The sequence below is a fragment of the Azonexus sp. R2A61 genome, from assembly GCF_021401135.1.
In the GTDB taxonomy this organism is placed as follows: domain Bacteria; phylum Pseudomonadota; class Gammaproteobacteria; order Burkholderiales; family Rhodocyclaceae; genus Azonexus.
The window spans coordinates 445,193-667,862 of the sequence record NZ_JACBFO010000003.1; the positions used below are offsets into that span (position 1 = coordinate 445,193).

At 64.6% G+C, this 222,670-nt stretch carries 226 protein-coding genes, 5 tRNA genes and 2 riboswitches (2 of these 233 cut by a window edge); of the genes, 101 read left to right on the forward strand and 130 right to left on the reverse strand.

Annotated features, from left to right (window positions below):
• From L0962_RS11935 to L0962_RS11965, 7 genes are all read left to right on the forward strand, one after another.
• Window positions 1-770 carry the 3' portion of a sugar phosphate nucleotidyltransferase gene (locus tag L0962_RS11935; protein WP_234086652.1) on the forward strand. The gene continues 322 nt to the left of window position 1, outside the view, so 770 of the gene's 1,092 nt are visible here — the last part of the coding sequence; the start codon falls outside the window, past its left edge; it ends in the stop codon at window positions 768-770.
• A gap of 5 nt (window positions 771-775) precedes the next feature.
• The gene (locus tag L0962_RS11940) at window positions 776-2,203 is read left to right on the forward strand and encodes an O-antigen ligase (RefSeq protein ID WP_234086653.1); all 1,428 of its coding nucleotides are present in this window, start codon (window positions 776-778) and stop codon (window positions 2,201-2,203) included.
• 149 nt (window positions 2,204-2,352) lie between these two features.
• Entirely contained in the window at window positions 2,353-3,810 is a 1,458-nt protein-coding gene (locus L0962_RS11945; protein ID WP_234086654.1) for an outer membrane beta-barrel protein, read from the forward strand.
• Window positions 3,811-3,899: 89 nt separating this feature from the next.
• On the forward strand, window positions 3,900-4,442 hold the full coding sequence (locus tag L0962_RS11950; protein WP_234086655.1) for a polysaccharide biosynthesis/export family protein: 543 nt from the start codon (window positions 3,900-3,902) through the stop codon (window positions 4,440-4,442).
• Window positions 4,443-4,496: 54 nt separating this feature from the next.
• Window positions 4,497-6,746, forward strand: a complete 2,250-nt coding sequence (locus L0962_RS11955; protein WP_234086656.1) for a polysaccharide biosynthesis tyrosine autokinase — start codon at window positions 4,497-4,499, stop codon at window positions 6,744-6,746.
• Between the two features lie 16 nt (window positions 6,747-6,762).
• Window positions 6,763-7,482: a tyrosine-protein phosphatase gene (locus L0962_RS11960; protein WP_234086657.1), complete on the forward strand. Its 720-nt coding sequence runs from the start codon at window positions 6,763-6,765 to the stop codon at window positions 7,480-7,482.
• A complete protein-coding gene (locus L0962_RS11965) occupies window positions 7,479-8,153 on the forward strand; it encodes a hypothetical protein (protein WP_234086658.1) in 675 nt (224 codons plus the stop codon). Before L0962_RS11960 ends, L0962_RS11965 begins: the two co-directional genes overlap by 4 nt.
• Window positions 8,154-8,156: 3 nt before the next feature.
• Here the strand turns inward: L0962_RS11965 and L0962_RS11970 are convergent, their stop codons facing one another.
• The gene (locus L0962_RS11970; RefSeq protein WP_234086659.1) at window positions 8,157-8,846 is read right to left on the reverse strand and encodes a transglutaminase-like cysteine peptidase; all 690 of its coding nucleotides are present in this window, start codon (window positions 8,844-8,846) and stop codon (window positions 8,157-8,159) included.
• A 135-nt stretch (window positions 8,847-8,981) separates the two neighbouring features.
• Between L0962_RS11970 and L0962_RS11975 the strand changes: the two genes are divergently transcribed.
• From L0962_RS11975 to L0962_RS11995, 5 genes are all read left to right on the forward strand, one after another.
• Window positions 8,982-10,289 carry a lytic transglycosylase domain-containing protein gene (locus L0962_RS11975; protein WP_234086660.1) on the forward strand — a complete coding sequence of 436 codons (1,308 nt, stop codon included), beginning with the start codon at window positions 8,982-8,984 and terminating at the stop codon, window positions 10,287-10,289.
• A complete protein-coding gene (locus L0962_RS11980; protein WP_234086661.1) occupies window positions 10,286-12,367 on the forward strand; it encodes a bifunctional diguanylate cyclase/phosphodiesterase in 2,082 nt (693 codons plus the stop codon). The genes L0962_RS11975 and L0962_RS11980 overlap by 4 nt, the downstream gene beginning before the upstream one ends.
• Before the next feature lie 108 nt (window positions 12,368-12,475).
• Window positions 12,476-12,964, forward strand: coding sequence for a hypothetical protein (locus L0962_RS11985; RefSeq protein ID WP_234086662.1), 489 nt, complete (start codon window positions 12,476-12,478; stop codon window positions 12,962-12,964).
• Between the two features lie 67 nt (window positions 12,965-13,031).
• Window positions 13,032-14,987 (forward strand): EAL domain-containing protein, encoded by a 1,956-nt coding sequence (locus L0962_RS11990; RefSeq protein ID WP_234086663.1) that lies wholly within the window; start codon window positions 13,032-13,034, stop codon window positions 14,985-14,987.
• Window positions 14,988-15,100: 113 nt separating this feature from the next.
• Complete coding sequence (locus tag L0962_RS11995) at window positions 15,101-16,405, forward strand: malonyl-CoA decarboxylase (RefSeq protein WP_234086928.1); 1,305 nt, start codon at window positions 15,101-15,103, stop codon at window positions 16,403-16,405.
• Window positions 16,406-16,480: 75 nt separating this feature from the next.
• Here the strand turns inward: L0962_RS11995 and L0962_RS12000 are convergent, their stop codons facing one another.
• Window positions 16,481-16,699 (reverse strand): Nif11-like leader peptide family natural product precursor, encoded by a 219-nt coding sequence (locus L0962_RS12000; protein ID WP_234086664.1) that lies wholly within the window; start codon window positions 16,697-16,699, stop codon window positions 16,481-16,483.
• A 50-nt stretch (window positions 16,700-16,749) separates the two neighbouring features.
• Window positions 16,750-17,025: a DUF6156 family protein gene (locus L0962_RS12005; RefSeq protein WP_234086665.1), complete on the reverse strand. Its 276-nt coding sequence runs from the start codon at window positions 17,023-17,025 to the stop codon at window positions 16,750-16,752.
• A gap of 160 nt (window positions 17,026-17,185) precedes the next feature.
• Here L0962_RS12005 and L0962_RS12010 point away from each other — a divergent pair, with 160 nt between their 5' ends.
• Window positions 17,186-17,398 carry a hypothetical protein gene (locus tag L0962_RS12010; RefSeq protein WP_234086666.1) on the forward strand — a complete coding sequence of 71 codons (213 nt, stop codon included), beginning with the start codon at window positions 17,186-17,188 and terminating at the stop codon, window positions 17,396-17,398.
• Here the strand turns inward: L0962_RS12010 and L0962_RS12015 are convergent.
• Window positions 17,395-17,688, reverse strand: coding sequence for a DUF2917 domain-containing protein (locus L0962_RS12015; RefSeq protein ID WP_234086667.1), 294 nt, complete (start codon window positions 17,686-17,688; stop codon window positions 17,395-17,397). The genes L0962_RS12010 and L0962_RS12015 overlap by 4 nt on opposite strands.
• Before the next feature lie 146 nt (window positions 17,689-17,834).
• Here L0962_RS12015 and L0962_RS12020 point away from each other — a divergent pair, with 146 nt between their 5' ends.
• Window positions 17,835-19,256, forward strand: a complete 1,422-nt coding sequence (locus L0962_RS12020; RefSeq protein ID WP_234086668.1) for a PLP-dependent aminotransferase family protein — start codon at window positions 17,835-17,837, stop codon at window positions 19,254-19,256.
• An 87-nt stretch (window positions 19,257-19,343) separates the two neighbouring features.
• On the forward strand, window positions 19,344-21,221 hold the full coding sequence (locus L0962_RS12025; RefSeq protein ID WP_234086669.1) for a SurA N-terminal domain-containing protein: 1,878 nt from the start codon (window positions 19,344-19,346) through the stop codon (window positions 21,219-21,221).
• Window positions 21,222-21,284: 63 nt separating this feature from the next.
• Here L0962_RS12025 and L0962_RS12030 read toward each other — a convergent pair whose 3' ends face one another.
• The 3 genes from L0962_RS12030 to fabI form a co-directional block, all read right to left on the reverse strand.
• Entirely contained in the window at window positions 21,285-22,703 is a 1,419-nt protein-coding gene (locus tag L0962_RS12030; RefSeq protein WP_234086929.1) for a TrkH family potassium uptake protein, read from the reverse strand.
• 105 nt (window positions 22,704-22,808) lie between these two features.
• Window positions 22,809-24,518 (reverse strand): SulP family inorganic anion transporter, encoded by a 1,710-nt coding sequence (locus L0962_RS12035; RefSeq protein WP_234086670.1) that lies wholly within the window; start codon window positions 24,516-24,518, stop codon window positions 22,809-22,811.
• A gap of 85 nt (window positions 24,519-24,603) precedes the next feature.
• Window positions 24,604-25,401, reverse strand: coding sequence for an enoyl-ACP reductase FabI (gene fabI / locus L0962_RS12040; protein ID WP_234086671.1), 798 nt, complete (start codon window positions 25,399-25,401; stop codon window positions 24,604-24,606).
• Window positions 25,402-25,539: 138 nt separating this feature from the next.
• On the opposite strand from fabI, the gene L0962_RS12045 reads away from it, so the two are divergent.
• The 8 genes from L0962_RS12045 (at window position 25,540) to L0962_RS12080 (ending at window position 35,731) form a co-directional block, all read left to right on the forward strand.
• Window positions 25,540-25,944, forward strand: a complete 405-nt coding sequence (locus L0962_RS12045; protein WP_234086672.1) for a thioesterase family protein — start codon at window positions 25,540-25,542, stop codon at window positions 25,942-25,944.
• A 36-nt stretch (window positions 25,945-25,980) separates the two neighbouring features.
• Window positions 25,981-27,327, forward strand: a complete 1,347-nt coding sequence (gene dgt / locus L0962_RS12050) for a dGTP triphosphohydrolase (RefSeq protein ID WP_234086673.1) — start codon at window positions 25,981-25,983, stop codon at window positions 27,325-27,327.
• Window positions 27,328-27,370: 43 nt separating this feature from the next.
• The gene (locus tag L0962_RS18240; RefSeq protein WP_234086674.1) at window positions 27,371-28,687 is read left to right on the forward strand and encodes a PAS domain-containing methyl-accepting chemotaxis protein; all 1,317 of its coding nucleotides are present in this window, start codon (window positions 27,371-27,373) and stop codon (window positions 28,685-28,687) included.
• Between the two features lie 73 nt (window positions 28,688-28,760).
• Entirely contained in the window at window positions 28,761-29,363 is a 603-nt protein-coding gene (lexA, locus tag L0962_RS12060) for a transcriptional repressor LexA (RefSeq protein ID WP_234086675.1), read from the forward strand.
• Window positions 29,364-29,485: 122 nt separating this feature from the next.
• On the forward strand, window positions 29,486-30,199 hold the full coding sequence (gene imuA / locus L0962_RS12065; RefSeq protein WP_234086676.1) for a translesion DNA synthesis-associated protein ImuA: 714 nt from the start codon (window positions 29,486-29,488) through the stop codon (window positions 30,197-30,199).
• Window positions 30,132-31,571: a DNA polymerase Y family protein gene (locus L0962_RS12070; protein ID WP_234086677.1), complete on the forward strand. Its 1,440-nt coding sequence runs from the start codon at window positions 30,132-30,134 to the stop codon at window positions 31,569-31,571. Before imuA ends, L0962_RS12070 begins: the two co-directional genes overlap by 68 nt.
• Before the next feature lie 36 nt (window positions 31,572-31,607).
• A riboswitch (glycine riboswitch) is annotated at window positions 31,608-31,701 on the forward strand.
• Between the two features lie 156 nt (window positions 31,702-31,857).
• Window positions 31,858-32,526: a trimeric intracellular cation channel family protein gene (locus tag L0962_RS12075; RefSeq protein WP_234086678.1), complete on the forward strand. Its 669-nt coding sequence runs from the start codon at window positions 31,858-31,860 to the stop codon at window positions 32,524-32,526.
• A gap of 58 nt (window positions 32,527-32,584) precedes the next feature.
• On the forward strand, window positions 32,585-35,731 hold the full coding sequence (locus L0962_RS12080; RefSeq protein ID WP_234086679.1) for an error-prone DNA polymerase: 3,147 nt from the start codon (window positions 32,585-32,587) through the stop codon (window positions 35,729-35,731).
• On the opposite strand, the gene L0962_RS12085 is transcribed toward L0962_RS12080, so the two are convergent.
• Window positions 35,732-36,400, reverse strand: a complete 669-nt coding sequence (locus L0962_RS12085) for a DsbA family oxidoreductase (RefSeq protein WP_234086680.1) — start codon at window positions 36,398-36,400, stop codon at window positions 35,732-35,734.
• Window positions 36,401-36,544: 144 nt separating this feature from the next.
• Here L0962_RS12085 and L0962_RS12090 point away from each other — a divergent pair, with 144 nt between their 5' ends.
• A complete protein-coding gene (locus tag L0962_RS12090; RefSeq protein WP_234086681.1) occupies window positions 36,545-37,336 on the forward strand; it encodes an enoyl-CoA hydratase in 792 nt (263 codons plus the stop codon).
• A 12-nt stretch (window positions 37,337-37,348) separates the two neighbouring features.
• Here the strand turns inward: L0962_RS12090 and L0962_RS12095 are convergent, their stop codons facing one another.
• Window positions 37,349-37,612 carry a phosphopantetheine-binding protein gene (locus L0962_RS12095; RefSeq protein ID WP_234086682.1) on the reverse strand — a complete coding sequence of 88 codons (264 nt, stop codon included), beginning with the start codon at window positions 37,610-37,612 and terminating at the stop codon, window positions 37,349-37,351.
• Between the two features lie 128 nt (window positions 37,613-37,740).
• On the opposite strand from L0962_RS12095, the gene cysE reads away from it, so the two are divergent.
• The 12 genes from cysE (at window position 37,741) to L0962_RS12155 (ending at window position 47,626) form a co-directional block, all read left to right on the forward strand.
• Window positions 37,741-38,490, forward strand: coding sequence for a serine O-acetyltransferase (cysE, locus tag L0962_RS12100; RefSeq protein WP_234086683.1), 750 nt, complete (start codon window positions 37,741-37,743; stop codon window positions 38,488-38,490).
• 58 nt (window positions 38,491-38,548) lie between these two features.
• Window positions 38,549-39,052 (forward strand): Rrf2 family transcriptional regulator, encoded by a 504-nt coding sequence (locus L0962_RS12105; protein WP_234086684.1) that lies wholly within the window; start codon window positions 38,549-38,551, stop codon window positions 39,050-39,052.
• Between the two features lie 7 nt (window positions 39,053-39,059).
• Complete coding sequence (locus L0962_RS12110) at window positions 39,060-40,229, forward strand: cysteine desulfurase family protein (RefSeq protein WP_234086685.1); 1,170 nt, start codon at window positions 39,060-39,062, stop codon at window positions 40,227-40,229.
• Window positions 40,230-40,258: 29 nt separating this feature from the next.
• On the forward strand, window positions 40,259-41,470 hold the full coding sequence (locus tag L0962_RS12115; protein WP_234086686.1) for an IscS subfamily cysteine desulfurase: 1,212 nt from the start codon (window positions 40,259-40,261) through the stop codon (window positions 41,468-41,470).
• 21 nt (window positions 41,471-41,491) lie between these two features.
• Window positions 41,492-41,875, forward strand: coding sequence for a Fe-S cluster assembly scaffold IscU (gene iscU / locus L0962_RS12120; RefSeq protein ID WP_234086688.1), 384 nt, complete (start codon window positions 41,492-41,494; stop codon window positions 41,873-41,875).
• Window positions 41,876-41,877: 2 nt separating this feature from the next.
• Window positions 41,878-42,201, forward strand: coding sequence for an iron-sulfur cluster assembly protein IscA (gene iscA / locus L0962_RS12125; protein WP_234086693.1), 324 nt, complete (start codon window positions 41,878-41,880; stop codon window positions 42,199-42,201).
• Between the two features lie 120 nt (window positions 42,202-42,321).
• Entirely contained in the window at window positions 42,322-42,855 is a 534-nt protein-coding gene (gene hscB / locus L0962_RS12130) for a Fe-S protein assembly co-chaperone HscB (RefSeq protein WP_234086930.1), read from the forward strand.
• A gap of 11 nt (window positions 42,856-42,866) precedes the next feature.
• A complete protein-coding gene (gene hscA / locus L0962_RS12135; RefSeq protein ID WP_234086694.1) occupies window positions 42,867-44,747 on the forward strand; it encodes a Fe-S protein assembly chaperone HscA in 1,881 nt (626 codons plus the stop codon).
• The gene (fdx, locus tag L0962_RS12140) at window positions 44,744-45,088 is read left to right on the forward strand and encodes an ISC system 2Fe-2S type ferredoxin (protein WP_234086696.1); all 345 of its coding nucleotides are present in this window, start codon (window positions 44,744-44,746) and stop codon (window positions 45,086-45,088) included. Before hscA ends, fdx begins: the two co-directional genes overlap by 4 nt.
• Entirely contained in the window at window positions 45,085-45,279 is a 195-nt protein-coding gene (gene iscX / locus L0962_RS12145; protein ID WP_234086698.1) for a Fe-S cluster assembly protein IscX, read from the forward strand. The genes fdx and iscX overlap by 4 nt, the downstream gene beginning before the upstream one ends.
• A 107-nt stretch (window positions 45,280-45,386) precedes the next feature.
• Entirely contained in the window at window positions 45,387-46,628 is a 1,242-nt protein-coding gene (locus tag L0962_RS12150; RefSeq protein ID WP_234086699.1) for a DUF898 family protein, read from the forward strand.
• On the forward strand, window positions 46,625-47,626 hold the full coding sequence (locus L0962_RS12155; RefSeq protein WP_234086700.1) for a M48 family metallopeptidase: 1,002 nt from the start codon (window positions 46,625-46,627) through the stop codon (window positions 47,624-47,626). Before L0962_RS12150 ends, L0962_RS12155 begins: the two co-directional genes overlap by 4 nt.
• Window positions 47,627-47,639: 13 nt before the next feature.
• Here the strand turns inward: L0962_RS12155 and serB are convergent, their stop codons facing one another.
• The 7 genes from serB to L0962_RS12190 form a co-directional block, all read right to left on the reverse strand.
• Entirely contained in the window at window positions 47,640-48,479 is an 840-nt protein-coding gene (gene serB, locus L0962_RS12160) for a phosphoserine phosphatase SerB (RefSeq protein ID WP_234086701.1), read from the reverse strand.
• 10 nt (window positions 48,480-48,489) lie between these two features.
• Entirely contained in the window at window positions 48,490-49,047 is a 558-nt protein-coding gene (locus L0962_RS12165) for a DUF523 domain-containing protein (protein ID WP_234086702.1), read from the reverse strand.
• Window positions 49,048-49,057: 10 nt separating this feature from the next.
• A complete protein-coding gene (locus tag L0962_RS12170) occupies window positions 49,058-50,125 on the reverse strand; it encodes a 3-deoxy-7-phosphoheptulonate synthase (protein ID WP_234086703.1) in 1,068 nt (355 codons plus the stop codon).
• Window positions 50,122-53,595, reverse strand: coding sequence for a transcription-repair coupling factor (gene mfd / locus L0962_RS12175; protein WP_234086931.1), 3,474 nt, complete (start codon window positions 53,593-53,595; stop codon window positions 50,122-50,124). The genes L0962_RS12170 and mfd overlap by 4 nt, the downstream gene beginning before the upstream one ends.
• Before the next feature lie 128 nt (window positions 53,596-53,723).
• Window positions 53,724-54,491, reverse strand: coding sequence for a hypothetical protein (locus L0962_RS12180; protein ID WP_234086704.1), 768 nt, complete (start codon window positions 54,489-54,491; stop codon window positions 53,724-53,726).
• An 84-nt stretch (window positions 54,492-54,575) separates the two neighbouring features.
• Window positions 54,576-55,172 (reverse strand): hypothetical protein, encoded by a 597-nt coding sequence (locus L0962_RS12185; RefSeq protein WP_234086705.1) that lies wholly within the window; start codon window positions 55,170-55,172, stop codon window positions 54,576-54,578.
• 1 nt (window position 55,173) lies between these two features.
• A complete protein-coding gene (locus tag L0962_RS12190) occupies window positions 55,174-56,430 on the reverse strand; it encodes an MgtC/SapB family protein (RefSeq protein WP_234086706.1) in 1,257 nt (418 codons plus the stop codon).
• A gap of 73 nt (window positions 56,431-56,503) precedes the next feature.
• Between L0962_RS12190 and ispD the strand changes: the two genes are divergently transcribed.
• Together ispD and ispF are read left to right on the forward strand one after the other, a co-directional pair.
• On the forward strand, window positions 56,504-57,190 hold the full coding sequence (gene ispD, locus L0962_RS12195; RefSeq protein WP_234086708.1) for a 2-C-methyl-D-erythritol 4-phosphate cytidylyltransferase: 687 nt from the start codon (window positions 56,504-56,506) through the stop codon (window positions 57,188-57,190).
• Window positions 57,187-57,669, forward strand: a complete 483-nt coding sequence (gene ispF / locus L0962_RS12200) for a 2-C-methyl-D-erythritol 2,4-cyclodiphosphate synthase (RefSeq protein ID WP_234086709.1) — start codon at window positions 57,187-57,189, stop codon at window positions 57,667-57,669. Before ispD ends, ispF begins: the two co-directional genes overlap by 4 nt.
• 16 nt (window positions 57,670-57,685) lie before the next feature.
• Here ispF and L0962_RS12205 read toward each other — a convergent pair whose 3' ends face one another.
• Window positions 57,686-59,836: a CHASE2 domain-containing protein gene (locus tag L0962_RS12205; protein ID WP_234086711.1), complete on the reverse strand. Its 2,151-nt coding sequence runs from the start codon at window positions 59,834-59,836 to the stop codon at window positions 57,686-57,688.
• 110 nt (window positions 59,837-59,946) lie between these two features.
• Between L0962_RS12205 and L0962_RS12210 the strand changes: the two genes are divergently transcribed.
• Genes L0962_RS12210 through L0962_RS12220 form a run of 3 tightly spaced genes read left to right on the forward strand, consistent with a single transcriptional unit; the run spans window position 59,947 to window position 64,005 of the window.
• On the forward strand, window positions 59,947-60,381 hold the full coding sequence (locus L0962_RS12210) for a FecR domain-containing protein (protein WP_234086712.1): 435 nt from the start codon (window positions 59,947-59,949) through the stop codon (window positions 60,379-60,381).
• Window positions 60,382-60,385: 4 nt separating this feature from the next.
• The gene (locus L0962_RS18320; RefSeq protein ID WP_234086714.1) at window positions 60,386-60,979 is read left to right on the forward strand and encodes an OmpA family protein; all 594 of its coding nucleotides are present in this window, start codon (window positions 60,386-60,388) and stop codon (window positions 60,977-60,979) included.
• A 41-nt stretch (window positions 60,980-61,020) separates the two neighbouring features.
• On the forward strand, window positions 61,021-64,005 hold the full coding sequence (locus tag L0962_RS12220; protein WP_234086716.1) for an HD domain-containing phosphohydrolase: 2,985 nt from the start codon (window positions 61,021-61,023) through the stop codon (window positions 64,003-64,005).
• Window positions 64,006-64,008: 3 nt separating this feature from the next.
• Here L0962_RS12220 and L0962_RS12225 read toward each other — a convergent pair whose 3' ends face one another.
• Complete coding sequence (locus tag L0962_RS12225; RefSeq protein WP_234086717.1) at window positions 64,009-65,310, reverse strand: ATP-binding protein; 1,302 nt, start codon at window positions 65,308-65,310, stop codon at window positions 64,009-64,011.
• A gap of 9 nt (window positions 65,311-65,319) precedes the next feature.
• Complete coding sequence (gene ompR, locus L0962_RS12230; RefSeq protein WP_234086721.1) at window positions 65,320-66,051, reverse strand: two-component system response regulator OmpR; 732 nt, start codon at window positions 66,049-66,051, stop codon at window positions 65,320-65,322.
• Between the two features lie 161 nt (window positions 66,052-66,212).
• Between ompR and L0962_RS12235 the strand changes: the two genes are divergently transcribed.
• Genes L0962_RS12235 through L0962_RS12250 form a run of 4 tightly spaced genes read left to right on the forward strand, consistent with a single transcriptional unit; the run spans window position 66,213 to window position 68,526 of the window.
• Window positions 66,213-66,545, forward strand: a complete 333-nt coding sequence (locus tag L0962_RS12235; protein WP_234086722.1) for a hypothetical protein — start codon at window positions 66,213-66,215, stop codon at window positions 66,543-66,545.
• Between the two features lie 45 nt (window positions 66,546-66,590).
• Window positions 66,591-67,277, forward strand: a complete 687-nt coding sequence (tsaB, locus tag L0962_RS12240) for a tRNA (adenosine(37)-N6)-threonylcarbamoyltransferase complex dimerization subunit type 1 TsaB (protein ID WP_234086723.1) — start codon at window positions 66,591-66,593, stop codon at window positions 67,275-67,277.
• The gene (rimI, locus tag L0962_RS12245) at window positions 67,274-67,744 is read left to right on the forward strand and encodes a ribosomal protein S18-alanine N-acetyltransferase (RefSeq protein WP_367398026.1); all 471 of its coding nucleotides are present in this window, start codon (window positions 67,274-67,276) and stop codon (window positions 67,742-67,744) included. Before tsaB ends, rimI begins: the two co-directional genes overlap by 4 nt.
• The gene (locus tag L0962_RS12250) at window positions 67,741-68,526 is read left to right on the forward strand and encodes a uracil-DNA glycosylase family protein (protein WP_234086724.1); all 786 of its coding nucleotides are present in this window, start codon (window positions 67,741-67,743) and stop codon (window positions 68,524-68,526) included. The genes rimI and L0962_RS12250 overlap by 4 nt, the downstream gene beginning before the upstream one ends.
• A 27-nt stretch (window positions 68,527-68,553) precedes the next feature.
• Here the strand turns inward: L0962_RS12250 and lplT are convergent, their stop codons facing one another.
• On the reverse strand, window positions 68,554-69,822 hold the full coding sequence (gene lplT / locus L0962_RS12255; RefSeq protein WP_234086725.1) for a lysophospholipid transporter LplT: 1,269 nt from the start codon (window positions 69,820-69,822) through the stop codon (window positions 68,554-68,556).
• Between the two features lie 214 nt (window positions 69,823-70,036).
• On the opposite strand from lplT, the gene L0962_RS12260 reads away from it, so the two are divergent.
• From L0962_RS12260 to L0962_RS12280, 5 genes are read left to right on the forward strand one after another with little or no spacing between them, the layout of a single operon-like run.
• Entirely contained in the window at window positions 70,037-70,939 is a 903-nt protein-coding gene (locus L0962_RS12260; protein ID WP_234086726.1) for a LysR family transcriptional regulator, read from the forward strand.
• A 2-nt stretch (window positions 70,940-70,941) separates the two neighbouring features.
• Window positions 70,942-72,039, forward strand: coding sequence for an alanine racemase (gene alr / locus L0962_RS12265; protein ID WP_234086727.1), 1,098 nt, complete (start codon window positions 70,942-70,944; stop codon window positions 72,037-72,039).
• Complete coding sequence (radA, locus tag L0962_RS12270; RefSeq protein ID WP_234086728.1) at window positions 72,040-73,398, forward strand: DNA repair protein RadA; 1,359 nt, start codon at window positions 72,040-72,042, stop codon at window positions 73,396-73,398.
• 27 nt (window positions 73,399-73,425) lie between these two features.
• On the forward strand, window positions 73,426-75,489 hold the full coding sequence (locus tag L0962_RS12275; protein WP_234086729.1) for a bifunctional diguanylate cyclase/phosphodiesterase: 2,064 nt from the start codon (window positions 73,426-73,428) through the stop codon (window positions 75,487-75,489).
• Window positions 75,486-77,969: an ABC transporter permease gene (locus L0962_RS12280; protein WP_234086730.1), complete on the forward strand. Its 2,484-nt coding sequence runs from the start codon at window positions 75,486-75,488 to the stop codon at window positions 77,967-77,969. The genes L0962_RS12275 and L0962_RS12280 overlap by 4 nt, the downstream gene beginning before the upstream one ends.
• Before the next feature lie 3 nt (window positions 77,970-77,972).
• On the opposite strand, the gene L0962_RS12285 is transcribed toward L0962_RS12280, so the two are convergent.
• Window positions 77,973-78,371 (reverse strand): ATP-binding protein, encoded by a 399-nt coding sequence (locus tag L0962_RS12285; RefSeq protein WP_234086731.1) that lies wholly within the window; start codon window positions 78,369-78,371, stop codon window positions 77,973-77,975.
• Between the two features lie 20 nt (window positions 78,372-78,391).
• Here L0962_RS12285 and L0962_RS12290 point away from each other — a divergent pair, with 20 nt between their 5' ends.
• Window positions 78,392-78,847 carry a FecR domain-containing protein gene (locus L0962_RS12290; RefSeq protein ID WP_234086732.1) on the forward strand — a complete coding sequence of 152 codons (456 nt, stop codon included), beginning with the start codon at window positions 78,392-78,394 and terminating at the stop codon, window positions 78,845-78,847.
• Window positions 78,840-79,424: an OmpA family protein gene (locus tag L0962_RS12295; protein WP_234086733.1), complete on the forward strand. Its 585-nt coding sequence runs from the start codon at window positions 78,840-78,842 to the stop codon at window positions 79,422-79,424. Before L0962_RS12290 ends, L0962_RS12295 begins: the two co-directional genes overlap by 8 nt.
• Window positions 79,425-79,443: 19 nt before the next feature.
• Here the strand turns inward: L0962_RS12295 and L0962_RS12300 are convergent, their stop codons facing one another.
• Genes L0962_RS12300 through L0962_RS12310 form a run of 3 tightly spaced genes read right to left on the reverse strand, consistent with a single transcriptional unit; the run spans window position 79,444 to window position 82,879 of the window.
• Window positions 79,444-81,576 carry a CHASE2 domain-containing protein gene (locus L0962_RS12300; protein WP_234086734.1) on the reverse strand — a complete coding sequence of 711 codons (2,133 nt, stop codon included), beginning with the start codon at window positions 81,574-81,576 and terminating at the stop codon, window positions 79,444-79,446.
• Window positions 81,573-82,535: an MBL fold metallo-hydrolase gene (locus L0962_RS12305; RefSeq protein WP_234086735.1), complete on the reverse strand. Its 963-nt coding sequence runs from the start codon at window positions 82,533-82,535 to the stop codon at window positions 81,573-81,575. Before L0962_RS12305 ends, L0962_RS12300 begins: the two co-directional genes overlap by 4 nt.
• Window positions 82,532-82,879: an STAS domain-containing protein gene (locus tag L0962_RS12310; protein ID WP_234086736.1), complete on the reverse strand. Its 348-nt coding sequence runs from the start codon at window positions 82,877-82,879 to the stop codon at window positions 82,532-82,534. The genes L0962_RS12305 and L0962_RS12310 overlap by 4 nt, the downstream gene beginning before the upstream one ends.
• A 79-nt stretch (window positions 82,880-82,958) precedes the next feature.
• On the opposite strand from L0962_RS12310, the gene L0962_RS12315 reads away from it, so the two are divergent.
• Window positions 82,959-85,214, forward strand: a complete 2,256-nt coding sequence (locus tag L0962_RS12315; protein ID WP_367398027.1) for a YgiQ family radical SAM protein — start codon at window positions 82,959-82,961, stop codon at window positions 85,212-85,214.
• 18 nt (window positions 85,215-85,232) lie between these two features.
• On the forward strand, window positions 85,233-85,625 hold the full coding sequence (locus L0962_RS12320) for a group II truncated hemoglobin (protein WP_234086737.1): 393 nt from the start codon (window positions 85,233-85,235) through the stop codon (window positions 85,623-85,625).
• A 3-nt stretch (window positions 85,626-85,628) separates the two neighbouring features.
• Here the strand turns inward: L0962_RS12320 and L0962_RS12325 are convergent, their stop codons facing one another.
• Window positions 85,629-86,579 carry a PHB depolymerase family esterase gene (locus L0962_RS12325; RefSeq protein WP_234086738.1) on the reverse strand — a complete coding sequence of 317 codons (951 nt, stop codon included), beginning with the start codon at window positions 86,577-86,579 and terminating at the stop codon, window positions 85,629-85,631.
• 171 nt (window positions 86,580-86,750) lie between these two features.
• Between L0962_RS12325 and typA the strand changes: the two genes are divergently transcribed.
• Entirely contained in the window at window positions 86,751-88,592 is a 1,842-nt protein-coding gene (gene typA / locus L0962_RS12330; RefSeq protein ID WP_234086739.1) for a translational GTPase TypA, read from the forward strand.
• A 10-nt stretch (window positions 88,593-88,602) separates the two neighbouring features.
• A complete protein-coding gene (locus tag L0962_RS12335) occupies window positions 88,603-88,761 on the forward strand; it encodes a hypothetical protein (RefSeq protein ID WP_234086740.1) in 159 nt (52 codons plus the stop codon).
• A 43-nt stretch (window positions 88,762-88,804) separates the two neighbouring features.
• Here L0962_RS12335 and moaA read toward each other — a convergent pair whose 3' ends face one another.
• From moaA to L0962_RS12590, 52 genes are all read right to left on the reverse strand, one after another.
• Window positions 88,805-89,875: a GTP 3',8-cyclase MoaA gene (moaA, locus tag L0962_RS12340; RefSeq protein ID WP_234086741.1), complete on the reverse strand. Its 1,071-nt coding sequence runs from the start codon at window positions 89,873-89,875 to the stop codon at window positions 88,805-88,807.
• A 230-nt stretch (window positions 89,876-90,105) separates the two neighbouring features.
• The gene (locus tag L0962_RS12345) at window positions 90,106-90,333 is read right to left on the reverse strand and encodes a hypothetical protein (RefSeq protein WP_234086742.1); all 228 of its coding nucleotides are present in this window, start codon (window positions 90,331-90,333) and stop codon (window positions 90,106-90,108) included.
• 56 nt (window positions 90,334-90,389) lie between these two features.
• Window positions 90,390-91,205, reverse strand: a complete 816-nt coding sequence (locus L0962_RS12350; protein WP_234086743.1) for a DNA adenine methylase — start codon at window positions 91,203-91,205, stop codon at window positions 90,390-90,392.
• Window positions 91,105-91,401 carry a Com family DNA-binding transcriptional regulator gene (locus tag L0962_RS18325; RefSeq protein ID WP_367398028.1) on the reverse strand — a complete coding sequence of 99 codons (297 nt, stop codon included), beginning with the start codon at window positions 91,399-91,401 and terminating at the stop codon, window positions 91,105-91,107. The genes L0962_RS12350 and L0962_RS18325 overlap by 101 nt, the downstream gene beginning before the upstream one ends.
• A 90-nt stretch (window positions 91,402-91,491) precedes the next feature.
• Window positions 91,492-92,121 carry a DUF4376 domain-containing protein gene (locus L0962_RS12355; RefSeq protein WP_234086744.1) on the reverse strand — a complete coding sequence of 210 codons (630 nt, stop codon included), beginning with the start codon at window positions 92,119-92,121 and terminating at the stop codon, window positions 91,492-91,494.
• A complete protein-coding gene (locus L0962_RS12360; RefSeq protein ID WP_234086745.1) occupies window positions 92,121-93,677 on the reverse strand; it encodes an SPRY domain-containing protein in 1,557 nt (518 codons plus the stop codon). Before L0962_RS12360 ends, L0962_RS12355 begins: the two co-directional genes overlap by 1 nt.
• On the reverse strand, window positions 93,674-94,588 hold the full coding sequence (locus tag L0962_RS12365) for a hypothetical protein (protein ID WP_234086746.1): 915 nt from the start codon (window positions 94,586-94,588) through the stop codon (window positions 93,674-93,676). The genes L0962_RS12360 and L0962_RS12365 overlap by 4 nt, the downstream gene beginning before the upstream one ends.
• A gap of 2 nt (window positions 94,589-94,590) precedes the next feature.
• Window positions 94,591-95,169, reverse strand: coding sequence for a YmfQ family protein (locus L0962_RS12370; protein ID WP_234086747.1), 579 nt, complete (start codon window positions 95,167-95,169; stop codon window positions 94,591-94,593).
• The gene (locus L0962_RS12375; protein ID WP_234086748.1) at window positions 95,166-96,239 is read right to left on the reverse strand and encodes a baseplate J/gp47 family protein; all 1,074 of its coding nucleotides are present in this window, start codon (window positions 96,237-96,239) and stop codon (window positions 95,166-95,168) included. Before L0962_RS12375 ends, L0962_RS12370 begins: the two co-directional genes overlap by 4 nt.
• Entirely contained in the window at window positions 96,239-96,586 is a 348-nt protein-coding gene (locus tag L0962_RS12380) for a phage GP46 family protein (protein WP_234086749.1), read from the reverse strand. The genes L0962_RS12375 and L0962_RS12380 overlap by 1 nt, the downstream gene beginning before the upstream one ends.
• Window positions 96,587-96,635: 49 nt before the next feature.
• Window positions 96,636-97,277, reverse strand: a complete 642-nt coding sequence (locus L0962_RS12385; protein WP_234086750.1) for a phage baseplate assembly protein — start codon at window positions 97,275-97,277, stop codon at window positions 96,636-96,638.
• Window positions 97,274-98,416, reverse strand: coding sequence for a phage baseplate assembly protein (locus tag L0962_RS12390; protein ID WP_234086751.1), 1,143 nt, complete (start codon window positions 98,414-98,416; stop codon window positions 97,274-97,276). Before L0962_RS12390 ends, L0962_RS12385 begins: the two co-directional genes overlap by 4 nt.
• Window positions 98,400-99,617: a DNA circularization protein gene (locus L0962_RS12395; protein ID WP_234086752.1), complete on the reverse strand. Its 1,218-nt coding sequence runs from the start codon at window positions 99,615-99,617 to the stop codon at window positions 98,400-98,402. Before L0962_RS12395 ends, L0962_RS12390 begins: the two co-directional genes overlap by 17 nt.
• Window position 99,618: 1 nt before the next feature.
• Window positions 99,619-101,520, reverse strand: a complete 1,902-nt coding sequence (locus tag L0962_RS12400) for a phage tail tape measure protein (protein WP_234086753.1) — start codon at window positions 101,518-101,520, stop codon at window positions 99,619-99,621.
• 157 nt (window positions 101,521-101,677) lie between these two features.
• A complete protein-coding gene (locus L0962_RS12405) occupies window positions 101,678-102,079 on the reverse strand; it encodes a hypothetical protein (RefSeq protein WP_234086754.1) in 402 nt (133 codons plus the stop codon).
• A gap of 3 nt (window positions 102,080-102,082) precedes the next feature.
• Window positions 102,083-102,454 (reverse strand): hypothetical protein, encoded by a 372-nt coding sequence (locus L0962_RS12410; protein ID WP_234086755.1) that lies wholly within the window; start codon window positions 102,452-102,454, stop codon window positions 102,083-102,085.
• 9 nt (window positions 102,455-102,463) lie between these two features.
• Window positions 102,464-103,891, reverse strand: coding sequence for a phage tail sheath subtilisin-like domain-containing protein (locus L0962_RS12415; protein ID WP_234086756.1), 1,428 nt, complete (start codon window positions 103,889-103,891; stop codon window positions 102,464-102,466).
• A 3-nt stretch (window positions 103,892-103,894) separates the two neighbouring features.
• Window positions 103,895-104,113 carry a hypothetical protein gene (locus L0962_RS12420; RefSeq protein WP_234086757.1) on the reverse strand — a complete coding sequence of 73 codons (219 nt, stop codon included), beginning with the start codon at window positions 104,111-104,113 and terminating at the stop codon, window positions 103,895-103,897.
• 77 nt (window positions 104,114-104,190) lie between these two features.
• Complete coding sequence (locus tag L0962_RS12425; protein ID WP_234086758.1) at window positions 104,191-104,775, reverse strand: phage protein Gp37; 585 nt, start codon at window positions 104,773-104,775, stop codon at window positions 104,191-104,193.
• Window positions 104,776-104,781: 6 nt separating this feature from the next.
• A complete protein-coding gene (locus L0962_RS12430) occupies window positions 104,782-105,192 on the reverse strand; it encodes a phage protein Gp36 family protein (protein ID WP_234086759.1) in 411 nt (136 codons plus the stop codon).
• 3 nt (window positions 105,193-105,195) lie between these two features.
• Window positions 105,196-105,594, reverse strand: coding sequence for an HI1506-related protein (locus tag L0962_RS12435; protein ID WP_234086760.1), 399 nt, complete (start codon window positions 105,592-105,594; stop codon window positions 105,196-105,198).
• Between the two features lie 12 nt (window positions 105,595-105,606).
• Window positions 105,607-106,503, reverse strand: coding sequence for a Mu-like prophage major head subunit gpT family protein (locus tag L0962_RS12440; RefSeq protein WP_234086761.1), 897 nt, complete (start codon window positions 106,501-106,503; stop codon window positions 105,607-105,609).
• Between the two features lie 21 nt (window positions 106,504-106,524).
• Window positions 106,525-106,935 (reverse strand): hypothetical protein, encoded by a 411-nt coding sequence (locus tag L0962_RS12445; protein ID WP_234086762.1) that lies wholly within the window; start codon window positions 106,933-106,935, stop codon window positions 106,525-106,527.
• Window positions 106,936-106,937: 2 nt separating this feature from the next.
• Window positions 106,938-108,110, reverse strand: a complete 1,173-nt coding sequence (locus tag L0962_RS12450) for a phage protease (RefSeq protein WP_234086763.1) — start codon at window positions 108,108-108,110, stop codon at window positions 106,938-106,940.
• 132 nt (window positions 108,111-108,242) lie between these two features.
• Window positions 108,243-108,842 (reverse strand): phage virion morphogenesis protein, encoded by a 600-nt coding sequence (locus tag L0962_RS12455; RefSeq protein WP_234086764.1) that lies wholly within the window; start codon window positions 108,840-108,842, stop codon window positions 108,243-108,245.
• 97 nt (window positions 108,843-108,939) lie between these two features.
• On the reverse strand, window positions 108,940-110,259 hold the full coding sequence (locus tag L0962_RS12460; protein WP_234086765.1) for a phage minor head protein: 1,320 nt from the start codon (window positions 110,257-110,259) through the stop codon (window positions 108,940-108,942).
• Complete coding sequence (locus L0962_RS12465) at window positions 110,249-111,841, reverse strand: DUF935 domain-containing protein (RefSeq protein ID WP_234086766.1); 1,593 nt, start codon at window positions 111,839-111,841, stop codon at window positions 110,249-110,251. The genes L0962_RS12460 and L0962_RS12465 overlap by 11 nt, the downstream gene beginning before the upstream one ends.
• On the reverse strand, window positions 111,841-113,625 hold the full coding sequence (locus L0962_RS12470; RefSeq protein ID WP_234086767.1) for a hypothetical protein: 1,785 nt from the start codon (window positions 113,623-113,625) through the stop codon (window positions 111,841-111,843). Before L0962_RS12470 ends, L0962_RS12465 begins: the two co-directional genes overlap by 1 nt.
• A complete protein-coding gene (locus L0962_RS12475) occupies window positions 113,615-113,779 on the reverse strand; it encodes a hypothetical protein (protein ID WP_234086768.1) in 165 nt (54 codons plus the stop codon). Before L0962_RS12475 ends, L0962_RS12470 begins: the two co-directional genes overlap by 11 nt.
• The gene (locus L0962_RS12480; protein WP_234086769.1) at window positions 113,772-113,957 is read right to left on the reverse strand and encodes a hypothetical protein; all 186 of its coding nucleotides are present in this window, start codon (window positions 113,955-113,957) and stop codon (window positions 113,772-113,774) included. The genes L0962_RS12475 and L0962_RS12480 overlap by 8 nt, the downstream gene beginning before the upstream one ends.
• A 4-nt stretch (window positions 113,958-113,961) precedes the next feature.
• Window positions 113,962-114,282, reverse strand: a complete 321-nt coding sequence (locus L0962_RS12485; RefSeq protein WP_234086770.1) for a hypothetical protein — start codon at window positions 114,280-114,282, stop codon at window positions 113,962-113,964.
• A 20-nt stretch (window positions 114,283-114,302) separates the two neighbouring features.
• Window positions 114,303-114,800, reverse strand: coding sequence for a DUF1804 family protein (locus tag L0962_RS12490; RefSeq protein ID WP_255680799.1), 498 nt, complete (start codon window positions 114,798-114,800; stop codon window positions 114,303-114,305).
• Window positions 114,800-115,054 (reverse strand): hypothetical protein, encoded by a 255-nt coding sequence (locus tag L0962_RS12495; RefSeq protein WP_234086772.1) that lies wholly within the window; start codon window positions 115,052-115,054, stop codon window positions 114,800-114,802. Before L0962_RS12495 ends, L0962_RS12490 begins: the two co-directional genes overlap by 1 nt.
• The gene (locus L0962_RS12500; RefSeq protein WP_234086773.1) at window positions 115,051-115,380 is read right to left on the reverse strand and encodes a hypothetical protein; all 330 of its coding nucleotides are present in this window, start codon (window positions 115,378-115,380) and stop codon (window positions 115,051-115,053) included. The genes L0962_RS12495 and L0962_RS12500 overlap by 4 nt, the downstream gene beginning before the upstream one ends.
• A gap of 25 nt (window positions 115,381-115,405) precedes the next feature.
• A complete protein-coding gene (locus tag L0962_RS12505) occupies window positions 115,406-115,642 on the reverse strand; it encodes a TraR/DksA C4-type zinc finger protein (RefSeq protein WP_234086774.1) in 237 nt (78 codons plus the stop codon).
• Window positions 115,639-116,163 carry a hypothetical protein gene (locus L0962_RS12510; protein ID WP_234086775.1) on the reverse strand — a complete coding sequence of 175 codons (525 nt, stop codon included), beginning with the start codon at window positions 116,161-116,163 and terminating at the stop codon, window positions 115,639-115,641. Before L0962_RS12510 ends, L0962_RS12505 begins: the two co-directional genes overlap by 4 nt.
• Complete coding sequence (locus L0962_RS12515) at window positions 116,160-116,687, reverse strand: hypothetical protein (protein ID WP_234086776.1); 528 nt, start codon at window positions 116,685-116,687, stop codon at window positions 116,160-116,162. Before L0962_RS12515 ends, L0962_RS12510 begins: the two co-directional genes overlap by 4 nt.
• A complete protein-coding gene (locus L0962_RS12520) occupies window positions 116,688-117,296 on the reverse strand; it encodes an N-acetylmuramoyl-L-alanine amidase (RefSeq protein ID WP_234086777.1) in 609 nt (202 codons plus the stop codon).
• Window positions 117,297-117,399: 103 nt separating this feature from the next.
• Window positions 117,400-117,918: a hypothetical protein gene (locus L0962_RS12525; RefSeq protein WP_234086778.1), complete on the reverse strand. Its 519-nt coding sequence runs from the start codon at window positions 117,916-117,918 to the stop codon at window positions 117,400-117,402.
• 14 nt (window positions 117,919-117,932) lie between these two features.
• Window positions 117,933-118,334, reverse strand: coding sequence for a Mor transcription activator family protein (locus L0962_RS12530; protein ID WP_234086779.1), 402 nt, complete (start codon window positions 118,332-118,334; stop codon window positions 117,933-117,935).
• Window positions 118,331-118,930 carry a phage protein GemA/Gp16 family protein gene (locus L0962_RS12535; RefSeq protein WP_234086780.1) on the reverse strand — a complete coding sequence of 200 codons (600 nt, stop codon included), beginning with the start codon at window positions 118,928-118,930 and terminating at the stop codon, window positions 118,331-118,333. Before L0962_RS12535 ends, L0962_RS12530 begins: the two co-directional genes overlap by 4 nt.
• 2 nt (window positions 118,931-118,932) lie before the next feature.
• Complete coding sequence (locus tag L0962_RS12540; protein ID WP_234086781.1) at window positions 118,933-119,373, reverse strand: hypothetical protein; 441 nt, start codon at window positions 119,371-119,373, stop codon at window positions 118,933-118,935.
• 67 nt (window positions 119,374-119,440) lie between these two features.
• On the reverse strand, window positions 119,441-119,737 hold the full coding sequence (locus L0962_RS12545) for a hypothetical protein (protein ID WP_234086782.1): 297 nt from the start codon (window positions 119,735-119,737) through the stop codon (window positions 119,441-119,443).
• The gene (locus tag L0962_RS12550; protein WP_234086934.1) at window positions 119,737-120,642 is read right to left on the reverse strand and encodes a recombination-associated protein RdgC; all 906 of its coding nucleotides are present in this window, start codon (window positions 120,640-120,642) and stop codon (window positions 119,737-119,739) included. Before L0962_RS12550 ends, L0962_RS12545 begins: the two co-directional genes overlap by 1 nt.
• A complete protein-coding gene (locus L0962_RS12555; RefSeq protein WP_234086783.1) occupies window positions 120,642-121,169 on the reverse strand; it encodes a host-nuclease inhibitor Gam family protein in 528 nt (175 codons plus the stop codon). The genes L0962_RS12550 and L0962_RS12555 overlap by 1 nt, the downstream gene beginning before the upstream one ends.
• A gap of 11 nt (window positions 121,170-121,180) precedes the next feature.
• Entirely contained in the window at window positions 121,181-121,456 is a 276-nt protein-coding gene (locus tag L0962_RS12560) for a hypothetical protein (RefSeq protein ID WP_234086784.1), read from the reverse strand.
• A 79-nt stretch (window positions 121,457-121,535) separates the two neighbouring features.
• On the reverse strand, window positions 121,536-121,811 hold the full coding sequence (locus tag L0962_RS12565) for a hypothetical protein (protein WP_234086785.1): 276 nt from the start codon (window positions 121,809-121,811) through the stop codon (window positions 121,536-121,538).
• A 71-nt stretch (window positions 121,812-121,882) separates the two neighbouring features.
• A complete protein-coding gene (locus L0962_RS12570; RefSeq protein ID WP_234086786.1) occupies window positions 121,883-122,236 on the reverse strand; it encodes a hypothetical protein in 354 nt (117 codons plus the stop codon).
• Window positions 122,226-122,858: a hypothetical protein gene (locus tag L0962_RS12575; protein WP_234086787.1), complete on the reverse strand. Its 633-nt coding sequence runs from the start codon at window positions 122,856-122,858 to the stop codon at window positions 122,226-122,228. The genes L0962_RS12570 and L0962_RS12575 overlap by 11 nt, the downstream gene beginning before the upstream one ends.
• Entirely contained in the window at window positions 122,848-123,081 is a 234-nt protein-coding gene (locus L0962_RS12580) for a DUF551 domain-containing protein (protein WP_234086788.1), read from the reverse strand. The genes L0962_RS12575 and L0962_RS12580 overlap by 11 nt, the downstream gene beginning before the upstream one ends.
• On the reverse strand, window positions 123,081-123,812 hold the full coding sequence (locus tag L0962_RS12585) for an AAA family ATPase (RefSeq protein ID WP_234086789.1): 732 nt from the start codon (window positions 123,810-123,812) through the stop codon (window positions 123,081-123,083). The genes L0962_RS12580 and L0962_RS12585 overlap by 1 nt, the downstream gene beginning before the upstream one ends.
• A gap of 54 nt (window positions 123,813-123,866) precedes the next feature.
• On the reverse strand, window positions 123,867-126,083 hold the full coding sequence (locus L0962_RS12590; RefSeq protein WP_234086790.1) for a Mu transposase C-terminal domain-containing protein: 2,217 nt from the start codon (window positions 126,081-126,083) through the stop codon (window positions 123,867-123,869).
• A gap of 99 nt (window positions 126,084-126,182) precedes the next feature.
• On the opposite strand from L0962_RS12590, the gene L0962_RS12595 reads away from it, so the two are divergent.
• On the forward strand, window positions 126,183-126,554 hold the full coding sequence (locus L0962_RS12595) for a hypothetical protein (protein WP_234086791.1): 372 nt from the start codon (window positions 126,183-126,185) through the stop codon (window positions 126,552-126,554).
• 78 nt (window positions 126,555-126,632) lie between these two features.
• Here the strand turns inward: L0962_RS12595 and L0962_RS12600 are convergent, their stop codons facing one another.
• Window positions 126,633-127,070, reverse strand: coding sequence for a hypothetical protein (locus L0962_RS12600; protein WP_234086792.1), 438 nt, complete (start codon window positions 127,068-127,070; stop codon window positions 126,633-126,635).
• Between the two features lie 5 nt (window positions 127,071-127,075).
• Complete coding sequence (locus L0962_RS12605) at window positions 127,076-127,405, reverse strand: helix-turn-helix transcriptional regulator (protein ID WP_234086793.1); 330 nt, start codon at window positions 127,403-127,405, stop codon at window positions 127,076-127,078.
• A gap of 220 nt (window positions 127,406-127,625) precedes the next feature.
• Between L0962_RS12605 and L0962_RS12610 the strand changes: the two genes are divergently transcribed.
• A complete protein-coding gene (locus L0962_RS12610; protein ID WP_234086794.1) occupies window positions 127,626-128,048 on the forward strand; it encodes a helix-turn-helix domain-containing protein in 423 nt (140 codons plus the stop codon).
• Between the two features lie 57 nt (window positions 128,049-128,105).
• Window positions 128,106-128,507 carry a hypothetical protein gene (locus tag L0962_RS12615; RefSeq protein WP_234086795.1) on the forward strand — a complete coding sequence of 134 codons (402 nt, stop codon included), beginning with the start codon at window positions 128,106-128,108 and terminating at the stop codon, window positions 128,505-128,507.
• 40 nt (window positions 128,508-128,547) lie between these two features.
• Here the strand turns inward: L0962_RS12615 and L0962_RS12620 are convergent.
• A tRNA-Asn gene (locus L0962_RS12620) sits at window positions 128,548-128,623 on the reverse strand.
• Between the two features lie 75 nt (window positions 128,624-128,698).
• On the opposite strand from L0962_RS12620, the gene L0962_RS12625 reads away from it, so the two are divergent.
• Window positions 128,699-130,357: an AsmA-like C-terminal region-containing protein gene (locus tag L0962_RS12625; RefSeq protein ID WP_234086796.1), complete on the forward strand. Its 1,659-nt coding sequence runs from the start codon at window positions 128,699-128,701 to the stop codon at window positions 130,355-130,357.
• A 69-nt stretch (window positions 130,358-130,426) separates the two neighbouring features.
• Here the strand turns inward: L0962_RS12625 and L0962_RS12630 are convergent, their stop codons facing one another.
• Complete coding sequence (locus L0962_RS12630) at window positions 130,427-131,632, reverse strand: amino acid aminotransferase (protein ID WP_234086797.1); 1,206 nt, start codon at window positions 131,630-131,632, stop codon at window positions 130,427-130,429.
• A gap of 85 nt (window positions 131,633-131,717) precedes the next feature.
• Between L0962_RS12630 and uvrB the strand changes: the two genes are divergently transcribed.
• Together uvrB and L0962_RS12640 are read left to right on the forward strand one after the other, a co-directional pair.
• A complete protein-coding gene (gene uvrB / locus L0962_RS12635; RefSeq protein ID WP_234086798.1) occupies window positions 131,718-133,787 on the forward strand; it encodes an excinuclease ABC subunit UvrB in 2,070 nt (689 codons plus the stop codon).
• A complete protein-coding gene (locus tag L0962_RS12640; protein ID WP_367398032.1) occupies window positions 133,787-134,260 on the forward strand; it encodes a low molecular weight protein-tyrosine-phosphatase in 474 nt (157 codons plus the stop codon). Before uvrB ends, L0962_RS12640 begins: the two co-directional genes overlap by 1 nt.
• An 81-nt stretch (window positions 134,261-134,341) precedes the next feature.
• Here the strand turns inward: L0962_RS12640 and L0962_RS12645 are convergent, their stop codons facing one another.
• Window positions 134,342-137,008: an Rne/Rng family ribonuclease gene (locus L0962_RS12645; RefSeq protein ID WP_234086800.1), complete on the reverse strand. Its 2,667-nt coding sequence runs from the start codon at window positions 137,006-137,008 to the stop codon at window positions 134,342-134,344.
• A 403-nt stretch (window positions 137,009-137,411) separates the two neighbouring features.
• Between L0962_RS12645 and L0962_RS12650 the strand changes: the two genes are divergently transcribed.
• Genes L0962_RS12650 through L0962_RS12665 form a run of 4 tightly spaced genes read left to right on the forward strand, consistent with a single transcriptional unit; the run spans window position 137,412 to window position 140,353 of the window.
• Window positions 137,412-138,425, forward strand: coding sequence for an RluA family pseudouridine synthase (locus L0962_RS12650; RefSeq protein ID WP_234086801.1), 1,014 nt, complete (start codon window positions 137,412-137,414; stop codon window positions 138,423-138,425).
• Window positions 138,422-139,072: an HAD family hydrolase gene (locus L0962_RS12655; RefSeq protein WP_234086802.1), complete on the forward strand. Its 651-nt coding sequence runs from the start codon at window positions 138,422-138,424 to the stop codon at window positions 139,070-139,072. The genes L0962_RS12650 and L0962_RS12655 overlap by 4 nt, the downstream gene beginning before the upstream one ends.
• Window positions 139,051-139,410 (forward strand): Rieske 2Fe-2S domain-containing protein, encoded by a 360-nt coding sequence (locus L0962_RS12660; protein ID WP_234086803.1) that lies wholly within the window; start codon window positions 139,051-139,053, stop codon window positions 139,408-139,410. Before L0962_RS12655 ends, L0962_RS12660 begins: the two co-directional genes overlap by 22 nt.
• The gene (locus L0962_RS12665) at window positions 139,403-140,353 is read left to right on the forward strand and encodes a S49 family peptidase (RefSeq protein WP_234086804.1); all 951 of its coding nucleotides are present in this window, start codon (window positions 139,403-139,405) and stop codon (window positions 140,351-140,353) included. The genes L0962_RS12660 and L0962_RS12665 overlap by 8 nt, the downstream gene beginning before the upstream one ends.
• Here the strand turns inward: L0962_RS12665 and L0962_RS12670 are convergent, their stop codons facing one another.
• Entirely contained in the window at window positions 140,354-141,061 is a 708-nt protein-coding gene (locus L0962_RS12670; protein WP_234086805.1) for an SAM-dependent methyltransferase, read from the reverse strand.
• The gene (locus L0962_RS12675) at window positions 141,061-141,639 is read right to left on the reverse strand and encodes a Maf family nucleotide pyrophosphatase (protein ID WP_234086806.1); all 579 of its coding nucleotides are present in this window, start codon (window positions 141,637-141,639) and stop codon (window positions 141,061-141,063) included. The genes L0962_RS12670 and L0962_RS12675 overlap by 1 nt, the downstream gene beginning before the upstream one ends.
• Window positions 141,640-141,752: 113 nt before the next feature.
• On the opposite strand from L0962_RS12675, the gene L0962_RS12680 reads away from it, so the two are divergent.
• The 9 genes from L0962_RS12680 (at window position 141,753) to L0962_RS12720 (ending at window position 148,265) form a co-directional block, all read left to right on the forward strand.
• Complete coding sequence (locus L0962_RS12680; protein ID WP_234086807.1) at window positions 141,753-142,241, forward strand: DUF177 domain-containing protein; 489 nt, start codon at window positions 141,753-141,755, stop codon at window positions 142,239-142,241.
• 19 nt (window positions 142,242-142,260) lie between these two features.
• On the forward strand, window positions 142,261-142,440 hold the full coding sequence (gene rpmF, locus L0962_RS12685; protein ID WP_234086808.1) for a 50S ribosomal protein L32: 180 nt from the start codon (window positions 142,261-142,263) through the stop codon (window positions 142,438-142,440).
• 54 nt (window positions 142,441-142,494) lie between these two features.
• Entirely contained in the window at window positions 142,495-143,526 is a 1,032-nt protein-coding gene (gene plsX, locus L0962_RS12690; protein WP_234086809.1) for a phosphate acyltransferase PlsX, read from the forward strand.
• Window position 143,527: 1 nt separating this feature from the next.
• Window positions 143,528-144,487 carry a beta-ketoacyl-ACP synthase III gene (locus tag L0962_RS12695; protein ID WP_234086810.1) on the forward strand — a complete coding sequence of 320 codons (960 nt, stop codon included), beginning with the start codon at window positions 143,528-143,530 and terminating at the stop codon, window positions 144,485-144,487.
• 14 nt (window positions 144,488-144,501) lie between these two features.
• Window positions 144,502-145,428: an ACP S-malonyltransferase gene (fabD, locus tag L0962_RS12700; RefSeq protein ID WP_121457043.1), complete on the forward strand. Its 927-nt coding sequence runs from the start codon at window positions 144,502-144,504 to the stop codon at window positions 145,426-145,428.
• Window positions 145,429-145,431: 3 nt separating this feature from the next.
• The gene (gene fabG, locus L0962_RS12705) at window positions 145,432-146,172 is read left to right on the forward strand and encodes a 3-oxoacyl-ACP reductase FabG (RefSeq protein WP_234086812.1); all 741 of its coding nucleotides are present in this window, start codon (window positions 145,432-145,434) and stop codon (window positions 146,170-146,172) included.
• Window positions 146,173-146,245: 73 nt separating this feature from the next.
• A complete protein-coding gene (gene acpP, locus L0962_RS12710) occupies window positions 146,246-146,482 on the forward strand; it encodes an acyl carrier protein (protein WP_234086813.1) in 237 nt (78 codons plus the stop codon).
• Between the two features lie 75 nt (window positions 146,483-146,557).
• A complete protein-coding gene (gene fabF / locus L0962_RS12715) occupies window positions 146,558-147,793 on the forward strand; it encodes a beta-ketoacyl-ACP synthase II (RefSeq protein WP_234086814.1) in 1,236 nt (411 codons plus the stop codon).
• A gap of 22 nt (window positions 147,794-147,815) precedes the next feature.
• Entirely contained in the window at window positions 147,816-148,265 is a 450-nt protein-coding gene (locus tag L0962_RS12720) for a hypothetical protein (protein WP_234086815.1), read from the forward strand.
• Here the strand turns inward: L0962_RS12720 and nadB are convergent.
• The gene (nadB, locus tag L0962_RS12725; RefSeq protein ID WP_234086816.1) at window positions 148,240-149,817 is read right to left on the reverse strand and encodes an L-aspartate oxidase; all 1,578 of its coding nucleotides are present in this window, start codon (window positions 149,815-149,817) and stop codon (window positions 148,240-148,242) included. The genes L0962_RS12720 and nadB overlap by 26 nt on opposite strands.
• A gap of 176 nt (window positions 149,818-149,993) precedes the next feature.
• Between nadB and rpoE the strand changes: the two genes are divergently transcribed.
• The 11 genes from rpoE (at window position 149,994) to L0962_RS12780 (ending at window position 158,418) form a co-directional block, all read left to right on the forward strand.
• Window positions 149,994-150,593, forward strand: coding sequence for an RNA polymerase sigma factor RpoE (gene rpoE / locus L0962_RS12730; RefSeq protein WP_234086817.1), 600 nt, complete (start codon window positions 149,994-149,996; stop codon window positions 150,591-150,593).
• Window positions 150,593-151,048 carry a SoxR reducing system RseC family protein gene (locus L0962_RS12735; RefSeq protein ID WP_234086818.1) on the forward strand — a complete coding sequence of 152 codons (456 nt, stop codon included), beginning with the start codon at window positions 150,593-150,595 and terminating at the stop codon, window positions 151,046-151,048. Before rpoE ends, L0962_RS12735 begins: the two co-directional genes overlap by 1 nt.
• Window positions 151,045-152,463, forward strand: coding sequence for a DegQ family serine endoprotease (locus L0962_RS12740; RefSeq protein WP_234086819.1), 1,419 nt, complete (start codon window positions 151,045-151,047; stop codon window positions 152,461-152,463). The genes L0962_RS12735 and L0962_RS12740 overlap by 4 nt, the downstream gene beginning before the upstream one ends.
• Complete coding sequence (locus L0962_RS12745; protein WP_234086820.1) at window positions 152,453-152,698, forward strand: glutaredoxin family protein; 246 nt, start codon at window positions 152,453-152,455, stop codon at window positions 152,696-152,698. Before L0962_RS12740 ends, L0962_RS12745 begins: the two co-directional genes overlap by 11 nt.
• Before the next feature lie 58 nt (window positions 152,699-152,756).
• Entirely contained in the window at window positions 152,757-154,547 is a 1,791-nt protein-coding gene (gene lepA / locus L0962_RS12750) for a translation elongation factor 4 (protein ID WP_234086821.1), read from the forward strand.
• A gap of 10 nt (window positions 154,548-154,557) precedes the next feature.
• Complete coding sequence (gene lepB, locus L0962_RS12755; RefSeq protein ID WP_234086822.1) at window positions 154,558-155,349, forward strand: signal peptidase I; 792 nt, start codon at window positions 154,558-154,560, stop codon at window positions 155,347-155,349.
• A gap of 10 nt (window positions 155,350-155,359) precedes the next feature.
• Window positions 155,360-155,716, forward strand: a complete 357-nt coding sequence (locus tag L0962_RS12760) for a DUF4845 domain-containing protein (RefSeq protein ID WP_234086823.1) — start codon at window positions 155,360-155,362, stop codon at window positions 155,714-155,716.
• A 3-nt stretch (window positions 155,717-155,719) separates the two neighbouring features.
• Window positions 155,720-156,382 carry a ribonuclease III gene (rnc, locus tag L0962_RS12765; protein WP_234086824.1) on the forward strand — a complete coding sequence of 221 codons (663 nt, stop codon included), beginning with the start codon at window positions 155,720-155,722 and terminating at the stop codon, window positions 156,380-156,382.
• Entirely contained in the window at window positions 156,379-157,263 is an 885-nt protein-coding gene (gene era / locus L0962_RS12770) for a GTPase Era (RefSeq protein ID WP_234086825.1), read from the forward strand. The genes rnc and era overlap by 4 nt, the downstream gene beginning before the upstream one ends.
• A 24-nt stretch (window positions 157,264-157,287) precedes the next feature.
• A complete protein-coding gene (gene recO, locus L0962_RS12775) occupies window positions 157,288-158,016 on the forward strand; it encodes a DNA repair protein RecO (protein WP_234086826.1) in 729 nt (242 codons plus the stop codon).
• Window positions 158,017-158,160: 144 nt separating this feature from the next.
• Complete coding sequence (locus L0962_RS12780; protein ID WP_234086827.1) at window positions 158,161-158,418, forward strand: hypothetical protein; 258 nt, start codon at window positions 158,161-158,163, stop codon at window positions 158,416-158,418.
• 304 nt (window positions 158,419-158,722) lie between these two features.
• On the opposite strand, the gene L0962_RS12785 is transcribed toward L0962_RS12780, so the two are convergent.
• Complete coding sequence (locus L0962_RS12785; protein WP_234086828.1) at window positions 158,723-159,796, reverse strand: GIY-YIG nuclease family protein; 1,074 nt, start codon at window positions 159,794-159,796, stop codon at window positions 158,723-158,725.
• 105 nt (window positions 159,797-159,901) lie between these two features.
• Here L0962_RS12785 and L0962_RS12790 point away from each other — a divergent pair, with 105 nt between their 5' ends.
• The 6 genes from L0962_RS12790 to nagZ all read left to right on the forward strand — a co-directional run bounded on the left by L0962_RS12790 (window position 159,902) and on the right by nagZ (window position 167,811).
• Complete coding sequence (locus L0962_RS12790; protein WP_234086829.1) at window positions 159,902-161,044, forward strand: PIN domain-containing protein; 1,143 nt, start codon at window positions 159,902-159,904, stop codon at window positions 161,042-161,044.
• Between the two features lie 686 nt (window positions 161,045-161,730).
• The gene (locus tag L0962_RS12795; protein ID WP_234086830.1) at window positions 161,731-164,823 is read left to right on the forward strand and encodes a class I SAM-dependent DNA methyltransferase; all 3,093 of its coding nucleotides are present in this window, start codon (window positions 161,731-161,733) and stop codon (window positions 164,821-164,823) included.
• On the forward strand, window positions 164,807-165,496 hold the full coding sequence (locus L0962_RS12800) for a hypothetical protein (protein WP_234086831.1): 690 nt from the start codon (window positions 164,807-164,809) through the stop codon (window positions 165,494-165,496). The genes L0962_RS12795 and L0962_RS12800 overlap by 17 nt, the downstream gene beginning before the upstream one ends.
• 172 nt (window positions 165,497-165,668) lie before the next feature.
• Window positions 165,669-166,430, forward strand: coding sequence for a pyridoxine 5'-phosphate synthase (locus L0962_RS12805; protein WP_234086832.1), 762 nt, complete (start codon window positions 165,669-165,671; stop codon window positions 166,428-166,430).
• Window positions 166,427-166,804 carry a holo-ACP synthase gene (gene acpS, locus L0962_RS12810; protein ID WP_234086833.1) on the forward strand — a complete coding sequence of 126 codons (378 nt, stop codon included), beginning with the start codon at window positions 166,427-166,429 and terminating at the stop codon, window positions 166,802-166,804. The genes L0962_RS12805 and acpS overlap by 4 nt, the downstream gene beginning before the upstream one ends.
• A complete protein-coding gene (gene nagZ, locus L0962_RS12815; RefSeq protein ID WP_234086834.1) occupies window positions 166,801-167,811 on the forward strand; it encodes a beta-N-acetylhexosaminidase in 1,011 nt (336 codons plus the stop codon). Before acpS ends, nagZ begins: the two co-directional genes overlap by 4 nt.
• A 47-nt stretch (window positions 167,812-167,858) precedes the next feature.
• Here the strand turns inward: nagZ and argC are convergent, their stop codons facing one another.
• The 4 genes from argC to earP all read right to left on the reverse strand — a co-directional run bounded on the left by argC (window position 167,859) and on the right by earP (window position 170,877).
• Window positions 167,859-168,806, reverse strand: coding sequence for an N-acetyl-gamma-glutamyl-phosphate reductase (argC, locus tag L0962_RS12820; protein ID WP_234086835.1), 948 nt, complete (start codon window positions 168,804-168,806; stop codon window positions 167,859-167,861).
• Between the two features lie 76 nt (window positions 168,807-168,882).
• Complete coding sequence (locus L0962_RS12825) at window positions 168,883-169,110, reverse strand: DUF2798 domain-containing protein (RefSeq protein ID WP_234086836.1); 228 nt, start codon at window positions 169,108-169,110, stop codon at window positions 168,883-168,885.
• Between the two features lie 72 nt (window positions 169,111-169,182).
• On the reverse strand, window positions 169,183-169,743 hold the full coding sequence (efp, locus tag L0962_RS12830) for an elongation factor P (RefSeq protein WP_234086837.1): 561 nt from the start codon (window positions 169,741-169,743) through the stop codon (window positions 169,183-169,185).
• A 39-nt stretch (window positions 169,744-169,782) separates the two neighbouring features.
• On the reverse strand, window positions 169,783-170,877 hold the full coding sequence (gene earP, locus L0962_RS12835; RefSeq protein WP_234086838.1) for an elongation factor P maturation arginine rhamnosyltransferase EarP: 1,095 nt from the start codon (window positions 170,875-170,877) through the stop codon (window positions 169,783-169,785).
• Window positions 170,878-170,934: 57 nt separating this feature from the next.
• On the opposite strand from earP, the gene uvrC reads away from it, so the two are divergent.
• Window positions 170,935-172,752 (forward strand): excinuclease ABC subunit UvrC, encoded by a 1,818-nt coding sequence (gene uvrC / locus L0962_RS12840; RefSeq protein ID WP_234086839.1) that lies wholly within the window; start codon window positions 170,935-170,937, stop codon window positions 172,750-172,752.
• A gap of 6 nt (window positions 172,753-172,758) precedes the next feature.
• Window positions 172,759-173,334, forward strand: a complete 576-nt coding sequence (pgsA, locus tag L0962_RS12845) for a CDP-diacylglycerol--glycerol-3-phosphate 3-phosphatidyltransferase (RefSeq protein ID WP_234086840.1) — start codon at window positions 172,759-172,761, stop codon at window positions 173,332-173,334.
• Between the two features lie 87 nt (window positions 173,335-173,421).
• Here the strand turns inward: pgsA and ribB are convergent, their stop codons facing one another.
• Complete coding sequence (ribB, locus tag L0962_RS12850; protein ID WP_234086841.1) at window positions 173,422-174,045, reverse strand: 3,4-dihydroxy-2-butanone-4-phosphate synthase; 624 nt, start codon at window positions 174,043-174,045, stop codon at window positions 173,422-173,424.
• An 83-nt stretch (window positions 174,046-174,128) separates the two neighbouring features.
• A riboswitch (FMN riboswitch) is annotated at window positions 174,129-174,289 on the reverse strand.
• A gap of 148 nt (window positions 174,290-174,437) precedes the next feature.
• Between ribB and L0962_RS12855 the strand changes: the two genes are divergently transcribed.
• The 5 genes from L0962_RS12855 (at window position 174,438) to L0962_RS12875 (ending at window position 175,354) form a co-directional block, all read left to right on the forward strand.
• A tRNA-Gly gene (locus tag L0962_RS12855) sits at window positions 174,438-174,513 on the forward strand.
• A gap of 53 nt (window positions 174,514-174,566) precedes the next feature.
• Window positions 174,567-174,640: transfer RNA gene (locus tag L0962_RS12860), tRNA-Cys, on the forward strand.
• A gap of 9 nt (window positions 174,641-174,649) precedes the next feature.
• Window positions 174,650-174,725, forward strand: a tRNA-Gly gene (locus L0962_RS12865).
• 67 nt (window positions 174,726-174,792) lie between these two features.
• Window positions 174,793-174,878 (forward strand) — tRNA-Leu (locus L0962_RS12870).
• Between the two features lie 14 nt (window positions 174,879-174,892).
• Window positions 174,893-175,354: a DUF1178 family protein gene (locus L0962_RS12875; RefSeq protein ID WP_234086842.1), complete on the forward strand. Its 462-nt coding sequence runs from the start codon at window positions 174,893-174,895 to the stop codon at window positions 175,352-175,354.
• On the opposite strand, the gene L0962_RS12880 is transcribed toward L0962_RS12875, so the two are convergent.
• From L0962_RS12880 to L0962_RS12980, 21 genes are all read right to left on the reverse strand, one after another.
• Window positions 175,351-176,304 (reverse strand): VTT domain-containing protein, encoded by a 954-nt coding sequence (locus tag L0962_RS12880; protein WP_234086843.1) that lies wholly within the window; start codon window positions 176,302-176,304, stop codon window positions 175,351-175,353. The two genes, L0962_RS12875 and L0962_RS12880, sit on opposite strands and share 4 nt — an antisense overlap.
• A 4-nt stretch (window positions 176,305-176,308) precedes the next feature.
• A complete protein-coding gene (locus tag L0962_RS12885) occupies window positions 176,309-176,848 on the reverse strand; it encodes an NADPH-dependent FMN reductase (RefSeq protein ID WP_234086844.1) in 540 nt (179 codons plus the stop codon).
• Between the two features lie 118 nt (window positions 176,849-176,966).
• Window positions 176,967-177,770, reverse strand: coding sequence for a hypothetical protein (locus L0962_RS12890; protein ID WP_234086845.1), 804 nt, complete (start codon window positions 177,768-177,770; stop codon window positions 176,967-176,969).
• Between the two features lie 60 nt (window positions 177,771-177,830).
• Complete coding sequence (locus tag L0962_RS12895) at window positions 177,831-178,304, reverse strand: transcriptional repressor (RefSeq protein ID WP_234086846.1); 474 nt, start codon at window positions 178,302-178,304, stop codon at window positions 177,831-177,833.
• 22 nt (window positions 178,305-178,326) lie between these two features.
• Window positions 178,327-179,715 carry an efflux transporter outer membrane subunit gene (locus L0962_RS12900; RefSeq protein WP_234086847.1) on the reverse strand — a complete coding sequence of 463 codons (1,389 nt, stop codon included), beginning with the start codon at window positions 179,713-179,715 and terminating at the stop codon, window positions 178,327-178,329.
• Between the two features lie 5 nt (window positions 179,716-179,720).
• On the reverse strand, window positions 179,721-181,658 hold the full coding sequence (locus tag L0962_RS12905; protein WP_234086848.1) for a MacB family efflux pump subunit: 1,938 nt from the start codon (window positions 181,656-181,658) through the stop codon (window positions 179,721-179,723).
• Window positions 181,655-182,848 (reverse strand): efflux RND transporter periplasmic adaptor subunit, encoded by a 1,194-nt coding sequence (locus L0962_RS12910; protein WP_234086849.1) that lies wholly within the window; start codon window positions 182,846-182,848, stop codon window positions 181,655-181,657. The genes L0962_RS12905 and L0962_RS12910 overlap by 4 nt, the downstream gene beginning before the upstream one ends.
• On the reverse strand, window positions 182,848-183,468 hold the full coding sequence (locus L0962_RS12915) for a DUF4198 domain-containing protein (RefSeq protein WP_234086850.1): 621 nt from the start codon (window positions 183,466-183,468) through the stop codon (window positions 182,848-182,850). The genes L0962_RS12910 and L0962_RS12915 overlap by 1 nt, the downstream gene beginning before the upstream one ends.
• A gap of 16 nt (window positions 183,469-183,484) precedes the next feature.
• On the reverse strand, window positions 183,485-183,823 hold the full coding sequence (locus tag L0962_RS12920; protein ID WP_234086851.1) for a DUF3325 domain-containing protein: 339 nt from the start codon (window positions 183,821-183,823) through the stop codon (window positions 183,485-183,487).
• A gap of 1 nt (window position 183,824) precedes the next feature.
• A complete protein-coding gene (locus L0962_RS12925) occupies window positions 183,825-185,465 on the reverse strand; it encodes a PepSY domain-containing protein (RefSeq protein WP_234086852.1) in 1,641 nt (546 codons plus the stop codon).
• The gene (locus tag L0962_RS12930) at window positions 185,462-185,761 is read right to left on the reverse strand and encodes a DUF3649 domain-containing protein (protein WP_234086853.1); all 300 of its coding nucleotides are present in this window, start codon (window positions 185,759-185,761) and stop codon (window positions 185,462-185,464) included. The genes L0962_RS12925 and L0962_RS12930 overlap by 4 nt, the downstream gene beginning before the upstream one ends.
• A gap of 178 nt (window positions 185,762-185,939) precedes the next feature.
• On the reverse strand, window positions 185,940-188,384 hold the full coding sequence (locus L0962_RS12935) for a TonB-dependent siderophore receptor (protein ID WP_234086854.1): 2,445 nt from the start codon (window positions 188,382-188,384) through the stop codon (window positions 185,940-185,942).
• Window positions 188,385-188,446: 62 nt separating this feature from the next.
• Entirely contained in the window at window positions 188,447-189,475 is a 1,029-nt protein-coding gene (locus L0962_RS12940; protein ID WP_234086855.1) for a FecR family protein, read from the reverse strand.
• The gene (locus L0962_RS12945) at window positions 189,468-189,941 is read right to left on the reverse strand and encodes a sigma factor-like helix-turn-helix DNA-binding protein (protein WP_234086856.1); all 474 of its coding nucleotides are present in this window, start codon (window positions 189,939-189,941) and stop codon (window positions 189,468-189,470) included. Before L0962_RS12945 ends, L0962_RS12940 begins: the two co-directional genes overlap by 8 nt.
• 386 nt (window positions 189,942-190,327) lie before the next feature.
• The gene (locus L0962_RS12950) at window positions 190,328-191,659 is read right to left on the reverse strand and encodes an alpha/beta fold hydrolase (RefSeq protein WP_234086857.1); all 1,332 of its coding nucleotides are present in this window, start codon (window positions 191,657-191,659) and stop codon (window positions 190,328-190,330) included.
• Window positions 191,660-191,849: 190 nt separating this feature from the next.
• On the reverse strand, window positions 191,850-194,264 hold the full coding sequence (locus L0962_RS12955; RefSeq protein WP_234086858.1) for a TonB-dependent receptor: 2,415 nt from the start codon (window positions 194,262-194,264) through the stop codon (window positions 191,850-191,852).
• A gap of 109 nt (window positions 194,265-194,373) precedes the next feature.
• Window positions 194,374-195,312 carry a FecR domain-containing protein gene (locus L0962_RS12960; protein WP_234086859.1) on the reverse strand — a complete coding sequence of 313 codons (939 nt, stop codon included), beginning with the start codon at window positions 195,310-195,312 and terminating at the stop codon, window positions 194,374-194,376.
• Window position 195,313: 1 nt separating this feature from the next.
• On the reverse strand, window positions 195,314-195,832 hold the full coding sequence (locus L0962_RS12965; RefSeq protein WP_234086860.1) for a sigma-70 family RNA polymerase sigma factor: 519 nt from the start codon (window positions 195,830-195,832) through the stop codon (window positions 195,314-195,316).
• 230 nt (window positions 195,833-196,062) lie between these two features.
• Entirely contained in the window at window positions 196,063-198,513 is a 2,451-nt protein-coding gene (locus tag L0962_RS12970) for a TonB-dependent receptor (protein ID WP_234086861.1), read from the reverse strand.
• 147 nt (window positions 198,514-198,660) lie between these two features.
• On the reverse strand, window positions 198,661-199,641 hold the full coding sequence (locus tag L0962_RS12975) for a FecR domain-containing protein (protein ID WP_234086862.1): 981 nt from the start codon (window positions 199,639-199,641) through the stop codon (window positions 198,661-198,663).
• On the reverse strand, window positions 199,638-200,141 hold the full coding sequence (locus L0962_RS12980) for a sigma-70 family RNA polymerase sigma factor (RefSeq protein ID WP_234086863.1): 504 nt from the start codon (window positions 200,139-200,141) through the stop codon (window positions 199,638-199,640). Before L0962_RS12980 ends, L0962_RS12975 begins: the two co-directional genes overlap by 4 nt.
• A gap of 249 nt (window positions 200,142-200,390) precedes the next feature.
• Here L0962_RS12980 and L0962_RS12985 point away from each other — a divergent pair, with 249 nt between their 5' ends.
• The gene (locus L0962_RS12985; RefSeq protein WP_234086864.1) at window positions 200,391-202,061 is read left to right on the forward strand and encodes a diguanylate cyclase; all 1,671 of its coding nucleotides are present in this window, start codon (window positions 200,391-200,393) and stop codon (window positions 202,059-202,061) included.
• A 31-nt stretch (window positions 202,062-202,092) separates the two neighbouring features.
• Here L0962_RS12985 and L0962_RS12990 read toward each other — a convergent pair whose 3' ends face one another.
• The 3 genes from L0962_RS12990 to fumC are packed head-to-tail and all read right to left on the reverse strand — an operon-like array spanning window position 202,093 to window position 204,247.
• Entirely contained in the window at window positions 202,093-202,461 is a 369-nt protein-coding gene (locus L0962_RS12990; RefSeq protein ID WP_234086865.1) for a hypothetical protein, read from the reverse strand.
• Window positions 202,458-202,865, reverse strand: a complete 408-nt coding sequence (locus tag L0962_RS12995) for a DUF2325 domain-containing protein (protein ID WP_234086866.1) — start codon at window positions 202,863-202,865, stop codon at window positions 202,458-202,460. The genes L0962_RS12990 and L0962_RS12995 overlap by 4 nt, the downstream gene beginning before the upstream one ends.
• The gene (gene fumC / locus L0962_RS13000) at window positions 202,862-204,247 is read right to left on the reverse strand and encodes a class II fumarate hydratase (protein ID WP_234086867.1); all 1,386 of its coding nucleotides are present in this window, start codon (window positions 204,245-204,247) and stop codon (window positions 202,862-202,864) included. Before fumC ends, L0962_RS12995 begins: the two co-directional genes overlap by 4 nt.
• Window positions 204,248-204,525: 278 nt before the next feature.
• Between fumC and L0962_RS13005 the strand changes: the two genes are divergently transcribed.
• Window positions 204,526-204,777, forward strand: a complete 252-nt coding sequence (locus L0962_RS13005; protein WP_234086868.1) for a GlsB/YeaQ/YmgE family stress response membrane protein — start codon at window positions 204,526-204,528, stop codon at window positions 204,775-204,777.
• Between the two features lie 139 nt (window positions 204,778-204,916).
• Here the strand turns inward: L0962_RS13005 and L0962_RS13010 are convergent, their stop codons facing one another.
• The 15 genes from L0962_RS13010 to L0962_RS13085 form a co-directional block, all read right to left on the reverse strand.
• A complete protein-coding gene (locus L0962_RS13010; protein WP_234086869.1) occupies window positions 204,917-207,343 on the reverse strand; it encodes a TonB-dependent siderophore receptor in 2,427 nt (808 codons plus the stop codon).
• A gap of 84 nt (window positions 207,344-207,427) precedes the next feature.
• Window positions 207,428-208,420, reverse strand: coding sequence for a FecR domain-containing protein (locus L0962_RS13015; protein ID WP_234086870.1), 993 nt, complete (start codon window positions 208,418-208,420; stop codon window positions 207,428-207,430).
• On the reverse strand, window positions 208,417-208,911 hold the full coding sequence (locus L0962_RS13020; RefSeq protein ID WP_234086871.1) for a sigma-70 family RNA polymerase sigma factor: 495 nt from the start codon (window positions 208,909-208,911) through the stop codon (window positions 208,417-208,419). The genes L0962_RS13015 and L0962_RS13020 overlap by 4 nt, the downstream gene beginning before the upstream one ends.
• A gap of 155 nt (window positions 208,912-209,066) precedes the next feature.
• Window positions 209,067-211,472 carry a TonB-dependent siderophore receptor gene (locus L0962_RS13025; protein WP_234086872.1) on the reverse strand — a complete coding sequence of 802 codons (2,406 nt, stop codon included), beginning with the start codon at window positions 211,470-211,472 and terminating at the stop codon, window positions 209,067-209,069.
• Between the two features lie 86 nt (window positions 211,473-211,558).
• Complete coding sequence (locus tag L0962_RS13030; RefSeq protein ID WP_234086873.1) at window positions 211,559-212,557, reverse strand: FecR domain-containing protein; 999 nt, start codon at window positions 212,555-212,557, stop codon at window positions 211,559-211,561.
• A 4-nt stretch (window positions 212,558-212,561) separates the two neighbouring features.
• The gene (locus tag L0962_RS13035; protein ID WP_234086874.1) at window positions 212,562-213,083 is read right to left on the reverse strand and encodes a sigma-70 family RNA polymerase sigma factor; all 522 of its coding nucleotides are present in this window, start codon (window positions 213,081-213,083) and stop codon (window positions 212,562-212,564) included.
• Window positions 213,084-213,216: 133 nt separating this feature from the next.
• Window positions 213,217-214,425, reverse strand: coding sequence for a PepSY domain-containing protein (locus L0962_RS13040; RefSeq protein WP_234086875.1), 1,209 nt, complete (start codon window positions 214,423-214,425; stop codon window positions 213,217-213,219).
• 5 nt (window positions 214,426-214,430) lie between these two features.
• The gene (locus L0962_RS13045; RefSeq protein WP_234086876.1) at window positions 214,431-216,677 is read right to left on the reverse strand and encodes a TonB-dependent receptor; all 2,247 of its coding nucleotides are present in this window, start codon (window positions 216,675-216,677) and stop codon (window positions 214,431-214,433) included.
• 92 nt (window positions 216,678-216,769) lie between these two features.
• Window positions 216,770-217,804: a FecR domain-containing protein gene (locus tag L0962_RS13050; protein WP_234086877.1), complete on the reverse strand. Its 1,035-nt coding sequence runs from the start codon at window positions 217,802-217,804 to the stop codon at window positions 216,770-216,772.
• 14 nt (window positions 217,805-217,818) lie between these two features.
• Window positions 217,819-218,316 carry a sigma-70 family RNA polymerase sigma factor gene (locus L0962_RS13055; RefSeq protein ID WP_234086878.1) on the reverse strand — a complete coding sequence of 166 codons (498 nt, stop codon included), beginning with the start codon at window positions 218,314-218,316 and terminating at the stop codon, window positions 217,819-217,821.
• A gap of 240 nt (window positions 218,317-218,556) precedes the next feature.
• A complete protein-coding gene (locus L0962_RS18245) occupies window positions 218,557-219,414 on the reverse strand; it encodes a methyl-accepting chemotaxis protein (protein WP_301332266.1) in 858 nt (285 codons plus the stop codon).
• Window positions 219,399-219,863, reverse strand: a complete 465-nt coding sequence (locus L0962_RS13070; protein ID WP_234086879.1) for a PAS domain-containing protein — start codon at window positions 219,861-219,863, stop codon at window positions 219,399-219,401. Before L0962_RS13070 ends, L0962_RS18245 begins: the two co-directional genes overlap by 16 nt.
• Window positions 219,864-220,064: 201 nt before the next feature.
• Entirely contained in the window at window positions 220,065-220,220 is a 156-nt protein-coding gene (locus L0962_RS13075) for a hypothetical protein (protein ID WP_234086880.1), read from the reverse strand.
• Entirely contained in the window at window positions 220,217-221,338 is a 1,122-nt protein-coding gene (locus tag L0962_RS13080; RefSeq protein ID WP_234086881.1) for a PepSY domain-containing protein, read from the reverse strand. Before L0962_RS13080 ends, L0962_RS13075 begins: the two co-directional genes overlap by 4 nt.
• A 72-nt stretch (window positions 221,339-221,410) precedes the next feature.
• Window positions 221,411-222,670: the 3' portion of a TonB-dependent receptor gene (locus tag L0962_RS13085; protein WP_234086882.1), read on the reverse strand. 1,164 nt of this gene lie beyond the right edge of the window; 1,260 of the gene's 2,424 nt are visible here — the last part of the coding sequence; its start codon lies off the right edge, out of view; its stop codon occupies window positions 221,411-221,413.

Below are 222,670 nucleotides of genomic sequence, written 5' to 3' on the forward strand. Positions count from 1 at the left end.
CCACCATTGTCGTCTGCGGCGATGCGGTGGTCGATCTGGATATCGGCGCAGCCCTGCACGAGCACAAGAGCAAGGGTGCCATTGCCAGCGTGGTAGCGCTGGAGGTGCCGCTCGATCAGGTGCAGAACTATGGTGTGGTGGTGGCCGATAACGAAGGCCGGATCACCTCGTTCCAGGAAAAACCCAAGCCGGCCGAGGCAAAGTCGCGCCTGGCCAGTACCGGCATTTATATCTTCGAACCGGAAGTGCTGGACCTGGTGCCCAAGGGCAAGCCGTTCGACATTGGCAGCGAACTGTTCCCCCTGCTGGTGGAAAAAGGCTTGCCTTTCTATGTGCAGAAGCGCTTTTTCAACTGGATCGACATCGGTCGGCTGAACGATTACTGGGAGGTGTCCCAGCGCGTGCTGCGCGGCGAGGTGGCGCAGATGGACATGCCGGGCAAGGAAGTGCAGCCGGGCGTTTGGGTCGGCCTCAACACTTCCATTGCCTGGGAAAGCTCCAAGCTGGTCGGGCCGATCTACGTCGGTTCCAATGTGCGTATCGAACCCGGTGTATCGATCATCGGCCCGGCCTGGATCGGACACGGCAGTCATATTCGTTCCGGGGCGCGTGTCGAGCGCTGCATTGTGTTCGATTACACCCGGATTTCCGGGCCGCAGACGATGAGCGAGATGATCGTTTCGCCGCAGTATTGCGTCGGCCGCGATGGCGTGGCGCATTATCTGGGTGAAGACATGTCGCCCTTCCGCTGGGGCGATGCACGCGGATGAGGCCGTTGCATAACGACCGCTGGGCATTCTGGGGGCTGCTGGCGCTGTTATGCTGGCTGCCGCTTCCGCTCGGCAGCAATCGCACCTTTGCCGTTGCTCTCCTGGTGTTCTGGTCGCAAATCCTGTTGTGGGGCACGGTCTTCGCGTGGCGCCACGACCTGGCCGGCCTGTCTGCCCGGCTGACCTTGTTCCGCTGGCCGGTCGGCCTGCTCGGGGCGTTCATCCTGGTGCCCTGGTTGCAATGGCTGCCCTTGCCGGCTGACTGGCTGGCCGTGCTGTCGCCGGAGGCGCTGGCGGTGTCGCAGGGGGTGGTCGATACGTTGCGCGTCAGTCTGGACCCGGGGCAAACGCAGTTGTACGCGGCCCTGTCCTTTGCCTACTGGTCGGTTTTTGTCGCCGCACTGGTGCTTGTCCGCGATTCGCGGCGGCTCGATACGCTGGCGCTGGTGCTGGTCGGCAGCGGTGTGTTTCAGGCCTTGCTGGGGGCAGCCCTGTTCTCCACTGGCGCCACTTACCGGCTGTTCTTCTCGGAACTGACGCACGACCGGGTGAAGGGGGCTTTCGTTTATCACAACCATATGGCCGGCTACATGGAGATCTGTCTGTCGGTGGGCATCGGTCTGATGCTGGCGCGGCTCGGTGGCGGTGGTAAACAACGCCCGTCGACCGGCTGGAAGGAAAAGCTGCAGGCGGCCATCGACTTTTCATTGAGTCCCAAGATGCGCCTGCGCCTGATGCTGGTGATCATGGTTATTGCGCTGGTGCTGACCCGGTCGCGCATGGGCAACACCGGTTTCTTCGCTGCCTTGCTGATCGTCGGCCTGCTGACCATTGTGCTGTCGCGCAGGACGGCGCCGAGAACGGTAGCCCTGATCGCCAGCTTGGTGATCATCGATGTGGTGGTGGTGGGGAGCTGGATCGGTGTCGAGAAAGTGATCGACCGTATTCAGGAAACCAGTTTGACAGACGAGGGAGGCGGAAGGGAGGAGTCCTTCGAGTTTCGTCAGGTTGCTGCAGAACATGCGATCGGTATCGTTGAGGATTTCCCTGTACTTGGTAGTGGCGCGGGGAGTTTTTATGGGACTTATCTGCGATATCGTACATTTCGCCAAGGATACTTCGATCACGCGCATAACGATTACGCCGAGATTGCCGCCGATTTTGGTGGGCCGGCTACGCTACTGCTGGGGGTTTTCGTGCTGTCGGCCGTGGTGTCGGCCGTTCTGGTACTGGCTCGGCGGCGTTCCGATCTGCCCCGTGGATTGGCCTTTGGCGGGCTGATGGCCATCGTTGCCTTCCTGATTCACAGTACCGTCGATTTCAACCTGCAGATTCCGGCCAACGCGCTGACCCTGCTGGTGGTGTTTGCCATGCTGTGGTCGGTGGCAAGTCTGCCGCGTGGAAATGTCAAAAATAACAGCCCTGTCGATTAAATGCTCGAACTGAGATTCTTGGGCTAAGTAATGGATTATTTTGGTGTTGTTGCGCTGCAGCAAATACTGGACGACCCTATGTCGTGCACGTATCATTCGCGCTGTGAGCATGCTGGCGGATTAGCCGGCCTTGATGATTTGGAGTCCTTATGAATTCGATCCGTACGCGTTCTGCGGTAATGCTGGTGCTGTCCTTGGGTCTGGGCACCAATGCCTGGGCGGAAGCCGGGCTTGCCGAAGCCATCAAGCAGCCGCTGCTGCTGGCCCAGGCCGATACCGGCAATGCCGTGCCGGCTGCCCGCCCCGTGCCGGCAGCGGCAGCCCCCGCAGCCGAGCCGGAATCGGTGCCATCCTTGAGCACGCCGGGTGCGGTGACGCCGCTGGGGGGCAGCGATGCCGCCGGCAATACGCTGCAGCGTTCGGTCACGTCGGGTTATGAACTGGCCGGTGCCGGTATTGGTAGTGCCAGCTACTCACAGAACCAGTTCATGATGACTTCGCCGGTCAAGGGGCGGGGGGCTCGTTTCGACAACGGCATCTTCCTGCACCCGGCGGCCACGGTCGGCATCGGGTACAACAGCAATGTGCTCGGTACGCCAAATAACGAGACCTCGTCGAGCATTTTCATCTTGCGTCCTGAAGTAGTGGCCGAGGCCAAGTCGCGAGGCGACCGGTATACCGCCAGCTACTCGGGCAACTACGGGCGCTATGCCAGTTCTTCGCCGGATGATTTCTACAACCACGATTTCTGGCTGGCCGGCGATAATTACTTCACCACCCGTGCCCGCTTGGGCTGGGGGGTCGGTTATGTGATGCGTAGTGACCCGCGCGGTTCGACCGACCGCGTGGCCGGCGACGAACCGGACCGCTGGCGTGCACCAGTGGCCCGCGTGCTGGGAATCTACGGCGCACCGAAGGCGCTGGGCCGGATCGAACTGGAAGGCTCATGGATGCAGAAGCGTTACCAGAACAATCGCCAGCTGACCGAAGGCTTTGACCTGAATACTTCCATGCTGGCCGGACGTTTCTTCTACCGGGTGATGCCGGCCACCTCGTTGGTGTTTGAAGCGCGGAATACCTGGAACGACTACGTGCTGGATACCTCGACCAACGACAACCGTTACAGCAAGCTGCTGGTCGGTGCGACGTGGGAAGCGACGGCCAAGACCACCGGTTTCATCAAAGTGGGCCGCGCCTACAAGGATTTCGATACGGCGGGGCGTCGTGATCCGAGCGCAGCGACCTGGGAAGTCGGGGTCACCTGGGCACCGCGTACTTACTCGGTGGTTCGTCTGGAAACCGAACAGAACATCCTGGATTCGACCGGTGTCGGCAATTTCACCACCGTTCGTGGCCATTCGCTGAACTGGGAGCACAAGTGGGCCAGTTACTTCACCTCCAGCCTGTCGGCCAGCCAGGTGTCGGCCGATTACGACGGGGTTGATCGGAAAGACAAGACCAATTCCTACGGCGTTGGCGTGTTCCGCGAAGTGGGCCGCAATTTCCGGGTTGGTGCGAGCTGGAACCATATCAAACGGAATTCAAGCGACGATGCACGGGATTTCAAGCGTAACGTCCAGATGCTGACGCTGGAGGTGGTGCTGTAATGCGTTTTGCCTCGCTTCGTCGTTTTTCGGCCGTCTTGCTGCTTGGCCTGGTTTCCTTTTTGTCGACAGTGCAGGCACAGGATGCCAGCGTGCCGGCCCTGGATGGCGAGAAGGCCGTTGCGGTTGCCGGCGGTAGCGAGATGCCGATCCCGGCCCTGCCGGCCGGGCTGTCGACCTACCGTTTGTCGGCCGGCGATGTAATTTCGATTCGCGTGCTGGGCGAAGAAGACCTGAGCAAGGAAAAGATTCGCCTGACCGACGCCGGTACGGTGTCGCATCCGGCGCTGGGCGAAATCCGTGCGCTGGGGCTGACCACCGGCGAAATGGAAAAGATCGTCGCCGATGGCCTGCGCGGCCGTTACTTGGTGAATCCCAAGGTTTCGGTGTCGATCGAGGAATACCGGCCGTTCTACATCAACGGCATGGTCGAGAAGCCGGGCGGCTACCCGTATCAGCCGGGGCTGACGGTGCGCAAGGCGGCGTCGCTGGCCGGCGGTTTCCGCGAGCGTGCCTCGGTGAGCAAGATTTACATCATCCGGGAAAAGGATGCTTCGCAGCGTTCGCAGAACGCCGACCTGAACACGCTGGTCATGCCGGGCGACATTGTTACGGTCGACGAGAGCTTTTTCTGATTTTTCCGAATTTTCCCGTTCCCCGCTTGCGGGGATATTGAGTTGAATAGCCACATGACCCAAGTCGTCGATACGCCGGCTCAGCCGCACAAGCCCGTCTTCCTGCACGATCCTGAAGATCAGGAAGAAAAACTCGAACTGCTCGAATACTGGCGCAGTGTCGTCAAGCGCAAGAAGCAGATCATTGGCTTCGGGCTGGCGGTCGCGCTGCTGGCCGTTGTGGTGGTTTTGGCCATGACGCCGATTTACCGCTCGACGGCGACGATCATGATCGAGGCCAACAAGGCCAAGGTGTTGTCGATCGAGGATGTCTATTCCGGGATTTCGCAGAACCGCGAGTTCTTCCAGACCCAGGTCGAGATCATCAAGGCTCGGGAAGTCGGTATCAAGACCATTCTGAAGACCAAGCTCTGGGAGCATCCGGAGTTCGATCCCCGGGCCAAGGGGGATTCCTTTCTGGCCAGCCTCGGGGTCAGCAACGAGCCCAAGGAATGGACCGATGCCTTGCTTGCCGATGCGGTTTATCCGGCCTTTGCCGCCCGTTTGTCTATTGAGCCTATTCGCTTGAGCCAATTGGCAAAGATCAGCTTCGATTCGGCAGATCCCGAACTGGCGGCACGTGTGGCAAATGCGGCGGCAGAAACCTATATCCAGAACGAACTGGAGACCCGTTTCAAGATGACGCATCAAGCGGGTGTCTGGCTGCAGGATCAGATGACCGACCTGCGCAAGAAGCTGAACGAGTCGGAAAAGGCCTTGCAGGAATATCGTGAGAAGGAAGGCATTGTCGATCTGAAGAGCGTGACCCAGAGCGGGGCCGGGCGACAGATCGAGGAAGTGATGGGGCGTCTGGTCGATGCGCGCATGCAGCGGGCACAGGCTGAGAATGCCTACATGCAGATCAAGTCGGCCAAGAGTGGTGGTGGCGATCTGAGTTCGCTGCCGGCGGTGCTGCGCAACCCGATTGTTGCCGATGCCAAGCGGGCAGAAGGGATGGCCGAACGCAAGCTGTCTGAATTGACGCAGCGCTATGGCAAGGAGCACCCGAAGTATTTGCAGGCCGAAGGCGAACTGGAGTCGGCCCGCGACAACCTGAGACGTCAGGTCGATTCGGTAGTGGCCAGCGTGATTCGCGAGTACGAAGTGGCGCGCGGTACCGAGGCGACGCTGGAAGGCGTGTTGAACAATGCCAAGGGGCAGGTGCAGAACCTGAACCGCAAGGAAGGGGCGTTGAGCATGTACGAGCGCGAGGTCGAGGCCAATCGCCAGATGTACGACATGTTCATCAAGCGGGCCAAGGAAACCAATGTTGCGGGTGATCTACAAACTCCGATTGCGCGTGTCGTTGATCCCGCCGTGGTTGCTGATGGCCCGGTAAAACCCAAAAAATCGCTGATTGTTGTGGTCGCATTGTTTTTTGGGCTTTTCATCGGTGTTCTGGCCGCACTGCTGCGTGACCGCATGGACAACACCCTGAAAACCTCCGAAGACGTCGAGGTTCGTCTGAAGCAGCCGATCCTGACGACCTTGCCGTTGCTCAGTCAGGAAGAAGTGGAACGGACCAAGACCGCGCGCATTTTCATCGAGCAGCCCAATTCCGTGTATGCCGAAGCAATCCGCACCGCCCGTACCGGCGTGTTGCTGACCGGCATCGATTTGCCGCAGCGGACGCTGGTGGTGACTTCCAGTGTGCCGGGTGAAGGCAAGACGACGTTCTCGATCAATCTGGCGACGGCGCATGCCCACACCAAGAAGACCCTGTTGATCGATGCCGACATGCGTCGTCCGGCGGTTTCCAAGGGCCTGGAAATTCCGCCCGGGGCCAAGGGGTTGTCCAACTTCGTGTCGGGCAATGCGACGCTGAAGGAGTGTCTGATCAATGTCGACGGTTCGACGCTGATGCTGATGCCGAGCGGCGCGGTGCCGTTGAATCCGCTGGAGTTGCTGCTGTCCGAGCGGTTCAAGGAAGCATTGACGCAACTGGCCAAGATTTTCGAGGTGATCATCATCGATTCGCCGCCGGTCGAGCTGGTTTCCGATGCGCTGGTGATCGCTGCTCAGGCCGATGGCGTGATTTTCGTGACCAAGGCCGAGTCGACTCCGTACCAGGTGGCGCGCAAGGGGCTGCAGCGCCTGCGTCGTGCCGATGGGCATGTGCTGGGCGTGGTGCTCAATCAGTTCGATGTGGCCAAGGCGGAAAAGTACTACGGCGATTATTCCGGGTACGGCAAGTACGGTTACGGCGAATCCGGCTATCAGGGCGGTTACGGCCAGAGCTACGGCGAGGAAGCGCCCAAGTCTTGAACGGGCGCGCCGACCGATGATCGATCTGCATGCGCATTTTCTGCCGGGGGTCGATGACGGCCCGGCAACGCTGGCCGAATCGCTGAGGCTGGCCGAGAAGGCGGTGGCGGATGGGGTGGAATGGACGGTGATGACGCCGCACGTGCATCCGCGCCGCTATCCGAACCGTTTGTCCGGTCTACGCCCGCATTTCGAGAATTTCCGTTCGGCGCTGGTCGAGGCCGGCATTCCGTTGAAGCTTTCGCTCGGCGGTGAGGTGCGTTTCGGCGAGGAGTCGCTCGAATTGCTGGCGCAGGATGAGTTGCCTTTTCTGGGTGAGTGCGACGGTTTTCGCGTGCTGTTGCTGGAGTTTCCGCATCAGAACGTGCCGGTGGGCAGCCTGCAGTTTGCCGAGCGTTTGCTGGCGGCGCGGATCCGTCCGTTGATCGCGCATCCCGAGCGCAACAAGTCGGTGATGGCGCGGCCCGAAATTCTGGTGCCTTTCCTGGATATTGGCTGCTGGTTGCAGTTGACCGCAGGATCGTTGGTCGGCCGTTTCGGCCGGACGGCGCAGAAGACGGCTGAATTCATCCTGGGCAACCGCTGGGCGCATGTGTTGGCCACCGATGCGCATAACCTCGAACATCGGCCGCCGCTGTTGTCGGAAGGGCGTGACGCGGCGGCAAGGCTGGTCGGCAAGTTGCTGGCGCATGAAATGGTCGTTGAACGGCCGGCGAGGATACTGGGGGTTCAATGAGCGAAGCGGTGAAGCCGGGCGGTGCCTGGGGCCTGAAATTGCTGGCGCTGCCGGTGGCGGTGCTGGCCGTGCTGTCGCTGCATACGGCGTTCATTTACGGCATGGCGGATGTCAAGACGCTCAAGGCGCGCGCGCTGATTGCCGATTGGCAGCGTAACGAGAAGGCCCGGCCGCAGATCGTTCAGGTGGGGCAGGCGCGTAACGACCTGATTGCCGGTTTGAAGTGGTTGCCGGGCGATTCGCAGTTGCTCGAAGGCCTGGGCTATTTGTATGGCCTGCGTGCGGTCAACGTGGAAAACATTCCGGAATTGCACCAGGCGATGCTCGACGAGGTGCTGCTGTATTACCGCGAATCCCTGAAGCGCCGCCCGATGGCGCCGTATGCCTGGGCCAACGTGGCCTTGGCCCTGCATTTGAAGGATGCCGGGGCCGACGAGATGTGGCGGTCATTTGACCGGGCGATGGCCTACGGCAAGCGGGAGGGCGGCGTTCAGCTGAAGCTGGCGCGGATTGCGCTCGACCGCTGGAACACGCTGACCCCGGAACGGCGCGGCGAGGTGGCGGACATGTTGGGCATGGCGCGCGGCAGGACAGTGCGCGATCTGAAGAAGATGTTCGAGAACACCGGACACGACGATTTGCAGATCGGCCCCGAACAGCCGGCCGGCTGAGGCTTACATGCGCTGTTCGCGGGCGAGTTTCTCGAGCAGTTCGCGCCACAGACGCACGTTCGATGCGCCGCCCTTGCGGGCGACGCCGGCTGCGGTCCACAGGTCGTCGTCGTTGAAACTGTAAACCGGTTCGAGGTCGGGGCGCTGGGAGGCGGGGCGCAGTTCGGGGATCAGGTTGTCCATGATCAGCGGTTCGCCGTCCGGCGTGGGGTAGTAGGCCAGCACCATGTGCGATTCGTTGAGTTCCTTGGCGCGTACGTAGGTGATGCGCAGGCGGTCGATGGGCAGGCCGAGGTCTTTCAGCGAAAGGTATTTGGCGATCGAGTAGTCTTCGCAGTCGCCGCCGTAGGAGCCGAGCATTTCGACCGGCGTTGCCCAGTAGTCTTCCTGCCGCCAGTGACGCAGGTCGCTGATGTAGGGCACCTGGTTGAAGAAGGTGTTGATCTTGCGCAGTGTCAGCGATTCGGCTTTCGGTTCCTGCTGTTTCGCGCCGATGGCTTCGGCACCGCGCATGTCGTTGAGCAGTTTCTGCCAGATCAACAGGCGTTTCGGGGCGTCGGAAGTGTACTGGCGGGCGACGTAGTCGAGCAGGTTTTGCGAGAAATTCACCAGTCCGGCCGCGAGCGTGGGCGTTGCGCAGACGATCATCAGCGCAGCGATCAGATGGCGGTGGCGGTGGTGTGGCGCAAACATGTACGCGTTTGGTATTGGGTGTGCGCCATTGTACAGGCAGGACGGGCTTTTCGAAGGGTATGACCTTGGTTGTATTTATACGGAAGTCATTCAGGAGTAAATTCCGTAAGCTTTTGTCCACAAAATGGATTTCACTTGAATCGCAGTCGTTTTACCCCTCTCTGGCTGGTTTTCGTGCTGTCGCTCGGCGGTTGTGCGTCGGTATTCGATGCGCCGTACGAAGAAATTGACGAAACCCCGCTGGCGCAGTCGGAACCGCAGCTGGAAATCGTCGATGCCGATGATCCGCTGGCGCCGGCGGTGCAGGTCCGGCCGCGCAAGGTGTATCCGGATATCTGGGCACGCGTGCGCGACGGCTTCCGCGTCGATGCCTTCGCCGGCGACAAGTCGGTGGAGCGGATCGCCCGGCGTTTCGCCGCCGACGGCATCGTCGAGCGCATTGCCCAGCGTGCGGCGGGTTATCTGTACTACGTCGTCGATTCGGTGGATCAGCGCGAATTGCCGATGGAGGTGGTGCTGGTGCCGTTCGTCGAATCCGGTTATTCGTTGAGCGCGGCGTCCTTCGCCGAGGCACACGGGGCCTGGCAGTTCATCGAGAGCACGGCGAAGAACTACGAGATCCGGATCGACCGTTTCCGCGATGATCGACGCAATCTGGTGGCGTCCACCCGGGCGGCGATGAATTACCTGACGACGCTGCATGCGATGTTCGACGACTGGCCGCTGGCGATGGCGGCTTACAACTGCGGCGAGAAGCGCGTTGCGGCAGAGGTCGAGAAGGCCAGGCGGCGCGGGGTTCAGATGCCCGGTTTCCACGATATTTCAGCCCAGTTGCCGCCGGAAACGCGCGAGTACGTGCCGCGTATCTTTGCCGTTAAGCGTTTGATCGCCGATCCGCTGGCGCACCGGGTGAAGCTGCCGCCGATTGCCGACGAACCGTTGTTCAGCGTCGTCGAGATTCACCGGGACATCGATGTGGCGCTGGTCGCACGTTTTGCCGGGATGAAGACCGAGGATTTGGTTCGCCAGAATCCGTCGCTGGTGGCGCCGGTGATCATCGGCCGGCAGAACGTTCAGTTGCTGTTGCCGCATCAGGCGGCGATGAAGTTGTCGGAGGCGATGGCGGCCCATGAGGGGCCCTGGGTGACCTGGCGCATGGTGCGTATCGTCCGGCCGGCGTCGCCGGCCGATGTGGCGCGCCGCAACCGGATTCCGGTGGCTCGGGTGCTGCAGGCCAATCCGCTGCCCGACGGTCATTTTTATGAAGTGGGTTCGACCTTGCTGCTGCCTGGCAAGGGCCAGGAAGAGTTGGATGTCGAGCTTGCGCAACGCGCGGTATTGCTGACCCGCGCGGCATCCGAATGCATGACGATGCAGCGTTGCGTGGGCGAGGGTGAAAAAGTGGTGCCGCCGGCAACGGTTAACGGTATGCCGAGGCGATGATGGAAACCCTGGACGCTCCGCAGTTCCTGTTGCAGACCCGCTTGCTGATCGTGGAAAACGATCCGCGGATGAGCGCGCATCTGCAGAAGATCCTTGAGCACCGCGTCGGCGAGATTCTGCTGGCGCGCGATGGTGGCGAAGGGCTGAGGCTGTGGGAGATGCATGCACCGGACATCGTGCTGACCAACATCGATCTGCAGGTGTTCGACGGCTTTGCGCTGGCGGAAAGGATTCGCGCGGTCGATGGCGATGCGGCGGTGGTGGTGATGTCGTCGTCTTCCAGCCTGGCCATGCTGCACCGGATCATCGATGCCGGTATCGACGGTTACGTGATCCAGCCGATCGACGAGATGCTGCTCTTCGGCGTGCTGTTCCGTTGCATGCGCGACCGGCAGCGGGTGCTCGATCTGAAGATGGCGAGCATGGTGTTCGAGGTGGCCAACGAAGGGATCATGGTGACCGACGAAAATGCACGCATTCTTGCGGTCAACCCGGCATTTTCGGAAATTACCGGCTACCGCGCGCATGAGGTGATCGGTCAGCGTACGCGGATGCTGCAGTCCGGCGTGCATGGGCCGGATTTTTACCGCGCGATGTGGCAAACGCTGCTGACGCACGGTCGCTGGGCTGGCGAGATCACCAATCGTCGCAAGGACGGTTCGCATTATTCGCAGTGGCTGTCGATTGCCGCGGTGAATCAGGACAGTGGCGGCGCGCAGCGCTATGTCGGTCTGGTTTCGGATATTTCCGAGCGCAAGCAGGAAGAGGAACGGATTCGCCGCCTGGCGCATTTCGATGCACTGACCGGTCTGCCCAACCGCGCCCTGTTCGAGGACCGGCTGCAGCGCGCCATCGTGCGAGCCCGGCGCTATCGGCAGACGCTGGCGGTGCTGTATGTCGACCTCGATCATTTCAAGGCGGTCAACGATACCTGGGGGCACGCGGCCGGCGACGAGATGCTGTGCGTGGTGTCCAACCGGATGCTGGAGGTGCTGCGCCAGAGCGATACGATCAGCCGGCGCGGTGGCGACGAGTTCGTGATCCTGGTTGATCTGCAGGATCATCCGGAGGGTATCGGCAACGTTTGCGCCAAGCTGGTCAACGAGGTTTCGCGGCCGGTTCCCTATGGCCTTTTCGAGTTGTGCGTGGGGGCGAGCATCGGTGTGGCGCTGTATCCCAACGATGCGGAACAGCCCGACGAACTGCTGGCAGCCGCCGACGTGGCGCTTTACGAGGCGAAGGCGAGCGGCCGTTCGCGTTTCAATTTTTTCCGCCCGGAAATGCAGCATTCGGCCTGCTCGCGACTGGAACTGGAACGCGAATTGCGCGAGGGCCTGGATGACTGGCGCTACACCCTGCATTACCTGCCGGAATACTCGCTGGCGACCGGCAAGATCGAGCAGATCGAAGCCTTGCTGCGTTTCCAGCATCCGGAATTCGGCTTGATGGAGGCTGGGCGCTTCCTGGAAATTGCCGAGGATATCGGGATCATGCCCGAGCTCGGACGCAAGGCGTTGGAACAGGCCACGCGCGAACTGGCCGAAATCGAAGGAAATATCGGCTTGGTGGTCGACCTGTCGGCCCGTCAGCTGTCGGCACCGGATGCCGTGGCACGCCTGCTCGATACCTTGCGTTCGGCCGGTATGCCGCAGGAGCGAATCACCTTCGAATGTACCGAGGCGATGCTGACCGGCAATGAGCAGGCGGTGCAGACCTTGTACCGCCTGGCCGAGTCCGGCTGCAAATTCACGCTGGACGATTTCGGGGCCGGTTTCTGCTCGTTCAGCCTGCTCAGCCAGTTGCCGATGAGTTCGATCAAGATCGACCGCTCGTTTACCCAGCAGATCGTCGATAACCTGCAGATGCGGGAACTGGTCGGCGCGTTGATCGCTTTTGCCCATCGCCTGAAGCTGCGGGCGGTGGCCGAAGGGGTCGAATCGGCCGAGCAACTCGCCTTGTTGCGGGAGATGGGATGCGATGCCGCACAAGGCTATTACTTCGGTCATCCGGTGACGCTGGGCGAATGGTTTGCCAGGCAGTCGGGCGGCCTGGTCGAGCGCTGCGCCGGGGCGAACTAAAATAGTATTTTTCAATGACTTGAGCGGGTTTTTCCATTCATCAATTTGTTGACTGGCGGGGCGCTCGGGTGATATCTTTCAGGCATATCTAACTTATTGGAGGTCGTTGTGAAGAAACTGACCAAATCGCTGATTGCGTTGAGCGTCGCAGCGACCAGCCTGTCTGCTGTTGCCGCCTTTTCCACGGGCATGTCCCTGGGCCAGATCGATACCGAAGTCCAGCAGCGCGTCAGCCGCGGCGAAGCGGTGTCCACGATCGGTTCGGCCGCCCGTTCCCAGGGTATTTCGGCCATGATCATGACCTCCGCGCTGATCAGCCAGGGCAAGACCCTGAATCAGATCGTCGCCGGCCTGATCCAGGCAGGTTATCCCCCCAATGACGTGGTCAATGCTGCCGTTGCGGCAGGTGGCCGTCGTAGCGACATGATCCAGCTGGCGCTCGATGCCGGTGCCGATCCGACGCAGATCACCGACGCAACCGCAGCCGGTCCGGATGGCGGCGGCGGTGGCCTGGGCGGTGGCGGCGGCGGTGGTTTCGGCGCAACCCCGACCTCGACCTTCGGTGGCGGCGGCGGCGGTAGCGTCAGCCGCTCCTGATCCCCGAAGCTTTTCGGAGAATGGCAGCCTCGGCTGCCATTTTTTTTGTTGATTCAAGAGGTTTTCCATGACTTTGCGGCGGCAGTTGTTCCTGGGTATTTCCGTGATTTTCCTGATGGTGTTCGTCGGCCTGACGGTGCTTGGCGTTAGCGGAACGCGAAAGTATCTCGAGGAACAATTGGGATCGCACGCCCAGGATGCCGCGTCGTCGCTGGTGCATCCTTTGTCGCAGTCGTTGGGGGCGGGGGACAAGACGCTGGCCGAGACCCAGTTGTCCAGCCTGTTCGACCGGGGTTATTTCCAGCGTATCGCGGTGCTTGGCATGGATGGCAAGGTGGTGGTCGAACGTTCCCTGCCGGCCAAGATCGATGGTGTGCCCTTGTGGTTTTCCGGCTGGCTGACGCTGGAGGCACCGCCGGGAGAGGCTTTTCTCAATGCCGGCTGGCGCCGTTTGGGCAAGGTGGTGGCAATTTCCCAGCCGACGCATGCTTACCAGTACCTGTGGCGCTCGGCGCTGGAGATTTCCGGCTGGATGGGCCTGGCTTACATCCTGGCGCTGTGGGCCACGCGCCTGGTCCTGCACCGCATCCTGCAGCCCCTGTCGGAAATCGAGCGGACGGCGGTCAACATTCAGAGCCGCTATTTCGAGCAGATCGGGATCAAGCCGCGGGCGCTCGAACTGGCCCGGGTGGTCGGTGCGATGAACAACATGTCGCGGAAGATTTCGGAGTTTCTCGACATCGAGACGGCCAAGGCCGAGCGTTATCGGCGCGAGGCCTATCAGGATGAACTGACCGGTCTGGACAATCGCAAGAGCTTCGATCTTCGGCTGGAGCAGGCCTTGGCCGGCGAGATCGGTTTTTCGGATGCGGTGTTGATCGGGGTCGACGTCAATAATCTGAAGGATTTCAACACCGAGGCCAGCTACAAGCGCGGCAATGAACTGCTGGCGGCGGTGGCCGAAGGTGCCCGGGAAGTGCTTGGTGACAAGGCGACGATTCTCAGCCGGATCGGCGGTTCGTCGTTCGGTTTCGTGATGTTCGACCGCAATCCGGCCTCGGTGGCGGAGATCGGTGCCGGCCTGCGCGACCGTCTGCAGCGGATCGGCGATGCTTTCGGGGAAGGCGTGGAGTTTTCGTTCAGTATCGGTGCGGTGCATTTCGCCCAGGGCGAAACGCGGTCGCGCGTGCTTTCCCGTCTCGATCTGGCGATTGAAAGCGCCCGCCAGTCGGGGCATAACATGCTGCAATATGTGGTTGATGTCGGCCCCGGCGCCAGTGCCATCGGCTCGATGGCGTGGCGCGAGCTGATTCGCAATGCGCTGGCGGAAAACCGTTGGACCTTGCTCGGGCAGCCGGTTGTCTCGCTGACTTCCGGTTCGGTGCTGCAGCAGGAAATCATGACGCGGCTGGTCGATAACGAGGGCAACCTGATTCCGGCTTCCGTCTTCCTGCCGATGGCGATGCGGCACAAGTTGATGCCGGACATCGATCAGGCGCTGTTGTCGCTGGTCTTCCGGCGGTTGGCCGAGCGCCAGACCGACGGCGTGATGAATCTCGCCGTCAACCTGTCCAACCAGAGCCTGGAGAACCGTGACTTCATGAGTTGGCTGTCGGGCAGCCTGGCGCAGCTCGACAAGCGCAAGCTCAATCTGTCCTTCGAACTGACCGAATATGGCTGTTCGCTGGATATCGAAGCGAGCCGTCAGTTTGCTGCGATGTTGCGCACGCACCAGGTGCGTTTCGGTATCGATCATTTCGGTCTGGCGCCGAATTCGCTGGCGCTGTTGCGCGAATTGCCGCCGGATTACATCAAGCTGCACGCCGGCCTGATCGCCGAGGCGCCGCAGAGCGACGCGTCGCGGGCCTTGCTGCGCCATATCGTGTCGCTGGCCCGTTCGCTGGAAGTCGAGGTGATCGCCCAGGGGGTCGAAAATGCGGCGCAGGTCGAGATGTTGTTGAGCGATTCGGTGAACGGCGGCCAGGGCTACCATTTCGGCGCACCGTCCACCGACGGGCTTTGATCCGGCCGGTTGCGATTTGCCTGAATTGACCATCCGGCGCGGCTTGCCGGATACTGGCGACGGTTCTTGAGGGAGATGACGGCATGCCACCATTCGTAGACAAGCTGCGTTCGATGATCGGTGCCGAGCGGGGCGATGCCGCGCTGTCGGCGCGCGAACTGGAGCGCCTGCGGGCGCAGTTGAAGGAGTGCGCGGCAGGGCTAGGCGGCGAGGTGTCGGCGCGGGCGCGGGCGGTTCGTCTGGCGCAGACCTATCTGGGGCTCGACGATGTCGGCCGGCAGCAGTTCCTGAAATTGATCGCGCTGGAGTTCGGACCGCGGCCGGAAGCGGTGGCCGAAGCGCATGCGGCGTATCAGGCGGCGGTCGGCTCGCCCGCTCAGTGGAAGGCGGAAGCCGCTTTGCGCGGCGCGATGCGCTCGTCGCGCATCCGCATCCTGACGCAGTTCAACGCGATGCCGCAGGGCGTCAAGTTTCTCGTCGATCTGCGCGCCGATCTGCTGCGTTATCTGGAAAACGACCGCGAACTGGCGGTGCTCGACCGTGAGCTGGAGTCGCGCCTGAGCGCCTGGTTCGATGTCGGCTTCCTGGAGTTGCAGCGGCTGACCTGGCATTCGCCGGCGGCGCTGCTGGAAAAGCTGATCGAATACGAGGCGGTGCACGAGATCCGTTCGTGGACCGATCTGAAGAACCGGCTCGATTCGGACCGTCGGCTGTACGCCTTCTTTCACCCGCGCATGCCGGACGAGCCGCTGATCTTCGTCGAGGTTGCGCTGACCGATGAACTGGCCGGCAACGTGCAGGCCTTGCTCGACGAGCATGCGCCGGTGTTCGATCACCGCAAGGCGGACACGGCGATCTTCTATTCGATTTCGAACACGCAGGTCGGGCTGCGCGGCGTGTCGTTCGGCAATTTTTTGCTGAAACGCGTGATCGACGACCTGAAGCGCGATTTTCCGAAGCTGGAAAACTTCGCCACGCTGTCGCCGATGCCCGGCCTGGCGGCCTGGGTGCGCAAGCAGCCCGAGGTGCTTGCCGAGGCCGGCGTCGATTTGTCGCTGGAAACCTTGTCGACCGCAAGCTGGGCCGACGACAAGGCGCAGGCGCGCGCGCTGCGCGAGCCGTTGCTGCGACTGGCGGCGCGTTATCTGGCGCAGGCCAAGCGCGGTGGCGACGGTGGTCCGCCGTTCGATCCGGTGTCGCGCTTCCACCTCGGCAACGGGGCGCGCGTCGAGCGGCTGAATTACCTGGGCGATTGTTCGGCCAAGGGGTTCCGGCAGTCGTTCGGGATGATGGTCAATTACCGCTACGCGCTGGACGAGATCGAGGACAACCTGGAAGCTTTCGCCAGCGAAGGACGGATCGCGATGTCGTCCACGGTACGCCGGCTGGCCCGGCCGCGGGCGGTGGAAAAAACCTGAGTTGCTGCGGTCGACCGCAGCAGGAACGAAAAAAGCCGGAGATCGCTCCGGCTTTTTTCTGGCAACGACGACCGCTCAGGCGCGCAGCAGGGCCTTGACCAGGCGCTCGGAGAGCTGGTCTTCGGTGAATTGCGGCTCGTTCGGCGGGTACAGCGAGTTTTCCTCGATGACGAAACCGTGTTCCTGGGCGAGGGCACGCAGTTCCTTGATTTTGACGCAGGCCTTGAGCTGTTCGCCGAGGGCGGCGTCGCTGCGGGCCTTGTCGGAGAAGGCCTTGATCGGGACGATGGACATGTTGGCTCCTGAAGGGAGTGGGTTGAACAAAACGGTAAACCGGCCGGCCGTCAGGCCGGGTAGTCGATGATCGACGGATCGTCGCTGCCGTCGGCGATGGTGGCGCGGGCCAGCCGGCCGTCGGCGTGATAGTCGTATTCGTGACAAACCTCGGTCTCGCCATAGACGATCTTCTCGCAGCGGACGAGGCGTTCGGCACTGTCGAAAGTGCCGGCGTAGTAGGTGTTTCGGTTGCGCATGTCGTCGGCGGCGAGCTCGCCGACCAGGCGCAGCGGCAGGCCGGCGCCGGAATAGCTGGTGAAGTAGCGGAGGGTCGTGGCGGTCATGGTGTTGTCGGTTTGATGACAAAAACCGGCGTCTGCCGGTGGTTTTTCAAACCGAACGCAATAAAAATGCCAGTTTTTGGTGCGTCGACCGCAGGTGCCTATTGAAATATTCGCGCGGACGGCGACAATGGCGGCATTGACGCTCCTGGAGGCCCGCCCCATGTCGAAAAAGCCTTCTCCGTGGTTGCCGCCGGCCGGTGCGCTGGCCAGTTATCGCGGGCGCAGCCTGCGTTCGATGCGCAATGTGCGAGTGGTCGCCGAAGCCTCGGCCGGGCGCATGGTGGTCGAGGCGATCGGCAAGCAGGGCGTGCCGGTACGGCTGACCGTCAAGCGCGAGAACCTGTCGCCGATGCAGCCGGACCTGTTCGACTAGGCCGTTGCGGCCGGACAGCCGCGCTGCGTTTCCTTTTCCCTGTGCGGTGTTTCGTGTGCCGGCGACATCAACCGCAGGCGCGCGTCGACTACCGCTTCGATGACCACCCGGCCGTTGCCGCGCAAGGTATGGCTTTGGCCGGCATGCAGCACGAAATCGCCACGTTCGCCGGTGACCGTCAGCCACAGGATGCCGGCGGTGCAACGGATGACGCTGTGCCGCCGCCGCGAGAAGCGCAGCGGCTTGCCGGCTTCCAGGCACAGTTCGCGGTTGCCGAGTTCGATTTTCATGGATGCTCTCCGTATTGCCATGACAGGCAGTTTAGGTGGCGCATGATTGCTGGTACAGTTGCAAAACGATTGAATTGTGACCAATACAGTTATATGGATATTGAACTGTGCTGGTCGTTCTTCGAAGCAACTGTGCTGGTCATCTCATGGAAAGCGAACTGCGTTACGAACGACTGGCCGGCGAACTGGCCTCGCTGATCGAACAAGGCGTGCTGGTGCACGGCGATCGTCTGCCTTCGGTGCGACGTCTGGCCGACGAGCGGCGCTTGTCAGTGTCGACGGTGGTGCAGGCGATGCGCCGTCTGGAATTGCGCGGGTTGGTCGAGGCGCGGCCGCAATCCGGTTATTTCGTGTGTCGGCCGCCGTTGCCGCATCGCGAGCCGGCGGCGCGCAGCACGCCGGAGGCAGCCAGTTCGGTGGATATTTCGCAGCGTCTGGTGCGCCTGATGCAGGCCGGTCTGCAGCCCGGGGTGGTGCCACTGGCGGCGGCGCTGCCGGCCAATTCGCTGTTGCCGATCGCCGCGCTGCAACGCCTATATGCCGGTGTGGCGCGCCGTTATCCGCGTCTGCTTGAAGGCGGCAGTCATGTCGATATCGATTCGCCGCAACTGGTCCGCCAGTTGGTCCGCCGTTCGCTGGCCTGGGGCGGGCCGCTGGCTGCCGACGAGATCGTGATCACCAATTCCTGCACCGAAGCGCTCGATCTGTGCCTGCGCACGGTGACCCGGCCGGGCGATACGGTGGCGGTCGAGTCGCCGGCCTATTACCTGATGCTGCAACTGCTCGAAACCCTGGGGCTGAAGGCGCTGGAGATTCCGACCGATCCGCGTACCGGGATGTCGGTCGAGGCGCTGGAACTGGCGACCCGTCAGGGCGGTGTGGCCGCGGTGCTGCTGGTCTCCAACGGCAGCAATCCGCTGGGCTGCCTGATGCCGGACGACAGAAAACGTGCGCTGGCGGCGTTGACCGCAAGCCGCGGCATTCCGCTGATCGAGGACGATGTCTATGGCGATCTGCATGCCGGCGAACAACGTCCTTGGCCGATCAAGGCCTTCGACCGCGATGGCAACGTGATGTTGTGCGCGTCGTTTTCCAAATCGCTGTCGCCGTCGCTGCGTATCGGTTTCGTTGCGGCCGGGCAGCGCGCGCGCGCCGTGGCCCTGCGCAAGATGGTCGGCAGCGGCGGCACCAGTCCGGTCACCCAGGCAGTGCTGGCCGAGTATCTGGCATCGACCGCTTACGAACGTCATCTGCGCAAGTTGCGCCGGGCCTATCGGGATCAGGTGGCGGCCATGCAGGCGGCGGTTGCCCGCTATTTTCCGGCCGAGACGCGGATCGCCCAGCCGCAGGCCGGCTACGTGCTATGGGTGGAATTGCCCGAGGGCATCGATTGCACGGCCTGCCTGACGCAGGCCCTGGCAGCCCAGGTGGCCTACGTGCCGGGCGAGCTGTTTTCGGCCAGCGGCATGTATCGCAACTGCCTGCGGCTGAACTGCGGCAATCCGCACACACCGGCCATCGAGGACGCCGTACGCCGTCTGGGTGCGATTTTCAGCGCAGTCGGGTAGGGCGGGGGCGGCTTCTACGGTATGATTGCCCCTTTTCGGGGCAGGCCGGACCTGCCCTCGTGAACGTACTGCCGAGGTTTTCTGCCCATGTTCGACGCCGTCCGCAACAACAAGAAGATCGTCCAGATTTTCCTGTTCCTGATCATGCTGCCTTTCGCCTTTTTCGGACTGGAGTCCTACGTCAATAGTGGCGGCGCCGGCAGCGATGTCGCCAAGGTGGGCGATATCAAGGTGACTCAGCAGGAATTCCAGCAGGTCATGCGCGAGCAGCAGGAGCGCATGCGCGGCCAACTGGGCGACCAGTTCGACCCCAAGCTGCTCGACAGCCCGCAGATGCGCCAGGCCGTGCTCGACGACCTGATCAACCGCCGCCTGCTTGCGCTGGAAGCCGCCAAGCGCCGTCTCGCCGTCGGCAACGACGCGGTGCGCCAGACCATCGCCGGCATCCAGGCTTTCCAGATCGACGGCCAGTTTTCGACCGAACGCTATGAAGCGGTGCTGCGCGGCCAGGGCATGACGCCGGCCGGTTTCGAAGCGCAGGTCCGCCAGGATCTGACGCTGCAGCAGCTGGTCGGTACCGTTGCCCAGTCGAGCATCGTGCCGCGCGTGGTCGGCGATCATCTGCTGGCCCTGCAGACCGAACAGCGCGAGGTGCAGGAACTGCGCCTGCCGGTCGATGCCTATCTGGCCAAGGTGACGCTGGCCGACGATGCGGCGAAGAAGTTCTATGACGAGAACGCCAGCCGCTTCGAGCTGCCGGAACAGGCCCGGGCCGAATTCGTCGTGCTGTCGCAGGATGTCTTGCCGGTGCAGGTCTCGGACGAAGAGATCAAGTCGTGGTACGACGGTCACAAGGAGCGCTATCAGCAGCCGGAAGAGCGGCGGGCCAGCCACATCCTGATCGGCATCGAAAAGCTGGGCAAGGAGAAGGCGAAGGCCCGGGCCGAGGAAGTGCTCAAGGAAGTCCAGGCCAAGCCGGCGGCCTTTGCCGAACTGGCGCGCAAGTATTCGGATGATCCGGGTTCGGCGACTCAGGGCGGCGATCTCGGTTTCTTCAGCCGGGGCATGATGGTCAAGCCGTTCGAGGATAGCGTGTTTGCGCTGAAGGACGGCGGCATGTCGGGCGTCGTCGAGTCCGATTTCGGCTTCCACATCATCAAGCTGACCGGTATTCGTGCCGCCAGGGAAAAGCCGCTGGCCGACGTGCGCGGCGAGATCGAGGCCGAACTGAAGGCCGGTGCCTCGGCACGCAAGTTCGCCGAAGCGGCCGAAGGTTTTTCGAACCTGGTCTATGAGCAGGCCGACAGCCTGCAGCCGGCCGCCGAGCAGTACAAGCTGAAGGTTCAGCAATCCGGCTGGCTGGGTCGCCAGGCCGATCCGCGCAATGGTCAGCTGGCCAATCCGAAGGTGCTGGAAAAGCTGTTCGCCGAGGATTCGATCAAGAACAAGCGCAATACCGAAGCGGTCGAGATCGCGCCGAACACGCTGCTGGCAGCCCGCATCGTCGAGTACAAGCCGGCGACGCGCCAGCCGTTCGAGGAAGTCCGCCTGGGCATCGAGGCCTTGCTCAAGCGCCAGGAGGCGCAGAAGCTCGCCCGTGCCGACGGCGAAGCTCGTCTGGCCGCGCTCAAGGGCGGTGACGACAAGCAGGCCTGGGGGGCCGTCAAGCGGGTTTCCCGTCTGGATGCCAAGGCGCTGCCGATGCCGGCGGTGCAGCCGGTGTTCCGTGCCGAAACGGCCAAGCTGCCGGCTTATGTCGGTGTCGAGGTGGCCGGTGCCGGTTATGCGCTGTACCGTATCGGCAAGGTCGAAGCCGGCGACAAGCTGGACGATGTCCGCCGTCAGGGCATGCTCGGTCAGCTGGCTTCGCTGGCCGCCCAGGAAGAAGTCCAGTCCTACCTGAAAGCCTTGCGCGCCCGTTACAAGGTGGAGGTCAACGAAAAGGCGATGGCGGCGGAAAAGTAAGCTTTTCCAGGCGTCGACCGCAAGCGGGCCTTCGGGCCCGCTTTGTCGTTGACGGGGCTGGATTCAGCGGCGCCAGAAGGCCGGTGTCAGCACGACGAGCAAGGTAAAGATTTCCAGCCGGCCGAGCAGCATGGCGAAGGTGCAGATCCAGGTCTGGAAATCGCTGAGGATTTCATAGGTGGTCGATGGGCCGACCTCGCCGAGCCCGGGCCCGGTGTTGTTGATGCTGGCGACGATGGCGGTGAACGCGGTGACGATGTCGAGGCCGGTGAAGGTCATCAGCAGCGTCAGCGAGACGATGCTGACCATGTACATGAAGCCGAAGGCGAGCACGGCGAACAGGATCGATTGCGGGGCGACCTGGCCGGCAATGCGGACGTTGTAGACGGCGCGCGGGTGCATGGCCAGCACGATCTCGCGGTAGACCTGCTTGTAGAGCAGCAAGGCGCGGGCCATCTTGATGCCGCCGCCGGTCGATCCGGCGCTGGTCGCGAAACTGCTCAGGAAGAGCATCCACAGCGGGGCGAAAATCGGCCAGGTGGCGAAGTCGACGTTCGCGTAGCCGGTGGTCGTGGCGATCGAAACGACGTTGAAGGCGGCATGGCGCATCGCCGTATCGAGGTCGGCGTAGACGCCGTCCTTCCAGATGTAATGCGCGATGACCAGTACCGAGACCAGACAGACGCCGAGGAACCATGGTGCTTCCGGATCGTGCAGATAGGGCCGCAGCGAGCGCTGGCGGACGGCCAGGAACAGGCTGCCGAAATTCATGCCGGCGATCAGCATGAAGACGATGGCAACGAATTCGATCTGCGGCGAATCGAAATAACCGAAGCTGGCATCGTGCGTCGAGAAGCCGCCCAGGCCCATCGTCGAGAAAGCGTGGCAGACGGCGTCGAACCAGCTCATGCCGGCCAGCCGGAAAGCGGCGATGCAGCACAGCGAGACGCCGAGATAGACGACCCACAGGCCTTTTGCCGTTTCGGCGATGCGCGGCGTCATCTTGTCGTCCTTCATCGGCCCCGGCGTTTCGGCCTTGAACATCTGCCGGCCGCCGATGCCGAGCATCGGCAGGATGGCGATGGCCAGCACGATCAGCCCCATGCCGCCGACCCAGACCAGTTGGTGGCGCCACAGGTTGATCGACATCGGCAGCGTGTCGAGACCGGAGAGCACGGTCGATCCGGTGGTGGTCAGCCCGGACATCGCCTCGAAATAGGCATCGGTCAGGCTGATGCCGAGCTGCAGCATCAGCGGCAGGGCGGCGAACAGCGGCAGCACGGTCCACACCAGCACGACGATCAGGAAGCCGTCGCGGGCGTTCAGTTCTCGGCGATCGCGGTGGTAGCGGAACCACAGCAGCATGCCGCAGAGCACGGTGAGCATCAGCGATTCGTCGTACACCGACTGGGCGCCGTCGTCGACCAGGTAGGAGAGGATCAGCGGGCTGAGCATGGTCAGCCCGAAGAGCATGACGATCATGCCCAGCGCGTGCAGGACCGGGCCGTGCCGGTTACCGGTCGCGCTGCGCGTCAGGCCGGGCAGGTAGCGTGTGAGGGCGATGCCGGCGGAAGACATGGCGTGGTTTCAGCCGGCCTTCGGACGGGCCGCGGAAAATGCTTCGAAAGCGTCGTTGACCGCAAGAAAGACGCGGCCGGACAGTTCCTGCCAGAGCGGCGACTGGACCAGCCGGTCCTGCACCGGCCCCTTGACCTCGGCCAGATGCAGCCGGATGTCGCGGGCGCGCAGGTCGCGGTTGAGGTCGGTCAGCACCTCCATGGCCGTCGTGTCGACGCGGTTGACCGCGCTCATGATCAGCACCACCTCGCGGGTGTCCGGCGCCTTTTCCAGCTCCTGCGTCAGGCGCGTTTCGACGGCACTCAGATTGCCGAAAAACAGGCTTTCGTCGATGCGCAGCAGCAATACGCCGGGAATCGTCTCGGCGTGGTGGCGTTCGACGTTGCGGAAGTGTTCGCTGTCCGGAATCCGGCCGAGCACCGCAATGTGCGGTGTACTGCTGCGGTAGACCAGCGTCGCCAGCGAAAAAAGCAGACCGAGCGAAATGCCGGCTTCCAGTCCGAGCAGGAAGACGCCGAGGCCGGTGCAGGCGGCAGCCAGGCCGTCGGCGCGGTCGTACTGCCAGGCCTGGCGCAGACTGCGCAGATCGATCATGGTGAGCGCGGCGACGATGATGCTGGCAGCCAGGACCGCCAGCGGCAGGCGTTCGAACAGCGGCGCGGCGCCGGCTACGACGAGCAACATGGCCAGGGCCGAGACGATGCTGGCCAGCGGTGTCTGCGCGCCGGCCGCGACGTTGACCGCCGAGCGCGATACGCCGCCGCCGACCGGCATGCCGCCGAAGCCGGCGGCGACGACGTTGGCGGCGCCGAGGCCGAGCAGTTCCGCGTTGGCATCGATGCGTTCGCGCCGTTTGACGGCCAGTGCCTGGGCCATCGAAATGTTCTGGACCATGCCGATCAGGGTCATCAGCAGGATCGGTGCAGCCAGCGTGCGCAGGTCGCCGAAAGCCGGCAGGATCAGGCTGAAGGCCGGCAAACCTTCGACGATGTGGCCGACGGTGGCCACGCCGTATTGCCGGTCGAGATTGCCGCCGACCACCGCCAGGGTGCCGGCGACGACGACCAGCAGCGGCATCAGGCGCACCGCGAACGATGCCTTGCGCTCGCCCATGCCGGCCCCGCGCAGCAGGCGGCCGAGCCACAGCCGGCTGAAGCCGAGCACGCCGATGGCCGCGGCCCCGATGACGGTATTGGCGTCGATCCGCGTCTGCTCGAGCATTGCCGAAACGACATGGAAAGCGTCGCTGCCGGCCGGCTGCAGACCGAACAGGTATTTCAGCTGGCTGAAGACGATCAGCACGGCCGAACCGGAGACGAAACCGGCGATCACCGGACGGCTCAGCAATTGCGACAGGAAACCGAGGCGCAGCAGCCCGCAGGCCAGCAGCAATAGGCCGGAAGCCAGCGACAGCACGGCGGCGAGGCCGATGTATTCCGGCGAACCGGGGGCGGCAATCGGCGTCAGCACCGACCAGGTCATGATCGAAGTGATGGCCACCGGGCCGACCGCCTGCACCATGCTGCTGCCGAACAGCGCGTAGGCGACGACCGGGAAGATGCTGACGTACAGCCCGGCCTGCGGCGGCAGCCCGGCGAGCAGGGCGTAACCCAGGCTCTGCGGCAGGACCAGGATGGTGACCAGCACGCCGGCCAGCAAGTCATCGGCCAGATGACGGCGGGGGTAGGCGGCGATCCAGGCGGGAACGAAGCGTTTCATCGTGGCGCTGGCGAAGAAAACGCCGACCGGCAGTGTGCGGGTCGGCGTTTTTCGGCGGTATTGCGGGTTGACCGCAAGGGGCGGGTCAGGCCGGCAGCGGATCGGCGTTGCCGAGGGCGGTGGTGTTGATGCCGCCGTCGACGTAGAGGATTTCGCCGGTGATGCCGCTGGCCAGGTCGGACAGCATGAAGGCGGCGGCGTTGCCGACTTCCTCGATGGTCACGTTGCGGCGCAGCGGCGCGTTGTGCGCGTTGTAGGCGAGCAGCTTGCCGAAGTTGCCGATGCCGGAGGCGGCCAGCGTCTTGATCGGGCCGGCCGAGATCGAGTTGGCGCGGATGCCTTCGGGGCCGAGGCAGTAGGCCAGGTAGCGCGTGGCGGCTTCGAGGCTGGCCTTGGCCAGGCCCATGGTGTTGTAGTTCGGCATGGTCTTCTCGGCGCCCAGGTAGGACAGCGCGAGCAACGCGGCCTTGCGGCCCTGCATCATCGGCCGGGCGGCCTTGGCCAGCGCCGGGTAGCTGTAGGACGAGATGTCGTGGGCGATGCGGAAGGCGTCGCGGGTGATGCCGTTCAGGAAGTCGCCCTCGATGGCTTCGGTCGGCGCGTAGGCGATGGAGTGGACCAGGCCGTCCAGACCGTCCCAGTGCTGGCCGAGGTCAGCGAACAGCTTGTCGATTTCTTCGTCCTTGGAGACGTCCAGCGGAAAGATCAGGGTGCTGTCGAACTCGGCGGCAAATTTCTTGATGCGGTCCTCGAAACGCTCGTTCTGGTACGTGAAGGCCAGTTGCGCGCCTTCGCGGTGGCAGGCCTTGGCAATGCCATAGGCGATGGAGTGCTTGGACAGCAGCCCGGTGAGCAGAATCTTCTTGTCGGCGAGAAAGCCCATGTAGTGTTCTCCCTAAGGGGTTAAGCCGGCGGATTATACGTCATCGCGTGGACCTTGTTGTTGCCGGAAAGAGCGATGAGCGCTTGTGTATACGGTACAGTATGGTGATCGTTTACCGACCCGCAGCCGCAATCCCTCATGGAAGCACAGAAGAAACTCGTTCATGTCACCCGCATGCCGATCCGTTGGGGCGACATGGATGCCTACGGGCACGTCAACAATACCGTCTATTTCCGCTACATGGAGCAGGCCCGCGTCGAATGGATCGAGGCGCTGGGCATCGTTGTCCGGCCGGGCGGCGACGGGCCGGTGATCATCAATGCCAGCTGCACCTTCCTGATCCCGATGACCTATCCGGGCGAAGTCGAGGTGCGGACGCATGTCGGTGCGATCGGTCGCTCCAGCGTGCAGACCCATGTCGATCTGTGCATCGATGGCAAGGTCTATGCGGAAGGCGCGGCCAAGGTGGTGTGGATGGATACGCGCACCGGCAAGTCGGTGCCCTTGCCGGATCGTGTGCGGGCGGTGCTGGAAGCGGGGTAAACTGCGTCTTCCTCGTATTTTCCGTCACCGACCGGCATGGGCCACAAGAAGACCTGGGAAAAACTCCTCTCCGCCGAGCGCCTCGGCGCCGGCAAGGCGCCCGGCACGCCCGAGCGCACTGCCTTCCAGCAGGATTACGACCGCATCGTATTTACCTCGGCCTTTCGCCGTTTGAAGGACAAGACGCAGGTTTTCCCGCTATCGAAGAGCGATTACGTGCGTACGCGCCTGACGCACAGCCTGGAAGCCAGTTGCGTCGGCCGCTCGCTAGGTGCCGTGGTCGGTCGCGAGATCATTGCCCGGCATGGCTTGAAGGATGTCGAGTCGGGCGATTTCGGGGCGATCGTCGCGGCCGCCTGCCTGGCGCACGACATCGGCAATCCGCCGTTCGGGCATGCCGGCGAGGATGCGATCCGCGAGTGGTTCCGTCATTCCGGCCTGCTCGAACGGCACGACTTCACGCCGGCGCAGAAGGCCGATTTCGAGAAATACGAAGGCAACGCGCAAGGGTTCCGCATCGTCAGCCGGCTGCAGAGCCCGGCCAATCCGGGCGGTCTGCAGTTGAGCAGCGCGGTGTTGGCGACCTTTACCAAATATCCGCGGCCTTCTGCGGTCGACGGCGAACTGGACGGAAAAAGCGGCAAGAAGTTCGGTTTCTTCCAGCACGATGCCGAGAATTTTGCCCGCGTCGCGCGGTCGACCGGGCTGATCGAGCGAATTCCGGGCACCGCCTGGCGGCGTCATCCGCTGGCCTTCCTCGTCGAAGTGGCCGACGACACCTGCTACCTGATCGTCGATCTGGAAGATGCCGCCCGCCTCGGCTTCGTGCCGTACCGCGATGCCGAATGCCTGCTCGCCGATCTGGCCGGCAACACCATCAACGGTGGCCGGCTGGAACGCCTGCACGATCCGAAGGAACGCCTGGAATACCTGCGGGCGAAAGCCATCGGCCGCCTGCTGGAAGGCGCGGCGGCGGTGTTCCTGGAAAACGAGGCGGCGATCCTCGATGGCAGTTTCGATGAAGAACTGCTGGCCCGTTCGCCGGTCCATGTGCCGCTGCAGGCGGTGCTGAAGCTGGCCAAGGAAACCATCTACACGGCGCGGCCGGCGCTGGAGATCGAAACCGCCGGTTTCGAGGTGCTCGGTGCGTTGCTGCAACTGTTTGCCAATGCCGTCGAAGCCCGGGCCGGCTTTGCCCGGTTCACGACGCGCGAGCGCATGCTGCTGAAGCTGCTGCCGCCGCAGTTCCTCGGCCATGGCGGAGAGCCGGACGCCGATCCCTATGTGCGGCTGCTCCAGGTGGCGGACTTCGTGGCCGGGATGACCGACTCTTATGCGGTGGACATGTATCGCAAGTTGAAAGGATTCGACCTGCCGACCTGATTGATGTTATCAATCGCGTTTTACCCCCGACAGGATGAGCCGGATGTTCGGAGAAAAACATCGGCAACGCATTGCCGAACTGGAGGCGCAACTCGCCGAGCAACAGGCGCTGCGCTGTGCCCTGGACCGTTCGCAGGCGATCGTCGAATTGACGCCGGACGGCGTGGTGATCGATGCCAACGCGAATTTCTGCCAGATCATGGGCTACGACGCGACCGAACTGCGCGGCCAGCCGCACCGGCTGCTCTGCGATCCGGCCTTCGTAACCAGCCCGGATTACCGGGCTTTCTGGGACAGCCTGCGACGCGGGGAATTCTTTCGCGGTACGATCCGGCGCCGGCATCGCGACGGCCGCGACATCTGGCTGGAAGCCACCTACAACCCGGTGCTCGACGCGGCCGGGCGGGTGCTCAAGGTGGTCAAGTTCGCCACCGATGTCACCGCGCAGGCCGTCGATGCGGCCGCCCAGCGGGCGATGATCGAATCGATCGAGCGCTCGATGGCGGTCATCGAATTCCGGCCGGACGGCACGATCCTGCGGGCCAACGAAAATTTCTGCCGGACCATGGGATACGCTGAAAACGAGATCGTCGGCCGGCATCATCGTCTGTTTTGCCAGGACGAGTTCGTCCGTGGACCGGAATATGCCGAATTCTGGGCCCGGCTGGCGCGCGGCGAATTCGGTTCCGGCCAGTATCAGCGGCTCGATCGGCAGGGGCGGGGCATCTGGCTGGAAGCCACCTACAACCCGGTCTTCGGGCCTGACGGCAAGGTCGTCCGGGTGGTCAAGTTCGCGGTGGACATCACGAAGCGCGTGCTGCACCAACTGGCAGAGCGGGAGAGCGCCGGTACGGCCTACAAGGTCGCACTGGAAACCCGCGAGATTGCGCAATCCGGCGAACGGATCATTCTCGACACCGTGGACAAGATGCATCACATCGCCGGCATCGTCGGCGAATCGGCGGCGCTGGTCGAGACGCTGGGGGTGCAGACGGCCGGCATCTCGTCGATCGTCAACACGATCCGCGAGATTGCCGAACAGACCAACCTGCTGGCGCTCAATGCCGCCATCGAGGCGGCGCGGGCCGGCGAGACCGGACGCGGCTTCGCGGTGGTGGCCGACGAAGTGCGCAAGCTGGCCGAGCGGACCGGCAAGTCGACCGGTGAAATCGCCGCCATGATCCAGACCATCCAGAAAGAAACCGGCTCGGTGACGGTCAGCATGAATAGCGGTCTGACCGAGGTCAATGCCGGCGTGGCGCTGGCCGGCGAAGCCGGCGAGGTGATCAAGCAGATGCGCGACGGGGCGATCCGGGTAGTCGATGTCGTTCAGGCTTTTTCGTCGACCGTCGCCACCTGAATTGCAGGAACGGCTTGCCAAAATCGGATGACTGTACAAAAATACAGTCATCCGATTTTTCCGGAGCCTCTCCATGAAACTCACGCCCCGTCAGCAGGAAATCCTCGATTTCATCAAGAACACCGTCGAGGTGCTCGGCGCACCGCCGACCCGGGCGGAAATCGCCACCGCCTTCGGCTTTGCATCGCCGAACGCCGCTGAGGACCACCTCAAGGCGCTGGCCAAGAAGGGGGCGATCAATCTCGAACCCGGTTCGGCACGCGGCATCCGCCTGGTCGAACAACTTGGCCTGCCGCTGATCGGCAGCGTCGCCGCCGGTTCGCCGATCCTCGCCGTCGAGAACGTGCAGGGGCGCTATGCACTGGATGCCGGGCTGTTCAGCCCGCGTGCCGATTTCCTGTTGAAGGTGCGCGGCTTGTCGATGATCGACGCGGGCATCTTCGATGGCGACCTGCTGGCGGTGCACAAGACCAACCAGGCACGCGACGGCCAGATCGTCGTCGCCCGGCTCGACGAGGAGGTCACCGTCAAGCGGCTGGCGCGAACCGGCAGCATGGTCAAGCTGATTGCCGAGAACCCCGATTTTGAGCCGATCATGGTCAATCCGGCCGAGGTCGACTTCGCCATCGAGGGCATCGCCGTCGGATTGATTCGCGGGGCCGTTTCCTCGCTGTAAGCCCCGGCCGATCCGTCCGGTGCCAGCATCGGACTGGGTTGGTCGCCGGCCTCGATCCATCCTGCTTTTCTCCGGACCGGCATTTCCATGCCGGCAATGGTCTTTTTCGCCCGGAATTTTCCATGCTCCCCTCCGTTGCCGCCGTCGATCTTGCCGATGTCCTTGCCCGCGGCGACATCTGGCGCGGCGATGCCTTGTCTGGCCTGCCGGCCGGCACCGTCGCCAGCGGTTACGCCGAGCTCGATGCCGAACTGCCGGGCGGTGGCTGGCCGTGCGGAAATCTCACCGAAATCCTGGTCGACCGTGGTGGTATCGGCGAAATCAGCCTGCTGCTGCCGGCGCTGGCCCGCTTGTCGGACGAAGGCGGTCGTCTGGCCCTGATCGCGCCGCCCTGGCTGCCGCATGCGCCGGCCTGGGCGGCAGCCGGCGTGGCGCCGGAGCGCCTGCTGGTGATCCGGCCGGGCAAGCAGCTGGCCTGGTGCGTCGAACAATTGCTCCGGTGCGGCGGCTTTGCCGGGCTGCTCGCCTGGCCGGACGCCGGCATCGATGCCCGGGCGCTGCGCCGCCTGCAGGTGGCGGCCGAAGGGCAGTCGGTTTTTGCCGTTTTGTGGCGGTCGACCGTGGACGCTGCAACCCCGTCGCCGGCGCCTCTGCGTCTGACGCTGGCCGCTGGTGCCGACCGGCTGGCGTTGCGCATCCTCAAGCGGCGCGGTCGGCCGGCGTCGCGTCTGTTGCAGATCGACATCCCCCGACCGGGAAGGAAAACACGTGTTGTGGCTGGCCCTGCATTTTCCGCAGCTGACGCTGGAAGCCCTGCCGTCGCGGCAGTCGCCTAGCGTCGTCACGGCGCGCGGCCGGGTTCTGGCTGCCGATCCGGTGGCTGCCGCGGCCGGCATTTTGCCCGGCCACAAGCTGTCGACCGCACTCGGCCTGCTGCCCGGGCTGCGCGCCTGCGAGCGCGATCCGGCGCGCGAAGCCCGGGCGCTCGCCGATCTCGCCTGCTGGTCCGGTCGCTTCACGCCGACCGTCAGCCTGGCGCCGCCGGCCGCGCTGCTGCTCGAAATCGGCGGCTGTCGCCGGCTGTTCGGCGGTATCGAAGCGATTGTCGCGGCCGTGCTTGATGGCTGCCGGATACAAGGTTGGAGTGCGGACTGGGCGGTCGCACCGACGCCGCTCGGCGCCCGCTGGCTGGCGCGTGCCGGCGCGGCGACCAGTTACGAGAGCCTGGCCGCGCTGCAGGCGGCGCTGGCCGATTTGCCGTGTGCGGTGCCTGACTGGCCAGCCGAGGTCGTCGCCCGGCTCGACGCCTTCGGCCTGCGCCGGCTCGGCGAACTGAGCGCACAGCCGGCCGGTGGCTTGCGCCGGCGCATCGGCAACGGCCCGGTCGACGACCTGCTGCGCGCCCGCGGCGAACTGCCCGATCCGCAGCGCGCCTTCGTCTTTCCCGAGCGTTTCGCCGCCGGGCTGGAACTGCCGTCGCGCGTCGAATTCGCCGAAGGTCTGGCCTTCGCCGCGCAGCGCCTGTTTGCCGCGCTGGCCGGGTGGCTGCAGGTGCGCCAGATGTTGCTGCGCGTCGGCATGCTGCAGCTGACTCACGACGACGGCTCGACCAGCGCGCTGCCGCTGCGTTTCGGCGAACCCTGCGCCGACGAAGGCCGGTTCATGCGCCTGTTGCGCGAGCATCTGAGTCGCCTGCAGTTAGTGGCGCCGGTCGAGGCGCTGCATCTGACGGCCGACGAAGTCGTCGCCCGGCCCGACGCCAGCGCCGGCCTGTTCGACCAGGCGCTGCAGGGCGAGGGCGCTGCCGCCTGCATCGAACGCCTGCGCGCCCGGCTCGGCGACGACGCTGTGCACAGCCTGGCGCTGCATGCCGACCACCGCCCGGAATGCGCCAGCCGCAGCGACGACCCGGCCGGCATTTTTGCCGCCAAAGCCGCGTCGACCGCAACATTCGGCAAGCCGCGCCCGCTCTGGCTGCTGCCGGCACCGCAGCCGCTGGCCGAACATGTCGACGGCCCGCACTGGCACGGCCCGCTGCAACTCGTCACCCGCAGCGAACGGCTGGAAAGCGGCTGGTGGGACAGCGGCGAGCCGTCCGCCGTCGGCGACCTGCGCCGCGACTACTTCGTCGCCCGTACTGGCGAAGGGCAGTGGGCGTGGATCTTTCGCGACGCGCAGGGCTGGTTCCTGCACGGCCTGTTCGCCTGAGCCGATTGACAGGTTGCACCGGCGCTACCGATAATCCGCCGCTCTGCAGGAGAGAGAGACTGGTCCGCCAGGCTCCGCCGAAGGCGCAAACTCCCATAATCGCTCAGGCATGCCGAACTGCAGAAATGATTCGCCGGCTGGAGAGCAGTTGCGAGCGTCCCGGCGCTTGGCAACTCACCGAAGGGGCAGGCTCCGAAGAGCCGAAACTCTCAGGTAAAAGGACAGGGGGAGAGGCGTCACGGAAACACCCGTTGGGGGTTTCCGCTTTTTTGACGGAAGCCTCCTGATGTTCGACAGTCTCGCCCTCGTTTTTCAACCGCTCGCCAGCAAGCAGTTCGACCTCTTGCTGGTCGTCTACCTGGTCGCCATCGCCGCCGAGGCGATGTCCGGCGCGCTGGCCGCCGGCCGCCGCGATATGGATTTCTTCGGCGTCGCCGTAATCGCTTTTGTTACCGCGCTAGGCGGCGGCACGATCCGCGACGTCGTGCTCGGCCATTACCCGATCGGCTGGACCCAGCATCCCGAGTACGTTTATCTGGTCATCCTCGCCGGCCTGGCGACGACGCTGATCGCGCGCTTCATGCACCACATGAAGCGCGTCTTCCTGATGCTCGATGCGCTCGGCCTGGTCGCCTTCTCATTGATCGGCTGCAACGTCGCGCTGCAACTCGATTACCCGGTGGTGGTCGTGATCATGGCCGGCATGCTCACCGGGATTTCCGGTGGTGTGCTGCGCGACGTGCTGTGCAACCTGGTGCCGGTGGTCTTCTGCCGCGAGCTGTACGCCAGCGTCTCGCTGTTCGTCTGCGTGCTCTTCCTGATCTTGCGCGGGCTCGGCTGGGACAGCGACCTGATCACGCTGCTCTGCTTCGGCGCCGGTTTCGCCTTCCGCATGCTGGCGCTGCGCTTCGCCTGGAAGCTGCCGACCTTTTCCTATCAGCAGCGCTGGGACTGAAACGCGGGCTGGGCTAAAATGACTGTATGAAAATACAGTTGTTTGCCAGGAGCCCGTATTGACCGTCCCGTCCGCGCTCCCCGACTACGCCGAGCTGCACTGCCTGTCCAACTTCAGCTTCCTGCGCGGTGCCTCGCACCCGGAGGAACTGGCGGCGCAGGCGGTGGCGCAGGGCTACGCGGCACTGGCGCTGACCGACGAGTGCTCGCTGGCCGGCGTGGTGCGCGTGCATCAGGCGTTCCGGGCGCTGGAAAAATCGCCGGATTTGACGGTCGACCGTGAAAACGGGGCAAAAACGCCGCGCCTGCTGATCGGCAGCGAGATGACCACGGTCGACGGCCTGAAACTGGTCTTTCTGGCGCAGAGCCGGGAGGGTTACGGCAACCTCTCGGCGCTGATCACGCTCGCCCGGCGGCGGGCGGAGAAGGGCGCCTACACGCTGCAGCGGCACGACCTGAACGCCATCTCGCCGAATGGTGCCTTGCCCGACTGCCTGGTGCTGTGGGTGCCCGAAGCGACGCCGTCGGTCGCCGACGGGCGCTGGCTGGCCGAACGCTTTCCCGGACGTTGCTGGATCGCCGTCGAACTGCACGCCGGTCCGGACGATGCGGCGAAGCTCGCGGAACTGCAGGCGCTCGGCGCCGCCTGCGGCCTGCCGCTGGTGGCGGCGGGTGACGTGCACATGCACGTGCGGGCGCGGCGGCCGGTGCAGGATGTGCTGACCGCGCTGCGCCTGAAGACCTCGGTGTTCGACGCCGGCCACGCGCTGTTCCCGAACGGCGAGCGCCACCTGCGTTCGCGCCTGCGGCTGGCGCGGCTGTATCCGCCCGAACTGCTGGCCGAGACGCTGCGCATCGCGGAAAGATGCACCTTCTCGCTCGACGAGCTGCGCTACGAATACCCGGAGGAAATCGTCCCCGCCGGCCACACGCCGACTTCCTGGCTGCGCCACGAAACCGAGGCCGGGCTGCGCCGACGCTACCCGGCGGGCGTGCCGGCGGCGGTGCGCGAGCGCATCGAACACGAATTGCGGCTGATCGCCGAGCTGAGCTACGAAGCCTATTTCCTCACCGTCTACGACATCGTCTGCTTCGCCCGCAGCGCCGGCATCCTCTGCCAGGGGCGCGGCTCGGCGGCGAATTCGACGGTGTGTTTCGCGCTCGGCGTCACCGAGGTCGATCCGGCGCGCTCGGCGATGCTGTTCGAGCGTTTCGTTTCCAAGGAGCGCGGCGAACCGCCCGACATCGACGTCGATTTCGAGCACGAGCGGCGTGACGAGGTCATCGCCTACATTTACGAAAAATACGGCCGCGAGCGCACGGCGCTGGCCGCCGCCGTGATCACCTACCGGACCAAGGGCGCGCTGCGCGATGCCGGCCGCGCGCTCGGTTTCGACATCGCCCGCATCGACGCGCTGACCGCCTCGCTCGCCTGGTGGGACAAACGCGAGCAGATGCCGGAACGCTTCGCCGAGCAGGGGCTGGACCCGGCGTCGCCGCGCGTCGCCAAGTGGCTGTGGCTGGCCGAGCAGCTGCGCGGTTTTCCCCGCCACCTGACCCAGCACGTCGGCGGCTTCGTCATGTCGCGCGGACCGCTGGCCCGGCTGGTGCCGGTCGAGAACACGGCGATGGCCGAGCGCACGGTGATCCAGTGGGACAAGGACGACCTCGACGCGGTCGGCCTGATGAAGGTCGACGTGCTGGCGCTCGGCATGCTGTCGGCGCTGCGCCGGATGCTGGCAATTATTGGCGAATCTGACGGTCGACCGCGGAATTTGAGCGAAATCCCCGAAGGCGACGCGGCAACCTACGACATGCTCGGCCGCGCCGACAGCATGGGCGTCTTCCAGGTCGAATCGCGGGCGCAGATGAGCATGCTGCCGCGCCTCAAACCGCGCAACTACTACGACCTGGTGATCGAGGTCTCGCTGGTCAGGCCCGGGCCGATCCAGGGCGACATGGTTCATCCCTACCTGAAGCGGCGCCAGGGCAAAGAGCGCATCGAGCGCATCACGCCGGCGATCGACGCGGTGCTGGCGCGCACCTGCGGCGTGCCGATCTTCCAGGAACAGGTGATGCAACTGGCTATCGTCGCCGCCGGCTTCACGCCCGGCGAGGCCGACGAGTTGCGGCGGGCGATGGCGGCCTGGCGGCGCAAGGGCAATCTCGCCCGCTACCAGGACAAGCTGCGCGCCGGCATGGCGAAGAACGGCGTGCCGGCCGACTTCGTCGAGCGCATCGTCGCCCAGATCCAGGGCTTCGGCGAATACGGCTTTCCCGAATCGCACGCCGCCAGCTTCGCGCTGCTGGTTTATGCCTCGGCCTGGGTCAAGCGCCACCATCCGGCGGCTTTCCTGTGCGGGCTGTTGAACAGCCAGCCGATGGGCTTCTATTCGCCGTCGATGCTGATCCAGGACGCCCGCCGCCACGGGGTCAGCGTGCTGCCGGCCGATGTCACGGCCAGCGACTGGGACAGCCGCATCGACGAGGGCGGCGCGGTGCGTCTCGGCCTGCGCGAGATCAAGGGGCTGCGCCGTGAAATTGCCTTGAATATTGCGGTCGACCGCAAGAATCGGCCATTTTCCGACGTCGCCGACCTCGCCGCGCGCTGCGCCCTGGGTAGGCGCGAACTCGACCTGCTCGCCGCCGCCGACGCCCTGCACGGGCTCGCCGGCCATCGCCGTCAGGCCGCCTGGCAGGTTGCCGACAGCGGCCGGCGGGCGGTCCAGGGCGATCTCTTCGCCGGCTTGCCGGCGCCGGAAGCGGCGGTCGAACTGGCGGCGCCGACGCTGGCCGACAACCTGGTCGCCGATTACCAGCAGCTCGGCCACAGCCTGCGTCCGCACCCGCTGACGCTGCTGCGCGAACATCTCGCAGCGCGGCGCTTCCTCAGCGCCGGCGAACTGGCGCAACGCGGCGACCGCGCGCTGGTCCGCGTCGCCGGCATCGTCACCGGTCGCCAGCGGCCGGGCACGGCGACCGGCATCGTCTTCGTCACGCTGGAGGATGAAACCGGCTGGACCAACGTCGTCGTCAAGCCGGCGCTGGTCGAGAAACAGCGGCGCGAACTGCTGAGCGCGCCGCTGCTCGGGGTCTATGGGCAGCTACAGGCGAGCGACGGCGTCGTCCATCTGGTCGCCCAGCGCCTGGTCGACCTGTCGGACTGGCTGGGGCGGCTGGAGACGTCCAGCCGCGATTTCCACTGATCAGGCCGTTGCCCGCAATACCTGTTCGATCGCCTCGACCAGAATGGCCGGATCTTCGGCGCCCGGTACCACGACCTTGCGGTCGACGACGAAAGTCGGCACGGCGCGCACGCCCCAGGCGCGCGATTCGCGTTCTTCGGCGCGGACTTGTTCGACAGCTTCGTCGCCGTCCAGCCAGGCGGCGACGGTGGCGCGGTCGTAACCGCATTCGGCGGCGATGTCGGCCAGCACCTCGCGCGCACCGACGTGTTCGCCGCGCTGGAACTGGCCGACGAAGATGCGCTCGATCAGCGGTTGCGCATCGTCGCCGCGGGATTGCGCCCAGTGGATCAGGCGATGGGCGTGCAGCGTGTTGGCGCGCAACGCGATCCGGTCGAAACGGTAGTCCAGCCCGTAGGCCGCGCCATGTTCGCGGACGCGGCGGAAGACGTCTTCGACCGCTTCGCGGCTGCCGAACTTGGCGATCAGGAAGGGCAGATAGGGTTCGCCTTCCGGCGGCGTGTCCGGATTCAGGAAAAACGGTCGCCAGCGTTTGACGATGACGATTTCCGGATAACGCTGGCGGATCGCGGCCAGGGCGCGGTCGAGCCGGCGCAGGCCGATGAAGCACCACGGGCAGACGACGTCGGAGACGATTTCCAGGGTCAGCGGGGGCGGGGTAACGGTCATGGAAGCATCCGGGAAAGGAACGGGGAGGGTAGCGCAGTCCGGCCGCCGGCTGGCGGGAAGCGCAGGATTTTTGGCGGGGCTTGCCATTCCGCCGACACTGCGCTCTCCTTAGAATCCTCACGACAACGACAAGGAGGAGACCCCGTGACGAACGAAAACGAACCGCTGGTCCTGCGCGCCGATCGGGCCGACGGCCTGACGACTCTGACCCTGAACCGGCCCGGCCAGTTCAATTCGCTGTCAAAAGCGATGTTGACCGCGCTGCAGGCCGAACTCGACCGCATTGCCGCCGACGAGAGCCGCCGCGTGGTGGTGATCGCCGGTGCCGGCAAGGCCTTCTGCGCCGGGCACGACCTGAAGGAAATGCGCGGTAATCATGAAAAGGCCTTCATGCAGGCGCTGTTTCGCCAGTGCGGGGAATTGATGCTGACCATTCAGCGCATGCCGCAGCCGGTGATTGCCCGCGTGCAGGGCATTGCCACGGCGGCCGGTTGCCAGCTGGTTTCAATGTGCGATCTGGCGGTGGCGGCCGATGTGGCGAAGTTCGCCGTTTCCGGCATCAATGTCGGCCTGTTCTGTTCGACGCCGGCGGTCGGTCTGGCGCGCAACCTGGGCCGCAAGGCGGCGCTGGAGATGTTGCTGACCGGCGAATTCATCGATGCGCTGGAGGCGCAGCGGCGCGGCCTGGTCAATCGGGTGGTGCCGGCCGACGCGCTGGAGGCCGAAGTCGACCGGCTGGCGGCAACGATCCTGGCCAAGAGTGCGGTCGCCATCCGCGCTGGCAAGGGGATGTTCTACAAACAGCTGGAAATGGACATCGGCCAGGCTTACGACTATGCCGCCGAGGTCATGGCCTGCAACATGATGAGCGAGGATGCGGCCGAAGGCATCGACGCCTTCATGCAGAAACGCGCGCCGGCCTACGTCGGCCGCTGAGCCGGTGCCGGTTCAGCCGGCGCGGTGGGCGGCGATCAGCGCCGCCAGGGTGGCCACCGAGCGCAGGTGGCCGCGCGTCTGCTCGTCGTTGGCTTCGAGCACGACGCCGTATTGCTTCTTGAGCGCCAGCACCAGTTCGAGGGCGTCGATCGAATCGAGGCCGAGACCGTCGTCGCCGAACAGCGGCGCATCGTCGCCGATGTCGGCGGGCGCGATGTCCTCCAGATTCATCGTGGCGATGATGAAGTGCTTCAGTTCGGCGTGCAGGTCGTTCATGAAAATGTCGTGGTTGCGCAGCAGGGCGGCATTATACGTACACTCGGCCGGCACTTTTCAGGCAAATAGCTGACAAATTCAGTCGAGTATTCTAGAATCCACTCCTTTTTCCTGGGGAGATTGCCTCCATGTTCCGGTACTTGCGCGAGGATATCCGCGCGGTCTTTGATCGCGATCCGGCCGCCCGCTCGTTCTGGGAGGTGCTCACCTGTTATCCCGGCATCCACGCGCTGATCCTGCATCGCCTCGCACACTGGCTGTGGGGCCATCGACTGCGCTGGCTGGCGCGGTTCACCGGTCATCTGTCGCGTTTCCTGACCGGCATCGAAATCCATCCCGGCGCGACCATCGGTCGCCGTTTCTTCATCGATCACGGCATGGGCGTGGTGATCGGCGAAACTGCCGAGATTGGCGACGATGTCACGCTGTACCACGGCGTCACGCTGGGCGGTACCTCGTGGGCCAAGGGCAAGCGCCATCCGACGCTGGAGAACGGTGTGGTGGTCGGTGCCGGCGCCAAGGTGCTCGGGCCCATCGTCATCGCCGCCGGCGCCAAGGTCGGTTCGAATGCGGTCGTCACCAAGCCGGTGCCGGCCGGGGCGACGGCGGTCGGCAATCCGGCGCGGGTGATCGACCAGCAGAGCCGCGAACGCGAGGCGCAGGCCGAGAAGCTCGGTTTTTCCGCTTATGCCGTTGCCCGCGACCAGGACGATCCGCTGGTCAAGGCGATTCACGGCCTGCTCGACCATGCCGCGGATACCGACCGGCGTCTGGCCTGCTTGCTTGAACTGCTCGAGAAGAAGGGCATTCCCTGCGATGACGATGTGCGGTCGACCGACGAGTTCGACGCAAAATACCTGAGCAAAATAGTTGACTAATTTTGTCTGGTTTCTGTATAGTTGACCGCGATACTAGGTTATTGATCGGGAGATCGACATGCGTTTGACCACCAAGGGACGTTTCGCCGTGACCGCCATGATGGATCTCGCCCTGCGCGGCGAGGGCGGGCCGGTTGCGCTGGCCAGCATTGCGGATCGTCAGAACATTTCGCTGTCCTACCTCGAGCAGCTGTTCGGCAAGCTGCGCCGTTACAAGCTGGTCGATTCCGTCCGCGGTCCGGGCGGCGGCTACTGCATTTCGCGGCCGCTCGACAAGGTGAGCGTCGCCGAGATCATTCGCGCTGTCGACGAGCAGCTCGATGCGACGCAATGCGGCGGCAACGAGAACTGTCATGGCGTCGAGCCGTGCATGACGCACGAGCTGTGGTCGACGCTGAACGCCAAGATGTTCGAATACCTGGCCTCGGTGAGCTTGTCCGACCTGATCGAGCGCGAGCAGCAGAAGGCGGCGGCGCGGGGCGAGAGCATCATCGTCGATCAGCGTCCGGCCGGCCCGTCGCCGCGCCGCGTGATTCGCGACAAGGTGGCTGCGGTCGCCTGAGTCCATCATGTTCCGGCCCGTCTACCTCGACCACAACGCCACGACGCCGCTCGATCCGGCCGTGCGGGCGGCCATGTTGCCGTGGCTGGACGGGGTATGCGGCAATGCCTCCAGTCGCCACGAATATGGCCGGCGCGCCCGGCAAGCCGTGGATGAGGCGCGGCAGCGGGTGGCGGCGGCGCTCGGGGCGCATCCGACCGAGGTGGTGTTCGCCAGCGGCGGCAGCGAGGCCAACAATCTGTTCCTGAAGGGCGCCGCAGCGGGGTTCAAACCGGGTGTTGTCGCGGTATCGGCGATCGAGCACCCCTGTGTGCTCAAGCCGGCGGCACAACTGGCCCGCCAGGGCTGGACGCTGCGCGAGCTGGCAGTCGATGCCGGCGGACGGATTGCTGCGGTCGACTACGCCGAAGCGATGAAAATGCGGCCGGCACTGGTGTCGGTGATGCTGGCCAATAACGAAACCGGCGTCGTCCAGGATATTCCCGCGCTGGCTGCCGCGGCGCGGGCTGCCGGCGCCTGGGTGCATAGCGATGCGGTGCAGGCCTTCGGCAAGCTGGCGGTCGATTTCCGGGCGCTGAATGCGGCCGGGCTGCATGCGCTGACCGTGTCGGCGCACAAGATCAACGGTCCGAAAGGCGCGGCGGCGCTGGTGGTCGACAAGCGTGTCGAACTGCAGCCGCTGATCGCCGGCGGCGGTCATGAGCGCGGTTTGCGTTCGGGGACCGAAAACGTGCCGGCGATCGTCGGTTTCGGCGTGGCGGCGGAACTTGCGGCGCAGCGCGTTGCCGAACGGCCGGCACGTCTGATGCAGTTGAAAAATGGGCTGGAACGCGGGTTGACCGCGCTCGGCGCGACGATTTTTGCGGTCGACATGCCGCGCCTGCCGAATACCAGTTATTTCGCCTTTGCCGATATCGATGGCGAAACGCTGGTCGGCAAGCTGGATCGCGAAGGGTTTGCGGTCGCCAGCGGCGCAGCCTGTTCGAGCGCCGATCCGGCACCGTCGCATGTGCTGCGCGCGATGGGCGTGGCGCCGGAAATTGCCCGCGGCGCGGTACGGGTCAGCCTGGGGGCGGACAACACCGCCGACGATGTCGAACGATTCATCCAAGCCTTGCAGGTCACGGTCGGACGCCTGCAGGGACTGACGGCAATGCGCGCAAGCTGCGCTGTCTGAAACAAGCCCGACAAGAGCGAGAACTGACGATGAAACTGCCTATCTATCTGGATTATTCGGCGACCACGCCGGTCGACCCGCGCGTGGCGGAAAAAATGATTCCCTACCTGTGCGAGAACTTCGGCAATCCGGCGTCGCGTTCGCACAGCTTCGGCTGGAAGGCCGAAGCGGCCGTCGAGGAAGCGCGCGAGCAGGTCGCCGCGCTGGTCGGCGCCGACGCCAAGGAAATCGTCTGGACCTCCGGCGCCACCGAATCGAACAACCTCGCCATCAAGGGCGCGGCCAATTTCTACGCTGCCAGCAAGGGCAAGCACATCATCACGCTGAAGACCGAGCACAAGGCCGTGCTCGACACGGTGCGCGAGATGGAACGCCAGGGCTTCGAGGCAACCTACCTCGATGTTCAGGAAAACGGCCTGCTCGACCTGGATGTCTTCAAGGCGGCGATCCGCCCGGATACCGTGCTGGCCTCGGTGATGTTCGTCAATAACGAAGTCGGCGTCGTCCAGCCGATCGCCGAACTCGGCGAAATCTGCCGCGAGAAGGGCGTCATCTTCCACGTCGATGCGGCGCAGGCGACCGGCAAGGTCGACATCGACCTGAGCAAGCTCAAGGTCGACCTGATGAGCTTCTCGGCGCACAAGACCTACGGCCCGAAGGGTATCGGCGCCTTGTACGTCCGGCGCAAGCCGCGCATCCGCCTGGAAGCGCAGATGCACGGCGGCGGTCACGAGCGCGGTTTCCGTTCCGGCACGCTGGCCACCCACCAGATCGTCGGCATGGGCGAGGCTTTCCGCCTGGCTCGCGTCGAAATGGCCGAGGAAAACGCCCGCATCGGCAAGCTGCGCGACAAGCTGCTCAAGGGGCTGACCGACATCGAGGCGACCTTCGTCAACGGCGACCTCGAACAGCGCGTCGCCCACAACCTGAACATCAGCTTCGCCTACGTCGAAGGCGAGTCGATGATCATGGCGATCAAGGATCTCGCCGTGTCGTCCGGCTCCGCCTGCACCTCGGCCAGCCTGGAGCCGTCCTATGTGCTGCGCGCCTTGGGGCGCGACGACGAACTGGCGCACAGTTCGATCCGTTTCAGCATCGGCCGGTTCACGACCGAAGAGGAAATCGACTACACAATCAAGCTGTTACACGAGAAAATTCAGAAACTGCGTGACCTTTCCCCGCTGTGGGACATGTACAAGGAAGGCATTGATCTGAGCACGGTCCAGTGGGCGGCCCACTAAGCGAAACAACGGAGAAATAACATGAGCTATAGCGTAAAAGTCATTGATCATTATGAAAATCCTCGCAACGTCGGTTCCCTCGACAAGGATGATTCCGATGTCGGTACCGGCATGGTTGGCGCACCGGCCTGCGGCGACGTGATGAAGCTGCAGATCAAGGTCAACAAGGCTGGCGTCATCGAGGACGCCAAGTTCAAGACCTACGGCTGCGGTTCGGCGATCGCCTCGTCGTCGCTGGTCACCGAATGGGTGAAGGGCAAGACGGTCGACCAGGCGCTCGAAATCAAGAACACCGAAATTGCCGAGGAACTGGTGCTGCCGCCGGTTAAAATCCACTGCTCGATCCTGGCCGAGGACGCCATCAAGGCGGCCGTGGCCGACTACAAGAAGAAGCACGGAGAATAAGCATGGCCATCACCCTGAGCGACAAGGCGGCAAAGCATGTCGCCAATTTCCTGCAGAAACGCGGCAAGGGCATCGGGCTGCGCCTCGGCGTCCGCACCAGCGGTTGCTCCGGCATGGCCTACAAGCTCGAATTCGTCGATGAGTCGGCGGCCGAGGACCTCGTTTTCGAAAGCAACGGGGTCAAGGTGTTCGTCGATCCGCACAGCCTGCCGTATCTCGACGGGATGGAACTGGATTTTGCCCGCGAAGGTTTGAACGAGGGGTTCAAGTTCAACAATCCCAACGTCAAGGACCAGTGCGGTTGCGGAGAGTCCTTTAATGTCTGAGGCTCGGCGGGGCGGCGTCGCCGCCCGCTTGCCGTACTGAAGTACTGTCTGCGCGGGCGGCGCCTTGCCCCGCCTTCGCTTTCCGGTTTGTCGCATCCTGATGCGCTGCTTTTTCGAGGTTTGCAGGTGGACCTGACCGCCGATTTCTTCTCCCTGTTCGACCTGCCGCGCACTTTCCGGCTCAACCTGTCGGAACTCGATTCGCGTTACCGCGACGTGCAGGCGCAGGTGCATCCGGACCGTTTCGCCAATGCGCCGGAGGCCGAGCGCCGGTTGTCGATGCAGTGGGCGACGCGGGCCAACGAGGCCTACATGACCTTGAAGAAGCCGCTCGAACGGGCCAAATACCTGCTCGAACTGGCCGGGCACGATCTGCAGGCGGAGAGCAATACCGCGATGCCGGCCGATTTCCTGATGGAACAGATGGAGTGGCGCGAGGCGGTGATGGAAGCGCGCAGCGGCGGCGACCATCATGAACTGGAGCATTTGTATCAGCGGCTACGCGGCGACATCGACGCTCGCTATGACGAACTCGGTGCCTTGCTCGACGAGAGAAATGCGCCGGAAACGGCGGTCGACCGCGTCCGTCGGCTGATGTTCCTGGAAAAACTGCTGTACGAAATCGACGACGCACTGGCGTCGCTGGAAGACTGAAAGAAACGACGATGGCCTTGTTCCAGATCGCCGAGCCTGGCGAATCCGCAGCCCCGCACGAGCACAAGCTCGCTGTCGGCATCGATCTCGGCACCACCAATTCGCTGGTTGCCACCGTCAGGAGCGGCATTGCCGTCTGTCTGAACGACGAGCAGGGGCGTTCGCTGCTGCCTTCGGTGGTGCATTACCACGCCGACGGCAGTACCGTCGTCGGCTACGACGCGCGCAAGGATCAGGCGGTCGACCCGAAGAACACCATTGTTTCGGTCAAACGTTTCATGGGCCGGGGCAAGCATGACATCGCCCACGTCGAGGCCATGCCCTACGATTTCGTCGAAGCGCCGGGCATGGTCCGCTTGAAGACGCAGGCCGGGATCAAGAGCCCGGTCGAGATTTCGGCGGAAATCCTGAAAACCCTGAAGGCAAGGGCGGAAGTCGCGCTCGGCGGCGAACTGGTCGGCGCCGTGATCACCGTGCCGGCCTATTTCGACGACGCCCAGCGCCAGGCCACCAAGGATGCCGCCAAACTGGCCGGCCTCAACGTGTTGCGCCTGCTCAACGAACCGACCGCGGCAGCCATCGCCTACGGCCTGGACAACGGCGCGGAGGGGGTTTATGCGGTCTACGACCTCGGCGGCGGTACTTTCGACATCTCCATTCTGAAACTGACCAAGGGGGTCTTCGAGGTGCTGTCCACCGGCGGCGACTCGGCCCTGGGGGGCGACGATTTCGATCACCGCATCTACTGCTGGGTGATCGAGCAGGCCAGGTTGTCGCCGCTGCCGGCCGAGGATGCCCGGCGGCTGATGATGCGTTGCCGCGAGGCCAAGGAATACCTGACCAAGAATGCCGAGGCGCCGATCCTGCTGCGCCTGGCGTCCGGCGAAATCATCGACATCCGGCTCGACGCGGCGACTTTTGCCGAGATCACGCAGACCCTGGTTTCGAAGACGCTGCAACCGGTCAAGAAGGCGCTGCGCGATGCCGGCCTGCGTGCCGACGAAATCAAGGGCGTAGTCATGGTCGGCGGTGCCACGCGCATGCCGCAGATCCAGAAGGCGGTCGGCGACTTCTTTCGCCAGGAACCGCTGACCAATCTTGATCCGGACAAGGTCGTCGCGCTCGGCGCGGCGACGCAGGCCAACCTGCTGGCCGGCAACAAGACCGGCAAGGACGACTGGCTGCTGCTCGACGTCATTCCGCTGTCGCTCGGCCTGGAAACCATGGGCGGACTGACCGAGAAGGTGATCCCGCGCAATTCGACGATCCCGACCGCGCGCGCCCAGGAATTCACCACCTTCAAGGACGGCCAGACGGCGATGGCCATTCACGTCGTCCAGGGCGAGCGCGAGATGATCGCCGACTGCCGTTCGCTGGCCCGCTTCGAACTGCGCGGCATCCCGCCGATGGTCGCCGGTGCGGCGCGCATCCGCGTCACCTTCCAGGTGGACGCCGATGGCCTGTTGTCGGTCACCGCCCGCGAGCAGACCACCGGCGTCGAGTCGAGCATCACCGTCAAACCGTCCTACGGCCTGTCCGATGACGAGATCGCCGGCATGCTGAAGGATTCGCTGGCGCACGCCAAGGACGACGCGATGGCGCGTGCGCTGCGCGAAGCCCAGGTCGAGGCCGAGCGGATGATCGAGGCGACCGAGGCAGCCCTGGCCGAGGATCCGCATCTGCTCAACGCAGCGGAAACCGCCAAGATCCGCAACGCGATTGCCAAGCTGCAGGAAGCCGCGGCCGGCGACAACCGCCGCATCATCAACATCGCGATGGACGACCTCGGTTTCGAAACCCAGGAATTCGCCCACCGCCGCATGGATCAAAGCATCAAGAAAGTGCTGTCCGGCCGCAAGGTCGAGGAAATCGGCACGGGAGAGAAAGAATGACGCAAATCATCGTGCTGCCGCACGTCGAACTGTGTCCGGACGGCGCCGTCATCGAAGCCGAAGCGGGCAAGTCGATCTGCGAGAACCTGCTGGTCAACGACATCGGGCTCGATCATGCCTGCGAGATGTCCTGCGCCTGCACCACCTGCCACGTCATCGTCCGCGAGGGCTTCGCCTCGCTGGAAGAGGCGACCGAAACGGAAGAAGACCTGCTGGACAAGGCCTGGGGCCTGGAACCGAACTCGCGCCTGGGGTGCCAGGCGATCGTGGGGTCGACGCCGCTGGTCGTCGAAATTCCGAAGTACAGCATCAACATGGCGAAGGAGGGTCACCGCAAATGAAGTGGACCGACATCAACGACATCGCCATCGAACTGTCCGAGACGCATCCCGACCGGGATCCGCTGAAGATCAACTTCGTCGACCTGCGCAACTGGGTGATGGCGCTGCCCGGTTTCGATGACGATGCCAATCGCTGCGGCGAGAAGATTCTCGAAGCCATCCAGCAGGCCTGGATCGACGAAGTCGCCTGATTTGCCGGTAGTCGCGGTTTTCATGAACCGATTGTCATGATTTTCCGCTGGCCGGGTTAAACTGCCGTTTTCCGGAAAAAAGCAGGGAGCGGCGCATGGCGACGGGCATGACGCATTACGAAACCCTTGGGGTTTCGGTCAGGGCGGGAACGGACGAAATCCGTGCGGCATACCGCGATCGTCTGTTGCGCTTTCGCGATCTGGCGGGTTCTCCGCAAGCCCCGGATCCGCTATTGCTGGACCGGTTGCGCGAGGCTTATGCGGTGCTTGTCGATCCGGTGCAGCGCACCGCCTACGATGCGACGCTGGACCAGCCCGCCGCGCCGCCGCCGGTGCCGCCGGCGGTCCGCTCGTCCGGGGCCGGCGACGGGGCCGTTGCGCATGGTTTCCGCTTCGTTGGCGAAGGCGGCGCCTATTTCCGCATCTGGATCGTCAATCTGTGCCTGAGCATCGTCACGCTGGGCATTTACTCGGCCTGGGCCAAGGTCCGGCGCGAGCAGTATTTTCATCGTAACCTGCTGTTCAACGATTCGGCCTTCGATTATCACGGCAAGCCGCAGGCGATCCTGAAAGGCCGGGCGATCGCTTTCGCGCTGTTCCTGGTGCTGTCGCTGGCGCAGGAGGCCGGGCCCTTGCCTTATCTGCTCGCTTTGCTGGTCATTGCCATCGTCGCGCCGGCACTGCTGATCCGTGCCTTGCGTTTCCGGGCAGCGAACACCAGCTACCGGAGCCTGCGCTTTTCGTTCGAAGCAGCTTACGCGACGGCCTTCAAGGTGCTTGCGCTCAATCTGCTGATCACCGTGCTGACCTTAGGTCTGTGGTTTCCGAAACTGGTCCGCGACTGGCGGAAATTCACCGTCGAACACAGCCGCTTCGGTACCACGGCTTTTACCTGCACGCTGGGCGTCGGCCAGGTCTACCGGATTTTCCTGATCCCGCTGGCCCTGTTCTTCGTGCTGGCCATCGTCATCGGCATTGCCGGGCTGAAAGGCGGCGGACTGTTCGTCATCCTGCTCGGCATCGGTTTCTACCTGCTCGCGCCGGCGTATGTCATGGGCCGCCTGACCAATGCCGTCTGGTCGTCCTCCGCGCTGGGCGAACACCGTTTTAGCAGCGATATTCCGGTGAGGCGTTACGTCGGGGTTGCCCTGACCAACTGGCTGGGCATCATCTGCACGCTGGGCCTGTTCATTCCGTGGGCCCAGGTCCGGATGGCCCGCTTGCGGGCGGCGCACCTGACCCTGCATGCGGTCGGCAGTCTCGACGATTTCGTCGCCCGCGAGCACGAACAGGTATCAGCACTGGGCGATGCCGCGGCCGATGTGTTCGACATGGATCTCGCACTGTGAGCGACTTTTCGGTCGCCTTTTTCGACGGCCGGCGGCCGCAGGCCCATGCCGCGCGTCTGTCGTGCGACAACGGCGAATTCGTCGTGCGTGGCGAATTCGGCGAGCGGCGGGCGCCGCGGGAGGCAGTCGAGATCAGCGAAGCGCTGGCCGGGGCGCCGCGTTTCCTGCATCTGCCCGACGGTAGCAGCTGCGAAGTCGCCCCGGCCGGGCTGGCGGCCTTCGCCGACTGGCTGGCGGCGCAGGGCCACCGTCCCGGCCTGGTCAGCCGCATGCAGATGCGTTGGTCCTATGCGCTGGTTGCGCTGCTCGGCTGCGTGTTGTCGGTGGCTGCCGGTTATTTCTGGGTGCTGCCGGCGGCTGCCGATGCGCTGGCCCCGCGGGTTCCGCCGGCGGCCTTGCAGATGCTGTCGACCCAGGTGCTCGATTCGCTGGACGGGCGCCTGCTCAAGCCGACGCAGCTTGCCGCGGAGCGGCGTGCGGCGATTGCCGGCGAGGTTGCCCGGTTCGCCGCGCTCGGCCCGGAAGTGCCCGCCTATCGCCTGCATTTCAGGGCTTCGGGGGTTGGGCCGAATGCTTTCGCATTGCCGTCCGGCGATATCGTGATCTTCGATTCGCTGGCCGAACTGGGCAATGCCGGCGAGGTAGCGGCGGTGGTCGCCCATGAACTCGGTCATGTGCATCACCGGCACGGCATGCGCCAGCTGATCCAGTCGTCGGTGGTTTCCTTCGTCGCCGGTGTTTATTTCGGCGATGTCTCCAGCCTGGTGTCGGGCGCTGCGGCGCTGGTGCTGGAGTCGCGCTATTCGCGGGATTTCGAGCACGAGGCGGATGTCTACGCAGTCGGGCTGATGCGCGACAGCGGCCGCGATCCGGTGGCGCTGGCCGACATGCTGGCGCGTCTTGAAAAGGCGCACGGCGGCGATGGCGGGAATTCGGTGCTGGCCTCGCACCCGGAAACCCGGGCCCGCATCGCCTACATCGAGGCCCATCGCCGCTGAAACGCCAGGCGTTTCAGCCGAGCAGCCTGAGCAGGGCGTCGAGACCGCCGAAATTGATCGCCACGTCGGCCTTGGCGCGCGTTGCCGGTTTGGCGTGGAAGGCCACCGACAGGCCGGCTTCGGCCATCATCAGCAGGTCGTTGGCACCGTCGCCGACGGCGATCACCTGATCCTTGCGCAGCCCCAGTTCGTCGCGCAGGCGGCCGAGATGATGCGCCTTGGCGGCGGCATCGATGATGTCGCCGACGACCCGCCCGGTCAGCTTGCCGCCGGCAATCTCCAGTTCGTTCGAGGTGGCGAAGTCGAAACCCAGCTCGATACGCAGGCGCTCGGTGAAATAGGTGAAACCGCCGGACAGGATGGCGGTGCGCAGGCCGGCGTTCTGGCAGGCTTCGAGCAATTCGCGGGCGCCGTCGGAGAGCAGCAGGCGTTCGCCGAACACCCGCGCCAGCACGCGGGCATCGAGCCCGGCCATCAGCGCCAGGCGGCGGCGCAGGCTTTCGCGGTAGTCGATCTCGCCGCGCATGGCGGCTTCGGTGACGGCCGAAACTTCCGCCTTCTTGCCGGCGAAATCGGCCAGTTCGTCGATGCACTCGATGGTGATCAGCGTCGAATCCATGTCGAAGCAGATCAGGCCGAAGTCGGCCAGCTTCCTGTTACGGTCGACGAAGGCCCAGTCGAGTTTTTCCGCCTCGATCAGCGGGATCAGCGCGTCAAAGGCCGGCGTGCGCTGGGCATCGTGGATCTTCACTACCTGCGGCGGGCAGGGTTCGACGGTCGACGCGCCGGTGGCGGCAAGAATCTTTTCGAGCAGGAAGGTGGGCAGCGCGCCGCCCTGGATGATCAGGTTCATGGTGTCGTCTTCAGGAATGGGCGGCCGGAAAACCGGCCTTGCTGCGGTCGACCGCAGGAATCGGCGAAATTTCGCGCAGGAAGGCCGCGGCGGCCGCGATGTCGTGTTCGTTGAATACACGGATGCCGGCATCGCGCAGCAGCGCTGCGGTCACGCCCTGGCCGGCGACGGTCTGCCCGTCGAAACGGCCGGCGTGAATCGCCGAAGAACCGCAGGAAGGGCTGCCTTCCTTCAGGATGGCCAGCCGGATGCCGTGATGTTCGGCCGCCCGCAGCGCCGCGTGGGCGCCGGCGACAAAGGCCGGGCTGAGGTCGCGGCCTTGCCGGTCGATGACTTTGGCCGCGCCGGCCAGGACCGAGCGGCCATCGCCGCCGGTGCCGATTTCGGCGGGCGGGCGCGGTACCGGCAGGCCGCCCGCGGTTTCCGGGCAGAACGGCAGCAACAGCCCGGCTTGCCGCCAGTGATCGAGCAGCGCGCTGGGGCAGGGCACGGCGCGGGCGTCGTAACGCACCGGCTGACCGAGCAGGCAGGCGCTGATCAGGATCGCGGGGCTGGCCGTGGCCGGCATCGCCGGTCGGTCAGAGGCGTTCCGGCAGCACGTCGCGCAGCATCACGGCGGCGTCGCGCAGGGTCTTTTCGGTGGTCTCCCAGCCGATGCAGCCGTCGGTGACCGAGCAGCCGTACTTGAGCTGCGACAGGTCGGCCGGAATCGGCTGGTTGCCGGCTTCGAGGTTCGATTCGATCATCACGCCGAGGATCGACTTGTTGCCGGCGCGGATCTGGTTGACCACGTCGGCCATCACCAGCGGCTGCAGTTCCGGCTTCTTGGAGCTGTTGGCGTGCGAGCAGTCGACGACGATGTTGGTCGGCAGCTTGGCCTTGACCATCGCCGCTTCGGCAACGGCGATCGACACGGTGTCGTAGTTCGGGCCGCTTTCGCCGCCGCGCAGCACGACGTGGCCGTGCGGGTTGCCGGTGGTGCGGACGATGGCGACGCGGCCTTCGTTGTTCAGTCCGAGGAAGGAGTGCGGGCGCGAGGCCGACAGGATGGCGTTGGTCGCCACGGTCAGGTCGCCGCTGGTGGCGTTCTTGAAGCCGACCGGCGTGGACAGCCCCGACGACATTTCGCGGTGCGTCTGCGATTCGGTGGTGCGGGCGCCGATGGCGGTCCACGCGATCAGGTCGCCGTAGTATTGCGGGCCGTAGGGGTCGAGCGCCTCGGTGCCGGCGGGCAGGCCGAGTTCGTTGACCTGCAGCAGGAAGTCGCGGGCCTTTTCCATGCCGACGTTGACCTGGAAGGAGTCGTCCATGAACGGATCGTTGATGTAGCCCTTCCAGCCGACGGTGGTGCGCGGTTTTTCGAAATAGACGCGCATGACGATCTGCAGCACGTCGCCGACTTCGTCGGCCAGCGCCTTGAGGCGGCGGGCGTAGTCGAGCCCGGCCACCGGATCGTGGATCGAGCACGGGCCGACCACGACGAACAGGCGGTGATCCTTACGGTCGAGGATGTTGCGCAGGATTTCGCGGCCGTTGGCGACGGTGGCTTCGGCCTTTGCGGTCAACGGCACTTTGCCGTGGATTTCGGCCGGCGTCGGCATGGTGTCGAAGGCGGCGATGTTGATGTTTTCGAGTTTTTGCGTCATTTGGTCAGCTCGCGAATCATGTCCTTGACTGCCGCAACCTTGTCACTCAGGGCCGGGCAGTGGCGTAAAAGGGAAATTTTATCCTGTCCGGCCAGCTTATAGCTGCGGTTCTTCTGGATCAAATTGATGATCCTGATCGGCTCGATAGGTGGATTCCTTGAAAACTCGGGCGCGAACTGGATCGTGATCTGGTCGTTGGTCGCATCCAGCTTCTGGATCAGCAGCGGTTTGACCAGCAGGCGCAGCCGGTGCGTGGCGAGCAGCGCCTGCGCCTGCAAGGGCATTTCGCCGAAGCGGTCGACCAGTTCTTCCTGCAGGGCGTCGATCTCGTCGTCGGCCTCGCAATTGGCCAGCCGCTTGTACAGCGTCAGGCGCTCGTGCACGTCCGGACAGTAGGCGTCGGGCAGCAGGGCCGGCGTGCGCAGGTTGATCTCGCCGCTGACGCCGGGCGGCTGGGTCAGGTCGATGGCTTCCAGATGTTTGCCCTGTTTGAGCGCGGCGACGGCGCGGTTGAGCATGTCGGTGAACACGTTGAAGCCGACTTCCTGCATGTCGCCGGCCTGGTTTTCGCCGAGCACCTCGCCGGCGCCACGGATTTCCAGGTCGTGCATGGCCAGGAAGAAACCGGAACCGAGTTCCTCCATCATCTGGATCGCTTCCAGGCGCTGCTTGGCCTGCTTGGTCATCGCCTTTTCGTCCTGTACCAGCAGGTAGGCGTAGGCCTGGTGGTGCGACCGGCCGACCCGGCCGCGCAACTGGTGCAGCTGGGCGAGGCCGAACTTTTCGGCGCGGTTGATCAGGATGGTGTTGGCGTGCGGATTGTCGATGCCGGTTTCGATGATGGTCGTGCACAACAACAGGTTGGCGCGCTGGCTGGTGAAGTCGCGCATCACCTTTTCCAGCTCGCGCTCGCCCATCTGGCCGTGGCCGATGACGATACGCGCTTCCGGCACCAGTTTTTCCAGCTTCTCGCGCATGTTCTCGATGGTGTCGACTTCGTTGTGCAGGAAGTACACCTGGCCGCCACGCTTCAATTCGCGCAGCACCGCTTCGCGGATGATGCCGTCGGACAGTCGCGAAACGAAGGTCTTGATCGCCAGTCGCTTCTGCGGCGCGGTGGCGATCACCGAGAAGTCGCGCAGGCCTTCCATGCTCATCGCCAGCGTGCGCGGGATCGGCGTCGCGGTCAGCGTCAGCACGTCGACCTCGGCGCGCATCGCCTTCAGCGTTTCCTTCTGGCGCACGCCGAAACGGTGTTCCTCGTCGATGATGACCAGGCCCAGCCGATCGAATTTCACATCCTTGCCGATCAGCTTGTGCGTGCCGATGATGATGTCGATCTTGCCTTCGCTCAGTTCCTTGAGCGCCTGCGCCGATTCCTTGGCGGTCTTGAAACGCGAGATTTCGGCGACCTTGACCGGCCAGTCGGCGAAGCGGTCGACGAAGGTCTGGTAGTGCTGTTCGCAAAGCAGCGTCGTCGGGCACAGCACGGCGACCTGCTTGCCGCCGGCCACCGCGCAGAAGGCGGCGCGCAGGGCGACCTCGGTCTTGCCGAAGCCGACGTCGCCGCAGACCAGCCGGTCCATCGGCTTGCCCGATTTCATGTCCTCGATGACGGCGGCGATGGCGGCGGCCTGGTCGGCGGTTTCCTCGAAGCCGAAACCGTCGGCAAAGGCTTCGTAATCGTTTTCGCCGAATTCGAAGGCGTGGCCCTTTCTGGCGGCACGCGCGGCGTACAGCGCGAGCAGTTCGGCGGCGGTGTCGCGCGCCTGCTCGGCGGCCTTGCGCTTGGCCTTTTCCCATTGGCCGGAACCGAGCGTGTGCAGCGGCGCGGCGTCCGGATCGGCGCCGGAGTAGCGCGAGATCACGTGCAATTGCGCCACCGGCACGAACAGCTTGGCGTCGCTGGCGTAGTGCAGTTCGAGGAATTCCTGCTCGCCGAGGCCGAGGTCCATGCGCACCAGACCGCGATAGCGGCCGATGCCGTGGCTTTCATGAACGACCGGGTCGCCGATCTTGAGCTCGGTCAGGTCCTTCAGCCAGTTGTCGAGGCTGGCCTTGCGCTGGCTTTCCTTGCGCGTGCGGCGCGGGCTGCCGGCGAACAGTTCGGTTTCGGTGACGAAGGCGACGCCGTCCTGCACGAAGCCGGCTTGCAGGGGCGCGATGCCGAGCGCCAGCCGGCTGGTGCCGCTCAGGAAAGCGGCCAGATCGGCACAACTATCGGGTTTCAGGCCGTGTTCGGCGAACATCGCGCTCAGGGTTTCGCGCCGGCCGGCCGTCTCGGCGACCAGCAGCACGCGCCCGGCAAAGCCGGCGAGCCAGGTTTTCAGCGCGGCGAGCGGATCGTCGCTGCGGCGGTCGACGGCGAGATTGGGCAGAAAATCGCTGTGGCTTGCGGTCGACCGTGCCGGATCGGCATTTTTCGCGGGAATGGCCAGTCGACCGTAAGCCTTGGCCGCGCTGAAGAAATCCTCGTCCGACAGGAACAGGCGTTCGGGCGGCAGCAAGGGGCGCGCCTTGTCGCCCTGGAGCAGCGTGTGGCGCGACTGCGTGTCGCTGCGGAAGGCGGCGATGGCGCCCGGTGCGTCGCCGTGCGTGACCAGCACGGCATCCCTGGGCAGGTAGTCGAACAGCGTTGCCGTCTCGTCGAAGAACAACGGCAGGTAATACTCGATGCCGGCGCTGGCAATGCCGCTGGAAATGTCCTTGTAGATCCCCGACTTGGCCGGGTCGCCCTCGAAGGTTTCGCGGAAGGCCTGGCGGAAATGCGTGCGGCCGCGGTCGTCCATCGGAAACTCGCGGGCTGGCAGCAGACGTACTTCCGGCACCGGGTAGATGGTGCGCTGGGTATCGACGTCGAAGGTCTTGATGCTGTCGATCTCGTCGTCGAACAGGTCGAGCCGGTAAGGCACCGGCGAGCCCATCGGGAAGAGGTCGATCAGCCCGCCACGGATCGAGTATTCGCCAGGCGAGACGACCTGCGTGACGTGCGCGTAGCCGGCCAGCGTGACCTGGGCGCGGAATTTCTCGGCGTCGATCCGTTCGCCCTTCTTGAAGGCGAAGGTGTAGGCGGCGAGGAACTCCGGCGGTGCCAGCCGGTAGACCGCCGTGGCAGCCGGCACCAGCAGGATGTCGACCTCGCCCTGGGTGACCGCCCACAGCGTCGCCAGGCGTTCGGAGACCAGGTCCTGGTGCGGCGAGAAGTGGTCGTAGGGCAGGGTTTCCCAGTCCGGCAGCAGGCGCACGCGCAACGGCACCTGGCGCTGGCTGGCGAACCAGGGAATTTCGTCGAGCAGGCGCTGGGCATCGGCGGCACCGGCGGTGACCACGGCAAGCAGGCGGCCGGGATGGGCGGCGGCCAGTTCGGCCAGCGTCAGCGCATCGGCGGAGCCGGCATGCGCCGGCAGATCAAGACGATGGCCGGGGGCCGGCAGGGCGGCGATCGGCAACGGGAAGGACGGACGCTTCAGCGTCTGCGTGGAGGCTGGGGTGGAATTCGGGGGCACGGCAACGGCGGGTGCGCCGAATCTGAATCGGCGGCACGGCGGGCAAAGGATCGATTATAGCCCGCCGGTCGTCGTCGCCGGCCGTCGCCGGCTTATTTGAGCAGGCCGATTTCGCGCGCGGTTTGCGGGCCGATCACGGTTTCCCCCAGGCCGACCGGGATGTCGGCCCGTTGTGCATTGACCGGAATGCGGCCGGCCATGATTTCGGCGTTGCGTTGCGGCAGCGCCGGTGTCTGCGCCGGATCGGCGTAGCCGTCGGGGAAGATCGGCTGCAGGGTCCGCATGTCGTACTTGTCGGTAGCGCCGTAGGTGTGCAGCAGTTCATGGGCGATCACGACGGCGTTCTGGCGATGCTGGCGGCGGCTGGCAAAAGCGTGGATCAGGCCCAGTTGCCCCTTGCTCAGGCCGGTCGAGTGCGGCAGTACCGACAGGTTGGCCGGATCGTGGTAGAGCACGAACAGGCGGACCTGCGGTTTCGGACCGGGAATGTCGTCGTTGCGGCTGGCCCACCAGCGCAGTTTCAGGCTCCACAGCATGTTGTCGAGCGCGCTGCCGCCCTGTGGCGGCAACGGTGGCGTCGAGCGCGGCGGCGGGGCAAGCCGTACCTTGACCGGCTGCAGCACCTTGCCGCCATAGCGCTGCATTTCCTGGTCGATCCAGCTGCCGATTTCGGCAAAGCTGTCGTCGTCCAGCGCAGCAAGATAGGCGGCGGTGGCCGGCGAATTATCGGCGGCGATCGGGTAGAGGCCGACGAAGACGGTGTGTTCCCAGGCGGTGAGCCGGGTTTCGGCACGCCATGCGGCAAAGGCGACGCCGGCCAGGGCCAGCAGCAGGATCAGAATGCGGAATTTGCGAAACATCGGGGTATCCGGTCGGAATGTGGTCGGTCGCCATCGGTCATGGCGTCGGCATTATAGGGCCGGATTTCCGGACTGTCCGCCGTTTCAGCCTGTGCCGGGCGTTTTCAGCCATTGCAGCATGACGGCCAGCGGGGATTCGCCTGCCGCCAGGCGATGCATCGCATGCGGGCCGCCGAGGTGGCGGCTGGCGCGTTCCCAGGCCGGCGGGCCGCTATCGTCGTCGTGCTCGAACAGCATCAACAGCGGTGCCGTCAACAGTTGCAGGGATTGCAGCCCGGCCCGGTCGGCCAGGCCGCCGTGGCAGATCAGCGCATCGACCTGGGCGTCGCGCCGGGCTGCCGCACGGATCGCCGCCGGTGTGCTGTCGCCATGGGTGAGCACGGTCAGCGGCAGCCGTTCCAGATCGCCGTCGATGCGGATCAGTTCGAGTACGTCGAGCAGCCGCTCGCTCAAGCGCGGCACATTCTGCGTCGCATCGGCAAATTGCAGTTCGTGGCTGCTCAGCAGGTTCATGTCGAGGACGGCGATACCGTGTCCGACCAAGGCATCGGCCAGCACCTCGTCGTCGGGCCGGCGATGGGCGCGTGCGATCAGCAGCAGTTTGCCGGCGCCATCCGGCAGGGCCAGTCGGCCGTATAGCGGGCCGTGCGCGGCAGGCAGGGAGAGGTCGCGGTGCAGCATGTCAGAGCAGTGCCAGGCCGAGGCCCATGCCGCCGCCGATCGCCAGCAGGCCGGGCAGCGCCTGGCGGGCCAGTGGCCGGCCGCCGATGCTCAGCACCAGGCCGATCTTGAACACCAGGTTGGCGAACAAGGCGAGGGTGACGGCGATCACCGCGTCGCCGGCCGCCACGCGGTCGAGGTTGAACATGCGCAGCGTGGACAGCACGCTGGCATCGGCGTCGGTCAGTCCGGAGGCCAGCGCGACGATGTACAGGCCGCTGTTGCCGGCGACGTCCTGCAGCCAGGCGGCGGCCAGCAGTACCAGCGCGTAGAGTAGGCCGAAGGAGATTGCCGTTTTCAGTTCGGTTGGGTTCTTGACTTCCGGCATCGGCAGGTCGCCGGCCTCGTTGAGGATCTTCCAGCCCCAGGCGGCCATCGCCACGCCGGGTACGACGCCGCAGGCGAAGACGATGGCGATCGGTCCGACCAGACCGGGGGCGACGATGCCGGCGATGATGCCGAGGCGGATCATGACCATGACGTTGGCGATCAGGATGACGATCGCCGACATGCGCACCAGATGGCCGTGTTCGGCAGCGTGGCGGGAGAACATCATGGTGGTTGCGGTCGACGACGCCAGACCGCCGAAAATGCCGAGCACGGCGGCACCGTGGCGAGCGCCGATGATGCGCAGCGCGAGGTAGCCGGCCAGCGCCAGTCCCGAGATCAGCACCACCATCCACCATACCTGGCGCGGATTGATCGCGCCGTAGGGGCCGAAATTGCCGCTCGGCAGGATCGGCAGCACGACCAGCGACAGCACCGCTAACTGCAGCATCGAGTTGATGTCCCGGGGCGTCATCCGTTCGCTGAACTGTTTCAGTTCGGCCTTGAAATAGAGCAGCACGGTGGTCGCGATGGCCAGCATCACCGCCACCGTCGCGTGGCCGAACCAGACCGCGGCGCCCAGCGCGTAGGTGACGACGATGGCCGCTTCGGAGGTGAATCCGCGGTATTTCTCTTCTTGTTGGGTCGAGAAGTTGGAGGCGATCATCGCCACCGAGATGACCACCAGACCGACTGCCAGCAGCCAGGGGACGCCGCTGCTTTCGCCGAGCATCGCGAACAGGCAACCGAGCATGGCGACCAGCGCGAAGGTGCGCAGGCCGGCCGCTGAATCCGGGCGGCGTTCGCGCTCCATGCCGATCAGCAGGCCGATGCCCAGCGCGGTGGCGAAGGCTTCGACGGGGACCGCCAGTTCCGGTACGACGAAATTCATGCGCGCACTCTCCTCGCTCTCTTTTGGCCTGTCTTGTGCCGTGCTGCGGCCGCTTCTTCGCTAAAATTAAGCCATGCCCAGACATTACGCAATTGTCCCCGCCGCCGGCAGCGGCTCACGCTTCGGCGCCGAGATGCCGAAACAGTACCTCGACCTGCTCGGCCGACCGCTGATTTTCCACACCCTGGCAGCGTTGACCGCACACCCGGCGATCGAGCGCGTGTGGGTGGTGCTGGCGCCGGACGATCCGTGGTGGCCGCGTTACGACTGGTCGGCGCTCGGTGCCAAGCTGGAGACCGTGCGCTGCGGCGGTGCCACCCGCGCCGAGAGCGTCGGCAACGGCCTGCGCGCGGCGGCGACGGTGGCCGCCGACGACGACTGGATCCTGGTCCATGACGCGGCGCGTCCCTGCCTCAGCCGGGCGATGCTCGACGCGCTGTGCACCGAACTGGCCGACGACCCGGTCGGCGGCATCCTCGCGGTGCCGGTCGCCGATACCCTGAAGCGCGCCGATGCCGGTCAGCGCGTCGCCGCCACCGAGCCGCGCGACGGCCTGTGGCAGGCGCAGACGCCGCAGATGTTCCGTTACGGTCGACTGCTCGCCGCGCTCGAAAACCACAATGCCGTTACCGACGAAGCCGGCGCCATCGAGGCGCTCGGGCTCGCGCCGAAGCTGGTGCGCGGCGATTCGACCAACCTGAAAGTCACTTTTCCGGCCGACCTGGCGCTGGCCGCAATGATCCTGAGAGGGCGCAAATGAACATCCGAGTCGGGCAGGGCTACGACGTACACAAGCTGGTCGCCGGCCGCAAACTGATCCTCGGCGGCGTCGAGATTCCGCACCCGACCGGGCTGCTCGGCCATTCCGACGCCGACGCGCTACTGCATGCGATCACCGACGCGCTGCTCGGCGCCGTCGCGCTGGGTGACATCGGCCGGCATTTTCCCGATACCGACCCGCGCTACCAAGGCGCCGACAGCCGCGTGTTGTTGCGCGCCGCGGTCGCGCTACTCGCCGACAAGGGCTGGCGGCCGGTCAATGTCGACGCCACGCTGATCGCCCAGCAACCGAAACTGGCACCGCACGCGCCGGCGATGGTCGCCAACGTCGCCGCCGACCTCGGCATTGGCGCCGACTGCGTCAACATCAAGGGCAAGACCAACGAGAAGCTCGGCTACCTCGGCCGCGAGGAGGCGATCGAGGCGCAGGCGGTGGTGCTCGTCGTGCGCGCCGGCTGAAGCTGACTACTCCCGGCTACTTGCCGGCAAGCACGATGCGACTACCGCTTTCGCCGCGTTGCAGACGTTCGTGGTGCAGGCGGACCAGCGGGTCGGCCGGCCATTGTCCGGCCAGTTCGGCAAAACGTGCCGCGGCGGCCGGCGGATCGTCGTCGAGCAGGGCGTAGGCTGTCCGATAATCGGTCAGCGGTGCGCGCATCGGATCGGCCGTCGGACGTTCCGGCTCGAAGACGGCCAGCGCCTGCTGTCTGCCCTTGAGGACCAGTCTGCCGACCGGCCGGGCGGGCGCATCGGGAACCCCGGCCAGGATCGCTTCCGACACGCACAGCCGGGTGCCCAGATACTTGTTGGCCGATTCCAGGCGGGCGGCGGTGTTGACCGGATCGCCGAGCGCCCGGTAGTCGAACATCGTGTGGCCGCCAAAATTCCCGACGATGACCTCGCCCGCATGGACGCCGATGCGCGTTTCGCCAAAGGCGATGCCACGCTGACGCAGGTCGTGCGCATAGGCGCTGGCGAAGGCATCCATCTCCAGCGCGCAGGCCAGCGCCCGGGCGCGGTGATCGGGCTGGGGAATCGGCGCCGAGAACATGATCGCCAATGCATCGCCGACGATGCGGTCGAGCGTGCCTTCGTGGCGGAAGGCAATGGCGATCATGCCGTCCAGATAATCATTGAGCCGGGTAACTGCGTCGGCCGGATCGATGCTTTCCATCAGGCCGGTGAAGCCGGCCAGGTCGGTGAACACGAAGCTGCATTCCTGGCGCCGTCCGCCGAGCGCCATGTCGTCCTGGTGTTCGAGCAGATGCGCGACACGGTTGGGCGAGACGTAGCGGGCGAAGGCCGAGCGCAGCCAGCGCTGCTCGTGCTCGGTCAGCAGATGGTGCGCCAGGCTGCACAGCAGGAAGCTGGCGGTCATGCCGACGATCGGCCAGGCCGGGTCGAGCAGCAGGCCCTCGCCGACGAAGGCCTGCCAGGACAACAGCGCGACGGCGAGCGTCAGCGCCAGGCCGAGCAATGCGGACGCCGAGGCGCGTACGCGCAGGGCGACGATGCCGATCAGCAGGCTGCCGATGGCCAGGATGAGGAATTCGAGGCCCGGTGCCCAGGACGGGCGTTGCAGGAAATGCCCGGAAAGCATCTGCTGCAGGGCCTGGGCGTGTATTTCGACGCCCGGCATCAGGCCGAAGGGGCCGAAACGCAGGTCCATCAGCCCTTGCGCCGAACTGCCGACGAGCACGATGTGGCCGGCCAGCCGTTCGGCCGGCGCACTGCCGTCGAGCACCTGCCAGGCCGGCAGGTTGAGTGTCGGATCCCGAGGCGCGTAGTGCACCCAGAATTCGCCCTGCGGCGTGGTCGGTAGACTCAGTTCGCCGATGCGGACTTCGCCCAGTCCGGCGTTATCCCGCGTGCCGCCCAGTTGTTGCAGGTGTCCGGCGCTGCGCAGGATCAGCGTCGGTGCCCCCTGGGCGACGCGCAGGGCCTCGCTGGTCAACGAAGGAGCCGGGCCGTCGGGCAGTTCCACCAGCAGCGGGACGCGGCGCACGATGCCATCGCGGTCGGGGACGAAACTCAATGCGCCATTGCCCGAGGCTGCATTTTCAAAGGCCGGCAGGCTGCCGACGGCGCCGTCGAAGGCTGGCAGCCAATGCCGCTGCGGTTCGCCGAGGTTGACCAGGGCGGCCTTGCGGGCCGGCATCCGGCCCGCCCCCTGCTGGCGAGTTGCCGAAAAGCCGACGACGGTCGGCGCGCGAGCCAGGCTGGCAGCGAAGACCGCGTCGTGATCGGGCAGGTGTGCCAGTTGCCGGCGCAGTGCCGGTCCTGCTTGCCACAGTTCGGTGATGGCCGCGGGCGAAGTCCGGTCGGCTTCGGCAAACATCACGTCGAAGGCGATGGCTGCGGCATCGGCCTGCTGCAGGCGATCGACCAGCTCGGCCAGGCGGGTACGCGGCCAGGGCCATTGACCGAGGCGCTGCAGGCTGTCCTCGTCGATATCGACGATGCGTACCGGGGTGTCGACCGATGGTCGTGGCGACCAGCGCTGATACTGGTCGAATACCGCATTGCGCAATAGTTCGAGCTGCGCACCGGCCAGCCACTGGCCGGCGATCAGCATTGCGGTGACGAGAAGGGGCAGGATCAGGGTCCAGTAACGGGTGCGCTGCATGAGGTCGGTAAAAAAATGCGGATCGGGCCGTGATCCGGCGTTCGCGGCCTATGATACGCTGGTACAAAATCCTGAAACACTTTGACGTCACCCCCAAACGGAGGGCGAAGATGAACAAAAACAAATGGATCGTCGGCTTGTGCCTGTTGCCGATGCTGGCCCTGGCCGATCAACCCGTCGGCTTTGTGAAGACGGTCAGCGGCGAAGCGTCGGTGACCTCCGAAGGCAAGGCGGTGACGGCCGAGGTCGGGACGCCGGTGTTTGCCGGTTCGGTGTTGCGCACCGGTCGTCAGGCGGCGATGGGCGTCACTTTCAAGGATGAGACCGTGATGTCCTTCGGGCCGAATACCGAACTGACGGTCAGCGAATATCTCTACGCGCCCGGCCAGGGCAAGCTCAGGCTCGGCAGCAAGCTGACCAAGGGCAGCCTCAACTACGTTTCCGGCGTGATCGCCAAGCTCAAGCCGGATGCCGTCACGCTGGAAACGCCGACCGGTACGATCGGCGTGCGCGGCACGCAGTTCCTGGTCAAGGTCGAGGAGTGACATCGTGCATGCGAGCGTGAAATTCCTGTTGATCGGGCTGTCGACCGCAACATTGCTCGGCGCGTGTGCGAGCAAGTCCTATGTCGTGCTGCTCGACAGTCCGGACGGCAGCACCGGCAAGGTCGTGGTGCATGGGAGCAAGGGCGAACAGGTGATCGAGCGTGCCGGTTACGGGGCGACGCTCGACGGGGCGGCGCCCGCCCGCGAAATTGCCGGCGAACAGATTCGTCAGGATTTCGGCCCGGCGATGGCCGCCCGGCCGATGATTCCCGAGCGCTACCAGCTGTATTTCGATAGCGGCGGGACCCGGCTAACCGCAGCGTCGCAGGCGCTGCTGCCCAAGGTCGTCGAGGCAGCCGCGCGGCGGCCGGCGGTCGATGTGTCGATCATCGGTCACACCGATACCGTCGGCCGGCCCGACGAGAACGAGGCGCTGGCGTTGAAGCGGGCGCAGGCGGTGGCGGAACTGATGCGCAGCAAGGGACTCCAGTTCCATGCCTTGAGCGTCGAGTCGCACGGTGAGCGCAATCTGCTGATCAAGACCGCCGACGAGGTTGCCGAGCCGAAAAATCGTCGCGTCGAGATTTCGCTGCGCTGATTTGCGCCCGATCGTCAGCCCTCGTTTCCGCGGAGCGCATCATGCCGGTCAAATATCAGTTCCGCTTCCAGTACTGGGTGCTCGGCATTCTGGTCGCGGCCGTGCTCGGGGCGACCGTCGCCTTCCTGTCGGCGGTTCTCGGCAAGTTCCGGGCAATGGCCGAGGAGAACGCCCAGGAGCGTTTTTCGCTGATTGCCGACCAGGCCATTCTGGCGACCGACAACCTGCTCGTCTCGGTCGGCCGCATCGTCACCCGGCAGGCCAGCGATAGCCGTCTGCGTAACGCCGACGGGCAGATCAACGCCGAAGGCGCGATTCCGTCGCTGATTGCTTCGCTGGCGGTCAATCCGGACATCTACGGCCAGTATTTCGGTCTGGCCGACGAGCGTTTCGTCCAGGTGCTTGCCATTCGCGAGTTGCCGCAGGCTGCCGCATCCGTGGCGGGGCCGCCGGCCAGCTGGTTCGCCGTGCGGCGGATTTTCGGGGCGGCGGCGCGCCGGGAGCATTGGGAATATCTCGGGCACAATCGCGAATTGCTGGGCAGTCGGGATGCGCCGGCCGAGTTCCGGCCGACCGGCCGGCCGTGGTACCGGGCGGCAATTGCCAGCAACGGGCCGACGGTGACGCCGCCCTACCTGTTCGCGTCCACCGGCCAGCTGGGCGTCACCGTGGCGCAGTCGCTGGTCGGGGGCGGTGGCGTTTTCGGTGTCGACATCGGCCTGTCCGGGCTCAATGAATTCCTCGGGCGGCTGGCCTTGTCGCCGAATGCGGCGATTGCGCTGCTCGATGCCGGCGGGCGGGTCATCGCGTTCAGCGGGCGCGGGCGTTTTTCGACCATCCTGGCGCCGGCCTTGCATCCAATGTCGGAAATCGACGATCCGGCCTTGCGTGGCGCGGCACGGCACGCGGCGACCGATCAACCGACGACGGTCAGCCTGCCGACGGCGGAGGGCGATCGCGCTTTCGTGCTGGTGCGCCGCCAGGCCGAACCATTGCCGGGCGCTGCGTTTACCGTGGTGACCCTGGCGCCGCTCAGCGATTTTTCCGGACCGATCGACCGGGCGCGTCAGGATGTCCTGCTGGTCTGCGCCCTGATCCTGCTTTTTCTGGTCCCGCTGTCCTTGCTCGGTTCGCGGCGTGTCGTACATGCCCTGACCGTGCTGGCGCGCAACTCGGAGCGCCTGAAACGCCTGGATTTTTCGAGCGAACCCGAACAGCCGGCATCGCTGCTATATGAAATCAACGCGTTGGGCGACGCCCAGATTGTCATGCAGCGCTCGATCCGCGACCGTACCGAAGCCCTGCACATCGCCCGGGAAAAGCTCGAACGCCTGGTCGAGAACGGGCTGATGCTGGCCCGCGAGCAGAATCGCGAGACGCTGCTGCGGCACATTCTCGATGGTGCGCAGGAAATTTCGCATTGCGCGGCGGCGACGCTGTTCCTGAAAACCGATCACGACACGCTGCGTTTCGCGCTGCGCACGGCCAGTGACGAACTGCACGACTTCGAGGTGCCGCTGCACGACCCGAAGGATGGCAAACCGGCCAGCGGTTACGTGTCGAGCCATGTTGCGCTGAACAACGAAACGGTGGTGATCGACGACGTCTATGCCGAAACCCGCTTCGACCTGTCCGGCACCAAGCGTTTCAGCGAGGAGAGCGGCCTGCGGACCGTCTCGATGCTGACCGTCCCGCTGTCGCCGCGCGACGGCGAGGTGATCGGCGTGCTGCAACTGATGAATGCGCTCGATCCGGCAACCGGTGAGGTCATTCCTTTTCCGCGCGACCTGATCCGCTTTGTCGAGGCGCTCGCCGCACAGTCGGCGATCACGCTCGAGAACATGAATCTGCTCGAAGCCCAGCGGCAATTGATGGATGCGCTGATCAAGCTGATCGCCGGCGCCATCGATGCCAAGAGCGCTTATACCGGCGGCCATTGCGAGCGGGTGCCCGAACTGGCGATGATGCTCGCCCGCGAGGCTTGTGCGGTCGACCACGGTCCGCTGGCAGATTTCGCCTTCGGCAGCGACGAGGCGTGGCGCGAATTCCGCATCGGTGCCTGGCTGCACGACTGCGGCAAGGTGACGACGCCGGAGTACGTGGTCGACAAGGCGACCAAACTGGAGACCCTCTACAACCGCATTCACGAAATCCGTACGCGTTTCGAGGTGCTGTTGCGCGACGCCGAGATCGAGCGCCTGCAGGCCATTCACGAGCGGGGCGAGCCGCGTGCCGCGGCCGATGCCCGATTCGCCGGGCTGCGGGCGCAACTGCTCGACGATTTCGCCTTCGTTGCCGAAGCCAACCTCGGCGGCGAATTCATGGCACCGGAGAAGGTCGACCGCATCCGCGAGATCGCTGGCCGGACCTGGCTGCGTCATTTCGACGACCGACTCGGCCTGTCGCAGGACGAACGCAAGCGGCGCGGCGATGCTGCGGTCGACCTGCCGGTCCGGGAAAATCTGCTGGCCGACCAGCCCTGGCATGTCTTGCCGCGCGAGTGCGACAACCCGGCCTATGCCGCAGAACATGGCTGGCAGGTCAAGGTGCCGGACAACCTGTACAACTTCGGCGAGGTTTACAACCTGGCGATCGGCCGCGGAACCTTGACCGAGGAAGAGCGTTTCAAGATCAACGAACACATCATCCAGACCATCCTGATGCTCGAACGCCTGCCGTTGCCGCCGTCGCTGGCGCGCGTGCCGGAATACGCCGGCACCCATCACGAGACCTTGATCGGCAGCGGTTATCCGCGCCGGCTGGATGCCTCGCAGTTGTCGGTGCCGTCGCGGATCATGGCCATCGCCGACATCTTCGAGGCACTGACGGCCGCCGACCGGCCCTACAAGTCGGCCAAGACGCTGTCCGAATCGATCCGCATCCTGTCTTTCTTCAAGAAGGACAAGCACATCGATCCGGTGCTGTTCGACCTGTTCCTGACTTCCGGCGTCTATCTCGAATACGCCAGGCGTTACCTGAAACCGGCGCAGATCGACGAGGTCGATATCGCCGCCTATCTGGGCTGAGTCTCAACCGGCCCGCAGCGTCAGCCGGGCGATCAGCCCGCCGCCGGTGTTGGGCAGCAGGCTCAGGCTGCCGTCGTGCAGTCGGGCGGTGCGCTCGACGATGGCCAGGCCGAGGCCGGTGCCGGTGGCGTTGGTGCGTGCGTCTTCCAGGCGGGTGAACGGCCGTTTCAGGCGTTCTTCCTGATCGGCCGGAATACCCGGTCCGCGGTCGGCAATATCGATGATGAGCTGTCGCTCATCCCGGCGTGCGCTCAGCCGGGTGGCACCGCCGGCGTATTTCCAGGCATTGTCGATCAGGTTGGTGACGGCGCGGGTCAGGGCCTTCGGCCGGACGACTGCGGTCGACACGCCGGCGATGTCGATTTCCAGCGGCCGACCGATCGCTGCCTGACGTTCGCCGATCGACGACAGCAGGGCGGCCAGGTCGGTTGCCACCGGCGCCTCGCCGGAATCGGCACGGGCATAATCCATGAACTGGGAAATCACCGCTTCCATCTGCTCGATATCGGCGACGATGCCCTGGCGGGCATTGTCGTCGGCGACACTCAGTTCGGCTTCCAGGCGCAGGCGGGTCAGCGGCGTGCGCAGATCGTGCGAGATGCCGGCCAGGACTTCCGAGCGATCGCGTTCGTGACGTTCGAGATCCTTGGCCATGGTGTTGAAGGCGTGCGCCAGCTCGCGGATTTCCAGCGCGCCGTCCTCGGGCAGCGGCTCCGGCATCCGGCCCTGGCCGACGGCCCGCGCCGAGCGCGCCATCGCTTTCAGCGGCCGGCTGATCCGCGAGGCGATCAACCAGGCGAAGAGCAGGGCGAGGACGACGGCCAGGCCAGCCCAGCTCAGCCAGCGCGTGGCAAAACTGCGGGTGACCCGTTCGCGCGGCATGACCATCCAGTATTCGTCGTCGTCCCGGTCGTCCAGCCGGAAGCTGACCCACAGCCCCTGCTCGCCGTTGACCTCGCTGGCCACCCGGGTCTGCGGACCGAGCCGGCGGACGATGTTTTCGCGCATCAGCACGTGAAAGCGCGAATCCTCGGGAATGCCGACGACCTTGTCGTCTTCCTCGACCGGCAGCAGCCGGATGCCTTCGCGTGACGAGAATTCGGCGAACAGACCGGGCCGCTTGGCCGGCGTCGCGGCGAACAGCGAGGCGCGGATCAGGTTGACCGTCGAGGTGGCCAGCGATGCCGCTTCGCGGGCCCGCGGTTCGGCATCGATGTGGCTGAACAGCGCCAGCCAGCCGACGGTGCTGGCCAGCACCAGCGTCGCCAGCAGCAGAAAGGTGCGGACCAGCAGCGAACGGGGCATCGCCGGCGCTCAGGCCTCGCGCGCCGTGCCGTCCGGCACGAACACGTAGCCGAAGCCCCAGACCGTCTGCAGATAACGCGGTTGCGAAGGGTCGGGCTCGACCAGCTTGCGCAGCCGCGACACCTGCACATCGATGGCCCGGTCGAACGGGCCCTGTTCGCGGCCGCGCGCCAGCGTCATCAGCTTGTCGCGCGACAGGGGTTGGCGCGGATGCTGGAGCAACACCTTGAGTACGGCGAACTCGCCGGTGGTCAGCGACAGCGTTTCGTCGCCGCGCTTCAGCGTACGGGCGGCAAAATCCACCTCGACCTGGCCGAAGCGGGCCGTTTCCTGCGTTTCCTCCGGCGCGCCCGGCGGGGCGCTGACCTGGCGGCGCAGTACGGCATGGATGCGGGCCAGCAGTTCGCGCGGGTTGAACGGCTTGGGCAGATAGTCGTCGGCCCCCATCTCCAGCCCGACGATCCGATCGACTTCGTCGCCCTTGGCGGTCAGCATGATGATCGGCGTACGGTCGTTCTGGCCGCGCAACCGGCGGCAGATCGACAGGCCGTCCTCGCTCGGCAGCATCAGGTCGAGGACGATCAGGTGGTAATGCTCCCGGCTGCGTGCCTTGTCCATCTGCACGGCGTCGCCGACGGCCTTGACCGAGAAGCCCTGTTCGCCGAGATAGCGGGTCAGCAGGTCGCGCAGGCGGGCGTCGTCATCGACGACAAGGATGTGTTGCTGGCTGTTTTCTGTCATGGCGCTAGCTTAAGGGCGGTGGCGAAAGGAATGCGGCGAAATGGTAACAAAGCTTGGCCGCCAGTCGTTGCCGAAACATCTCCTTACACACTGTCCGGGCACGGTGCGGTCCTTGCCGGGACAATGCAGGCTGTGTACAACCGGTTAGAATTCCGCCCGCCATGCATCGTCGCCATTTTCTTGCTTTCCTCGCCATGCTGCTGCCTGCGGCAGGCGTGTTGGCGGAAGGTTGGCACGATCTGCCGCCGGACGAGCGGCGCGAGATGCGGCGCCAGATGCGCGAACAGTGGGTTCGCGAACGTTACGGCAACGAACGCCCGTTGCCGCCGCCGCCCGGCCATGCCGACCGCCCCGACTGGCGCAGCCTGCCGCCGGACGAGCGGCAGCGGCTGAAGGACGAAATGCGTCGCCTGCATCGCGAGCGCATTGAAGCGGGCGACGAGCGCGGGCGCGGCGAGCGTCCGCCACCGCCGCTGCGGCGGCGCGACGACTGATCCCGCAACCGGCGGGCATCGGGGCTTCCGGTAGAATGTCGCCCCATGCTGATCCTCGCTCTGGAAACTTCGACCGAAGCCGGCTCCTGCGCCCTGTGGCAGGACGGTAAGGTCATCGAATGCCGCTGCCCGGCCGGGCAATCCCATTCCGCCACGCTGTTGCCGCTGGTCCGCGAACTGCTGGCCGAGGCGGCTTGCCGGATCGGCGATCTCGATGCCGTGGCCTTCGGTTGCGGCCCCGGCGCGTTCACCGGTTTGCGCGTCGCCTGTGCCGCAGCGCAGGGACTGGCCGAAGCCGCCGGCAAGCCGGTCGTGCCGGTGGTCGGCCTGGCGGCGATGGCCGCGGCGGCGGGTGGCGAGCGGGTGATGACCTTGCTCGACGCGCGCATGGGCGAGGTTTATGCCGCCGTCTGGCAGCGCGCCGGCGATCGCTGGGTCGCCGACGACGGAATTCGCGTCGGCCCACCGGCCGATCTCTCGCTCGACGGCGATGTGCCGCTGGTTTGCGGCAACGCCTTGTCGGCCTATCCCGAACTGGCTGCGCGGGTGGCCGGGCTCGGCCTGATGCAGCGCCCGGAGATCCTGCCGGAAGCGGCCTGGATCGCCCGCCTGGCCGTCCCCATGTTGCAGCGGGGCGAGGCCATCGATCCGGCGCAGGCGGCGCCGTTGTACGTGCGCGACAAGGTCGCCCGCACGGTGGCCGAACGGCTGGCCGACGGGGGCAAGGCTTGAGCGGCGTCGCTTCGCTGAATCTGCCGGTCGAGTTTTTTCCGATGGCGGCCGGCGACCTGGATGCGGTTGCCGCACTGGAAGCGCAACTGCAGGCCTTTCCCTGGACACGCGGCAATTTTGCCGATTCGCTGCAGGCCGGCCACAGCGTCTGGGTGGTCCGTATTGGCGGCGAACTGGTGGGGTTCTCGGTCGTCATGGCGGTACTCGACGAAGCGCATCTGCTCAATATCGGCATTGCACCGCGTCATCAGGGGCTGGGCTTCGGAGCCCGGCTGTTGCGCAACGCGATGGAATGCGCCCGGCTGGGCGGGGCGAACAAGATGTTTCTCGAAGTGCGGCCGAGCAATGCCCGGGCCGTCGAGCTCTACCAGCATTTCGGATTCCGCCGGATCGGCCTGCGCAAGGGCTACTATCCGGCGCTCGGCGGTCGTGAGGATGCGCTGATTTTCGACAAGGATTTGCGATGACGCTGAACCGCGAACAGATACTCGCCGAAATGGGCTTCACGCCCCTCTGGGTGCTGCGCGACCGCGAACCGGGCGTGACGTCGACGGCAGCGGCGAACGCCGACCCGGTCGACGAGATGCCGCCGCTGCCGGCGCCTGCGGTCGACCGGCCGATTTCCCCGGAAATCGTGCCGTCGGCCGCGTCGACCGCAGCATTGCCGGTCGATGGGCTGGCTTGGCCGGAACTGACCCGGCGCATCCTCGATTGTCAGGATTGCCCTCTGTGCCGGCAACGCAAGCAGGCGGTGCCCGGCGTCGGCGATCTCGATCCGGACTGGCTGTTCATCGGCGAAGGGCCGGGGGCGGAAGAGGATGCGCGGGGCGAGCCTTTCGTCGGCCAGGCCGGCAAGTTGCTCGACGCGATGCTCGATTCGCTGGACATCGCCCGTGGCAACAAGGTGTACATCGCCAATGCGGTGAAGTGCCGGCCGCCCGGCAACCGTACGCCGGAAGCGGCGGAAATGGCCGCCTGTCGGCCTTATCTGGAACGTCAGGTGGCGTTGTTGAAGCCGAAGATCATCGTGCTGCTCGGCAAGGCCGCCGTGCATGCGGTGCTCGGCGAGGACAAGCCGCTGGCGGCCATGCGCGGCAAGCGCTTCGAGTACGCGGGAATTCCGGTGACCGTGACCTATCACCCGGCCTATCTGCTGCGCAACCTGCCGGACAAGGCCAAGGCCTGGGAAGACCTGCTGTTCGCCCGGCGCGTGCTGCGCGAGGCGGCGACGCCGGCCTTGCCGTTCTGACGGTGCGGCGGGCGGCAGGCCCGCAACTCAGCCGTGATGCGGCGTGTCGTCCAGGTGGCAGACGTCGTCGCGGTCGCGCTGGTTCTGTAGATGGCGTTTGCGGATCAGGTACATGATGCCGCTGACGAACAGCCCGAACAGCGTCAGCACCCAGTAGATCGACATGTCCAGCTTGATCATCAGGTAGTACAGGCCGGTCATGATCAGGATGGACAGGTTCTCGTTGAAGTTCTGCACCGCGATCGAGTGACCGGCGCCCATCAGGATGTGGCCGCGGTGCTGGAGCAGCGCGTTCATCGGCACGACGAAGAAGCCGGACAGTGCACCGATCAGGATCAGCAGCGGGATCGCCAGCCACAGGTTGTGCACGAAATTCATCACCAGCACGATGATGCCCATGGCGATGCCGAGCGGAATGACCTGTACCGACTTGCGCAGGGTCACGAAGCGGGCGGCAATCATGGCGCCGGTGGCCACGCCGACGGCGACCACGCCCTGAAGCATCGAGGATTTCGACAGGTCGAGGCCGAGTGCGACTTCCGACCACTTGATGACGATGAATTGCAGTGTTGCGCCGGCCCCCCAGAACAGCGTGGTGACGGCCAGCGAGATCTGGCCCAGGCGGTCGCGCCAGAGCAGCGCCAGGCAGTGGTTGAATTCGTGGATCAGGTACAGCGGGTTTTTCTTCAACGGCTTGTGGTCGACGCCGGTGTCCGGCACATACAGGTTGAAGATCGCCGCGACGACGTAGAGCAGGCCGATGATCAGCACGGCGACTTCCGGGCCGGTATCGATGCCGGTATCGATCAGCGGAAAGTCGAAGGCCAGCAGGTTGTAGGTGACGGCCGGCTGGATCAGCAGGCCGCCGATGACCACGCCGATGATGATGGCGCCGACGGTGAGCCCTTCGATCCAGCCGTTGGCGACGACCAGCAGGCGATGCGGCAGGTATTCGGTGAGGATGCCGTACTTGGCCGGCGAATAGGCGGCGGCACCGAGGCCGACGACGGCGTAGGCGAGCAGCGGATGGACGCCGAAGAACATCATCGCGCAGCCGAAGATCTTGATCGTGTTGCTGATCAGCATCACCCGGCCCTTCGGCATCGAATCGGCAAAGGCGCCGACGAAGGCGGCCAGCGCCACGTAAGAGACCGTGAAGCAGGTTTTCAGCAACGGCTCGTACTCGGTCGGCGCCTGCATGTCGCGAAGGGCGGCAATGGCGGCAATGAGCAGCGCGTTGTCGGCCAGCGCGGAGAAAAACTGCGCGGCCATGATGATGTAGAAGCCGAACGGCACGAAAGCTTGTCTCTGGATTTATAACTTTGGGCGTGGTTTATACCACGGATCGCCGTCAGCCAAGTGAAAGCCCGGAGGGTCGCAGCTTTTCGTTACCGGCCGATGACGACGGTCGACCGGGAAAAATCCGCAAAAATGCCGGTCGACCGCAGCAGAGACGGGCGGGAGTATGGTTGAATAGCGGTCGCAGCTTTTACCTAGCGGAGATTTCCTCATGGCTGACCGGCGCCTGCAGGTCTTTCATGCCGTAGCCAAGCACCTCAGCTTCACGCGTGCCGCCGATGCGCTATTCATGACGCAGCCGGCCGTCACCTTCCAGATCAAGCAGCTGGAAGAGCAGTACAGCACGCGCCTGTTCGAGCGCCGGCACGGTTCGATCGCGCTGACGCCGGCCGGCGAGCTGGTGCTGTCCTACGCCGAGCGCATCCTGGCGCTGTCCGACGAGATGGAAACCCGGCTGTCCGAAATGACCGGCGAAATGCGCGGCCCGCTGCTGGTCGGCGCCAGCACGACGATCGCCGAATTCATGTTGCCGCGCATCCTCGGCGAATTCAATGCGCTGTACCCGCGGGTGCGCGCCCGGCTGATCGTCGCCAATTCGGAAAGCATCGAGGGACGGGTTGCCGAGCTCACGCTCGACGTCGGGCTGATCGAGGCGCCGGCCAAGCTGCCCGGGCTCGAATGCCAGGTCTGCTGCGAGGACGAATTGCAGGTGATCTGCGTGCCCGATTACCCGCTGGCCGAAGTCGAGCAGGCGACGCCGGCGGTGCTGGCCGAATACGAATACATCTCGCGCGAGCCCGGTTCCGGCACGCGCGAGATTTCCGACGCCTATTTCCGGCAGCATGGCGTTCCGCCCGAGGAACTCAAGACGCAGATGGAACTGGGCAGCCCGGAGGCACTGAAAGGCGTGGTGTCCACCGGGCTTGGTTTCGCCATCGTGTCGCGGGCCGTCGCCGAAAAGGAAATCCAGCTCGGCGAACTGGTTGCCCTGCCGCTCGACCCGCCGCTCAAACGCAAGCTGTATCTGGTGCATCCGAAAGATCGCTTCCAGTCGCGGCTGTCTTCCACCTTCATCGAATTTGCCCGCAGCAGACTCAGGGAAATGTCGTACTGATCATGGCTTCAACCGTTTCACGCCCGATCCGGGCTGGTATTTCCCTGGCGGCATTGCGTCACAACTACCGTCTTGCCAAACAGCTGGCGCCGGCAGCGAAAGCCTGGGCGGTGATCAAGGCCGACGCCTACGGCCACGGCCAGTGGCGGGTGGTCACCGCATTGCGCGACGAGGCCGACGGTTTCGCGCTGCTCGAATGCGACAACGCCGTCGCCCTGCGCGAAGCCGGCATCGCGCAGCCCATCCTGCTGCTCGAAGGCATCTTCTCGGCGCGCGATGCGCGGGCGGTTGCCGCGCATGGCATCGCCAGCGTCGTGCATTGCCTCGAACAGCTCGACCTGTTGCTCGGTGCGGCCGGCGACGCGCCGCTCAGCCTTTTCCTGAAACTGAATACCGGCATGAACCGGCTGGGTTTCGACGCCGCCGGCCTGCGCGACGCGCTGCACCGCCTGCGCGCGCGTCCTGCGGTCGACCTGGCGTTGATGACACATTTCGCCGAAGCCGACGGGCCGCGCGGCGTCGACTGGCAGCTCGAGCGCTTCCAGGCGATGGCCGGCGACTGGACCGGGCCGGTGTGCCTGGCCAATTCGGCCGCCATCCTGCGCCATCCGACCACCCACGCCGACTGGGTACGGCCGGGCATCATGCTCTACGGCGCCAGTCCGTTTGCCGATGCCAGCGCCGACGCACTCGGCCTGCAACCGGCGATGCGCCTCGACAGCGCGGTCATCGGCGTGCAGCACATCGCCGCCGGCGAGCGCGTCGGCTATGGCGGCACCTTTACCGCCGAGCGCGCCATGCGCATCGGCATCGTCGCCTGCGGCTACGCCGACGGCTATCCGCGCCACGCGCCGACCGGCACGCCGATCGCCGTCATGGGCCGGTGCACGCGTACGCTCGGCCGGGTTTCGATGGACATGCTGGCCTGCGACCTCAGCGACATCCCCGACGCCGGCCTTGGCGCGCCGGTCACGCTGTGGGGCAAAGGCGCCGGCGGCACGCTGCCGGCCGACGAAGTGGCGACCGCCGCCGGCACCATCGCCTACGAACTGTTCTGTGCCGTGGCGCCGCGCGTGCCGGTTGCGGTCGACGAGTCCTGAATGGCAAAAAGCAAAACCGTTTATTCCTGCACCGAATGCGGTGCGACGAGTCCGAAGTGGCAGGGGCAGTGTCCCGGTTGCGGGGTGTGGAACACGCTGGTCGAGAGCGTCGCCGAGACGCCGGGGACGCAGCGTTTCGCGTCGCTGGCACCAGGCGCGCGGCTGCAGAAGCTGAGCGACATCGAGGCGCGCGAGGCGGACCGCATTCCGACCGGCATCGGCGAATTCGACCGGGCGCTCGGCGGCGGGCTGGTGGCCGGCGGCGTGGTGCTGATCGGCGGCGATCCGGGCATCGGCAAGAGCACGCTGCTGCTGCAGGCGCTGGCCGGGCTGGCCGAGGCGCACAAGGTGCTGTACGTGAGCGGCGAGGAGTCCGGCGAACAGGTGGCCTTGCGCGCCCGTCGCCTGAATCTGGAGACGCAGCACCTGTCGCTGATGGCCGAGATCAACCTGGAGCGCATCCTCGGTGCCTTGCAGGCGGAAAAGCCGCAGGTGGCGGTGATCGATTCGATTCAGACGCTGTGGTCCGAACAGTTGTCGAGCGCGCCGGGGTCGGTCGCCCAGGTGCGCGAATGCGCGGCGCAGCTGACGCGGCTGGCCAAGGCGCAGGGCATCACGGTGATCCTGGTCGGCCACGTGACCAAGGAAGGCGCGCTGGCCGGGCCGCGCGTGCTCGAGCACATCGTCGATACGGTGCTGTATTTCGAGGGCGACACGCATTCCAGCTTCCGGCTGGTGCGCGCGTTCAAGAACCGCTTCGGCGCGGTCAACGAGCTGGGCGTGTTCGCGATGACCGAGACCGGCTTGAAGGGCGTCTCGAATCCGTCGGCACTGTTCCTGTCGCAGCACGGGCAGGAGGTGGCCGGTTCCTGCGTGCTGGTGACGCAGGAAGGGACGCGGCCGCTGCTGGTCGAGATTCAGGCGCTGGTCGATACCGCGCACGGCAATCCGCGCCGGCTGACGGTCGGCCTCGATGCGCAGCGGCTGGCGATGCTGCTGGCCGTGCTGCACCGGCATGCCGGGGTGGTGTGCTTTGATCAGGATGTGTTTGTGAACGCGGTCGGCGGTGTCAAGATCGGCGAGCCGGCGGGCGATCTGGCCGTGTTGCTGGCGATCACTTCGTCGTTGAAGAACAAGCCCTTGCCGGAAAAGCTGATCGTGTTCGGCGAGGTCGGCCTGGCCGGCGAGATCCGGCCGGCGCCTCGCGGCCAGGAACGGCTGAAGGAAGCCGCCAAGCTGGGGTTCACCCGCGCCTTGATTCCCGAAGCGAACAAGCCGAAACAGGCGATTCCCGGCATGGAGGTGATCGGCGTGCGGCGTGTCGAGGAGGCGGTGGCACGCATCCGGGAGATGTCTTAAGCTTCGGCCATTCTCCCGGCGCGCCGCATGTTCAATCTTTCCCGCTATTTCTCGACGCTCAGTTTTCTGTTGATCGCGCTGGCCGCGGTCCTGCTCGGTGCCTTTCACCGCGAACTGGCGTTGCGCGAGATGCGCGAGCAGGCCGAAAGCCACAACGTGGCGCTGGTCCGCGTGCTGGAGAATGCGCTTGCGGCGCCGCTGGCCGGACTGGTTGCCGGTACGCTCGGGCTGGAGAAGCTGCCGGCCGGCGACGATGCTTCACGCGATGCGCTGCGTTCGCAGATTACCGCGCTGACGCAGGGCGGCCCGGTCCTCGGTGTGGCGATCCACAACCGCCTGGGCACGACGGTGCTGGCCACCGATCCGGCGGAACTCGGCGGTCGACACCTCGACGAGGCGGATTTCCGCGAAGCGATGCAGGGCCGGGTCGGCAGCCGTCTGCTGCGCATCGAGCCGGCGCCCGGGGCGCCTGCGGTCGACCTGCTGAACAGCCGGATTCCGCTGCGCCAACGTGACGGCTCGGTGGTCGGCGTCTATGAAATCGAACGTGACGTCAGCGCCTTCGTGGCCCGGCTGAACCGCGATCTGTGGCTGCTCGGCGGCGTGCTGGCGGCGGTGTTCGGCGGGCTTTACCTGGCCCAGTACCTGCTGGTCCGCCATGCCCAGCGCGTCCTGCGCGAGCAGGCGCGGGGGCTGGCCGATGCCCGCGATACGCTGGAGCTGCGCGTCGAGGCGCGGACCGAGGAACTGGTGCGGATCAACCGCCGGCTGTCGCAGGAAATCGACGAGCGGCGCCAGGTCGAGCAGCAGCTGAATTATCTGGCGCATCACGATGCGCTGACCGGGCTGGCCAACCGCCGCGCCTTCATCGAGCACGTCGAGCGCTGCATCGGCGAAGCCAAGCCGCTGGCCATCCTGTTCATCGATCTCGATCAGTTCAAGCAGGTCAACGACACGCTCGGCCACGGCGTCGGCGACGATGTGCTGATCGCCGTCGCCGCCCGCCTGGAAGAGCGGGCGCACTGGGCCGACCGGCTGGCCCGTCTGGGCGGCGACGAGTTCATCTGCCTGATCGAAGGGGCCGATCAGGGGGACGAGATCGCGCTGGCCGCTGGCGAGATCGTTGCCGCTTTCGCCGAGCCCTTCGAACTGGGTGGCAACGCCTTCTACCTCAGTGCGTCGGTCGGCGTCTGCCGCCATCCACGCGACGGTGTGACGGTTGGCGAACTGCTGCGCAATGCCGATACCGCGATGTATCGCGCCAAGGCCGACGGCCGCGGGCAGTTCCGCTTCTACGAAACGACGATGACCGACGATGCGCGCCAGCGCAGCCATCTGGAAAATCGGTTGCGTCAGGCGGTCGACCGCAACGAACTTGAAATTTACCTGCAGCCGCAGGTCGATACCGCGAGCGGCCGGCTGGTCGGCGCCGAAGCGCTGTTGCGCTGGCGCAATCCGGCGCTCGGGCTGGTCATGCCGGGGCGCTTCATTCCGCTGGCCGAGGAAACCGGGCTGATCTTCGCGCTCGGCAACTGGGTGCTGCGCGAGGCTTGCCGGCAAGTCGTCGAATGGCGCGAAATCGGTTTTGCGTTGCCGCAAATCTCGGTCAACCTGTCGGCCCGCCAGCTCGAACGTCCGGGGTTTGTCGACGAGGTGCTGGGCATCCTGGCCGAAACCGGCATCGATCCGCGTGTGCTGAAGCTGGAACTGACCGAGTCGGCATTGATGGCGATCGACAACGTGACGCACCTGCTGCAGCCGCTGCGCGATCTGGGCGTGACGCTGGCACTCGACGATTTCGGCACCGGCTACTCGTCGCTGGCCTATCTGAAGGCATTGCCGGTGCAGCAACTGAAGATCGACGCCTCTTTTGTTCAGGGCATCGGCCGCGGCACCGGCGACGAAGCGATCATCCGGACGATCATGGAACTGGCGCGCAGCCTGTCCTTCGAGGTTGTCGCTGAAGGCGTCGAGACCGCCGGTCAGGCCCGTTTTCTCGAAGCGCTCGGCTGCCAGCGGCTGCAAGGGCATCTGCACGGTGCGGCGGTGGCGCCGGAGGCTTTCCTCGCCCGATGGAGGGAACACCGATGAATCGACTGGCCTGGCGCATGCTGCGCCGAGAAATGCGGGCCGGCGAATTGCGCCTGTTGTTCGTCGCGCTGTGTGTCGCGGTGGCGGCGGTCAGCGCGGTGGGTTTTCTCGGCGCCCGGATCGGCGCATCGCTGGAGCGCGAGGCGCAGCAGATGCTGGGCGGCGATCTGGTACTCGCCGGCGATCTGCCGACGTCCGCCGAATTCCTGGCAGAGGCGCAGCGGCGCGGGCTGCGCACGGCGCAGACAATGGTCTTTCCGAGCATGGTGCTGGTCGACGGTCGCGCACAACTGGCCGAGATCAAGGCGGTCGGCGGCGATTATCCGCTGTATGGCGAACTGCGGGTTGCCGATGCCGCCGGCGAACGCCGGCTGGCTGCCCTCTCGCCGGCGATCGTCTGGGGCGACGCCCGCCTGCTGACGGCGCTCGGCGTGCAGGGCGGCGAAGCGCTGACGCTGGGCAACAGCCAACTGCCGCTGGCCGGTCGATTGGTGCGCGAGCCGGATGCCAGCCTCAACCTGTTTGCCGTCGCGCCGCGCCTGCTGATGCACGCCGACGATCTGCCGGCGAGCGGGCTGATCCAGTTCGGTTCGCGTGTGCGTTACCGGTTGTTGCTGGCCGGCGCGCCGGAAGCCGTTGCCGCCTGGCGGCAATGGGCGGAACCCCGGCTGCAGCGCGGTCAACGCCTGGAAAACGTTGAAAATGCCCGTCCGGAAATCCGCACCGCGCTTGACCGCGCGCAACGCTTTTTAGGCCTGGCGACGCTGTTGACCGTGATCCTGTCGGCGATTGCCGTCGCGCTGGCGACCCGCCGCTATCTGCAACGTCACCTCGATGCCTGTGCGATGTTGCGTTGTCTGGGCGCGACGCAGGGCCAGTTGTTGCGTCTGCATCTGGCCGGTTTCCTGTGGCTGGCCCTGCTGGCCACGGCGCTCGGTGCGGCGCTCGGTTTCGTCGCCCATTTCGGCCTGTTGTCGGCGCTCGGCGGATTGCTTGCCGAGCGGTTGCCGATGCCGGGCTGGCGACCGGTCGGCGAAGCCGGGCTGGTGGCCGGCGTCTTGCTGCTCGGTTTTGCCGTGCCGCCGCTGCTGCAACTGGCCCGCGTCCCGACCTTGCGCGTGTTGCGCCGCGAACTGGGGGCGCCGGCGCCGCTGGCCGTGGTTGGCCATGCGCTCGGCCTCGCGCTGCTCGCCTGGCTGATTTTCCGGGCGGCCGGCGACGCACGGCTCGGCGCGTTCGCGCTCGGCGGTTTTGCCGCTGCATTGCTGCTCTTCCTCGGGCTGGCCCGCGGTGCCGTAGCGCTGGTGGCGCGACTGCGCATCGTCCGCCACGGCAGCGATGCGCTCGGCTGGCGTCTCGGCCTGGCCAGCCTGGCCCGCCATGCCGGCGGCAATGCGCTGAAGATCGCTGCATTGGGAATCGGCCTGATGGCACTGCTGTTGCTGGCGGTAACCCGCCAGGAACTGGTTGCCGCGTGGCGCGCCTCCTTGCCGGCCGATGCACCGAACCGTTTCGTCATCAACATCCAGCCGGAGCAGCGGCAGGCGGTGGCCGACTGGCTGGCCGGGCAGGGGATTGCCGCCGAACTGGCGCCGATGGTCCGGGCCCGCTTGCTGAACATCAACGACAAGCCGGTCGGGGCCGGGGATTACCCGGACGACGAGCGGGCGCAACGGCTGATCGAGCGTGAATTCAACCTGTCGTGGCGGGCCGCGCTGCCGCCCGGCAACGAGATTCTGGAAGGACGCTGGTTTGCATCCGGGGCCGCCGGCGAGGCTTCGGTCGAGGCCGGTCTGGCGAAGACCCTGGGCATTCGCCTCGGCGACCGGCTGCGCTTTTCGGTCGCCGGGATCGATAGCGTGGTGACGGTGAGCAGCCTGCGCCGGCTGGACTGGGATTCGATGCGCGTCAATTTCTTCGTGCTGACGCCACCCGGCACGCTGGATGGTGCGCCAGCCAGTTACATCACCAGCTTTCACCTGCCAGCCGGGCAAGGTGCGGTGACCAGCGCGCTGGTCGGCCGGTTTCCCAATCTGACGGTGATCGACATCGATGCGGTGATCGGCCAGATTCAGGGCGTTGTCGATCAGGTGGTTGCCGCCGTGCAGTTCGTTTTCCTGTTCACGCTGCTGGCCGGTGCGGTGGTTTTGTACGCGGCGCTGTGGTCGACCGTGGATGAGCGGCGTTTCGAGGTGGCGGTGATGCGCGCGCTGGGCGCCCGGCGCCAGGTGCTGCGTCAAGCCCTGCTCGGCGAACTGGCGGCGGTCGGAGCGCTGGCCGGCACGATTGCCGCGCTGGGTGCGGCGGCGGTTGGCCAGTTGCTGGCACGTCAGGTTTTCGCTATCGAACCGGCGTTTTCGGCGTGGCCCGTCCTGCTTGCCGCGCTGGTCTGTGCGTTGGTGACAACGCTGCTCGGCTGGGCCGGCATGCGCCGCTTGCTGAGTGTGCCGGCGCTGGCTGCGATCAGGCAGGGGGCCTGAGCCTCAGAACCACAGTTCGGTGATGTTGCGGCCGGCTTCATGCCGGTACCGGATGTGCCGGCTCAGTCCCTGCAGCAGGGCCAGGCCGAGGCCGCCCGGGCTGTCATCTGCCTCGGGCACGGCTTCCGGCCGGCTCGGGTCGAAAGGTTTTCCCCGATCCTCGTAACGCAGGCGCAGGCCCTCGCTGGTCAGCGCCAGCGCCAGATGCACATCCGGCCCGGTTTTTCCCGAAAATCCGTGGTCGACCGTATTGATGAACAATTCCTCGGCAACCAGTTGCAGCCGCTGTCCCTGTGCTGTCGCGACACCGAGCGCAAGGCAGGCAGCATCGAGCCGCTCGAACAGCTCGGGCAGCGCGTCATGACGCAAGGGAATGGAAAAGTCCGTAGAATGGCCGCTCATGATTTTCCGGGAGACGAGGGATGATTAAAGCACATCGCATCGGTGTCTGTGTGCTTGCGCTGGCCGCTGCCGCGCAGGTTCAGGCCGGCGGACCGGCGGGAACCGTCAAGACGGTGTCCGGCCAGGTCATCGTCGAGCGCGACAAGCAGAAGTTTCCGGCGACCGTCGGGGCGCCGATCGAGGTTTCCGATACCTTGCGCACGGGGCCCGATGGCGCAGTCGGCGTCACCCTGCACGACAGCACGCTACTGTCGGCCGGGCCGCGGTCGACGATGGTGATCGACAAATTCATCTACGACAGCAAGACCAACGAAGGCCGGATTTCGGTCGGCGTACGCAAGGGAACGCTGGCCGTGGCAACCGGCAAGATCGCCAAGCGTTCGCCGGAATCGGTCGATTTTCACACGCCGACGTCGACCCTGGGCGTGCGCGGGACCGAATTCGTGATCGACGTGGGAGCCGGCAGCGATGAATAAGTCCCTCGGGCTGCTGTGCGCCATGAGCTTGCTGGCCGGTTGTGCCAGCGAGCGTGTTGTGCTGCTGCCGACCCAGGATGGCCGGGCGAGTGCCGTGGTGATCCGCGATGCCGATGGCGGCGAGGTCCGGCTCGACCGGCCTTATGCCGCGACTGTGCGTCAGTTCGGCAACGTGACGGAGTACCGTTCCAGCGTCGAGGATCTGCAAGCCCGTTTTGGCGCGGCGCTGGCCGCGCAGCCGGCACGGCCGGCCAGTTATCTGCTGTACTTCCAGCCCGGCGGCGAGCAGTTGACCGATGCGTCGCAGGCGGAACTGGGCAAGGTTCGTCAGGACATCGCCGCCCGTACGGCCTCCGAGGCGATGGTGATCGGCCATACCGACAGCGTTGGCGGCGCCGACGGCAACGACCGGTTGTCGCTGAAGCGGGCCGAGGCGGTCCGCCAGTTGCTGGTCGATACCGGCATCGCCGTCGACCGGATCGAGGTGGTGGGGCGCGGCGAGCGCGAGTTGCTGGTGCCGACGGGCGACGAGGTGGATGAACCGCGCAACCGGCGCGTCGAGATCGTCGTCCGCTGAACGCTCCGGCCGGCGGCGCTCAGTTGGCCGGCCGGCCTTGCCAGCGGGCGACCAGCAACGTCAGATCGTCGGCTGCCGGCAGGCCGGCTTCGAAGCGGCGGACGGCATCGCGCAGCGCGCAACAAAGCAGGTCGACATCGCCGGGCGGCAGCTGGCGCAGCAGATCGCCGAGCCGTTCGCTGCCGAACAGCGCATTGCCGTCGCTGGCTTCGCTGACGCCGTCGGTGAACAGGCATAGCGTGTCGCCGGGTTGCAGCGCAATCCGTCCGGTCTCGTAAGGATAGTCGCCGAGCGCGCAGAGCGGCGGGCCGGCTACGGTCGACGTGTCGATCCGCTGGATTTCCCCGGCACGCAGCAGCAACGGCGCGTCGTGGCCGGCGCAGATGTATTCCATTTCCCCGCTGTCGAGATCGAGCACGGCGATGAAGGCGGTGACGAACAGGCTGCTCGGGTTTTCCCGGCTCAGTTCGATTTCGATGTCGCCGGCTGCCTTGCCAAGCTCGCCGTGGCGGCGCATCAACACGCCGCTCAGGGCCTTGGCGATGGCCATGAACAGGCTGGCCGGCAATCCCTTGCCGGACACGTCGGCAACCGCCAGGCACAGTCGTCGGGCGTCGATGCGGAAGCAGTCGTAATAGTCGCCGCCGACGGCCAGTGCCGGTTCCAGGATGGCGGCTGCATCGATTCTTGGGTCGCCCTGCAGCACCTTGGCCGGGTCCGGCAGCATGCCCATCTGGATGCTGCGTGCGGCGCCGAGTTCGCCGGCGATGCGGGCGGCTTCCTCGCGGCTGCGTTGCAGGTCCCGCTCCGCCGCCCGGCGGCGAAGGTCGGCGGCAATCAGCGTGTTGGCCAGCAGGGCGATGAACGGCGGGGCCAGCAGCAAGGCGATGCTGGCGCCGTCGAACAGCCAGTTGCCGGCCAGGAAGGCGAGATAGCCGGCGCCGACAATGGCACCGGCCAGCAGCACGAAAGTCAGCCCGGCCAGCCGCGGGCGCAATATCGGAACGCTGCCGATCAGCAGCAGGCCGGCGATCAGCAACGTGGCCAGTTCCAGCGTCGGCAGCCAGGCCGGGCGACGCAGTGCATGCTGGTCGAGCAGACTTTCGATGACCTGGACGTGCACGTCGACGCCCGGCAGATTGTCGCCCAGCGGGGTGATCACGCGATCCTGCAGGCCGGTGCCGAGCAGCGCGACGATGACGAAACGGTCAGCGAATATGTCCGGCGACAGGTCGCCGTTCAGCAGGTCGCGCGCCGACAGGTAGTAGTTTGCGGTCGACCGGCCGTAATGCAGGAAAACCTCGCCATTGGCCTGGGTCGGCAGGCGGTAGTCGCCGATCCGGATGGCTCGCATGCCGTAGGCGTCGCCTTCGGCCTCGACCTCGCCACCGCCCAGCGCTTGCCGGACCATTTCCAGTGGCAGCGAGAGCAGCGGACGCTGGCCGAGCAGCGCGACGGTCGGCACGCGGCGGACGACGCCGCGGTCGGCGTGATCGGACAGCCGGCCAGGCGTGGCGTTGATCAGGCCTTCGCCGGCCGCGGCCTGTTGCAGCAGGTCGAGGCTGGACAGGGCACTGGGATACTGCGGCAGCCGGGGCTCCAGTGCCGGATCGTGGCGGAACAGCGGCAACGGGTGAATCGGCAGGCGGGCACCGGGCAGTTCCCGGGACAGGCCGACCGTCGCCAGTACCGTTGGCGTTGCTGCCAACGCCCGGGCCAGTTGCTTGTCCGGATCGGGCAAGCCGGCCAGCAATGCGGCCTGGTCGGCCGGCAGGCGGCGGGCGATGCGGGCGGGCGCCGTCTGGTCCCGTTCGGCAAATACCGCGTCGATGCCGACGGCGAGCGGACGGCCTTCGCCGATGCGGGCGAGCAGTCGGGCGATGATGTCCCGCGGCCAGGGCCATTGGCCGTAGTCGACCAGGCTCTGGCTATCGATGCCGACCACGATGACCGGTTCGTCATGGCGTTCGCGCGGCGCCAGCCGCTGATAGCGGTCGAACTGGCCGGCCTGAAGTTCGGCCAGCGGCGTGCGTTCGATGTGGAACAGCGTGAGGCCGGCCAGTGCCAGCAGCAACAGGGGAACCAGCCGGCCGCGGCCGAGGCCGAGCAGGGCGGCCAGCCGGCCGGGTGCAGGGCCGACCGCCGGACTCACAGGTCGACGATCAGACCGTCGTAGGCAGACAGGACGTCGAGGGCGGGCTGGTCGCCGCGGGTGATTTCCTCGAGCCGGCGGGTTTCGGCGAGCAGCCGGCTGAGCTGCTTGTCGTCATGGATCGGTTCGTGGTGGAACAGAGCCAGGCGCTTGACGCCGGCCGCCTGGCAGATCTCGACGGCGACCATGTTGCTGGAGTGCCCCCAGTCGGCCTTGACCGACACCGCCTCGGCCAGCGAGTACATGGCGTCGAAGATGACCAGATCGGCCTTGGCGAAGAAGCGGACGGTCCGCTGCATTTCCTCGGGCTGGTCCAGCTTGTGTTCTGAATCGGTCGAGTAGATGACCGATTTGTCCACGCTGTCGAAACGGTAGCCGTAGGAGTCGCCGGCATGCAGTTGCAGGGTCGGCGTGACGTTGACGCCGGCGATGAAGTGCGGCTTGTCCGGCGTCATCTGATCGAATTCGATGCTGGCACCGGCTTGCGAGTAATCTACCGGGAAGCAGGGGGCGCGCATCTGCAGGCGGATCGCTTCTTCCAGCTGTGCATGGCAGCCGTGGATGATGATCCGGTTGCCGGGGATGTACATGGGCGCGAAGAACGGAAAGCCCATCAGGTGATCCCAGTGCAGGTGGGAAATGAAGATGTGGTAGGTCTGCGGGTTGGGCACGCCGAAGCGGGCGATCTTGGCCTGGCCGAGCGGTCGGGCACCGCTGCCCATGTCGCAGATCAGGTGTTCCGGCCCGTTGCCGACGATCTCGACGCAGGAGGAATTTCCGCCGTAGGTGCTGTTGACCGCAAAAGGCAACTGGTCGACGAAGGCGTCGAGCGCGGCGCGGTTCTTGAAGCTGCGGCCGTTGGCTGCGGTCAGTGCGGCGACGATCTTGTCGCGGATTTCGCGGCCGGTCGGTGCGACGGGCAGCGAGCCGCGGGTGCCCCAGAAAACGATCTGCTTCATTGGCCGAGTACCTTGCAGGCTGCATCGACGCTGGCGTAGCAGGGGACGATCAGGTTGAAGCGGCTGATGGCGAAGACTTCCTGGACCAGCGGCGTCAGGCTGGCGATGCCGAAACTGCCCTTCTGGGCCTTGGCCTGGCGGGACGCCATCATCAGCACGCGCAGACCGGCCGAACTGATGTATTCGACGCACGAGAAATCGAGCAGCAATGCCGGAGTGCCCTGTTGGCAGGCATCGAGCAGCGGGGCCAGTGCCGTCGAGAACTCTTCGCTCGTGGCGTGGTCAATCCGGCCGCTGACGGAAACGACGATCGTGCCGTCGCGTTGTTGAGCGGGAAGCTTCATCCTTGTTCCTGTTCGAGATGCTTTCCAGAATCGGCGAAGTATATGCCATGCGGCCATGAGCCATCGGGTAAAATATTGTATGCATCAAAATCAAGTTTCCGAGCGTCCGTTGTTCGGCTATCGCAAGTTCTGGGCGCAGCGTTTCGGCCCGGCCCCCTTCCTGCCGATGTCGCGTACCGAGATGGACCAGCTGGGCTGGGATTCCTGCGACATCATCCTGATCACCGGCGATGCCTACATCGATCACCCGAGCTTCGGCATGGCGCTGATCGGGCGCCTGCTCGAGGCCCAGGGCTTCCGCGTCGGCATCATCAGCCAGCCGGACTGGAATTCGGCGGCCGATTTCCGCAAACTGGGCAAGCCCAACCTATTTTTCGGCGTCACCGCCGGCAACATGGATTCGATGGTCAACCGCTACACCTCGGACCGCAAGCCGCGCTCGGACGACGCCTACACGCCGAACGGCGAGGCCAACAAGCGCCCGGACCGTGCCGTCACCGTGTATGCCCAGCGCTGCCGCGAGGCCTTTCCCGGTTCGGCCGTGGTGATCGGCTCGATCGAGGCCAGCCTGCGCCGCATCGCCCATTACGACTACTGGTCGGACAAGGTGCGCCGTTCGGTGCTGCCCGATTCGAAGGCCGACCTGCTGGTCTTCGGCAACGCCGAACGGGCCATCGTCGAACTGGCGCATCGCCTGGCCAAGGGCGAGAAAATCTCGGAAATTCGTGACCTGCGCGGCACCGCCTTCATGGTCGGGCGCGACTGGCTGCCGTCGGCCGACTGGGACGAGATGGATTCGACCGAGGTCGATACGCCCGGACAGCTGGTCAAGCATGCCGATCCCTACGCGATGGACGAGGGCGCCGACAAAAATGCCTGTGCGACGCCGTCGACCGCAGACGGCGCCCAACCGGTGCGCATCGTCTCGCGCGCCGAGCGCCTGGCCGCCCGCCGCGAGCGCCGCGCCCATACCGTCGTTCGCCTGCCGGCCTACGAGCAGGTCAAGGATGATCCGGTGCTTTACGCCCATGCCTCGCGCACCTTCCACCTCGAATCGAACCCGGGCAACGCCCGCGCGCTGCGCCAGGCGCACGGCGAGCGCGATGTCTGGCTGAATCCGCCGCCGATCCCGCTGACCACCGAAGAGCTCGACCAGGTTTACGAGGCGCCGTATGCGCGCCGCCCGCATCCCAGTTATGGCGAGGCCAAGATCCCGGCCTGGGAAATGATCCGCTTCTCGGTCAACATCATGCGCGGCTGCTTCGGCGGCTGTACCTTCTGCTCGATCACCGAGCACGAAGGACGGATCATCCAGAGCCGTTCCGAGGATTCGGTGATCCGCGAGATCGAGGAAATGCGCGACAAGACGCCGGGCTTCACCGGCATCGTCTCCGACCTCGGTGGGCCGACAGCCAACATGTACCACCTTAAGTGCAAGGACGAGAAGATCGAATCGGCCTGCCGCCGGCTGTCCTGCGTCTATCCCGACATCTGCGACAACCTCGGCACCGACCATGCGCCGCTGATTTCGCTGTACCGGCGGGCGCGCAGCCTGAAAGGCGTCAAGAAGGTGCTGATCGGCTCCGGCCTGCGCTACGACCTGGCGGTGCGTTCGCCCGAGTACATCAAGGAACTGGTCCAGCACCACGTCGGTGGCTACCTGAAGATCGCCCCGGAACATACCGAGGAAGGTCCGCTGTCGAAGATGATGAAGCCCGGCATCGGTAGCTATGACCGCTTCAAGCAACTGTTCGACCGTTTCTCCCGCGAGGCCGGCAAGGAGCAGTACCTGATCCCGTACTTCATTGCCGCCCACCCGGGCACCCAGGACACCGACATGGTCAATCTGGCCTTGTGGCTGAAGAAGAACAACTTCCGCCTCGACCAGGTGCAGACCTTCCTGCCGACGCCGATGGCGCTGGCAACGACGATGTACCACACCGAGAAGAACCCGCTGAAGAAGCTGCACCGACAGGGCGGGGAAAGCGTCGGGGCGGTGCGCGGGGCGCGCCAGCGCAAGCTGCACAAGGCTTTCCTGCGTTATCACGATCCCGAGAACTGGCCGCTGCTGCGCGAGGCGCTGAAGGAAATGGGGCGCGCCGACCTGATCGGCAACGGCAAGAAGCAGCTGGTGCCGGCCTGGCAACCGGCCGGGACCGGGCTCAGGACAAGTGCGCCGCATGGCGCCGCTGCGGCGAAGGCGGGCTCGGGCAAAAATACCGGATTCCCGCGGTCGACCGCGGAAAACCGCAAAAAACCGCCGACCGCGCGGGCGACGCCGGGAGCACGTCCGGCGGCGGCTGGCGGTCGGCGGAAAACGACTTCATCACGATAAGAAATCAGGGAGAACCGCATGGAAGAAAAACAGCCCACGACCTATGAAAGGATCGGCGGCGAAGCCGTCGTCGGCCAACTCGCCGACCGTTTCTACGAGCTGATGGACAGTGTCCCGCAGTTCAAGGAATTGCGTGCAATGCATCCGGCCAGCCTGGCCGGATCGCGCGACAAGCTGTTCAAGTTTTTGTCCGGCTGGCTGGGCGGCCCGGATCTGTTTGTCGAGGAATTCGGCCATCCGCGCCTGCGCGCTCGCCACATGCCGTTCGCCATCGGTACCCAGGAACGCGACCAGTGGGTCGCCTGCATGGTGCTGGCGATGGAGGATATCGGCATCGAGGCGGGAATTCGCGCCAAGTTGCTCGAAAACTTCTTCAACACCGCCGACTTCATGCGCAACAAGGAAGGCTGAGCGTCAACGCCGCGCGCCGGCGACCTGGCTGAAGAAGGTCCAGATCGTGTCGCTGGCGTCCAGTGCCTGCGACGCGCCTTCCTTGCCGCGCCGGACGCTGTCGGCCCCGGGCCAGGAATGGCCGCCGTCGCTGGTCACGCAAAGCTCGACCGTGGCGTCGTCGCGACAACCGCTGTAGCGCTCGCACCAGGCGCCAGGGCGTTCCAGGATGCGTTCGGCTTGCGTCTGGCAGGCGTTGCGGCCGACCCAGCGGCGGACGGTTTCCGGGACCGACACGAAATCCATGACCTTGCTCGCATCGCGAAAGGCCTCCGGGCCGGCGCCGCCGTCGAACAGCACGTGCGTGTCGTTGCGGGCGTGGATGTGCAGGATCGGTACCGGTCGTGACGGCCGGCAGTCGGCAACGGCCTCGGTGCCGGCGACGGCAGCCACCGCGCGGACCAGGTCGGCGGCTTCGCAGGCCAGCCGGTAGGCCATCATGCCGCCGTTCGACATGCCGGTGGCGAAAATGCGCTGGCGATCGATTGCCACCCGGCGACCGATGTCGGCGACCACGGCGCGCGTAAAACCGACATCATCGCTGTTGCTGTCGCGGGCGTTGCCACAGCAGCCGCCGGCATTCCAGGTGGCCAGCCGGCCGCGCGGAAAACGGCTGTGACCGTTGGGAAAGGCGACCACGAATCCTGCTTCGCGCGCCTTGCCGATCAATCCGTAGCGCGCGTCGTCGGCCATGAATTCGGCGTGGCCGCCGCCGCCGTGGAAGGCCAGCACCAGCGCCGCCGGCTTGTCGGGATCGAGGCCGGGGGGAAGGTACAGCGCGTAGCGGCGTTGCTCGCCGTTATGGCGAAGGTCGATGACGGTCGCTTCGTCGTTGTTTGTCCGGTCGCGCCAGCCGGCGGTTGCCGGGCCGGAGATCAGGAGGGCGAGGCTCAGGAGCAGGGCTCGTTGCAGCATTTTCGGTAGTCCGAGGGGCGTTGGCGGAAGCATAGGCAGGCGGGTTGCGACTGTCCAATCGAGCTTGTGACAAAACGAAAATTATTTGTCGACCTGCCGGGTGCCCGATGCTGCGACGCAGCATGGAGTGATACAATCACGCCCTTGATTTTTCTGACTATTCCTATATCCATGTCCGCACGCCCCATCCGCAACATCGCCATCATCGCTCACGTCGACCATGGCAAGACCACGCTGGTCGACCAGCTGCTCCGTCAATCCGGTACTTTCGCCGCCCACCAGCAGGTGGTCGATTGCGTGATGGACTCCGGTGACATCGAAAAGGAGCGCGGCATCACCATCCTGTCGAAGAACACCGCCGTCGAATACGAAGGCATCCACATCAACATCGTCGACACCCCGGGCCACGCGGACTTCGGCGGTGAAGTCGAGCGCGTGCTCGGCATGGTCGATGGCGTGGTGCTGCTGGTCGATGCCGCCGAAGGCCCGATGCCGCAGACGCGTTTCGTGACCAAGAAGGCGCTGGCTCTCGGTCTGCGCCCGATCGTGCTGGTCAACAAGGTCGACCGCGACGGCGCCGATCCCGATAACGCGGTCAATCTGACTTTCGACCTGTTCGACAAGCTGGGCGCCACCGACGAGCAGCTCGACTTCCCGATCGTCTACGCCTCCGGCCTGAACGGCTGGGCGGCGATGGAACTCGACCAGCCGCGCGAAAACATGAAGCCGCTGTTCGACACCATCCTGCGCCACGTGCCGGCGCCGGACGCCGATGTCGAAGCACCGCTGCAATTGCAGATTTCCGCCCTCGATTACTCCTCCTACGTCGGCCGCATCGGCGTCGGCAAGATCATCCGCGGCCGCGTCAAGACCGGCCAGAACGTGATGGTCATGTTCGGTACCGAAGAAGAGGCCGCCGAGCACGAGCGTTCCCCGATCAAGGCCAAGATCGGCCAGGTGTTCGGCTACAAGGGCCTGAACAAGGTCGAGATGGAAGAGGGCCTGGCCGGTGACATCGTTCAGATCACCGGTATCGAGGATCTGGTCCTCGGCTGTACCGTGACCGACCCGGACCAGCCGGAATCGCTGCCGCTGCTGAAGATCGACGAGCCGACGCTGTCCATGCAGTTCATGGTCAACACCAGCCCGCTGGCCGGCACCGAAGGCAAGTTCGTCACCAGCCGCCAGATCCGCGACCGCCTGCACAAGGAACTGCTGACCAACATGGCGCTGCGCGTGCATGACACGCCGAACGGCGACGTCTTCGACGTGGCCGGCCGTGGCGAACTGCACCTCGGCATCCTGCTCGAGAACATGCGCCGCGAAGGCTACGAGCTGGCCGTTGGTCGTCCGCGCGTGGTCAAGAAGGTCATCGACGGCGTCGAATGTGAGCCCTACGAGCAACTGACCGTCGACGTCGAGGAAGAACACCAGGGCGGCGTCATGGAGGCCCTCGGCCTGCGCAAGGGCGAAATGCTCGACATGGTGCCGGACGGTCGCGGTCGCGTCCGTATCGAATACCGCATCCCGGCCCGTGGCCTGATCGGCTTCCAGGGCGAGTTCATGAACCTGACGCGCGGCAACGGCCTGATGAGCCACGTCTTCGACGAATACGCCCCGGTCAAGGACGGCTCCGTCGCCGAGCGTCGCAACGGCGTGCTGATCTCCCAGGACAACGGGGAAGCCGTCGCCTACGCGCTGTGGAAACTGCAGGATCGCGGCCGCATGTTCGTCAGCCCGGGCGAGAAGCTGTACGAAGGCATGATCATCGGTATCCACAGCCGCGAGAACGATCTGGTCGTCAATCCGATCAAGGGCAAGCAGCTGACCAACGTCCGCGCCTCCGGCACCGACGAAGCCGTCCGCCTGGTGCCGCCGGTCCAGCTCAGCCTGGAAGCCGCCGTCGAATTCATCGACGAGGACGAACTGGTCGAGCTGACGCCGAAGTCGATCCGTCTGCGCAAGCGCTATCTGACGGAAATCGAGCGCAAGCGCGCCCAGCGCGGCCTGTAAGCAGATGTGGATGAGCGCGCGCTGTCCGCCTTGCGCGGATTGGGTGCGCCATCATCCGGTGGCCTGCCGGCGCATCCTGTGGATCGCCGGGCTCAGCCTGTTCTTCAGCCTGCTCGGCTGGATCAGTGACCCGGTCTACGGACCGGGTTTCTGCAGGATCTATCCCTGATTTTTCGTTGATTTCTGCGGTCGACCGCAGCAGAAGGCTGTTTTCAGCCGCCGGTCATCGACATGAAACGGACGACCTGTGGTGCGTCCATCTGTTGCGTGAAGTCATGCCCGTAGGGCTTGATGCCCATGCTCGACACGATGGCCTGGCGCAGTTCGTCGTCGCTGCAGCCGGCACGCATCAGCGGCAGCAAGTGCAGGGCATCGTTGTGTCCGAGGCAGGGATAGAGTTCGCCGCGGGCAGTGATGCGTACGCGGTTGCAGGTGTCGCAGAAATTGTGACTGTGCGGCGAGATGAAGCCGACCCGCGTTTCGCTGCCGTCAACGCGCCAGTAGCGGGCCGGTCCGCCGCTGTTTTCATCGCTGGCGCGCAGCGTGAAATGACGCCCCAGCCGCTCCAGAGTCTCCTCGGACGAAATGTAGGTGCTGTTGCGACCGTGAATGTCGCCGAGCGGCATTTCTTCGATGAACGAGATGTCCAGTTGCCGGGCGACGGCAAAGCGCAGCAGGTCGACGAATTCATCGTCGTTGGTGCCGCGCATCATCACGGTATTCAGTTTGGTGCGCCGGAAGCCGGCAGCCGTGGCCGCTTCGATGCCACGCAACACTTTCGCCAGTTCGCCGACCCGGGTGATTTCCTTGAACCGGTCGGCTTTCAGGGTATCCAGGCTGATGTTGATGCGTTTGACGCCGGCCGTCTTGAGCGGCACGGCAAATCGGTCGAGCTGCGAGCCATTGGTGGTGATCACCAGATTGTCGATGCCGGGCAGGGCGGCCAGGCGTTCGAGCAGCCAGACGATGTCCTTGCGGACCAGCGGCTCGCCGCCGGTGATGCGCAGCTTGTTGACACCGAGCTTGGCAAAGGCGCTGGCGACGCGCAGGCATTCTTCCAGGCTCATCACATCCTGGCGTGGCAGGAAGCTCATGTCTTCCGACATGCAGTAGGTGCAACGAAAATCGCAGCGATCCGTGACCGACAGCCGAATGTAGGTCACGTGACGGCCGAACTTGTCCACCAGTGTTCCCGGTGCATGCGCCTGGGCGCTTGCCATGGGAACAACCAGGCCGCCTGGCGAGGCGTCGGCGTTTTCGGGGTGCAAGGTTTCGTTGTGCATGGCGGCGGATTATCAGGTCTGAGGGTGTCTCAGACAAGTGGATGGATCAAATTCCGCAAAGTTTCATGAATCTTCGAAATCCGCTCGTGGTCAGGGATTCCGGAAAATGCTATCATCCTATTTTTGGTGGTGGGTTGTCGGAAAGCGGATGCGGGATCGACGGTTTCATGAGGTGCTTGTAAGCGCGCGGCCATTTTGGCACCAATTCGCGCACTTTTTGGCACCGCCACCTACCGCAATATCGCCCGCAAAACGCCGGCCGTACTCTCGGCCGAAGCGCACGCGTTACTGACGGTCCCAAGCCCCCCGATTTGAGCCTTGGTTTTAACGGCCTGAACTACGTCAGCCTGGCACTGTTCCAGGTTGTTTGTGAAGCTCATCGACAGGGCAAAACTACCCAGGGCATATAGGCCATAGGCGGAGGCCAGGGAAACAGCGAATGCGGTGCTCAGTTTCATCGTCAAACTCCCCAGAGGTTAAGTCTGACGATGGTAGCAACCGCCACACGTTCAGGTCAAAACAGGCCGCCCATCAATTGCGGTTCATAGTTCGTGATGACCAGTTCGCCGCTTTCTTTTGGCTTGCCCTGATTGTTGGCCACGCTGTATTTGATATCCAGCTCGTGCATGGCCATGCCGCAGAAGCAGGCGCGGATATCTGGGTGGTCGTTGATGGATAGCATCACCTTCCCCTTGCAGTTCCGCATCGCCCCAGCCAACCGCTCGTACTGCTCCCAGGGGAAGGGAACGCCGTAGCCCTCGGTCTCCCAGTAAGGCGGGTCGGCATAGAAGAACGTATGGGGGCGGTCGTACTTGGCCAGGCACTCATGCCAGGGTAGGTTCTCGACGGTCGTGCCAGAGGCGAGGCGAAGATGCGCTGCCGAGAGCGTCTCCTCGATCCGCAGCAGATTGACCGAGGGGGCCGTGGTGGCCGTGCCGAATGTCTGCCCGGAAACCTTTCCCGCAAACGCATGGTGCTGCAGGTAGAAAAAGCGTGCCGCCCGCTGGATGTCGGTCATGGTCTCTGGCCGGCTGTCCTGGAGCCACTTGAACACCTGCCGCGAAGATAGGGCCCACTTGAACTGGCGGACAAACTCCTCCAGATGGTGCTGTACAACGCGATAGAGATTGACCAACTCGCCGTTGACGTCGTTCAGCACCTCGACGGGAGCCGCCACCGGCCGGAGGAAGTAGAGCGCGGCGCCGCCGCAGAATAGCTCGACGTAGCACTCATGGGGAGGAAACAGGGGGATCAGCCGGTCGGCCAGGCGGCGCTTGCCGCCGAGCCACGGGATGATGGGATTGGCTGGGTTGTGAAGGATCGTGGTCACCGATTCTCTCTTTCTGCGCACTATTGACGCGGTGTAGAGGCTCGGCGGCCTTCAGGATGTTCATGGTCCCGCAGCGGGGACACTTAATTGCCAGGCGGCGGTATTCCGCCTCTGCCAATTTCTTATTGCATTTGCTGCATCTGATCTCTTCCAAGATGGTGCCTATTGCGTGTAGGCTTCGGCCCGCCGTGTGCACGGTGCGGTGCCTTGGCCAAACGCAGGCGCGGTCTGCGGGAGGTGGCTACCCTGGGTGTTCCCGCACTCAGGGTGGCCGCACCGTCTATCTTTATGGGTTCCGTTGCTCTTCGGAGAACGAGGACGGCCAGCCCGCCGAGAAGTCGTACTCGAAGGGATTCTCGGCAGCGATAGCGGCGGCGCGGTGCATCTCGGCCGCGGCGAAGGCTCTCTTGTCGAGCACCTTGGCCGCCGCAACTATTTCGAAGGCCAGCTGGGCAGTGACCGGGATGAAGCTGCCGTCCATCGTCTTCCATACCACAGCTGCTCCATCGATGATCAACGGGCTGTCCATCGAATCGCCGGCAGCAAGAACATCCCGAGCCTCGTCCTTCAGCCCGAGATACTGAGTACGGCTGTCGGAGTCAGTGTGAAACCACTTCCCGGCGACGAGCACACCACCAACCTTGACGTCGTCGCGCTTGCCTTTGATCTGATCCCAGACCGGCGCCATGACCTGATCAACGGGGCGCGGGGCAGTGGTGAAGCTGCCGTCCTCGTTCTCCGTCACCAAGAACAGGCGATCATCCGGGCGGACCGGGGCGGGCACCTCGACGATGCCAAGCTCGGTGCGCAGCTCTGCGTTCTGCAGACTGGCTGCCGGGTAAGTGATCGCCTCGTCGCCGGCGCCGATGACGAGATCGCGATCGATGCTGATTTTCTTGCCGTTGAGTTTGAACATTAATTCGCCTTCGCGTTCTGGTAGCGGAATGTCGATTTGATTTCCGGTGAAAGGATCGTGGCCGTCCAATTGTTTGTGCCACTAGAGTTATAGCTAGCGCTGCTGGTACGCAGCTTGAAACCATTCGCCAGACGGTCTGCGTGCGTACCCCACGTCACGGCATTGCCGTTGATCTTCAGCGTTTCCGGTGTCCCGCCGCACGAGACGAACGGACCGGCAGTGCTGGCGTTTCCGGTGAAGCTGCCGGATGTGGCGACCGTACTGCCGAGAATAGGCAGGTTCTTGGTACAGAACGAATTGAAGTCGTCCGGTGGAATGTATGCGAAAGGCCGCTGACCAAAGTTACAAGAAAACGTTTTTGTCGTACCGATATTACCGTTCTCTAGCGACGGGAAGAGCTGGCCAGCAAGGCCAGTGAAAGCAACACCCTGGTCGAGACCATTTTTATAGAACCGCACTATCCCGGCGTCCATATCCAGCGCCACACCGATCACATCACCAGAGGCATAAGTTTCGCCGTAAGCAATTCCTCCACCGTTTGTATATTTATGACCCTGGCCGGTGTAGTAGTAGCCGTTTGCCGTTGCTGCAGGCGTGCCCGAAACAAGCGAAACATCCTTGCTGACGCCGATCATCGTCGTGGCCGCGGCACTATTGACGGTGATCTCCCAATACCACTTTCCAGCGCTAGCCCCCTGAGTCGCCTGTATCGCCGAGTAGTTAACAATCGAGACATCGAGGTTGCCATTACTTGTCGAAACGGATCCGAAGGATTTCAGAGGATTTAACGTCGCAAAATTATTTGTCGGCGTGTCACCCATTGAGTCGTAGGTCGCACCGGAGGTCGAACTGATGTTGCTTGCCGTCCAGTGATTTCCCTTGTTGGAGGCGTCGGCACAGAGTGCCGCCGGGTTTGTGGTGTCGTCAAACGACAGAAAGAAGCTGTTCACCCCACCCGCATCGATCACTGCTTTGATCTCAGCCTTCTTCTTGGGCCGCAATTGCCCCGTGCGCGGATGCACCCGCACGAAAGCTGTCTCCGGAATGACCTGCCCATCAACGAAGGCCGCATTTGATGTGTAGCCGTCAAAGTATTCGTTGTTTGCGATATACCCGCAAAGGATGTGGGTGTTGGCCGAGTTGATGCCATTAAGGATGCCGGCATAACTGAGAACCGTCACCCCGTTAATCTTCGCCGTGACCATCGTGCCATCGGACGTGACGTGCAGATTCAGATGCGCCGCCGGGTCGCGGAAAACAGCAGACGAGGCCACTTGGGTGCCGTTGTTGCCGAGCACCAGTTGGTCGCCGGCGTTGAACCAGATGCCGGACGCGATCCCAGTCCTGGTTAGCACGCCCTGCCCAGCCCCCATCTTCGCTCTTTTTAGCCACTTGTTTAACGTCCAGACGGTCGCGCCGGCGCCCGAGAAAATCTTGCTCAGGTAAGCGCCGGCCGCCGAGCGAAATCGCAAGCTTCGCTCGATTTTCCCAATTTCGTCCAGCGGATCACCCGACTGTGCCATCAGCAGCGGATTGGCGCTACCAGGAACAATCATTTCGTGTCTCCCAGCGCCGCCACGACGATGCGCGTGGCGCTCTCAACGTAATAGACGAGGTCGTCGGTTGCTGTTGGCGACGAAGTCAGTGCCGGCAGAGATCCGGCCGCAGCCTTCCAATAGCTGCCGTAGGCGATGGCGCGCGGCGTGGCGTCATTGACGAGCCTGATCACCCCGGACTGCCCGACCGGCATGCTGCTCGGGTTGGCCAGGATGATGTTGCCGGTGAGCGTGCCGCCCCAGTTGTTCCCCTGGCTGAGGTCAAGGGTTACCGTGCCGATGGTGGTGGGCAAAGCTACTTCAGCCCCGCTTTGACCCTTGGTAAAAACGTTGGATTGATTGCTCTGGACATTGAGGCCGTCGATGTCGACAAAGATCTCGGTGGCGTTGCGGGCGATGCCGATATAGACGCCATTGGCTGGTGCGACGGTGGTAATGGCGCCAGCGACTACAGGGTCGAGGTAGTAACGCGCGCCCGGCGTCAGGCCGGCAAATAGCACCGCATCGCCGAAGGCGCAGATTTGGGCATTGGCGATATCGGCCACACCGACGGCATTCTGTTTGGCGCTGCCGTCAGACATGGCCTTGTCGAAGCGGTTGTCCGCCGCATCCCAATAGACGACGTCCCCCGTGGCCACCCCGGCGGCGAAGGTGGCGCCGCCAATGATCACGGAGCGCTGACCGGACTGGATCATCTTGGCGATGGCCTGCCGCAGTTGGGTGCGGTCGCCGGCAACGAGCGCGTAACCGGCGCTTTCAATGACGTTACAAATCTCCTCCTGGAGATCGTTCATGAACGCGGCCGACAGATCGGTTGCAGGAATGGCGGCAGCCCGGTTGCCATCACGGAAGCCGTGTTTGCCTTCACCGAACAGGTCGGTGGCCTTGGTGGAAGTGGTAATGCGGTCCATGTTTAGACTCCGTACGCGAAATGAAGGGTGGTGTCTGCCGGCTTGTAGCGGCGGAGCAGGCATTCGAGCGCGCGATTGCCCCAGCTCTGCAGAGGGTCGTCGCATGCGGAATTACAGTTGGCGATGAAGACGGCACTGTCCTGCGGCAGATCCAGGCGCCAGGCAATACGCCACTCTTCGCTGTACAGGGCAGCATTGCAGTTGTCGTTGCAGGTCGCTGGCCGCAACTCGGCAATCTCAGCGCCCGGGTAGCCCAGAGTGGCAGCCATCGAGATGAAGTACGGACGCGATTGCCCGCCCATCCCGACCACCTTGGCCACCAGGGAAGCGCGGCGCTGATCCTTCGACTGCGCTGCACCTTCCAGGCAGGCATCGGGCAGACCGTAGACGCGTTCCCAATCCGGCAGCAGCGCCGAGGTGCTGTCCGGGTCCATCTCATCGGCGAGCTGCCGCGCGGATTGCAGCGCCCGATCCAGCGCGGCGCCTTCGGCTTCAAGCTCGACCGATATCCTCGGACCATTGGCGTCCAGGCTCTCCGGCGGCAGCAAGCGCTTTAGCAAATCGGCGTGACGGTAACTCATGATCCCGCCAGGGACAGGGTCAACGTGCCAAGCACACAGAGGCGGACGGCAGCGGTATCGACCGGCGCCGGGACATTGGCGGCCGGCGCGATCAGCGTCACATCGGCCACCCCGTCGATGCTGGCGATGACGGCCAGGATGCGGCTCCAGACTGCCGAGTCGCCCGGTTGCAGGCTGTCGAAATATTCTTCGAGGGCAGCGCGGATGGCGTGCTCGGCATCCGCCAACGAGATACCGTCGAGCACCAGCCGGGCGGCGACGGCTACGGCCACCGCAGTCGGACCGATGACCAGCACGTCGGCCGTCGGCGGCCGCTTGGCATCGACCGCCGCCTGGACGGCCTCGACCAGCTGTGTGCTGGGCAGCCCGCCGACGGCGCGGATGACCACATCAAGCGAGCGGTAGTTGCGGCGCTCATGATAGACGGCGGTGGTACCGAAGCGCACCCCGGCCACCGCCTCAGCCCAATCCACGTAGTCGTGGTCGGCGCCACCCTGGGGGGGCAGACGCAGGCGCCGCAGCAAGCGCTGCAGCAGCCCATCGGCGTCTTCCTTATCGTCACCGCCGGTCATCTGCACGACGGCGGCCCGGTTCTGCACGCCGGACGGCGCCGAGGTGAGCGTCAGCACCAAGCCGGCGGTGGTGTTGCCGCCCGCTCCGGCAGTGACGGCCTGCGCTGCGAGGTCAAGGACGCCACCGGCGGGAATAACCCCGGATTCGGTCGTGACGTAGGCCGCACCGTCAGTACGTTTGGCCTCGGTCAACACCGGCACGGCAGCACCGACCTGGCCGGTGAAACGCAGTGTGCCAGTAGCCGCCACGGCGGGTTTATAGGACATCCCGACGCGGGCGGCGCGGCGAACCAGGAAGTCTTCGTCGCACTTATCTTCGAGAATCTGCCGGGCCAGCCATTCCTGGTGCTGGTAGATGCCGAGGATGGCGCTGGCCGTCGCGGTCGCGCGCACCCAGTGGTCGCTGTCCTTGGCGATGTCGGCATCCTCGTTCAGGTTCTTGATGTCGCGCAGGATGCCGTCGCGGATCTGTTCGTGAGTAGGAGTCACCCAGGGCATCAGCTCACCTCGACCGGATGTTCAAAGTACCGGACGGCGCCGGCGTTGTCCTCGACTTCGACGCCCAGACGCATGCGCCCGTCGATGCGGCGGGTGGTTACCTGGATGCGCTTGGCACGCCCGTCGTCCAGCAAGGGCTGCAAGGCTTCCTCGGCGTATTGGCGCGCCTGCAGTTCGACGCGCGCCAGATCCTTTTCCCGCTTCAGGAGATGTAGGCGTGAGCCGAAGGTCGCGTCCGTCCAATAACCCCCCCGCGGGGTCATCAGGCGCAAATAGACTGCATTGCCGAGGTCGGCAATGCGGGTGCCGTCATAGTCGGCGGTGATGGGATCGATACGGGGTTGCATGGTGGCTAAGCCTACGCGCGCGCGGGAGGCCACAAAACGGTGAAGGCTTTCAGGTGATCTGGTCTTCGGTAGCCGGCGGGTCGGTCGGGCCACCGGCGTCGTGCTCGACGTGATCGTGCCGGTTGTACTTTTCCACGAACTCGCCCAGGGTGTAGCGATTGTCCTGGCTGTCGCGGATCGTCGCGTCGCCACCCACCTTCAGGTCGTGGCTGGTGGTCAGCGTCGGGGTCGTCACGCTGGCGCCGGCGGCCGCTTCCACCTTGAAGTTCTGCGTCACGAACTTGACCTCCTCGTCGGCCACCACCTCGTACCGGGCGCAGCGCGCGGCAATGACCCGACCAGCCTTGAGATGTATCCAGCAATCCGGCTCAGAGGCGTGGTAGAGCGCTACCTCGCCCGGAGCGACCTCGACGCGGTATTGCCCGAACTCGGTGGCGATGATGACGGTGTGTACCGTGCGCCCACCCAGGGGGAGGAGGATTTTCTTGGTGCCGGCCGGCGGTCCAGACACGAATCCAACCTGCTGGTACATCTCCATATCCTGCAGAGGCTCGCCGGCAAGGCCGGTGCCCTGGATGAGGATGGGCTCGGGGCCACGGTGGCGGAAATTGCTGACCACGCCCCGGAAGGCGGTGCGCACCCCGGCCAGGGCTCGACCAATTTCCCTGCGGGCCAGATCGACAGGATTCATTCTTCCTCCGTCGGGCTGTTGGCCACGTCCCACACCCGCGCTGGCGTGCCATTCTTGCCGCGACGGTGCCGGCGCTTGTGCGGATGCGCGGCGACGATCCACACCCCGTCTTCCTTGAGGGTAAGCACCGTCTGCGGCGCCTCGCTCTTGCCGCCGCTCATCGCGGTGGCGATCAGGAAACAGATGCAGTCGAGGCGATGCGGCTCATTGATGACCCGCACCCGCATGCCCGGCTTCCAGGGCCGGCCGTGCCCGGGCTCGCCGGGCGCGTTAATACGGTGGCCACGCACAACGCCGGTCAGCGTCCAGCGCTTGAGGCGGGCGTCCATGGCAAGCTTTCGGGCGCGTTCCTCGGCATGCTTTACCGTATCCGCTTCGTGGTCGACCACGATCTTCGGCCGGTAGAACGGCACCGACGGGTCTTTCCAGGTCGCCTTGACCCCATGCTGTGCCTCGCGGTGCTCGCCGCCGCCGTGGGTCTGGGCAAGCACGGTGATCTCGCTGTAGCTATCGGCCACAGCATCGTCCAGGTCGAAGTCGAGGACGTTATTGCCGCGCCCATCGAGGCGGAGCACCAGGGTGGCGACCGGCGGCGCCGTATAGTCCGGGCCGCCCACCACTAGCGTGCCGTCGGGTTCGAACCACGCCCACAAGCCGTTCGCCTCGGCTGCATGTTGTAACGCGTCCCAGGCCGAGTCGCCGGGCTCGACATTCACCTTTTCCACCTCCAGGGCATTCTGGGCAAAGATCTTCACCCGGGTGTCGGGCAGGATCGGCCGGATGATGCGTGTGACGATCTCGTCCAGGGTGAGCTGCTGGGCGGAAATGACCGGCGCCGAGCAGTCGAGCAGTTGCCCGGCCAGGTCGCGACCAGGGATGGACAGCGATACCTGGCCTTTCGCCACCCGTGACTTCACGCGATCCAGCCGGCCGACCATGATGCGATCCCGCCCCAGCCGGATCTCGGCGGCGGCACCGGAGACGATGGCGGCCGGCACACGGCCGGCATCCATCATCAGGCGCATGCTCCAGCCATCGGCTGGCGTCAGCAGATCGGAATCCACCTGGTAGCGTTCCCAGGCGTCGTGCGCCTGGCCGCCGACCAGGAGCGAAATACGGTCGTCAGCGAGCGTAGGCATAGAGCGGATCGCCGAGGCGGATGAAGTTGGGTTGGCGGATCTGCGGGTTCAAGCGCAGCAGCTCGGCGGCGCGGGTGTAGTCGCCGTACCAGGCATGTGCGATGAGGTGCAGGTTGCCGTCGAAGGGCGCGCTGCGTTGCACCAGCGGCGGACGCTGCACCAGGGCGGCCAGCGCCGCCTGCTGTACCTGGTAGGCGACGTCTTTCAGCGACTCGGTGATCGCGCGGTGCTGCTCCAGCGGATAGGTCGCGCGCGCGCTGTCCATGGCCAGCTGGATCGCTGCCCGCGTGTCGTTAGCCACGCGCTCGATGCCAGCCGGCGTCAATCGTGGATCGTCGGCCTCGTCGGCGAGGATATCGACGGCCGAATCGGCGAGCGCCAGGGCGCGCTCGCGGATCTCGGCATCCTCGGCGAGCGCGCGCGCCTCGGACGCGATACCGGGGAGCGGCCGTGCGGCGCTGCCGGAGGCCGCCGGCGCCACCCGCGAACGCAGGCCGAGCCAGCCGGCCAGGCTGCCGTCGAGACGATCCATTGCCCGGCCGCCGAAATCACCGATGGCCGACAGCAGGCTGCGAACATCGCCGAGCCAGGCTCCCGGGAAGGTGAGCACCGACAGCCCCGCCGTGATGACACCGTTCACGCCGGACTTGAGGCCGCTGATGACCGCCGAGAACTGGTCGAGCACTGCCATCTGGCCCTTCAAGCCGCGGATCTTGCCAGCTAGATTCTTGAGGCCGGCGGTCAGGGCGTTGACACTGACCCCGCGCGCCGAGGCCACCGCCTGGCGTGCCTTGTCGGCCTTCTGGCTGGCCGTGGCACCGGCGAAGAAAGGCGCCGGGTCGCCGGTCTCGACAAACTCTACCGGCACCTCGCAATAGTCCGGCTGCTCGGCGGTGTGCGGCATTTCCACCGACACCACTTGTGCCTTGATGGTCCCGAAGATGGGGTGAATCAGTTCGCCGGCGCCCAGCTCATCAAGGGCCTTCAGGAAGGCCTGCAGGCGCTCCTCGTAATCGACCCCGAAGAAGACGGCGGTCACCGGGATGCGACGCAACCGCCAGCCCAGATCATCGACGACGCCGCCATGGACGTAGGGCACCTCGTACTCGGCTAGCGCCCGCTCCTTGCGGTCGCGGACGTTGATGATGTCGAACTTGACGCCGCGGAAGGCTGCATCCTGCAGCTTCTTGTCCCAGGCCATGTCAATTTCTCCGGGCCTGGCGGCCGTTCTCTTCATTGACCTGGGCGACCAGGTTGCCGTCGCGGATCGAAACCTCGACCTTCACCGGCTCTTTTTCCCGGTGCAGCAGCTCGTAGATCAGCCCACCCAGCGATTCCTCGCGGCCGGTGGCTTTGGAGACGCCCCAATTGATCAGCGAGTTGAGCATAGTGCCGACGCCATAGCTGGCTGCACCTGCCGCAACCACGCCGCCAGCGGCGGTGGCGAGGCCGCCAGCTCCCATGGTTCCCCAGGCAGCAAGCGGCAGCCCCTTACCCATGGCAAGTAGCGCACGACCACCGGTGATCGCCTTGCCGCCCGCACCGGCGCCGGCCACAGCACCGGCAATGTCCGCAGCGGCCTTGCCACGACCGAGGATCGCGCCGACTCCGGCGAAACCCGCCAGCGCCGCTGCGGCCGCGGTCGCTGCCGTGGCCAGCGCCAGTGTGGCCGCCGTGGCCACCGGGAAATTCTGGGCCAACGCCGAGAAGCCGTCGGCTGCAGATCCGAGAAGAGGATTGACCCTGTCGAGAGCCTGTTGCATAGCGTTGGCTTTTTCGGCAGCCGCCTGTTCCATTTTGAAGGACGGCGTCTGGGCGATCAGTTCAAAGGCCGAGTCACCCGTCCCCTTGGCGTTACCGAGTTGCCCCCGGATGTCGTTCATGTACTTCTGATTGCCCATGATGCCGACCAGGGCCATCAGCGCCTGACGGTCCTGGACCAACTTGCCGATAGCGGAGCCCTGGACGATGTCGCCCATGGCCTCGTAGGCGGCTTTCTGCTCGTCGCCGGTGCTGTTGCTCGCCTTCGCCTGCAGTTCGCTGAAGCGCTTGTCCTTCCCGACCAGGCTCTGGGTCAGGTTGACGAAGGCGTCCAGTGAATTGGTGCCCTTGGCCCGGGCAGCCGCCAGCGTGCCGGATAGGTCGATGCCCAGCCGCTTGGCATCGTCGGCGGTGTCACGACTGTTGATCTTGCCCATCAGGTTGACGACGTTGTTGCCCGCCTCGTCCTTCGTGCCGGCAGTGATGGCAGCGGCCTGATTTGCGGCCAGCAAGGTCCGGAAGCCGTCGTCGCCCTTGAGGCCGGACAGGCGAGCCATGGCCATTTGCTGCGGCAGCCACTTGGCCATGTCCTTCAATTCGAAGCCGCCGAGCTGCCCGGCCTTGATCGCCTGGTCGAGCGCCAGGCCCGAGTCCTTCAGGCCGAAGGTCTGCTTGGCGCGAATGGCGATGTCGGCCAGTTGCGTCGGATCGGCGTTGGCTGCCGTCCCGGCCTTGGTCAGGGTCGGCAGCAGCGACTTGGCTTCGTTGATGTCGGTGAAGGCGCCGCTGGCCACCAGCTTGTCGAGCGTGGCCATGGCGCCTTCGCGGGTGCCGCCGCCGTCGCGAACCGCACCCATGATGGCGCCGTCCAGTTCCTTCATGCCCGCTTTTCGGGCATCGAGCGACTGGCCGGCATAGGCCGTGTTGGCCAGGCCGGCCAGTTGCCGGTCGTAGTTCATCGTTTGCCGCACCGGATCGGCGAGCACGAACTTGGCCGCCTGGGCAGCGCCGACGGCCTGGGCGTAGCCCTGCAGGCCCTTGCCGGCCAGCGCTGCGGCCCGCCCGGCGGCCTGCATGCTCCGCTCGAGGAGCCCAACCGAGCGCTGGGCCTTGGCGGCATTCTGCTCCAGGAGCTGCATCCACTCGATGGAGGCGCGGTTCATGCGCACGTTGCCCAGCTGCTGCAGCTGACTCGCCGCCTCGGCAGCGGCCTGGCTGGCCTTCCGGCTCTCACCGGCGGTATCGCGCATCTCCTGCTTGATCGTGCGGAGCGCCCGGGCCGCGTTGGCGCTGGCCTGGTCGTTAAAGCGCAGTACAAAGGATGCAGTGAGTTCGCCGGACATGGCCTCTAGTTCTTGTCGAGTCGTTCCTTCCAGCGCTTCGAGACCTTGCGGACTGGATCGCGCTCGCCGGAAACGTCGGCGCCGCGCTTAACGCGGTCGCCGGCAGGTTGTAACGCCTTGGCCCACGATTCCAATTCGGAAACCGGGGCCTGGCGGATCAGATCGAGGGGGAAGCCGGCGCCGATGAAGCGGGCTTCGACGCAGCGGATGCCGGCGAGGCGCTCCTCGAGTCGATCCGCTTTTTTTTAAGGGCCTTGGCCGCTGCCTTCAAGAGCGCCATGTCATCCGGGTCGACGGCCGCGATCAGTTCCTGGAGCGATGGCAAGGCGGCAATGCCCTCCAGGCTTTCGATCTGCGCCAACACCTCGGCGTCGTCGATGGCCATCTGGTAGGCCACGCGAGCCGGGGCGTTGGCGCCCATATCCTCGGGCACCGGCACGACCAGGACGGCGTCGTAGGCGTCCTGCAGGCGCGCCGCCCGCAGGGTGGCGGCCATGGCCACCTGGTCGCCGATTTCGACGCCGATGACCAGGGGGCAGCATTCGGTAATCGCGGCCATTGCTTACTCCTTCTTCTTATCCAGGGCGGAGATCGTGAGCGAGCGCACGGCATGACCGTCGACCACGTATTTCTCCGAGTAACCGGTGCACTCGCAGCCGTAGTAGGTGGTGCGCTGCTCTTCGTCATCGACCGGGAATTCGGTGAGCTTGGCGTCCTGCATGTTTTCCCAGTCGAGGTCGCCGGTGCGCGGGATGGCCACCTCGACGTCGAGTTCGTAAGTGACGATGCCCTGGGCGTGGCCCTTGACCCGCTTCTTGCGGTTCATGGTCTTGACCGGGCGCTTGCCGGTGTCGCACTTGACGCTCATCGACAGGCACTCGATCTCCTTGCCGTCCCATTCCAGGACGACGGCGCCGACATATTCTTCAGCCATGTTTGCTCCTTACAGGATGAGGTCGATCACGCCGGCGATGACGTGCAGACCGTTGACCACATCGACCGGGATGCGGACGTTTACGCGGCCGGACTCTTGGGCGTCGTACTCGACGACGATCCCCGGCAGGTTCGCCGCCACTTCCTCGACGATCTCCAGCTCCTCGAGGCGCCGCAGCACGTCGATGATCTCGGAGCGGATCTTCTTGAGCACCCCGGGTGTGCGCTTATCGCGCGGGAAGCGCAGCGCCAGGCGCTGGCGCACGGCGAGGCGCACGTAGTCGAGCGTCCAGACGGTGGTCATGTCCAGCCAGGCCGGGTCCAGGATGCCCTGCGGATTGAGGGTGTAGGTCGAGATGGAACGCACGATCTGCACGCGCTCGCCGGGGCCGACCTTGATCGGCGTCACGCCGTTGTGCAGCGCCGCTTCGCGCTCCACCCGGCCCATGCGCATCTGGATCGGCGGCACGTGGATGCCCTTCAGCTCCAGCCCGTTCAACGGACGTGCCGGGTCTTCCTCGAAGGCCTTGACCGCACCGTAGGCGGCGGCGATCTCCCAGGGCAAGCTGTCCGAACCGTACAGCCAGCCGAGGCTGAGCCGGCCGTGGTTGATGCCGGCGGCCTGGGCGACGGCGGTGCCGTAGGTGCCGGTGGTGGCCAGCATACCGCTGGCGCCGCGCTGTTCCAGGCCGTTACCGACGTAGTCGAGGTGGTCGCGCAGCTTGGTCAGGTTGGTCGTGTCGGAGAACGGCATCACCAGCAGGTTGTCGCCGGCGTCCTGGATGGCCGCGAGACCGGGGCCAATGTCCGGACTGCCGGTGCCGCCGGTCATGGCGTTGACCGCGACGTTGAGGCCGGTCACCCCTTCCCAGCGAGCGGCGAGCTTGATGTCGTTGCCCGTCGTGCCCTTGTGCCGGGCCGTCACTTCCAGCGTACCAGCCGTAGCGGTGGCCGCGACCGGGAACTCCGGGTGATTGCCCAGTTCCGCTGCCAGGTCGGCGGCGACGTTGGCCGGCGTCATGCCGGCATCGACCGCGATGCGTGCTTCCTGGTTGCCGACGCGCAGCACCAGGCTGCCGCCCTTGGTCGCCGACGCGCCGGCGAAGACTAGGCTGCCGGTGGCCGCCTGAGAGCCGGCACCATCGTCGACGGCGATGGCGCAGATCTGGGTGTAGGGGTTGGCCTTCAAGGCGGCGCGGGTCATCAGATGCATGTGTGAGCCGTAGCCGAACAGCTCGGCGGCATCGACGTCCGAGAAGAACTTGTACGGCGTTGCCACGGCAGCCTGGCCGGCGACCAGCTTTTGCCCGACCAGGCGCAGGGTCTGCGGGTTGCCCGGCAGGTTGCGCACCGCCAGGCGGGAATTGAACTCGAAGTAGACGCCGGGGTCGCGGGTGCTGCCCGGAATCTGCTCGAAGGAAACGTTGGCGCTGGCCATGGCTTACTCCTTCTTCTTGCTGGCGGGTTTGATGACATCGGCCGTTACTGCGGTGGCCGGCGCGACTTCGACTAGGTCGCCGGTGAGCAGCAGGCGCTCGACGTAGGGCGACCGCGGCACTTCGACAGCGTCTTTCAGCTGGACCGGGTAATACTTGCGGGGGTTTTCCTCCCGCGGCACGCGGGTGCCCGGGGCGGAGAAGACTTTGACTGGCTCAGGCATGGCGCCCTCCGGTGGTTGATCGGGATGACAGGCGCCATCTTCCCGCGCGCGCGGGAAGGCTTGCAGGGTGAAGCGTTTCAGGGGTTGCCGAGGGTCAGCAGGTCTTCCAAGTCGGGCTGTTCGTCGCCCGGCTTCAGGTAGTAGCGCAGGCCAATGGCGGTGATATCCGGCACGGTCTCGGCGCCATCCGGCGGGGTGTAGGTGTAGCTGGTGGCGAATTCCTGGGCAAAGACAGCCAGGCCGTTGCCAGCGATCCGCGTATTGAAGAGCGTGCGCGAGGCGCCAGGTGCCAGGCGGGCGATGGGCAAGCCGAGATCCTGGTTGGTCAGGAGGTCGCGCACGTCCTGCTGCATCTGGTAGGCACCGACCGCCTCGACCGAGCCGCGCCGGGCGTTGCGCTCGCCCCGCGGGGAACGGGCGCCGACCATGACGGCGAGCTGCAGCGCACACTGCCACTTGGTCGGGCCGAGGCGCTTGGGCTTGTCGCCGCCGACGGTGACCCAGACGGCAGGAAAACGGCGGAACTGGGTGAAGAAGGTGTCGTCGTCGAACTCGCCGCCGTAGGACTCGACATGCGCCAGGCGGTAGCCCAGCGCGTTACTGTCGGACGCCGCCTTAACGCGGGCGATGACCTGGTCTTCGAGCTGGGCGTAGATCAGCACGGCGGATCAGAAGCCGCGAATGGGCCGGGAGAAGACGCGACCGCTGGTAACCATGACGACCTGGCCGCCACTGCCACCGCCCTGGCCGCTGTTGCCCACCTCGCCGTCGACCATGTCCTTCAGCAGCTTGACGTAGTGGTCGTGGCGGGCCTTGATCGGGTCGTTCTCGATGGTACCGGCGCCGGAGAGTTGCCAGCGCGCGATGTGGATGCAGGCGGTGCGCAGGAAATCAGGGTTTTCGGCCGCCACCGTTGCCGTCCGCTTGCCCAGGATGGCGAGAATGTCGGCCGAGGCAGCCGAGAGGCCCGCCGCGATCCGTCCGGCCACCGGCTCGCCGGTGTTCTCCGGGTCCGCCAGGGCGGCCGTCTCGGCGGCGCCGATCAGGGCGATGAAATCGGCTTCGGTGGCGTAGGCCATGACTTACTCGTCAACCTCAGTGACCGCCAGCTCCGGCTCGGCCTTCAGGCGCTCGATCTCCTCGGCGGAGAACTCCTCGGCGATTACGGTCACTTCCGTGGTCGACCAGGGGCGACCGCAGCGGCGGAAGCCTTCGGTCCGGGATACGATGCGCATCTTGCGTACTGCCTTCGGCGGCTTGCCGGTCGGCTTGGCAGCAAGCTGCTGTGGATCGCCGCCAGACGTGCTGCCGCCCTCCCCGCGGGGGGAGTCTTTCGTCTCGCCCGGTGATTGGCCGGCGCCGGCTGTTTCCTGCGTCGAACCGACCGGCGGGAGGGCTTGCGCCCCCCCGTTGGTCGAATCTTCTGCAGGCGTGACCGGCTTGGCGGTCGCAGAAGAGTCCTTGGTTTTCTTCGTAGCCATGGCGGATCCCGATTAACCCAGGCGAGGGTCGATGATCAGGCCGACCGCCTTGTAGTTGATGTTGTTTTCGCCACCGGCCAGGAATTCCTTCTCCAAGATGTTGAGGGCAGCGGCTCGGTTGCTCGGGCCGGTGACCAAGTGCGTCACCAGTACCGGTAGCGGCGAGCCGTCCGGCCGGCGCTGGGTTTCCAGCGCCAGGCGGCCAGCATTGAAGCTGGCGGCGTCCAGCCCCTGCTTCGAACCGTAGGCCAGTTGGTGGAAACCGAAGCCGGCCACGTAACGAGCCTCGGCACCGAAAAGCAGCTTGCGATCCACAAACACGTTCGGGTCGGTCGGCTTATTCAGCGCTACGAATTCCGGCTTCTTGCGCAGCTGGAAGATCAGCGGCTTCATGTACTTGCGCGACAGGTCCATCAGGAACCACGGCGCGCCGGCGCCACCACCCGTATTGCTCCAGGAGGTTTCGCGGCCGGCGTCGTCATAGCCCACATGGTCGCTGTCGAAGAAGTACTGGCCATCGAAACCCTTGGTCGAGAAGCCGGTCGGCAGCAGCCCCCAGACCAGTTCGTCCGGATGACGAGCGACGATTTCACCCTGGATCGAGAACATCGGCGAGTAGATGCCGAGCTTGTCATCGTCGATGTCGTACTTGTCGACACCGATGGTGTGTTCCCAGGGCTTGTTCTTCAGTTGTGCGCCGGCCGATTCCAGGTTGTTGATGACACGCTGGCCGATCCATTCACGCATGCCAGGCAGTTCCTTCATCCAGCCGTAGTTCTCCAGGCTGGCGGTCGAAGGAACGACCATGGCAATTTGCTCGTAGGTCGATTGAACGGAACCGAAACCCTGCTTGAAGGCGGCGTTGAAGCCTTGCTGCAGGGCGGCGAGAGAGGCGGCGGTGATGATCATGGTGTCTCCAGTGATAAGGAATTAGAAGCCGAGGCCGACCTGCACCCAGACACCGTCGCTGTCGATGGCCACGATCTGGCCGGCGCGGGAGCGGGTGTTGGAGCCGTTGGTCAGCGCCACGGTCTGGTCATCGACGATGTAGCAGTCGGCACCGACATTGGCTTGGCCGATGGCGTCGCCTGCGGATGAGTTACCGAACTTGAAAACGCCGCGCTGGACGCGGACCTTGGCGTCGCCGGCGGCAACCGCCGAAGCGGTTTCCTCGAAACGCCCGACTGCGATCAAACCGGTTGCGACACGCCCGGGCGCCGCATAACCGGCGTCGGTGACGGCCAAGCCGCCCTGGTAGCAGATGGTGTTGGCCTTGATCGGAAAGTCGAAGACATTACCGGCGCGTTCCTTGGTGTTGCGTGCAGAAGTAAGAGCAGCCACGATCAGACCTCCTTGTTGGCAGCGATGAATTGATCCTTGGTCAGGCCAAGGGCGGAACAGACCGCGAGCTGCTCGGCCGAGAGGGCGCCGTCACCGGTGCCGCCTGCCGGCGCCTTGCCCTGCGTCTGCGTTTGGCCCGGTGCCACGATGACCGGCGCTTTTTCCAGGAAGGCACTTAACGCAGCCAGATTGGCCGCCCCCAGATCGCGCGCCCAGGACTCGATGGCCGGAGTCAGCTTGCCGCCGGCCAGGCCGTCGGCGATCATCTTGTCCAGCTTGCCACCGTTGACCTCGGCGGTCAGCGCAGCCAGTTGGGTCTGCAGGTTGGTGTTTTCACCCTGCAGTGCGGTCAGCGTGGCGACCGGCACGAACTTGGCCGGGTCCGGTGCAGCGATCTTGGCCGACAGCGCGGCGATGTGACCGCCCAGGTCGAAGCTGGCCGAGTTGGCCGCAACCGGATCAGTTTTGAGTTGAGTGATCAGCTTGGAGAGATGCGTGGCCACATCCTCGGCCGTCGAGCCAACGGGCAGGTTGAGCAGCCAGCCAAGCTGCTCCAGGAGTTCTTTGTTCACGGGGTTCTCCGCAGTGGTGGGTGGGTCGGAAAAAATCTCGGCGGCAAGCGCAGCCAGGTTGGAAAGGTCGGTGAGCCCGTCGACACCGGGATCGTTGGTCAGGGCCGCGAAATACAGGTCGAGGACGTGGCCGGTCTTCTTGTCGTAGGGGAAGACGGGCGAGACGTAGCGGTATTCCTTGCTGACGATCTGCTGGGCGGCCAGCGCCGTCCAATCGACGCCGATCAGCCAGACGCCGTCGGCGCGCCACTCGGCATCCTTGAACCAGCCAGCCGCCGGGGCGGCGGCGCCGGTCTTCTTGGCATTCAGGGTGGCGTGCTCGTAGTCGATGACACGGGCCGACTGGCGGGCTTGCAGGGCGGCGACGATGCGCCGACCGTCTTCCTCGGTGCAGATCCAGGCGGGCACATCAGCGGGACGGCCGTCCCAAGCGCGGAACTCGCCGGCGGGGATGATGCGGAAATCGCGCGGCGGTTCGGCGCCGGCCAGATCGACGCTGAGGGCGGCAATGGCGACGGCGACGGCTTTCCGGATGGGCTTGGCGTGTGTCATGTCGCCATGGTGGCGGACATGAAAAAGCCGCTGCAGGGTGAAACGCTTCACCTGGAGCGGCCGGGGCTTGGCGTTACAAGCGCGTTAGTCGGGCCTACAACGTGCTGAAACCGATTTCCCTATTCCATCCTACCACCGGCCGCCAAAAAAACGCCACCAGAGGCGGCGCCGTTGTTTTGTCGTTCAGCGTGGCAGGAGGTTGCGCAGGAAGGTCTGGACGTCGGCGTCCAGGGCGGGCCTGGCGGCTTCCTGCAGGCGCCCGTTCTGGTCGGCCGGCAGGTAGGGCCGGGCCGGGATATGCACGGTATGGGCGCCGACCGTGTAGCGCACTACCTTGACCCGCTTGTGGCCGGCCTTGGCGAACACCGCCAGGCGCGCCTTCTTGCCTTTGTCGCCTTGGCGCAGCAGGCTGCCCTTGGCGTCCTTCCTGAGTCGCGCCCAGGACGAGAAGGCTGCCCGCTCGATATCGCCGCCGAAATGTTGGATCGGCCCATAGGGCTTATTGGTGCCAACGCCCGCGAAGTCGGAACCGTAGAAGCCGTGGCAGCTACCCGCGAGCTGGCCGCTGTCCTGCAGGATCTTGGCGCCGGCACCCCGGCGCTTCAGGGTGGCGGGCTTGAGGCCGACCCAGCCGGGCCGGCCCTGGGCGGCGAAGTTCTTTTCCGTCTCGGTTTCCAGGGTGCCGGCAAAGGCGCGAAACAGCGGGCGCGGGCTGCGGGTCGTGGCCACGACCTGCGTGAGCCAGTTCTCGATGCCTTCGTCCTTGATTTCGTGTTCGATCACCGCTAGATTCCTCACTTGGAGAGCCGGTTGTCCGCCGATGGGTAACGGCTAGGCGTGACGCTGAAGTATGCGGGTTCGAGTCCCGCCGCCGGTTCTCTCACTTCCCCATCCGCAGGTAACGCTCGCTGGCCAGGCGGCCGGCACCCTCCGCTGTCCCCGGCAGGCGGTAGGCATTGACCAGGGCGTCGATGACGCCGACCTTCTTGACGTTGTACGCCACGTCCACCGCCACGTAGATCACGCCATCGTCGGCCAGCTGGCGCACATAGACGAAATTGCGGTGCAGCGTGTCGAAATAAACTGCATCGGGCTTGGCCAGCACCCCGGGCAGCATGGCGTACTGATCGCGGGTGAGCGCAATGCCGTCAGCCTGGTGCCGTACCGAGTCGGCGTGCAGCAGACGCTTCTCGTTGATGGCCAGCACGCGCACCGGTTCCACCTCGGGACGCTGGGCGGCCATGAAACTCGCCACGCGATCATCGACGAAACCGACCACCTGGGCGCTGCTGCCGGCGCGGCCGGCATCGAGCACGCGATTCATCCAGCCGTGGTAGTCCGCCAGGCGCTCCGGGCTACCGTTGAGCCCCTGCCACACCTGGCTGCGGATCTCCGGCCTCTTCATGGCCTGTACCTTGCGCGCCAGCTCGATGTCGAGGCCGTAGGCGCCGCGCCCCGGGCTGTGGTCGAAACCGGGATCGGGCGCGAAAAGCGTGTTGGTGCCGGGATCTCGGTAGCCGGTCACACTAACCTTGCCGCGCTTTCCGCCCAGGTCGATTTCGTTGGTCTCCATCCGTCCCTCGCCGCGGGAGAGCACGACGCCTTCCGCTTCGAAGTCGGCGCTCGACAACGCCTTGACCCGGCAGCGGCACTTGTGGCCATTGGGCGGATAGAGGGCACCCCAGGCCGGATCGTCGTAACGGAAGGTGCGGCCGTTGAGCGAACGGTGCGCCGGGCGGGTGCGGTGGTCCATGACCGCAACGTACTGCCAGTACGGCCGCTGGTCGGCATTCTCCAGCTGGGCCTTGTTACGCCCGGCCATGTACGACGACTGCAGGTTCATCTGGTACACGTGGCGCAGCCGGTGCGGGGTCATGCTGCGGCCGGATTGCACCTCCCCGGTTTCCGGGTCGGCCGGTACCTTGCCCCACCAACCGCGTGCCTTCAGCTTGGGCTGCAGTTTCTGCAGGAATTGCTGGTAGGTTTTGCCTTCGGCAAGTGCCTCGTCCAGGGCGCCAACGATGTCTTCGAGCACCTCGGCCTTGAGGACGCCGGCCACGGTCGCCGACCGGGCGTGTGCGGCCGCCTCCATGTCCCGCCACGATGACGTGATGCGCAGCCCCTTCGAGCGGAAATACTCGACCGCCCGCTCGGGCGGCAGATTGAAGGCAAGCGCGAGATTCGGGCGCTCACTCGGCACTGGCGGCGCCCCACAGTTCGGCAACGAACATGGCCCGGGCCAGCAGTCCCTCCAGCTTGGCGGCGTCGAGTGCCGGGTAACGGCCGGCCAGGGCGGCCATGGCTTCCTCGTAACCGCCCGCAGTTTCCAGGTCCTTCAGGATCGGGCCGATGATCTGCTCCATCTGCGCCTGCAGGGCTTCTGCCGGGATCGCGTCAAGCGCGTCGTCGACGGCGACCTGGTCGGGGAATTCTGGTGGCGTGTCATCCTGGGCGGAGAGCGCCGCCAGGGCTGCCTCAGCCTTGGCCGGTGCCGGACGTTCCACCGGCGGCACAGTGCGATCCGCGGGCGGTACCGCCAGCACCTCCTCGCCATCCCGTGGCACGGGGATACGCAGCTTCTCCTGCCCCCAGTCGCGCGGGATCTTGAAGCCGACGCCGACCAACTTGGGGAGCGACTCGGCGAAGGCTTTCATATCTTCCGGCTCGCCGGTATCGAAGACCATGCGAGGGCAGCGGCGCAGGCCGTCGATGTTGCCACGGTTCAAAGCGATCATCGGATAGATCAGATCGCGGGTGATCGTTGCGGCGGCCTGGCGGGCGTCCGAGTTGCGGATGTCTTTGCGCACCTCCTTGTGCGCATCGGCAATGCCGGAACCCAGGCCGGTGGCTTTAGCCTCGGCCGAGGTAGTTTGTCCAAGGATGGCCTTGGACTCGGAGCGCTCGGCCCAATCGACCATCGCCAGGTGGTGGGAGCCTTCGCCACCGCCGGTGATCTTCTGGATCTCCAGCTCCATGTCTTTCGGCATGATCGCCCGAGCATCATGCCCTAAGGCGGTGACCGCCCGCAGCAGGCTGTCCTTTTCCTCGTCGAGTGCGCCGCTGTAGTACTTGCCGACGATGATGGGCAAACCGTACGTCTCCAAGAACTCGGCAAAATCGCCGATGGAGTACGCCTTGTAAATGAACGGCCAGACCAGCACGCGGTGCAGGCCCATGCGACCCAGGTAGCCGGTCTTCGCCTTGCCCAGGGTGTGGCAGATCCAGCCGAATGGCGCAAGCGGCGCGCCATCCATGCTCATATCCTTGAGGCGCAGATCGGTGCGGGTCGTGTTGAGCTGGAACCACTCCTGCGGACGCGGCAGGAAGGCGGGCAGCAGTTCGCTGCCCTCCCGGCGCCACTCCAGTTCGACCGCCGCGAAGCCGTGGCCGACACCGTCCTGCAGGGCCAAAATCAGATCCTCGACCGGGTCGACGGCATCCGTCAGCACTTCCTTCGCCCAGTCGGCATGCTTCTTTTCCTCGGCGGTGGCGTTGCGCGGCGGGACGATGTCCCAGTCCAGGTTGAGCGGCGCCTGCTTGCGCTTGCCCAGCTCGGAAGCGAGGTGAGCGTCCCGCTCCTCCATGTCCGCGAAGACGCGATGCTGGGCGGTCAGGTCGCCGTTGTCAGCATCGCGCAGGTAAGCGGCGAGGCGGGACGGCGTCAGGCCGTCCAGCATGGCGGACAACCGGGTATCCGCCAGCGAGGCGATCCGGCTGGTCTGTGGCGCATCCAGAACGTCCCGCGCGATGGGGCGGCCGAACTGGTCGAGAATCTTGGGCATTACATCATCCTCCGGGAGCCGCCGTAGTCAGCGCTGTCGTTATTGGCCGAACCACGGCGGGGAATCGATTGGAAGCCGCTCATGGCGCCGATGGTGCCACCGCGCGTGCTGACCAGCTTCCACAACAGGTACAGTGCAGACAGCCCGTCGTAGTGGTGGCCGGCCTGCTTTTCCGGCCAGGAGTCCATCTGGGCAAGAAGCTGGATCAACGCCGGATTGAACAGGATGCGCGGCTCCATGGCGTCGTTGACGTACGGCTCCAGGCTGTCGTAGCGCACTTCAGGTGACACCGTCTCCGTGATACCGATCAGAGGCAGTGCCACACCCTTGCGCAGACCATTGGTAACGAAGGTCTGGCGGCTGTGCTCGTAGGCGTTGTTGTTCTCGAAGGCGATCGCCAGGCAATTGAACTCGCTCTGGAAGCTGATCAGATCTTCTTCCAGCTTGCTTGGCAGTCGGCGCTTCTGCGCTGAATACTCAACGTGAAGCTTTGACCGCTCACGGTCCCAGGCGCCGGCCATGATGCAGGATGGGTCTGACTTCTGCCCGTTGCCCATCGAAGGGTCGCAAGCGCCAAACATGATCCAGTGCTGCAGGCGAGAGACGTAGAAGCGGATGTTGCTGAAGACCTTGTCTTCGTCGCTGCGCGGCTCGCCCTGCATTTCGGTGTCGAAAGCCTTCTTGTTTTTGGCGCGGGCGCGCATCAGCCAGTACAGGCTGCGCACCTGTGGCCATGAGATCTCGGCACCGGCGTCCATGTCGGCCTTGCGTTCCAGGTAGAACACGAAGGACGGGCGCTTTTCCTCGGGGAGTACTTCGCCGCGCAGGGACGCTTCTTCCTCGGCCGGCTTGTCATTGTTGAGCATGATCTCCTGGCACTGCTCCCAGAGATCCATGCGCGTCGGCAGCGCCTCGATGGCGCGGAAGTGATGCACCAAGTGGCCGATAGCGCTCTTGGCCCGGCTGATCGGATCGTCCTTGTCGAGCACCGTGCCGACACCGACAAACTTGACCGTGCCATCCGGCGGGCCGAGGTAGTCGACCGCCTTTTCTAGCCAGCTCCAGCGGTCGTTGCGCATGGTCGGACTCTTGGCCTCGGCATCGGTAATCAGGTCGTCGCCCAGGAGCAGCTTGGGGCGGCTTGCCCCATGGAAGGTGCCGCGGATCGCCTGCTCGGCACCGAAGGCTTCCATCTTGACACCGCTCTTGGTGGTGAAGTCACCGATCTTCCAGTTCTTCGTTGTGCCGCAGACCTCGGGGAAGTCGAGCGCCAGTGCCGCGTTAAAAGTCAGCTCGACCTTAACGACTTCGAGCAGCTTGGTCGGCAGCTTCGTCTCGGCGCCGAGCATGGTGATGTAGTCGATGAAGTACGGCAGCGTGGCGACGGCTGGCCAGCCGACTTCCTTGCGGATGCTCTCGCGCTGCAGCAGGGCGCGCACGGCACACCACACCGGGCCGACCTTGGTGGTCAGCGAGGACTTTGCCTCACCCCGCGGTGCCACCCACCATTCCTTGCAGCCATCCGGCTGGTCGAGGATCTGCGGAAAGCGGACGAAGAAGTGATCGTGGAAGTTCGATGCTGGCGGCCGGATGTGGTGTGACAGGTAGGTGTAGGCGAAGAATTTGAAGTCGCGGTCGACCAGCACCCGGCGCCGGCGCTCGGCGCGGGCGGCTGGCGATGGGTCGAGGCCAATCGCCCGCGCCTCGGCATCTGCACGGGCGGCACGGGAGATTTCCCGGAGTTCTTCCAGGAAGTCTTTTTCGGTGGTCTGGTTATTGGCCATCGCGCAATGCAACCTTCACCGGTCCCTTGCAGGCTGACTGATGGCCATCGCGGCGTTGAATCACGCCGCATACCAGGCAATGCGTCCAGCGAACGACGCCGTTTGGCGGCGCCCACTGATGGCGCTTTGGAAATTCCTTCTTGGCTTCAGCCATGACACCCAATCCTCCGGAGCCGGGCGGGGCCCAGGCGCATCGCCCGGACGCGACCGTTCTTCGTTGCCGGCAAATGGTTCAGGCCGATCTCGAAGCGGCCCTTGTGCAGGTAGCCGAAGCGGCCCCCGTTCTTCGGACCGCCTCGGACATACCAGTGCGTTTCGCGGAAATCAGCCATGCTCTCAGGACGGCTGGGCAATTGCCCGAACCAGCGCCATCAGACCGGTTTCGATGTCCGTCTTGCCAATCGCAGACCAGCGCATCGGCTCGGCACGCTCGAAGCGCCGCAGTTCGACGCACTCGTCGCTTGCTTCGTCTTCCGGCGCGCGCTTCGAGGCATTGGCAGCGGCGCGCTTAACCTCGTAGTCGGTGGAGAGACGCCCGGCAACTTCCGCCTGCAGGGCCAGCAATTCACGGCCCTTTTCCTTGATGCGGTTCATCAGGTCGATTTCTTCCTGGCACAGCTCGCGGTAGCCGCTGATCTTGCGATGTTGGTTTTCCATGCTTCCTCCGTAAAAAATGGTTATCCGTAGGCTTTCGCCAATTCCTCACCGAACACCGGCAGCAGCTCGGCGAAGGCACCGGCCTGTTGCGGGTGGTTCTCTTGGATATAGGCCGCCAGGCGTTTGAGCACGTCCATGGCGATGCCGAGCTTGTCGGCCTCGGGCATCAGCGACTTACCGCCAGCGCGCAGCTTGGCCACCGTGTCACTCAGCGTAGCCATGGCCTTGGCCGCATCGACGGGCGATATCTCCGGATCTTGCAGCCCCTCCAGCAGCGCCTCGCAGCGCATCAGCGCAGCGGCGATGATGCGCCCCATGGCCTGCTCGATACCGCCGCCGGCGACGATCAGTGAGGCGGCGCGGAACTTGTCCCAGTCGGCGCCTTCCTGGCGGGCAGCCCGAAACCAGTTGCGCGCCGTCGCGTAGGGAACCCCTGCCTGGTCGGCCGCGGCTTCCAGCGGCAGGCCGCCGATGTAGGCACTGCGCAGCGTCATACGGGTTTCCGGCGGATGCGCCATCAGACGGCCCCCGGAAACTTTGCCCGCCCGGCAACGACATCACGGCCGCGTTCGGTGATCTGGGCCGCTTCGCCGTTCCAGCGCACCAGCCCCATTTCCTGCAGCCAGGTGAGGTCGGCACGGATCAGGTCGGCGCTACAGGCGATGCCGTGCACGGTCTCCATTTCGCTGCGCAGCCGCGGCACGGTGGCCAGCGGCTCGAAGAACAGCGTCGACAACAGGCTGCCGCGCCGGCGGATTTCGTGGTCGTTCATGACATGCCCTTTTGCGTGATCTGGTTGAGGATCAGCCGCAGCGTGTCGGACTGGCCACGGTTCTCACCGACCAGCTGATTGACGGTCGCGGCCAGGCTGTTGATCGACTCGTACACCTTGGCCAGATCGGCGTGGTTGGGTGCGGCAGTAGACACTGCCTCCAGGCTGGAGACATCCTTGTCGAGTTGCACGACCTTGGCGGCTAGCTTGCTCACGCGCTCGTTCGTCTTGTCGGAGCGCTTTTCCAGGTAGAGCCACACGCCGAGGGCGAACGTGCCCAGCATATTCACGGCCTGCAGCCAGACCTTGACGGTTTCGATATCCAAGATTTCTCCCTAAGTGAATCGGCTTTTAGAAACGGGAAGCCGCCAGATCCAGATCTTCCTGGCAGGCGACACAGGTTTGAATGCCCGGCCAGGCTTCACGCCTACCCTGGGGAATGGGGTCTTCGCAGACGGCGCAGCACTCGGCCGAGTCGGCCACGGTCTTGCCCTCCCAGGCCGCCATGGCGCGGGCATGGTCGGCGATAGCGTCCCGGCGCCAGCGCTCTTCCAGATCGCTGGCGCGCTCGAAGTCGCGGTTGTTCACTGGCGCACCTCCAGCACCGCCGGAGTGCCAATGGCTTCCACCAGGTCGCTTGGCGCGGGGATGGCTGGCAACCTGGGGAACCAGGCGCCGGCCTCGCGGTAGATGCGGGCGGAAAAAGCACTGCAGATGAGGCCATTGCGGTCCTGCCGCGGCAATGGCAGGCGCATCATCTTCCAGGCCGCGATACGGGCGAGGTCCAGGTAGTCGTAATGGATCTTCGTCCGCAGCAGAGCCAGAGCACAGGCCTTGACCCGGTCGCGGTCGAAGACCGGGCATTCGAAGATGTCGTAGTCGACGCTGGCGTACTGGGACAGCGGTATCAGCACGCCCTTGATGCCGTCCATCTCGGCCACGTAAAGGCCATCGTCGAGCCACAGCGCCGTGGCCGTGTGGGTGTAGGGGCTGCCGGTTATGCGCCGCGTCAGCGCCGGCAGGAACCCGTTACGCCGGCGTACAGCGATGAGGTCGCCGCTGAAGATCAGCCCTCGGCACTCGTCGTAGGTCACCGGCCCGGCCTTCACTTGCCGCCTCCGAAGTTGGACAGCAGGCCGTCCTTCTCGCGACTGCCGCGGGAGGAACCGAACTCGAACTGGTGCGCGTCGCGCAGGCAGATGCCGAAGATGCCGGCGATGGTGGACAGTAGCGTCACCACCTCTGGCGGAATATCCTTGCGGAAGAAGGCGAGCACCACCAGGCAGGCGATCAGGCCGGCGACGTCGAACAGTACCATGAGGTCGGCGCGGGTGTTGTGATAGCCGGCCTGGTGCAGTGCCACGTCGCGGGCGCGGGCGTCCCGGCGGTCGGCCAGGTAGGCCTGCTCCAGATCGGTGTCGGCCTTGAGCACCGCCATGTTGAATTCGTGGGCGAGCTGGGCATTGTGGCGCAGCGCCTCGACGGCCTCGGGGCCGGTCGGGGTGCCGGTGATCGTCTTGGCGATATCGATCACCTTTTCGGCGACGGCGACAGGCTTCTCGCCGACGCCGAAGTAACGCAGCAGCGAAGGGGCGAACTGGGCGAGCGCGAGGGCGATGCTGAGGGGTTCCATTCAAACCTCCAGGAGATGATCGGCGAGCGGCGCCATGCCGCCCTTGAGCCAAGCGGAAACGTCGAAGCCGGGGCAGGTCTTCAGCCATTCGAACGGCTCGACGACGCCGTTCTTGTTCTGGTCCGGGGAAAGGTCGCGGTGGCCGACGATGCGCAGGCCGGAGACGGCGGCGATGTCGATGGCCCGGCTCGGCGTTAATCCCCCACGGCGGTCGGCCGGGCTGGGCTTGCCCGTGATGCGGGCGACTTCGGCGGTAACGACATGGCGCAGGCTGTCCCATTGGGCGGCAGTGAATCGGTCGGTGCCGACCAAGCAGATGCCGATGGCCGCGCGGTTGAAGCCAGCGGCCTGCGCCGGGATCTCGTCGACGTGGCGACCGGTCAGGACCGTGCCGCTCAGGTTGATGACGTAGTGGTAGCCAATACTGGCCAGCCCGCGGTTCTGGCGGGCGCGCCATTCGTCACTACGACGGAAGCCACGCTGCCGATGCCAGGCGTCGATGGTCTGGGCAGGATTGAGGAATGCCGGCGTTCCGGGCTGGCCGGACGACAGGCTCGCGCCATTAGGGCTGGCGGCGCAGTGAATGACGATGAGATTGATTGGGCGCATGTCCGCACGTTACGCGCGCGGGCGGACTGGCTGCAGGATGAAGACTTTCGGGGGAAAGCAAAAGCCCCGCACTGGGCGGGGCTTGTCGGGGCGAGCAGCTAGCTCATGTCGGGCAGGCTTTGAGGGCGGCCTGGAAACGGTCTTGTACGAAGTAACGGCCACCGGTGCCGACTGCGCTCACCCCATCGCTCAGATGGCCGGCCGCCAGGACGCAATTGCGATAAGGGGCTGCGGCCGGGTTGTACTGCTGATCGCCCCATGCCCTCATGATCTCAATCAATGGGTCGAGCAACTTCACCGCTGCAGCGGCGTCTCCCCGCTTGTCGGCGTCGAGAAGCTGGGACTCGATGTCATGGAGATTGTTGGCCGTGATGCGTGCGGCCAGCTTGACGTCATTGTCGGACCATGTCTCGCCGGTTAGGCCGGCAGCGGCAATCGAAGGCGGGAGCGGGGCGCGCGTCAGGAACATGGCCGCGGCGCCCAAGATGGCAAGAACCACTACGGCGATCAGAAACCCGCCGCCAACGTACTCGGTAATCGACCACCCGCGTCGCTTGCCGGCGATGGCAAAACCGACCCAAGCACCGATAAAACCTGCAAGCACCATGACACCCGGCAACATGTCGTCTCTCCAAATCAGAACAAATCCATCTGCCGCTCGTCGCGGACAATGTCAAAAGGATTGTAACCCGCGAGCGATTCCGGACTCTTTTTGCCGATGTACTGGACGTTGCGTTCGGTCATCTTGTACTTCCTTGCTACCTGAGCCACGGTCATGGAAGCGAGGTCTTCGATGACCTCCAGATATCGGGCGTTGCGAAGTGCTGCAGCGCAGGTCGCGATGTAGATTTCGTCGGCGCCGTAGTGGTCGTAGAAGAGCTTGGCCTTTTCTTTGCCGATCAACTCCTCAAGCTCCTTTTTCGGTGGTGACAACTGCAAGCCGCCCCAGCGCTTGACCATGGCAATGGCGGCTTCGAAATCGAGCAGTTCGACCAGGCGCTTGACGGTATCGGGCAGGATGTTGATGGGGGCATTCATCCTAGACGTCCCTCCAGCATGCGCAGGGTCTCCAGGCATTCAGCCCAGGGCCAGGGATTGGAGACACGCTGCATGATCTCGACCTGTTCCTTGCACCACTGCATGCCCAGACCGCGGTCGATCAGCTTGACCTGCAACTGCCCCCAGGCTTTTTTCAGGCGTTTCTTCTTCTCGACCATCAAGGCCGAGACGATGCCGCGCAGGTGCTTTTGCTGACGCACCCAGGTCAGGCGCTTGATGCCGCCAGCCTTGCCGCCGGTGATGTTCTCGGCGATGGATTCGGCGTAGGACCACGGGAGCTTCATGTCAGCCAGCAGCGCCTCAATCTTCTGGTAGTACGGCTCGCGGTCCAAGGTGGAAGGCGCGCCCGGGTGGCGACCGACGTCGCGGGCCTTGGCCGGCTTGGCGGCGCCGGCGCGGCGTAGATGATCCAGGACGCGGTCGGCCTGTTCCAGGTTGAGGGCTGTCGTGCTTCCGACCCCGGCGACCAGGCGCAGGATGGACTTGCGCTCGACATCGTCGATGCCGAGTTGGCGGCAGCTAGCGAAGATGGCGCGCTTGCGGGCGTCGAGCCAGGATGACTTGGTGGCGGTCATGATCAGCTCGGCATTCCATTCAGGTGGATCGTCACCACCTGGATCTCGGTGCAGGTCTTGCGGAGCTGGCGGGTGAATGCCTTGGCGTTGGTCCAGTACGGCGCCCAGGTTGATACGCTGGCCGTGGCCATGCGGGCGAGATCCTTGCGGAAGTCGGCAGAGTATCGACGGTTCTTGGCCATCTTCTGGAACTCTTCGCGCTTCTTCGCCGGGTACAGGTAACGCTTCATCTCACGGTGAAACTTGCGGGCCTCTTCGGCCTCGCCCTTTATCCACTCACCCTTGAAAACGCCGTTCACATACACGACGATCCCTTGCCTGAGTTTGGCGATGGTCTGGATCTGCGCGGTGACCTTGTAGCCGTCGCAGATCAGCTCGACCGCGCCGTAGTGGCCGGACAGTTCATTCTCGACTGCAGCCCATTGTTCCTTGGTGACGCTCATGGTGTTCTCCCGTTAAAACCTTCTCTCGAAGCCCGCGATTAACGGGCTTGAAGTGAGGGTTTCGGGTCTAGTGGGCTTTTGCTTTGTCGGTGGCTACCACCACCTTGACGTGGCGCTGCATGAAGTCGTCCAGGACGGCCTTGAGGCGCTCCTGGTCGCCAGTCATGTGCGCCAGGGCAATTTTCGACAACTCGCCGGAGACGTCTTTGAGGATCGGCTCCAGGGCTTCCTTGCCTGCGCTGAAGCCCTGGAGCCACAACTCCTCCAGGCGCTTCAGCAACTCGAGCTCGGGAAGTGTGCAGATGCCGCAGGCTGACTCGATCACGGCCAGCTTGGCCTTCATGACGATGCTGTTCTGGTCCATCACACCACCTCCCCGCCCAGTGCTTCAATCAGGCGCGGCAGGAAGCGCACCAGTTCGCCGGTCATCAGCGCGAAATCGGCGTCGAACTGCTCGTCGGCGCGCTCGGCGCTCTTCTCAGCTTCTTCCTTGAGGATGTCGAGGAAGGCCAGCCGCTTGATCTCCAGCTTCTCGGTGAGGACGAAGGAGATACGCTCGTCCCAGGTCAGCGCCAGGCGCGTCGGCAGCTTGCCGGCGGCGAGGTGGGCCTTGATCTCGGCGCCGACTTCGTCGCCCAGCGGATGGCGGACGTAGCGCACGGCGGCCTTTTCCTCGGCGGCCGATTTCAGCTCGCAATCGCGGTCGACCGTGAAACCGGCCGGGGCGTCGCCGCCGGCCAGCCAGTCGGCCATCGCCGACTGCGGCGAGAGCTGGGTGTGCAGTGCCTTCAGCGGGAACTCGTCGAGGCAGTGGCGCAGGTGTTCGATGACTTCCTCGGCCTTGGCCGGGCTGCCGGCGTCGACGACGAACCAGCCGTTGGTCGGATCGATCCAGACGAAGGTCGAGCGCTTGTGCGTGAAGGCGCGCGGCATCAGCTCCTCGGTGACGCGCTCCTTGATTTCCTTCATCTGCTTGCGGCCGGGCGGGTAGCCCTGCTGGTCGGCGATCTGCTCGGCGCGTTCCTGCGTCGTCTCGTTGACCACCGAAGACGGCAGCAGGCGCTGCTCGACGGCCAGCGCGATCAGCCATTGGCAATTTTGCGCATATACGATGGCGCCATCATTGCGCGGCGATACCCAGCCACGCGACATCGGCTGGTTGGACGGGCAGCGGGTAAATTCGCCACGCGCCAGTTGCTCTTCCAGTTGCTTGAGCGAGATCGCCCAAGTAGCGGGCAGGCGGTAAATTTGAAGATTCTTGAACCACATCACGCCACCTCCGCCAGCTCGGCCTCAAACGGCACCACCACGAAGTCCTCTCCCTGGCTGATGCTGATGCCAGGCACCGTGGCTACTGCCTCCGGCTCGTTGAGGATGGCGTCTTTATTGATCTCGTCCTTGGTGCGAATGAAGCGGGCCAGGCCCATGCGGCGTAGCAGGTCGAGCACTGCCTCGGCGCCGGTGACGCGCACCGAGGGCGGTCGCAAGCGCCAGGCGATCTCGCCGGTGGTCAGCGCGGCTGTTTTCACCTTGCCATGCTGGGTGAGCTGGTCGCGGTTGGCCTCAGCCCAGGTCTGTACGCCCTGGGTGAGCCCCTCGATCTTCAGGCGTAACGGTTCGGCGAGCTGCTCGTAGCGTTCCTTGACCTTGGCCAGCTCGTCGTTCATGTCGGCCGTGATGCGGGACAGGTCGCGGCTTGTCGTGCCGATCTCGGCAATGGCCTGAGCAGCCTGGTCCCGGGTCTGGGGGATGCTGATCGCGGCGGCGACGGATTTGATGCGGGTTTTTTTGGCCATGTTGGCTCCTTTCAGGGTGCGTAGGGACTGAGGTTGCGATGGCGGCAGGAGCCGCACAGGCGGTGATGGGGGCCATCCGAGGCGAATTCGCGGCCGCAGCACATGCAGTGGCGCTTCTTCGCCTTGGGCTTGCCGGCGAGCATTTCGATGCGGTGATAGACCGATGACTCGCTGCGGTCGATGGCTTTGGCGATTGCGCCAGCAGATTTGCCTTCGGCGACCATGGCGAACAATTGATCATCCTCGGTCTGCGACCAACGGCGGCAGTCGGTGGTGTTCCAGACCATCAGAGTTCTCCCGCCCGGCGCCAGGCGCGGCGCCAGCTGTAGCCGAGGGCCTGATCGGCGTACAGGCGCAGGGAGAGGATCAGGCGACGCATGTCACTTCCTCCCACTCGATCACGGTGCCGAAGCGGATGGCCTGCCAGGTGTGGGTCACCAGGTTGCCATCACGGTGCTGCTTGAGCCAGTTGGCATCGGTCAGCAAACGGTAGAGGTAGGGGCTGGCAGCGACGCGCACGGTGACCACGTCGGTGCCGTTGCCACGGCGCCGGCCGGAGAAGCCGATGACGTAGATGCCGTGGCGCACCAGCCAGAGGATGCAGCGCAGCAGATTGGTGATCAGGGTGGTCGCCGATGACATAGCGGCAGCACGGGGGCTTTCGCTCGCGCCCTTAGCTACCTGCTCGGCCGGGCGCATGGGGATGGGGGCATTCACTTGCGTTCTCCTTCGGGCTTGTTGGGGCAGGTCTGGCACTTGCGCCAGACCATGACCGCCAGGGGGTTGTGGGTCGGCGCCGGCAGGTTGGCCTTGGCGCAGTCCGAATACGGCACCTCGACGCACCGCACCGGGCAATCGACGACGTGGAAGCGGCTGATGACACGGTCGATGAAGGATTGGGGGACCGCCTTCATGGCGCTCTTGCCCTCCGGGTTCATCACCCGCGATACGTAGGCGCGAGAGAACCCCAGCCGCGCGGCGACCCGGGCCTTGCCTTTCTCACCGGCCTTGGTCACCTCCTGCTCCAGGAGGGCGCGCCAGTCGATGGGCATGGCGTTACTGTCCATAAAAGGCGGTCTCCTCATTAACGGGTTTGATCCAGACCACGGCGCCCAGGTTGGGGTCGTACATGGCGTCGGTACGCTGGACCATCGGCGGCCGGGGGCCGGTGTTGCTGATCAGGCGGTAGCGCGCCTGGGTGCCGCCCTTGCCGCGCCCCTTGCCCTCGGCGGTGCGCTGCAGGTAGCTGGCCAGGAACAGGTGCAGCAGGTAGTCCTTGGCTGCCACCTCCGACACCGGGATATGCTCGGTCGACGCGTAGGCCGACAGCTCGCGGGCGTTGGTGTCGCCCTTGAGGGTGCGCAGCGTCCGCCACATCTGCTCTTGCGCCAGACCCATCGTCACCGGACCACCGTCGCGGCGCAGGCGGGGCGCCTCTGCACCGTTATCGCGGACCAGCTTCCAGCGCTTGGCACGGCGCTTTCCAGGCGGGCTATCCTGCGTCACCGCCAGATATGTGGCCCGCTCAAGGGCGAGGATGTAGTCTCGGGCGGTATCGATCGACTCACCGCCGAACACGATCTCATTGAGGGTGAATTCGCCTCCTTCCAACGCGTGGATGCGCTCCCAGAGCAGTTGTCGCAGGCCCTTGCCGCCAGCGAGTTCGAGATGGGCGGGCTTACGCGCCATGCTTCACCTCCGGTCCGGTGGGAATCTCTGCCCAGTGCGACACGCGGCCGGCCTTGAAGCCTTCAGCGGTGATCCAGTGGTCGCCGTCCCAGTAGCCGATCCACACGCGTTCATTGCTATCCAGCATGCGAATCAGGACCGCGATGCCGCCATCGGGCATATAGTCGTGAGCGCAGGAAACCCAGGTGATGACTTCAGGTGCCCCGATAGTTCTTGCGGCCATCAAGCAGCCCTCCGCGGCGCTTCGCCGGTGTAGAGCGGACGGTCGGCCCACTGGCCGCGGCCGACGCTGTCCCAGCCTTCGATGGCGGCCTCTTCCTGGATGCCGGCGAGATTGACGCAGACCCGGCGCACGCTGCCGCCGGAAAGATTGACCAGGTGCTGCAGGAGGTCGTCGCCGACCTGGACGCCGTTGCAGTAGATCGGCGCCAGGGCGCGGGCATCCTGCAAGCTGACCGGCTGTGCTGGTATCCAGGACAGCACGCGGCTGTGGAAGCGTTCCCAGCGCTTGAGCTTCTGCGGTAGCATTTCCTCACCGGCGATGATGATGGTGGCCTGGCTGCCCTCGTAGATGTCGCGCACCAGCTCGACCATGTTGTCGCTGCGGCAGCAGTGGTCGAACTCGTCGATGATCAGCGGGCGGCCGCTGGCGGAGAGCTGCTGGGTGACCTGGTCGAGCATCTGTGGGATGGTCCCCGGCGACTTGCCGTTGCGGCTGGCCAGCGACATCTCGATCAGGATGTTCTCCAGCATCGACTTGCGGCTCCAGGCCGAGCGCATCTGGATGTAGTAGGCGCGGGTGGCGTTGCCGACGGTGACCAGGCTGGTGGTCTTGGCGTAGCCGGCCGGGCCGTACAGGCAGGCGAAGCCCGGCAGGCCGACTTGGCGGCCGTTGAGCTTCTCGACCGCGATGCGGACCAGGTCAAGATTGTGAATCTGAGCTACTTGTGACATCTTTTAGGCTCCATGTGGTTTGTGGTTGCTGCATCCGGCCGTCGCGTATTTGCCCTACGCGGCGGCCTTCTTCTTTGATTCGGCGCGGTACTGCGCCGAGAGCTGGTAGGTTCGGTGCCAGCGGGCATCGGCTTCGGTAACGGCTTCGCCGAGTTGCAGGCGAGCGTCCAGGTCGAGCCACTCGGCGTAGTTCTCCGCAGCACAGCGTTCGGAGCGCGGGCGGGCCGGCGGCATCGGCAGCGGGCGGACGACATCGCTGGCGTCAATGACGATTTCGTCCGCTCTGGTCGGGACGGCTTGTGGCGTCTTGATTTTGAACAGGGCGTCGGTGGGCGATAGGACGCGACCGCCGATGACCAGCTGGCTACTCGGCGCCACGGGGATCGCCAGCCCGGTGCGGGCGCGGATGATGTGGTCCGCCTTCTTGGCGTTACGCTTGAGCTGAGCGTTGGCGCGTTTTTCCTCGGCGATCTCGTACTGGGTTTTGGCCCGGTAGCCGGTCGCTTCCACCAGGTCGGCGACGCCTAGGAACTCGCCGTCCAGGCTCTTAACCCAAACGGCCCGCCAATCCATGGGGTCGATGGCTGCCATCACCCATTGGCCGTTCCATGCGCCCAAGCCGTCGAACTTGTAGCGCTGGCCGTTGCCGATTGGGCTGACTGCCTCGCGGCTGACCTTGCAGCGCACATGTGGCCGGAACAGGTCGACCAGGTGCTCTTCCTTGAGGGTGACCGGCTGCCAGCCAGCGTCGATATGCTCCTGCAGCGCTTCCCGAGGGGTCTGGTGGCGGCGCTTGCCGGTGACCGGGTCGGCGATCTTCTTCAGGCTGCGGTGTGGCTTGTCATTCCAGCGCTCGCAGGTCTCGTTGATCCAGGCTTCCGCCTCGGCGTAGCTCATGAACACCCGGCCCTTGCCCATCCGCTCGGCTTCCTTCTTCAGGCGGTCGCGTTCGATCAGGTCGCCGGAATTCGCCGCCTTCACCATCTTCTCGGTCAGCTTCTTCACTCGCTTCAGCGACAGGCTGTCCATGCCGGCCCCCTGGTAGGTGGCCAGTTCCCGGCTCTGCTTGTCCAGCCAGGCCGTGTTGAAGTTCTCGCAGATGCCGTTGGCCTGGGAGTTGCCGACCTCTTTCGGATGCACCGTGACAAAGCCGGCGCGCTCGGAGAGGGCGATCATTGGGTCGGTCGTGAACCGAGGGCTGTTCTTGATGACCTTGGTGCTGTCGGTCTGCAGCACGGCCATCATGCCGCCGAAGCGTACGCAGCGCTCCAGCCCGGCGGTGATGACCTCGTAGGTCTCGGTCAGGCCGATGCCCGGCGGTGGCACGTAGCGCGTGGCCACGTCGTGGAAGTGCCAGACCTCGTAGGTGACGAACTCGCCGGTCACCGGGTGCGGCGCGGTGAAGTGAGTATTCCAGCCGTCGGCATGAACCTCCTGCCAGGGGTACATCCCTTCCGAGGTGCGCGGCTGGTAGTGCTTGTGGGCGCGCAGCTGCGATCCGGTGTAACGGCCTTTCAGCTGGTCGATGGCCGAGAGCTTGCCGTCGAGCACCCGACGCACCGCATGGTAGCTGGGCGGTGTTTCGCCCCAGGCAGGGTTCCATTGCTTGGCAATCTCATCAGTGATCCAGGTGATGCAGCTCCCCTGCGGCCGTTGGCGCAGGGCGAGCAAAAGGCCGTACCAGGGCTTGACCGCCAGATCCTTCTGCACCTTCTTCGGCGCCGCCCGTCCCCGGGTGGCCTTGACCGTCAGCCAGTTGTGCACGGTCTTCCGGCTCAGCCGGTTGTCGGCCCGTGGCTTGTCCCAGGCGTGGGCGAAGGCCCAGGCCAGGGGCGCCGGCAGCCGCCCGGCGTGGCGCTCGGCGTTGAGGTGGTCGATGGCTCGGGCCATGGCGCCAGGGAAAGCGTCAATGAAGGCGAGCAGCCGCTCCCGGGCACGCTCGACATCGAGTTGCTTGCCGGTAAGTTCAGCCGGGCCGCCGATCAGCGCCGGCAGCGTTTCCGCTTCCACCGGGGCAGGCAGGGGCGCCGCCGGGGTGGGCAGTGCGGCCATCGAACGGTGCAGGGCAGCCACCTGGACGGCTTCCGCGACTGCCTTGGGAAGGCCGGTAATCGGGTAGAGCCGCCGCCGGCCGCCGCGCACCGCGATTTCCTCGAAGGGCCAGGCTTCTTTGTCGGCGCGACGTTCAGCGGTACGCTTTGTGATACCGACAGCGGCGGCGATCTCGGCCAGAGTGACGCTGGTCGCGCTCTTGGGCAGCGCGGCGTTCATGCCCGTACCTCCTGTTGGGCGAGGGGGCAGTCCATGCCGTTAGAATGGCAAGGCCGGCTCGCAATCGGCTTACCCATCAACACCACAGGAGCCCCCTCAATGAAACCACTCACGACGACCCAGGTCGCCGAACCGATGTTCAACTTCCTGCAGTTGGCCTTTGCCGGCATCAACGATCCAGCGACCGTAGCGTTCGAGCGCGGCCAGGCTGATGCCCTGTTGCTGCGCATCGCGTCTGCCAAGACGCTACCGATCAAGGAGGCGCTCTTGCTTCCTGACGGGGAGCGTCGGGCGCTCAAGGAATTGCTGATGCAGTACGTCATGTTCTGGAGCATGTTTAGCGATCTGGTATTCCCGCCGGATTTCCTCAATGGAACCGACGAGACAAGACTCGGATCTGGCGTGCTTGCCTACGTTGCCAAACACCAATGGCCGTTCCCTCAGCAATTGCCCTGGCCAGTGAGCGCATGAGGCTCTGTAGAAGAAAGCGGGGGAATCGGTTCGGTACGCGAGTCAGCTTTTTCGGCCGGCAAGTGGGCGACTGGGTATTCATGCCATCTCTCCCATTGCATTCTTGAGTTGCTTGATCCGACGGCCGGCGTCTTCCTTCAGGCGCTCCAGTTTGCCGATCTCGGCATCCAGGGCTTCCTTGCCGACTAGCAATTTGCAGCCGCGCAGGTTGGCCAGCCAGGAGCTGACCTGGTGCGAACCGATGGCGACCTCGAGGGCCGGCAGGTATTCGAGCGGAAAGCGCCAGCCCTCGCGGCTCTCGGCCGTCCAGGAATCGAGTTGGTGCTTGGTGATCTCCTGACCGGTCAGCTCGCTCATGCGGGCAGCGACCTCGAAGCGGGTGTGCGGGCAGGCCTTCAGCAAGTCAGAGATCAGGTGACGGACCTGTAGGCCGACATCGAGAGCCCCAGGGAGCGGCGTCCGGGCGACCGGTACCTCGAAGAGGTCCAGCGTCAGCGTGTCTTTATGGCGGGCCATGATGTCTACGCCGCCTTCCTGAGATTGCCATTGTGTTGGTAACCAGAAACGGTAGACTTGAGACGCAATGCCCGCAGGCCACGCGGTTTTTTCGTGCCATCTTCGTTGTAGCGCGACGGCCAGATTTCCTGCGGGGTAACGCCGATGGCGGCGGCGATCCGTTTTTCGTTCAGCGGATAGCTGCGCTCAAAGGTGTGGGAAAGGGTCGAGGAGGCCTTGACGCCGTGGTGTGCGGCTAGCGCCCGCAGCGTCCATCCTGCCTTGTCCAAGGCCGCCTTGATGTCGGCCGGGTGCCAGTCCTTTCGACTGGTTTTTTTGGTGCTTGTGTTTGCCATTTATTTCGCCTCGTTGCGGTGGTGCGATGGATGGCATTTAACAGCACAATTGTTCGTCAGTCAACGCAGTTGACAGCAATAAAGTTCGTGTCGCACTTTCCGTGAGGCGTGGTTTCGTGCTGATGTCTTTATTTGAATTTGAAATCAATTGGTTGCGGAAGTGCGACATGCATTTGTTTGTGTCGCACTTTCTGTCGCACTTTGTCGTTGAAAGTACGACATGAGCTTGCCGCAACGATTAAAGGATGCGCGAGCTGCTCTTGGCCTCAGTCAAAAAGAGGTCGCAGAACAATCTGGCGTGTCTGTGCGAGGCTATCAAGGGTATGAAGATGGGCGAAGCACACCTGGTGGAGATGCTATTGCGGGGCTTGTACGCCTTGGCATCAACGCCAACTGGCTACTGACGGGCGAAGGATCGATGCTGCTGACCGACTCGGTGCCACCGACGTCTGCAGCGACGCCGCCGCAGATCAACGTTGACGCCTTGGTGCAAGCGTTCTGCGTGTCCCTGCAGACCGCCCCCAAGGGCGAATCTGTTGAGAAATCGGCCCGCAAGGCTGTTGAGTTCTACCTCTACTGCCTGGATAGAGGATTGATTACCCCGGAAGGTGATGGCGAGGGCGATCTGCCAAACGTCGCTTGATATGACTGCGGTCAATTCCAGCCGAATTACACTCTGGCATCATCCGGCCTTTTTGCGATGTCGAAGCTTCCATATGCGTGGATGCTGGGCGCCATGATCGCCTGGCGGCAGCGCAATCCCGATGCCGATCCCGAAGGGTCGCACCTGCTACTGCAGAGCATTTTCGCCCGCGCCGGCGTTTTCCGGAGCGCCCCGACCAGGTCGGCGAACGACGTCGCCGCCGCGCTGTTCATTCTGATACTTGTCTGGTGGTGGAACTGTGCCAAAAACCGTGCGAATTTGGTTAATCCGAACGCGGTTTTGCGCAAATTAACGCGGGGCCGTTTTTTGGGGGCTATCCCCGCCGATCCCGCATGGTTGCTGGCGTCCGCGTGGTTCTGGTCGTGGCTGACACTGTGCCATTTCGATCACCTCCCCACATGCTGGCGGCAGGCAATGTCTCCGCGGGCAAAAAAATAGCCCAATCAGTGATGATTGGGCTATTTCCTGATGATTCTGCTGGCTCCCCGACCTGGGCTCGAACCAGGGACCTACGGATTAACAGTCCGGCGCTCTACCGACTGAGCTATCGGGGAACAGAAGCCGGCATTCTAGGAGTAGAATGCCCTCCTGTCAAGCATTTCGTGGCTTTTTGACGAAGAAAGGCAATAATGGATTCCGGTCTCGTCTATGCAAAAACGCCGATCGGTGACGAGGCCGTTCGGCAGAGCACGCGCGTCGTGCAGCGTAATCTGCGGCTGGTCCTGGTTCAGATCGACGGCAAGACCACCGTTGGCGAACTCGGCAACAAGATCGGCAACCAACGTCTGGTCGAATCGGCGATCAAGGAACTTGAAGAAGGCGGTTTCATCGTTCCCAGCGCACAGGCTGCTGCCGTCTGGGAGATGGACCGTCACGTCGCTGCACATCGCGAGCAGGTGTCGGCGATTTCCCAGTTTTCCTCGTTCGGCGCCAGTAGCGTTCTGCCCGACACCTCGCTCGTGCCGCACAGCAGAAGCAGTCAGTTTTCCTCCTTCGGCAAACCCATCCTGCCTGCCGAGCGGCAGCCCGCGGTGCTTGAGGCGCCGTCAGCAGAGGAGGCACCGCCGGCATTCCGTCAGCCGCGGGCCGGAATATCCGGCAGCATGTTGCTGAAGCTTGCCCTGGTCTTGGTGCTGGCAGTGGCGCTGGGGCTGGTGTTTTTCCCTTACGACGGTCAGAAGGAGAGGCTTGCCGCCAGCATGACCCGATTGCTGGGAACACCGGTCAAGGTGGATGCCTTTGCCCTTCGTCTTTTGCCGAAGCCGCACTGGGAAGCCGCCGGGGTGCGCATCGGCGACAGCATCACGGTGGGCCGGCTGGGGCTGGCTTCTCCGCTCTCCATCGCCTTTGGCGGTGTCAATGGCGTTGAAACGCTGATGCTGGGCGATGTCGTGGCAACACCCGCCCAGTTGCTCTCGCTGCCGTTGTTGCAGGGCAATCTTCCGCTGCCGGCATTGAAGCAGATTTTCATCGAAAATCTGGCGGTGAGGACCGATAGCGGTCTGCCCCTTGGGGCCTTCAATGGGCAATTGAACTTGGCCGGTGGTGTGTTGCGTGACGGTCAGCTGGAGAACCCGGAACGTAGCCTGCAATTACGCCTTTCAGCCAATGGTGGCGCATTGGATATCGCGCTGGAAGGACGTGGCTGGAAGCCTTTTCCGTCGTCCTTGTTGTCGCTCGACGGTCTTCAGGCCAAGGCGACCCTGCATGCAGATCGCGTCGATGTCGAAAATATCGACACCATTTTCCTGGGGGGGATCATGAAGGGGCGTGGCTCGCTAAGCTGGGCGTCCGCGGGATTGCAGCTGGATGGTACGGCGAATCTGGCGCGCTTTTCCTTGCGTCAGGTGGCGGCGGCTTTTGTACCGAAGCTGTCGGCCGAAGGGGAGGTGAATGGCGCACTCCGGCTGACGGCGCGTGGCACCGACTGGGATGCCCTGTGGTCGGCGATTGCCGTGACAGCCGATGTGGAAGTCCTGCGCGGCACGATGAGTGGTGTCGACCTTGGCGAGGCAGCCAGGCGGGGTGCGGGGGCTGCGGTCCGGGCAGGTTCGACGCGTTTCGATCGCCTGACGGCCAGGCTGGACATCAATGCGAACCGCACGCAGTTCAGCAACCTGATGCTCGATGCCGGCCTGGTATCGGCCAGTGGTCAGGGGCGGGGGGCGGCCGGGGGAGAAATCGACGCCAATCTGGTGTCGACCGTAAGAACCTCGGTATCGACCTTGCGCACGCCGTTGAAGGTGGAAGGAAAACTGCCGGTGTTGACGGTGACGGCGGGGCGCTAAGCGAGGCAAGCCGAGGCAAAGAAAAAGGCGGGAAATCCCGCCTTTTTTCATGTCGACCGCAGGAACGGCTTACTTCGTGACGGCGGCGATGGCCTTGGCGACGTAGCCGATGTTCTTCGTGTTCAGCGCGGCCAGGCAGATGCGGCCGGTGGACACGGCGTAGATGCCGAAGTCGTTCTTCAGTTGCTCGACCTGGGCAGCCGTCAGGCCGGTGTAGGAGAACATGCCGCGTTGCTTGACGACGAAGGAGAAGTCCTGCGCGACGCCTTCGGCCTTGATCGCGTCGACCAGACCGGTGCGCATGGCGCGGATGCGGTCGCGCATGCCGGCCAGTTCGGCTTCCCACTGGGCGCGCAGTTCGGTCGAAGCCAGCACGGCAGCGACCAGGGCGCCACCGTGGGTCGGCGGGTTGGAGTAGTTGGTGCGGATGACACGCTTGACCTGGGACATGACGCGGGTCGCTTCGTCCTTGGAGGCGGTGACGACGGACAGGGCGCCGACGCGCTCGCCGTACAGCGAGAAGTTCTTGGAGAACGAGCTGGAGGCGAAGAATTGCAGGCCGGAGGCGGAGAAGGCGCGGATCGCCACGGCGTCGGCGTCGATGCCATCGGCGAAGCCCTGGTAGGCCATGTCGAGGAAGGGCACCAGGCCGCGTTCCTGGCAGATGCCGACGACTTCGGCCCACTGGGCGTCGGACAGGTCGGCGCCGGTCGGGTTGTGGCAGCAGGCATGCAGCAGCACGACGGAGCCCGGAACCATCTTGTTCAGGTCGGCCTTCATGCCGGCGAAGTTCACGCCGCGGGTGCCAGCATCGTAGTAGGCGTAGTCCTCGACGATGAAGCCGGCGGACTCGAACAGGGCGCGGTGGTTTTCCCAGGACGGGTTGCTGATGTAGACCTTGGCATCCGGGTTCAGGCGCTTCAGGTAGTCGGCGCCGATCTTCAGCGCGCCGGTGCCGCCGATGGCCTGGGCGGTGATGACCTGGCCATTGGCCAGCAGGGCGGAGTCCTTGCCGAACAGCAGGTTCTGCACGGCGGTGTTGTAGGCGGCGGGGCCTTCGATCGGCTGGTAACCGCGCGGCGGGGCGGCCTTCAGGCGGACCTCTTCGGCGGCCTTGACGGCGGCCAGCAGCGGAATCTTGCCGTTGTCGTCGAAGTAGACGCCGACGCCAAGGTTGACCTTGGTGTCACGCGCATCGGCGTTGAAGGCTTCATTCAGACCGAGGATCGGGTCGCGCGGGGCGAGTTCCACCGCAGCGAAGATCGAAGAGGACATTAGCGACTCCGTGGAATAATAGGGAAAGGAACCAACAGTAACGCACGACCCAAGGGTCGCGCTGACGAAAGCGGAAAATTTTAACATGAGTGAAACCCCGACCGGTGAGGTCGTCACCTTTCCCGACAGCCCCTATCGCTTGTATCAGCCTTTTCCGCCCGCCGGCGATCAGCCGGCCGCCATCGATCAACTGGTCGAAGGACTCGACGACGGCCTGTCCTTCCAGACGTTGCTCGGCGTGACCGGCTCGGGCAAGACCTACACCATGGCCAACGTCATTGCCCGTACCGGTCGCCCGGCGCTGGTGCTGGCACCGAACAAGACCTTGGCGGCGCAGTTGTACTCGGAATTTCGGGAATTCCTGCCGGAAAACGCCGTCGAGTACTTCGTTTCCTACTACGACTACTATCAGCCCGAGGCCTATGTGCCGTCGCGCGACCTGTTCATCGAGAAGGATTCGTCGATCAACGACCACATCGAGCAGATGCGCCTGTCGGCGACGAAAAGCCTGATCGAGCGGCGCGACGTGGTGATCGTGGCGACCGTGTCGTGCATCTACGGCATCGGCGACCGCGACGAATACCACAACATGATCCTGACCATGCGCGTCGGCGACAAGCTTGACCAGCGCGCCATCGTCAAGCGCCTGTCGGACATGCAGTACGACCGCAACGAGATGGATTTTCACCGCGGTACCTTCCGTGTGCGCGGCGACGTCATCGACATCTTTCCGGCCGAACATGCCGAGCACGCCATCCGCGTTTCTCTGTTCGACGACGAGATCGAAAACCTGCAGTTCTTCGATCCGCTGACCGGCCAGCTTTTCCACAAGGCCTTGCGCTTCACCGTCTTTCCGGCCTCGCACTACGTCACGCCGCGCGCCACCGTGCTGCGGGCGATCGAGGCGATCAAGACGGAATTACGCGAACGCATCGACTTCTTCGTCAAAAACGAGAAGTTGGTCGAGGCGCAGCGCATCGAGCAGCGCACCCGTTTCGACCTGGAAATGCTTGATCAGATCGGCTTCTGCAAGGGCATCGAAAACTACTCGCGGCACCTGTCCGGGCGCAAGGCCGGGGAGTCGCCGCCGACACTGATCGATTATCTGCCGGCCGATGCGATCATGTTCATCGACGAGTCGCACGTGACCATCGGGCAGGTCGGCGGCATGTACAAGGGTGACCGTTCGCGCAAGGAAAACCTGGTCGATTACGGTTTTCGCCTGCCATCGGCGCTGGATAACCGGCCGTTGCAGTTCAACGAATTCGAGGCGCACATGCGCCAGACCGTGTTTGTCTCGGCGACGCCGGCGGATTACGAAAAACAGCACGCCGGTCAGGTGGTCGAGCAGGTCGTCCGACCGACCGGCCTGATCGATCCGGATGTGCAGATTCGGCCGGCGTCCACACAAGTTGACGATCTGCTGGGGGAAATCCGCCTGCGGGTGGCGGTCGAGGAGCGGGTGCTGGTGACCACGCTGACCAAACGGATGGCCGAAGACCTGACGGATTTTCTGGCCGACAACGGCGTGCGCGTGCGTTACCTGCACTCGGATATCGATACCGTCGAGCGTGTCGAAATCATCCGCGACCTGCGCCTGGGCGAGTTCGATGTTCTGGTCGGGATCAACCTGTTGCGTGAAGGTCTGGACATTCCGGAAGTCTCGCTGGTCACCATCCTCGATGCCGACAAGGAGGGCTTCCTGCGTTCCGAACGCTCGCTGATTCAGACCATTGGTCGGGCCGCTCGTCATATTCATGGCACAGCGATCCTTTACGCTGATACGATTACGCAATCCATGCAGCGGGCCATTGCCGAAACCGGGCGACGGCGCGAAAAGCAGATTGCTTTCAATCTGGCGCATGGCATTACGCCGCGCGGGGTGTCGAAAAAGATCAAGGACATCATCGACGGTGTGTACGACAGCGAATCGGCGCAGACCGAACGCAAGGCCGCACAACAGCGTGCGGTCTACGAAGCAATGGACGAGAAAAGCGTCGCCAGGGAGATCAAGCGGCTCGAAAAGCAGATGCTGGAGTGCGCGAAAAACCTGGAATTCGAAAAGGCGGCGGCAGCCCGTGATGAACTGTTCCGGCTCAGGGAGCAGGTATTCGGTGCGGCGCAGCACGACCCTGATGGAGAAGACAAGGGATGATCTATCGCATTCTGCTGGTTTGCATGGGCAACATCTGCCGTTCTCCAACGGCTGAAGGTGTGCTTAGACAGTTCATTAAAATCAATGGACTGGGCGATAAAGTTGAAGTTGATTCTGCGGGTACGCACGGCTATCACGTTGGCGAAGCCCCGGATACCAGAACACAGCGTGCCGCTGCGTTGCGCGGTTACAACCTTTCCCAGTTACGGGCTCGCAAGGTGGCGCGCCAGGATCTCGATTATTTCGATCTGATTCTGGCCATGGACCGGAACAATCTGGACAACCTGCAACGCATGGCGAGGCCTGATCAGTTGCCGAAGATCGGCCTGTTCATGCGCTATGCGAAAAAGTTCGACGACGAGGAGGTACCCGATCCTTTCTATGGCCTGGGACATGGATTCGATCTGGTGCTCGACATGGTCGAGGATGCGTCGCAGGGGCTGGTGGATTTCCTGCGCAAGAAATTATCCTGACCCTTTTCCGAAGCTGGAATGAAGAAGGGGCGCCCGACGGGCGCCCCTTCTTGTTTGCCGGGTTTGCCGGCGAGTCTTGCCTTACTTGCCGGTTTCGACCATCACCAACGGTTCGTTGCTGTCAGCTTCGACGCTGCGAGCCTTGCGCGGACGACCGAGTTTGACCGGCGCTTCCTGAACCGCTGCCGTAATCGGGGCAGCCGTTGTCTGCACCATGACCAGGCCGCTGTCGGCCAGGCTGTTTTCGATTTCTGCGGTCGACAGGCTGCTTGCCGGAATTTCCATTGCCACCGGCGCTTCAGGCTGGGCGGCGACGGAAACTGCCTCCACCGTGGCAACGGTCGGGGCCGTTTCCTCGACCACGGCGACCGTGCTTTCGATGTCAGACGACTGCATTTCCGGCTGGGTCTCGACGACGACCACCGGAACTGGTTCGGCGGCAGCTTCTGCTGCCGGGGAAACCGGGATGGCTTCGGCAACGGTGCTGATCGCGGGTTCCATGGCGACGATCGCAACCGGCTGGCTGACTTCGTCGGTCGGAATGGTCACGACGATCGGTTCGGCATTGGCTGCAGATGCCGCATCGACCGGCGTGGCGGTTTCGCCGACGGCGTTTTCCTGTTCCGGGCGTCGTTCACCACGACCGCGACCACCGCGACGACCCCGACGGCGTTGGCCGCCGTTCTGTTCGTCATTACCCGTCTCACCCGGCTGATTGCCGACGATCTGGGCGGTTTCGGTCACGGCAGCGGCTTCAGCCTGGACCTGATCGACATTTGCCGGGGTCGGACGCGGTTCGCGCTGCTTGTCCTTGTTGCGTTGCCGGCGCTCCTGGCGTTCACCGCCAGTCTCTTCGTTGTTACGCTCGCGGGCCGGTTTCTCGGCACGGGGTTCGTTGCGGCGTTCTTCGTCACGGCGGTTGTTGCCGTTGCGACCGTTGCGCCGGCCGCCGTCGCGGCGTCCATCGCCCTGACGGGCTTCGCGGGGCTTGCGTGCCGGTTCGGGTTTGACTTCCGGTGTAGCGGGTTTGGCCGGTGCGCGGAACAGCGACAGGATGCGCGCGAACAGCCCGGTTTCCTGGGCAGCGGAAACCGGCGCGGGGGCCACGGTTTCGCTCTTTTCGGGAACGATCGGGGCCGGCTGTTCCGGCGAGATGCCCTTGATTGCCGCTTCCTGACGCGGTTTGGCATTGCTCTCCTGGGTCGCCTGCTTGATGGCTTCCTCGACCGGCATGTCGACCATGCGGTAGGACGGCTCGCGCAGGTCTTCCTGGTTCAGGTCGTCGTGGCGCAGGCGGGTGATCGTGTGCGCCGGCGTTTCCAGATGCACGTTCGGGATCAGCAGGATGGTGACCTTGTGGCGCAGCTCGATCGCCTGGATGTCCGGGCGCTTCTCGTTGAGCAGGAAGGTGGCGACATCAACCGGAACCTGGACATGCACGGCACCGGTGTTTTCCTTCATCGCTTCCTCTTCGAGGATGCGCAGGATGTGCAGCGCGGCGGATTCGGTCGAGCGGATGTGACCGGTGCCGGTACAGCGCGGGCAGGAGATGTAGCTGGTTTCGGCCAGCGCCGGACGCAGGCGCTGGCGCGACAGTTCCATCAGGCCGAAACGGCTGATCTTGCCCATCTGCACGCGGGCACGGTCGAAACGCAGGGCGTCGCGCAGGCGGTTTTCGACTTCGCGCTGGGCCTTGCTGTTTTCCATGTCGATGAAGTCGATGACGATCAGGCCGCCCAGGTCGCGCAGACGCAACTGGCGGGCCAGTTCATCGGCCGCTTCGAGGTTGGTCTTGAGGGCGGTTTCCTCGATGTCGGCACCCTTGGTGGCACGACCGGAGTTGACGTCGACGGCGACCAGGGCTTCGGTGTGGTCAATGACGATGGCGCCGCCGGACGGCAGGTTGACCTGGCGGGCGAAGGCGGTCTCGATCTGGTGTTCGATCTGGAAGCGCGAGAACAGCGGCACGTCGTCGCGGTAGCGCTTGACGCGGTTGATGTTGCCCGGCATCACGGTGCCCATGAAGGCACGCGCCTGCTCGTAAACCTCATCGGTATCGATCAGGATCTCGCCGATGTCCGGCTGGAAGTAGTCGCGGATGGCGCGGATGACCAGCGAGCCTTCGAGGTAGATCAGGAAGGCGCCCGATTGCTGCTGGGCAGCACCTTCGATGGCACTCCACAGTTGCAGCAGGTAGTTGAGGTCCCACTGCAACTCTTCGGCCTGGCGGCCGATGGCGGCGGTGCGGGCGATCAGGCTCATGCCGCCCGGGACTTCGAGCTGGTCCATCACTTCGCGCAGCTCGGCACGTTCGTCACCGTCGACGCGGCGCGAAACGCCGCCGCCGCGCGGATTGTTCGGCATCAGGACCAGGTAGCGGCCGGCCAGCGAGACGTAGGTGGTCAGCGCGGCACCCTTGTTGCCGCGTTCGTCCTTGTCAACCTGGACGATCAATTCCTGGCCTTCCTTCAGGGCCTCGTTGATCTTGGCCCGACCGGCTTCGACGCCAGGCTGGAAATAGGCGCGGGAGACTTCCTTGAACGGCAGGAAGCCGTGGCGTTCGGCACCATAGTCGACGAAACACGCTTCGAGCGAGGGCTCGATACGCGTGATGACGCCCTTGTAGATGTTGCTCTTGCGTTGTTCCTTGGCGGCGGATTCAATGTCGAGATCGATCAGTTTCTGACCGTCGACAATGGCGACACGGAGTTCTTCCGCCTGTGTCGCATTGAATAGCATGCGTTTCATTGATTTCGGCTCCAGCGCGCTGTCGACCGCAATGAAACGCCCGTTGTTCAGGCAGCGACGGATTCTTTATCGGGTTGCGTCATGTAAGGTTGGCAAGGCGATGGTTGAACGTGCTGTTTATCAGACTTGGGCCGCGTGTTTTTCTTCAAATGCGCGACCGGTAAATTCCTGCAACGGGCGATCCGTGCGTGCTTCTGGCGAGCTAATCCATTAACATCACTACTTTTGGTGAGTGAACTTAACCAGGTGTTCCTCGTTGGCTTGGCCTGCGCAGTTGGCACAGGAGAGCGGTCGGAGCCTGCCGTGTGGCGGTCGCATCCCTTCCCGGGTACGAGGGCCTACGGTCTGACGGTTCGGCATCTCTTGCAAACCGAGACTTGGAACCTGGGCAGTATATTAGAAAATGCACAGCGCTGGTAACAATTCAGTCACCCGGGTGACGATCGACGAGGAGGCTGCCGGCCAGCGTCTGGACAACTATCTGTTGCGCCATTGCAAGGGGGTGCCGAAGAGTCATGTGTACCGCATCCTGCGCAGCGGCGAGGTACGGGTCAACAGTCGCCGGGTCGATGCCACCTATCGTCTTGTCATCGGCGATCAGGTTCGGATTCCGCCGATACGCCTGGCCGAGCGATCGGTTGACGAGGTCGATGAACAGGCCAAGCAACGGGTCGATCTGCCGATCGTCTTCGAGGATGAGGCGATGCTGGTGATCAACAAGCCGGAGGGCATTGCGGTGCATGGTGGTAGCGGCGTCAGTTTCGGTGTCATCGAGGCGTTGCGCCGGCAACGCCCGCAGGCCCGTTTCCTGGAACTGGCGCATCGGCTGGACCGCGAAACGTCCGGCATCCTGCTGGTCGGCAAGAAGCGTTCGGCGTTGACTGCATTGCATGACATGTTCCGCGAGCACGGTGCGGGCGCCGACAAGCGCTACCTGGTGCTGGTCAAGGGGCGCTGGATGAACGCCACGCAACATGTCAGGCAGCCCTTGCTGAAATACCTGACCGAATCCGGCGAGCGTCGTGTTTCGGTCAATGCCGAGGGCAAGCCGTCGCACACGGTGTTCCGGTTGCTGGCCCGCTGGTCGGGCATGAGCCTGCTCGAGGCGCAATTGAAAACCGGGCGGACGCATCAGATCCGCGTGCATCTGGCGCATCTCGGCTTTCCCATTCTGGGCGACGAGAAATACGGGGATTTCGCACTCAACAAGCGTCTGCGTCCCGAGGGGCTGAAGCGCATGGCGCTGCATGCCTGGCAGATGGATTTCCGCCATCCGCTGAGCGGTGAGTCAATGCGCACGACCGCACCTTTGCCGGCCGGGATCGCTGATTACATTGCTGCGGTTGACGCCCGCGAGGGCCGGGAATTCGCCGTGGATAACCTGGCCGACTGGCTGGCAGGGAAGGATGACCGATGAAATATCAACTGATCGTTTTCGACTGGGATGGCACGCTGCTCGATTCGGCGGGTGCCATTGTGCGCAGCATCCAGGCATCTTGCGCGGATCTTGGTCTGCCGGTGCCGGACGATGCGCAGGCCAGGCACGTGATCGGCCTGGGGCTGGCCGATGCGATGCGTCATGCGGTTCCTGACCTGCGCCCGGAAGACACGCCGGCAATGGTCGAGCGCTATCGTTTTCATTATCTGTCCGGCGATCACGCGTTGACGCTGTTTTCCGGGGTGCCGGAAATGCTGGCCCGGCTCCGCGCGGCCGGTCACCTGCTGGCGATTGCCACCGGCAAGAGTCGTCTCGGTCTGGAGCGGGCACTCGATCATTCCGGTCTGCGCCCGTTGTTCCATGCCTCGCGCTGTGCCGACGAATGCCATTCGAAGCCGCATCCGCAGATGCTTGAGGAACTGATGGCCGAATTTGCCGTCACGCCCATGTCGACCGTGATGATCGGCGATACCTCGCACGATTTGCAGATGGCGCTCAATGCCGGTGTCGAGGGCTTGGCGGTGACCTATGGTGCGCATCCGCATGCTCACCTGCGCGAGTATTCGCCGCTCGCCTGTCTGAACGATGTCGCGGAACTGGATGCATGGCTGACGAGCCACGCCTGATCGGCGACGTTTCGACACTGGTTGACGGCGGCACCGGTCTACGTTTCAAAGTCAGCCGCGATGGAAGGGAGGTGCCGGCCTTTGCCGTTCGTTACGACAGTAAGGTATACGCCTACCTGAACGAATGCGGCCATGTGCCGGCCGAACTCGACTGGCAGCCCGGCGAGTTCTTCGATCATTCCAAGCTATACTTGATCTGCGCGATCCACGGTGCGCTTTATGCGCCGGATACCGGCCGCTGCCTTGGCGGACGCTGCCAGGGCAGGGGGCTCAAGCCGCTGGATGTGCGCGAAATCGACGGACAACTCTATCTCATACCCGACAGCCGCAATGGATAACCCACAGCAGGATCCCGCCTGGGAACGCAAGACTCTCGAAAAACTCGCCTTTGCCTCGCTCGCCGAGCAGCGCGCCCGGCGTCGCTGGGGCATCTTCTTCAAGCTGCTCGGTTTTGCTTACGTGGCGGTCATCCTGTTTACGCTGGTGGATTGGGAAAAGGGGCCGATCCATGACAAGCACACGGCGCTGGTCAGCCTGGAGGGCACCATTGCAGCCAAGGGCGAAGCTAATGCGGAAAACCTGATTTCGGCGCTGGATGCGGCTTTCGAGGCCGAGCAGTCGGTGGGGGTCGTGCTGCGCATCAACAGCCCGGGCGGCAGTCCGGTACAGGCGGGTCTGGTGAACGATGAAATCCGTCGCCTGCGCGGCAAGCATCCGGATAAGCCGCTGTATGTGGTGGTCGAGGATATCTGTGCCTCGGGCGGTTATTACGTGGCGGCCGCTGCGGACAAGATTTACGTGAACAAGGCCAGCATCGTTGGCTCGATCGGCGTGCTGATGGACGGTTTCGGTTTCACCGGGGCGATGGAAAAACTGGGCGTCGAACGCCGTCTGCTGACCGCCGGCGAAAACAAGGGCTTCCTCGACCCATTCTCGCCGCTGCCGGAAAAGCAGAAGGCATTTGCCGCTGCATTGCTGAAGGACATCCACCAGCAGTTCATCGATGTCGTCAAGGCGGGACGTGGCGATCGTTTGAAGGACAACCCCGATCTGTTCTCGGGGCTGATGTGGACCGGAGCGCAGAGCATTGCGCTGGGGCTTGCCGATGATTACGGTAGCGTCGATTCGGTGGCGCGCGATGTGTTGAAGGCGGAAACCGTGCTCGATTATTCGGTCAAGGACAATTTTGCCGAGCGTTTCGCCAAGCGTTTCGGCGCCGGTGCGGTCGACAGCCTGTGGCGCGGCATTTCCGGCGCCGCCTCGGATTTTCGCCTGAACTGATCAGGCCAGCAGCAGGAAAACGGTCGGACGCCGCTCGATATCGGGCGGCGTCTGTTTTTTCCACTGGCCAATGCTTTGCGTGCGTATCGTTTCGCCGGGCAGGCTCAGGTCGGTGGCCACGCACAGGCGTGTGGCCGGCTGGCAGTGCTGTATGACGGCATCGAACATCGCCCGGTTCCGATACGGCGTTTCGATGAACAGCTGGGTCTGTCGTTTCCGGCGCGATTCGTTTTCCAGTTCGCGCAGGGCTTTGCTGCGGTCGACATCCTTCGCCGGCAGATATCCCTGAAAGGCGAAACGCTGGCCGTTCAGGCCGGAGGCCATCAAGGCCAGCAGTAGCGAGGAAGGGCCGATCAGCGGCACGACGCGGATGCCTTCATGTTGCGCGAGGGCCACCAGGTTGGCGCCTGGATCGGCGACGGCCGGGCAACCGGCCTCCGAGAGCAGGCCGACATCGTGTCCGGCGCGCAGCGGTGCCAGCAGGCGTTCCAGCGCATCCGCCCGGGTGTGTTCGTTCAACTCCTCCAGTTGCAGCGACTGCAACGGCGCATCGGTACCCGCCGCCTTGAGGAAGGCGCGCGCGCTCTTGGCCTGTTCGACGACAAAATGGGTCAGCGGTCTGAGCGTGGCGAGAACGTTCGCCGTCAGACAGTCGGCCGGTGCGACCGGGCCGAGCGGCACCGGGATCAGGTAGAGGGTGCCGGCCATCAGAGAACGGCCACGCCCTGGCGGCGCAACATGTCGCACAGCGCGATCAGCGGCAGGCCGACCAGTGCATTCGGGTCGTCACCCCGCATCGACTGCAGCAGGGCGATGCCGAGTCCTTCGGATTTGGCTGAGCCTGCGCAGTTGTAGGCCGGCTCGCGACGCAGGTAGTGTTCGATCTCGTCGTCGCTCAGCGTGCGGAAAGCGACCAGGGTCGGCACACCGCGGACCTCCGCCTCGCCGGTGGCGGCGTTGTACAGGCACAGACCGGTGAAGAAATTGACCGTCTTGCCGGATAGTTCGCGTAGTTGCTGGACGGCGCGGGAATGGTCGCCCGGTTTTCCGTAAATTTTGCCGTCGACCGTGGCAACCTGATCGCTGCCGATGATCAGTGCCCTCGGGTGTGCCGTAGCGACAGCCCGTGCCTTGGCTTCGGAGAGTCTCAGGGCGAGGGCTTCTGGTGTTTCGCCGGGCAGGGGCGATTCGTCGGTCTGCGGATTGGCGACCGAAAACGGCAGGCCGAGTCGCCCGAGCAATTCCCGCCGGTAAGGCGAGGTCGAGGCGAGGATGATTTCTTGCATGGTGATTTCTTTATGCAACAAGGCGTTGCGGCGATGAGTTCAGGCAACACTTTGTTTTGACTTGATGGACTAAAAATAATATCATCTCGGGTTTTAGTCGCAACAGCTTCAGTTTGAAAAGAATCAACGATGCCTTTGTCTTTGCCCGGAATGGCGGTGTTCTTGAGGGAACGCTGGCGGTTCGGGAGCTGGCGCGCCTGCACGATCTGCTTGCCGGATTGGATGGTGGGGTTGCCTGGCGTCTGGAAGGATACAAGGGGTCTCGTGGAGAGCCGCTGCTGCAGTTGACCGTTACCGGCGTTTTGCCGTTGGCCTGTCAGCGCTGCCTTGAAGCGGTACCTTTCGAACTCGATGTCGATAGTCTGCTGGAACTGGTTCCGGAAGGTGCCGACATGTCGCAGGACGAGCTGGAAGACGATAGCCGGGATTTCCTGCCGGTGGTGAAAGAGCTGGACGTGGCCGAATTGGTGGAGGATGAAATCCTTCTGGCCCTGCCGGTGGCGCCGCGGCACGAAAAATGTGGTTTGCCGGGAACAGCCGAAGCTGGTGATCGGGTCAATCCTTTCACTGTGCTCGGTGGGCTCAAGGGCAAGCCGAACTGATTTATTTAGGAGCAACAAAATGGCCGTTCAACAGAACAAGAAGTCCCCGTCGAAGCGTGGCATGCACCGTGCCCACGATTTCCTGTCCGCCCCGCCGCTGGCCGTTGAGCCGACGACCGGCGAGACGCACCTGCGTCACCATGTTTCCCCGAACGGTTTCTACCGCGGCAAGAAAGTCCTGAAGGGCAAGGGCGAGTAATCGTTCAGAGTTGGGCAGGCGGCTCCGCGAGGAGCGCCTGCCTTTCTTTTTGCCATGACAACTCGTATCGCCATCGATTGCATGGGCGGTGACCACGGGCCGTCGGTGACGGTTCCTGCTGCGTTGCGCTTTCTTGCAGAACATCCGGCGGCTAATCTCATCCTGGTTGGTCAGGAGGAGGTTTTGCGACCTGCGTTGGGCGCTCAGGCAACCGACCCCAGGATTCGCGTCGTTCACGCCAGCGAAGTGATTGGCATGGACGAGTCGCCGGCCCTCGCCATGCGCAACAAGAAGGATTCTTCGATGCGTGTGGCCATTGATCTGGTCAAGGCAGGCGAAGCTTCGGCCTGCGTTTCGGCCGGCAACACGGGAGCGCTGATGGCGATTTCCCGTTTCGTGCTGAAAATGCTGCCCGGCATTGATCGACCGGCGCTGTGTCCGGTGCTGCCTACCGTTGGCGGCGGGCATGTTCACATGCTGGATCTTGGTGCGAACGTCGATTGCGAAGCGGAGCATCTGCTTCAGTTCGGCGTCATGGGTGCCATGCTGGCAGCCGCCGTCGATCATTGCGAACGGCCGCGGGTCGGCTTGCTGAACATCGGTTCGGAAGACATCAAGGGCAATGAGGTGGTCAAGCAGGCGGCCGAGTTGCTGAAAAATTCGGGCTTGAACTTCATCGGCAATGTCGAGGGCGACGGCATCTTCAAGGCCGAGGCCGATGTCGTCGTATGTGACGGTTTTGTTGGCAATGTCGCCCTGAAATCCTCCGAAGGCGTGGCCCAGATGCTGGCAACCTTCCTGCGGCAGGAATTCGGTCGCAACCTGCTGACCCGCCTGGCGGCGCTGATCGCCATGCCGGTACTGAAAAATTTCAAGCGGCGCCTCGATCATCGCCGCTACAACGGCGCCGTGCTTCTCGGTCTGAAAGGCATTTCGGTGAAAAGCCACGGTTCAGCCGATGCCTTGTCCTTTTTTCATGCCATCGGCCGTGCCTACGATGCTGCCGAGAATCGCGTGATCGAGCGCATCGCCGAAAAGCTGGCCCAGATGAATGCGGCGCAAGCCGCTGTCACGGAGAATTCCTGAAATGTACGCACGCGTGATCGGTACCGGTAGCTATCTGCCGGGAAGTCCCGTCAGCAACGATGAACTTGCGGCGCGTGGGATCGATACCAATGACGAGTGGATCGTTACCCGGACCGGGATTCGTAGCCGTCATCTGGCACCGGTCGGAACGACGTCGAGCGACATCGGCCTGATCGCTGCGCAGCGCGCCCTGGAAATGGCCGGTGTGGCTGCCGCCGAACTCGATTTGATCATCGTTGCCACGTCGACCCCGGATTTCATCTTTCCCAGCACGGCTTGCCTGATCCAGAACAAGCTCGGCAACAAGGGGGCAACGGCTTTCGACGTGCAGGCCGTTTGTGCCGGTTTTGCCTATGCGCTGGGTGTCGCCGAGAAATTCATTCGTTCCGGCTCGCATCGCAAGGCACTGGTGATCGGCGCCGAGGTTTTTTCGCGCATCCTCGACTGGAAGGACCGCGGAACCTGCGTCTTGTTCGGCGACGGTGCCGGCGCGGTGGTGCTGACGGCTTCCGAAACGCCCGGAATCCTGGCCACGGCCCTGCACGCCGATGGCAGCTATTCGGGCATCCTCAACGTGCCGGGGCAGGTCTGTGGCGGTCAGGTGACCGGCGACCCATTCCTGCGCATGGACGGGCAGGCCGTCTTCAAGTTTGCGGTGCGCGTGCTTGCCGATGTCGCCGAAGAGGTTTGTGCGGCGGCCGGCGTGGCCAGTAGCGACGTTGACTGGCTGATTCCGCATCAGGCCAACCTGCGCATCATCGATGCGACCGGCAAGAAGCTCGGCATTGATCGCAACAAGGTGGTGGTGACGGTCGATCGTCATGGCAACACTTCGGCCGCTTCGGTGCCGCTGGCGCTTGACGAGGCGGTGCGCGACGGACGTATCCAGCGCGGCCAAAAAGTCCTGCTCGAAGGCATCGGCGGCGGTTTCGCCTGGGGTGCCGCGTTGCTCGAATTCTGATAGGAGACTGATTGATGTCTTTTGCCTTCGTATTTCCCGGCCAGGGCTCGCAGAGCGTTGGCATGATGGCCGCCTACGGCGATGCCGCCGTGGTTCGCGCGACCTTTGACGAGGCTTCCGCCGCGCTCGGCGACGACCTGTGGGCGATGGTTGCCGACGGTCCGGCCGAGGTGCTGACCCAGACCGTCAACACCCAGCCGGTCATGCTCACTGCCGGCATCGCCGCCTGGCGCCTGTGGTGCGAAAAGGGCGGCAAGATGCCGGCCGTCGTCGCCGGTCACAGCCTGGGCGAATATTCGGCGCTGGTCGCCGCCGGTGTCATTGAATTCAAGGACGCGGTGCCACTGGTCCGCCTGCGTGCCGCCGCCATGCAGGAAGCCGTGCCGCTCGGCACCGGTGCGATGGCCGCCGTGCTCGGCCTGGATAATGCCGGTATCGTTGCCGCCTGTGCTGAAGCGGCGCAGGGCGAGATTGTCGAGCCGGTCAATTTCAACGCCAACGGCCAGACCGTGATCGCCGGCCACAAGGGCGCCGTCGAACGTGCCATGGATGCCTGCAAGGCGCGTGGCGCGAAGATGGCCAAGGCGCTGCCGGTGTCGGCCCCGTTCCACTCCTCGCTGATTCGTCCGGCCGCCGACAAGCTGGCGGCGCGTCTGGCCGAGCTGACGCTGCAGGCACCGAAGATCCCGGTGATCAACAACGTCGACGTGGCGATCGAAAACGATCCGGCCCGGATCAAGGACGCGCTGGTGCGCCAGGCCTACAACCCGGTACGCTGGGTCGAGACGATCCAGAAAATGGCCGCCATCGGCGTGTCGACCGTGGCAGAGTGTGGTCCGGGCAAGGTTCTGGCCGGTCTGACCAAGCGCTGTGCCGACGGTGTCGCCGGCGTCGCCCTGGCCGACGCGGCGGCCATCGAAGCCAATCTCGGCCTGGAGTAAGCGATGCTCAACGACAAGATTGCGCTGGTCACTGGCGCCACTCGCGGCATCGGTCGCGCCATCGCCCTCGAACTCGGCCGTCAGGGAGCCACCGTGATCGGCACGGCGACCAGCGAGGCCGGTGCCGGGCAGATTTCTGCCTACCTCGCCGAAGCCGGCATCAAGGGTCGCGGTGTTGTCCTCAACGTCACCGACAACGCCCAGACCGATGCCGTACTGGCCGATGTCGCCAAGGAATTCGGCGCCATCACCGTGCTCGTCAATAACGCCGGCATCACCCGCGACAACTTGGCGATGCGCATGGGCGACGACGAGTGGGATGCGGTCGTCGACACCAACCTGAAGGCGGTTTTCCGCCTGTCGCGCGGTGTCATGCGCGGCATGATGAAGGCGCGCTTCGGCCGCATCGTCAATATTTCGTCGGTGGTCGGCTATTCCGGCAACGCCGGCCAGGCCAACTATTGTGCTGCCAAGGCCGGCGTCGCCGGTCTCTCCCGCTCGCTGGCGCGCGAGTTGGGCAGCCGCAACATCACGGTCAACTGTGTTGCCCCGGGCTTTATCGCGACCGACATGACGCATGCCTTGACCGAAGAGCAGAAGACGGCCATGCTGGCTTCCATTCCGCTCGGCCGTGCCGGTACGCCGGAAGATGTGGCCGGTGCGGTCGGTTTCCTGGTTTCTCCCGCCGCCGCTTACGTGACCGGTACCACGGTTCATGTGAATGGCGGTATGTTCATGGATTGATATCCCTAAGCTTCGGCTTTTGGTAGAATCGCAACGTTTTTTTTCGTACCCCCGAGGGGAAGGAGTTTTTCGAATGGATAACATCGTTGAGCGCGTCAAGAAGATCGTCGCCGAACAACTGGGTGTGAACGAAGCCGACATCAAGAACGAGTCTTCGTTTGTTGACGATCTGGGCGCTGACTCGCTGGACACCGTCGAACTGGTCATGGCGCTGGAAGAGGAATTCGAGACCGAGATTCCGGACGACCAGGCCGAGAAGATCACGACCGTGCAACAGGCCGTCGATTACATCCTCGCCAACAAGAAGTAAGCCAATTCCGGTTTGAACCAGGCAAGGCCGGCCCGCTAGGCCGGCCTTGTCACTTTTGCTTTCGGAGTGCACATCTTGGCACGTCGCAGAGTCGTCATCACCGGCCTGGGTCTGATTTCCCCGGTCGGCAACAGCGTCGAAGAGGGCTGGCAGAACATCATTGCCGGCCGTACCGGTATCGCGCCGATCACCCGTTTCGACACCTCTACCTTCCCGGTCCAGTTTGCCGGCGAGGTCAAGAATTTCGACATCACCCAGTACATTTCCGCCAAGGACGCCCGCCGCATGGATACCTTCATCCATTACGGCCTGGCGGCGGGCATGCAGGCCGTGCGCGATGCCGGCCTGGACCAGGAAGGCGCCGCCGATCCTGAACGGGTCGGTGTCGCCATTGGTTCCGGTATCGGCGGTCTGCCGCTGATCGAAGCCACCAAGGACGAGTACAACGCGGCCGGCGTGCGCAAGGTGTCGCCGTTCTTCGTGCCCGGTTCGATCATCAACATGATCTCCGGCAACCTGTCGATCGAGTTCGGCTTCAAGGGGCCGAACCTGTCGATCGTCACCGCCTGCACGACCGGTACGCACTCGATCGGCGAAGCCGCGCGCATCATCGAATACGGCGACGCCGACGTGATGGTTGCCGGCGGTGCCGAATCGACGGTGTCGCCGCTCGGTCTCGGCGGTTTCTGCGCCGCCCGCGCGCTGTCTACCCGCAACGACGATCCGGCCACGGCCAGCCGTCCGTGGGACAAGGATCGCGACGGCTTTGTGCTGGGCGAGGGCGCTGGCGTTCTGGTCCTCGAAGAGTACGAGCACGCCAAGGCGCGTGGTGCCAAGATCTACGCCGAAGTGGCCGGCTACGGCATGAGCGCCGACGCTTATCACATTACCGCGCCGAACATGGACGGCCCGCGCCGCTCGATGGTCAATGCGTTGAAGAACGCCGGCATTGGTCCGTCCGACGTGCAGTACGTCAATGCGCACGGTACATCCACACCGCTTGGCGACAAGAACGAATCCGACGCCATCAAGGCGGCTTTTGGCGACGCGCAGAAGTCCATCGTCGTCAATTCGACCAAGTCGATGACCGGCCACCTGCTGGGCGGCGCCGGCGGTGTCGAGTCGTTGTTCACGGTGCTGGCGATCCATCACCAGATTTCGCCGCCGACCATCAACATCTTCAACCAGGATCCCGAGTGCGACCTGGATTACTGCGCCAACCAGGCGCGGCCGATGAAGATCGATGTGGCGCTGAAGAACAACTTCGGCTTCGGCGGGACCAACGGTTCGCTGGTTTTCAAGCGGATCTGAACGCCTTGCGCAGAGGCGAACGGTGCGCTTCCCGATCCTGATCGAGGTGCACCGTTCGCGATGGATGCCGGCCTGTTTGGCCGGCATTGTCGTTTCCGGGCTGGCCGTTGTTCTTGCCTACCCCGGCAGTCGGCTGGATCAGGCGATTTTTTCACTGATCCTGCTGTTGACCGCAGCCCTGGCCTGGCGACATCTGGCCCGTATCCCGTTTCGCTTCTTGCGACTGCAGGCCGACGGCAGCATCAGCCTGAGTCGTGAAGCGACGGCGGCAGGGCGCACCGCCGATCTGCTGCCCGGCGCCTTCGTTCATCCGCTGCTGACGGCCTTTCGCGTGGCGCTGCCGGACGAGCGTCCGGTCGGCTTCGTTCTTGCGGTCGACTCGGCTGGCGGGGAGGATTTGCGCCGGCTACGCGTATTCCTGCGCTGGCGAGCCGGCGTGACGAGCGTCAGCGTGCCGGACGGCGACGCCTGAGGACGATGTTGCGTACCTTGGGCGCCAGTTCCGGATAGTCCCGCGAGAAGTGCAGGCCGCGGCTTTCCTTGCGGCGCATCGCGCAACGGACGATCAGGTCGGCCGTGACAACGAGGTTGCGCAGTTCGATCAAGTCGTGGCTGACCCGGAAATTGGCATAGAACTCGTCGATCTCGCGCATCAGCAGCGCGATCCGGTGCTGGGCGCGCTTCAGGCGCTTGGTGGTGCGCACGATGCCGACGTAGTCCCACATGAAGCGGCGCAGTTCGTCCCAGTTGTGCGAGATGACCACTTCCTCGTCGGCGTCGGTGACGCGGCTTTCGTCCCAGGCCGGCAATGTGGGCAGCACGGGCTTTTTGGCCGCCAGCATGTCGTTGACCGCAGCTTCCGAGAAGACGATGCATTCGAGCAGCGAATTCGAAGCCAGGCGGTTGGCGCCGTGCAGGCCGGTACATGAGGCTTCGCCGGCGACATAGAGACCGGCGACATCGGTCTGCCCCTTGAGGTCGCAGACGACGCCGCCGCAGGTGTAATGGGCGGCGGGCACGACCGGGATCGGTTCGCGTGCGATGTCGATGCCGAGCTCCAGGCAGCGCGCGTGGATGTTCGGGAAATGCTCGCGGATGAAGGCTTCGCCCTTGTGCGAGATGTCGAGATGCACGCAGTCCAGGCCGCGCTTCTTCATTTCGAAGTCGATGGCGCGGGCGACCACGTCGCGCGGCGCCAGTTCAGCGCGTTCGTCGTGCTCGGGCATGAAGCGCGTGCCGTCAGGCAGTTTGAGCAGGCCGCCTTCGCCGCGTACGGCTTCGGAAATCAGGAAGGACTTGGCTTGCGGGTGGTAAAGGCAGGTCGGGTGGAACTGGATGAATTCCATGTTCGACACCCGGCAACCGGCGCGCCAGGCCATCGCGATGCCGTCGCCGGTCGAGGTATCGGGATTGGTCGTGTAGAGGTAGACCTTGCCGGCGCCACCGGTGGCCAGCAGGGTGTTGTCGGCGCCGACGGTCAGGACTTCGCCGGTCTGGCTGTTGAGCACATAGGCACCGTAGCAACGGTTTTCGTCGCGGCCGATTTTCGGCCCGGTGATCAGGTCGACCGCAATATGGTGTTCGAGCACCGTGATGTTCGGATTGGCCCGGACTTTCTGGGTCAGCGTCTCCTGCACCGCGGCCCCGGTGGCGTCGGCGACGTGGATGACGCGTCGGGCACTGTGACCGCCTTCGCGTGTCAGGTGGTAGCCGGACGCGTCCTTGGTGAAGGGGACGCCTTGGTCGATCAGCCATTCGATCGCCCGGCGGCCGTTTTCGACGACGAAGCGGGTGGCTTTTTCGTCGTTCAGCCAGGCGCCGGCAACCAGCGTGTCGTGGATGTGCGCCTCGATCGAATCCTGGCTGTCGAGCACCGCGGCAATGCCGCCTTGCGCCCAGCCCGAGGCGGAATCTTCGAGCGTCCGCTTGCTGACCAGGGCAACGCGGCAATGCGGCGCCAGACGGAGCGCGGCCGATTGTCCGGCCAGCCCGCTGCCGATGATGAGCACATCGAATTTCTGCACGGCTGTTCTCTAGGGGAATTGTTTGGCGCGAAATATAGCACGCGCCAAAGCCCTCATACCGTTACGCAACGTCACAATCTTCACGGCTGAGCGCCGTGCGGCAGAGGGCGTGCGCGCCGCGGCTGCGCTATACTTTCGCGACAACATACGACAACCCTCAGGGAACAGACAAAGTCATGAGTGAGCGCGAGATCGACCAGGTTCTGGTCGAGCGGGCACAGCGTGGTGATCAGACCGCCTTCGACCAGTTGGTGGGCAAGTACCAGCGCAAGCTGAATCGTCTGCTGGCGCGCTTCATCCGCGACCCGGCCGAGGTCGAGGACGTGACCCAGGAGGCCTTCATCAAGGCTTTCCGTGCCTTGCCCGCGTTTCGCGGCGAAAGCGCCTTCTATACCTGGCTGTACCGGATCGGCATCAACACGGCCAAGAACTATCTGGTCTCCCAGGGGCGGCGTGCGCCGACCAGTACCGAATACGATGCCGACGAAGCCGAGACCTTCGAGGATGCGGCCTTGCTGCGCGACATCAACACGCCGGAAAGCCTGCTGATGTCGAAGCAGATCGGCCAGACCGTCGATGCGGCGATGGAAGCGCTGCCCGAGGAGCTGCGGACGGCGATCATGCTGCGCGAGATCGAGGGGCTGTCCTATGAGGAAATCGCCGGCATCATGGATTGTCCGATCGGCACCGTGCGTTCGCGCATTTTCCGGGCGCGCGAAGCCGTTGCGGCGCGTCTGCGCCCCTTGCTGGATACCGCGCCGGATCGCCGCTGGTGATGACCGAAGGTTTCAGCACGATACGCGCGCAGGTCAGCGCGCTGGACGGCCGCGAGGCGCTGGTCGAAGTGCAGCAGGGCTGTGGCCGCTGTTATGAAAAGGGTGGTTGCGGCGGCCAGTCGCTGACCCAGATGTTCTGCAACGGGCCGAAACGCTACCGGGTGCGCAACGACGTTGGTGCGCAGGTCGGCGATACGGTCAGCGTTGCGGTCGCGCCGGGCAACATCCGGCGCTCCGCCAACCTGGCCTATGGCTTGCCGGTGGTCGCCTGTCTGGCCGGGGCGATTGTCGGGGATCTCTGGCTGGGCGACGTTGCTGCCATGCTGGGCGGATTGCTCGGCCTGTTCGCCGGGTTCGCGCTGATGTTGCAGCGTTCCCGTGGCGAAGCGGCGAACGCGGCCGACCAGCCTTACATTCTCTCCCGCATGACGGATCGATCGGAGGAAACGCCATGATCAAACGCCTGCTCGGCATTTTTTCGCTTTATTTCGTGTTGACCGCAGCATCGGCGCAATCGCGTGCGTTGCCGGATTTCACCGAACTGGTCGACAAGCAGGGGCCGACCGTGGTCAATATCAGTACCACGCAGGTGGTGCGCGGCCAGGCGCATGGTCTGCCGTTCGACGAGAACGATCCGGCCTTCGAGTTCTTCAAGCGTTTCTTCCCCCGGGCGCCCGGCGGCAACGCGCCGCGCGACTTCGAGAACAAGTCCCTGGGTTCCGGCTTCATCATCAGCGGCGACGGCTACATCCTGACCAATGCCCACGTCGTCGACGGGGCCGACGAGGTCAACGTGCGACTGACCGACAAGCGCGAATTCAAGGCCAAGATCGTCGGTGCCGACAAGCGTACCGACGTGGCGCTGATCAAGATCGACGCCAACGGGCTGCCGGTCGCGCGGCTGGGTGATCCCGGCCAGCTGAAGGTCGGCGAATGGGTGGCCGCCATCGGTTCGCCGTTCGGTTTCGACAATTCGGTGACCGCCGGCATCGTGTCGGCCAAGGGGCGTTCGTTGCCGCAGGAAAACTATGTGCCCTTCATCCAGACCGACGTGGCGATCAATCCGGGCAACTCCGGCGGGCCGCTGTTCAACCTGCGCGGTGAAGTGGTCGGCATCAATTCGCAGATCTACAGCCGTAGCGGCGGCTACATGGGCGTTTCGTTCGCCATTCCGATCGACGTGGCGATGGATATTCAGCAACAGCTGCGGTCTACCGGAAAAGTCAGTCGCGGACGGATCGGTGTGGTGATTCAGGAAGTCGGCAAGGATCTGGCCGAATCGCTGGGCCTGGCGAAACCGATGGGCGCCGTGGTCAATGCCGTGGAGAAGGGCGGTCCGGCGGAAAAGGCGGGGCTGGAGCCGGGCGACGTGATCCTTCGTTTCGACGGCAAGCCGGTGAACAGTTCGGCCGATCTGCCGCGCCTGGTCGCGGCGACCAAACCCGGTGTGCGTGCCGTTGTCCAGGTCTGGCGCAAGGGGGCGACCCGCGACATTACCGTCACCATCGGCGAAATGCCGGATGAAAAGCTGGCGGCCGGGCGTGGCGGGCGCGCGGCGCCGCGTGCCGAACCGGTGGTCAACCGGCTCGGTCTGGCGCTCAGCGAACCGACGCCCGAACAGCGTCGTGAGCTGAAATTCGACGGCGGCCTGATCGTCGACGAGGTCAGCGGCCCCGCGGCGCGCGCCGACCTCAAGCCGGGCGACGTGCTGATTGCGGTGATTGCCCGCGGCACGACGACCGAACTGAAAACGGTCGACCAACTGAACAAGCTGCTGGCGCGCTTCGACAAGGGGGCCAACGTCACCTTGCTGGTCCGGCGCGGCGAAATGCAGACTTTCGTGACCGTGCGGGGGCTCAATGGCAATTGAACTGACGCTGATCAGTCGCGGCTATTGCCATCTGTGCCACGACATGGAGGCAGCGCTGTTGCCGCTGGCCGCCGAATTCGGCGCTCGCGTGACGGTACTCGACGTCGACGCCGATCCGGCACTCGAAGCGAAGTACGACGAACTGGTGCCGGTGTTGCTGCACGGTGAAACCGAGCTGTGCCACTATCATCTGGATGTCGCCAAAACCCGTGAATATTTGAGCGAAATCCGCTAGAATTCAGGGTCTTCCGAATCGCGAAGGGCGCTCGCAGCGCCCTTTTTTACTGGCTGCAATGGACCATATCCGCAACTTTTCGATCATCGCCCACATCGACCACGGCAAATCGACCCTGGCCGACCGCATCATTCATTTGTGCGGCGGTCTGTCCGACCGCGAGATGGAGGCACAGGTACTCGACTCGATGGACATCGAGAAGGAGCGCGGCATCACCATCAAGGCGCAGACCGCCGCCCTGAGCTACAAGGCGCGCGACGGCAAGGTCTACAACCTGAACCTGATCGACACGCCGGGACACGTGGACTTCTCCTATGAAGTCTCCCGTTCGCTGTCGGCCTGCGAAGGCGCGCTGCTGGTCGTCGATGCCTCGCAGGGTGTCGAGGCGCAGACTGTCGCCAACTGCTACACCGCGATCGAACTCGACGTCGAGGTCGTGCCGGTGCTCAACAAGATCGATCTGCCGTCGGCCGATCCGGACAACGCCAAGCAGGAAATCGAGGACGTCATCGGCATCGACGCGACCGACGCCGTGCAGGCTTCCGCCAAGACCGGCCTGGGTGTGCAGGACATCCTCGAGATGGTGGTTGCCCGCGTGCCGCCGCCCAAGGGCGACACGGCGGCGCCGCTGAAGGCGCTGATCATCGATTCCTGGTTCGACAATTACGTCGGCGTGGTCATGCTGGTGCGTGTCGTCGATGGCGAGATGCGCCCGAAGGACAAGCTGCATTTCATGGCCACCGGTGCCAACCAGTTGTGCGAGCAGGTCGGCGTGTTTACGCCGAAGTCGCTACCGCGCGACGTGCTGCGCGCCGGCGAGGTCGGCTTCGTCATCGCCGGCATCAAGGAACTGAAGGCCGCCAAGGTCGGCGACACCATCACTCACGCCGACCGCAAGGCCGCCGCGCCGCTGCCCGGCTTCAAGGAAATCAAGCCGCAGGTGTTCGCCGGCCTGTACCCGGTCGAAGCCAACCAGTACGACTCGCTGCGCGAATCGCTGGAAAAACTGAAACTCAACGACGCCTCGCTGCAGTACGAGCCGGAAGTCTCGCAGGCGCTGGGCTTCGGCTTCCGCTGCGGCTTCCTTGGCCTGTTGCACATGGAAATCGTGCAGGAGCGCCTGGAGCGCGAATTCGACCAGGACCTGATCACGACGGCGCCGACTGTCGTCTACGAAGTGGTCAATCGCGACGGCACGATCATCCAGGTGGAAAACCCGGCCAAGTTGCCGGAAGTCTCCAAGATCGAGGAAATCCGCGAACCGATCATCGAGGCGACCATCTTCGTGCCGCAGGACTACCTGGGCAACGTCATCACGCTGTGCAACCAGAAGCGCGGCAACCAGGTCGACATGCACTACCACGGCCGTCAGGTGAAGCTGGTCTATGAAATGCCGATGGCCGAGGTGGTCATGGACTTCTTCGACAAGCTGAAATCCTGCTCCAAGGGCTACGCCTCGCTCGACTACGATTTCAAGGAATACCGCACGGCCGACGTGGTCAAGCTGGACATCCTGATCAACAGCGAGAAGGTCGATGCGCTGTCGCTGATCGTGCACCGCGCCAACTCGCAGTATCGCGGCCGCGAACTGGCCAACAAGATGCGCGAACTGATCCCGCGCCAGATGTACGATGTGGCCATCCAGGCCGCCATCGGCTCGCACATCATCGCCCGCGAAAACGTCAAGGCGATGCGCAAGGACGTGCTGGCCAAGTGCTACGGCGGCGACATCACGCGGAAGAAGAAGCTGCTGGAGAAGCAGAAGGCCGGCAAGAAGCGCATGAAACAGGTCGGTTCGGTGGAAATTCCGCAGGAAGCCTTCCTCGCCGTGCTGCGCGTGGACAACTGAGAGAGAACGCATGAATTTCGCCCTGATCCTGCTCGTGCTGACCGTCGTCACCGGCCTGCTTTATGCGGTCGACGTGCTGAAATTCCGGAAATTGCGCCAGGCGCAGAATGGCAAGCAGCCGTTGTGGGTGGAGTGGGGCGCCGACTTCTTCCCGGTGATCCTGATCGTCTTCGTACTGCGCTCCTTCATCTTCGAGCCGTTCAAGATTCCTTCCGGCTCGATGATTCCGACCCTGCTGGTCGGCGATTACATCCTGGTCAACAAGTTCACCTACGGCATCCGTCTGCCGGTGATCAATACCAAGATCATTCCGATCAACGACCCGCAGCGTGGCGACGTGATGGTCTTCCGCTATCCGGAAGATCCGTCGCTCGACTACATCAAGCGCGTGGTCGGTCTGCCCGGCGACACGATCGCCTACCAGAACAAGCAGCTGACCATCAACGGCCAGCCGGTGGCTTCGCACAAGGTCGGCGACTACCTGCATGCCGAGCGCCTGTACTATTCCCAGGAGTTCGCGAGCCGACTCGGCAATGTCGATTACCACTACCTGAACGACGAAGATGCACCCGCCTTCATTCCCGGTGTTGGCGATTTCCCGCACCGCGGAAATTGCACTTACAATGCCGCTGGCGTGATCTGCAAGGTTCCCGAAGGCCATTACTTCATGATGGGTGACAACCGCGATAACAGTCGCGACAGCCGGGCCTGGGGTTTCGTGCCCGAAGCCAATATCGTCGGCAAGGCGGTCTTCATCTGGTTGAATCTGGGCGATCTGGGACGTATCGGAACATTCAAATAAGGTGACAGCGATGAAACATCAACGTGGCATTTCGCTCAGCGGTCTGATCTTCTGGTGCATCGTGCTGGCCCTGGTGGCCATCCTCGGCATGAAGGTGGTGCCAACGCTGACCGAGTACTACAAGATCCGCAAGGATGTGCAGACGGTGGCGGCGCAGGCTGCTCCCGATGCCACGGTCGCCGATATCCGCAAGGCTTTCGACAAGTTCGTCGAAGTCGACAACCTGACCGATTTCAAGTCCAGCCAGCTCGACATCTACAAGAACAATCTCGGTCAGATCACGATCGACTTCGATTACGAGCGTCGCGTCCAGCTGCTCGACAATGTCAGCCTGGTGATCCGCTACAAGGGGTCTTCGGCGAAGTAAGGCATGGGCAGTCTCGCGCAACGACTTGGTCATGTCTTTTCCGATCCGGCGCTACTGCGCACGGCACTGACGCATCGCAGCTTCGGCCAGCCGAACAACGAACGTCTGGAATTTCTGGGCGACGGCATCCTCGATTGCGTGATTGCCGCCGAACTCTACGCCCGTTTTCCCGAGTTGCCGGAAGGCGATCTCTCCCGCTTGCGGGCGAATCTCGTCCGGCAGGATGCCTTGCACGGGCTGGCGCTCGAACTCGATCTGGGCAGCCAGTTGCGCCTCGGCGAGGGCGAGTTGCGCAGCGGCGGCGGTAGCCGGCCATCGATGCTGGCCGATGCGCTGGAAGCCGTTTTCGGCGCCATCTATCTGGATGCCGGTTTCGAAACCGCGTATCGGGTCATCCAGCGGCTGTACCAGGAAAAGCTCGGCGAACTGAAGCCGGGGCAGTTCCAAAAAGATCCCAAGACCCGTCTGCAGGAATGGCTGCAGGGGCGCAAGAAACCCCTGCCTCGCTACCAGTTGCTGGAAACGCGCGGCGCGGCGCACGAGCAGTCCTTCGAAGTGGCCTGCGATATCGACAATCCCCGCTTGCGGACGCTGGGCACCGGCAGCAGCCGGCGCATCGCCGAGCAGAACGCTGCGGAACAGGCACTGAAAGCACTCGAAGCATGACTGACATCCGCTCCGGCTACATCGCCATCGTCGGCCGACCCAACGTCGGCAAGTCGACGCTGCTCAACCACCTGATCGGCGAGAAGATCAGCATCGTCTCGCGCAAGGCGCAGACCACCCGGCACCGCATCACCGGCATCCTGACCGAAGCCGACGCCCAGTTCGTCTTCGTCGATACGCCGGGCTTCCAGACTAAGTTCTCGAACGCGCTGAACCGGGCGATGAACCGCGGCGTGACGCAGACACTGAACGACGTCGATCTCGTCCTCTTCGTCATCGAGGCCGGCCGCTACGACGCCAAGGACAAGGCGGTGGTGCGCCTGTTGCCGAAGGACCGGCCGGTGATCCTGGTCATCAACAAGACCGACCTGTTGAAGAGCCGGGAAGCCTTGCTGCCTTTCCTCGCCGAAGTCTCGGCCGATTTCGACTACACCGCCGTGGTTCCGGTCAGCGCCGCCAAGGGCCGGCAGACGCAGGACCTGCTCAAGGAGGCGCGCAAGCACCTACCGAACGAAGGCCTGATGTTCCCCGAGGACGATCTGACCGACAAGTCGGAGCGTTTCCTCGCCGCCGAGTACATCCGCGAGAAGGTCTTCCGCCTGCTCGGCGACGAACTGCCGTACGCCACCGCCGTCGAGATCGAGAAATTCGAGGTCGAGGGCAACCTGCGCCGGATTTACGCCGCCATCGTCGTCGACCGTGAGAATCACAAGGCGATCGTCATCGGCAAGGGCGGCGAATCGCTCAAGCGCATCGCCAGCGAGGCACGCCAGGACATGGAGCGGCTGTTCGACGGCAAGGTCTATCTCGAAGTCTGGGTCAAGGTGAAGTCGGGCTGGAACGACGACGAGCGCCTGCTCAAGAGCCTCGGCTACGAGTAAGCCGCCGATCCGGGACATTTCGCGATGAGTCTGCGCAGCAAGGTCGACGGCCAGCCCGCCTACGTGCTGCACAGCATGCCGTTTCGCGAGACCAGCCTGATCGTCGAAGTCTTCAGCCGCGATTTCGGACGCATGGCCTTGCTGGCGCGCGGCGCGCGCCGGCCGCGGGCGGCGATCCGCGGGCTGCTGATGGGCTTCCAGCCCCTGGAAATCGGCTGGGCCGGCAAGGGCGAGGTGCTGACGCTGATGAAGGCCGAATGGGTCGGCGGCCAGCCGCTGCTCGGCGGCGAGGCACTGTTCTGCGGCTATTACCTGAACGAACTGCTGATGCACTTGCTGCCGCGCGAGGACGCCCACCAGACGCTGTTCGCCCGCTACGCCGAAACCCTGCAACGCCTGGCCGCGCACAGCGACGCGGCGACCCGCGAGGGCGATCTGCGCAGCTTCGAGAAAGCGCTGTTGCAGGAGCTCGGCTACGGCCTGATGCTCGACCATGATGCCGCCGGCGAGCCGATTGCCGCCGAGGCGTTCTACACTTACCGGATGGAGCAGGGGCCGGTGCGCCTGGCGCATGCCGAAGCCGACGCCCAGGTGGTACGCGGCAGCAGCCTGCTCGACCTTGGCGCCGGCGATTTCTCCAACCCGCGCTCGCGCGGCGAGGCCAAGACGCTGATGCGCACGCTGCTGAGCTATTACCTGGGCGGCCAGGAGCTGGAAACCCGCAAGATTTTCAAGGAGTTGCAGGAACTATGATATGTCCCCTAGGAGATGTTGCTGCATAATTCCGCGTAGAAATAATGATGTAGTCGAGTAGCCGGCTTTCTTTGAAAGCCGAGTAGCTAGGGGGCTAAAGTCATGCCAAGAGCTGATTCGGAAGAGTTAGGACGGTGGCGCGCCATGGACATGGCGAAAGCGCTTTTGGCGCTTGCCGATTACGCCAAGCCTGATCCGACCTTCGCACCGATAAAGGACCAAGGGACCACCCGCTGGCATGCAACTGTTCAAGGTCGGGAGTTCGAGTTGCTTCTGACTGGCTCAAAGTTTTGGGATACTCGTTCGGAAATCGGTGGTGGTGGGGCAGTCGATCTGTCCATGCATTTATTCAGGAGCGACTTCAAGACGGCCATCGGCACGCTGCGGAAGAAGGGCCTGTAGTGAAGCTATTCCTTACCACGGACGACTTCGTTTGGAAGGGCGTACCTCGCCCAGGCGTTCCTTTTCTCTGCGATCGGCAAATGGAGTTGGTGGCAGCGCCGAACCAATATCTACGCTCGCGCCATCCGAAATGCATACATGCGTGCAGAGTCAGGATACTACATGTCATTGCTCGTCGGACGAATTTGGATATCCATGTATGAATGAAGGAATGCAGTTGATCCGCTATTTCAGAAAAAACAGCACTCGAGTTCGTTGAGCACGACCAAGATTTTCCAAAGCTGTGCTTGCGGAAGTGAGCAGCTTATTTTTGTCGTAAGAGGTACCGCATCTCCGGCAATAAGACGGAAACGAAGGCGTCGTATCGGCATTCAGCCACCGTTTCCTCGGAAAGGTATTCCATGAATCGTGCTACGGACATTGCCTGATTGCCGGTCGTTGGTGGGGCATATGCTTGCCATGCTAAAAGGAAGAGGCGACGCAGCGGATGTGCCCCATCCCGTCCACGATTCAGCGCAGCCGCCAGTACATCATAGGCTGACGCCAAGCGGCTACCTACTGGCCGGCCAAATTTGAATGAAAGCAACACGGGCAGAATGCCCTTGCGATTCCAGAAGTGCCAACTCAGGCCAGGCGCAAAATCCTCGTGCCAGTAGTGGTACCGGGTGAGCCTGTAGCATGCCGCAAAAATAGCGTCGTGCTGATCGACAGGGGCGCCAGCATCGTAATAGGCCACAGCCAGTTCGATAAAGCGATCCAAAGCATCGGCCCAGCTAGCTTCTGTGTCAAAGGCCTGACATCCTAACTCCGCCTGCTTGATCCGCTCCCAGTAGCCTTTCCCTCGCAAATTGGTTTCGACCAGCGTCTGGTCAGGATAAGAGAAATGGCCGCCCCGCACTTTATCGATCCCATAACGGAGCATGAGGGTGATGGTCACCTCATCTTCCATCTGTTCCGCTGCCCGGCCGTCCTTAGTGCCAGTACCGATGGTGTGCAGAACCTTTACTGGTGCGTGCAACTTGGTCCATTCGGCACCTTCGCCGGCAAAGTGCTGCGCCATCCTGTTTGCAACATCGGATGTGAGACCAACGTAAAAGCAGCCATCGGTCAGTGCCAGAACGTAGAGGTAGATGTCGATAGGCTCCGGCGAGCCGCACCAATTAATAGGTTGTACGCTTTTTTCGGCTTTGCGTACAAGATGGCGGCCGGCGATGCGGAGAAATTCTTCCACATCGTCCTCAGGAATCGATCGTCCAACGATCGCCTGTTTCCAGCCACGCGAGGGCGGCCACTCGATACCGAGTAGTGCCAGTTGTTGCTTGGAGAAGCCCCCTCGTGCGCTAGCTCCGGCCGCTAATAGCTCTTCCGTGATTTCCAACAAATCACCTCGCTTCCATTGAGTCCTAGCATCATGCGCGATGTTTCGATCAGCATTGCCGGGATGCTATGATGCCCAGTTGGCATAATTCAAGCGGAAAATTTCATGGATACTACTGAACTCGACTTTGGTGCCCTATCGATCGATAACGATATCCTGAAAAGCGAAGGGTATAAGTTCGATGAAGGCTTGCTTGCCCAGTTGCGTCAGTTCAAAGACAGCCCGGTCGCAGTAGTCATATCAGACTTCATCCACAACGAAGCTATCTCACACATTGCTAGCGAAATATGCAAGGCGAGAAACGCCATTAACCAAAGCCTTCGTTCTGCCGCCAAGCAACTTAAAGTTAGTCAGCAAGCAATCAAACAGGCCGAGGCACTGCTCTCAGTTGAGGGGAGCGATCGGTCAATCGCCGAACAACGCCTCGGACGATTCTATGTGGAGATTGGTGCCGAAATAATTCAATCGTCAAAATTCGTAGATATCGACGAGTTAACTGGAATGTATTTCGGGACAGAACCACCGTTCGAGACCAAGAAAGACAAGAAAAGCGAATTTCCAGATGCATTCGCGTTGTTGAGCCTAGAAGGGTGGGCCGAAGAGCACGATCTCAACATGATCGTGGTCAGTAATGATGGGGGGTGGAAAGACTATGCTGAAAGTTCGCCTCGGCTCACCGTGCTTACTTCTCTTGCGGAAGCGCTAGAAAAATTCCAGCCGCACAACAAGGTTCGAAATGTTGTCGAGCACATTAGAAAAGCCTCGCTTCTCGCGGGGGGTAACCAGATTCTGCAAGAAATAGAGCAAGCGATTATTCGCAGCATTGATGATTCAAGAATTGAAATTGAGGCCGATTCTTATCTCCCTCACGAATGGGATGACGTCCAAGCCTGCTATATAAGCCACGAACTTGATGGCGGTGCTGATGGCACAGCAACCGTTCAAATTGTTCGAATCACAGATGAAGAAATTGTTCTCGGTCTAGGTGCAACGGTCGAGGTTGAAATAGAAGCGACGTTCAGCTTCTCGATTTACGACTCAATCGATAAAGACTACGTCAACCTTGGTGGCTGCGTTCACAAAGCCAATGAGCGCTACCACACAGACATTCTCGTAACCCTGTCAGGCGATTTTTCTCAAAACATCGACGAAATCGAAGTATCTGAAGTGGAGATACTTGAAACGATTCGGCGAGCCCGATTTGGCTATGTTGAACCAGACTACCGTGATGATCGTGACGAGTGTTAGCTACTGAGCGAGGAGAGGGGGGCGTCGTACCAACCTCGGACGGTTGATCAAAATAGGGGGGGGCAGGCAGTGCACACCGTTCGCCTTAACGAATCCAGCAAGTTATGTTCTACCGAAATCAGCACAAGAACGGGTGTGGCACCCGATCTTGTGAGAAAATACAAATGATTTTGGGCTCCAGCGGTTGTGAGTAATCAAAAATATGCACATGGTAACAACGCGTGATGCAACAAGACTTACCGGACTCTCGACGGAACAACTCCGCGAGTGGACGAGCCGTCGCGCGTTGATTCTTCCTGATGTAAAACCAAAAGGACACGGGTCTCCGGCACGTTACTCGTGGCAGACGATACTGTTGTTGCGCCTGGCAGTCGTACTGCGAGACCGTTTTAAGCTGGAACTACATGCTCATCGTGAGCTATTTGTCGAACTGGGTGCTGGCTTGGCTGGAGCGTCCTTTCTGTCCCTGTGGGGGAAGTCCCTTGCCCTCTATGGCGGGACCAGATGGGGGGTGATTGATCCGCACGACGAAAGTATCTCCATTGATGATTGCATCGTGTTGCGGCTTGAGCCGCATTTGCAGTTGCTATCGGAGAGCTTTTCTCTTCCCAACGCATTAGCTCCCAGCCAACTCCGGCTTTTCCCTGCCCTTGGGGTAATGGCAGATGTGTCGGATAACAATTCAAATGAACGCCGAAGATATGGGTAGCCCGGCATTCACAAAGGCACTGACAGCAACCGGCTATCTTTTTCCTGATGGCAAGTCGGCGCCAGGACTAGCGCGCGCAGGAGCAGACGTAGGATCACGCCTTCGCGCCATTCTTTCGGACAGCCGCGTGGGCTTGCAGGCGGATGCGGTTTTTTCCGCGCAGAGTGTACCGACGGCGATTTTCAAGGATGCCGGCGACGAGGCTCCTTCCGAGCATCAGATCGCCAGATGGCATGAAGCCGCTTGGAATGTTGGCGTGGCACCGTTGTTGTGGATCATTACACCTACGGATGTGCGCCTGTACGACTGTTATGCCTCGCCTGCAAAGCAAAGTCCCCAGCAGATTGCGACTGAACCGCTGGAAGTGTTTTCCTTGCAGGCAGAAGATAGATTGCAATCCCTTGATGCCATGTGTGGGCGTTGCGCCACCGAAACAGGGGCGTTCTGGTCCAGTGCTATCGGGCAACGGATTGATCGTCGGAATCGGGTGGATCGTCAATTGCTCGATGAGATCAGTGCGCTTGAAAATCGGTTGACTGTTCTTGCCCCTGCCAATGGTCAGCCACAACCCGATGACAAAGATGAGACACAGGCTTCTCGTGACTTCGCTCAGCGATTGATTGGCCGTTGCATCTTCACGTCCTATCTGGTGGATCGCGGTATTGCGCAGCCGTTTTTGCCGCAAGAGCTTCCTGCTGACGTAGCAAGCCTGTTCGCAACCGTCGATTCTGCGTTCACTTTGTTTCGGTGGTTGCGTAGTACCTTCAACGGTGATCTTTTCCCTATGGATGACCCGGGAGCTGAACACCAGCGCTTGGGCGATGCACATCTGGAACTGCTGCGCGACTTTGTTGAAGGGCGTAGCCTTCTGTCGGGCCAAGGCAGGCTTTTCCGCTTTCGTTTCGACGCTATTCCAGTTGACCTTGTCAGTTCGATTTATCAGCAGTTTGCGCGATCTAGTGCTGCAGATGATGCACACACGCAGGGGTTGCATTACACGCCCGTTGAGCTTGTCCACCTAACCCTTGATCCGGTATTTGAGGCACTTCCTGCAAATGCGCGTGTGATCGATCCGACATGCGGGTCGGGCGCTTTTTTGGTTGAGGCTTTCCGGAGATTGGTCTGGAAGCGGACCCAAGGCAGGGCTGCCAGCCGTTCCGTGGTGCGAGAAGTTCTCTACGAGCAGCTCTACGGGATCGACATCAACAGGTCTGCTCTAGGTATAGCTGCTTTTAGTCTATACCTCGCTGCGCTGGAACTTGACGAGGAGCCAGTTCAGGACATTCAGGATCTGAAGTTCGATCGCTTGATCGGTGTCACGCTCTTTGAGGCAGATACTGTTCATGACGATCTCCCATCTTTAGTTACGCAACAGCCATTCGATGCGGTCGTGGGCAATCCTCCGTGGACCTTCGTGAAGAAGGCAACCGCCTCGCGCAAGCGCAAGACCAACGATAATCGATCCAGTAGGCCACGGCGTAGCCCAGATCAGGAATTCTTGTGGGTGGCATCGCGCCTGGCAGGTGATGCCGGACGGATCGGCATGATCATGAAGGCATCTCCGTTCTTCTCGAAGGATGACCAAGCGACCCAGTCGCGCGAGGCTCTTCTGCGCACACTCCACCCTGTCGCACTCGTAAATCTCTCGGCGCTGCGTAAGGAGGGGTTGTTCCCGGATGCAACCGGACCAGCACTGTTGTTCTTCGGTCGTTGCGCATTGGTAGATCGTGATGATCGCCTATTAGCCGGCTCAATTCCGTGGACGCCTGACTTCAAGCGCAATGGGGTTTTTCATGTCGGTCCTGGTGAATTGAAGAGTGTGCCGCTGGCGCGTGTACTGCGCACACCGGCAATACTCAAGGCGACAGCATTCGGCACTGCGCGAGATGCTTGGCTGATCGAGAAGTTGGAGCGGACATTCCCCACATTCGAACAGGTGCTGGCAGGCGCCAGCCTTAATGCAAGAGGGCAGGGCTTTCAGGTGGAGGGTGGCGACATCAACTATCCTCCTGACAACTATTACTCGCTTGGGGTTGTGACTCCAGCTTGCTATCGACCATTTCAAATTCATTCCAACTCGCTGGAGCGTTTCGAACATCAGTCGCTGCACCGGACACGTAATCCAGCAATTTTCGAAGGCCCATTGCTACTCTGTCCGAAGGGTAATTTCGCTGCGGCAGTTGAACCTGGGAGATACAGCGCATCGGTAAGTGTTGAAAGCGTGCTCTACAACAAGAATTTCTATGGCATCTCGTTCGTTGGTAATGAACTCTCCGCAGCGAGAGTGCTGTCAGCCATTCTGAATTCAGGTGTGACCGCCTTCCAACTGGCCTTCGGTGGAAGCACTTGGGGCCTTGAGCGCCCTACCGTTGAGCCGAGTGATCTACTTGCGCTGCGTGTGCCGGATTTAAGCAAAGTCGATACTGACCTGTTGGAGGCTGTGCTCTCTGCTGAAGCTGCCGCTACGGAGTCGCCTGGCGATTTGGAGCTGATCGCAGCTCTGGATCACGCCGTATGCGAGCTCTACGGTTTGGAGCGAGATGAGGTCGTTGTCGTGAATGACGGAGTTCAGCGCGCCCGCGCACTGTTGTTTGAAAGCAGGGCGCAGCGAATGATGCTTGTTGCACGGCCTTCCTTGGATGACCTGGCGGTGTACGCCAGTGAAGTAGTTCGGACGGTCAATGCTTATCTACGTGCACGCGGCAGGCGGCATCTGGAGGCAGTCATCTATCCGCGGCGTATCTCCGCCGGCAATGCCATCGATGGAACGCCTGGTGTAGATGCGGTTAGGTTCACTATGTTGGCTGGTGCGCCGTCGGATACGCCGTGTGTGCATCAAGGAAATGAGGAGGAGATTGCGCGTCTTGCCGCTCTCTTTCATGGACAGGTCAACGCGAACGTTCCTCCATACCTCAATGAGCGGCGGCAGATCCGAATTTACGATGAGAGCGCTCTTTTCATTCTGAAGCCATCCGAGGGGCGCTATTGGACACGCACGGCAGGTCTTAACGATGGGGATACCGTCCTAGCTGACCATTGGATCCAGGGGCTTCATGCATCTGTCGCCTGACCTGCCCCTAGGGCGACCTTCCTTCGATTTGTCCGAAGATCAAATCGCCACGGTGGTCGATCTTCTGTGCCGTGGCGCCGCCGCTGCCCGGCCGTTGCTACAGCCGGGGATGCTGGAAGTCCCAATCACGATCCATGTGAAAAAGGCGATGCGGCGGCTGAAGAAGGAACTCGGTCTGTCCAATATTGAGATCATGGGCGAGTTCGAACTGCTGGATCTGAGCAATGACGATCCCGAAGTTCTTGGTCGAATCGACATCATTCTTCGCTTCTTGCATCAGTTCGGGGATGAGGAGGCATATTTGGGCGTTGAATGCAAACGCGTGGGACATGGTGAGTCCGGGTTAAATCAGCGTTACGTGACACAAGGGGTAAATCGATTCGTCACGGGGCAGTACGCGAGTGGCCATCACTGGGGAGTGATGCTCGGATACGTATTGAAATTGCCGAGCGCAGCTTTTGTTGCTGGCATTGACGCTCGTATCCGATCTACCTATGGTGAAGCAGCAAAGTTGGGGGATTTCGACGCACATCCCGACGCGTTATCAATGCACTCAGGCGAACTGGCGCAGGGGGCAGCAGGTCACATCATTCGATTGATACACGTCTTTGTGGATACGACGCCGGCTTATATTTCCCCAACAGAACCGGCCGAAGCGACTTCCAATCAATAGAGCTTTGAAAAAAACCGCGTCTCAAAAAGCACAATCTAATTGCGTTCTTCGATGCAAGGCATGGAAGAATTGGCGCATATAAAACAACAGGTCAAATGTTGCGTATCGCCTTAACACGGGGTCTATGCATGGATTCCACAAGACGCAACATCTCTAAAGGGTTAAATAAGTTATGATCGAACTCGGCGTCAATATCGACCACATCGCCACCGTCCGCCAGGCCCGGCGCACCTACGAACCCGATCCCGTCTGGGGCGCCGTCGAGGCGCATCTCGGTGGCGCTGACGGCATCACCGTGCATCTGCGTGAAGACCGCCGACACATTCAGGATTCTGATGTCCGCCGGCTCAAGGAAACGACGCAGATCAAGCTCAACCTTGAAATGGCGGCAACCGACGAGATGGTCGGCATCGCCTGTGCGACCCGGCCGGAAATGGCCATGCTGGTGCCGGAAGGGCGCCACGAGGTGACCACCGAGGGCGGTCTCGACATCGTCGGCCAGGAAGCTCGCCTCAAGGACGTGATCGCCCGTCTGCGCGACGCCGGCATCACCACCAGCGTCTTCATCGACGCCGAAATCCCGCAGATCGAGGCGGCGGCGCGGATCGGCGCCAGCGTCTGCGAGATCCACACCGGCCCCTACGCCCACGCCTTCTACGAAAAAGGCCGCGATGCCGAGGCGCCGGCGGTGCTGGCCGAACTGGCCAAGATCCGCGCCGCCGGCCGCGCCATCCGCCAGCTCGGCATGCGCTTCAACGCCGGCCACGCGCTCAACTACTACAACGTCCAGCCGGTCGCCCGGCTGGCCGGCATCCGCGAACTGCATATCGGTCACGCCATCGTCAGCCGCGCCGTCTTTGTCGGTCTGCGCGAGGCGGTGCGCGAGATGAAGGCACTGATGGTCGCCGCTGCCGAGCGTCCGGAAGCCGAATGATCGTCGGCATCGGCACCGACATCGTCGCCGTCGCGCGGCTGCGCGGCATGTGGGAACGGCACGGCGACAAGGCGCTGGAGAAGCTGCTGGCGCCGGACGAACTGGACGATTTCGCGCGTGCCGCCGACAAGGGTCGCTTCCTGGCCAAGCGCTTCGCTGCCAAGGAGGCCTTCGCCAAGGCCTTCGGCACGGGGGTGCGACCGCCGGTGCTGCTGCCGGCGATTGCCATCGGCCACGACGAACTGGGCAAGCCGCTCTTCAACTTTCACGGTCAACTGGCGGAAATCGTCGAAAACCGGCGGTTGACCGCACATCTTTCGATCAGCGACGAAGCCGAATACGCCGTCGCCTACGTTTTGCTGGAGCAAGCATGAGCGTCAAACTGCCCGGTCCGCTGATGATCGACATCGCCGGCACCGAACTCACCGACCTCGACCGTGAACGCCTGTGCCACCCGCTGGTCGGCGGCATCATCCTGTTCACCCGCAACTACCGCGACCGCGCCCAACTCACCGCGCTGTGCGACGAAATCCACGCGCTGCGCGAGCCGCGCCTGCTGATTGCCGTCGATCACGAAGGGGGCAGGGTGCAGCGTTTCCGCGACGGCTTCACCCGGCTGCCGCCGATGCGCGCCCTCGGTCAGTTGCACGACAGCGATCCAGCGGCCGCGCTGGCAGCCGCCCGCGCCGCCGGTTTCGTGCTTGCCGCCGAACTGCGCGCCTGCGGCGTTGATTATTCCTTCACGCCGGTGCTCGACCTCGACTACGGGCCGTCGCGGGTGATCGGCGACCGCGCCTTCCACCGCGACCCGGCGGTCGTCGTTGCGCTCGCCAGCGCGCTTGGCGTGGGCCTGAAAGCCGGCGGCATGGGCACCTGCGGCAAGCACTTCCCCGGTCACGGCTACGTCATTCCCGACTCGCACGTCGAACTGCCGGTCGACGATCGGCCGCTGGCGGCGATGGCCGACGACCTGCGCCCCTACCGCGAACTGGCCCTCGATGCAGTGATGGCGGCGCATGTCATCTACGAGTGCTTCGATTGCAATACTGCCGTATTTTCAAATAAATGGATAACTTATTTGAGAAATAAGTTGAAGTTTAACGGGGTGGTTTTTACCGACGATTTGTCGATGGCCGGTGCCGGTGTCGTCGGCGACATGCTGGCGCGCGTGCAGACCGCCTGGGCCGCCGGCTGCGACATGCTGCTCGTCTGCAACGCGCCGGATGCCGTCGCCCAGGTGCTGGACGGCTGGCAGCCGGAAAGCGATCCCCGTCGTGCCGCGCGGCTTGCCAGGCTGTTGCCGGCCGAGGCTGTGCGCTATCCCGATCCCCACCGCTACCGGGAATCGTTGCAGACCCTGGCCGGACTGGCAACGCCATAAAAAAACCCGCCGGTTGGCGGGTTTTGATGCTTCGGGCTGGCGGTGTTTCAGACCAGGCCCAGGCTTTCCTCGACGCCCAGATGCACGTTCATCGCCTGTACGGCGGCGCCGGAGGCGCCCTTGCCGAGGTTGTCCAGGCGGGCGATCAGCAGCATGCGCTCGGCGTTGCCGAAGACGGCGATATCCACGCGGTTGGTGTCGTTGTTGGCTTCGACGTCGTAGAAGCCGCCGTCCGTCGTCGCCGCCAGATCGACCGGCAGCACGTTGATGAAGGCTTCGCCGGCGTAGTAGTCGGCGATGATCCGCTGCACGTCGGCCGGCGTTGCGCGACGGGCGAACTGTGCCGGCGGCAGCGCGGCGCTGACCGCCAGGCCCTTGTAAAAAGGACCGACGATGGGCTGGAAGATCGGTGCCACGGTCAACCCGGTGTAGGCCTGCATTTCCGGCAGGTGCTTGTGGGCCAGCGCCAGCGCGTAGGGGCGCGGCGCCTTCAGCGCGGTGCCGGCTGCGGCGGCTTCGTAGTCGGCGATCATTTTCTTGCCGCCGCCGGAGTACCCGGTGATCGAATTCGCCGCAATCTGCGTGTCGGCCGGGATCAGGCCGGCGGCGACCAGCGGGCGCAGCGCCAGGATGAAGGCGGTGGCATGGCAGCCGGGGTTGGCGATGCGCTTGGAGGCCCGGATTTTGTCGCGCTGATCCCTGGCCAGTTCCGGCAGGCCGAAGGTCCAGGCGGGATCGACACGGTGTGCGGTCGACGCATCGATGACGCAGGTTTTCGGATTGTCGACCAGGCTGACCGATTCCTTGGCGGCGTCGTCCGGCAGGCACAGGAAGGTGACGTCGGCGGCGTTGATCAGGCGCTTGCGTTCGGCCAGGTCCTTGCGCTTGTCGGCGTCGATCCTGATGATTTCGATGTCGCTGCGCCTGGCCAGCAGTTCGTTGATCTGCAGGCCGGTGGTGCCTTCCTGGCCATCGACAAATACGGTGTAGGTCATGAAATGTTCCGGGATTCGGTGGTGAGTCAGTTCGGGATTCTGACAGAAAATCGTGAAATTTCCGTGTCGACCGCGCTCATTCGCGGGTCAGGCGGTTGACCACGCGACGCACGCGCGGCGCCAGGAACAGCACCGACGGAAAGGCGATCGGCCAGGTGGTCATGAAGCCGCTGGCCCATTGCAGCGGAAAGGCCCAGCTCAGTTCGGTGTGGGTGACCAGCACGACACCGGAGACGATGCAGCTCATGATGCCGGAGAGCAGAAAACTGAACAGCAGGTTGGCGTAGCGGGGATCGATGCGCATCGGCGGAATTCCGTCGGGGGAATGAAAAACGGGCAGCCAAGGCTGCCCGTCATGCTGCGGCCTGAGCCGGGATTACTTGGTACGGCTGCGGTATTCGTCGGTGCGCGTATCGATTTCGATCTTGTCGCCGATTTCGACGAAGGCCGGCACTTGCAGTTCGAAGCCGGTCGGCTTGATGCGGGCGGGCTTCAGGACCTTGCCCGAGGTGTCGCCCTTGACGGCCGGTTCGGTGTATTCGACTTCGCGGACCAGTGCGGTCGGCAGTTCGACGGAGATCGCGCGGCCGTCGTAGAACACCACTTCGCAAGGCATGCCGTCGTCGAGGTACTTGAGCGCGTCGACCATGTTGTCGGCTTCGACTTCGTACTGGTTGTATTCGGCGTCCATGAAGACGTACATCGGATCGCCGAAGTAGGAGAAGGTCACTTCCTTCTTGTCGAGGACGACGATCTCGAACTTGTCGTCGGCCTTGTAGACCGCTTCCGACGGGTTGCCGGACAGCAGGTTCTTCAGCTTCATCTTGACGACGGCGGCGTTGCGGCCGGACTTGTTGTATTCGGTCTTCTGCACGACGAGCGGCTCGCCGCCGACCATGATCACGTTGCCGGAGCGGAGTTCCTGAGCGGTCTTCATGAGAGGGTATCCAAAATCGGGTGGGAGAAAAGCCCGCGATTATACCTTGTCGGCGCAGAATTGAATGAGGCTGGACGCCAGATCGCGCTGTTTTTTCAGCGAATTTCGCCAGTCGACCGCATGAATGGCAAATTCCGGCAGGCGGCGCAGCATTGCGGCAATGGCCGGGGCCGGATCGCCGACGCCGTTCCAGGCGAAGAAGAGCGCGCGCAGCGTCGCCGCCGTGGCCGGCGGCAGGCCGTTCAGGTAACGGGCGAGAAAAGCGTCGAGTTTGACGAGATGGGCATCGTCGTCCTGCCGGTAGATCTGCCAGACGAACGGCCGGCCGGCCCATTGGGCGCGGACGAAGGAGTCCTCGCCGCGCACGAAATTGAGCGCGCAACGGCGCAGCAGCGCGTCGTAGGCGGTCTGGCTCAGGAAGGGAATGGCTTCGACCTGCAGCCGGCCGAGCTGCCACGCGCTGCCGGCGCCGAGCGCGGCTTGCGTGGCGGCCAGCGGCTTGCCCGGCGGCACCAGGCAGCGCACCGGTTGCGCCAGGTCGGCCAGCGCTGCGAACAGCCCGCCGACCGGCGCGTTGTCGTAGCAGAACAGGCTGATTTCCAGCGTCTGCGGGGAAAGTGCGGGCAGGGCGGGGCAGGCATCGGCTTCGCGCAGCAGTCCTGCGGTCGACGGCGTGAAACCGGGAAAAACGAAATGCTTGGTCAGCGGCAGCGTCGGATGCGGCGAGGCCATGCCGTGGCAGCCGTCCACCCAGGCTTCGGCGCTCAGGTATTCGAGATTGAGCCAGACCGGCCGCCGCTCGCGCCGGGCCAGGCCTTGCAGGTAGGCGCCGGGCAGTTCGCAGGCAAAGGCTTCGATGACGACGTCGGCGGTTTTTGCCGCGGCCGCCCAGTTGACCGCAGCATCGGCGGCCGGCCAGCGGCGCAGTTCGATGCCGGCCAGGAATTGTTCGTCGCGCGCCGGATCGCAGTCGGGACACAGCGGGGCGAGGGCGGTCAACTCGTCCACCCACAGCCGCACGCGTTTGCCGTGTTCGGCCGCCAGTTGCCGGGCGAGCCGCCAGCAGACGCCGATGTCGCCGTAGTTGTCGACGACGCGGCAGAAGATGTCCCAGTGAAGCTGCATGGCCGGCATGTTAACATCGCGGCCCGTGCCTTCTTCCCCGTTTTTCGCCCATTTCTCCGGTCGACCGTGGCTTTCGACGCAAAATCCTTTCTCGCTTCGCTGACCGAACTGCCCGGCGTCTACCGCATGATCGGCGCCGACGGTGCCGTGCTTTACGTCGGCAAGGCCAAGAACCTGAAGAAGCGGGTGTCGTCGTATTTCCGCGACAATCTGTCCAGCCCGCGCATCGCCCACATGGTCAGCCAGATCGACCACGTCGAGACGACCGCGACGCGTACCGAGGCGGAAGCGCTGTTGCTGGAAAACAACCTGATCAAGTCGCTGGCGCCGCGCTACAACATCCTGTTCCGCGACGACAAGTCCTACCCGTACATCGTCATGACGCGCGGCGAGTATCCGCGGCTCGGCTTTTACCGCGGCAATCCGGACCGCAAGGCCGATTATTACGGGCCGTTCCCGTCGTCGTGGGCGGTGCGCGATAGCATCCAGCTGCTGCAGAAGATGTTCCGCCTGCGCACCTGCGAGGACACCGTCTTCGCCAACCGCTCGCGGCCCTGCCTGCTGTACCAGATCAAGCGCTGCAGCGGGCCGTGCGTCGGCTACATCTCGCCGGCCGACTACGCCGCCGACGTGCAGTACGCGACGATGTTCCTGTCCGGCAAGCAGCAGGAAGTGATCAAGCGCCTCAGTGCATCGATGGAAAAGGCCGCGCTCAACCTCGCCTTTGAACAGGCGGCGATCTACCGCGACCAGATCCAGTCGCTGCACCAGGTCCAGGAAAAACAGTTCGTCTCGAGCAGCAAGGGCGAGGATGCCGACATCGTCGTCGCCGTGCGTGAAGCCGGCCAGTTGTGCGTCAACCTGGCGATGGTGCGCGGCGGCCGCCATCTCGGCGACCGGCCGCTGTTCCCGAGCAATGCCGGGGATTCGACCGCCGCCGATGCGCTGGTCGCCTTCCTGCGCCAGCATTACGAAGTGCATCCGGCGCCGGCCCGGCTGCTGGTCTCGCCGCTGCCGGAAAACGAAGACGCCGAGGAAGCCGCCGCAACGCTGGCCGAACAGGCCGCCCGGCCGGTGCCGATCCAGGAAGCACGCAACCTGACGCAGAAGGCCTGGGTCGAGATGGCCTTGCAGAATGCCCGCCTGGCCATCCTGGCGCGCAATCAGGCCAGCGCCCAGCAGGAGATGCGGCTGGCCGCGCTGCAGGAAGCGCTGCAATTGGCCGAGCCGCTTGCCCGTATCGAATGCTTCGACATCAGCCATACGATGGGCGAAAGCGCCGTTGCCTCGTGCGTGGTCTACGACGGCAACCAGATGAGCAAGCGCGACTACCGCCGCTTCAACATCCGCGACATCACGCCCGGCGACGATTACGCGGCGATGCGCCAGGCGGTGACGCGGCGCTATGACGGCATCGCCAGCGGCGAGGGCAGGGCGCCCGACCTGATCCTGATCGACGGCGGCAAGGGGCAGGTCGCCTCGGCCTGGGCGGCGCTCGCCGACCTCGGGCTGAGCCACCTCAACATGATCGGCGTCGCCAAGGGCGAGGAGCGCAAGCCCGGCCTGGAAAGCCTGATCTTCCCCGAAGCCGACGGTCGCGAACCGCTCAACCTGCCGTCCGATCACCCGGCGCTGCACCTGATCCAGGAAGTGCGCGACGAAGCGCACCGCTTCGCGATCACCGGCCATCGCGGTCAACGCGCGAAAAGCCGCAAAACCTCGACGCTGGAGAGCCTGCCCGGCGTCGGCCCGGCCCGGCGCAAGGCGCTGATCGCCCGTTTCGGCGGCCTGGCCGGCGTGCGCGAGGCGACGGTCGACCAACTGGCCGAAATCCCCGGCATTGGCCGCGAGATGGCCGAAAAGATCCATTCCGCCTTACACTGACGGTCTATGCCACTGAACGTCCCCATTCTGCTGACCTGGATGCGCATCGTCGCCATCCCGCTGCTGGTCGCCGTCTACTACCTGCCGGCCGGCTGGCTTGGCGCGCACGAACGCGATCTGCTGGCAACCGGCATCTTCATGGCGGCAGCCTTCACCGACTGGGCGGACGGCTATCTGGCGCGCAAGCTGAACCAGACCTCGGCCTTCGGTGCCTTCCTCGATCCGGTCGCCGACAAGCTGATGGTCGCTGCGGCCTTGCTGATCCTGGTCCAGCTCGACCGTACCGACGCCATCGTCGCAGTGATCATCATCGGCCGTGAAATCACCATATCGGCGCTGCGCGAATGGATGGCCAAGATCGGCGCGTCGAAGAGCGTTGCCGTATCGATGCTGGGCAAGATCAAGACCACCGCGCAGATGATGGCGATTCCGCTGCTGCTCTACCAGGCACCGCTGCTCGGCTTCGACACGCTGCAGCTCGGCAACTGGCTGATCTGGATTGCTGCGCTGCTGACCCTGTGGTCGATGGGCTACTACCTGCGCATGGCCTGGCCGGAAATCGCCCGGCACAGCGGGGACTGAACGGTTTTTTGCCGACTGCTGCGGTCGACCGCAGCAGCGGAGGAAAAAAGGCCGGCGGATTGCCGGCCTTTTCGTTTCCGCGAGGCGTCAGTCCGGATAGTCGGCGAGCGCGGCGATCGAGGTAACGACCAGATCGTTGCGCGCCGCGTAATCGCGCAGCTGGGCACCGCGCATCATCGTGCCGTCGTCGTTCATCAACTCGCAGAGAATCGCCGCCGGGCGCAGTCCGGCCAGCTCGGCCAGCATCACCGCGCCTTCGGTGTGGCCGCGCCGGCCATGCACGCGCCGGTCGTGGGCGCGCAGCGGGAAGATGTGGCCGGGGCGTACCAGATCCTCGGCGCGGGCATTTTCGGCGCAGGCCGTCAGCACGGTAACCGTCCGGTCGGCGGCCGAGACGCCGGTGGTCACGCCATGCCGTGCCTCGATCGAAACGGTGAACGGCGTCCCGTGACGGCTGCCGTTGTCGCTGACCATCAACGGCAGTTCGAGACGGTCGGCGATCCGGTTGTCCAGACAGAGGCAGACGATGCCGCTGCAATCGCGGATGAAACGGGCCATCCAGCTTGCGCTGACCAGTTCCGCGGCCATGATCAGGTCGGCCTCGTCCTCGCGGTTTTCGTCGTCGAGCACGATGACCGGCCGGCCGGCGCGGATCGCGGCGATCGCCCGTTGCAGTTGCTGGCGGGTGTTGAGGGAAATGTCGGTTTGCATGAAACGCTCCTGGGTTGTTCAAGAAAAAAGGGCGTTTCAGGGATGCAGAAAACCCGTGCGCGCCGGCTGGCGTGCACGGGGAATGCTGCCTTCTTTCATCCGGACTGTGACCGTCGGCTTCGGCATTCGACCGAATCTGCTGACCCGCATTTCCCTTTCGGCAAACGCGGCGCTCGCGGGCTCGCCACCGCTTGCGCAGCAGCCTACCGCCGGTGGGGAATTCCACCCCGCCCTGAAGACCGGGAGAGCATAGGCGCTATCGTGCCGCCGGTCAAAACGCCCGGCCGGAAAATCGGCTCGAAGCGCCGAAAAGCCGATGAACAGGAGAAAAGTAAGAAATCGTGTTGACAATTCTCGTGGGCTGTCTATAATGCGCGCTTCTGTTGTTCAGCGCGGCAGTAGCTCAGTTGGTAGAGCGCAACCTTGCCAAGGTTGAGGTCGAGAGTTCGAGACTCTTCTGCCGCTCCAGAATTTCCGGAAAAGCCCCAGGCTTTTCTACTTGAAGTAAAGCTTGTAGGCGGGGCGCGGTAGCAAAGCGGTTATGCACCGGATTGCAAATCCGTGTAGGTCGGTTCGACTCCGGCCCGCGCCTCCAGAGAACAATGCGGCAGTAGCTCAGTTGGTAGAGCGCAACCTTGCCAAGGTTGAGGTCGAGAGTTCGAGACTCTTCTGCCGCTCCAAATGAAAAGGGAAAGCCTCCGTGCTTTCCCTTTTTCGCATCCGCCGGACGCTAAAATGTCGCGGCTTGCCCGGATGGTGAAATTGGTAGACACAAGAGACTTAAAATCTCTCGCTCATCGAGCGTACCGGTTCGATTCCGGTTCCGGGCACCACCACCGACTCCCGAATGATCATCTACGACCTGATTTGCGATAACGAACATCGGTTCGAAGGCTGGTTCCACAGCGCCGACGATTTTTCCCGGCAGTGCGAATCCGGTCAGGTACATTGCCCGCAGTGCGATACGCCGGCCGTCCGGCGCATTCCTTCGGCGATCGCGATCGGTAGCCCGGCGGCCGGTGAGCGGGTGGAAGCGGCGCCGGTTGGCGCTGCGGCGCACTCGAGCGCGGCGATGATTCCGTCCGGCACGCAGGTCATGGCACTGTATCGCCAGTTTGTGCAGAGCATCGTCAGCGGCAGCGAGGACGTCGGCGACGATTTTGCGGCCGAAGCGCGGCGGATTCATTACCAGGAAGCCCCGGAACGCTCGATCCGCGGCAATGCCACGCCCGAGGAGCGCGAGGCCCTGAAGGAGGAGGGGATCGATGTCCTGCATCTGCCCCTGCCCCGGGAAGAGGATCTGAACTAGCCGGTTGCCGTGCCGGCGTGGTCGATCCCGGCCGGCCGGTTGAGCGCCATCCAGGCTTCGTAGCCGCCCTTCAGCGGCTTGACCGACAGAAAGCCGGCGCCGAGCAGATGCCTGGCCGCCTGGATCGCGCTGGCGTCTTCCGGGCAGGCGCATAGCGTGACGATCGGTGCGTTCTTCGGCCAGCCATCGACGGCAGCTTCCAGAAAATCGTGCTCGGCGACCCGGGCGCCGGCCAGCGGACCGTTTTCGGCGATCATCGCCGGGCCGCGCAGGTCCAGCAGCAGCGGCGGTTCCGGCCCGTCGAGCGCAGCGCGCAACTGTTCGGGGGAAATGTGGGTCATCGCGCAGTTCAGGCGAAAGCGCGCTTTCTGCCGGAATTTCCAGCCCAGCCAGACGACGATGCCGGTTATCAGGACGAGCAGGGCGGCCGCGGCATTGCGTTCGAGGATATCCATGACGGCCTGGACCTCGTCGCGCATCAGCCGTCCGGCAAGGATCGCCAGCCCGGCCCACAGCGCCGCGCCGACCGCCGATGCGGCAAGGAAGCCGACGGGGTTCATGCGCAGCGTGCCGGCAATCGGCGGCGCCACGGTCGAGAATCCCGGGATGAACTTGGCGACGACCAGCGACGGCAGTCCCCAGCGGACGAAGCGGGCTTCGGTCTGGCTGACGCAGGAGGCGGGGTTGATCGATAGCTTGCACAGACCGGACAGCACGCGATAGCCGAAGCGTTTTCCCGCCCAGTACCACAGCCAGTCGGCAGCGACCGACGCCAGTACCGCGGCGGCCAGGATGCCGGCCAGCGCATGGTTGCCGAGCGCCAGGCTACCGGCCAGCAGCAGCGTCGGCACTGCCGGTACCGGCAGGCCGATTTGTTGCAGCAGGACGTTCAGGAAGACGACGCTGACGGCGTCCTGCCGCAGTTGCTCGCCGATCTGGGCAAGTTCCATGGGCTCAGCGACCGACGCGGGCGACCAGTGCCGCCATCTGCTGGCGGATCAGCGCGGCGATCTTGTCGTCGGTCAGATCGCCGTTGGCGTCGAAGCCGCCGGCAAAGGCATTGGCGAAGACTTCGGGCTTGTTCAACGGCTGCAGATCGAGAAAGACGCAGACCTGGCGCAGGTGGTATTGCGCCCGCGAGCTGCCCATGCCGCCGGCGGCGCCCATCAGGGCGGCGGGTTTGCCGGCGAGCAGCGCGTTGTCCGGTTCGCGCGAGGCCCAGTCGAGGATGTTCTTCAGCGCCGGGGCGAGCGAATAGTTGTATTCGGTGCAGGCGAAAACCAGCGCGTCGGCGGCGCCGATCTGCGCCAGCACGCGGTCGACCGCAGCCGGCTTGGCGGCGATGTCCTGGTTGTAGAACGGAATGTCGGTCAGGTCGGCGATCTCCAGCGTCGCGCCGTCCGGCAGGTTTTTCTGCGCGGCGCGCAGCAGGCCGCGGTTGGTGGATGCCTGGCGCAGGCTGCCGGCGATGCCGAGTAAGCGAATGTGTTCCATGTTCATCTCCTGATTGTCGCACTGAAAAAGCCGGTCTCTTTGGCAGGCGGCCGGCGCCGTTTAGGACAGATATCGTCGCCCGGAATTCAACGCGCGTCCATCCGGATGAACCGCAGCCTCATCCCTGGCAGCGGTTGCCGCGCATCCGCGAGAAACCGCTGCCGCCGCCTTCGCTGCTGCCGGGGCGGATGCAGATCGTCACGCCGAGCGAGCGGGCGGCCTTGTCGATGTCCGGGGGAAAGGGCGAGAACGGGATGGAACGTTCGATGACGGACTTGATGAAGGCGATCTCCGATGCCTGGTCGCCGGCATCGAGCACCACGAAGCTTTTCAGCGAGCCGTCGGGATTGATCCTGAACTGGACGGCAGCCGGGCGGACGCCGGGATTGCGCTGGTCGCGCGCGACGTAGCCGGCGCTGCGGTTCAGGCGGCGCAACATGCCGTCGAGGTAGCTTTCCAGGCTGAACGGATGGATCGGCGGCGCGTTCGGGCGCATTTCCAGCAGCGCATCGTCGGCGTCGTCGCGGGCCGCCAGCTGCCGCCCCTGGTCGCGGGCCATGGCCAACGAACGTTGGGCCAGTGTCGGCTTCGGTGCGCGTTCGAGTTCCTCGAGGAAATTGTCCATGTCCGCTTTTTCGGCGGCGCTCCAGCGCTGGCCGCTGGTCGTTCGCGACGATTTTTCGGCGGTCAGCACGCGGCGCCCTTCGCGGGGGGCGGCACGTTTGGCCGGCGGTGTGGCGGCCACGGGCGGCGGCGTTTCCGGCCTGGCCGCCGGCGGTTGCCGCAGACGGGCCTGCAGCGGTTGCGCCGCGGCTTGTTCGCCGTCCTTTTCGTGGCGCGGAAACAGCAGGACGGCTAGGTGCAATAGGGCGGACAGCAGCAGTGCGAGAGCGAAGGAATGGCGGGATGGCAGGCGGCGCATCGTCGCTATTCTAACCGTCGCCGCGGCGGCTGCCGTTTGCCGCGTCGCGGCAAGGCGCGTTCAGGGGGCCTTGGGGTCGGGGCTGCCGACGGTGATACCCAGTTGCCGGCCGTGCAGTTCGATGCCGACGGCGCGTGCCGCCTCCTCGATTTCCCGGCGTAGCGCCGGGTGGTGCAGCGGAATCGGTGGCAGTTCGGGCAGATAGAGGTGGATGCTGTCGTCGCCGCCGCCGGTCGGCGTCGCATAGATGTTGCGCCCCTCGGCATCGCGCGCTTTGAGGATCACGCCGGCCTTGGAAAGATCGGTCAACGCCCGGTAGATGGTCGAGATATTGGTCTGGCGGCGCGTTTCCAGCCAGATCCGGAACAGCGTCTCGGGGCGGACGAAGCCGCCCTGGCGCTGCAATGCGTTGAACACGTCGACGCGGGCGGCGGTGATGCGCAGGCCGCTCCGGCGCAGCGCGTCGAGCGCCGGATCGTTGCCGGCGCCGTCGATGCCGGTTTTCCGGAAAGCCGGGCTGGACAGGTTTTGCATGATGCTCTCCACGGTTGTCGGGCTATCCGCCGACTTTCTGCCAGCCGCCACCCAGCGCCCGGTACAGCGAGACCCGGGCCTGCAGGCGGAGCAGCTGCAACTGGACGGCGTCGCTGCGTGCCGCGTGCAGCGTGCGCTGGGCGTCGAGCAGATCGAGCATGCCGGCCGCCCCGGCGCGGTAGCGTACGTCGGCCAGCCGCCAGGCGCGTTCGGCTTCGCGCAGGATGGCTTGCTGGGCCCGTTGCTGGGCTTCGTTGCCGGCGATGGCGTCGAGCGCGCCCTGGCTGTCGGCAAAGGCGGCGACGATGGCCGAGCGGTAGGCGGCGAGCAGGCTCTCCTGCCTGGCCCGGGCGCCGTCGCGCAGCGCCGACAGGCGGCCGGCGTTGAAGATCGGCGCGGCGATTGCGGTCAACAGGCTGTAGGCCGGGTTTTCCATGACCTTGAGCAGTTCGCCGTTGCCACCGCTCAGGGCGGCGCTCAGGTTGATCGTCGGCAGCAACGCGGCGCGCGCCGCGGCCAGGTCGGCGTCGGCCGCCTGCAACTGCGCTTCGGCGCGTGCCAGGTCGGGGCGGCGGCGCAGCAGTTCGCTGGGCAGCCCGCTGTCGATGGCCGGCAGGCCGACCTCGTCGAGGCTGGCGGTGGCGATGTCGCGGCTGCCGGCTTCGCCGAGCAGGCGGGCGAGCAACACACGGTTGTCGGCGAGCTGGCGCTGCAGTACGGCCAGGCTTTTCTCGCGTTCGGCGACGACGCCGCGTTGGCGGGCCAGATCGAGTTCGCTTGCCGCCCCGGCCGCCTGGCGGGCCTCGATCAGCGTCAGCGTTTGCCGGGCGTCGCGCCGGTCCTGTTCGCCGATGCTCAGGCGCTGGCGCAGCGCGACGCTTTCCAGCCAGGCGTTGGCAACGCTGGCCTGGATGCCGAGCCTGATCGCCTGGGCGTCGTAGGTCGAGGCCAGGGCCGTGGCCAGCGCCGACTCGTGCGTGGCGCGGACGCGCCCCCAGACATCCAGCTCGTAAGCGGCGGTCAGCGTGGCGGCGTAGTCGTTGCGGCTGGTACCGGTGGCGTCGCCGCGTTTGCCGGTGACCAGCAGGTCGAGCGCCGGCCAGCGCGCGGCGCCGGCGGCGCCGGCCAGCGCCCGGGCCTGGCGCACGTTGGCAACGGCGGCGGCCAGATCGTGCGATTGCCGTTCGGCCTGGTCGATCAGCGCGTCGAGTTCGGGATTGGCGAAATTTCGCCACCAGGCGGTGTCGACCGCAGCAGGCTGAACGGTTTCCGGTTTGCGGAACCAGTCCGCCGGCAGCAGTGCGGCGGCCGGGTTGGCGTCGCGCATCGCCGGCGACGAACAGCCGCCGAGCGGCAGCACGAGCAGGCAGGTGAGGGCGGCCAGCGTGGCGCGAAGGAGGGGAAAGCGCATCGTGTTCATTCTCCGGAGAGCGCCCGTACGGGATCGAGCCGCGATGCCTGGCGGGCCGGCAGCCAGCCGAAGACCAGGCCGGTGGCGATGGCGCAGCCGAAGGCGCCGAGGATTGCGGTCAACGAGAAAACCACCGGGATTTCCCAGAGCAGCAGGGCGAAGCCGATGGCCAGGCCGCTGCCGACGCCGATCAGGCCGCCGGTCAGCGCAATCAGCACGGCTTCGCTGAGGAACTGGCGCTGGATGTCGCGCTGGCGGGCGCCGGTGGCCATGCGGATGCCGATTTCGCGGGTGCGTTCGCGCACCGTCATCAGCATCACGTTCATCACGCCGATGCCGCCGACGACCAGCGAGACGGCGGCGATCAGGCTGAGCATCATGGTCATCGCCTCGCGCGTCTGCATCTCGGCCTTGATGCGGGCGGCGGCGTTGCCGATGGCCACGTCTTCGCGGCCGTGGCGTTCGCTGAGCAGCGTGCCGACGGCGGCTTCCGCTTCGTCCACCACGTCGGCCGAGACGACGTCGATGACGGAGTAGTCCGGTTGCGTCTGCGTCCGGTAGACGCGGGCACGGCCGGCGCGATAGGGGATGAAGACCATGTCGTCGTAGTTCTGGCCCCAGCCGTCGCTGCCGCGGCTGCTCATCACGCCGATCACCTCGAACGGCGCGTTGCCGATCAGCAGATGCCGGCCGATCGGGTCGGCCACGCCGGGGAAGAATTGCTGGTAGGCCTTGTTGCCGACGACCACGACCGGTGCCAGTTCGTCGTTCTCGCGGCCGGTGAAGAAGCGGCCGCGGGCGACCGGCCAGCGGAAGATGTCGGTCATTTCCTCGCCGCCGGCAAAGACGTAGATGGTGCGTTCGACGTTGCCATGGCGGACCAGGATCGGGTCGCCGATCACCGGCATGACGCGGCGGATGTCGGGCAGGGCGCGTACCGCGTCGAGGTCGTCGTCGCTGATCATGCCGACCGGACCGCCGGTTTTCGGCACCTTGCTGCCCAGGTACATGATCGTCGTGCCCATGCTGCCCATCTGGTCGATGACGCGTTGCCGCGCGCCTTCGCCGATGGCCAGCATGAGGATCACCGAGGCGACGCCGATGACGATGCCGAGCAGGGTCAGGCCGGTGCGCCCGCGATTGACGCGCATCGCCCGCCAGGCGGTGCGCATCGCTTCGGCCAGGTCGTCGCGCAGGCTGGCGCCGCGTTGTTCGAGCGGGTCGAGCGTCGGCAGCGGTAGTGCGGTCGACGGCGTCGACGGGCCGGAATCGCGGGTGATGTTGCCGTCGTGGATTTCGATGACGCGTTCGGCCTGCGCCGCCACGTCGCGGTCGTGGGTGATCAGGATGACGGTGTGGCCGGCCGCCGCCAGTTCGCGCAGCAGGAGCATGACCTCGGCGCCGCTGTGCGAATCGAGCGCGCCGGTCGGTTCGTCGGCCAGGATGATGCGGCCGCCGTTCATCAGGGCGCGGGCGATCGACACGCGCTGCTGCTGGCCGCCGGACAGCTGGTTGGGCCGGTTGTCCTGGCGGCTGGCCAGGCCCAGCCGGTCGAGCAACGCGGTGGCGCGGTGGCGTCGTTCGGTTTCCGGTACACCGGCGTAGAGCGCCGGAATCTCGACGTTCTCGCGCGCCGATTCGGTGGCGATCAGGTGATAGCCCTGGAAGACGAAGCCGAAGGCTTCGCGGCGCAGCCAGGCCAGGCGGTCGGCGTCGAAATCGGCGACGTCCTGCCCGGCGAAACGGTAGCTGCCCTCGCTGGGGCGGTCCAGGCAGCCGATCAGGTTCATCAGCGTCGATTTGCCGGAACCGGAGGCGCCGACGATGGCGACGAATTCGCCGCTGTGGATCCTCAGGTCGATGCCGTGCAGCACCTCGACCAGCGGCCGGTCGCCGCCGCCGTAGCGCTTGCGGATGCCGCGCAGTTCGATCAGCGGTGTCACCAGGTGAATCTCCGCGGGCCGCTGGCGACGGCCTTTTCGCCGAGGATCAGGCGTTCGCCTTCACTGAGCCCGGCAGTCACTTCGGCCAGGTGGCGGCTGCGCACGCCGAGCGTCAGCGGCCGGACTTCGATGTCGCCGTCCCGGCCGAGCAGGCGCACCGTCGGTTTTTCCTCGCCCAGCCCGTCGACCGCAGCAAGCGGCACGCTGATCACGTTGCGGGTGGCGGCGGTGACGATGCTGACCTGGGCGGTCATCTGCGGCATCAGCGCGCCGTCCGGGTTGTCCACGTCGAACAGCACCGTGTAATTGACCGCCTTCATGCCTTGCGGCTGGCCGCCGCCGGCTTGTCCGCCGGCCGTCGCGGGCGCCGTCGGCGGGGCCGGCAGGACCTGGCGGATGCGGCTTTCCCAGCGCCGCGGCCGGGCTTCGTTGTGGCCGCCCAGCGTGGTGAACCAGACCGGCAATTCGGCCTTGACCTGCGCGATGTCGGCTTCCGAGACGTCGGTCCACACGGTCATCCCCGACAGGTCGGCGATGCGCAGCACGTTCGGTGTCTGGTAGGTGGCGTTCAGCGTCTGCCCCTCGCGCGCCTCGACGGCGACCACGGTGCCGGCCATCGGCGCGAAGATGCGGGTGTAGCCGAGGCGGGCTTCGTCGGCCTTGAGCGTCGCCTGGGTCTGCTCGATCTGCGCTTTCAGCTGGTCGATGCGGGCGAAGGCGGCGGCCAGGTTGGCTGCCGCCGTCTGCACGTCCTCGCGCTTGGTGGCGTCGGCCAGTGCCAGTTGCTGCTGGCGTTCGTTCTGCTGCTGCGCCAGTATCCGTTGCGCCTGCTGTTCGGCCAGTTGGGCGCGCAGCCCGGCCAGCGCGGCGCGGCCGGCGTCGACGGTGGCCCGCTGCACGCTGGGGTCGATGTCGACCAGCGGATCGCCCTTGTCGACGCGGCTGCCCGGCTGCACGTGCAGTTTCAGGATCTGGCCGGAGACCTGCGCGCCGACATCGACGTAGCGGCGCGGCTGCAGCGTGCCGATGGCGGTGACGGTGGCCTCGATGTCGCCGCGGGCGACCGTTGTCACCTCGTAATCCACCGCCGGGCGTTTGACCCACCAGAGCAAGGCGACGGCCAGCGCCAAGCCGCCGGCGATCAGCAGCCGGCCGCGGTTGGCCGTGGCGAAACGGGAAAGGCGGGACATCAGCGATCCACCCGGAAGCTCAACGTCGCAACGTGCCGCACGTCGTCGTATTTCTTGCCGTCGACGGTCGCCGAGCCGTTGATTCTGGCCGACACTTCGAGCACGTACAGCCCCGGGAAGGACGGATTGAAGCTCACCGAACCGTCGGCCGCCGGCCGCAGTATGCGCGACCAGCCTTCCGAGGTGACGACGTTGACCTGCGAGGCGCTGACCGGGTTGCCTTTCCAGAACAGCCGGAAGCTGTTGCCGCCGGGCGTCGTCGGGACCAGTTCGAGATCGCTGACGGCCTTCGTCTCCTGCCGGCCGAAGCGGGCGTGGAACAGGGTCAGCGCCTTGTCGTCGGCGCGGCTGGCGGCAAACCGCAGGTCGCCGCCGCCCGGCGCGGCGCGGTAGCCGCCGTCGAGGGCCGCCAGCGCAAGATCCTTGCCGTCGGCGGCGAAGGCGCGGGCGCCCCGGGTATCGGCGATGGCGGCGGGTTTGCCGAGTTCGCCGGACTGGATGCGGCGGCCGTCGGCGTCGCCGTCGATCCAGAAATACTGCGCTTGTGCGGTCGACGCGGCGAGCAGGGCAAAAACGGGGAGATAGCGCCGGACGATGCCGGCGATGGCAGCGCGTGTCATGAACGATCCTCGGGAATCAGAGAAAGAAGGGCGGCAGCGCCAGCACCGGGCCGACGACGATCAGCCAGCCGGCAAAGCGCGGCGCGTAAGGCAGCAGGAAGACCAGCGCGAAAGCGGCGGCCGACAGCAGGCCGAACCAGGCGACCGGGCCGATCGCCCAGCCCCAGGCCAGGCTGCACAGCCACAGCGCGACGCCGATCAGGCTCCCGCCGGCCAGGCGCAGCGCCAGCCGCCGCGGGCGGCCCGGCTTGCCGTGCAGGACCTGGGCGTGGTGCCGGTCCATCGCCAGGCACAGCGCGAGCAGCGCGGCGTAGCAGACGAAGAAGACGAGATAGACGGCGAAATGCTTGTCCATGTCAGCGGCCTCCCGTCGCCGGGGCGACATCGTTGGCCGGCGCGCCGGTTTTTTCGTCGATCCGGGTGTCGACCGCAGGTTTTGCCATCCGTCGTTGCAACTGGCGCAGCGCGGCGGCGAAGATCAGGCCGAAGGCGATGGCGGTCAGTTCGACGCCGGCCGTTTCGCCGTCGCCGCGGGCCAGCGCGGCGAACAGCCAGTCGCCGGTGGTGGCCAGGTTGAGCAGCGGCAGCGCCAGGCACAGCGTGGCGACGGCGGCCAGTTGTTCGCGCCAGGCGGCCAGGGGCGGGCGCAGCCCGGCATGGACCAGCGTCAGCAGCCACAGCGCGAAGAACAGCACGATCTCGCGCGTTCCCCGCTGGGCAACGTCGAGCGGCAGCAGCCGGTTGATCCAGAAGAAGCCGATGCAGGCCAGCGACAGCCCGGCGATGGCGGCGACGTTGAGCGCTTCGATGATGCGATAGACGCGCGGCGTCGCGCCGCCGAATTCATTGGCCGACTTCTTGCGCCGCTTGACCATGAACAGGATCGCGCCGGTCGCCAGCATCGCCGCGCCGGCCATGCCGGACAGGAAGTACAGCCATTTCATCGGGTAGCCGCCGAAACGCACGAAATGCAGCGCGTTCATCGTCCGCTGCGTTTGCAGCACATTGCCGCCGCGCACGGTGTTTGGCTTCTGCACGTCGATGGTTTCGCCGCTGACCCCGTCGAACAGCGCAGAACCGTTGCTGCGGCCGACCAGACGATCGGTTTCCGCCTCCGGATCGAAGCGGCCGAAGATACGCACTGCGGCGCTGCGGTCGCCGGCGTGGTTGACCACGACGAAACCCGCCTCGCGCTCGATGGCCGCTTCGCCGCGCTGCATCAGCGAGGCCAGTTCATGCACCGGCGCGTCGGCGAACTGCATCGGGCGCGGCGGCGGGCCTTCGTTCAGCTTGGCGAAGAAAGCGTCCTCGTCGCCGGCGTAGCGCGCCAGGATGCCGGCCGGCATGTAGATTGACCAGAAGATGATCAGCCCGGTGTAGCTGATCATGAACAGGAAGGGCAGGGTCAGCACGCCGAGCGCGTTGTGGCCGTCCAGCCAGGAGCGCTGCCCCTTGCCGGGACGGAAGGTGAAGAAGTCGGTGAAAATTTTCTTGTGCACGACGATGCCGGAGACCAGCGCGACCAGCATGGCGACGGTCGCCGCGCCGACGATCCAGATGCCGGCCATGCCGGCGTGGAACTCGAAGTGCATGTGCACGAAATGGTGGCCGCCTTCGGTTTCGCGTGCTGTGCCCGGTGGCAGCTCGCGGCCGGTCTGCGCATCGAGGCGCAGGCGGTGGACCGGCGCATCGTCGTCGGCGCGCCAGAAAACGCGCAATTCCGGGTTTTCATCGTCGGGCAGGCCGATGGTCCAGAACTCGGCGCGCGGCGATTTTTCCTGCAGGTAGGCTTGCGCCTTGCGCACCGCGTCGGCGCGCTGTTCTGCGGTCAACGGCGTGAATTCGCCGATTTTCCCTTTCTCACGCAGCCAGTGCGAGATCGGGTCGTCGAACACGCCCAGCGTGCCGGTCAGGAAGATGGCGAACAGGATCCACGTAAACCACAGGCCGCCCCAGGTGTGCAGCCACGACATCGACTGGCGGAAAGTCGTTTTCATGCCGCACCTCCGACCTGCAGGGCGAAGGCCAGCGCGCCCATCAGCGCACCGGGAATCAGCAGGCCCAGCCAGGCGCGCGTCGCGCTGGCAGCGGCGAACACCCAGACGATGGCGGCGGTGTAGACCGCGAAGCTGAACAGCGTCGCGCCGAGCACCGCCTCGGGCAGTTCGGCCGGCAGCAGGTGGCTGACGAAAATGGAGAACACGGAGGCCAGCGCGTAACCGCCGAAAACGGCGGCGACGATGCGCGACAGCAGCGCGCTGCGCGGACGGGGTGAAGCGAAGGGAACGGACATGGCAAACCTCGGCTGAAGGGATTGTCGGGGGCGTCGCCGACGGCGATCGATGATCGGCGCCCTGTTTTCGGCGCTCTCAATAGACATGTCGTTTGAGACGGGAAAAAAGGTCGTGTTGGTCACAATCTGTTACAAAAAAACCGGCGGACGCATCGCACGAACGCGTCCGCCTGCCGGATCAGAAGCGATAGGCCAGGCTCAACCGGAAACTGCGCGGTTCGCCGTAATAGGCCGACGCCGAGCTGGTCTGGTAGGTCTTGTCGAACAGGTTGTAGGCGTTGAAGGTCGCACTGAACTGCTTGGTGATGTCGTAGCGCGCCATCAGGTCGACCAGCGTGTAGCTTTCCTGCGTCACCCGCGCCGGACTGCCCAGTACGGTGAGGTCGGACCAGGTGCGGTTCTGCCAGCGCAGGCCGCCACCAACGGTCAGCCCGTTGCCGACCCACGGCATGCGGTAGCTCGAGAACAGCTTGAGCGCGTTCTGCGGCACGTTGGTGTTGAGCAGCTTGCCTTGGGCGTTCTGCGGCAGGTTGCGCGAGAAGGCGGCGGAGGCCTGCCAGTGGCGGGCGAGTTGGCCGCCGACCTCGATCTCGAAACCGCGCGTCGTCGTGCCTGCCTCAGCGCGGTAGGCCTGCGATCCGTCCGGTGCCGTTACGCCGGGAATCATGACGGCCAGATTGTCCTGTTCGATGCGGTAGACCGCGGCGGCCAGGTTCAGCTTGCCGTCGAACAGTTCGGCCTTGCTACCGAGTTCGTAGGCCTTGCCGAGCAGCGGGTCGAGGTAGTTGCCGCCGGGGTCGCGGTTGCTCTGCGGCTTGAAGATGTCGGTATAACTGGCGTACAGCGACCATTGCTGGGTCAGGTCGTAGACGATGCCGGCGTAGGGCGTGACTTGATTGGTCCATTTGCGCGTGACGTTGTCGGTGGCGCCGGTCGCGTAGCTGCGGTTGTAGGTTTCGTCCTCCCAGGTCGTCGTCCGCGCGCCGACGATGATGGACAGCGGGTCGAATGGCTTGAAGCGGGCAGTGAGGTAGGCGCTCTTCGTCATTTCCTTGTAGTTGAAGTCGCCGACCGGCGAGTTGTCCGGCTTGCCTGGCGTATTGCCGTCCCAGGTGTAGATGTTCGGAACGGCCAGCACGTGCCACAGGTGGTAGGCTTCGGCATCCTGCTTGGTGCGTGACAGCGTGCTGCCGAACACCAGGTCGTGCCGGCGGCCGAACAGCGTGAACGGGCCGCTCGCCGAGACGTCGAGGCTGTGTTGGACCGGTGGGCCGGCCCACCGGCCGGCATACATCGATACACCGGCGCCGGTCGCCGGGTTCGGGTTGCCGCCGGTCGCGTAGCCCAGTTGTTCGTCGTACTCGGTACGGTCGTAGGAATAGCTACCCTTGACCTTCCATTCGTTGGCGAAGCGGTGTTCGAGCGAGACGAAGGCGGCCAGGTTCTCGCGCCGGGAAGAGGCCCACGATGCGGCGGCGGAATCGGAGCGGCGCCACTGGGTGCGCGTGCGGTCGCTGTTGAACAGCGGCAGGCCGCCGCGCGAGTGGCCGGTGGCGTCGTGGCGCTGCCAGGTCAATCCTGCGGTCAACAGCGTGTTCGACGATAAATCCGCTTCGACGATGCCGGAGACGATCTTCTTGGTTTCGTTCAGCCGGTCGATGTAGGAATCGTTGTCCTGCCAGGCGACGATGCCGCGCCCGCGCAGCGTGCCGGCCGCGTTGAGCGGTGCCGACAGGTCGGCCTCCAGCCGGTAGCGGTCCCACGAGCCGGTTTCGGCCTTGACGTAGCCTTGAAACTCGGCGGTCGGTTTCTTGCGGATCAGGTTGATCGTCGCGCTCGGCGTGCCGATGCCGTTCATCAGGCCGGTCGCGCCGCGCACGATCTCGACGCGGTCATAGAGCACCATGTCGTTGCTCTGGAAAATGCTCGAATAGTTGCTGTGCAGGTGGCCGATGCCGTCGACCATGTAGTTCTCGACCTGGAAACCGCGCGAATAGATCGGCGACGAGTCGGAACCGGCGTTGCCGGACTGCACCATGCTCAGGCCGGCGGTCTGCTGGACGATGTCGGGCAGTTGGGTCAGGCCCTGGTCTTCCATGCGCTGGCGGGTGATCACGCTGACCGACTGCGGCGTTTCGCGGATCGACAGCGGCAGGCGGGTGGCGGTCTGCATGCTGCGCGTGGTGTAGGAGTCGGTGTTCTCGGTGGTCGCCCGGTCGGCCTGCGCGGTGACGGTCATTGGCGCCAGCGTCGCGCCATCGTCGGTGCCGGCCGGGTGGATGGTATAGGCCGATCCGGTCGGCACGGCGACCAGGCCGCTGCCGGCCAGCACGCGCTGCAGCGCTTCGTGCAGCGTCATCGAACCGTGCAGCGCCGGCGCGTTGCGGCCGGCGACCCGTGCTGCGTCGGCCGAGATGGCGACACCGGACTGACGGGCCAACGCGTTCAGGGCCTGACCGAGCGGTAGGGCATCCAGCGCAAAGGCGTGCCGGGTGGCCGGCGCCGTATTCTGGGCCAGGGCCGGCGGCAGGAGCGCCGGACCCCCGAGGGCGGCGGCGCAGGCCAGGGGGAGCAGGCGCTGGCGCCAGGGGCGGTGCGCTTGGGACGGGGCAGGGGGGAACATGGCGAAGGTCCTCATGGGTGGTTTTCCCTGTGAAGACGTTTGTGACGCCGACTACCGGACAATTATTTTTCGCGGCCGGCTTTTTCGCCGTTTGTTGCGGTCGACCGCAGGCGGATCACGAAATGCCCGTTGCCGAGCGGTACGACGTTCACCGGGTGGATGCGCGGCAGCGTTTCGAGGAAGGCCTGCGGGTTGTCGATCGGGAAACTGCCGGTCAGGGTCATGCGGTGCAGCGCGCGTTGCGGCTCGATGTCGATCGGCGTCGCCAGGTAGTCGTTCCAGCGCTCAACTGCCTTGTCGACCGGCATGCCATCGAAGACCAGCCAGCCCCGGCGCCAGGCGCCAACGTCGTCGGGCGCCACCCGGCTGTGGCGCAGTTCGCCGTTGCGCGGCATGTAGACCGCATCGCCGGCACCCAATTCGGTATCCGGCAAGGCATCGGCCGGTTGTCCGGCGCGCCAGACGGCGACCCGTCCGTGGGCGACGGCGACGCGCAGGCCGTTGTCGTTGAGGCGTACCGAGAAGGCGGTGCCCAGCACGCGTACGCGGCCGAGCGGCGTCTCGATCTCGAACGGGTGCTGCGGGTCGGGCGCCACGTCGAAGCGCACTTCGCCGGCCGACAGGTGGGCCAGCCGCCGGTCGCGGTGGTAGGCAATGGCGACTTCCGAGCGTGCCGCCAGGTCGATGCGGCTGCCGTCCGGCAACTCGTGCGTGGCGATCTCGCCGCGGCCGGTGCTGGCGACCAGGGTGAACGTGGGGCGTTGCCAGTACCAGCGGCCGACGCCGCCGGTGGCCAGCGCCAGCGCGCCGAAACCGAGCAGGGCGCTCAGCCGCCGGCGGGTCTGCCGCTTGCGTTCGGCGGCCGACGGCGGCAACGCGAATTCGTCGCGCAGCCGACGCGCGTCGGTTTGCCGCCAGGCGTCCTGGGCGGCGCGGCTGGCCTCGGCGTGGGCACCGCCGCGCGTTTCCCAGTCGGCCAGTTCGCCGGCCGCCGCCGCGGCATCGGGCGGCGAACCGCCGTGCCGGCGGACGACCAGCAGCAGCGCCTGCTCGAACAGGCGCTGGCGGGCGACTGCGCTCGGTTCACTCATGGCGGCCGTTTTCCATCATGAGATCGCAGACTGCACGCACCATGTGTTTTTCGATCGATGCCACGGTCGTTTCCAGGTGGCCGGCGGCTTCGGCGTGCGTGAAGCCGTAGATGCGGACCAGAATGAAGGCCTCGCGCCGCTTGCGGGACATCGCGCCGAGCCGGGCGGCCAGTTGCGCCAGGCCCTGGCGGGCGCCGACCGTGCGTTCCAGGCAAGGCGATTCATCCGGACTGATCAGGCTCAGGGTTTCGATCATCCGCAGTTCCGCCTGGCGCGTGCGCGCCGCGTCGATCACGATGTTCTTGCCGGTGCGGTAGAGCAGTGCGCGCATGTCCAGGATCGCCGCCTGGCTTTCCATGGCCAGCACGCGGGCGTAACTCTCCTGCACGACGTCGCTCGCCGCGTCGCGGTCGCGCAAGGTGCGGGAGAAGAAGTTAACCAGTTCGGCGTAGAAATGCGTGGCCATCGGCGGGCTGGGAACGGGAATCAGAATTTTTGCTACGAATGGGAATTGTTCTTATTATCCAGAAAAACGGCGGCGGTGTCGAAAAACGATTCGGCCGGCCCGTCACCTGTCCCGGAACGCAAGCATGAATTTCCCTGCGCCGGCGGCGATGCCGTCGGCACTCTCTACGTCGAACATGGCCGCTGGCTGAAGCACTGGCTGCGGCGCCGGCTGGGCGACAGCCTGGTTTTTCCGCAGTTCGCAGTTCGCCGTCGGCCTCAACATCAACAACCTGTTCGACAAGAGCTGCTGGTTCGGCCTGTCGTCGACGCAGGGGATGAACTTCTACGGCGAGCCGCGCCGCGCGACGCTGACGCTGAGCGCGAAGTTCTAAGCGGTGCCGTGCCTCACGACCCGGCGCGCGCCTTGATCCACGCTGCGACGTCGTCGATCAGCGCCTTGTCGACGCGCCCCGGCCGTTGGTATTCGAGCGGGGTGCTCGGTGCTTCGCCGGCGATGCCCAGATGGTTGAGCGCCGGGTAGCGTTTCAGTACGACCCGCGGCGAGTCGGCGAAGGTCTGCTGCCAGATCGCCCAGTCGGCGTCGGTGACCTGGTAGTCGCGGCCGCCGTGCAGGATCAGCAGCGGCGTTTTTGACCGTTGTGCGTCGTCGACCGCACGCACCGCGTCCAGGCTGCGCCAGTAGCCGGCCGGCAGTTGCAGCGGCGCGTCGGCGCGTGGCGGATCTTCGCCGCGGCGGATGGCCGCCAGTCCACCGGCCAGCGCGTCGATGGCGCGCCGTTCGCCGGCATCCACCGCGCCGTCCTGCGCCGCGATGCGCTCGAACTGCTCGATCACGCTGTCCAGCACCGGCCGGGCGGGTGCCGCCCACAGGATGGCGCCGGCCGGCACGGCGGCCCGCTCGGCGATGCGCGGCGCCAGCATGCCGCCCTGGCTGTGGCCGAGCACGAAGACCGGGCCGATGCCGGGCTGGCCGGCCAGCACGCGCAACGCGGCGACGGCATCGTCGGTCGTCTCGTCGTCGATGCCGAAGTCGCCGGCGAAATCTTCGGGGCGGGCGCGGCTGCGCTTTTCGTAACGCAGCACGGCGACGCCGCGCCTGGCTAGCCCATGTGCGAGATCGCGGAATGGCTTGTTCGGGCCGATGCTTTCGTCGCGGTCGTGCGGGCCGGAGCCGTGCACCAGCACGACGCCCGGGACCCTGCCGGCCGCAGCCGGACGGGTCAAGGTGGCGGGCAGGGAAGCCCCGGCTAGCGGGATGGCGAGCGGCGTTTCGCTGAAATTCGCGTTCTGTTCCAGCGCTGTCGGCGCCGTCTGCGGCACGATCAGCAGGCCGGCGATGCGCCGTTGCCCGTCGATGGCGATTTCGGCGTTCAAAGCCGCCCGTTCGTACGTCATCGGTACGCGCACTTTGTGGCCGCTGCGGTAGTTTTCGTCGACCGGGGTACCGCGTTGCCGGCGGGCGCCATAGACGGCCGGCAGCGATTCCCAGACGCTGCGCAGGCGTTCGGCCGGCAGCGCGGTAGCCAGCTGCGGTGTCATCAGTGCGACGGCGGCCGGATAGTCGCCGCCGTCCAGGCGATCGAGCAGGTCAGCGGCCAGTTGCCGGGCTGCCTCGTCGGCGCCGGCGGGCAGCGCGGCCGACGCCAGGCCGGCGAGGAGGGCAAGATGGCGCAGTGCGCGCCATCCGTGGCGGGGCATCGATTGAACGGTTTTCACGGCGGTCTCGGCTCGTCTGTGCGCTGGCTGGCCGAGCTTGGCGTGGCTGGCGTCGTTGGTTGGCAAAGCGCGGAGCAGTGTTGTGGATTTGTCCCGCGACGTCAATTTTCCGGCAATTCCGCGGTCGACCGCAGGTATCGACAAAAAACGGCGCCGTTGCCGTGGCGCCGTTGTTGGTGCGGGCCAGGGCTCAGAAGCGGTATTTCATCGTCAGCATGACGTTGCGCGGTTCGCCCCAGGTGTAGGTGCTGTACCAGTCGAACAGCGTGTAGTACTTCTTGTCGAGCAGGTTGCTGACCTTGAGGTTGACCGACAGGTGCTTGTCGATCTGGTAGCTGGCCATCGCGTCGAGCAGCCAGTAGCTGGCCATGGTGTGCTTGACGGTGCCCTGGATCGGATGACCGACGTCGGCCCAGGCCTTGCTCTGCCAGCGGGCGCCGCCGCCCAGCGTGAGGCCGGGGAGGATGGCCGGTTTGACGCTGGAGCTGAGCGTGAACTGGTTTTCCGGCGACATGGTGGCCACTTTTTCGCCTTGCTGGCGGGCGATCTTGTGGTTGAAGCCGGCGTGGATCTGCCACTGCGGCGTCAGTTGACCGGAGATTTCGGCCTCGAAACCCCGGGTGCGGACGCCGTCGATCGCCCGGTAGGCGGTGCCGCCGCTCGGTGTCAGCCCGCCGCTGGCTTCGGCGTAGTTGTCCTGTTCGAGGCGGAAGTAGGCCAGGCTGGCGTTCAGCCGGCCGTTGAAGAAGCTGCCCTTGATCCCGGTCTCGTAGTTGATGCCTTCGAGCGGGTCGAGCGTTTTGCCCTGCGCGTCCTGCGCGCTCTGCGGTTGGTAGATGCTGGTGTAGCTGGCGTAGAGCGAATATCGGTCGTTCAGGTCGTAGACCGCGCCAAGGTAGGGCACGATGACGCCCGATTTCTTCATCGTCGCGTTTTCGTAGTTCAGCACACGGCCGCCGGCGATCAGCTTGAGGTCGTCGCGCAGGTTGAAACGGGCGGCGGTGTAGGCGCCGCTTTCGCGAATGGTCTCGCGGTCGCTGCCCTGCCAGCCGGCGTTGTCCCAGTCCGGCTCGGGCAACTGGCCGTTCCAGTGGTAGTAATCGGCGATGTTGTTGCTGCCGGCCCAGTAGCTGCGGTTGGTCCACACCCGCTTGGCGTGACTGGCGCCGAGCACCAGTTCGTGCTTGCGGCCGAGCAGTTCGAACGGCCCGCTGGCATAGAGGTCGATGGCGTCGGCGACGGTCTTGCCGACGTACTTGCCTTCCCAGGTGGTGACGCCGCCGCCGGTTGCCGGATCGGGATTGCCCGAACCGGCCGAGCCGAGTGTCGCGTCGTAGCCGTTGATCTGGTGGTTGAACTGGGCCTTGAGCACCCAGTCGTTGGCGAGCGTGTGTTCGAGGGTGGCGAAGGCGGTGCGCGTGTATTGTTTCCAGCTGCTCCAGTCGGCGCCGTTGTTGAACGAGCGCGGCATCTGGTTGAAGTTGCCGTTGGCGTCGTAGATCGGGATGCCGCCCCAGGTCGAGCGTTTCGGGTCGTTGTTCTGGGCGTCGACGCCGACGGTGAGCAGCGTCGCCGGGCCGAGGTCGGCCTCGAGGATGCCGTAGAAGGTCGCCGTCTGGCGTTCGTAGCCGTCGAGGTGGGAATGACGGTCCTGGTAGGCGGCGACGGCGCGGCCGCGCAGGCTGCCGGCCGGGTTCAGCGCGCCGCCGAGATCGAGCTGGCCGCGGTAGTTGTCGTTGGTGCCGGCGCCCAGGCTGATTTCGCCCTGGAAGTTTTTGGTCGGCTTCTTGCGGATCAGGTTGATCGTCGCGCCCGGATCGCCGCTGCCGGTGAGCAGGCCGGTGGCGCCCTTGAGCACCTCGACGCGGTCGTAGATGGCCATGTCGCTGAGCGTGTTGCCGGCCGAGTAGGAGGCGTTCCGGGTCATCGGGATGCCGTCGTACTGGAAGTTGTTGATCGGGAAGCCGCGTGCGTAGTAGGCGGTCCGCTCGCTGTCCAGGGTGACGATGCTGATGCCCGGCGTGTGCGCCATCACCGCGTCGATCGAGGTCAGGTTGAAATCGTCCATTTCCTGCCGGGTGATGACGCTGATGGTTTGCGGCGTCTCGCGCGGCGTCAGCACCAGCCGGGTGGCGGTGGCGATCGTGCCGGGCGTGTAGGAACCGCTGCCTTCGGTGATTTCGCCCAACTGGTTGGCGGTTACCTGCATCGCTGCCAGCGTGGTTTCTCCGCTGCTGCTGCCGCTCGTCTGGCTGGCCCGCAGCACGTAATTGCCCTGACCGCGATGCACGGCTTCCAGGCCGCTGCCGGCGAGCAGCCGGGCCAGGCCGGCGGCCGGCGTGAAGTCGCCGTTCAGGCCCGGCGTGCGCAGGCCGCGTGTCTGTTCCGCTTCGAACGACAAGGTGATGTCGGCGGCGGCAGCGAAGGCGGTGAGCGCGCTGCCGAGCGGCCCGGCCGGAATCTGGTAGCTGCGCAGCGGGGCGTTTTGCGCGTAGGCCGGCGGGCTGGCCAGCAGCAGGGCCGGGCCGGCGAGCGTCAGGCCGAGCATGGCGGCGCGCAAGGTGAGGGCGATGCGGCGCGGACGCGAAGGGAAGGGCTGAGTCATGACGAAAATTCCTCTTTTTCCTGGTTGACCGTGGAAGGACGCGGCAAGCGCCTCTACCCGGTTGGCCGTTTTCAACGGAAAAAGAGCAACCCCTGGATGAAAATAATTCTTAAATAGCCTCGGCGCGCACCCAGTAGCGGGTCGCGTAACGCCAGCGGATCGGCAGCGATGCCGCCAGGGTGTCGAGCACCGCATCGGTGTCGGCCAGCCGGAAGACGCCGGATAGCCGCAGCCCGGCAACTTCCGGCGCGCAGGCCAGGTAGCCGGGGCGATGGCGCGCCAGTTCGGCGAGGAAGTCGTCGAGCCGGCGGTCGTTGGCGATCAGCTTGCCGTCGCGCCAGGCGCCTTCGCCGCTGGCCAGCGCCTGCGGTGCGGCCACCTCGCGGTCGTCGAAGCGGGATTGCTGGCCGGCTTCCAGGCGTCGCGCCGTTCCCGCCCTGGGGCGGAGTTCGACGGCATGTTCGAGCACGGCGACGCGCGTTTCGCCGTCTTCGCGCCGGACGCTGAAGCGCGTGCCGAGCGCCCGCACCGCGCCGTTCGCGGTATGGACCTCGAAAGGACGCGGATCGGCGGCCGTCTGGACAAGGATTTCTCCGGTCAACAGATGCAAGCGGCGCAAATCCGGGCGGTAATCGATGTCGACCGCAGAAGCGCTGTTGATGTCCAGCGTACCGCCGTCGGCGAGCCGGATGCGACGACGTTCGACGGCCGCCGTCCGCAGATCGGCGCGGGCGATCTGCCAGCCGGATTCGAGCTGCGGCAGCAGCGCGGCGAGACTGCCGGCCGAGAGCAGCAGGGTCAGCAGCTTGACCGTGCGCCGGCGGCGCTGGCGGGCGGCGGTCAGCGTCGGCACGGCCATGTCGCCGGGCACGCTGTTCAGCCGCCGTTCCAGCGCTTGCATGCGCGCCCAGGCCTGGCGGTGCGCCGCGTCGGCGGCCAGCCAGCGCTCCCAGGCGGCGCGCTCGGCCGGGCGCAGCGCCGCGTCGTTCAACTGGACGTACCAGTGGGCGGCGGCTTCCAGCGCGCTGCGCGGCAGTTCGCCGGCCACTTCAGCAGCCCTCGGCGAGGATCAGGCACTGCGTCAGCGCGCGGGCCAGGTGTTTCTTGACGGTGGTGAGCGAGATGCCGAGCCGTTCGCCGATCGCCGCATAGGTCAGCCCTTCGAACTGGGCGAGCAGGAAAATCTCGCGGGCGCGCGGCCCGAGTTCGTCGAGCATGCGGTCGATGGCGACCAGGGTTTCGAGGATCAGCGCCCGCGTTTCGGGCGACACGGCAACCGGTTCCGGCCGGGCGGCCAGCGTGTCGAGCCAGGCCTGTTCGATGCTCAAGCGGCGGAAGCGGTCGACGACCAGCCCGTTGGCCACGGTGGCCAGGTATTTTCTGGGTTCTTCGATGGCTGTCGCGTTGCGCGCCGCGAGCACGCGCAGGAATGTGTCCTGGGCCAGGTCGGCGGCGTCGAAGCGGTTGCCGAGCTTCCGGCGCAGCCAACCGCTGAGCCAGCCATGGTGGTCGCGGTACAGCGCGGCGATGGTCAGTCCCGGCAAATCCGGTGCGGCGGCGGTGTTCAAGGAGGTCTCCGGAGCGGTCGGCGCTGGCTGGTCCGAAGCGGATGGCTGGCCTTTATTTGCGAAACGTTCTCATTATCGCGAATTCGCCGGATAGCGTCAATTTGGGGAAAACCGCCGGAATTCCACGGTCGACCGCAACCGACAAGGCGATTTCGCCTGCTGCGGTCGACCGCCGGTTGAAACAAAAAAGGCACCGCAGAACGGTGCCTTGAAGGCGTCCGCAAAGCGGCTCAGAAGGTGTACCTGGCGGTCAGCATGACGTTGCGCGGGGCGCCGAACACATTGCCGCCGGTGCTCCAGCCGATGCCCTGGTAGTAGTGCTTGTCGAACAGGTTGTTGAGGTTGAGGCGAATCTCGGTGTGCTCGTCGAAGCGGTAGCTGCCGTTCAGGCCGACGATGGCGTAACCGGCTTGCTGGATGTTCTGGTCGTCGCTCGATTTGATCCGGTTTTGGGCGTATACGTTGCCACCGATGCGCCAGCGCGAAAGCTCGCCGGGCAGGCGATAGCTGGTGGTCATTTTGAACTGGTGGCGGGGCTGGTCGCTGTCGAACTGTTTGCCGATGTTGTTTGGGTCGGCATCCTTGGTGTACTTGGCATTGACGTAGGTGTAGCCGCTCGCGATCTGCCAGTTCGGGGTCAGCGCGCCGCTGACTTCCAGCTCGATGCCCTTGCTTTCGACTTCGCCGGCGGCTCGCTTGCAGTAGCCCCAGGAACTGCCAGGGCAGGGGTTCGGGCCGGCCAGATCGTCCACGGCGCGGTTCTGCTGCTGGACGATGAAGGTCGCCAGACTGGCGTTCAGACGGCCGCCGAAGTACTCGCCCTTGATGCCGAGCTCGTAATTGGTACCGGTGATCGGGTCGAGCAGCTTGCCGTCGCGATCGCGGTTGCTTTGCGGCTCGAAGATTTCGGTCCAGCTGGCGTAGAGCGAATGACTGTCGTTCAGATCGTAGACCAGGCCGGCATAGGGGGTGATTTCGCGGTTGACTTCGAAATGGGTGGCGTTGCTGTGGTTTTCGTTCTCGTACCAGTTGATCCGCGTCCCGAGGATGAGTTTCAGCGGATCGGCCAGGCTCAGGCGGGTCGCCGCATAGACGCCCTTCTGGCGCGCCGTGTAGGCCCAGTTCCACAGCGACATGTCGATGTCGGGCCGGGCGACGCTGGACGAATCCCAATGATAGGGATCGACCGCCGGGCCGGCCGGGGTCCAGGCGTAACTGGACCAGCCGCCCCAGTTCTTGTTGTCGAACTTGCGATAACTGGCGCCGAACATCAGTTCATGGCTGCGCTCGAGCAGCGTGAAGGGGCCGTTGACGCTCAGGTCGTAGCTGTCCTGGCGGTTGTCGAGCCGGTAGCGCTGGGTGCTCTGGCGCAGTACGCCGCCGTTCGTGTAGAGGCCGGAGAACATCATGTCCTGTTCCGGCCGTTTCCACAGGGCTGCCGCCCTGGCCTGCCAGCCGTTGGCGAACTTGTGGGTGAGGTCGGCGAAGAGGCTCTTGTCAGTCTGTTGCCAGTAGTCGAAATCGTTGGCGGTGTTGGCCGAGCGACTCAGGCCGGCGAGGAAGCTGCCGTCCGCGTTGGTTGGGTGGCCGGGCAGGAAACCGTCGTTATCCACCTTGCGGTAGTGGACGCCCAGCGTCGCCACCGTGGCCGACGTCAGGTCGGCTTCGAGGATGCCGTAGAACTGGTGGTTGCGGTCGTGGGCGGTGTCGTAGAACTGCTCGCTGTCCTGCACCGTTGCCACGGTGCGGCCGCGCAGGGTGCCGGCGGCGTTGAGCGCTCCGCCCGCATCGACGGTGCTGCGAAAGTTGCGCCAGCTGCCGGCGCTCAGCGTGACGCTGGCCTGCTTGTCGGCCGTCGGCCGCTTGCGCACCAGGTTGATCGCCGCCGACGGGGTGCCGGCGCCGGTCGTCAGGCCGGTGGCGCCGCGTACGACTTCGACGCGATCGTAGATGTCCAGCGCGTCGTTGTCGGCATTGAAGGTGCCGTTGGCGCCGGTGCTGGTGGGCAGACCGTCGATCAGCAGGTTGGATATCGGGAAGCCGCGTGCCGAGAAACTGCCCGATTCCCCGCTGTAATAGCCTTTCTGCATGACCAGCCCGGTGATGTTCTGTACTGCGTCGTCGAGCGTGATCATGCCCAGGTCGTCGATCTGCTGGCGGGTCAGTACGCTGACCGACTGCGGCGTTTCACGCGGCGACAGGGTGAGCTTGGTGGCGGTGCTCATCGCGCCGGTGGTGTAGGAGCGGGTGTTTTCCGTCGTGCCGTCGAGGCCGGCCGCAGTGACCGTCATCGGCGCCAGCGTGGCTTCGCCGGTGGCCGGCGGCAGCCTGCGCAGGCGCCAGTCGCCGTTGCCGCCGCGCACGGCTTCCAGGCCGCTGCCGGCGAGCAGTTTCTGCAGGCCGGCTTCGGCGCCGTAGCTGCCGTTGAGGCCGCCGGACTTGAGCCCGTCGGTCAGTGCCGGGTCGAAGCTCAGCGTGATGCCGGCTTGGGCGGCGAAGGCATAGAGCGCCTGGCTGAGCGGACCGGCCGGCAGGGCGTAGGCTTTGGCGCTGACGTTCGCCGGCAACTCGGCGGCCGACGCCGCACCGGCTGGCAGCAACGCGGTACAGCTCAGGCCGAACAGTGCCAGACTCAGTGGACGAAGGCGGAAGACGGTTCGGTTGCGTGTCTGGGATGGCATGGGGTACCCCTTTCGATAGCCGTTTTTGAAGGTTTCCCTGGCTTGTCGAACGAAGCGGAAAAAGGGGCCAGTCTTGTCGATCCGCGCTTGATCCGGAGCGCGCTTCCGCGGGCCGGCCGATGCGCCGCGCCGGCGGTCGGGAAACCGTCAGAGAGCGGGGTCGCGGGGGAGTACGTTGACCCAGTAGCGGGTATGGCGGCGGATGGCGATCGGCAGATTGTCCTGCAGGATGGCGAGGATGCGGTCGGTGTCGGCGAGCTGGAAGACGCCGGAAATGCGCAGGTCGGCGATTTCCGGCGCGCAGCGCAGGAGGCCGGGGCGGTGGCGGGCGAGTTCGGCGAGGAAATCGGCCAGCCGCTGCCGGTCGGCGATCAGGTTGCCGTCCTGCCAAGCGTCGATGCCGACCGGCAGCGGACTGGCCGGTCCGACGGCGTGCTCGTCGAAGCTGGCGGCTTGTCCGGCTTCCAGCCGGCGCGGCGCATCGCTCCGGTGCGGACGGATTTCCACGGCGTGTTCGAGTACCGCGACATGGCTGCGCCCGTCGCCGTCGCGGCGGACGATGAAACGCGTGCCCAGCGCGCGGATCTGGCCGTGCCCGGTGTCGACCAGAAAGGGGCGAGGCGGCCGGGCGGCATCCGGCGCCGTTTCGACGAGGATTTCGCCACCGTGCAGCACGATGCGACGCTGCCCCGCGTCGAAACGGACATCGGCACTGCTTGCCGTGTTGAGGTGGAGCCGGCTGCCATCGGCCAAATGGAGGGCACGCCGTTCGCCGGTGGCGGTGCGGTAATCGGTCGTCGGCCCGCCATGCCGCAGGCGCCAGCCGAGCCAGCCGGCGGAGGGCGCGAGCAACAGCAGGGCGATGCCCTTGGCCAGTTTGCGGCGGCGCGCGCGGTGGCTGTTGGCCAGTGTATTGATGCCGATGCCGGCGGGAATCGCGCCCAGGGTGGTGGCCAGCGATTCGGCGGCGCGCCAGGCGGTTTCGTGTTCCGGTGCCGAGGCGCGCCAGGCATCGAGGGCCCGGCGACCGCCGGCATCGAGTTCACCGGCGTGCAGGCGGACCAGCCAGTCGGCGGCCTGGTCGATGGTCAGCGGAGAAATCGTGGCAGACGAAGGTATCGGGGTCATGTGAGCAGGACTCGCAGGCATTGGGCGAAGCCGTCGTGCATGTAGCGCTTGACTGAGCGCAGGCCGATGCCGAGCTGCTCGGCGATCTCGGGGTAGCTCAGGCCTTCGAGCTGCGAGAGCAGGAAGACGGTGCGGGTTTTTTTCGGCAGCGCGTCGAGTAGGCGGTCGATGTGCAGCAAGGCCTCGATCACCAGCAGGCGCTCTTCGGGCGACGGGGCGACCGGTTCCGGCAGCAGGGCCAAGGCTTCAAGGTAGGCCTGCTCGAGTGTGCGCCGGCGGATCTGGTCGACCATCAACCCGTGTGCCACGGTGCGCAGGTAGGCACGCGGTTCGCGGAAGGCTTCGCATTCGCGCTTCAGGAGCAGGCGCAGGAAGGTGTCCTGGGCCAGGTCGGCCGCCTGCTGCGAGCAGCCGGTTTTGCGCCGTAGCCAGCCGAACAGCCAGCCGTGGTGTGCTTGATAGAGTGTGGAAACGGAATCGGGCACGGCCGCGTTGCTCATGAAGTTCCTCGGGATGAGCGCCGCTGGCTGGCCGCGAAGGGAACGCGGCGTGGCTTGCGTCAGTTATTGCGAATGGTTCGCATTATTTTGGATTTGCGCTGCAAGGTCAAATTTTCAAACCGGAATTCCCATACGGGCAGATGCACATGGGATTGGTTTATGAAAATGAGTTTTTTTATTCATGTAGTATTGCCTTGTACGTCGGAACTCTGGAAATCCATCGAACCGGGAAATCAAGAGGAGCATGGGATGCTTGAAAAATTTTTCTGGCTGAACGACAACGAAACCCAGCTGCTCATCGGCGAGCATCACATGGGGTTGGTTCTTTTGTCGGTGCTGATCGTCATCCTGATTTCATGCATGTCGATGCAGATTGCCGGCATTGCCAAGGCCAGCCATCGACCGTTTTTTCGCCATGTGGCGATCGGTAGCGGCGCCGTTGCGCTGGGGGCCGGCATCTGGTCGATGCATTTCATCGGCATGCTGGCTTTCCGCTTGTGCACGCCCATTCGCTACGATCCGCAGATCACCGTATTGTCGGTTCTGCCGGCCATCCTTGCCTCCTGGATCGCGCTCGAGATTCTCTCGCGTGACCGGATCAGCGCCCGCCAGTTGATGATCGGCGGCGTACTGGTCGGTGCCGGCATCGGTGCCATGCATTACGCCGGCATGAGTGCGATGAAAATGGGGGTGGAACTGCGCTACGACCCCGCGTGGTTCGCGACTTCGATCATCGTTGCCGTGCTCATGGCGAATTTCGCGCTGTGGATTCGTTTCGGCCTGCGCCATCAACGCTGGATGGGCAAGGGCGGCATCACGGTGCTGAGCGGTACGGCGATGGGGCTGGCGATCGCTTCGATGCACTATGTTGCGATGCGTGCGGCTCGCTTCGTTGGCGAGGAACAACGCGATTATCTGCAAACCCACGACCTCGGGCTGGTCATCGGCATCTCTGTGGTGACCGTGGTTCTGGGCGGTTTCGTGCTGGCCGGCAACCTGATCTCCCGCTATCGCCAGCTTTATGCCCAGTTGCAGTTGAGCGAACTGCGCCAGAAGGCGATGTTCGATACGGCGGTGGATGCGATCATCACAATCGAAAAGGATGGCGTCATCACGACGGTCAACCCGTCGGTCGAACGCCTGTTCGGCTGGCGCAAGGAGGAACTGATCGGACGCAACGTGAAGATGTTGATGCCCGAGCAGCAGCGCACGCAGCACGACGGTTACCTGCGCAATTACCTGGATACGGGGATTGCCCGGGTGATCGGGATCGGCCGCGAGACGACCGCTCAGCGCAAGGACGGCAGCACTTTCCCGATCCGCCTGGCGGTCGGCAAGGTGGTGTTCGAGGAAGCGATCATGTTCGTCGGCTTCATCACCGATATTTCGGAACAGAAGCGGATCGAGAAGCTGCTCGAACGCGAGGCGCACCACGATGCGCTGACCGACCTGCCCAACCGGCGCATGCTGTTCGCCATCCTGCCCAAGGCGATCGCCCGCGCCGACCGTTACAACCGGATGTTCTCGCTGTTGTTCATCGACCTCGACGGATTCAAGCGGATCAACGATACGCTGGGCCACGAAATCGGTGACGAGTTGCTGAAGGAAGTCGCGCATCGCTTGTTGCAGGTATCACGGCGCACCGATCACGTGGTGCGCCTGGCCGGCGACGAATTCGTCGTCGTGCTGGAAAATCTGAACGAAGAAGGCGAAGCGCGGCAGATCGCCGAAAAGATGCTGGCAGAGATTTGCAAGCCGATGGTGCTTCAATCGCATGACGTCAAAGCCCAGGCGAGCATCGGCATCGCCTTCTATCGTCAGGGCGACCGGCTTTCGGCCGATGAACTGCTTGGGCAGGCCGACAACGCCATGTATGAGGCGAAGAAGCGGGGCAAATGCGGCGTCTTTTCGGTGGCTTGACGCGGTCGACCGCAAGAATCGGCCGAAATCCCTAGGCGTGGCGGTTCGCCTCGAAAAGCTTGACGGTGGCCAGGCGATGGCCGAGCCGGCGCAGCCGGTCCGGGCGCTGCAGCCAGGCGGGCATGCGGTGCAGCGCGCGATAGGGGCGATAGGCCAGGTCGCAGCAACTGATCCGCCAGGCGAAGGGCAACAGCGGGTCGTTGGCGCTGGCGAGCAGCGTCAGCAAGGTGCGTTCGAGGATGCGCCAGGCGTCGGCGTTACGGTCGGCAAGCGCTTCGGCGTAGTCGACGTAGGCCTGGATGTGGCGCGGCTCGTTGGGATGAAGCGCCAGCCGGACGACCGTCCCGAGCTTGTCGTGGGCGATCCGCTGGGCGGCCGACAGTGCGGCTTCGCGGTTCATCGGACGTCTTCCTCGACGGCGGCATCGGCCACTGCATGGTGGCAGCTGTCGTCCTTGCGCTGGCAGTGCCCATCGCTGCGCCAGTAATAATTGTGGCTGACGCAGCCGGTGCGGCAGATCACTTCGTCGGCAGCCCGTTGTTCGTCGCCGGTAGCGTGGCGTTCGCGCAGGGCGCGCAATTCGGCATCGCGCTGCAGCAGTTCCTGTTGCAGGTGTCGGGCCAGGCCTTCCAGATGCTGGATGCGGCGCGCCTGGGCTTGGGCGAGGTCGCTGCAGCGTTGCTGGACGTCGGCCAGATGGCGCAGCAGCACGGCAGCTTCCGGTTTGCCGCCGGGACCGCCGGCGGGCAGCGGAGCCTCGGTAGTGTGACGGCGGGGCAGGAAGAACAGGCGGCTCAGCATCATCGGCCCGTCATGTTGGCCGGAACGACCCAGCGGTCGAATTCCTCCGCCGTCAGGTGGCCGAGGGCCAGCGCTGCCTCGCGCAGGCTGCTGCCGTCCTGGTGCGCCTTCTTGGCGATCTGCGCGGCCTTGTCGTAACCGATGTGCGGATTGAGCGCGGTGACCAGCATCAGCGAGCGTTCGAGCAGTTCGCCGATGCGCTGGCGGTTGGGCTCGATGCCGACCGCGCAATGGTTGTTGAAGCTTTTCATGCCGTCGGCCAGCAGGCGGACGCTCTGCAGGAAATTGTGGATGACCATCGGCCGGAAGACGTTCAGTTCGAAGTTGCCCGAGGCGCCGCCGAAGTTGATCGCCACGTCGTTGCCGAAAACCTGGGCGGCGAGCATGGTCAGCGCCTCGCTCTGCGTCGGGTTGACCTTGCCGGGCATGATCGACGAGCCCGGTTCGTTCTCCGGGATGCTCAGCTCGCCGATCCCGCAACGCGGGCCGCTGGCCAGCCAGCGGACGTCGTTGGCGATCTTCATCAGGCTGGCGGCCAGGCCTTTGAGCGCGCCGTGCGCGTGCACCAGGGCATCGACGCTGGCCAGCGCCTCGAACTTGTTCGGTGCGCTGATGAAGGGATGGCCGGTGTGGCGGGCGAGTTCGCCGGCGACCTGTTCGGCGTAGCCGCGCGGGGCGTTCAGGCCGGTGCCGACGGCGGTACCGCCGAGCGCCAGTTCGTGCAGGTGGGGCAACGTGGCGCGGAGGTGGCGGTCGGCGTGATCGAGCTGGGCGACCCAGCCGGAGATTTCCTGGCCGAGCGTCAACGGCGTTGCATCCTGCAGGTGGGTGCGGCCGATCTTGACGATTTCGGCGAAATCCCCGGCCTTGGCGGCCAGCGTCGCGCGCAGCAGGGACAGCGCCGGCAGCAGGCGGCGGACGATGGCGTCGACGGCAGCGACATGCATCGCCGTCGGATAGACGTCGTTGCTCGACTGGCTGCGGTTGACGTCGTCGTTGGGATGGACCAGGCGGCCTTCGCCGCGCGGGCCGCCGAGAATCTCGCTGGCGCGGTTGGCGATCACCTCGTTGAGGTTCATGTTGGTCTGCGTGCCCGAGCCGGTCTGCCAGACGACCAGCGGAAATTCCCGGTCGTGCTTGCCGAGGATCACCTCGTCGGCGGCGGCGACGATGGCCGCCGTCCGGTTGGCGTCCTGCAGGCCGAGCGCTTCGTTGGTCAGTGCGCTGGCACGCTTGACCTCGGCCAGCGCGCGGATGATTTCCGGCGGCTGGCGTTCGCCGGAGATGTCGAAGTTCTGCAGCGAACGCTGCGTCTGGGCACCCCACAGCCGGTCGGCGGGGACCGGAAGCGGGCCGAAAGTGTCGTGTTCGATACGTGTCGTCATGGAATCCTCGGCGATCGGGCGCCGTTGAAAAAACGGCTGGCTGGCAAAGGCTGGCTGGGCCAAAAAACACGAGTGATGAGACAACCGGCGGTTGCGGGACTGCGGAGGGGCGCAGGTCGCGTCTTTCGGTTGACTTCAATATACGCCCGCGTTCATTGCAAGTAAATAGGAATAATTGTTATTTAGTCGGTTGTAATACGCCTGTCCCGCGGGGCTGGCTTTCCGTGGCGAATTAGCGGTATGGTTCGATGTCCGGAACCCTACGAAGGAGTCGAGTCATGGACTGGATCATTTCGCTGATCGTCGGCGGCATCGTCGGCTGGCTGGCCAGCATCGTCATGAAAACCAACGCCCAGATGGGCATCATCGCCAACATCCTTGTCGGCATCGTCGGATCGTCGCTCGGCTACTGGATCGCCGGCCTGGCCGGGATCACCGCCAGCGGCGGCTTTCTCGGCTTCGTCATCGCCATTGCCGGCGCTTCGCTGCTGATCTTCATCCTGGGCAAGCTCGGCATCTTCAAGCGCTGACGAAAAATCCCCGATTCCTGCGGTCGACCGCAGAAATTCATGAAAAAACGGCACCGTCAGGTGCCGTTTTGTCTGGTGGAAGCTTTCCGGACGGACATTCGTGCCGTCCCTTTCCCGATCGATGGAGGCCTGCCGGGGATTACCAGCGATACGTCGCCGTGAAATTGACGGTGCGTCGGTCACCGTAATTGCAGACGCCGTAGCCGCAATGCGCCAGGTAGGCCTTGTCGGTCAGGTTGCGCAGGTTGAGGGCCAGTTGCCAGCGCTCGAACGCGTAACCGAGCATGGCGTCCACCAGCGTATAGGCCGGCACCTTGATCGGTGCGGCTTCCGCCGTGCCGCGATTGGTCCCGACGTAGCGTGCGCCGATGCCGGCCTTCAGGCCGACTGCCCAGCGATAGTCGGCCCACAGCGAGGCCTGGTGGCGGGAGACTTCGTTGGCCTGCTTGCCGACTTCGTCGGTGTTGGCGCTTTGGGTGACGTCCGCCTTCGGTGTGAATGTCCAGCTGGCGACGACGTTCAGCGGCTTGATCGGCTGGAAGGCAGCCTCCAGCTCCAGGCCGCGCACCTGGATTTCGCCGTATTGCCTCGGTATGCCAGTGGTGCCGTCGTAGGTCACCATATTCTGCCGTTTCAGGTCGAAGGCGGCCAGGCTGTAGCGGTCGTTCCTGCCGACCGGCTGATAGCGGACCCCGACTTCGTACTGGCGGCCGGTTTCCGGGGCGAAAGCGCTGCCGGAGCTCGGGTCGATGGTGGTGTTCGGCGAGAAGGATTCGCTGTAGCTGGCGTAGGGGGCGATGCCGTTCGGCGAGAGATAGACCAGCCCGGCCCGGCCGCTGAACTTGCCGTCGCGCTGCTCGCTGCGGCTATGGCTCAAGCGGTCGTCGGTTTCCACCTCGGCCGTATCGTAGCGACCGCCCAGCGTGGCGACCCAGCGTTCGCCGAACTTGATCTGGTCCTGCAGGTAAAAGCCGCTCTGCGTCAGCAGGGTATTGGCATCGATGAAGGTGGCCGGGCGGCTGTAGCTGCCCAGGACGCTACCGTCGTAGACATCGATGGTGGTGCCGCTGCTGCCGGAATAGGCGCTGACATCGAAGCGGCTGCGCTGGTAATCCAGGCCGGCGAGCAGCGTATGTCGCAGGCTGCTGGTCGTGAAATCGGCCTGGAGCTGGTTATCCAGGTTGATCGTGTGTGCTGTTTCAAAGGCGCCGAAGGCATTGCGCCGCGCTCGCCGGAAGTTGACCGGGTCGCTCGGGTTGCCGGCGTTGAGGGTGACGAAGCGGGAAGCGGTCATCGCTTCGTAATCGGCTTCCAGCCTGCCGTAGCGGGCCGCCTGGCGGAAGGTCCAGGTGTCGTCGAAGCGATGTTCCAGGCGGTAGCCCAGCATCCACTGCCGGTGGTCGAAATGATTGAAGTCGGCGTCGCCCAGGAAACGGCGGGATGAAATCGAACCGTTCGGATTGTCCAGCAAGGTGCCGGCATAAGGCGCGCCGGTGGTATAGCTGCCGGCCTGGTCCTTGAGGTAATGGGCGTGCAGGTCCAGCGTGGTCCGGTCGGAAATCTTCCAGGTCAGGGCCGGGGCGACGAAAATGCGGTCGTCCGGCATGCCACCTGCCGGCAGTTCGGCGTCGCGCAGCACGCCGGTGAGGCGGTAGAGCAGCTTGCCGTCCTCGTCCAGCGCGCCGGTGAAATCGCCGGCCAGTTGCCGGCGGTTGAAACTGCCCAGTTGAACCTGGATTTCGCGCGAGGCGACTTCCGACGGCCGCTTGCTGACGGCGTTCACCATGCCGCCCGGAATGTTTTGACCATAAAGCACGGAGGAGGGGCCGCGCAGGATCTCGATGCGTTCCAGTGCGTAATTCTCGGTACGCCACACCCCCCAGGTTCCGGCATTGCGCAGTTGCAGTCCATCCAGATAGTAACCGGGCGAAGAAGCATCGAAACCGCGGATGAAGATCCAGTCGTAGCGCGAGTCGGCACCGTAAGGCGAGATGTTCACACCCGGCGTGTAGCCCATCGCGTCGCGCAGCCGGGTGGCGCCGATGGCGTCGGCGAAATCCTTGGTGACGACGGTGATCGACTGCGGCGTCTCGATGATCGGCGTGTCGGTCTTGCTGCCCGTGGCGCTGCGTTTGGCGAGATAACCATTGACCGGCCCCCAGGCGGATTCCTGCTCGACACTGGCGCGCACGGTGAGCGGCGCCAGCGTGGCTTCGCCGACGGCCGGACGGAACAGGCGGTAGCTGCCGTCCGGTCGCAGCTGGGCGACCAGACCGCTGGCGGCGAGCAGCCGGTGCAGTGCGTCGTCGAGGCGGTAGCTGCCGTGCAGGCCGTCGCTGTGCAGGCCGGCGACCAGCGCCGGGTCATAGCTGAGCAGCACCTTGGCCGTTTCGCCGGCCTGGTTGAGTGCCGCGGCCAGCGGGCCGGCCGGGATGTCGAAACGGTGGGTGGCGGTTTGCGCTGCTGCGGTCGACGGCAGCAATCCGCCGGAAACGGCGATGCCGGCGCAGAGCAGGTGTAGGGCCAGGGCGACCGGCCGCAGCGGAAGTTTACGGGAAGCGTGCATGATGTCGTGGTGCCTCGTCGGGTGTGAAAGGGGGTTCTCCTTTCTTGCCAAGCGAGGGCAGAAAAAGTACAGCGCGCTCGCCGATTATTTCCTGGCGACGACGATCTGGCCGCCCGACGGGTCGTCCGCCCGGAGGGCTTCGACGCGGACCGGCAACGTGTCGGCCAGCGCCGCCAGCGTCCGCTCGGTGTCGGCCAGCGGGTAGGTGCCGGAAATGCGCAGTTGGCGTACAGCCGGCGCGCAGTGCAGCGGTTGTCTGCGGTAACGCGCCAGTTCGTCGATGAATTCGCCCAGTGGCATCGCGTCGGCCACCAGCATGCCTTTGTGCCAGGCTGCATCGGCCGGGGTTTGCGGGCGTCGCTCCAGCAGTCCGCGGCGGTTGAAACGGGCAGCCTGGCCGGCGTTCAGGATGGGCGCTTCGCCGGCGCCGTTCTCGACGTGGATGGCGACCCGCGATTCGAGCACGACGACGGCACTGCTGCCCGATGCCTGCTGTACGGTGAATTGCGTGCCCAGCGCCTGAATCCGGCCCTCGGCCGTCTCGACCAGGAAGGGCGGCGGGTCGCTGCGGGATTGCCGGGCGGTGGCAATCATCAACCGCCCGCGACGCAGGCGGACCAGGCGCATTTTGTCCGAAAACGCGATGTCGACCGCAGAATCGGTGTCCAGCTGCAGGCGACTGCCGTCGGCCAGCACGATTTCGCGTTGTTCTCCGATTGCCGTGACGTGATCCGCCGAGCGGTCGCTAACGCGCCAGCCATGCCAGCCGGCGAATGCGGCGACAAACAGGCCGGCAATGCCGCCCAGCGTGCGCCGCCGGCCACGGCTGACGCCCGGGCGGCGTTCCAGGGCGTCGAAAGCCGGCCGGGTCTGGCCGGCGGGAATGCCGGAAAACAGCGTGCAAGCCGCCTGGGCGCGCTGCCAACCGGCTTCGTGCAGCGCATTTTCGGCACGCCAGGCCTGCCAGCGCCGGCGATCCGCTTCGCTGGCCTCGCCGGAGGAAAGCAGGACAAACCAGCGAGCGGCTTCATGCAGGATTTCCGGGCCGGGCTCGGCCGTGCGGCAGGCCGGGCTCATGGCCGCTCGATCTGCATGCAATGGGTGATCGCCTGCAGCATGTACTTCTTGACCATGCTGAGCGAGACGCCGAGTCGGCCGGCAATGTCGGCATAAGTCAGCCCTTCGAGCTGCGACAGCAGGAAGGCGCTGCGTACCCGGGCCGGCAGGCCGTCGAGCAGGGCATCGATCTGCAGCAGGGCTTCGAGTACCAGCGCCCGCGCCTCCGGGCTCGGCGCCAAGCTTTCCGGCTGCGCCGCCAAGGCTTCGCAGTAGGCCCGCTCGAGGTCCTGCCGCCGGAGGTGGTTGACCATCACGCCATGCGCTACCGTGCGCAGCCAGGCGCGCGGTTCGCGGATTTCATCGAGCTTCGGTGTGCTCAGTACGCGCAGGAAAGTATCGTGGGCGAGATCCGCGGCGCGGTGCGTGCAGCCGAGCTTGCGCCGCAACCAGCCGTGCAGCCAGGAATGGTGATCGGTATAGAGTTCGGCAACGGGGTGGATGGCAGACACGGGCGACTCCGGCAAGGACGAGACCGCTGGCTGGCTACCTGGAGGTTGGCTGGCTATCGAGAATTGTTCTCATTTTCTCGTTATGTGGGGCTTGCCGTCAATCGCAGCGCGCGGTGCGTTTTTGCGGTCGACCGGGCGTCGACCGCAAAAATGGGTCACCAGCGATAGCTGATGCTGCCGATCACTTTGCGTGGCTCGCCGTAGAAACAACCGTAGGTGCAGCTGGCGATGTAGGTTCTGTCGGTCAGGTTGGTGACGTTCAGCGCGAATTTCCACGGACCGGTCCGATAGCTGGCCATGGCGTCGATCAGGGTGAAGCCGGGAACGGTGACGGTCGTTCCTTGTGCCTGGCCGAGCGATTCGTCGAGATAGCGAAGGCCGGCGCCAAGCTTGACGCCGGCCAGCCCGAATGCGTCCAGCGTGTAGTCGCCCCAGAGCGAGACCTGGTTGTAAGGCGTCGAATTGGAACGTTGTCCTTCCAGCTGCGGCTGCAGCGGGCTGGCCTTGAGGGTGCGGGCGTCGGTATAGGCGTAGGCGGCGATCAGATTGCCATGGCGGCCAAGCCGGGTGCGCGCTTCCAGTTCGAAACCGCGCGAGCGGATCCGGCCGGCCTGGATCGAGTAATTGCTGTTGGCGGGATCGGCAACGGTCACGTTGTCCTGAGTCAATTGGTAGATTGCCGCTGAAATCAGCGTATCCGAGCCCTTGGGCTGGTAGCGCACCCCGGCTTCGTATTGCTGCCCGGTGGTCGGTTTGAAGCGATTGCCCAGACGATCCTTGCCGTCGGTCGGCTCGAAGGATTCGCTGAAGCTCACGAAGGGGGCCAATCCGTTGTCCGCCAGGTAGACCAGGCCGGCACGCCCGGTGAAAGCTTGGCTTTTCTCGTTGTCCACCGTCTTGTCATCCGTGAAGAAAGCTTTTTCGTCGTAGCGCACGTAGTCCTGGCGCCCGCCCAGCAGGACGACCCACCGATCGGCGATCTTCACCTGCTCCTGGGCGTAGATGCCCAGGCGTTTCATCTTGCTTCTCCACGAGAACGGGGCTGGCGTGGCACTGCCGAGCGCCTTGCCGTAGACCGGGGCGTAGTAGTCCAGATTGTCCGCGTCGCGGTTGTAGCGTTCGGACTCGTGTTCCGGCAGCGCATAGTCGATACCGATCAAGGCGGTGTGCTGGAACAAGCCGTGCGTCGCCTGGTACTGCAACGAACTGTCGGTGGCGATGGCCGATGAGCGGTCCCAGCGATCCTGGGCGCCGCGGTAGGCCGTCGAGCGCTGGTCGCTGCTCAGCCCCCAGCCCCAGACATAGTTGTATTCGTTTTGCGCGTGGTAGTAGCGCAGGCTGTGCCGGAGCTTCCATTGCGCGTTGAAGGCATGCTCGAAAAGATAACCGACGGAATAGCGTTCGAGCTTGAATTTATCGTAGCCGGGTTCGCCGGTGAACCGCGTGCGCGAAATCCGGCCGTTGACGTTGTTCAGTACCGTGCCCTCGGCCGGCAAGCCGTCGACATAGACCGTATGGTCTTTCTGGTAGTCGGCCAGCAGGGTCAGCGAGGTATCGGCATCGGGTTGCCATTTGAGTGCCGGCGCGATGTAGGTCCGGTTGTCGGGGACATGGTCGATCGCGGTGTCGCTGTCGCGTTTCAGGAAGGTCAGGCGGTACGACCAGTCGCCCTGGCGGTCCAGCGCGCCAGCGAAATCGCCGGAAACCTGCTTGCGATCGAAGCTGCCCAGTTCGGCATTGAGTTCGCGCAGCGTCTCGGTGCTCGGGCGTTTGCTCACGGTGTTGATCAGCCCGCCGGGCGCCGCCGATCCATAGAGCACCGATGCAGCGCCCTTGAGCAGTTCGATGCGTTCAAGGCCGTAGGGCTCCTGCTGGCCGTTGTAGTAATTGACGACGTACAGGCGGCCGTCGCGGAAGATGCTGCTGTTACCGGTTTTGAAACCGCGCAGGAAGAAGGCGTCGCTGGTCCGGTCCTGGCCTTCGACGCGGTTGACGCCAGCGACGTAGCCAAACGCGTCCTGCAGGCTTTGCGATTTCAGTGTCTCGATTTCTTCGGCGCCGATGATGGTGATCGATTGCGGCGTCTCGACGATCGGCGTGTCGGTCTTGGTCGCCGTGGCGCTGCGCCTGGCCGCGTAGCCGTCGAGCGCCCCCCAGGCGTTTTCCCGCTGGGCGTCTGCCGTCACCGTCAACGGCGCCAGCGTTGCCTCTCCCGGGAACGATGCCGGTGCCTTGCGCAAGGTGTAGGTGCCGGTATCGCTTCTGACCAGTTCCAGCCCGCTGCCGCTCAGGGCCGCATGCAGCGCCTGTTCCGGCGACAGCCGGCCGCGCACCGGTGCTGCCTGACGATTGCCGACCAGGGTGCTGTCCACCGTCAGGGCCAGACCGGCGTCGCGGCCGATCCGGTTCAGCGTCGTGGCCAGCGGGGCGGCGGGAAGGTCGTACGACTGGAGGGCGCCGGTCTGGCCGTGGGCCGTCGGGAGTATGGCGCCGTTGAGCGCCAGCAGCAGGCTCAGGGCGAGCGGACGCAGGAAGACGGTGGCGGGGCGGCAACGAGGCATGGGCAAACTCCTTGAATGGGGAAATGAATGACGCTTCCCTGTTTGCCGAACCACTTCCGGAAAGTGATAGGCCTGCCGCGAAAAAATCAGGGCCCGGGTTTTCCTTCGATGCGGACCAGCCAATCGCCATGTTTGACGACGCGCACCGGCAGCGAAGCGGCGAGCGCCGCCAGGGCGCGTTCGCCGTCGTCGAGCGGCAGCGTGCCGGTGACGCGCAGGTCGGCGATCTCCGGCGCCACGTGCAGCAGGCCGGGCCGGTAGCGCGCCAGTCGGGCGACGACGGTGGCGAGCGGTGCGCCGTCGAGCACCAGCATGCCATCCAGCCAGGCATCGGCACCCGTATCGGCGGCCGGTAGGCGGTAGGGCTCATCGGTGGCGATTCGCCACTGCTGGCCGGCGTCGACCCGGCGCTCGGCCGGGCATGGACTGGCCCGGTCGGTCGGGCAAGGCGCCGGACGCACGAGCACGGCGGATTCGGTGACGGAAAGCTCGGTCGTATCCGCTTCATGGCGGACAACGAAGCGCGTGCCGAGGGCATGCAGGCTGCCTTGTGCGGTCAACACCACGAACGGCCGAGTTTCCGCCGGATCGCCATGGGCGGTTTGAACGTGGATTTCCCCCTCGCGCAGGCGGATGGCGCGGGTTTTTTCGTCGAAATCGAGGTCGACCGCAGTACGGGCGTTGAGCACGATGACGGTATTGTCCGGCAGCGTGAAGGTTCGCCGTTCGCCGGTTCCGGTACGGTAATCGGCGAGCAGGCCGGCGACCGGCTGGAAACGGTCGAGTACGGCGGCACCCAGGCCGAGCGCCATGCACAGGGTCAGCGGGACGGCCGCCGTTTTCCACACGGCCTTGCGCCGCGGTTTCGTCAACGTCCGGCGGATGCAAGCCTGGGCCGGCAGATCGGATAGTTCGGCGTCGATGCGGCACAGTTGCCGCCATGCCCGGGCGTGCTCGGGATGCGCCGCCAGCCAGGCTGCGTGGGCCGTGCGCTCGGTATCTTCGGCGTCGTCCAGGCGCAATTGCCAGGCGATGGCCTCGTCGAGCACGCGCCGGGAAACCGGCGTGTCGTCGTGCGGTTTCATCGGATCAGGCGGCAGGGCCGTAGCGCAGTTCGTAGCACTGGCGCGCCACGGCGGCCAGGTACTGGCGCACGCGCGGCACCGAAACACCGAGCGAGGCAGCGATCTCGCCGTGCGTCAGGCCGTCCAGCCGGCTGTACAGCCAGGCGCTGCGCGCTTTGGCGGACAGGCCGTCGAGCAGACGGTCCACTTCCATCAGCGCTTCCAGCGCCAGTTGCCGTTGTTCGGGTGATGGCGCCGCACTTTCAGGCTCGGCGGCTAGCGACGCCAGGTAGGCCCGTTCCAGTTCGCGCCGGCGGAACTGGTCGACGACCAGACCGCGTGCAATGGTGGTCAGGTAGGCGCGCGGTTCACGCAAGTCGGCCAGCCTGTCCTGCCGGCTGCCGAGAATGCGCAGGAAGGTGTCGTGGGCGAGATCCGCCGCCTGCTGCCGGCAACCGAGCTTATGGCGCAGCCAGCCGAGCAGCCAGTGATGGTGGTCGGCATAGAGTTCAGCGACGGGATGGGCAACGGGGTGGGTGGCAGACACGGGCGACTCCGGCTATGACGAGACCGTTGGCTGGCTACCCGGAGGATGGCTGGCTATCGAGAATTGTTCTTATTTTCGGGTCGACCGCAGGCTGGCGTCAAATCCTGATTCGATGCAGTGCCGACATTGTCAGTCAGGAAGGCTTGCTTGCGCGCATTCGACGTGCCCGCCGCTTCTTCCACCACAGGTAGATGCCGGTGACCGACAGCATGGCGACGATCATCCCGATCGCCGTCGCTGCGAGGCGGTAAGGCATTCCCCAGAGATGGGCGAGATGCAGCGTCAGCAGCCAGGTGCTGACGGTATCGCCACCGGCAGCGCCGGTCGGGAGGAAAACGCCGAGTTGGCGACCGTCGTTGGCGTCGAAGACGACCGTGGTGTTGCCACGTTTTTCGTTGACGTCCAGTTGGCTGCGCACGCGGTAATGGAAGCTCGCACTCCGCGGGTCGTAACGCAGGCTGCTTTCTTCGTGGACGATGAAACCGCGCGTCCGGCTTTCGGCCGCCATCAGTTGCCGCGCGCGTGCCAGTGCCGCCGGCCAGGCCAGTCCCGGTTGCGGCTGTGCCCGTGGGAGGCGCGGCGCCAGCGTTCTCGGTTCCGCTTGATGATCGAACAGCGAATTCATGACTGGCGTATAGACCTCCGGCAGGTTGAAGGCGACACTGCTCCAGGCGAAGACGAAGAGTAGTGCCCATGGCCACAGCCCGCCGGCACGATGGAGGTCGTAATGGCGTTTGTAGCTGCCGGCCTGCCAGCGCAGCTTCCAGGCCGGTCCCCAGCGGCGCAGCCAGTTGCGCCAGCCGGCATTGGCCGGGCGTCGGGCGGGGGCCGGAAAGGTCAGCCAGGCCCCGGCGAAGCAGTCGATTGTCCAAAGCAGCGCGACGATACCGAGCAGCAGCTTGCCCGTCTTGCCCAGGGCGAGCGAGCGATGCAGTTCGTACAGGAACGGCGCCAGATTGTGGATGCCTTCGCCGATCTCCCCGTGGTGGCGGGCGCCGAGCAGTTTGCCGGTGTAACGGTCGACGAAGACCGTGTCGACCGCGAGCGGTTTTCCGTCGCTGGCTTGCAGCCAGAAGACGGCCGCGCGGTCCGCTCGGCCGTGCAAGGTCAAATAATGGATGCTGGCTTGCGGATAGTGTTCGAGCACCGCAGCCCGCAACTGCAGCGGGTCGAGCGGCGCCTGCCCGTCGCTCGGCGGGACGATCCGCAGCCAGCCGGGATTGACCGCCGCATCGATCTCTTCGTACCAGACCAGCAGGCTGCCGGTCAGCCCGGCGACGACCAGAAACAGGGCCATCGTCAGGCCGACGACCCGGTGCAGGACGACGATCGACCGCCGCATCGGGATCAGAAGCGGGCGCTCAGGCCGATCCGGAATTCGCGTCCCGGTTCGCGCGAGCCGACGACGCCGGCGAAGCCCGGAATGTGCTGGAAGTCCTCGGTGGTCGCGTGGTCGAGATAGTCCTTGTCGAACAGATTCCTGATGCTGATGCTGAGCGTGTAGTCGTCGCGGCCGGTCGGACGCCAGCGGGCATAGACGTCATGCACGCCGTAGCCCGGCTTGTCGACCCGGCCGACGCTGGTCCATTGGTCGTCGATACCGCGCACGAAACGCCCCTGCCAACCCATGTCGACCCGCTCGCTCATCGCGTAATCCGCGCTGGCGGTGACCGTGTTGCCCTGGCTGATGCCGAGGCCGTTGTGGGCATAGCCGTTGGGGACCTCGTCGTTCAGCGTGAGCAAATTGCGGTGGTAGTTGATGGCCAGGCTGAGGCGCTGCCAGCGGTAACCGGCATGCAGCAGGAAGCCGCGTGAGCGGAGTTCGCCGACGTTTTCGTAACGGCTCGGGTTACCGAGCGGGTCCAGAATGGCATTGTCGATCCGGGTGTCGTACACCTTGCCGCCGAAGCGCAGGTGATCGTCGTTTTCGTATTCGAAGCCGAGCTCCGACGAGCGCGCCTTCTCGGCCTTCAGTCCGGGTGCGTTGGTTGCCACCGACATCTTGAAGGCATCCATGTTGCCCGGCCCGCGCAGCGAACGCGAATGGCCGGCGAGCAGCAGCAGTTCCGGGGTCAGCGCGTAACTGAAGCCGATGTTCGGGCTGTAGCCGCTGGCGGTCAGCCGGCTGCCGCTGTCGTCGACCACTTCGTAGCGGTCGTGGCGGACGCCGACGTCCATGTGCAGCGGTTCGGCCAACTGGATGCGATCCTGGACGAAGAAACCCTGTACCTTGCCGTGGCCGTTCTCTTCGTGCGGGTTGGCCAGCGAGCCGGCGTTGACCTTGTCCCGGCGGTAGTCGGTGCCATAGGTCAGGCGATGGTTGGCGAAACTGCTGGTATTGCGCAGGTCGAAGCCGGTCGATTCCATCTGGGCGAGATAGACGCCCCAGCGGCCGATCACGTTCTGCTGGAAGTCGGTGTTCGTCCGGTAGACGTTGCCGGCCAGGTCAATCAGCGGATTCTCCGATTTCCAGGTGTAGCCGGCATTCCAGGTCTTGCGCTCGCTGCGCATCGGGTAGGCCGGATTCCATGCGCTGCGCACCCATTGCGGACGCTGGTTGCGCATGCCTTGGTTGTCGTGCCGGTCGTAGGTCAGGCGGAGGGTCTGTTCGCGCGTCAGTTTGCCGACGATCTTGAAGAAGCTCGATTCCTGTTCGGAGCCCGTGCTATAGACCTGCTTGCCGCCGCCATCCTTGTAGTCGCTCTGATCGAGGCGGGTCAGCGAAGCCATGCCCGACCAATTGTCGCCGAGGCGGCCGAAGAGCGTGGTGTGCGCCTTGTAGCCTTCGGCGTTGCTGGTGTATTCCCCCTTGACCAGGGCACCGGCCCGTTCTCCCTGGCGCAGCATTTCCTCCGGGTCCTTGGTGATGAAGCGGACGGCGCCGCCGAGCGCACCGGGGCCGGCCGTGGCGTCGACGACGCCGGGCATGATCTCGACCCGGCTGATCAACTCCGGTTCGAGCTGCAGCCGGCCGGCATGGTGAAAGCCGCGGTTGCCCTGGACCGTGCCGTCGATTGAGACGCTGACCAGGGTGTCCTCGATGCCGCGCACGAAGATCTTCTGGGCGATGCCGTGGCCGCCGCCGACCGCGACTTCCGGCTGGCCGGCGAAGATGTCCTCGAGGTCGTTGGCGGCATAACGTTGCAGCGTCTTGGCATTGACCCGGCCCGGCGTTGCGGCGCTGCCGGCGAGGCCGGCGGTGACCCGGACCGGCGCCAGGGTTGCTTCGCCACTGGTGGGTGCCGGGATCGCGCGGCGCAGCCCGTACTTGCCGCTGGCATCGCGGAAGCCTTCGAGGCCGCTGCCGTCGAGCAGACGGTCGAGGCCTTCCTGTGGGGTGTAGGTGCCGCGCAGTCCGGCGCTGTTCAGGCCGCTCACCAGCTCGCTGGGGAAGGCGAGCAGGATGCCGGCTTCACGGCCGAAGCGATTGAGCGCGTTTTCCAGCGAACCGGGGCCGATGTCGTATTTCTTGTGGGTGCTTGCCGCACTGCTGGCGGTGCCGTCGGCATGGGCCGCCGGTGCCAGCGCGGTGCTCGTCATGAGGGCGACGGCAACGCCAAGCAGCGTGCGGCGGAAGGGATGGTCTTGAGTCATGATCGAATCCTTGAATGGGGTGGCAAGCATCGAGGCTTACCCTCCATGTCTCTTCAGATCCGCAAACAGCTCAGCCCGGCGAAAATATTTTTCTAGCTGCGGTGCGCCGGTCTGACCGTCGCCCAGTAACGCGTCACGTAATGAATCTCGACCGGCAGCGTGCTGCGCAGCGCGTCGAGGATGCGCTCCGGCTCGGCCAGCGGGAAGGAGCCGGAGATTCGCAACTCGGCGATCGCCGGGTCGCAGCGCAGGCGGCCGCGGCGGTGGCGGTCGAGTTCGGCGACGAAATCGGCGAGACGCATCCGGCTGGCGACCAGCATCCCGTCCTGCCAGGCGATCCGGTCGGCATCGGCGGGGCCGGTGGCGAGTACCGCCGGCTCGGCGAATTCGGCGCTTTCGCCAGCGTCGACCGTCAGCCTGCGCTGGTCGGCGGTCGGCCGAATCTCGACCGCGCCGGCGAAGACATCGAGACGTGTGCGGTCGGCGTGCAGGCGCACCGCGAAGCGAGTGCCGATCGGCACCAGTTCGCCGTGCGGCGTCTTCACCACAAAACGACGGGCCGGTGCATACGCCTCGTCGCGGCCGGTATCGACGAGGATTTCACCGCGCAGCAACTGCACCTCGCGGGTTTTTGCCGAAAAAGCGATATTGACCGCGGTATCGCTGTTGAGCAGCAAGCGGCTGCCGTCGGCCAGTTGCAGGCGACGACGTTCGCCGGTGGCGCTGCGCTCGTCGGCGACCCAGACCGGCCATGGCGTGTGTCGGTGCGCCGCCAGCAGGGTGCCGCCGGTGAACAAGGCACCGACCAGCAGCTTGATCGCCTGCCGCCGCTTGGGCGAGGCCGGCTGGGTCAGCGCCGCCTGTGCCAGCGCCGAACCGAGCGGCGAGGCGAGGTGGCCGAAACGGGCATTGACCGCTTCGATGTGCCGCCAGGCCCGCTCGTGCGCCGGATCGGCCTGTCGCCAGCGGTCGAAGCCCTCGTGGAGGGCGGCATCGGTGCCGGCGGCCTGCAGGTCGATCAGCCAGGCGACCGCCTGCCGGGCCACTTGCGGAGAAATCTCGGGAATCCTGCGGTCGACCGGGGGAAATGGGGAAAATCCCTGGGCCGGCGGGGTTTTCGGGGGCATCGATTGGCTGCGCATCAATCCACCGCCAGCGCGAAATAGCATTGCGCCGCCGCCTTGGTCAGGTAGCGCTTCACCGAGCTGAGCGAGATGTTCAGTTCGGCGGCGATGTCGGCGTGGCTCATGCCATCCAGTTGGGCGTGCAGGAAACAGCGTTTGACGACGCTTGGCAGACCGTCCAGGAAGCGGTCGATCTCGACCAGGGTTTCGATCAGGCTAGCCTTTTCCTCGGCCGAGGGCTCGATCGCTTCCGGCCAGTGCGCCAGGGTTTCCAGGAACGCCCGCTCGATCCTTTCGTGGCGCCAGTGATTCGACAGCACACGCCGCGCGACGGTGGTCAGAAAGGCGCGTGGCTCTGACAGGGGCGGTATCTCGTCGTGGTTGAGCAGGCGGAGGAAGGTGTCGTGGGCGAGGTCGGCGGCCTGGTGGGTGCAGCCGAGCTTCTTGCGCAGCCAGGCGTGCAGCCAGCGGTGGTGCTCGGTGTAGAGGGTGGCGACGGGGTGGGCAGCGGACACGGGCGACTCCGGCAATGACGAGACCGTTGGCTGGCTACCCGGAGGATGGCTGGCTATCGAGAATTGTTCTTATTTTCGGGTCGACCGCAGGCCGGCGTCAAATCCTGATTCGCCGTGCCGGCATTTACGTTCAGCCAGTTTTCCTTGCGCGGACCGCAGAAGTGCTGCTTCGCCTCGTCAGGGTCTGCGCTCGGGATCGCGAGTCGTGGGCCTCGAATCGCTTCTTCCAAGGAATTCGCGTCATGCCTCCAGATGGGTGACGATGTCGAGGAGATTCGCCACGCTGTCGTCAACGCCGACAATACGCGCACGCACGTGTTGCACCTTGGCCTGACCACTGGTCGAGATTTCACGGATGCGGCCGATCTGGCATGCGATCTGCCGGGTCAGTTCGGTGTTCGCGTGGGCGACATTGCCGATTTCGGCGGTGGCTTCGGAGGTCTTCGTGGCGAGCTTGCGAACCTCGTCCGCCACGATCGCGAAACCTCGTCCGCTTTCTCCGGCCCGCGCGGCTTCTATCGAAGCGTTGAGGGATAGCAGGTTGGTTTGGTTGGCGATGCTTTGGATGGTGACGACGATTTCGTTGATGCACTCGATCTGGTCGTCGAGTCGGGTGCTGACGGTGGTGGCTTCGTTGGAATGGCGTGCGATTTCGTCGGAAATCGCTACCACCTCGTCGAGTTGCTCCTTGGCTTCGTGCGCGATCTGCGATGTTTGACGCGAAGCGACGGTGGCAACCGTCGTCGCATCGAGTTTGGCGTTGACCCGGTTGGTGATGTCGGCGGCGAACTTGATGACCTTGTACACTCGGCCATGGGTGTCGACAATCGGGTTGTAGGTGGCTTCAACCCACACCCGCTCGCCGGCGCTGTTGATCCGCTCGAAACGATCGGCCACGAAGTGTCCGTCCGCCAGGCGCCGCCAGAAGTCCGGGTGCTCGCGGTAGAAGGTCTCGGTACAGAACATCGAGTGATGCTTGCCCTGAATCTGGGGCAACGAATATCCCATCGTGCGCAGGAAATTCTCGTTGGCGGTGAGGATCGTGCCATCGGGGGCGAATTCGATGACCGCGAGGGCGTTGTTCAGTGCGCTGAACATGGCCGTCTTTTCGAGCAGGGAACGGTGTTTTCCGTGACGTCGGCAGCGATCTTGATGATCTTGACGATCTTGCCGGCGGCATTCCTGACCGGAAAATAGGAGGCTTCAAGCCAGACGGTCTGACCGGACTTGGTGAGCCGCTCGAATGTGTTTCGATGGGGATCGCCCTGCGCGAGATCGTGCCAAAAGGCCGCGTATTCTTCCGTTGTCGTGTAGGCCGGTGGGCAAAACATGCGGTGATGATGGCCGCGGACTTCGTCGAGGGTATAACCCGTGGCAGCGAGAAAGCTGTCGTTGGCGTCGAGGATGATGCCTTCCGGCGTGAATTCGATATAGGCGAGATTTTGTCGTATGGCGTTCAACTCGTCGCGATAGCGTGCGATCTCCCGTTCCAGATCGTCGCGTAGTGTCGCCAGGGCGCGTTGGCATTGCGTTTTTCGAATGAACATGACGTCTCCTCGGAATGCAACATGCCATACGATAATTCATTTTGAGTACGTTGAGCTTGTTTGCCATGTTGCCAGGCAGGCAGCTACCTCGAACTTCCGGGCGCAGGACCGAAAATGAGCCCCGGCGACGCCCGCCGTCAATGTCCGGGGAAAACCGGCCGACCTTGCGGTCGACCGCAGGATTGCCGCAAAAATGCCCGATCAGCGCCGGTACCAGCCGAACCACAGCGCAACACCGACCGGCAGCGCGAGCATCAGCGTGGCGACTTCGTCCCAGGCGTTGTCGAACAACAGCCCGACCAGCAGGGCGGCGGCGCTGAGCAGGCCGAGCACGATGGGCCAGAACCAGATTTTCATGCTTGCGCCTCCGTGGCTTCGTCGAGCAGTTCCTCGCGGCGCTTGCCGCGTTTCTTCAACCACAGGTAGAGGCCGCTGCTGAGCACGACGATGGTCAGCAGGTCGAGCAGCGCCCAGACGATCTTCAGCGGTAGGCCGCTGTAGTCGCCGAAGTGCAGCGGCTGAGAAATCAGCAGGGCCTGCATGTACCAGGGCATGTCGCGGCTGTCGGTCAGTTCGCCGGTCTGCGCATCGATCAGCGCCGGGCGCAAAAGACGGGAAGTGACCGGCGTGTTGCCGCGCATGAACACGGTGTAGTGGTGCGGGCTGGACATCAGGCTGCCGGGGAAGGCGACGAAGCGGACTTCCATGTCGGGTACGCTATGCCGGGCGGTGTCGAGGGCGGTCTGCACCGAACCGGTGGTTTCGAGCGGCGGCGCGTTGCGGTAGGGCGCGATCATCTGTGCCATCTGGTCGCCCTGCCAGATGCCGAGCAGCGGCATGACCAGCGTGTTGAGGCTGCCGGTCAGCCCGACGACCAGTGCCCAGACGACGGTGACGATGCCGATCAGGTTGTGCAGGTCCAGCCATTGCAGGCGCGTCCGGCGCCGCCGCACGGTGCCGAAGTCCAGCTTGCGCATGAAGGGATGGTAGAGGACGACGCCGGAGACGATGGCCAGCGCGAACAGCAGCCCCATGAAGCCCATGAACAGCAGGCCGGGCAGGCCGACGAAGAGGTCGGTGTGCAGTTTGAGCATCAGGTACATGAAGCCGCGCTCGTTCGGCTCGTCGAGCACGGCGCCGGTACGGCTGTCGACGGCAACGAACCAGTAGTCGTCGGGCGGCGCGCTCATCGAGCCGGCCATGTTGGCGAGCGTGACGTGCGGGTGCTCATGGGCGTCCCAGATCAGGTAGCGGACGACCTTGTCCGGGCGATGCGCCTGCGCCGCGGCGACGATGCGGTCCATCGACAACTCCGGCGTATCCGCCGGCATGGCCGGCGCCTCGACCTCACCGGACAGATGCTCGATCTCTTCGTGGAAAATCAGCGGCAGCCCGGTCAGGCACAGCAGCAAAAGGAACAAGGTGCAGATCAGGCTGCTCCACTTGTGGATCAGCGACCAGAGTCGGAAATTCATGAATGCTCCGGAAAAGATAAAGGCGGAGGAGCGATCTCCGCCGCCGTGGCTGCGGTCAACCCGCGGTTTTCGTTAAAAATCCACACTGCCCGAGATCAACAGCGTGCGCGGTGCGCCGAGATAGAGATACCCCTCGTTCGACGAGGCCCAGTAGTTCCGGTCGAACAGGTTCTCGATGTTGGCGCGCAAGGTCACCGGCTTGTCGCCGAGCTTGGTCCGGTAGCGGGCGCCGACGTCGAGCCGCGTCCATGACGGCAGTCGCAGCAGGTTGGCCTGATCCGCATACTGCTTGCCGGTATGGATCACGCGGGCGTTCAGGCCGAGGCCGGGAAGCAGGCTGTTGTCCCAGTCGATGCCGAGGTTGGTCTGCAGGCGGGCCACGGCCACGGCGTCCTTGCCATCGTAGGTCCCGTCGGCCGTTTTGGTCTGCTTGCCCTGCATCAGCGTCAGACCGCCGAGCAGGCGGACGTCGCGGGCCAGTTCGCCGAACACGGCGAATTCGGCGCCGCGATTGCGTTGCTCGCCGTTGACACCGTAGGTGCCGCCGGAGACGAAGGCGCTCGGGCGTTCGATCTGGAACAGGCTGAAGGTGGTGGCGAGGCGGCCCCAGTCGATCTTGGCGCCGATCTCGATCTGCTTGGTCTTGATCGGCGGAAAGATTTCGCCCGGGTTGCTCACGCCCGCCACCGGCGCGACCGGCCCCTTGGACAGCCCCTCGATGTAGTTGCCGTAGAACGACAGGTTCTTGCGCGGCTGGACAACGAGGCCGACGACCGGCGTGATCCGAGATTCGTCGTACTTGCCGCCGGACGGATCGCCGGTCGCGAAGTTGTAGGCCTGGGTCTCGACGTTCTGGTGGCGAGCGCCGAGGGTCAGCTTGACCTTGTCGTCGAGGAAACTCAGGGTGTCGGCCAGCGCGTAGCTGGTCAGCGTCGTGTCGTTGTAGTTATTGAGCTTGATCGTGGCGCTGCCGACGTCCGGCGTCGAACTGTAGGTCGGATTGTAGAGGTTCGAGCTGCGGGCCGCCCAGAAGGTGTCGAAGTCGATCTTGGCATCCTGGACGACGCGCGACGCATTGACCGCGACCTTGTGTCCGACCGGCCCTGTCGCGAAGCGCCAGTCGGCACCGGCCTCGTAGGCATTGTTGATGACTTGGTAGATCTGCCAGGCCGGCGAGGAGGAAAAGTCGCCGGCCGTGTTGAGCAGCGAGGGATTGCCGGTCAGCGCATTGAGTTCGTGCCGGCGGGTGCCGAGGCCGGCGTAGATCGTGATGGCGTCGGTCAGATCATATTCGGCGCGGGCGACGATCATCTTGTCCTGGGTTTTCGAATA

Excerpts from the sequence above, each read along its gene's own strand:
- L0962_RS13080 (WP_234086881.1), bottom strand. The coding sequence starts at position 221,338 with ATGAATTTCCGACTCTGGTCGCTGATCCACAAGTGGAGCAGCCTGATC.
- L0962_RS12170 (WP_234086703.1), bottom strand. The coding sequence starts at position 50,125 with ATGACGCAAAAACTCGAAAACATCAACATCGCCGCCTTCGACACCATG.
- L0962_RS12415 (WP_234086756.1), bottom strand. The coding sequence starts at position 103,891 with ATGGCCAGCGCCAACGTTTCCTTCGAGCAGATTCCGGGCAGCACCCGC.
- L0962_RS12385 (WP_234086750.1), bottom strand. The coding sequence starts at position 97,277 with ATGAATCCTGTCGATCTGGCCCGCAGGGAAATTGGTCGAGCCCTGGCC.
- L0962_RS12405 (WP_234086754.1), bottom strand. The coding sequence starts at position 102,079 with ATGGCCGCGATTACCGAATGCTGCCCCCTGGTCATCGGCGTCGAAATC.
- L0962_RS11945 (WP_234086654.1), top strand. The coding sequence starts at position 2,353 with ATGAATTCGATCCGTACGCGTTCTGCGGTAATGCTGGTGCTGTCCTTG.
- L0962_RS13070 (WP_234086879.1), bottom strand. The coding sequence starts at position 219,863 with ATGTTCATTCGAAAAACGCAATGCCAACGCGCCCTGGCGACACTACGC.
- L0962_RS12910 (WP_234086849.1), bottom strand. The coding sequence starts at position 182,848 with ATGTCCCGCCTTTCCCGTTTCGCCACGGCCAACCGCGGCCGGCTGCTG.
- rpoE (WP_234086817.1), top strand. The coding sequence starts at position 149,994 with ATGAGTGAGCGCGAGATCGACCAGGTTCTGGTCGAGCGGGCACAGCGT.
- L0962_RS12010 (WP_234086666.1), top strand. The coding sequence starts at position 17,186 with ATGTCGAAAAAGCCTTCTCCGTGGTTGCCGCCGGCCGGTGCGCTGGCC.
- L0962_RS12005 (WP_234086665.1), bottom strand. The coding sequence starts at position 17,025 with ATGACCGCCACGACCCTCCGCTACTTCACCAGCTATTCCGGCGCCGGC.
- acpP (WP_234086813.1), top strand. The coding sequence starts at position 146,246 with ATGGATAACATCGTTGAGCGCGTCAAGAAGATCGTCGCCGAACAACTG.
- L0962_RS11995 (WP_234086928.1), top strand. The coding sequence starts at position 15,101 with ATGATCGGTGCCGAGCGGGGCGATGCCGCGCTGTCGGCGCGCGAACTG.
- recO (WP_234086826.1), top strand. The coding sequence starts at position 157,288 with ATGAGTCTGCGCAGCAAGGTCGACGGCCAGCCCGCCTACGTGCTGCAC.
- L0962_RS12670 (WP_234086805.1), bottom strand. The coding sequence starts at position 141,061 with ATGGCCGGCACCCTCTACCTGATCCCGGTGCCGCTCGGCCCGGTCGCA.
- L0962_RS11955 (WP_234086656.1), top strand. The coding sequence starts at position 4,497 with ATGACCCAAGTCGTCGATACGCCGGCTCAGCCGCACAAGCCCGTCTTC.
- L0962_RS11980 (WP_234086661.1), top strand. The coding sequence starts at position 10,286 with ATGATGGAAACCCTGGACGCTCCGCAGTTCCTGTTGCAGACCCGCTTG.
- cysE (WP_234086683.1), top strand. The coding sequence starts at position 37,741 with ATGTTCCGGTACTTGCGCGAGGATATCCGCGCGGTCTTTGATCGCGAT.
- L0962_RS12280 (WP_234086730.1), top strand. The coding sequence starts at position 75,486 with ATGAATCGACTGGCCTGGCGCATGCTGCGCCGAGAAATGCGGGCCGGC.
- iscU (WP_234086688.1), top strand. The coding sequence starts at position 41,492 with ATGAGCTATAGCGTAAAAGTCATTGATCATTATGAAAATCCTCGCAAC.
- L0962_RS12225 (WP_234086717.1), bottom strand. The coding sequence starts at position 65,310 with ATGCCCCGTTCGCTGCTGGTCCGCACCTTTCTGCTGCTGGCGACGCTG.
- L0962_RS12220 (WP_234086716.1), top strand. The coding sequence starts at position 61,021 with ATGCCGGTCAAATATCAGTTCCGCTTCCAGTACTGGGTGCTCGGCATT.
- L0962_RS12035 (WP_234086670.1), bottom strand. The coding sequence starts at position 24,518 with ATGAAACGCTTCGTTCCCGCCTGGATCGCCGCCTACCCCCGCCGTCAT.
- L0962_RS12610 (WP_234086794.1), top strand. The coding sequence starts at position 127,626 with ATGAGCTTGCCGCAACGATTAAAGGATGCGCGAGCTGCTCTTGGCCTC.
- L0962_RS12740 (WP_234086819.1), top strand. The coding sequence starts at position 151,045 with ATGATCAAACGCCTGCTCGGCATTTTTTCGCTTTATTTCGTGTTGACC.
- L0962_RS12575 (WP_234086787.1), bottom strand. The coding sequence starts at position 122,858 with ATGGCGCGTAAGCCCGCCCATCTCGAACTCGCTGGCGGCAAGGGCCTG.
- L0962_RS12260 (WP_234086726.1), top strand. The coding sequence starts at position 70,037 with ATGGCTGACCGGCGCCTGCAGGTCTTTCATGCCGTAGCCAAGCACCTC.
- L0962_RS12990 (WP_234086865.1), bottom strand. The coding sequence starts at position 202,461 with ATGAACCGCGAAGCCGCACTGTCGGCCGCCCAGCGGATCGCCCACGAC.
- tsaB (WP_234086723.1), top strand. The coding sequence starts at position 66,591 with ATGCTGATCCTCGCTCTGGAAACTTCGACCGAAGCCGGCTCCTGCGCC.
- L0962_RS12695 (WP_234086810.1), top strand. The coding sequence starts at position 143,528 with ATGTACGCACGCGTGATCGGTACCGGTAGCTATCTGCCGGGAAGTCCC.
- era (WP_234086825.1), top strand. The coding sequence starts at position 156,379 with ATGACTGACATCCGCTCCGGCTACATCGCCATCGTCGGCCGACCCAAC.
- L0962_RS12075 (WP_234086678.1), top strand. The coding sequence starts at position 31,858 with ATGTTCGACAGTCTCGCCCTCGTTTTTCAACCGCTCGCCAGCAAGCAG.
- L0962_RS12355 (WP_234086744.1), bottom strand. The coding sequence starts at position 92,121 with ATGTTCAAACTCAACGGCAAGAAAATCAGCATCGATCGCGATCTCGTC.
- L0962_RS12105 (WP_234086684.1), top strand. The coding sequence starts at position 38,549 with ATGCGTTTGACCACCAAGGGACGTTTCGCCGTGACCGCCATGATGGAT.
- ompR (WP_234086721.1), bottom strand. The coding sequence starts at position 66,051 with ATGACAGAAAACAGCCAGCAACACATCCTTGTCGTCGATGACGACGCC.
- L0962_RS12150 (WP_234086699.1), top strand. The coding sequence starts at position 45,387 with ATGACGCATTACGAAACCCTTGGGGTTTCGGTCAGGGCGGGAACGGAC.
- acpS (WP_234086833.1), top strand. The coding sequence starts at position 166,427 with ATGATCGTCGGCATCGGCACCGACATCGTCGCCGTCGCGCGGCTGCGC.
- L0962_RS12095 (WP_234086682.1), bottom strand. The coding sequence starts at position 37,612 with ATGAACGACCTGCACGCCGAACTGAAGCACTTCATCATCGCCACGATG.
- L0962_RS12940 (WP_234086855.1), bottom strand. The coding sequence starts at position 189,475 with ATGAGTGAACCGAGCGCAGTCGCCCGCCAGCGCCTGTTCGAGCAGGCG.
- L0962_RS12465 (WP_234086766.1), bottom strand. The coding sequence starts at position 111,841 with ATGCCCAAGATTCTCGACCAGTTCGGCCGCCCCATCGCGCGGGACGTT.
- L0962_RS12520 (WP_234086777.1), bottom strand. The coding sequence starts at position 117,296 with ATGCGCCCAATCAATCTCATCGTCATTCACTGCGCCGCCAGCCCTAAT.
- L0962_RS12165 (WP_234086702.1), bottom strand. The coding sequence starts at position 49,047 with ATGCCGGCCACGGCCAGCCCCGCGATCCTGATCAGCGCCTGCCTGCTC.
- L0962_RS12970 (WP_234086861.1), bottom strand. The coding sequence starts at position 198,513 with ATGCCATCCCAGACACGCAACCGAACCGTCTTCCGCCTTCGTCCACTG.
- L0962_RS12275 (WP_234086729.1), top strand. The coding sequence starts at position 73,426 with ATGTTCAATCTTTCCCGCTATTTCTCGACGCTCAGTTTTCTGTTGATC.
- L0962_RS12675 (WP_234086806.1), bottom strand. The coding sequence starts at position 141,639 with ATGCAAGAAATCATCCTCGCCTCGACCTCGCCTTACCGGCGGGAATTG.
- L0962_RS12555 (WP_234086783.1), bottom strand. The coding sequence starts at position 121,169 with ATGGCCAAAAAAACCCGCATCAAATCCGTCGCCGCCGCGATCAGCATC.
- L0962_RS12015 (WP_234086667.1), bottom strand. The coding sequence starts at position 17,688 with ATGAAAATCGAACTCGGCAACCGCGAACTGTGCCTGGAAGCCGGCAAG.
- lexA (WP_234086675.1), top strand. The coding sequence starts at position 28,761 with ATGAAACTCACGCCCCGTCAGCAGGAAATCCTCGATTTCATCAAGAAC.
- argC (WP_234086835.1), bottom strand. The coding sequence starts at position 168,806 with ATGACCTACACCGTATTTGTCGATGGCCAGGAAGGCACCACCGGCCTG.
- L0962_RS12345 (WP_234086742.1), bottom strand. The coding sequence starts at position 90,333 with ATGAAACTGAGCACCGCATTCGCTGTTTCCCTGGCCTCCGCCTATGGC.
- L0962_RS12975 (WP_234086862.1), bottom strand. The coding sequence starts at position 199,641 with ATGACCCCGATACCTTCGTCTGCCACGATTTCTCCGCTGACCATCGAC.
- L0962_RS12745 (WP_234086820.1), top strand. The coding sequence starts at position 152,453 with ATGGCAATTGAACTGACGCTGATCAGTCGCGGCTATTGCCATCTGTGC.
- L0962_RS12915 (WP_234086850.1), bottom strand. The coding sequence starts at position 183,468 with ATGACACGCGCTGCCATCGCCGGCATCGTCCGGCGCTATCTCCCCGTT.
- L0962_RS12360 (WP_234086745.1), bottom strand. The coding sequence starts at position 93,677 with ATGATTGTTCCTGGTAGCGCCAATCCGCTGCTGATGGCACAGTCGGGT.
- L0962_RS13015 (WP_234086870.1), bottom strand. The coding sequence starts at position 208,420 with ATGAGCCCGGCCTGCCGCACGGCCGAGCCCGGCCCGGAAATCCTGCAT.
- L0962_RS12475 (WP_234086768.1), bottom strand. The coding sequence starts at position 113,779 with ATGGCTGAAGCCAAGAAGGAATTTCCAAAGCGCCATCAGTGGGCGCCG.
- radA (WP_234086728.1), top strand. The coding sequence starts at position 72,040 with ATGGCAAAAAGCAAAACCGTTTATTCCTGCACCGAATGCGGTGCGACG.
- nagZ (WP_234086834.1), top strand. The coding sequence starts at position 166,801 with ATGAGCGTCAAACTGCCCGGTCCGCTGATGATCGACATCGCCGGCACC.
- L0962_RS12795 (WP_234086830.1), top strand. The coding sequence starts at position 161,731 with ATGAACGCCGAAGATATGGGTAGCCCGGCATTCACAAAGGCACTGACA.
- ribB (WP_234086841.1), bottom strand. The coding sequence starts at position 174,045 with ATGCAAACCGACATTTCCCTCAACACCCGCCAGCAACTGCAACGGGCG.
- ispD (WP_234086708.1), top strand. The coding sequence starts at position 56,504 with ATGCCCAGACATTACGCAATTGTCCCCGCCGCCGGCAGCGGCTCACGC.
- fabI (WP_234086671.1), bottom strand. The coding sequence starts at position 25,401 with ATGGGCTTTCTCGCCGACAAGAAGATTCTGCTCACCGGGCTGCTGTCC.
- efp (WP_234086837.1), bottom strand. The coding sequence starts at position 169,743 with ATGAAGACCGCTCAGGAACTCCGCTCCGGCAACGTGATCATGGTCGGC.
- L0962_RS12025 (WP_234086669.1), top strand. The coding sequence starts at position 19,344 with ATGTTCGACGCCGTCCGCAACAACAAGAAGATCGTCCAGATTTTCCTG.
- L0962_RS12530 (WP_234086779.1), bottom strand. The coding sequence starts at position 118,334 with ATGAATGCCCCCATCAACATCCTGCCCGATACCGTCAAGCGCCTGGTC.
- L0962_RS12580 (WP_234086788.1), bottom strand. The coding sequence starts at position 123,081 with ATGGCCGCAAGAACTATCGGGGCACCTGAAGTCATCACCTGGGTTTCC.
- plsX (WP_234086809.1), top strand. The coding sequence starts at position 142,495 with ATGACAACTCGTATCGCCATCGATTGCATGGGCGGTGACCACGGGCCG.
- L0962_RS12030 (WP_234086929.1), bottom strand. The coding sequence starts at position 22,703 with ATGATCGTCATGCTCTTCGGGCTGACCATGCTCAGCCCGCTGATCCTC.
- L0962_RS12985 (WP_234086864.1), top strand. The coding sequence starts at position 200,391 with ATGCTTGAAAAATTTTTCTGGCTGAACGACAACGAAACCCAGCTGCTC.
- L0962_RS12535 (WP_234086780.1), bottom strand. The coding sequence starts at position 118,930 with ATGACCGCCACCAAGTCATCCTGGCTCGACGCCCGCAAGCGCGCCATC.
- L0962_RS13030 (WP_234086873.1), bottom strand. The coding sequence starts at position 212,557 with ATGAAACCGCACGACGACACGCCGGTTTCCCGGCGCGTGCTCGACGAG.
- uvrB (WP_234086798.1), top strand. The coding sequence starts at position 131,718 with ATGAGTGAAACCCCGACCGGTGAGGTCGTCACCTTTCCCGACAGCCCC.
- ispF (WP_234086709.1), top strand. The coding sequence starts at position 57,187 with ATGAACATCCGAGTCGGGCAGGGCTACGACGTACACAAGCTGGTCGCC.
- rpmF (WP_234086808.1), top strand. The coding sequence starts at position 142,261 with ATGGCCGTTCAACAGAACAAGAAGTCCCCGTCGAAGCGTGGCATGCAC.
- L0962_RS12525 (WP_234086778.1), bottom strand. The coding sequence starts at position 117,918 with ATGTTGCCGGGTGTCATGGTGCTTGCAGGTTTTATCGGTGCTTGGGTC.
- L0962_RS12045 (WP_234086672.1), top strand. The coding sequence starts at position 25,540 with ATGGAAGCACAGAAGAAACTCGTTCATGTCACCCGCATGCCGATCCGT.
- L0962_RS12470 (WP_234086767.1), bottom strand. The coding sequence starts at position 113,625 with ATGGCCAATAACCAGACCACCGAAAAAGACTTCCTGGAAGAACTCCGG.
- earP (WP_234086838.1), bottom strand. The coding sequence starts at position 170,877 with ATGCCGGCCATGCAGCTTCACTGGGACATCTTCTGCCGCGTCGTCGAC.
- lepA (WP_234086821.1), top strand. The coding sequence starts at position 152,757 with ATGGACCATATCCGCAACTTTTCGATCATCGCCCACATCGACCACGGC.
- L0962_RS12115 (WP_234086686.1), top strand. The coding sequence starts at position 40,259 with ATGAAACTGCCTATCTATCTGGATTATTCGGCGACCACGCCGGTCGAC.
- L0962_RS12895 (WP_234086846.1), bottom strand. The coding sequence starts at position 178,304 with ATGCAAAACCTGTCCAGCCCGGCTTTCCGGAAAACCGGCATCGACGGC.
- L0962_RS12805 (WP_234086832.1), top strand. The coding sequence starts at position 165,669 with ATGATCGAACTCGGCGTCAATATCGACCACATCGCCACCGTCCGCCAG.
- L0962_RS12955 (WP_234086858.1), bottom strand. The coding sequence starts at position 194,264 with ATGACTCAGCCCTTCCCTTCGCGTCCGCGCCGCATCGCCCTCACCTTG.
- L0962_RS12395 (WP_234086752.1), bottom strand. The coding sequence starts at position 99,617 with ATGGCCTGGGACAAGAAGCTGCAGGATGCAGCCTTCCGCGGCGTCAAG.
- L0962_RS12590 (WP_234086790.1), bottom strand. The coding sequence starts at position 126,083 with ATGAACGCCGCGCTGCCCAAGAGCGCGACCAGCGTCACTCTGGCCGAG.
- L0962_RS12875 (WP_234086842.1), top strand. The coding sequence starts at position 174,893 with ATGATCATCTACGACCTGATTTGCGATAACGAACATCGGTTCGAAGGC.
- iscA (WP_234086693.1), top strand. The coding sequence starts at position 41,878 with ATGGCCATCACCCTGAGCGACAAGGCGGCAAAGCATGTCGCCAATTTC.
- dgt (WP_234086673.1), top strand. The coding sequence starts at position 25,981 with ATGGGCCACAAGAAGACCTGGGAAAAACTCCTCTCCGCCGAGCGCCTC.
- L0962_RS12825 (WP_234086836.1), bottom strand. The coding sequence starts at position 169,110 with ATGCGCATCGATCCCCGCTACGCCAACCTGCTGTTCAGTTTTCTGCTC.
- L0962_RS12880 (WP_234086843.1), bottom strand. The coding sequence starts at position 176,304 with ATGGAACTTGCCCAGATCGGCGAGCAACTGCGGCAGGACGCCGTCAGC.
- L0962_RS12735 (WP_234086818.1), top strand. The coding sequence starts at position 150,593 with ATGACCGAAGGTTTCAGCACGATACGCGCGCAGGTCAGCGCGCTGGAC.
- L0962_RS12545 (WP_234086782.1), bottom strand. The coding sequence starts at position 119,737 with ATGGACCAGAACAGCATCGTCATGAAGGCCAAGCTGGCCGTGATCGAG.
- L0962_RS12930 (WP_234086853.1), bottom strand. The coding sequence starts at position 185,761 with ATGTCCGTTCCCTTCGCTTCACCCCGTCCGCGCAGCGCGCTGCTGTCG.
- L0962_RS12185 (WP_234086705.1), bottom strand. The coding sequence starts at position 55,172 with ATGCTGCACCGCGACCTCTCCCTGCCTGCCGCGCACGGCCCGCTATAC.
- L0962_RS12660 (WP_234086803.1), top strand. The coding sequence starts at position 139,051 with ATGGCTGACGAGCCACGCCTGATCGGCGACGTTTCGACACTGGTTGAC.
- L0962_RS11990 (WP_234086663.1), top strand. The coding sequence starts at position 13,032 with ATGACTTTGCGGCGGCAGTTGTTCCTGGGTATTTCCGTGATTTTCCTG.
- L0962_RS12365 (WP_234086746.1), bottom strand. The coding sequence starts at position 94,588 with ATGGACCGCATTACCACTTCCACCAAGGCCACCGACCTGTTCGGTGAA.
- L0962_RS12190 (WP_234086706.1), bottom strand. The coding sequence starts at position 56,430 with ATGAATTTCGTCGTACCGGAACTGGCGGTCCCCGTCGAAGCCTTCGCC.
- L0962_RS12370 (WP_234086747.1), bottom strand. The coding sequence starts at position 95,169 with ATGAGTTACCGTCACGCCGATTTGCTAAAGCGCTTGCTGCCGCCGGAG.
- L0962_RS12320 (WP_234086737.1), top strand. The coding sequence starts at position 85,233 with ATGGAAGAAAAACAGCCCACGACCTATGAAAGGATCGGCGGCGAAGCC.
- L0962_RS12645 (WP_234086800.1), bottom strand. The coding sequence starts at position 137,008 with ATGAAACGCATGCTATTCAATGCGACACAGGCGGAAGAACTCCGTGTC.
- fumC (WP_234086867.1), bottom strand. The coding sequence starts at position 204,247 with ATGACGACACGTATCGAACACGACACTTTCGGCCCGCTTCCGGTCCCC.
- fabG (WP_234086812.1), top strand. The coding sequence starts at position 145,432 with ATGCTCAACGACAAGATTGCGCTGGTCACTGGCGCCACTCGCGGCATC.
- moaA (WP_234086741.1), bottom strand. The coding sequence starts at position 89,875 with ATGCACAACGAAACCTTGCACCCCGAAAACGCCGACGCCTCGCCAGGC.
- L0962_RS12480 (WP_234086769.1), bottom strand. The coding sequence starts at position 113,957 with ATGGCTGATTTCCGCGAAACGCACTGGTATGTCCGAGGCGGTCCGAAG.
- L0962_RS12400 (WP_234086753.1), bottom strand. The coding sequence starts at position 101,520 with ATGTCCGGCGAACTCACTGCATCCTTTGTACTGCGCTTTAACGACCAG.
- L0962_RS12565 (WP_234086785.1), bottom strand. The coding sequence starts at position 121,811 with ATGTCATCGGCGACCACCCTGATCACCAATCTGCTGCGCTGCATCCTC.
- L0962_RS12570 (WP_234086786.1), bottom strand. The coding sequence starts at position 122,236 with ATGGACAGTAACGCCATGCCCATCGACTGGCGCGCCCTCCTGGAGCAG.
- L0962_RS12375 (WP_234086748.1), bottom strand. The coding sequence starts at position 96,239 with ATGCCCTGGGTGACTCCTACTCACGAACAGATCCGCGACGGCATCCTG.
- serB (WP_234086701.1), bottom strand. The coding sequence starts at position 48,479 with ATGAACCTGATCATCCAGGGCGGCGCGCTGCCCACCTTCCTGCTCGAA.
- L0962_RS12285 (WP_234086731.1), bottom strand. The coding sequence starts at position 78,371 with ATGAGCGGCCATTCTACGGACTTTTCCATTCCCTTGCGTCATGACGCG.
- L0962_RS12495 (WP_234086772.1), bottom strand. The coding sequence starts at position 115,054 with ATGAACGACCACGAAATCCGCCGGCGCGGCAGCCTGTTGTCGACGCTG.
- L0962_RS11970 (WP_234086659.1), bottom strand. The coding sequence starts at position 8,846 with ATGTTTGCGCCACACCACCGCCACCGCCATCTGATCGCTGCGCTGATG.
- L0962_RS12615 (WP_234086795.1), top strand. The coding sequence starts at position 128,106 with ATGTCGAAGCTTCCATATGCGTGGATGCTGGGCGCCATGATCGCCTGG.
- L0962_RS12380 (WP_234086749.1), bottom strand. The coding sequence starts at position 96,586 with ATGCAACCCCGTATCGATCCCATCACCGCCGACTATGACGGCACCCGC.
- L0962_RS12515 (WP_234086776.1), bottom strand. The coding sequence starts at position 116,687 with ATGGAACCCCTCAGCATCGCCCTCGCGCTCGCCCAGTTCGCCCCTTCG.
- L0962_RS11965 (WP_234086658.1), top strand. The coding sequence starts at position 7,479 with ATGAGCGAAGCGGTGAAGCCGGGCGGTGCCTGGGGCCTGAAATTGCTG.
- L0962_RS13010 (WP_234086869.1), bottom strand. The coding sequence starts at position 207,343 with ATGCACGCTTCCCGTAAACTTCCGCTGCGGCCGGTCGCCCTGGCCCTA.
- L0962_RS13045 (WP_234086876.1), bottom strand. The coding sequence starts at position 216,677 with ATGACTCAAGACCATCCCTTCCGCCGCACGCTGCTTGGCGTTGCCGTC.
- L0962_RS12410 (WP_234086755.1), bottom strand. The coding sequence starts at position 102,454 with ATGGCTGAAGAATATGTCGGCGCCGTCGTCCTGGAATGGGACGGCAAG.
- L0962_RS12585 (WP_234086789.1), bottom strand. The coding sequence starts at position 123,812 with ATGTCACAAGTAGCTCAGATTCACAATCTTGACCTGGTCCGCATCGCG.
- L0962_RS12760 (WP_234086823.1), top strand. The coding sequence starts at position 155,360 with ATGAAACATCAACGTGGCATTTCGCTCAGCGGTCTGATCTTCTGGTGC.
- L0962_RS12890 (WP_234086845.1), bottom strand. The coding sequence starts at position 177,770 with ATGCGCCGCCTGCCATCCCGCCATTCCTTCGCTCTCGCACTGCTGCTG.
- pgsA (WP_234086840.1), top strand. The coding sequence starts at position 172,759 with ATGCCACTGAACGTCCCCATTCTGCTGACCTGGATGCGCATCGTCGCC.
- L0962_RS12420 (WP_234086757.1), bottom strand. The coding sequence starts at position 104,113 with ATGCCTGAGCCAGTCAAAGTCTTCTCCGCCCCGGGCACCCGCGTGCCG.
- L0962_RS12435 (WP_234086760.1), bottom strand. The coding sequence starts at position 105,594 with ATGGCTACGAAGAAAACCAAGGACTCTTCTGCGACCGCCAAGCCGGTC.
- L0962_RS12335 (WP_234086740.1), top strand. The coding sequence starts at position 88,603 with ATGAGCGCGCGCTGTCCGCCTTGCGCGGATTGGGTGCGCCATCATCCG.
- L0962_RS12625 (WP_234086796.1), top strand. The coding sequence starts at position 128,699 with ATGGATTCCGGTCTCGTCTATGCAAAAACGCCGATCGGTGACGAGGCC.
- L0962_RS12920 (WP_234086851.1), bottom strand. The coding sequence starts at position 183,823 with ATGGACAAGCATTTCGCCGTCTATCTCGTCTTCTTCGTCTGCTACGCC.
- L0962_RS12780 (WP_234086827.1), top strand. The coding sequence starts at position 158,161 with ATGGACATGGCGAAAGCGCTTTTGGCGCTTGCCGATTACGCCAAGCCT.
- L0962_RS12925 (WP_234086852.1), bottom strand. The coding sequence starts at position 185,465 with ATGAAAACGACTTTCCGCCAGTCGATGTCGTGGCTGCACACCTGGGGC.
- L0962_RS12995 (WP_234086866.1), bottom strand. The coding sequence starts at position 202,865 with ATGATGCTGAGCCGCCTGTTCTTCCTGCCCCGCCGTCACACTACCGAG.
- L0962_RS13075 (WP_234086880.1), bottom strand. The coding sequence starts at position 220,220 with ATGAAAATCTGGTTCTGGCCCATCGTGCTCGGCCTGCTCAGCGCCGCC.
- L0962_RS13040 (WP_234086875.1), bottom strand. The coding sequence starts at position 214,425 with ATGCGGCGGTCGATCGTCGTCCTGCACCGGGTCGTCGGCCTGACGATG.
- L0962_RS12110 (WP_234086685.1), top strand. The coding sequence starts at position 39,060 with ATGTTCCGGCCCGTCTACCTCGACCACAACGCCACGACGCCGCTCGAT.
- L0962_RS13025 (WP_234086872.1), bottom strand. The coding sequence starts at position 211,472 with ATGCCTCGTTGCCGCCCCGCCACCGTCTTCCTGCGTCCGCTCGCCCTG.
- alr (WP_234086727.1), top strand. The coding sequence starts at position 70,942 with ATGGCTTCAACCGTTTCACGCCCGATCCGGGCTGGTATTTCCCTGGCG.
- typA (WP_234086739.1), top strand. The coding sequence starts at position 86,751 with ATGTCCGCACGCCCCATCCGCAACATCGCCATCATCGCTCACGTCGAC.
- L0962_RS12305 (WP_234086735.1), bottom strand. The coding sequence starts at position 82,535 with ATGAAGCAGATCGTTTTCTGGGGCACCCGCGGCTCGCTGCCCGTCGCA.
- L0962_RS12980 (WP_234086863.1), bottom strand. The coding sequence starts at position 200,141 with ATGAGCAACGCGGCCGTGCCCGATTCCGTTTCCACACTCTATCAAGCA.
- L0962_RS13005 (WP_234086868.1), top strand. The coding sequence starts at position 204,526 with ATGGACTGGATCATTTCGCTGATCGTCGGCGGCATCGTCGGCTGGCTG.
- L0962_RS12315 (WP_367398027.1), top strand. The coding sequence starts at position 82,959 with ATGCATCAAAATCAAGTTTCCGAGCGTCCGTTGTTCGGCTATCGCAAG.
- L0962_RS12650 (WP_234086801.1), top strand. The coding sequence starts at position 137,412 with ATGCACAGCGCTGGTAACAATTCAGTCACCCGGGTGACGATCGACGAG.
- L0962_RS12900 (WP_234086847.1), bottom strand. The coding sequence starts at position 179,715 with ATGCGCTTTCCCCTCCTTCGCGCCACGCTGGCCGCCCTCACCTGCCTG.
- L0962_RS12800 (WP_234086831.1), top strand. The coding sequence starts at position 164,807 with ATGCATCTGTCGCCTGACCTGCCCCTAGGGCGACCTTCCTTCGATTTG.
- L0962_RS13050 (WP_234086877.1), bottom strand. The coding sequence starts at position 217,804 with ATGCCCCCGAAAACCCCGCCGGCCCAGGGATTTTCCCCATTTCCCCCG.
- lepB (WP_234086822.1), top strand. The coding sequence starts at position 154,558 with ATGAATTTCGCCCTGATCCTGCTCGTGCTGACCGTCGTCACCGGCCTG.
- L0962_RS12085 (WP_234086680.1), bottom strand. The coding sequence starts at position 36,400 with ATGACCGTTACCCCGCCCCCGCTGACCCTGGAAATCGTCTCCGACGTC.
- L0962_RS12235 (WP_234086722.1), top strand. The coding sequence starts at position 66,213 with ATGCATCGTCGCCATTTTCTTGCTTTCCTCGCCATGCTGCTGCCTGCG.
- imuA (WP_234086676.1), top strand. The coding sequence starts at position 29,486 with ATGCTCCCCTCCGTTGCCGCCGTCGATCTTGCCGATGTCCTTGCCCGC.
- L0962_RS12250 (WP_234086724.1), top strand. The coding sequence starts at position 67,741 with ATGACGCTGAACCGCGAACAGATACTCGCCGAAATGGGCTTCACGCCC.
- L0962_RS18240 (WP_234086674.1), top strand. The coding sequence starts at position 27,371 with ATGTTCGGAGAAAAACATCGGCAACGCATTGCCGAACTGGAGGCGCAA.
- fdx (WP_234086696.1), top strand. The coding sequence starts at position 44,744 with ATGACGCAAATCATCGTGCTGCCGCACGTCGAACTGTGTCCGGACGGC.
- L0962_RS12790 (WP_234086829.1), top strand. The coding sequence starts at position 159,902 with ATGGATACTACTGAACTCGACTTTGGTGCCCTATCGATCGATAACGAT.
- L0962_RS12430 (WP_234086759.1), bottom strand. The coding sequence starts at position 105,192 with ATGGCCTACGCCACCGAAGCCGATTTCATCGCCCTGATCGGCGCCGCC.
- L0962_RS12325 (WP_234086738.1), bottom strand. The coding sequence starts at position 86,579 with ATGCTGCAACGAGCCCTGCTCCTGAGCCTCGCCCTCCTGATCTCCGGC.
- fabD (WP_121457043.1), top strand. The coding sequence starts at position 144,502 with ATGTCTTTTGCCTTCGTATTTCCCGGCCAGGGCTCGCAGAGCGTTGGC.
- L0962_RS12885 (WP_234086844.1), bottom strand. The coding sequence starts at position 176,848 with ATGGAACACATTCGCTTACTCGGCATCGCCGGCAGCCTGCGCCAGGCA.
- L0962_RS12540 (WP_234086781.1), bottom strand. The coding sequence starts at position 119,373 with ATGAGCGTCACCAAGGAACAATGGGCTGCAGTCGAGAATGAACTGTCC.
- L0962_RS12310 (WP_234086736.1), bottom strand. The coding sequence starts at position 82,879 with ATGAAGCTTCCCGCTCAACAACGCGACGGCACGATCGTCGTTTCCGTC.
- L0962_RS12210 (WP_234086712.1), top strand. The coding sequence starts at position 59,947 with ATGAACAAAAACAAATGGATCGTCGGCTTGTGCCTGTTGCCGATGCTG.
- L0962_RS12550 (WP_234086934.1), bottom strand. The coding sequence starts at position 120,642 with ATGTGGTTCAAGAATCTTCAAATTTACCGCCTGCCCGCTACTTGGGCG.
- L0962_RS12935 (WP_234086854.1), bottom strand. The coding sequence starts at position 188,384 with ATGTTCCCCCCTGCCCCGTCCCAAGCGCACCGCCCCTGGCGCCAGCGC.
- hscA (WP_234086694.1), top strand. The coding sequence starts at position 42,867 with ATGGCCTTGTTCCAGATCGCCGAGCCTGGCGAATCCGCAGCCCCGCAC.
- iscX (WP_234086698.1), top strand. The coding sequence starts at position 45,085 with ATGAAGTGGACCGACATCAACGACATCGCCATCGAACTGTCCGAGACG.
- L0962_RS12605 (WP_234086793.1), bottom strand. The coding sequence starts at position 127,405 with ATGGCAAACACAAGCACCAAAAAAACCAGTCGAAAGGACTGGCACCCG.
- L0962_RS18245 (WP_301332266.1), bottom strand. The coding sequence starts at position 219,414 with ATGTTCAGCGCACTGAACAACGCCCTCGCGGTCATCGAATTCGCCCCC.
- L0962_RS12595 (WP_234086791.1), top strand. The coding sequence starts at position 126,183 with ATGAAACCACTCACGACGACCCAGGTCGCCGAACCGATGTTCAACTTC.
- L0962_RS12485 (WP_234086770.1), bottom strand. The coding sequence starts at position 114,282 with ATGGAAAACCAACATCGCAAGATCAGCGGCTACCGCGAGCTGTGCCAG.
- L0962_RS12000 (WP_234086664.1), bottom strand. The coding sequence starts at position 16,699 with ATGTCCATCGTCCCGATCAAGGCCTTCTCCGACAAGGCCCGCAGCGAC.
- L0962_RS12945 (WP_234086856.1), bottom strand. The coding sequence starts at position 189,941 with ATGGCCACGCATTTCTACGCCGAACTGGTTAACTTCTTCTCCCGCACC.
- L0962_RS12600 (WP_234086792.1), bottom strand. The coding sequence starts at position 127,070 with ATGGCCCGCCATAAAGACACGCTGACGCTGGACCTCTTCGAGGTACCG.
- L0962_RS12205 (WP_234086711.1), bottom strand. The coding sequence starts at position 59,836 with ATGCAGCGCACCCGTTACTGGACCCTGATCCTGCCCCTTCTCGTCACC.
- L0962_RS12490 (WP_255680799.1), bottom strand. The coding sequence starts at position 114,800 with ATGGCGCATCCGCCGGAAACCCGTATGACGCTGCGCAGTGCCTACATC.
- L0962_RS12655 (WP_234086802.1), top strand. The coding sequence starts at position 138,422 with ATGAAATATCAACTGATCGTTTTCGACTGGGATGGCACGCTGCTCGAT.
- L0962_RS12290 (WP_234086732.1), top strand. The coding sequence starts at position 78,392 with ATGATTAAAGCACATCGCATCGGTGTCTGTGTGCTTGCGCTGGCCGCT.
- L0962_RS12390 (WP_234086751.1), bottom strand. The coding sequence starts at position 98,416 with ATGCCTACGCTCGCTGACGACCGTATTTCGCTCCTGGTCGGCGGCCAG.
- L0962_RS12295 (WP_234086733.1), top strand. The coding sequence starts at position 78,840 with ATGAATAAGTCCCTCGGGCTGCTGTGCGCCATGAGCTTGCTGGCCGGT.
- L0962_RS12665 (WP_234086804.1), top strand. The coding sequence starts at position 139,403 with ATGGATAACCCACAGCAGGATCCCGCCTGGGAACGCAAGACTCTCGAA.
- rnc (WP_234086824.1), top strand. The coding sequence starts at position 155,720 with ATGGGCAGTCTCGCGCAACGACTTGGTCATGTCTTTTCCGATCCGGCG.
- L0962_RS12180 (WP_234086704.1), bottom strand. The coding sequence starts at position 54,491 with ATGTTTCGCAAATTCCGCATTCTGATCCTGCTGCTGGCCCTGGCCGGC.
- L0962_RS12560 (WP_234086784.1), bottom strand. The coding sequence starts at position 121,456 with ATGGTCTGGAACACCACCGACTGCCGCCGTTGGTCGCAGACCGAGGAT.
- L0962_RS12020 (WP_234086668.1), top strand. The coding sequence starts at position 17,835 with ATGGAAAGCGAACTGCGTTACGAACGACTGGCCGGCGAACTGGCCTCG.
- L0962_RS12630 (WP_234086797.1), bottom strand. The coding sequence starts at position 131,632 with ATGTCCTCTTCGATCTTCGCTGCGGTGGAACTCGCCCCGCGCGACCCG.
- L0962_RS11960 (WP_234086657.1), top strand. The coding sequence starts at position 6,763 with ATGATCGATCTGCATGCGCATTTTCTGCCGGGGGTCGATGACGGCCCG.
- L0962_RS12440 (WP_234086761.1), bottom strand. The coding sequence starts at position 106,503 with ATGATCATCACCGCCGCCTCTCTCGCCGCCCTGCAGCAAGGCTTCAAC.